Annotated in this window: 230 protein-coding genes, 2 tRNA genes and 1 pseudogene (2 of these 233 running past the window's edge); 139 read left to right on the top strand and 94 right to left on the bottom strand. The window is 72.5% G+C overall.

What is annotated here, in order from left to right:
• The 11 genes from N912_RS0126380 to N912_RS0126430 all read left to right on the top strand — a co-directional run.
• Positions 1-490 carry the end of a cysteine desulfurase family protein gene (locus N912_RS0126380; protein WP_028924755.1) on the top strand. 743 nt of this gene lie to the left of the window's left edge, so only the last 490 of its 1233 coding nucleotides appear in the window; the start codon falls outside the window, past its left edge; its stop codon occupies positions 488-490.
• Between the two features lie 6 nt (positions 491-496).
• Positions 497-1582 (top strand): tRNA 2-thiouridine(34) synthase MnmA, encoded by a 1086-nt coding sequence (mnmA, locus tag N912_RS0126385; RefSeq protein ID WP_028924756.1) that lies wholly within the window; start codon positions 497-499, stop codon positions 1580-1582.
• Positions 1579-3132 carry an AMP-binding protein gene (locus N912_RS54750; protein ID WP_051580824.1) on the top strand — a complete coding sequence of 518 codons (1554 nt, stop codon included), beginning with the start codon at positions 1579-1581 and terminating at the stop codon, positions 3130-3132. The genes mnmA and N912_RS54750 overlap by 4 nt, the downstream gene beginning before the upstream one ends.
• Positions 3133-3228: 96 nt before the next feature.
• The gene (locus N912_RS0126395; RefSeq protein ID WP_028924757.1) at positions 3229-3927 is read left to right on the top strand and encodes a hypothetical protein; all 699 of its coding nucleotides are present in this window, start codon (positions 3229-3231) and stop codon (positions 3925-3927) included.
• 9 nt (positions 3928-3936) lie between these two features.
• On the top strand, positions 3937-4956 hold the full coding sequence (locus N912_RS0126400; protein ID WP_028924758.1) for a uroporphyrinogen decarboxylase/cobalamine-independent methonine synthase family protein: 1020 nt from the start codon (positions 3937-3939) through the stop codon (positions 4954-4956).
• A 144-nt stretch (positions 4957-5100) separates the two neighbouring features.
• Positions 5101-7125, top strand: a complete 2025-nt coding sequence (locus tag N912_RS60710) for a serine/threonine-protein kinase (RefSeq protein WP_051580825.1) — start codon at positions 5101-5103, stop codon at positions 7123-7125.
• Positions 7126-7216: 91 nt separating this feature from the next.
• Positions 7217-8323 carry a pyridoxal-phosphate-dependent aminotransferase family protein gene (locus tag N912_RS0126410; RefSeq protein WP_028924759.1) on the top strand — a complete coding sequence of 369 codons (1107 nt, stop codon included), beginning with the start codon at positions 7217-7219 and terminating at the stop codon, positions 8321-8323.
• 41 nt (positions 8324-8364) lie between these two features.
• Entirely contained in the window at positions 8365-8949 is a 585-nt protein-coding gene (locus N912_RS0126415; protein ID WP_156994031.1) for a hypothetical protein, read from the top strand.
• A gap of 64 nt (positions 8950-9013) precedes the next feature.
• Positions 9014-9433 (top strand): YccF domain-containing protein, encoded by a 420-nt coding sequence (locus tag N912_RS0126420; RefSeq protein WP_028924761.1) that lies wholly within the window; start codon positions 9014-9016, stop codon positions 9431-9433.
• A 98-nt stretch (positions 9434-9531) separates the two neighbouring features.
• Complete coding sequence (gene ligA, locus N912_RS0126425; RefSeq protein WP_028924762.1) at positions 9532-11652, top strand: NAD-dependent DNA ligase LigA; 2121 nt, start codon at positions 9532-9534, stop codon at positions 11650-11652.
• Positions 11653-11677: 25 nt separating this feature from the next.
• Positions 11678-12469, top strand: coding sequence for a 3-keto-5-aminohexanoate cleavage protein (locus N912_RS0126430; RefSeq protein ID WP_281176300.1), 792 nt, complete (start codon positions 11678-11680; stop codon positions 12467-12469).
• 52 nt (positions 12470-12521) lie between these two features.
• Here the strand turns inward: N912_RS0126430 and N912_RS0126435 are convergent, their stop codons facing one another.
• A complete protein-coding gene (locus tag N912_RS0126435; RefSeq protein ID WP_028924764.1) occupies positions 12522-13169 on the bottom strand; it encodes an ACT domain-containing protein in 648 nt (215 codons plus the stop codon).
• A gap of 238 nt (positions 13170-13407) precedes the next feature.
• On the opposite strand from N912_RS0126435, the gene gatC reads away from it, so the two are divergent.
• The 3 genes from gatC to gatB are packed head-to-tail and all read left to right on the top strand — an operon-like array spanning position 13408 to position 16747.
• Positions 13408-13734: an Asp-tRNA(Asn)/Glu-tRNA(Gln) amidotransferase subunit GatC gene (gene gatC, locus N912_RS0126440; protein ID WP_051580887.1), complete on the top strand. Its 327-nt coding sequence runs from the start codon at positions 13408-13410 to the stop codon at positions 13732-13734.
• A complete protein-coding gene (gene gatA, locus N912_RS0126445; RefSeq protein WP_028924766.1) occupies positions 13731-15251 on the top strand; it encodes an Asp-tRNA(Asn)/Glu-tRNA(Gln) amidotransferase subunit GatA in 1521 nt (506 codons plus the stop codon). The genes gatC and gatA overlap by 4 nt, the downstream gene beginning before the upstream one ends.
• Positions 15248-16747 (top strand): Asp-tRNA(Asn)/Glu-tRNA(Gln) amidotransferase subunit GatB, encoded by a 1500-nt coding sequence (gene gatB / locus N912_RS0126450; RefSeq protein WP_037066668.1) that lies wholly within the window; start codon positions 15248-15250, stop codon positions 16745-16747. Before gatA ends, gatB begins: the two co-directional genes overlap by 4 nt.
• Here the strand turns inward: gatB and N912_RS54760 are convergent.
• Complete coding sequence (locus tag N912_RS54760) at positions 16677-17381, bottom strand: DUF4386 family protein (protein WP_211261404.1); 705 nt, start codon at positions 17379-17381, stop codon at positions 16677-16679. The two genes, gatB and N912_RS54760, sit on opposite strands and share 71 nt — an antisense overlap.
• A 44-nt stretch (positions 17382-17425) precedes the next feature.
• Between N912_RS54760 and N912_RS54765 the strand changes: the two genes are divergently transcribed.
• A complete protein-coding gene (locus N912_RS54765) occupies positions 17426-18052 on the top strand; it encodes a PadR family transcriptional regulator (RefSeq protein WP_037066671.1) in 627 nt (208 codons plus the stop codon).
• On the opposite strand, the gene N912_RS0126465 is transcribed toward N912_RS54765, so the two are convergent.
• On the bottom strand, positions 18049-19209 hold the full coding sequence (locus tag N912_RS0126465) for a PQQ-dependent sugar dehydrogenase (protein WP_245645430.1): 1161 nt from the start codon (positions 19207-19209) through the stop codon (positions 18049-18051). The two genes, N912_RS54765 and N912_RS0126465, sit on opposite strands and share 4 nt — an antisense overlap.
• A gap of 123 nt (positions 19210-19332) precedes the next feature.
• Between N912_RS0126465 and N912_RS54770 the strand changes: the two genes are divergently transcribed.
• Complete coding sequence (locus tag N912_RS54770; protein ID WP_084211231.1) at positions 19333-19938, top strand: DoxX family protein; 606 nt, start codon at positions 19333-19335, stop codon at positions 19936-19938.
• A 59-nt stretch (positions 19939-19997) separates the two neighbouring features.
• Here N912_RS54770 and ilvD read toward each other — a convergent pair whose 3' ends face one another.
• Together ilvD and N912_RS0126480 are read right to left on the bottom strand one after the other, a co-directional pair.
• Positions 19998-21839, bottom strand: coding sequence for a dihydroxy-acid dehydratase (ilvD, locus tag N912_RS0126475; protein WP_028924769.1), 1842 nt, complete (start codon positions 21837-21839; stop codon positions 19998-20000).
• A gap of 8 nt (positions 21840-21847) precedes the next feature.
• Positions 21848-22270, bottom strand: a complete 423-nt coding sequence (locus N912_RS0126480; RefSeq protein WP_156994033.1) for a PH domain-containing protein — start codon at positions 22268-22270, stop codon at positions 21848-21850.
• A gap of 235 nt (positions 22271-22505) precedes the next feature.
• Here N912_RS0126480 and N912_RS0126485 point away from each other — a divergent pair, with 235 nt between their 5' ends.
• The 9 genes from N912_RS0126485 (at position 22506) to N912_RS0126525 (ending at position 33146) form a co-directional block, all read left to right on the top strand.
• Positions 22506-24374, top strand: a complete 1869-nt coding sequence (locus N912_RS0126485) for an acetolactate synthase large subunit (RefSeq protein WP_156994035.1) — start codon at positions 22506-22508, stop codon at positions 24372-24374.
• A complete protein-coding gene (gene ilvN / locus N912_RS0126490; protein ID WP_028924772.1) occupies positions 24374-24880 on the top strand; it encodes an acetolactate synthase small subunit in 507 nt (168 codons plus the stop codon). Before N912_RS0126485 ends, ilvN begins: the two co-directional genes overlap by 1 nt.
• Positions 24881-24930: 50 nt before the next feature.
• The gene (ilvC, locus tag N912_RS0126495; RefSeq protein ID WP_028924773.1) at positions 24931-25932 is read left to right on the top strand and encodes a ketol-acid reductoisomerase; all 1002 of its coding nucleotides are present in this window, start codon (positions 24931-24933) and stop codon (positions 25930-25932) included.
• Between the two features lie 324 nt (positions 25933-26256).
• Positions 26257-26766 carry a sigma-70 family RNA polymerase sigma factor gene (locus tag N912_RS0126500; RefSeq protein ID WP_028924774.1) on the top strand — a complete coding sequence of 170 codons (510 nt, stop codon included), beginning with the start codon at positions 26257-26259 and terminating at the stop codon, positions 26764-26766.
• Positions 26763-27530, top strand: a complete 768-nt coding sequence (locus tag N912_RS0126505) for an anti-sigma factor family protein (RefSeq protein ID WP_156994037.1) — start codon at positions 26763-26765, stop codon at positions 27528-27530. Before N912_RS0126500 ends, N912_RS0126505 begins: the two co-directional genes overlap by 4 nt.
• A gap of 57 nt (positions 27531-27587) precedes the next feature.
• Positions 27588-29189, top strand: a complete 1602-nt coding sequence (gene serA / locus N912_RS0126510; RefSeq protein ID WP_028924776.1) for a phosphoglycerate dehydrogenase — start codon at positions 27588-27590, stop codon at positions 29187-29189.
• Between the two features lie 265 nt (positions 29190-29454).
• Positions 29455-31269 carry a hypothetical protein gene (locus tag N912_RS60715; protein WP_028924777.1) on the top strand — a complete coding sequence of 605 codons (1815 nt, stop codon included), beginning with the start codon at positions 29455-29457 and terminating at the stop codon, positions 31267-31269.
• Positions 31266-31874, top strand: a complete 609-nt coding sequence (locus tag N912_RS0126520; protein ID WP_028924778.1) for a class F sortase — start codon at positions 31266-31268, stop codon at positions 31872-31874. Before N912_RS60715 ends, N912_RS0126520 begins: the two co-directional genes overlap by 4 nt.
• 228 nt (positions 31875-32102) lie before the next feature.
• Positions 32103-33146: a 3-isopropylmalate dehydrogenase gene (locus N912_RS0126525; protein WP_028924779.1), complete on the top strand. Its 1044-nt coding sequence runs from the start codon at positions 32103-32105 to the stop codon at positions 33144-33146.
• Positions 33147-33270: 124 nt separating this feature from the next.
• Here the strand turns inward: N912_RS0126525 and N912_RS0126530 are convergent, their stop codons facing one another.
• The gene (locus N912_RS0126530; RefSeq protein ID WP_028924780.1) at positions 33271-33582 is read right to left on the bottom strand and encodes an EthD family reductase; all 312 of its coding nucleotides are present in this window, start codon (positions 33580-33582) and stop codon (positions 33271-33273) included.
• A gap of 168 nt (positions 33583-33750) precedes the next feature.
• Here N912_RS0126530 and cimA point away from each other — a divergent pair, with 168 nt between their 5' ends.
• A complete protein-coding gene (cimA, locus tag N912_RS0126540; protein WP_028924781.1) occupies positions 33751-35406 on the top strand; it encodes a citramalate synthase in 1656 nt (551 codons plus the stop codon).
• 7 nt (positions 35407-35413) lie between these two features.
• Here the strand turns inward: cimA and N912_RS0126545 are convergent, their stop codons facing one another.
• Positions 35414-36652 (bottom strand): FAD-dependent oxidoreductase, encoded by a 1239-nt coding sequence (locus N912_RS0126545; RefSeq protein ID WP_028924782.1) that lies wholly within the window; start codon positions 36650-36652, stop codon positions 35414-35416.
• Positions 36653-37033: 381 nt separating this feature from the next.
• On the opposite strand from N912_RS0126545, the gene N912_RS0126550 reads away from it, so the two are divergent.
• Positions 37034-37105, top strand: a tRNA-Gln gene (locus tag N912_RS0126550).
• A gap of 25 nt (positions 37106-37130) precedes the next feature.
• Positions 37131-37203, top strand: a tRNA-Glu gene (locus tag N912_RS0126555).
• Positions 37204-37388: 185 nt separating this feature from the next.
• Here the strand turns inward: N912_RS0126555 and N912_RS0126560 are convergent.
• On the bottom strand, positions 37389-38090 hold the full coding sequence (locus N912_RS0126560; protein WP_051580829.1) for an IclR family transcriptional regulator: 702 nt from the start codon (positions 38088-38090) through the stop codon (positions 37389-37391).
• Between the two features lie 69 nt (positions 38091-38159).
• Here N912_RS0126560 and leuC point away from each other — a divergent pair, with 69 nt between their 5' ends.
• From leuC to N912_RS66510, 3 genes are all read left to right on the top strand, one after another.
• A complete protein-coding gene (gene leuC / locus N912_RS0126565) occupies positions 38160-39572 on the top strand; it encodes a 3-isopropylmalate dehydratase large subunit (protein ID WP_028924784.1) in 1413 nt (470 codons plus the stop codon).
• Positions 39573-39586: 14 nt separating this feature from the next.
• Positions 39587-40198 (top strand): 3-isopropylmalate dehydratase small subunit, encoded by a 612-nt coding sequence (gene leuD, locus N912_RS0126570; RefSeq protein WP_028924785.1) that lies wholly within the window; start codon positions 39587-39589, stop codon positions 40196-40198.
• 102 nt (positions 40199-40300) lie between these two features.
• On the top strand, positions 40301-40858 hold the full coding sequence (locus N912_RS66510; protein WP_064745381.1) for an HU family DNA-binding protein: 558 nt from the start codon (positions 40301-40303) through the stop codon (positions 40856-40858).
• Positions 40859-40955: 97 nt separating this feature from the next.
• On the opposite strand, the gene N912_RS0126580 is transcribed toward N912_RS66510, so the two are convergent.
• The 3 genes from N912_RS0126580 to cofC form a co-directional block, all read right to left on the bottom strand.
• Positions 40956-41822: an NUDIX hydrolase gene (locus tag N912_RS0126580; RefSeq protein WP_037066678.1), complete on the bottom strand. Its 867-nt coding sequence runs from the start codon at positions 41820-41822 to the stop codon at positions 40956-40958.
• The gene (locus N912_RS54785; protein WP_051580830.1) at positions 41819-44023 is read right to left on the bottom strand and encodes an RNA degradosome polyphosphate kinase; all 2205 of its coding nucleotides are present in this window, start codon (positions 44021-44023) and stop codon (positions 41819-41821) included. The genes N912_RS0126580 and N912_RS54785 overlap by 4 nt, the downstream gene beginning before the upstream one ends.
• Positions 44024-44322: 299 nt before the next feature.
• Entirely contained in the window at positions 44323-45042 is a 720-nt protein-coding gene (gene cofC, locus N912_RS54790; protein ID WP_051580831.1) for a 2-phospho-L-lactate guanylyltransferase, read from the bottom strand.
• A gap of 133 nt (positions 45043-45175) precedes the next feature.
• On the opposite strand from cofC, the gene N912_RS54795 reads away from it, so the two are divergent.
• Both N912_RS54795 and N912_RS0126600 read left to right on the top strand, forming a co-directional pair.
• Positions 45176-45925 (top strand): lysophospholipid acyltransferase family protein, encoded by a 750-nt coding sequence (locus N912_RS54795; RefSeq protein WP_051580832.1) that lies wholly within the window; start codon positions 45176-45178, stop codon positions 45923-45925.
• A complete protein-coding gene (locus tag N912_RS0126600) occupies positions 45922-46947 on the top strand; it encodes an NAD(P)H-dependent glycerol-3-phosphate dehydrogenase (protein ID WP_028924787.1) in 1026 nt (341 codons plus the stop codon). Before N912_RS54795 ends, N912_RS0126600 begins: the two co-directional genes overlap by 4 nt.
• Here the strand turns inward: N912_RS0126600 and N912_RS0126605 are convergent.
• On the bottom strand, positions 46922-47812 hold the full coding sequence (locus tag N912_RS0126605; protein WP_211261405.1) for a DMT family transporter: 891 nt from the start codon (positions 47810-47812) through the stop codon (positions 46922-46924). The two genes, N912_RS0126600 and N912_RS0126605, sit on opposite strands and share 26 nt — an antisense overlap.
• A gap of 11 nt (positions 47813-47823) precedes the next feature.
• A complete protein-coding gene (locus tag N912_RS0126610) occupies positions 47824-48480 on the bottom strand; it encodes a pyridoxamine 5'-phosphate oxidase family protein (RefSeq protein ID WP_156994083.1) in 657 nt (218 codons plus the stop codon).
• 94 nt (positions 48481-48574) lie between these two features.
• Here N912_RS0126610 and pdxR point away from each other — a divergent pair, with 94 nt between their 5' ends.
• From pdxR to N912_RS0126630, 4 genes are all read left to right on the top strand, one after another.
• The gene (gene pdxR, locus N912_RS0126615; RefSeq protein ID WP_037066894.1) at positions 48575-49981 is read left to right on the top strand and encodes a MocR-like pyridoxine biosynthesis transcription factor PdxR; all 1407 of its coding nucleotides are present in this window, start codon (positions 48575-48577) and stop codon (positions 49979-49981) included.
• A gap of 74 nt (positions 49982-50055) precedes the next feature.
• Positions 50056-51171: a D-alanine--D-alanine ligase family protein gene (locus N912_RS0126620; protein WP_037066680.1), complete on the top strand. Its 1116-nt coding sequence runs from the start codon at positions 50056-50058 to the stop codon at positions 51169-51171.
• A 145-nt stretch (positions 51172-51316) separates the two neighbouring features.
• Entirely contained in the window at positions 51317-52168 is an 852-nt protein-coding gene (locus tag N912_RS0126625; RefSeq protein WP_028924792.1) for an SDR family NAD(P)-dependent oxidoreductase, read from the top strand.
• Positions 52169-52178: 10 nt separating this feature from the next.
• A complete protein-coding gene (locus N912_RS0126630) occupies positions 52179-53612 on the top strand; it encodes a phytoene desaturase family protein (protein ID WP_037066682.1) in 1434 nt (477 codons plus the stop codon).
• 23 nt (positions 53613-53635) lie between these two features.
• Here N912_RS0126630 and N912_RS0126635 read toward each other — a convergent pair whose 3' ends face one another.
• From N912_RS0126635 to N912_RS0126650, 4 genes are all read right to left on the bottom strand, one after another.
• Positions 53636-54550, bottom strand: a complete 915-nt coding sequence (locus N912_RS0126635; RefSeq protein ID WP_084211233.1) for an HTTM domain-containing protein — start codon at positions 54548-54550, stop codon at positions 53636-53638.
• Positions 54544-54870, bottom strand: a complete 327-nt coding sequence (locus tag N912_RS0126640; protein ID WP_028924795.1) for a hypothetical protein — start codon at positions 54868-54870, stop codon at positions 54544-54546. The genes N912_RS0126635 and N912_RS0126640 overlap by 7 nt, the downstream gene beginning before the upstream one ends.
• Before the next feature lie 336 nt (positions 54871-55206).
• On the bottom strand, positions 55207-55755 hold the full coding sequence (locus N912_RS0126645) for a DUF3515 domain-containing protein (RefSeq protein ID WP_028924796.1): 549 nt from the start codon (positions 55753-55755) through the stop codon (positions 55207-55209).
• Between the two features lie 41 nt (positions 55756-55796).
• Positions 55797-56033 carry an Lrp/AsnC ligand binding domain-containing protein gene (locus tag N912_RS0126650; protein ID WP_028924797.1) on the bottom strand — a complete coding sequence of 79 codons (237 nt, stop codon included), beginning with the start codon at positions 56031-56033 and terminating at the stop codon, positions 55797-55799.
• A 114-nt stretch (positions 56034-56147) separates the two neighbouring features.
• Here N912_RS0126650 and N912_RS0126655 point away from each other — a divergent pair, with 114 nt between their 5' ends.
• Positions 56148-57161, top strand: coding sequence for a thiamine-phosphate kinase (locus N912_RS0126655; protein WP_028924798.1), 1014 nt, complete (start codon positions 56148-56150; stop codon positions 57159-57161).
• Here the strand turns inward: N912_RS0126655 and N912_RS54800 are convergent.
• Entirely contained in the window at positions 57119-57709 is a 591-nt protein-coding gene (locus N912_RS54800; protein ID WP_051580833.1) for an alpha/beta fold hydrolase, read from the bottom strand. The genes N912_RS0126655 and N912_RS54800 overlap by 43 nt on opposite strands.
• Before the next feature lie 215 nt (positions 57710-57924).
• On the opposite strand from N912_RS54800, the gene N912_RS54805 reads away from it, so the two are divergent.
• Complete coding sequence (locus N912_RS54805) at positions 57925-58629, top strand: cysteine hydrolase family protein (protein ID WP_037066688.1); 705 nt, start codon at positions 57925-57927, stop codon at positions 58627-58629.
• On the opposite strand, the gene N912_RS54810 is transcribed toward N912_RS54805, so the two are convergent.
• The 13 genes from N912_RS54810 to N912_RS0126730 form a co-directional block, all read right to left on the bottom strand.
• Positions 58606-59850 carry an MmgE/PrpD family protein gene (locus tag N912_RS54810; protein ID WP_051580834.1) on the bottom strand — a complete coding sequence of 415 codons (1245 nt, stop codon included), beginning with the start codon at positions 59848-59850 and terminating at the stop codon, positions 58606-58608. The two genes, N912_RS54805 and N912_RS54810, sit on opposite strands and share 24 nt — an antisense overlap.
• Positions 59847-60740 carry an NAD(P)-dependent oxidoreductase gene (locus N912_RS0126675; protein WP_028924799.1) on the bottom strand — a complete coding sequence of 298 codons (894 nt, stop codon included), beginning with the start codon at positions 60738-60740 and terminating at the stop codon, positions 59847-59849. Before N912_RS0126675 ends, N912_RS54810 begins: the two co-directional genes overlap by 4 nt.
• Positions 60737-61822 carry a CaiB/BaiF CoA transferase family protein gene (locus N912_RS0126680; RefSeq protein ID WP_037066690.1) on the bottom strand — a complete coding sequence of 362 codons (1086 nt, stop codon included), beginning with the start codon at positions 61820-61822 and terminating at the stop codon, positions 60737-60739. The genes N912_RS0126675 and N912_RS0126680 overlap by 4 nt, the downstream gene beginning before the upstream one ends.
• Positions 61819-63345 (bottom strand): AMP-binding protein, encoded by a 1527-nt coding sequence (locus N912_RS54815; protein ID WP_051580835.1) that lies wholly within the window; start codon positions 63343-63345, stop codon positions 61819-61821. Before N912_RS54815 ends, N912_RS0126680 begins: the two co-directional genes overlap by 4 nt.
• Entirely contained in the window at positions 63342-64334 is a 993-nt protein-coding gene (locus N912_RS0126690) for an acyl-CoA dehydrogenase family protein (RefSeq protein ID WP_037066693.1), read from the bottom strand. Before N912_RS0126690 ends, N912_RS54815 begins: the two co-directional genes overlap by 4 nt.
• On the bottom strand, positions 64331-65104 hold the full coding sequence (locus N912_RS0126695; RefSeq protein ID WP_028924802.1) for an enoyl-CoA hydratase-related protein: 774 nt from the start codon (positions 65102-65104) through the stop codon (positions 64331-64333). The genes N912_RS0126690 and N912_RS0126695 overlap by 4 nt, the downstream gene beginning before the upstream one ends.
• Positions 65101-65964 (bottom strand): 3-hydroxyacyl-CoA dehydrogenase family protein, encoded by an 864-nt coding sequence (locus tag N912_RS0126700; RefSeq protein ID WP_028924803.1) that lies wholly within the window; start codon positions 65962-65964, stop codon positions 65101-65103. Before N912_RS0126700 ends, N912_RS0126695 begins: the two co-directional genes overlap by 4 nt.
• A gap of 11 nt (positions 65965-65975) precedes the next feature.
• Complete coding sequence (locus N912_RS0126705) at positions 65976-66845, bottom strand: 3-hydroxyacyl-CoA dehydrogenase family protein (protein ID WP_028924804.1); 870 nt, start codon at positions 66843-66845, stop codon at positions 65976-65978.
• Between the two features lie 13 nt (positions 66846-66858).
• A complete protein-coding gene (locus N912_RS0126710) occupies positions 66859-67617 on the bottom strand; it encodes an SDR family NAD(P)-dependent oxidoreductase (RefSeq protein ID WP_028924805.1) in 759 nt (252 codons plus the stop codon).
• Positions 67614-68789, bottom strand: a complete 1176-nt coding sequence (locus N912_RS0126715) for an acyl-CoA dehydrogenase family protein (RefSeq protein WP_084211235.1) — start codon at positions 68787-68789, stop codon at positions 67614-67616. Before N912_RS0126715 ends, N912_RS0126710 begins: the two co-directional genes overlap by 4 nt.
• Positions 68786-69571 carry an enoyl-CoA hydratase/isomerase family protein gene (locus N912_RS0126720; RefSeq protein ID WP_028924807.1) on the bottom strand — a complete coding sequence of 262 codons (786 nt, stop codon included), beginning with the start codon at positions 69569-69571 and terminating at the stop codon, positions 68786-68788. Before N912_RS0126720 ends, N912_RS0126715 begins: the two co-directional genes overlap by 4 nt.
• Entirely contained in the window at positions 69568-70815 is a 1248-nt protein-coding gene (locus tag N912_RS54820; protein WP_245645431.1) for a CaiB/BaiF CoA transferase family protein, read from the bottom strand. Before N912_RS54820 ends, N912_RS0126720 begins: the two co-directional genes overlap by 4 nt.
• Positions 70816-70881: 66 nt before the next feature.
• Complete coding sequence (locus N912_RS0126730; RefSeq protein WP_028924808.1) at positions 70882-71673, bottom strand: SDR family NAD(P)-dependent oxidoreductase; 792 nt, start codon at positions 71671-71673, stop codon at positions 70882-70884.
• Between the two features lie 209 nt (positions 71674-71882).
• Here N912_RS0126730 and N912_RS0126735 point away from each other — a divergent pair, with 209 nt between their 5' ends.
• Positions 71883-72635, top strand: coding sequence for a FadR/GntR family transcriptional regulator (locus N912_RS0126735; protein WP_028924809.1), 753 nt, complete (start codon positions 71883-71885; stop codon positions 72633-72635).
• A 77-nt stretch (positions 72636-72712) separates the two neighbouring features.
• On the opposite strand, the gene N912_RS0126740 is transcribed toward N912_RS0126735, so the two are convergent.
• The 5 genes from N912_RS0126740 to N912_RS0126765 form a co-directional block, all read right to left on the bottom strand.
• Positions 72713-74335, bottom strand: coding sequence for an L-lactate permease (locus N912_RS0126740; protein WP_028924810.1), 1623 nt, complete (start codon positions 74333-74335; stop codon positions 72713-72715).
• Between the two features lie 24 nt (positions 74336-74359).
• The gene (locus tag N912_RS0126745; RefSeq protein WP_028924811.1) at positions 74360-75649 is read right to left on the bottom strand and encodes a (Fe-S)-binding protein; all 1290 of its coding nucleotides are present in this window, start codon (positions 75647-75649) and stop codon (positions 74360-74362) included.
• Positions 75650-75652: 3 nt separating this feature from the next.
• Positions 75653-76795, bottom strand: coding sequence for an FAD-binding oxidoreductase (locus tag N912_RS0126750; RefSeq protein ID WP_037066696.1), 1143 nt, complete (start codon positions 76793-76795; stop codon positions 75653-75655).
• Entirely contained in the window at positions 76792-78246 is a 1455-nt protein-coding gene (locus tag N912_RS0126755; protein ID WP_028924813.1) for an FAD-linked oxidase C-terminal domain-containing protein, read from the bottom strand. Before N912_RS0126755 ends, N912_RS0126750 begins: the two co-directional genes overlap by 4 nt.
• 291 nt (positions 78247-78537) lie before the next feature.
• Entirely contained in the window at positions 78538-78768 is a 231-nt protein-coding gene (locus tag N912_RS0126765; protein WP_028924814.1) for a hypothetical protein, read from the bottom strand.
• 460 nt (positions 78769-79228) lie between these two features.
• Here N912_RS0126765 and aceB point away from each other — a divergent pair, with 460 nt between their 5' ends.
• The 5 genes from aceB (at position 79229) to N912_RS60725 (ending at position 83075) form a co-directional block, all read left to right on the top strand.
• Positions 79229-80812: a malate synthase A gene (gene aceB / locus N912_RS0126775; protein ID WP_028924815.1), complete on the top strand. Its 1584-nt coding sequence runs from the start codon at positions 79229-79231 to the stop codon at positions 80810-80812.
• A 69-nt stretch (positions 80813-80881) separates the two neighbouring features.
• Positions 80882-81358, top strand: coding sequence for a GNAT family N-acetyltransferase (locus N912_RS0126780; RefSeq protein ID WP_028924816.1), 477 nt, complete (start codon positions 80882-80884; stop codon positions 81356-81358).
• A gap of 39 nt (positions 81359-81397) precedes the next feature.
• Complete coding sequence (locus N912_RS0126785) at positions 81398-81922, top strand: gamma carbonic anhydrase family protein (protein WP_028924817.1); 525 nt, start codon at positions 81398-81400, stop codon at positions 81920-81922.
• Positions 81923-81933: 11 nt separating this feature from the next.
• Entirely contained in the window at positions 81934-82614 is a 681-nt protein-coding gene (locus N912_RS0126790; RefSeq protein ID WP_028924818.1) for a uracil-DNA glycosylase, read from the top strand.
• A gap of 50 nt (positions 82615-82664) precedes the next feature.
• On the top strand, positions 82665-83075 hold the full coding sequence (locus N912_RS60725; RefSeq protein WP_051580836.1) for a hypothetical protein: 411 nt from the start codon (positions 82665-82667) through the stop codon (positions 83073-83075).
• A 102-nt stretch (positions 83076-83177) separates the two neighbouring features.
• On the opposite strand, the gene N912_RS63765 is transcribed toward N912_RS60725, so the two are convergent.
• Entirely contained in the window at positions 83178-83762 is a 585-nt protein-coding gene (locus N912_RS63765) for a hypothetical protein (RefSeq protein ID WP_156994039.1), read from the bottom strand.
• Positions 83763-83954: 192 nt separating this feature from the next.
• Entirely contained in the window at positions 83955-84143 is a 189-nt protein-coding gene (gene rpmB / locus N912_RS0126805; protein WP_028924820.1) for a 50S ribosomal protein L28, read from the bottom strand.
• A 156-nt stretch (positions 84144-84299) separates the two neighbouring features.
• On the opposite strand from rpmB, the gene N912_RS0126810 reads away from it, so the two are divergent.
• Entirely contained in the window at positions 84300-85961 is a 1662-nt protein-coding gene (locus N912_RS0126810) for a DAK2 domain-containing protein (RefSeq protein ID WP_037066700.1), read from the top strand.
• 178 nt (positions 85962-86139) lie between these two features.
• Here N912_RS0126810 and N912_RS0126815 read toward each other — a convergent pair whose 3' ends face one another.
• The gene (locus N912_RS0126815; RefSeq protein WP_028924822.1) at positions 86140-86514 is read right to left on the bottom strand and encodes an ASCH domain-containing protein; all 375 of its coding nucleotides are present in this window, start codon (positions 86512-86514) and stop codon (positions 86140-86142) included.
• A gap of 553 nt (positions 86515-87067) precedes the next feature.
• Between N912_RS0126815 and N912_RS63770 the strand changes: the two genes are divergently transcribed.
• Together N912_RS63770 and recG are read left to right on the top strand one after the other, a co-directional pair.
• Positions 87068-87493: a hypothetical protein gene (locus N912_RS63770; RefSeq protein ID WP_156994041.1), complete on the top strand. Its 426-nt coding sequence runs from the start codon at positions 87068-87070 to the stop codon at positions 87491-87493.
• A 440-nt stretch (positions 87494-87933) separates the two neighbouring features.
• On the top strand, positions 87934-90138 hold the full coding sequence (gene recG / locus N912_RS0126830; protein ID WP_028924824.1) for an ATP-dependent DNA helicase RecG: 2205 nt from the start codon (positions 87934-87936) through the stop codon (positions 90136-90138).
• Here recG and N912_RS0126835 read toward each other — a convergent pair whose 3' ends face one another.
• Positions 90139-90957 (bottom strand): SAM-dependent methyltransferase, encoded by an 819-nt coding sequence (locus tag N912_RS0126835; protein WP_051580838.1) that lies wholly within the window; start codon positions 90955-90957, stop codon positions 90139-90141.
• A gap of 222 nt (positions 90958-91179) precedes the next feature.
• Here N912_RS0126835 and N912_RS54830 point away from each other — a divergent pair, with 222 nt between their 5' ends.
• On the top strand, positions 91180-92580 hold the full coding sequence (locus tag N912_RS54830) for an FAD-dependent monooxygenase (protein WP_051580839.1): 1401 nt from the start codon (positions 91180-91182) through the stop codon (positions 92578-92580).
• On the opposite strand, the gene N912_RS63775 is transcribed toward N912_RS54830, so the two are convergent.
• Positions 92550-93350: a hypothetical protein gene (locus tag N912_RS63775; protein WP_028924826.1), complete on the bottom strand. Its 801-nt coding sequence runs from the start codon at positions 93348-93350 to the stop codon at positions 92550-92552. The two genes, N912_RS54830 and N912_RS63775, sit on opposite strands and share 31 nt — an antisense overlap.
• A gap of 161 nt (positions 93351-93511) precedes the next feature.
• Here N912_RS63775 and N912_RS0126850 point away from each other — a divergent pair, with 161 nt between their 5' ends.
• From N912_RS0126850 to mutM, 9 genes are all read left to right on the top strand, one after another.
• On the top strand, positions 93512-96889 hold the full coding sequence (locus N912_RS0126850; RefSeq protein WP_028924827.1) for a pyruvate carboxylase: 3378 nt from the start codon (positions 93512-93514) through the stop codon (positions 96887-96889).
• 34 nt (positions 96890-96923) lie between these two features.
• Positions 96924-97511: a 16S rRNA (guanine(966)-N(2))-methyltransferase RsmD gene (rsmD, locus tag N912_RS0126855; protein ID WP_281176307.1), complete on the top strand. Its 588-nt coding sequence runs from the start codon at positions 96924-96926 to the stop codon at positions 97509-97511.
• On the top strand, positions 97508-97987 hold the full coding sequence (gene coaD / locus N912_RS0126860) for a pantetheine-phosphate adenylyltransferase (protein ID WP_028924829.1): 480 nt from the start codon (positions 97508-97510) through the stop codon (positions 97985-97987). The genes rsmD and coaD overlap by 4 nt, the downstream gene beginning before the upstream one ends.
• A 90-nt stretch (positions 97988-98077) precedes the next feature.
• Complete coding sequence (locus N912_RS0126865) at positions 98078-98800, top strand: SPFH domain-containing protein (protein WP_028924830.1); 723 nt, start codon at positions 98078-98080, stop codon at positions 98798-98800.
• 318 nt (positions 98801-99118) lie between these two features.
• Entirely contained in the window at positions 99119-100246 is a 1128-nt protein-coding gene (locus N912_RS54835) for a MinD/ParA family ATP-binding protein (RefSeq protein WP_051580840.1), read from the top strand.
• 24 nt (positions 100247-100270) lie between these two features.
• Positions 100271-100870 (top strand): YceD family protein, encoded by a 600-nt coding sequence (locus N912_RS0126875; RefSeq protein ID WP_028924831.1) that lies wholly within the window; start codon positions 100271-100273, stop codon positions 100868-100870.
• 29 nt (positions 100871-100899) lie between these two features.
• Positions 100900-101082, top strand: a complete 183-nt coding sequence (rpmF, locus tag N912_RS0126880) for a 50S ribosomal protein L32 (RefSeq protein ID WP_028924832.1) — start codon at positions 100900-100902, stop codon at positions 101080-101082.
• A 19-nt stretch (positions 101083-101101) separates the two neighbouring features.
• On the top strand, positions 101102-101923 hold the full coding sequence (locus N912_RS0126885) for a ribonuclease III family protein (RefSeq protein WP_028924833.1): 822 nt from the start codon (positions 101102-101104) through the stop codon (positions 101921-101923).
• Positions 101924-101926: 3 nt separating this feature from the next.
• The gene (mutM, locus tag N912_RS0126890; RefSeq protein ID WP_028924834.1) at positions 101927-102787 is read left to right on the top strand and encodes a bifunctional DNA-formamidopyrimidine glycosylase/DNA-(apurinic or apyrimidinic site) lyase; all 861 of its coding nucleotides are present in this window, start codon (positions 101927-101929) and stop codon (positions 102785-102787) included.
• Positions 102788-102844: 57 nt separating this feature from the next.
• Here mutM and N912_RS0126895 read toward each other — a convergent pair whose 3' ends face one another.
• Together N912_RS0126895 and N912_RS0126900 are read right to left on the bottom strand one after the other, a co-directional pair.
• Positions 102845-103513, bottom strand: coding sequence for a response regulator (locus tag N912_RS0126895; RefSeq protein ID WP_028924835.1), 669 nt, complete (start codon positions 103511-103513; stop codon positions 102845-102847).
• 3 nt (positions 103514-103516) lie between these two features.
• On the bottom strand, positions 103517-104671 hold the full coding sequence (locus N912_RS0126900) for a sensor histidine kinase (protein ID WP_028924836.1): 1155 nt from the start codon (positions 104669-104671) through the stop codon (positions 103517-103519).
• A 92-nt stretch (positions 104672-104763) separates the two neighbouring features.
• Here N912_RS0126900 and N912_RS54840 point away from each other — a divergent pair, with 92 nt between their 5' ends.
• From N912_RS54840 to N912_RS0126945, 9 genes are all read left to right on the top strand, one after another.
• The gene (locus tag N912_RS54840) at positions 104764-106032 is read left to right on the top strand and encodes an ABC transporter permease (RefSeq protein WP_037066704.1); all 1269 of its coding nucleotides are present in this window, start codon (positions 104764-104766) and stop codon (positions 106030-106032) included.
• 113 nt (positions 106033-106145) lie between these two features.
• The gene (locus tag N912_RS60730; protein WP_156994043.1) at positions 106146-106613 is read left to right on the top strand and encodes a hypothetical protein; all 468 of its coding nucleotides are present in this window, start codon (positions 106146-106148) and stop codon (positions 106611-106613) included.
• A 250-nt stretch (positions 106614-106863) separates the two neighbouring features.
• Positions 106864-106962, top strand: a complete 99-nt coding sequence (gene kdpF / locus N912_RS63780; protein WP_028924837.1) for a K(+)-transporting ATPase subunit F — start codon at positions 106864-106866, stop codon at positions 106960-106962.
• Positions 106962-108635: a potassium-transporting ATPase subunit KdpA gene (gene kdpA, locus N912_RS0126920; RefSeq protein WP_028924838.1), complete on the top strand. Its 1674-nt coding sequence runs from the start codon at positions 106962-106964 to the stop codon at positions 108633-108635. The genes kdpF and kdpA overlap by 1 nt, the downstream gene beginning before the upstream one ends.
• The gene (gene kdpB, locus N912_RS0126925) at positions 108632-110761 is read left to right on the top strand and encodes a potassium-transporting ATPase subunit KdpB (protein ID WP_084211242.1); all 2130 of its coding nucleotides are present in this window, start codon (positions 108632-108634) and stop codon (positions 110759-110761) included. Before kdpA ends, kdpB begins: the two co-directional genes overlap by 4 nt.
• 4 nt (positions 110762-110765) lie before the next feature.
• The gene (gene kdpC, locus N912_RS0126930) at positions 110766-111380 is read left to right on the top strand and encodes a K(+)-transporting ATPase subunit C (protein WP_028924840.1); all 615 of its coding nucleotides are present in this window, start codon (positions 110766-110768) and stop codon (positions 111378-111380) included.
• A gap of 54 nt (positions 111381-111434) precedes the next feature.
• Positions 111435-114002, top strand: a complete 2568-nt coding sequence (locus N912_RS0126935) for a sensor histidine kinase (RefSeq protein ID WP_028924841.1) — start codon at positions 111435-111437, stop codon at positions 114000-114002.
• Complete coding sequence (locus N912_RS0126940; protein WP_028924842.1) at positions 113999-114679, top strand: response regulator; 681 nt, start codon at positions 113999-114001, stop codon at positions 114677-114679. The genes N912_RS0126935 and N912_RS0126940 overlap by 4 nt, the downstream gene beginning before the upstream one ends.
• On the top strand, positions 114676-115521 hold the full coding sequence (locus N912_RS0126945; RefSeq protein WP_211261406.1) for an endonuclease/exonuclease/phosphatase family protein: 846 nt from the start codon (positions 114676-114678) through the stop codon (positions 115519-115521). The genes N912_RS0126940 and N912_RS0126945 overlap by 4 nt, the downstream gene beginning before the upstream one ends.
• On the opposite strand, the gene N912_RS54850 is transcribed toward N912_RS0126945, so the two are convergent.
• From N912_RS54850 to N912_RS0126960, 3 genes are read right to left on the bottom strand one after another with little or no spacing between them, the layout of a single operon-like run.
• Complete coding sequence (locus N912_RS54850) at positions 115499-116377, bottom strand: helix-turn-helix domain-containing protein (RefSeq protein WP_051580842.1); 879 nt, start codon at positions 116375-116377, stop codon at positions 115499-115501. The two genes, N912_RS0126945 and N912_RS54850, sit on opposite strands and share 23 nt — an antisense overlap.
• Complete coding sequence (locus N912_RS0126955; RefSeq protein ID WP_211261407.1) at positions 116358-116879, bottom strand: DUF6879 family protein; 522 nt, start codon at positions 116877-116879, stop codon at positions 116358-116360. The genes N912_RS54850 and N912_RS0126955 overlap by 20 nt, the downstream gene beginning before the upstream one ends.
• Positions 116869-117258 carry a hypothetical protein gene (locus tag N912_RS0126960; protein ID WP_028924845.1) on the bottom strand — a complete coding sequence of 130 codons (390 nt, stop codon included), beginning with the start codon at positions 117256-117258 and terminating at the stop codon, positions 116869-116871. The genes N912_RS0126955 and N912_RS0126960 overlap by 11 nt, the downstream gene beginning before the upstream one ends.
• A gap of 164 nt (positions 117259-117422) precedes the next feature.
• On the opposite strand from N912_RS0126960, the gene N912_RS63785 reads away from it, so the two are divergent.
• Positions 117423-117734: a hypothetical protein gene (locus N912_RS63785; RefSeq protein ID WP_028924846.1), complete on the top strand. Its 312-nt coding sequence runs from the start codon at positions 117423-117425 to the stop codon at positions 117732-117734.
• On the opposite strand, the gene N912_RS66515 is transcribed toward N912_RS63785, so the two are convergent.
• Positions 117728-118405: a CAP domain-containing protein gene (locus N912_RS66515; RefSeq protein WP_064745382.1), complete on the bottom strand. Its 678-nt coding sequence runs from the start codon at positions 118403-118405 to the stop codon at positions 117728-117730. The two genes, N912_RS63785 and N912_RS66515, sit on opposite strands and share 7 nt — an antisense overlap.
• Before the next feature lie 28 nt (positions 118406-118433).
• Here N912_RS66515 and N912_RS0126975 point away from each other — a divergent pair, with 28 nt between their 5' ends.
• From N912_RS0126975 to N912_RS54890, 30 genes are all read left to right on the top strand, one after another.
• A complete protein-coding gene (locus N912_RS0126975; protein WP_037066709.1) occupies positions 118434-118718 on the top strand; it encodes an acylphosphatase in 285 nt (94 codons plus the stop codon).
• 131 nt (positions 118719-118849) lie between these two features.
• Complete coding sequence (smc, locus tag N912_RS0126980) at positions 118850-122458, top strand: chromosome segregation protein SMC (protein WP_028924849.1); 3609 nt, start codon at positions 118850-118852, stop codon at positions 122456-122458.
• Between the two features lie 362 nt (positions 122459-122820).
• Positions 122821-124365 (top strand): HNH endonuclease signature motif containing protein, encoded by a 1545-nt coding sequence (locus tag N912_RS65285; RefSeq protein WP_037066711.1) that lies wholly within the window; start codon positions 122821-122823, stop codon positions 124363-124365.
• Between the two features lie 121 nt (positions 124366-124486).
• Entirely contained in the window at positions 124487-125791 is a 1305-nt protein-coding gene (gene ftsY, locus N912_RS0126990) for a signal recognition particle-docking protein FtsY (RefSeq protein ID WP_245645444.1), read from the top strand.
• Positions 125792-125964: 173 nt separating this feature from the next.
• Positions 125965-127344: an ammonium transporter gene (locus N912_RS0126995; RefSeq protein ID WP_051580844.1), complete on the top strand. Its 1380-nt coding sequence runs from the start codon at positions 125965-125967 to the stop codon at positions 127342-127344.
• Between the two features lie 4 nt (positions 127345-127348).
• Positions 127349-127687, top strand: a complete 339-nt coding sequence (locus tag N912_RS0127000) for a P-II family nitrogen regulator (protein WP_028924853.1) — start codon at positions 127349-127351, stop codon at positions 127685-127687.
• 20 nt (positions 127688-127707) lie between these two features.
• A complete protein-coding gene (locus tag N912_RS54860) occupies positions 127708-129057 on the top strand; it encodes an ammonium transporter (RefSeq protein WP_037066713.1) in 1350 nt (449 codons plus the stop codon).
• Positions 129054-129392, top strand: coding sequence for a P-II family nitrogen regulator (locus N912_RS0127010; RefSeq protein ID WP_028924854.1), 339 nt, complete (start codon positions 129054-129056; stop codon positions 129390-129392). The genes N912_RS54860 and N912_RS0127010 overlap by 4 nt, the downstream gene beginning before the upstream one ends.
• Positions 129393-129398: 6 nt before the next feature.
• Complete coding sequence (locus N912_RS0127015; protein WP_028924855.1) at positions 129399-131762, top strand: [protein-PII] uridylyltransferase; 2364 nt, start codon at positions 129399-129401, stop codon at positions 131760-131762.
• A gap of 72 nt (positions 131763-131834) precedes the next feature.
• On the top strand, positions 131835-132329 hold the full coding sequence (locus N912_RS0127020; RefSeq protein WP_211261408.1) for a hypothetical protein: 495 nt from the start codon (positions 131835-131837) through the stop codon (positions 132327-132329).
• 17 nt (positions 132330-132346) lie between these two features.
• Positions 132347-133090 carry a GNAT family N-acetyltransferase gene (locus N912_RS60740; RefSeq protein ID WP_156994045.1) on the top strand — a complete coding sequence of 248 codons (744 nt, stop codon included), beginning with the start codon at positions 132347-132349 and terminating at the stop codon, positions 133088-133090.
• A 35-nt stretch (positions 133091-133125) separates the two neighbouring features.
• Complete coding sequence (locus N912_RS54870) at positions 133126-133677, top strand: AAA family ATPase (protein ID WP_245645433.1); 552 nt, start codon at positions 133126-133128, stop codon at positions 133675-133677.
• Positions 133678-133781: 104 nt separating this feature from the next.
• A complete protein-coding gene (ffh, locus tag N912_RS0127035) occupies positions 133782-135317 on the top strand; it encodes a signal recognition particle protein (protein WP_028924857.1) in 1536 nt (511 codons plus the stop codon).
• On the top strand, positions 135314-136393 hold the full coding sequence (locus N912_RS0127040; protein ID WP_028924858.1) for an amidohydrolase family protein: 1080 nt from the start codon (positions 135314-135316) through the stop codon (positions 136391-136393). Before ffh ends, N912_RS0127040 begins: the two co-directional genes overlap by 4 nt.
• A 112-nt stretch (positions 136394-136505) precedes the next feature.
• Complete coding sequence (locus N912_RS0127045) at positions 136506-137288, top strand: CPBP family intramembrane glutamic endopeptidase (protein WP_037066939.1); 783 nt, start codon at positions 136506-136508, stop codon at positions 137286-137288.
• A gap of 189 nt (positions 137289-137477) precedes the next feature.
• On the top strand, positions 137478-137990 hold the full coding sequence (rpsP, locus tag N912_RS0127050) for a 30S ribosomal protein S16 (RefSeq protein WP_028924860.1): 513 nt from the start codon (positions 137478-137480) through the stop codon (positions 137988-137990).
• Between the two features lie 78 nt (positions 137991-138068).
• Entirely contained in the window at positions 138069-138308 is a 240-nt protein-coding gene (locus tag N912_RS0127055) for an RNA-binding protein (protein ID WP_028924861.1), read from the top strand.
• Positions 138309-138336: 28 nt separating this feature from the next.
• The gene (gene rimM / locus N912_RS0127060; RefSeq protein ID WP_028924862.1) at positions 138337-138837 is read left to right on the top strand and encodes a ribosome maturation factor RimM; all 501 of its coding nucleotides are present in this window, start codon (positions 138337-138339) and stop codon (positions 138835-138837) included.
• A 66-nt stretch (positions 138838-138903) separates the two neighbouring features.
• A complete protein-coding gene (locus N912_RS0127065) occupies positions 138904-139134 on the top strand; it encodes a helix-turn-helix domain-containing protein (protein WP_028924863.1) in 231 nt (76 codons plus the stop codon).
• 24 nt (positions 139135-139158) lie between these two features.
• Positions 139159-139716: a Clp protease N-terminal domain-containing protein gene (locus N912_RS0127070; protein WP_028924864.1), complete on the top strand. Its 558-nt coding sequence runs from the start codon at positions 139159-139161 to the stop codon at positions 139714-139716.
• A gap of 14 nt (positions 139717-139730) precedes the next feature.
• The gene (gene trmD, locus N912_RS0127075; protein WP_028924865.1) at positions 139731-140489 is read left to right on the top strand and encodes a tRNA (guanosine(37)-N1)-methyltransferase TrmD; all 759 of its coding nucleotides are present in this window, start codon (positions 139731-139733) and stop codon (positions 140487-140489) included.
• A 235-nt stretch (positions 140490-140724) separates the two neighbouring features.
• A complete protein-coding gene (rplS, locus tag N912_RS0127080) occupies positions 140725-141084 on the top strand; it encodes a 50S ribosomal protein L19 (protein WP_028924866.1) in 360 nt (119 codons plus the stop codon).
• Positions 141085-141610: 526 nt separating this feature from the next.
• Complete coding sequence (gene lepB / locus N912_RS65865) at positions 141611-143956, top strand: signal peptidase I (RefSeq protein ID WP_245645434.1); 2346 nt, start codon at positions 141611-141613, stop codon at positions 143954-143956.
• A 4-nt stretch (positions 143957-143960) separates the two neighbouring features.
• Entirely contained in the window at positions 143961-144761 is an 801-nt protein-coding gene (locus N912_RS54880; protein WP_211261409.1) for a ribonuclease HII, read from the top strand.
• On the top strand, positions 144758-145078 hold the full coding sequence (locus N912_RS0127100; protein ID WP_028924868.1) for a DUF2469 domain-containing protein: 321 nt from the start codon (positions 144758-144760) through the stop codon (positions 145076-145078). Before N912_RS54880 ends, N912_RS0127100 begins: the two co-directional genes overlap by 4 nt.
• A gap of 99 nt (positions 145079-145177) precedes the next feature.
• Positions 145178-145534, top strand: coding sequence for a YraN family protein (locus N912_RS0127105; protein WP_028924869.1), 357 nt, complete (start codon positions 145178-145180; stop codon positions 145532-145534).
• Entirely contained in the window at positions 145534-147042 is a 1509-nt protein-coding gene (locus N912_RS0127110; protein ID WP_028924870.1) for a YifB family Mg chelatase-like AAA ATPase, read from the top strand. The genes N912_RS0127105 and N912_RS0127110 overlap by 1 nt, the downstream gene beginning before the upstream one ends.
• Positions 147039-148229, top strand: coding sequence for a DNA-processing protein DprA (gene dprA / locus N912_RS54885; RefSeq protein ID WP_051580847.1), 1191 nt, complete (start codon positions 147039-147041; stop codon positions 148227-148229). The genes N912_RS0127110 and dprA overlap by 4 nt, the downstream gene beginning before the upstream one ends.
• Positions 148226-149347, top strand: a complete 1122-nt coding sequence (locus tag N912_RS0127120) for a tyrosine recombinase XerC (protein WP_425415320.1) — start codon at positions 148226-148228, stop codon at positions 149345-149347. The genes dprA and N912_RS0127120 overlap by 4 nt, the downstream gene beginning before the upstream one ends.
• Positions 149322-150164, top strand: coding sequence for a FliA/WhiG family RNA polymerase sigma factor (locus tag N912_RS54890; protein WP_051580848.1), 843 nt, complete (start codon positions 149322-149324; stop codon positions 150162-150164). Before N912_RS0127120 ends, N912_RS54890 begins: the two co-directional genes overlap by 26 nt.
• 190 nt (positions 150165-150354) lie before the next feature.
• On the opposite strand, the gene N912_RS54895 is transcribed toward N912_RS54890, so the two are convergent.
• Positions 150355-150900, bottom strand: coding sequence for a peptidoglycan DD-metalloendopeptidase family protein (locus N912_RS54895; RefSeq protein WP_084211247.1), 546 nt, complete (start codon positions 150898-150900; stop codon positions 150355-150357).
• Positions 150901-151294: 394 nt separating this feature from the next.
• On the opposite strand from N912_RS54895, the gene rpsB reads away from it, so the two are divergent.
• The 6 genes from rpsB (at position 151295) to N912_RS0127160 (ending at position 156137) form a co-directional block, all read left to right on the top strand.
• Positions 151295-152197 (top strand): 30S ribosomal protein S2, encoded by a 903-nt coding sequence (gene rpsB / locus N912_RS0127135; RefSeq protein WP_028924872.1) that lies wholly within the window; start codon positions 151295-151297, stop codon positions 152195-152197.
• A 100-nt stretch (positions 152198-152297) separates the two neighbouring features.
• A complete protein-coding gene (gene tsf, locus N912_RS0127140; protein ID WP_028924873.1) occupies positions 152298-153134 on the top strand; it encodes a translation elongation factor Ts in 837 nt (278 codons plus the stop codon).
• Position 153135: 1 nt separating this feature from the next.
• Positions 153136-153891 (top strand): UMP kinase, encoded by a 756-nt coding sequence (pyrH, locus tag N912_RS0127145; protein ID WP_028924874.1) that lies wholly within the window; start codon positions 153136-153138, stop codon positions 153889-153891.
• A 37-nt stretch (positions 153892-153928) separates the two neighbouring features.
• The gene (gene frr, locus N912_RS0127150) at positions 153929-154486 is read left to right on the top strand and encodes a ribosome recycling factor (protein WP_028924875.1); all 558 of its coding nucleotides are present in this window, start codon (positions 153929-153931) and stop codon (positions 154484-154486) included.
• 50 nt (positions 154487-154536) lie between these two features.
• Positions 154537-155412 (top strand): phosphatidate cytidylyltransferase, encoded by an 876-nt coding sequence (locus N912_RS0127155; protein ID WP_051580850.1) that lies wholly within the window; start codon positions 154537-154539, stop codon positions 155410-155412.
• The gene (locus N912_RS0127160) at positions 155412-156137 is read left to right on the top strand and encodes a class I SAM-dependent methyltransferase (RefSeq protein ID WP_037066734.1); all 726 of its coding nucleotides are present in this window, start codon (positions 155412-155414) and stop codon (positions 156135-156137) included. Before N912_RS0127155 ends, N912_RS0127160 begins: the two co-directional genes overlap by 1 nt.
• Here N912_RS0127160 and N912_RS0127165 read toward each other — a convergent pair.
• From N912_RS0127165 to N912_RS60745, 3 genes are read right to left on the bottom strand one after another with little or no spacing between them, the layout of a single operon-like run.
• Positions 156130-156600 carry a Rieske (2Fe-2S) protein gene (locus N912_RS0127165; RefSeq protein WP_037066737.1) on the bottom strand — a complete coding sequence of 157 codons (471 nt, stop codon included), beginning with the start codon at positions 156598-156600 and terminating at the stop codon, positions 156130-156132. The genes N912_RS0127160 and N912_RS0127165 overlap by 8 nt on opposite strands.
• Positions 156601-156627: 27 nt before the next feature.
• A complete protein-coding gene (locus N912_RS0127170; RefSeq protein WP_245645435.1) occupies positions 156628-157404 on the bottom strand; it encodes a DUF6529 family protein in 777 nt (258 codons plus the stop codon).
• Complete coding sequence (locus N912_RS60745) at positions 157401-157919, bottom strand: hypothetical protein (RefSeq protein WP_156994047.1); 519 nt, start codon at positions 157917-157919, stop codon at positions 157401-157403. The genes N912_RS0127170 and N912_RS60745 overlap by 4 nt, the downstream gene beginning before the upstream one ends.
• A 186-nt stretch (positions 157920-158105) precedes the next feature.
• On the opposite strand from N912_RS60745, the gene N912_RS54905 reads away from it, so the two are divergent.
• From N912_RS54905 to N912_RS54910, 3 genes are read left to right on the top strand one after another with little or no spacing between them, the layout of a single operon-like run.
• Positions 158106-159161 (top strand): ABC transporter permease, encoded by a 1056-nt coding sequence (locus tag N912_RS54905; RefSeq protein ID WP_051580852.1) that lies wholly within the window; start codon positions 158106-158108, stop codon positions 159159-159161.
• A complete protein-coding gene (locus N912_RS0127185) occupies positions 159158-160240 on the top strand; it encodes a substrate-binding domain-containing protein (protein ID WP_037066739.1) in 1083 nt (360 codons plus the stop codon). The genes N912_RS54905 and N912_RS0127185 overlap by 4 nt, the downstream gene beginning before the upstream one ends.
• The gene (locus tag N912_RS54910) at positions 160230-161744 is read left to right on the top strand and encodes a sugar ABC transporter ATP-binding protein (protein WP_037066740.1); all 1515 of its coding nucleotides are present in this window, start codon (positions 160230-160232) and stop codon (positions 161742-161744) included. Before N912_RS0127185 ends, N912_RS54910 begins: the two co-directional genes overlap by 11 nt.
• Here N912_RS54910 and N912_RS0127195 read toward each other — a convergent pair.
• From N912_RS0127195 to N912_RS0127205, 3 genes are read right to left on the bottom strand one after another with little or no spacing between them, the layout of a single operon-like run.
• Entirely contained in the window at positions 161731-162114 is a 384-nt protein-coding gene (locus tag N912_RS0127195) for an OsmC family protein (protein ID WP_028924882.1), read from the bottom strand. The genes N912_RS54910 and N912_RS0127195 overlap by 14 nt on opposite strands.
• Positions 162114-163022 carry a LysR substrate-binding domain-containing protein gene (locus tag N912_RS0127200; RefSeq protein ID WP_028924883.1) on the bottom strand — a complete coding sequence of 303 codons (909 nt, stop codon included), beginning with the start codon at positions 163020-163022 and terminating at the stop codon, positions 162114-162116. The genes N912_RS0127195 and N912_RS0127200 overlap by 1 nt, the downstream gene beginning before the upstream one ends.
• Positions 163015-164058 carry a threonine aldolase family protein gene (locus N912_RS0127205; protein WP_028924884.1) on the bottom strand — a complete coding sequence of 348 codons (1044 nt, stop codon included), beginning with the start codon at positions 164056-164058 and terminating at the stop codon, positions 163015-163017. The genes N912_RS0127200 and N912_RS0127205 overlap by 8 nt, the downstream gene beginning before the upstream one ends.
• A gap of 110 nt (positions 164059-164168) precedes the next feature.
• Here N912_RS0127205 and N912_RS0127210 point away from each other — a divergent pair, with 110 nt between their 5' ends.
• Positions 164169-164618 carry a tautomerase family protein gene (locus N912_RS0127210; protein WP_028924885.1) on the top strand — a complete coding sequence of 150 codons (450 nt, stop codon included), beginning with the start codon at positions 164169-164171 and terminating at the stop codon, positions 164616-164618.
• Position 164619: 1 nt separating this feature from the next.
• Here the strand turns inward: N912_RS0127210 and N912_RS0127215 are convergent, their stop codons facing one another.
• Entirely contained in the window at positions 164620-165423 is an 804-nt protein-coding gene (locus N912_RS0127215; RefSeq protein ID WP_342670877.1) for an IclR family transcriptional regulator, read from the bottom strand.
• Positions 165424-165504: 81 nt separating this feature from the next.
• Here N912_RS0127215 and rlmN point away from each other — a divergent pair, with 81 nt between their 5' ends.
• Positions 165505-166614 (top strand): dual-specificity RNA methyltransferase RlmN, encoded by a 1110-nt coding sequence (rlmN, locus tag N912_RS0127220; protein WP_028924887.1) that lies wholly within the window; start codon positions 165505-165507, stop codon positions 166612-166614.
• 3 nt (positions 166615-166617) lie between these two features.
• On the opposite strand, the gene N912_RS0127225 is transcribed toward rlmN, so the two are convergent.
• From N912_RS0127225 to N912_RS0127265, 9 genes are read right to left on the bottom strand one after another with little or no spacing between them, the layout of a single operon-like run.
• Positions 166618-167268, bottom strand: coding sequence for a histidine phosphatase family protein (locus N912_RS0127225; RefSeq protein WP_028924888.1), 651 nt, complete (start codon positions 167266-167268; stop codon positions 166618-166620).
• Positions 167265-167963, bottom strand: coding sequence for an HAD-IA family hydrolase (locus N912_RS0127230; protein ID WP_028924889.1), 699 nt, complete (start codon positions 167961-167963; stop codon positions 167265-167267). The genes N912_RS0127225 and N912_RS0127230 overlap by 4 nt, the downstream gene beginning before the upstream one ends.
• Positions 167960-169783 (bottom strand): PEP-utilizing enzyme, encoded by a 1824-nt coding sequence (locus N912_RS0127235; protein ID WP_028924890.1) that lies wholly within the window; start codon positions 169781-169783, stop codon positions 167960-167962. The genes N912_RS0127230 and N912_RS0127235 overlap by 4 nt, the downstream gene beginning before the upstream one ends.
• Entirely contained in the window at positions 169780-170820 is a 1041-nt protein-coding gene (locus N912_RS54915; RefSeq protein WP_037066743.1) for a PEP/pyruvate-binding domain-containing protein, read from the bottom strand. Before N912_RS54915 ends, N912_RS0127235 begins: the two co-directional genes overlap by 4 nt.
• Positions 170817-171083 (bottom strand): EutN/CcmL family microcompartment protein, encoded by a 267-nt coding sequence (locus tag N912_RS54920; protein ID WP_051580853.1) that lies wholly within the window; start codon positions 171081-171083, stop codon positions 170817-170819. The genes N912_RS54915 and N912_RS54920 overlap by 4 nt, the downstream gene beginning before the upstream one ends.
• On the bottom strand, positions 171080-171427 hold the full coding sequence (locus tag N912_RS0127250; protein WP_028924891.1) for a BMC domain-containing protein: 348 nt from the start codon (positions 171425-171427) through the stop codon (positions 171080-171082). Before N912_RS0127250 ends, N912_RS54920 begins: the two co-directional genes overlap by 4 nt.
• An 8-nt stretch (positions 171428-171435) precedes the next feature.
• Positions 171436-171732 carry a BMC domain-containing protein gene (locus N912_RS0127255; RefSeq protein ID WP_028924892.1) on the bottom strand — a complete coding sequence of 99 codons (297 nt, stop codon included), beginning with the start codon at positions 171730-171732 and terminating at the stop codon, positions 171436-171438.
• The gene (locus N912_RS0127260) at positions 171732-172568 is read right to left on the bottom strand and encodes a DODA-type extradiol aromatic ring-opening family dioxygenase (protein ID WP_028924893.1); all 837 of its coding nucleotides are present in this window, start codon (positions 172566-172568) and stop codon (positions 171732-171734) included. The genes N912_RS0127255 and N912_RS0127260 overlap by 1 nt, the downstream gene beginning before the upstream one ends.
• Positions 172561-173526 (bottom strand): DODA-type extradiol aromatic ring-opening family dioxygenase, encoded by a 966-nt coding sequence (locus N912_RS0127265; protein WP_084211250.1) that lies wholly within the window; start codon positions 173524-173526, stop codon positions 172561-172563. Before N912_RS0127265 ends, N912_RS0127260 begins: the two co-directional genes overlap by 8 nt.
• Before the next feature lie 78 nt (positions 173527-173604).
• Between N912_RS0127265 and N912_RS0127270 the strand changes: the two genes are divergently transcribed.
• Together N912_RS0127270 and N912_RS0127275 are read left to right on the top strand one after the other, a co-directional pair.
• Positions 173605-174435: an IclR family transcriptional regulator gene (locus N912_RS0127270; RefSeq protein ID WP_084211251.1), complete on the top strand. Its 831-nt coding sequence runs from the start codon at positions 173605-173607 to the stop codon at positions 174433-174435.
• A gap of 218 nt (positions 174436-174653) precedes the next feature.
• Positions 174654-175478, top strand: coding sequence for an SAM-dependent methyltransferase (locus N912_RS0127275; protein WP_051580854.1), 825 nt, complete (start codon positions 174654-174656; stop codon positions 175476-175478).
• Positions 175479-175485: 7 nt separating this feature from the next.
• Here the strand turns inward: N912_RS0127275 and N912_RS0127280 are convergent, their stop codons facing one another.
• Genes N912_RS0127280 through N912_RS62375 form a run of 3 tightly spaced genes read right to left on the bottom strand, consistent with a single transcriptional unit; the run spans position 175486 to position 176705 of the window.
• Positions 175486-176289 (bottom strand): DAPG hydrolase family protein, encoded by an 804-nt coding sequence (locus tag N912_RS0127280; protein WP_028924897.1) that lies wholly within the window; start codon positions 176287-176289, stop codon positions 175486-175488.
• A gap of 21 nt (positions 176290-176310) precedes the next feature.
• A complete protein-coding gene (locus tag N912_RS54925) occupies positions 176311-176556 on the bottom strand; it encodes a DUF1427 family protein (protein ID WP_051580855.1) in 246 nt (81 codons plus the stop codon).
• Complete coding sequence (locus N912_RS62375; protein WP_084211252.1) at positions 176553-176705, bottom strand: DUF1427 family protein; 153 nt, start codon at positions 176703-176705, stop codon at positions 176553-176555. Before N912_RS62375 ends, N912_RS54925 begins: the two co-directional genes overlap by 4 nt.
• A gap of 304 nt (positions 176706-177009) precedes the next feature.
• On the opposite strand from N912_RS62375, the gene N912_RS0127300 reads away from it, so the two are divergent.
• On the top strand, positions 177010-177219 hold the full coding sequence (locus N912_RS0127300) for a hypothetical protein (RefSeq protein ID WP_028924898.1): 210 nt from the start codon (positions 177010-177012) through the stop codon (positions 177217-177219).
• On the opposite strand, the gene N912_RS54930 is transcribed toward N912_RS0127300, so the two are convergent.
• Both N912_RS54930 and N912_RS54935 read right to left on the bottom strand, forming a co-directional pair.
• Positions 177216-178016, bottom strand: coding sequence for a thermonuclease family protein (locus N912_RS54930; protein ID WP_156994049.1), 801 nt, complete (start codon positions 178014-178016; stop codon positions 177216-177218). The two genes, N912_RS0127300 and N912_RS54930, sit on opposite strands and share 4 nt — an antisense overlap.
• 124 nt (positions 178017-178140) lie before the next feature.
• The gene (locus tag N912_RS54935) at positions 178141-178899 is read right to left on the bottom strand and encodes a DinB family protein (RefSeq protein ID WP_051580856.1); all 759 of its coding nucleotides are present in this window, start codon (positions 178897-178899) and stop codon (positions 178141-178143) included.
• A 224-nt stretch (positions 178900-179123) separates the two neighbouring features.
• Between N912_RS54935 and N912_RS0127315 the strand changes: the two genes are divergently transcribed.
• Positions 179124-179570 (top strand): VOC family protein, encoded by a 447-nt coding sequence (locus N912_RS0127315; protein WP_028924900.1) that lies wholly within the window; start codon positions 179124-179126, stop codon positions 179568-179570.
• On the opposite strand, the gene N912_RS0127320 is transcribed toward N912_RS0127315, so the two are convergent.
• From N912_RS0127320 to N912_RS0127335, 4 genes are read right to left on the bottom strand one after another with little or no spacing between them, the layout of a single operon-like run.
• Positions 179563-180651, bottom strand: coding sequence for an ABC transporter ATP-binding protein (locus N912_RS0127320; protein ID WP_028924901.1), 1089 nt, complete (start codon positions 180649-180651; stop codon positions 179563-179565). The genes N912_RS0127315 and N912_RS0127320 overlap by 8 nt on opposite strands.
• A gap of 13 nt (positions 180652-180664) precedes the next feature.
• A complete protein-coding gene (locus N912_RS0127325) occupies positions 180665-181510 on the bottom strand; it encodes a carbohydrate ABC transporter permease (RefSeq protein WP_028924902.1) in 846 nt (281 codons plus the stop codon).
• Positions 181510-182463, bottom strand: coding sequence for a carbohydrate ABC transporter permease (locus N912_RS0127330; protein WP_028924903.1), 954 nt, complete (start codon positions 182461-182463; stop codon positions 181510-181512). Before N912_RS0127330 ends, N912_RS0127325 begins: the two co-directional genes overlap by 1 nt.
• Entirely contained in the window at positions 182460-183863 is a 1404-nt protein-coding gene (locus N912_RS0127335) for an ABC transporter substrate-binding protein (RefSeq protein WP_156994051.1), read from the bottom strand. The genes N912_RS0127330 and N912_RS0127335 overlap by 4 nt, the downstream gene beginning before the upstream one ends.
• Positions 183864-184003: 140 nt before the next feature.
• Between N912_RS0127335 and N912_RS0127340 the strand changes: the two genes are divergently transcribed.
• Positions 184004-184987, top strand: coding sequence for a LacI family DNA-binding transcriptional regulator (locus N912_RS0127340; protein WP_245645438.1), 984 nt, complete (start codon positions 184004-184006; stop codon positions 184985-184987).
• On the opposite strand, the gene N912_RS0127345 is transcribed toward N912_RS0127340, so the two are convergent.
• The gene (locus tag N912_RS0127345) at positions 184984-185754 is read right to left on the bottom strand and encodes a FadR/GntR family transcriptional regulator (protein ID WP_084211254.1); all 771 of its coding nucleotides are present in this window, start codon (positions 185752-185754) and stop codon (positions 184984-184986) included. The genes N912_RS0127340 and N912_RS0127345 overlap by 4 nt on opposite strands.
• Before the next feature lie 103 nt (positions 185755-185857).
• Between N912_RS0127345 and N912_RS0127350 the strand changes: the two genes are divergently transcribed.
• From N912_RS0127350 to N912_RS0127375, 6 genes are read left to right on the top strand one after another with little or no spacing between them, the layout of a single operon-like run.
• Positions 185858-186901 carry an LLM class flavin-dependent oxidoreductase gene (locus tag N912_RS0127350; RefSeq protein WP_028924907.1) on the top strand — a complete coding sequence of 348 codons (1044 nt, stop codon included), beginning with the start codon at positions 185858-185860 and terminating at the stop codon, positions 186899-186901.
• A complete protein-coding gene (locus N912_RS0127355; protein WP_028924908.1) occupies positions 186898-188112 on the top strand; it encodes a M20 family metallopeptidase in 1215 nt (404 codons plus the stop codon). Before N912_RS0127350 ends, N912_RS0127355 begins: the two co-directional genes overlap by 4 nt.
• Positions 188109-189389 (top strand): MFS transporter, encoded by a 1281-nt coding sequence (locus N912_RS0127360; protein ID WP_028924909.1) that lies wholly within the window; start codon positions 188109-188111, stop codon positions 189387-189389. Before N912_RS0127355 ends, N912_RS0127360 begins: the two co-directional genes overlap by 4 nt.
• Positions 189389-190246: an FAD binding domain-containing protein gene (locus tag N912_RS0127365; RefSeq protein WP_028924910.1), complete on the top strand. Its 858-nt coding sequence runs from the start codon at positions 189389-189391 to the stop codon at positions 190244-190246. The genes N912_RS0127360 and N912_RS0127365 overlap by 1 nt, the downstream gene beginning before the upstream one ends.
• Complete coding sequence (locus N912_RS0127370) at positions 190237-190701, top strand: (2Fe-2S)-binding protein (protein ID WP_028924911.1); 465 nt, start codon at positions 190237-190239, stop codon at positions 190699-190701. Before N912_RS0127365 ends, N912_RS0127370 begins: the two co-directional genes overlap by 10 nt.
• On the top strand, positions 190698-192965 hold the full coding sequence (locus tag N912_RS0127375; protein ID WP_037066749.1) for a xanthine dehydrogenase family protein molybdopterin-binding subunit: 2268 nt from the start codon (positions 190698-190700) through the stop codon (positions 192963-192965). The genes N912_RS0127370 and N912_RS0127375 overlap by 4 nt, the downstream gene beginning before the upstream one ends.
• Here N912_RS0127375 and N912_RS0127380 read toward each other — a convergent pair.
• On the bottom strand, positions 192943-193770 hold the full coding sequence (locus N912_RS0127380) for a helix-turn-helix transcriptional regulator (RefSeq protein WP_028924913.1): 828 nt from the start codon (positions 193768-193770) through the stop codon (positions 192943-192945). The genes N912_RS0127375 and N912_RS0127380 overlap by 23 nt on opposite strands.
• A 25-nt stretch (positions 193771-193795) precedes the next feature.
• Positions 193796-194230, bottom strand: a complete 435-nt coding sequence (locus N912_RS0127385; protein WP_156994053.1) for a hypothetical protein — start codon at positions 194228-194230, stop codon at positions 193796-193798.
• Positions 194231-194280: 50 nt separating this feature from the next.
• On the opposite strand from N912_RS0127385, the pseudogene N912_RS54940 reads away from it, so the two are divergent.
• The 4 genes and pseudogenes from N912_RS54940 (at position 194281) to N912_RS0127405 (ending at position 197554) form a co-directional block, all read left to right on the top strand.
• Positions 194281-195653 (top strand): annotated as a pseudogene (locus tag N912_RS54940) (xylulokinase).
• A 17-nt stretch (positions 195654-195670) separates the two neighbouring features.
• Complete coding sequence (locus N912_RS0127395) at positions 195671-196066, top strand: VOC family protein (protein WP_028924915.1); 396 nt, start codon at positions 195671-195673, stop codon at positions 196064-196066.
• Between the two features lie 26 nt (positions 196067-196092).
• Complete coding sequence (locus tag N912_RS54945; RefSeq protein WP_211261410.1) at positions 196093-197217, top strand: hypothetical protein; 1125 nt, start codon at positions 196093-196095, stop codon at positions 197215-197217.
• Positions 197218-197260: 43 nt separating this feature from the next.
• Entirely contained in the window at positions 197261-197554 is a 294-nt protein-coding gene (locus N912_RS0127405) for a YiaA/YiaB family inner membrane protein (RefSeq protein WP_028924916.1), read from the top strand.
• Here the strand turns inward: N912_RS0127405 and N912_RS0127410 are convergent.
• From N912_RS0127410 to N912_RS0127455, 10 genes are all read right to left on the bottom strand, one after another.
• Positions 197540-198625: an ATP-dependent DNA ligase gene (locus N912_RS0127410; RefSeq protein ID WP_028924917.1), complete on the bottom strand. Its 1086-nt coding sequence runs from the start codon at positions 198623-198625 to the stop codon at positions 197540-197542. The two genes, N912_RS0127405 and N912_RS0127410, sit on opposite strands and share 15 nt — an antisense overlap.
• Before the next feature lie 109 nt (positions 198626-198734).
• Positions 198735-199226, bottom strand: a complete 492-nt coding sequence (locus N912_RS63790) for a hypothetical protein (RefSeq protein WP_156994055.1) — start codon at positions 199224-199226, stop codon at positions 198735-198737.
• 41 nt (positions 199227-199267) lie between these two features.
• Positions 199268-200281 (bottom strand): ABC transporter ATP-binding protein, encoded by a 1014-nt coding sequence (locus N912_RS0127420; protein ID WP_028924918.1) that lies wholly within the window; start codon positions 200279-200281, stop codon positions 199268-199270.
• A complete protein-coding gene (locus N912_RS0127425) occupies positions 200278-201249 on the bottom strand; it encodes an ABC transporter ATP-binding protein (RefSeq protein ID WP_028924919.1) in 972 nt (323 codons plus the stop codon). Before N912_RS0127425 ends, N912_RS0127420 begins: the two co-directional genes overlap by 4 nt.
• Entirely contained in the window at positions 201246-202115 is an 870-nt protein-coding gene (locus N912_RS0127430) for an ABC transporter permease (protein ID WP_028924920.1), read from the bottom strand. The genes N912_RS0127425 and N912_RS0127430 overlap by 4 nt, the downstream gene beginning before the upstream one ends.
• Positions 202112-203068 carry an ABC transporter permease gene (locus N912_RS0127435; protein WP_028924921.1) on the bottom strand — a complete coding sequence of 319 codons (957 nt, stop codon included), beginning with the start codon at positions 203066-203068 and terminating at the stop codon, positions 202112-202114. Before N912_RS0127435 ends, N912_RS0127430 begins: the two co-directional genes overlap by 4 nt.
• Before the next feature lie 18 nt (positions 203069-203086).
• Entirely contained in the window at positions 203087-204667 is a 1581-nt protein-coding gene (locus tag N912_RS0127440; protein WP_037066751.1) for an ABC transporter substrate-binding protein, read from the bottom strand.
• Between the two features lie 294 nt (positions 204668-204961).
• Positions 204962-205096 (bottom strand): hypothetical protein, encoded by a 135-nt coding sequence (locus N912_RS66520; protein ID WP_281176304.1) that lies wholly within the window; start codon positions 205094-205096, stop codon positions 204962-204964.
• A gap of 518 nt (positions 205097-205614) precedes the next feature.
• A complete protein-coding gene (gene ligD / locus N912_RS0127450) occupies positions 205615-206571 on the bottom strand; it encodes a non-homologous end-joining DNA ligase (RefSeq protein WP_028924923.1) in 957 nt (318 codons plus the stop codon).
• 9 nt (positions 206572-206580) lie between these two features.
• A complete protein-coding gene (locus N912_RS0127455) occupies positions 206581-206856 on the bottom strand; it encodes a DUF2631 domain-containing protein (RefSeq protein ID WP_051580858.1) in 276 nt (91 codons plus the stop codon).
• An 82-nt stretch (positions 206857-206938) separates the two neighbouring features.
• On the opposite strand from N912_RS0127455, the gene dxr reads away from it, so the two are divergent.
• Together dxr and N912_RS0127465 are read left to right on the top strand one after the other, a co-directional pair.
• Entirely contained in the window at positions 206939-208120 is a 1182-nt protein-coding gene (gene dxr / locus N912_RS0127460; protein ID WP_037066752.1) for a 1-deoxy-D-xylulose-5-phosphate reductoisomerase, read from the top strand.
• Positions 208117-209337 carry a M50 family metallopeptidase gene (locus N912_RS0127465; protein ID WP_028924926.1) on the top strand — a complete coding sequence of 407 codons (1221 nt, stop codon included), beginning with the start codon at positions 208117-208119 and terminating at the stop codon, positions 209335-209337. Before dxr ends, N912_RS0127465 begins: the two co-directional genes overlap by 4 nt.
• Positions 209338-209399: 62 nt before the next feature.
• Here the strand turns inward: N912_RS0127465 and N912_RS0127470 are convergent, their stop codons facing one another.
• From N912_RS0127470 to N912_RS0127490, 5 genes are read right to left on the bottom strand one after another with little or no spacing between them, the layout of a single operon-like run.
• Positions 209400-210020, bottom strand: a complete 621-nt coding sequence (locus N912_RS0127470) for a hypothetical protein (protein ID WP_028924927.1) — start codon at positions 210018-210020, stop codon at positions 209400-209402.
• Positions 210017-210601 (bottom strand): hypothetical protein, encoded by a 585-nt coding sequence (locus tag N912_RS0127475; protein ID WP_037066753.1) that lies wholly within the window; start codon positions 210599-210601, stop codon positions 210017-210019. Before N912_RS0127475 ends, N912_RS0127470 begins: the two co-directional genes overlap by 4 nt.
• A complete protein-coding gene (locus N912_RS0127480; RefSeq protein ID WP_028924929.1) occupies positions 210601-211341 on the bottom strand; it encodes an ABC transporter ATP-binding protein in 741 nt (246 codons plus the stop codon). Before N912_RS0127480 ends, N912_RS0127475 begins: the two co-directional genes overlap by 1 nt.
• Positions 211334-212410, bottom strand: a complete 1077-nt coding sequence (locus N912_RS54950) for a FecCD family ABC transporter permease (protein WP_211261411.1) — start codon at positions 212408-212410, stop codon at positions 211334-211336. Before N912_RS54950 ends, N912_RS0127480 begins: the two co-directional genes overlap by 8 nt.
• A 1-nt stretch (position 212411) precedes the next feature.
• Positions 212412-213542 (bottom strand): ABC transporter substrate-binding protein, encoded by a 1131-nt coding sequence (locus tag N912_RS0127490; protein ID WP_064745384.1) that lies wholly within the window; start codon positions 213540-213542, stop codon positions 212412-212414.
• 101 nt (positions 213543-213643) lie between these two features.
• On the opposite strand from N912_RS0127490, the gene N912_RS0127495 reads away from it, so the two are divergent.
• From N912_RS0127495 to map, 6 genes are all read left to right on the top strand, one after another.
• Positions 213644-214030: a DUF4870 domain-containing protein gene (locus N912_RS0127495; protein ID WP_028924931.1), complete on the top strand. Its 387-nt coding sequence runs from the start codon at positions 213644-213646 to the stop codon at positions 214028-214030.
• Between the two features lie 79 nt (positions 214031-214109).
• On the top strand, positions 214110-215288 hold the full coding sequence (gene ispG / locus N912_RS0127500; RefSeq protein ID WP_028924932.1) for a flavodoxin-dependent (E)-4-hydroxy-3-methylbut-2-enyl-diphosphate synthase: 1179 nt from the start codon (positions 214110-214112) through the stop codon (positions 215286-215288).
• 115 nt (positions 215289-215403) lie between these two features.
• Entirely contained in the window at positions 215404-216237 is an 834-nt protein-coding gene (locus N912_RS0127505) for a GNAT family N-acetyltransferase (RefSeq protein ID WP_028924933.1), read from the top strand.
• A complete protein-coding gene (locus tag N912_RS54955; protein WP_051580859.1) occupies positions 216237-216857 on the top strand; it encodes a class I SAM-dependent methyltransferase in 621 nt (206 codons plus the stop codon). Before N912_RS0127505 ends, N912_RS54955 begins: the two co-directional genes overlap by 1 nt.
• Positions 216858-216867: 10 nt before the next feature.
• Entirely contained in the window at positions 216868-217239 is a 372-nt protein-coding gene (locus tag N912_RS54960) for a DUF3054 domain-containing protein (protein ID WP_037066755.1), read from the top strand.
• A 9-nt stretch (positions 217240-217248) separates the two neighbouring features.
• A complete protein-coding gene (map, locus tag N912_RS0127520; RefSeq protein WP_028924934.1) occupies positions 217249-218106 on the top strand; it encodes a type I methionyl aminopeptidase in 858 nt (285 codons plus the stop codon).
• A 16-nt stretch (positions 218107-218122) separates the two neighbouring features.
• Here map and N912_RS54965 read toward each other — a convergent pair whose 3' ends face one another.
• Positions 218123-218734, bottom strand: coding sequence for a DUF4328 domain-containing protein (locus N912_RS54965; RefSeq protein ID WP_211261412.1), 612 nt, complete (start codon positions 218732-218734; stop codon positions 218123-218125).
• Between the two features lie 356 nt (positions 218735-219090).
• On the opposite strand from N912_RS54965, the gene N912_RS0127530 reads away from it, so the two are divergent.
• The 3 genes from N912_RS0127530 to N912_RS0127540 are packed head-to-tail and all read left to right on the top strand — an operon-like array spanning position 219091 to position 221276.
• On the top strand, positions 219091-220605 hold the full coding sequence (locus N912_RS0127530) for a cobyric acid synthase (protein ID WP_037066761.1): 1515 nt from the start codon (positions 219091-219093) through the stop codon (positions 220603-220605).
• Between the two features lie 27 nt (positions 220606-220632).
• Complete coding sequence (locus N912_RS0127535; protein WP_028924936.1) at positions 220633-220896, top strand: type II toxin-antitoxin system Phd/YefM family antitoxin; 264 nt, start codon at positions 220633-220635, stop codon at positions 220894-220896.
• Positions 220893-221276, top strand: coding sequence for a type II toxin-antitoxin system VapC family toxin (locus tag N912_RS0127540; RefSeq protein WP_028924937.1), 384 nt, complete (start codon positions 220893-220895; stop codon positions 221274-221276). The genes N912_RS0127535 and N912_RS0127540 overlap by 4 nt, the downstream gene beginning before the upstream one ends.
• Here N912_RS0127540 and N912_RS0127545 read toward each other — a convergent pair.
• Positions 221273-222649, bottom strand: coding sequence for a mycothione reductase (locus N912_RS0127545; protein WP_028924938.1), 1377 nt, complete (start codon positions 222647-222649; stop codon positions 221273-221275). The genes N912_RS0127540 and N912_RS0127545 overlap by 4 nt on opposite strands.
• A gap of 356 nt (positions 222650-223005) precedes the next feature.
• Here N912_RS0127545 and N912_RS0127550 point away from each other — a divergent pair, with 356 nt between their 5' ends.
• The 3 genes from N912_RS0127550 to cobO all read left to right on the top strand — a co-directional run bounded on the left by N912_RS0127550 (position 223006) and on the right by cobO (position 226268).
• Positions 223006-223509, top strand: a complete 504-nt coding sequence (locus N912_RS0127550; RefSeq protein WP_028924939.1) for a GNAT family N-acetyltransferase — start codon at positions 223006-223008, stop codon at positions 223507-223509.
• 47 nt (positions 223510-223556) lie between these two features.
• A complete protein-coding gene (locus N912_RS0127555) occupies positions 223557-225533 on the top strand; it encodes a VWA domain-containing protein (RefSeq protein ID WP_051580900.1) in 1977 nt (658 codons plus the stop codon).
• 120 nt (positions 225534-225653) lie between these two features.
• Positions 225654-226268, top strand: a complete 615-nt coding sequence (gene cobO, locus N912_RS0127560; RefSeq protein ID WP_028924941.1) for a cob(I)yrinic acid a,c-diamide adenosyltransferase — start codon at positions 225654-225656, stop codon at positions 226266-226268.
• A gap of 5 nt (positions 226269-226273) precedes the next feature.
• Here the strand turns inward: cobO and N912_RS0127565 are convergent, their stop codons facing one another.
• A complete protein-coding gene (locus N912_RS0127565; protein ID WP_156994059.1) occupies positions 226274-226948 on the bottom strand; it encodes an SGNH/GDSL hydrolase family protein in 675 nt (224 codons plus the stop codon).
• 206 nt (positions 226949-227154) lie between these two features.
• Between N912_RS0127565 and N912_RS0127570 the strand changes: the two genes are divergently transcribed.
• Positions 227155-227611, top strand: partial view of a cobyrinic acid a,c-diamide synthase CobB gene (locus N912_RS0127570; protein ID WP_028924943.1) — the 5' end (the start) only. The gene runs 914 nt beyond the window's last position; 457 of the gene's 1371 nt are visible here — the first part of the coding sequence; it begins with the start codon at positions 227155-227157; its stop codon lies beyond the right edge, outside the window.

The raw sequence follows: 227611 nt of genomic DNA on the forward strand, positions 1-227611 counted from the left end.
GGGGCTCGCGGTGGCGGTGGCCGACGCGGTCGCCGAGGCGCCCCGGCGCGCGCCCGAGCTGGCCGCGCTGCGCGACGAGCTGGTGCGCCGGGTGATCGAGGCGGTGCCGGACGCGGTGGCCAACGGCGACCCGGGCCACGGCGTGATCGACGGCGCGCCGTCCCGGCTGCCCGGCATCGCGCACCTGTCGTTCCCGGGCTGCGAGGGCGACAGCCTGATCATGCTGATGGACGCGCACGGCATCGAGTGCTCCACCGGCTCGGCCTGCACCGCCGGGGTGGCCACGCCCAGCCACGTGCTGCTGGCCATGGGCGCGGACGAGGCCACCGCGCGCGGCTCGCTGCGGTTCTCGCTGGGGCACACCTCGACGGCGGCGGACGTGGACGCGGTGGCCGGGGCGATCGGGCCGGTGGTGGAGCGGGCGCGCCGGGCCGGGCACGCCGGCAGCCGGCAGCGCGTGCGGGTGGCCAGCGCGGCCGGCGGGTGGTGACCGGCGATGCGGGTGTTGGCCGCGATGAGCGGCGGGGTGGACTCGGCGGTGGCCGCGGCGCGCGCGGTGGACGCCGGGCACGACGTGGTCGGCGTGCACCTGGCGCTGTCCGAGACGCCTGACGCGCTGCGCTCAGGCTCCCGGGGCTGCTGCTCGAAGGAGGACGCCGGCGACGCCCGCCGGGCCGCCGACGTGCTGGGCATCCCGTTCTACGTCTGGGACTTCGCCGGCCGGTTCGCCGAGGACGTGGTGGACAGGTTCGTCGCCGACTACGCGGCCGGGCGCACCCCGAACCCCTGCCTGCTCTGCAACGAGAAGATCAAGTTCGCGGCGGTGCTGGACAAGGCGCTCGCGCTGGGCTTCGACGCGGTGTGCACCGGGCACTACGCGCGGCTCTCCGGCGACGGCGTGCTGCGCCGCGCGGTGGACGACGGCAAGGACCAGTCCTATGTGCTGGCGGTGCTGACGGCCGACCAGCTGGCGCACGCGCTGTTCCCGGTCGGGGACACGGCCAAGCCGGACATCCGCGCCGAGGCCGCCGAGCGCGGGCTGGCGGTCGCGGGCAAGCCGGACAGCCACGACATCTGCTTCATCCCGACCGGCGACACCGCGGGTTTCCTGGCCGGGCGGCTGGGCGAGCGGCCCGGGCCGGTGCTGGACGCGGACAGCGGCGAGGTGCTCGGCGAGCACGCCGGGGTGCACGGGTTCACCGTCGGCCAGCGCAAGGGCATCGGCGTGGACCGGCCGGCCCCGGACGGGCGGCCGCGCTACGTGCTGGCCATCGAGCCGGTCAGCGGGGCGGTGACGGTCGGCCCGGCGGAGGCGCTGGACGTCCGGGAGATCGTCGGGGAGCGTCCGGTGTGGACGTCGGGGCGCGCTCCGCACGGGCCGATCGAGTGCGTCGCACAGGTCAGGGCGCACGGTGGCCTCGCCGACGCGGTGGCGGAGGTCGAGGGGGACGGCGGGCTGCGGGTGATGCTGCGCGCGCCGCTGCGCGGGGTGGCGCCCGGCCAGGCCGTCGCGCTGTACCGCCCGGACGCGGGCGGCGACGTCGTGCTCGGTTCGGCCGTGATCCGGTCCACCGCCGGGTGAGCGGCGCCGGGCCGGAGGACCTGACCGACCTGCTCGGCCGGCTGGCCCGGCGCGACCCGGACGCGGTCGGGGTGATCGACGCCGGGGTTGGGCCGGTGAGCTGGGGCGAGCTGTGGCGGCGGACCCTCGGGTTGGCGCACGAGCTGGAGGCCGCCGGCATCGGGCCGGGCGACTGCGTCGCGGTCTGGCTGCCGAACTGGTCGGACTCGCTGTGCTGGCAGTTCGCCTCGGCGCTGCGCGGCGCGCACGTGATCGGCGTGAACACCCGGTACAACGTGGACGAGGTCGCCCACGTGCTGGACTTCGCGCGCCCGGCGCTGGTAGCGGTCGCGGACGGCTTCCACGGGCTGGACCTGTCCGGCCGGCTGCGCGAGGCGACTCAAAGAGCCGGTGTGGCGCCCGCGATCGCCATGGTCGCCGGGTCGGGCAGAGAGCCCGCCGACGCCGCCCCGGAACCAGCGCCCCCGGACGACCCGGACCGGCTGGCCGTCGCGTTCACCACCTCCGGCTCCACCGGCCGCCCCAAGCTGGCCGCGCACAGCGCGAGCGGCGTGCTCACCCACGCCCTGGCCGGCGCCGACGCGATCGGGCTGACCGACACCGACGTGATGCTCTGCGCGATCCCGCTGGCCGGGACGTTCGGCTTCAGCACGGCCATGGCGGCGCTGGCCGGCGGCACCGCGCTGCTGCTGGAGCCCGTGTTCGACGCCGACACCGTGCTCGACGACATGGCCCGCCACCGCGTCAGCCACGTCGTCGCCGGCGACGACATGGTGCTGCGCCTGGAACGGGCCTGGCGGCGGCGCCCCAGGGACCTCACGTCCTGGCGCTGGTGGGGCGGGGCGGACTTCCAGGGCCGGCTGCGCGAGCTGGCGTCCTGGGCGGCCGACGAGTTCGGCACGGTCACCAGCGGCGTCTACGGCTCGTCCGAGATCTTCGCGCTGGCCTCGATGTGGCCGCCGGACACGCCCGCCCCGCGCCGCTGGGACGCCGGCGGGCGGGTCGTCACCCCTCGCATCGAGGTGAAGGTCGCCGACCCGGACACCGGCGAACCCCTGCCCCACGGCGCCGAGGGCGAACTGCTCTTCCGAGGCCCGAACGTGGTGGACGCCTACCTCGGTGCAACCGCCACGAAAGCGATCACCGAGGACGGCTGGTTCCGCAGCGGCGACCTCGGCGTGCTCGTCGAGGAGGGCGTGTTCGTCTACGTCTGCCGGATGGGCGACGCGCTGCGGCTGCGCGGCTTCCTGGTCGACCCGGCGGAGATCGAGCTGCGGCTGGCCGCGCACGACGCGGTGGACACCGCCAAGGTCGTCGGCATCCCCCGCGCGGACGGCGGCACCGTCGCCATCGGCTTCGTGGTCGCCGTCCCCGGCGCCGCACCCACCCCCGGCGAGCTGCGGGACTGGTGCGCGCGCTCGCTGGCCGCGTTCAAGGTGCCGGACGCGGTGCACGTGGTCGAGCGGATGCCGACCACCTCCGGCACCAACGGCACCAAGATCCGGACCGCCACGCTGCGCGAGTGGGCGCTGCGGGGCACCACCGGGTAGACACGGGGGACAGCCCCACCGGCGGTGTCGTGCTCGCACCATCGTCGTCGCCCGCCCCGGCGAGTCACCATGGGATCCGGCCGACGAGGGGGACCCATGGCGATCAAGAGGGTGTCGATGCTGGTGTGGCTGGCGATCCTGGTCGCGGTGCTCTGGCCGACCCAGGGCCGCGCGCACCCGATCCGGAACGTGGCGGCCGCCGCGCCCGGCGGCGCCGCGCTGCTCGCCGAGGTCCGCGCCGAGCTGGCGGCGATGCGGACGACCCGGTACCAGCACACCACCGCCGTGAACGCCGCCGAGGGCGAGTACTTCTACGACTGCTCGGGCTTCCTCGACTACGCCCTGCAACGCTCGCTGCCCACCCACCTCGCCGCCCTCCCGGTCAGCGAGACGAAAGGACGCCCGCTCGCCCAGGACTTCGAGCACCACTTCCGCGAGTCGACCGACGGCGGACCCTGGCGAAAGGTGGCCACCGTCGCCGACCTGAGGCCCGGTGACGTCATCGCCTGGCTGGCCACCCCGACCTCGAAGACCCGCGACACCGGGCACGTGATGGTCGTCCTGCGCGAACCGGAACACAACCCCCGCCGCCCCGACGAATGGACAGTCGAGATCGCCGACTCGACGTCCTCGCCGCACGCGCGGGACTCCCGGGGCGACGACGAGGAGGGCCTCGGCACCGGCACCGTCGGCCTGTCCGTGGACGGCTCGGGCCGCCCCGTCGGGTTCTACTGGCGCGGCGGCGTGTCCCGCGCCGCCAAGCTCACCGACGTGTCCCTCGGCCGTGCCTGGTAGACAACGGGTGTGAGCACGTCGCACTGGCCGCCGGGCACCGCCACCGGCATCGGTTCGCTACCCGGCACCGACCCCAGGGAGGCGGCCCGCACCGTCGCCGGCGAGCTGCCGGAGCTTCCGCACCTGCCCGAGCTGCCGGCCAGGGGAGTGGGCGCCGACCTGATCGGCCGCACCGCCGCGCTGCTGGTGGACCTGGCCACCGAGGTCGTCCCGTCCGGCTACCGGGTCACCGCCCGCCCCGGCCGCGACCAACGCCGGGGCGTCGACCTGCTGCGCGCCGACCTGGACGCGCTGGAGGAGGCCCTGGACGCCACCCGCCCGGCCTGGGTGAAGCTGCAGGCCGCCGGCCCGTGGACGCTGGCCGCGGGCGTCGAGCTGCGCGGCGGCCACCGGGTGCTCACCGACCACGGCGCGCGCCGCGAGTTCGCCGCCAGCCTCACCGAGGGCCTGGCCGCGCACGCCGACGAGGTCGCCAAGCGCACCGGCGCCAGGGTCGTCGTCCAGCTCGACGAGCCGAGCCTGCCGGCCGTCCTCGCCGGCTCGCTGCCCACACCGTCCGGTTTCGGCACCGTCGCCCCGGTCCCCGACCCCGACGCCGAGTCCCTGCTGCACGCCGTGATCGAACCGCTCCCGGAGCCCGTCATCGTGCACTGCTGCGCGCCCAAGGCCCCGATCGGCCTGCTGCGCGCGGCCGGCGCCGGTGCGCTCGCGCTGGACGCCGCCCTGGTCGGCTCGCACACCGCCGCGCTGGACGCCATCGGCGAGGCCTGGGACGCCGGCGTGCCGCTCCTGCTCGGCCTGGTCCCCGCCCTCCCCCCGACCCCCGAACCGACCCTGCGCGACCTGGTCCGCCCCGCGTTCGACCTGGCCGACCAGGTCGGCTTCGCTCGCGCCCGCCTCGCCGACCTGGTGGTCCCCACCCCCGCCTGCGGCCTGGCCGGCGCCACCCCCGCCTGGTCCCGCCGTGCCATGGCACTCGCCCGCGACCTCGGCAGGGCCATCGTCGACCCAACCGAAAGCCTGTCCTAGCAGGTCACCACCCGTGAGTGGTTGGCGTTGCCATAGCAACGCTAACCACTCACGGCCTCTGACCTGGCAATTCGCTGGGTTTTCGGTCGCGGCGCGGCGATATAGTGGCCAGCACACGTGGGTTTCGAGGGGACCGGGACTGCGGTGGAGGGACAGGACTTCGGGCCGTACCGGCTCGAGCGTCTCATCGGCTCCGGCGGCATGGGGGACGTCTACCAGGCATTCGACCGCCAGCGGGACCGGATCGTCGCGCTCAAGCTGTTGCCGGAGCTGTTCAGCGCGAACGAGGAGTTCGAGACGCGCTTTCGGCGTGAGTCGCGGATGGCCGCGCGGCTGCGCGAACCGCACATCATCCCGATTCACGACTACGGCGAGATCGACGGTCGGCTGTACATCGACATGCGGCTGGTGGACGGCGGCCACAACGTCGCGTCCCTGGTGCGCGACGCGGGCGCGCTGGCGCCGGAGCGGGCGGTGCGGCTGATCGGCCAGGCCGCCGACGCGCTCGACGCCGCGCACGCCGACGGGCTGGTCCACCGCGACGTCAAGCCGTCGAACATCCTGGTGACACAGCAGGACTTCGTCTACGTGGTCGACTTCGGGATCGCGCACATGGTCGGCCACACCGCCGCCGGGATCACCCTGTCCGGGGCGACGATCGGCACCCTCGAGTACATGGCCCCGGAGCGGTTCAACAGCCGTAGCTCCGACCGGGGCGCCGACGTCTACTCGCTGGCCTGCGTGCTCTACGAATGCCTCACCGCGGGCAAGCCGTTCCCCGGCGAGGACCTGCCCGGCCTGATGTACGCCCACCTGTTCACCTCGCCGCGCCCGCCCAGCGAGTCGGCGCCGGGCATCCCGCCCGCGCTGGACGAGGTGGTGGCCCGGGGCATGGCCAAGGAGCCCGCCGAGCGCTATCCGTCGACGGGGGCGCTGGCCGAGGCCGCGCGGCTGGCGCTGGGCGAGGCCCGGCCCGTCGTCGTGACGACCCGACCGGCGGCTCCCGCGTCGGCGGCCGCCCCCGAGCAGACGCCCGGCCCGAACAGGTCGCGGATGGTCGTGCGGCCGTGGGACCCGACCGTGACGAGCCGCCCGCGCGCCGCGAGGTGGCCGATCGTGACGGGCGGGCTGCTGGCCGCGCTGCTCGCCGCCGCGATCGCCGCCGTCCTCGTGGTGACCCAGCGGCCGGTGGCCCCGACGACCTCGCCCGCCTCCGCCCCGGCCATCCCGGCCGCCAAGCCCGCCCCGGCGGTGAAGGCGAGCGTCCCGGTGCCGGCGCTCGGGCCGTCGATCCCCACCGCCGCCACCCCCGACTTCGCCGCCGTGGCGCCGGACGGCCGGTTCGCCTACGTGCTCAACCGCGACCCCCAGCTGATCTCCGTGCTGGACACCGCCAGCAACAGGGTCACCGCCACGATCCCGGTCCCCGCCGGGCCGCCCCGGTTCGTCGCGTTCGCCCCCGACGGCGCCCGGGCCTACGTCACGATCTACGACGAGCGGGACACCGTGAACCTGCTCGCCGTGGTGGACACCGCGACGAACCGGGTGCTCGCCAACGTCCCGGTGGACAGGCGCCCGTTCGCGGCGACGGTCTCGCCCGACCAGCGCACGGTCTGGGTGTCCAGCCACGACACCGGCCTCGTCGACGTGCTCGACACGGCCAGCAACGCCGTGATCAGGCGCATCCAGGTCGCGCCCAACCCGCACTGGGTGGCGTTCGCGACGGCCGTCAACCGCGTCTACGTGGCCAACCACGAGTCCAACCTGCTCTCCGTGGTGGACCCGGTGACCTACGCCGTGGTCACCACCATCCGGGTCGGGACCAGCCCGCACAGCGTCGCCGTCTCGCCCGACGGCCGCCGCGTCTCGGTGGTGAACTTCGACAGCAACACCGTCTCCGTGGTCGACACCGCCACCAACCAGGTCGTCGCCACCATCCCGGTCGGCCGCAACCCGCAGTACATCGGCTACGCCCCCGACGGCCGCGTCGCCTACACCGCGAACGCCGACGACAAGACGATCACCGTCATCGACATGACCCGCAACGCGGTCACCGCCACCCTCCCCACCGGCGGCGAGCCCACCAGCATCGCCCTGACCCACGACGGCGCCCGTGGCTACGTCACCGTCCTCGACGCCGCCCGACTGGCCGTCCTGAACACCGCGTAACACCAGGTCAGCACCCGTGAGTGGCTAGGGCCGCCATAGCGGCCCCAGCCACTCACGGGTCGTGACCAGCGGCGTCGTAGGGTGAGAAGCCGTGACCGCCCACGCTGATCGCCTGCTCCTCGGCCCCGGCCCGTCCAACCCGTACCCGGAGGCGACCGAAGCGCTCGGCCGCCCGGTGCTCGGCCACCTCGATCCGGACTACCTGTGCCTGATGTCGGACATCGCCGAGGACCTGCGCTCGGTGTTCGGCACCCGCAACGAGCTGACGCTGCCGGTCAGCGGCACCGGGTCGGCCGCCATGGAGGCCTGCCTGGCCAGCCTGCTGCAGCCGGGGGAGCGGGCCATCGTCGGGGTGAACGGTTACTTCGGCGAGCGGCTCTGCGAGGTGGCCACCCGGGGCGGCGCCGAGGTGGTGCGGGTCGAGGCGCCGTGGGGCCGCGCGCTGGACCCAGCCGACCTACTCGCCGCCCAGCGCGCGAACCCGGACGCCCGGCTGCTCGCCGTGGTCGCCGCGGAGACCTCCACCGGCGTGCGCAACGACGTGGCGGCACTGGCCCCGCTCTCAGAAACCGACACGCTGCTGCTCGTGGACGCCGTCACCGCGCTGGGCGGCACCGAGCTGCGGGTGGACGAGTGGAAGATCGACGCCTGCTACTCGGCCAGCCAGAAGTGCCTGGGCGCGCCGCCCGGGCTGGCCCCGGTCACCTTGTCGCCGAGGGCGGTGGACGTGATGCGCGCCAGGACCACCCCGGTGCGCTCGTTCTACCTCGACCTCGGGCTGCTGCACGAGTACTACCTGGCGCCCTCGCACCGCTACCACCACACCGCGTCCTCCACGATGGCCTACGCGCTGCACGCCGGCCTGCGGGTGCTGCTCGAGGAGGGGCACGAGCTGGTGTGGTCACGGCACGCCTCGGTCGGCGCCCGGCTGCAGAACGCCCTGACCAAGCGCGGCTTCGGGCTGCTCGCCGAGGAAGGCCACCGGCTGCCGCAGCTGACCGCCACGCTGCTGCCCGAGGGCCTGGACGAGGCGCCGCTGCGGCGCGCGCTGCTGGACCGCTACGGCATCGAGGTCGGCGGTGGCCTCGGCGAGTTCGCCGGCCGCGCGTGGCGGATCGGGATGATGGGCCACGCCGCCAGGGAACGCTCGGTGCTGGCCCTGCTGGCCGCCGTGGACGAGGTTCTCGCGGAAGCCTGATCCGGCCTCGAACAGCGATAGGTAACGGTACGCTTACGGCCGTGCCCGATGCGTTGCTCGTCATTCGCCCGTCTGTCGCCCAGTACAAGAAGATGCTGAAGACCACGCCGATCTTCCTGATCCTGATCGGGGTGTTCGCCGCGATGCGTGGGCTCGGCCTCCTCGGTCTCGCCCTGCTGGTGGTCGTCTACGCCGCCGCCATCGGCCTGGTGCTGCTGTACATCCACCGCGCCCGGCTGGTCGTCACGCCCGACGAGCTGGTCAGGATCGGACTGCTGGGGCAGCGCGGCTGGCCGCGTACGGAGATCGCCACCGCGGTGGCGGCGCCGATGCGGGCCTCGTGGGTCGACAGCCGTGAGTTCGTCAACCTCTTCCTGCTCGACGGGAGCGGTCGGAAGAACCTGCGGCTGCGGACCACCCACTGGGCCGACGCCGACCTGGACCGGCTCGTCGACGTCCTCGGGGTGCCGATCGACCGTGCCGACGGCGTCGTGTCCGTGAAGGAGTTCCACGCCCGCCACCCGGGCGTGCTGCCGTTCATCGAGCGCCGCCAGGGCCTGACCATGCTGTTGGCCTTCGCGGGCATGTTCGGGCTGGCCTTCGTGATAGCGGCGGTCCTCGACTGAAACCAGGGTCACGTCAGGGTTGAACCAGGGTCAGTCCAGCCCGTCACAGTGGCACCATGGAGGCATGCTCCGAACGCTGCTGAACGTGATCTGGCTGGTGCTCTGCGGCATCTGGATGGCGCTCGGCTACGTGCTGGCCGGCGTGATCTGTTGCCTGCTGGTGGTGACGATCCCGTTCGGGCTCGCCTCGTTCCGGATCGCGAACTTCGCGCTCTGGCCGTTCGGGCGCACCCTGGTGCCCCGGCCGCACGCGGGCGCGCCGTCCACCATCGGCAACGTCATCTGGTTCCTGGTGGCCGGCTGGTGGCTCGCGCTCGGGCACGTGATCACCGCGATCAGCCTGGCCGTCACGATCATCGGCATCCCGCTCGCGCTGGCCAACCTCAAGCTGATCCCGGTGTCCCTGGTGCCGCTGGGCAAGGAGATCGTCCCGACCGGCGGCCACGTCCCCGGCGGCTACCAGGTGACCACCACGCGCCCCTGACCTCACCCGTCACACCCGCAACAGCCCGCGATATGCCCGCGATCATGATCACGTCGTGTTGTGCGCCGTTCGTCCGGCCCTGCGGCTAATCTGGCGCGGTGAGCTCAGCCGACCCCGTATCCGAACAAGGCGTGGCCGCCGTGCCCGGCGAGGTGCGGGAGCGGCACGACCGGCTGGCCACCGAGATCGCCGACCACCAGTTCCGCTACTACGTGCTCGACTCGCCGGTGATCTCGGACGGGCAGTTCGACGAGCTGTGGCGCGAGCTGGTCGCGCTGGAGCAGGACCACCCCGAGCTGGTCACCCCGGAGTCGCCGACCCAGCGCGTGGTCGGCCGGTTCGCCACCGAGTTCACCGCGCACGACCACCTGGAGCGGATGCTCAGCCTGGACAACGCGTTCTCCGCCGACGAGCTGCGCGCCTGGGTGGAGCGGGTGGAGAAGGAGGTCGGTGACGAGCTGCACTACCTGTGCGAACTCAAGATCGACGGCCTCGCGGTGAACCTGCTCTACCAGAACGGCGCGCTGACCCGCGCGCTGACCAGGGGCGACGGCCGCACCGGCGAGGACATCACGCTCAACCTGCGGACCCTGCGCGAGGTGCCGGACCGGCTGACCGGCACCGAGGAGTTCCCGGTGCCGGCGCTGGTGGAGGTGCGCGGTGAGGTGTACTTCCGGCTGGAGGACTTCGCCGCGCTCAACGCCACCCTGGTCGAGGCCGGCAAGCCCCCGTTCGCGAACCCGAGGAACACCGCCGCCGGGTCGCTGCGGCAGAAGGACCCGAGGGTCACCGCGTCGCGCAACCTGCGGCTGATCTGCCACGGCCTCGGCAAGCGGGAGGGGTTCACCCCGCTGCGCCAGTCGCAGGCCTACGACGCGCTGCGGGCCTGGGGGTTACCGGTCTCCGAGCACACGGTGGTCAAGCGCGGCGCGGACGAGATCATGCGCCACGTCGAGTACTGGGGCGAGCACCGCCACGACATCGAGCACGAGATCGACGGCATCGTCATCAAGATCGACGAGGTGGCCCTGCAGCGCCGGCTGGGGTCCACCTCGCGCGCGCCCCGGTGGGCGATCGCCTTCAAGTACCCGCCCGAGGAGGCCACCACCACGCTGCTCGACATCAAGGTCAACGTCGGGCGCACCGGCCGGGTCACCCCGTTCGCGCAGATGGAGCCGGTGGTGGTGTCCGGCTCGACGGTCGAGGCGGCCACCCTGCACAACGCCGACGAGGTGCGCCGCAAGGGCGTGCTGATCGGCGACCGGGTGGTCATCCGCAAGGCCGGTGACGTCATCCCCGAGGTGCTCGGCCCGGTGGTGGACGTGCGCACCGGCGACGAGCGCGAGTTCGTCATGCCCACGCACTGCCCGGAGTGCGGCACCGAGCTGGCGTACGAGAAGGAGGGCGACGTCGACCTGCGTTGCCCGAACGCCCGCTCGTGCCCCGCGCAGCTGCGCGAGCGGCTGTTCCACCTGGCCGGCAGGGGCGCCTTCGACATCGAGGTGCTCGGCTACGAGGCGGCCACCGCGCTGCTGACCTCCGGCGTGATCGCCGACGAGGGCGACGTCTTCGGGCTCACCGAGGAGGACCTGCTCCGGGTCGAGCTGTTCCGCACCAAGGCCGGCGAGCTGTCCGCGAACGCCCGCAAGCTGCTGGCCAACCTGGAGGCGGTCAAGCAGCGGCCGCTGTGGCGGGTGCTGGTGGGGCTGTCCATCCGGCACGTCGGCCCGACCGCCGCCCGCGCGCTGGCCGCCGAGTTCGGCTCGCTGGACGCCATCGAGGAGGCCGCCCGCGCGGAGGACGGCGAGGCGATGGCCGGGGTGGACGGGGTGGGTCCTACGATTGCCGCCGCCGTCCGCGACTGGTTCGACGTCGACTGGCACCGCGAGGTGGTCGACAAGTGGCGGGCGGCCGGGGTGCGGCTGGCCGAGGAACGCGACGAGTCGACCCCGCGCGTCCTGGAGGGGTTGTCCATCGTGGTCACCGGCAGCCTGGACAACTACTCCCGGGACGAGGCCAAGGAGGCGATCGTGAGCCGGGGCGGACGTGCCGCCGGCTCGGTCTCCAAGAAGACATCGTTCCTGGTGGCCGGGGAGTCTCCCGGCAGCAAGCACGACAAGGCGGTGGAACTCGGGGTCCCGGTTCTCGACGAGGCGGGCTTCACCGTCCTGCTCGAGCAGGGGCCGGATGCGGCACTGGCGCTCTTACGGGTGGAGTAGCGAGACCCAGCAGGTGGAAGTACGCATGAGCCACAAAAAGACGCTAGTGTTGCACGGTCGGGGAGGTCAGCCGGTGTTGTTGCAGGGATGTTTGAACGGGGCACGCCCAGCGGACGCGCATCCCGCGCTCCCTGTCACGCCGTACTACCTCGCGCGCGACGCCCGTGCGGTGTCGCGGCAGGGGGTGACGTCGGTCCACGTGCACCCGCGCTGCCCGAAGGGCCTGGAGACGCTCGAACCGCTGCACGTCGGCGACACGGTGGCCGCGATCCACGCCGCCGTGCCCGGCATGGAGGTCGGCGTGCCGGCCGCGCGCTGGGTCCAGCCGGACCCGAAGCTGCGCATCGACGCGGTGATGGCCTGGGGGCGGCTCGGCACCGGGACCCCCGACGTGATCGCGGTGAACGTGCACGACTCGGAGTGGGTCAAGGTCTGCTCGGCCGCCCACTCGATGGGCATCGAGCTGGAGCTCGGGGTGTGGACCACCGCCGACGCCGTCACCCTGCGCAAGAACGGCCTCCCGCCGGGCACCAAGCGGATCGTCGCCGAGCCCACGGTGAGCCACCCGGACACCGCCATCGCCGAGTCCAACCGCATCCTGCGCGCGCTCGGCCACCTGAACGTCCCGGTGCTGCTGCACGGCGAGGAGGACGCCGCCTGGCCGGTGCTCGACCACGCGCTGAAGACGAACATCGACACCCGGATCGGGTTCGAGGACACCCTGATGAACCCGAAGGGCTGGCTGGCCACCGGGAACGAGGACCTGGTCAAGTGGGCGCAGCGGGTCAAGGCCGGCGAAAAGGTGGGCGTGGGCTGACACACCCGTGAGTGGCTAGGGCCGCTATGGCGGCCCTAGCCACTCACGGGTCTCAGGGGTTCAGGATCGTGGTCACGATGCCGCCCAGGTGCGCCAGCCTGGCCAGCTCGGACGGGCGGAACGCCGGGCCGCCGGGGCGACCCACGACCAGCGCCTTGTCCGGGCCGGCGAACGGCGCCGCGGCCAGCTCGGTGTCCAGCTCGTACCACGGCTCCGGCGCCCAGTGCACGTCCTTGTCCAGCACGATCGGGCCGGACAGGGGCAGCCACGGCAGGCTGCCGGCCCTGGTCTCCGGGGAGGCCTGGCTCTGCGCGAGGCGATAGGCGCGCTGCCCCTCCTGGATGACCACCAGCGCCCAGCCGGCGCGGAAGATCCGGGGCACGCCCTCGGCGAACAGCTGCAGCCCGCGCTCCGGGGCACCGCTGATCTCCTCGATCAACTCCAACTCGCGGTGCGAACCGCCGCTGTGCGGCCGCACCGACTCCACCCGCACCTTCGGGATGGACTCCACGGCGGTGATCAGGACGTCGGGTGGCCGGCCGGACGGCAGCTCCACCGTCAGGTCGTCGACCGCCACCTCGCCGTCGCGCTCCACCACGTCCAGGCCGACGATGTCGACCCCCTCGTGGCCCAGCGCGGTGGCTATCGCGCCGAGCATGCCTGGCCGGTCCGGGACCTGGACCCGGATCAGGAACGACACGCTCGAACCGCCTCTCATGACTGTGGCAAACCCCGGGAATTCTGTCAGGACCGTAATGCGCTCGTACCGACCGGGCGCCGGTGGGGGCGATCACGTGCGGGTGTATTGGTCGTGACTCTGAGTGAACACCTCCCGGGCCGTCAAGTGGTTGGCGCCCCGACCTAGACTGAGGACGTTCCTTCCGGGCGTTGGCGTGATCATTCCGCTCGCCCGGACGCCGTTCCTGACCAGGAGTGTCATGCCTGAGGAAACGCACGACCCGGCCGGGGGAGTGATCTCCCGTGCCGAGGTGGCCCACCTCGCGCGGCTGGCCAGGCTCGCGGTCACCGAGGAGGAGCTGGACCGGTTCGCCGGCCAGCTCGACGTCATCCTCGCCTCGGTGGCCCGGGTCGGCCGGGTCGCCGCCGACGACATCGAGCCCACCTCGCACGCGGTCCCGCTGACCAACGTGTTCCGGCCCGACCAGGTCCGCCAGGGCCTGACCCAGGAACAGGCGCTGTCCGGCGCGCCGGCCGCCCAGGAGGGCCGGTTCCAGGTGCCGAGGATCCTCGGGGAGGAACAGTGAGCAGCGAGCTGACCCGGCTGACCGCCGCCGAGCTGGCGGAGAAGATCCACGCCCGGGAGGTCTCCGCCGTCGAGGTGACCCAGGCGCACCTGGACCGCATCGCCGAGGTGGACCGGGCGGTGCACGCGTTCCTGCACGTCGGCACCGAGCCCGCGCTGGCCGCCGCCGCGGCCGTGGACGCCGCCCTGGCGAACGGCGAGGCGCCCGCGTCCCCGCTGGCCGGCGTGCCGCTCGCGCTCAAGGACGTGTTCACCACCGTCGACATGCCGACGACCTGCGGCTCGCGGATCCTCGACGGCTGGCGTCCGCCGTATGACGCCACGGTGACCGCCCGGCTGCGCGCGGCCGGCATCCCGATCCTGGGCAAGACCAACATGGACGAGTTCGCGATGGGCAGCTCGACCGAGCACTCCGCCTGGGGGCCGACCCACAACCCGTGGGACACCGAGCGGGTGCCCGGCGGCTCCGGCGGCGGTTCGGCGGCGTCGCTGGCCGCGTTCGAGGCGCCGCTGGCCATCGGCACCGACACCGGCGGCTCGATCCGCCAGCCGGCGTCGTTCACCGGCACCGTCGGCGTCAAGCCCACCTACGGCGGGGTGTCCCGGTACGGGCTGGTGGCCTGCGCGTCCTCGCTGGACCAGGCCGGCCCGTGCGCGCGCACCGTGCTGGACGCCGCGCTGCTGCACACCGTGATCGGCGGGCACGACCGGCTGGACTCCACCTCGATCGACGCGCCGGTGCCGCCGGTGGTCGAGGCGACCCGGCTGGGCGCGAGCGGCGACCTGAGCGGGCTGCGCATCGGCGTGGTGCGCGAGCTGGGCGGCGAGGGCTACCAGGCCGACGTGGAGTCGGGCTTCCGGGCGGCGCTGCGCCGGCTGGAGGAGCTGGGCGCCGAGCTGGTCGAGGTGAGCTGCCCGCACTTCGAGTACGCGCTGCCGGCGTACTACCTGATCCTGCCCAGCGAGGTGTCCTCGAACCTGGCCCGGTTCGACGCGATGCGCTACGGGCTGCGGACGGCGCCCGCGCCGGACGCCTCGGCCGAGGAGGTGATGGCCGCGACCCGCGACGCCGGCTTCGGCGACGAGGTGAAGCGCCGGATCATGCTCGGCACGTACGCGCTCAGCTCCGGGTACTACGACGCGTACTACGGGCAGGCGCAGAAGGTGCGCACGCTGATCAGGCGCGACTTCACCTCGGCGTTCGAGCGGGCCGACGTGCTGGTCGCGCCGACCACGCCGACCACCGCGTTCCGCATCGGGGACAAGGTGGACGACCCGCTGGCGATGTACCTCAACGACCTGTGCACCATCCCGGCCAACATGGCGGGCAACGCGGCCATGTCGGTGCCGGCCGGGCTGGGGGAGTCGAGCGGGCTGCCGGTCGGCCTGCAGATCATGGCGCCCGCGCTGGGCGAGGCGCCGATGTACCGGGTGGCCGCCGCGTTCGAGGCCGCCAGGGACGCGGCGGAGGGCGGGCCGCTGATCCATCGCATGAACGGGCTGGAGGTGTCCCTGTGAGCGCGCCGACCTTGGTGAACTACGACGAGGTGCTGGAGCGGTTCGACCCGGTGCTCGGGCTCGAGGTGCACGTCGAGCTGTCCACCGCAACGAAGATGTTCTGCGGCTGCGCCAACGAGTTCGGCGGCGAGCCGAACTCCCGGGTCTGCCCGACCTGCCTCGGCCTGCCCGGCTCGCTGCCGGTGGTGAACGAGGAGGGCGTGCGCTCGGCGATGAAGATCGGCCTGGCGCTGAACTGCGAGATCGTGCCGTGGTGCCGGTTCGCCCGCAAGAACTACTTCTACCCGGACATGCCGAAGAACTTCCAGACCTCCCAGTACGACGAGCCGATCGCAGTCAACGGCTGGCTGGACCTGGAGCTGGAGGACGGCTCCACGTTCCGGGTGGAGATCGAGCGCGCGCACATGGAGGAGGACACCGGCAAGTCGCTGCACGTCGGCGGCGCCACCGGTCGCATTCACGGCGCCGACTACTCGCTGCTGGACTACAACCGCGCCGGCGTGCCACTGATCGAGATCGTCACCAAGCCGATCGTCGGCACCGGCGAGCGGGCGCCGCAGGTGGCCCGCGCCTACGTCACAGCCCTGCGCGACCTGCTGCGCTCGCTCGAGGTGTCCGACGTGCGGATGGACCAGGGCTCGCTGCGCTGCGACGCCAACGTCTCGCTGATGCCGCGCGGCACCTCGGAGTTCGGCACCCGCACCGAGACCAAGAACGTCAACTCGCTGCGCTCGGTGGAGCGGGCGGTGCGCTACGAGATGTCCCGCCAGGCCGGCGTGCTGCTGGCCGGCGAGGCGATCGTGCAGGAGACCCGGCACTTCGACGAGGCCAGCGGCACCACCTCGGCCGGGCGCCGCAAGGAGACCGCCGAGGACTACCGCTACTTCCCGGAGCCCGACCTGGTGCCCATCGAGCCGTCCCGGCAATGGGTCGACGAGCTGCGCGCCACCCTGCCCGAGCTGCCCTGGCAGCGCCGCAAGCGGGTGCAGACGGAGTGGGCGCTGTCCGACGAGGAGCTGCGCGACCTGGTCAACGCCGGCGCGCTGGACCTGATCGCCGCCACCGTGGACGCGGGCGCCCCGTCCGGCGAGGCCCGCTCGTGGTGGGTGTCGTACCTGACCCAGCAGGCCAACAACCGCGCCGTGCCCCTGGACGAGCTGCCGATCACCGCCGCGCAGGTGGCCAGGGTGATCGAGCTGGTCGCCTCGGGCGAGCTGACCAACAACCTGGCCCGCCAGGCGGTGGACGGCGTGCTCGCGGGCGAAGGTGAGCCGGACGAGGTGGTGGCCGCCCGGGGCCTGAAGGTGGTCTCCGACGACTCCGCGCTCATCACCGCCGTCGACGAGGCCCTCGCCGCCCAGCCCGACGTCGCCGACAAGATCCGCGGCGGCAAGGTGGCGGCCGCCGGGGCGATCGTCGGCGCGGTCATGAAGGCGACCCGTGGCCAGGCCAACGCCCAGCGCGTCCGCGAGCTGATCCTGGAGCGCTGCTCCTAGCCAACGCGACCGCGAGCGCGACCGTCCACACCCAGGCCAGCACCATGCACGGCACGATCACCGCGAAGTCGATCAACAGCGCGCCGAGCAGCCAGCCCAGCCCGGCGACGACCGCGACCCAGCCGATCCAGCGCGGCAGGCTCGTGCGCCAGGCGAGGAACGCCCCCGTCGCGGCGACCGACAAGCCGATCATGCCCTGCGCGGTGAACGCCGTGCTGCCCAGCACGAGCAGCATCGCCTCCGCGCGCTCGACCACCGCCGGCTGGTCGGCGCCCGGGGCGAAGTACTGGTTCGCGGCGGTGCTCAGCCCGAAGGCGTGAAGGCTGAAGTACACGGCGAACACCGCCGCGCCGGCGGTCCACAGCACGCGCAGCGCGCTCGCCCGCGCCGCCCCGGGTTCGCGCCCGACTACGCCGGGCAGCACACCCAGCGCGCAGGCCCACAGCAGCACCCCGCCGATGTTCACCAGGTGCGCGATGCGCCAGGTGGGCCGTTCGTGCACGTAGTGCAGCGTGTCGACGGTCGACTCGATGGGCGGGTTGCCGTGCAGGGCGGTGGGCACGATGAAGCAGATCGTCCCGAGCAGCAGCGCGCCCCCGATGAGCTTGCCTGTGTTCATGCTTGTGGTAGTCACATCTCAAGTCTAGAAATGATATGTCTAGACAGTAAAGTGGAATAGTGCCCCCAGCGAACCCGCGCCCGACGCGCTCGCCCGTTGGCCTAGCCGTGCTCGCGCTGCTCTACGAGGCGCCGATGCACCCCTACCGGCTGCAGAAGCTGATCTCCGAGCGCGGCAAGGACAGGGTCGTCAACGTCCGCAACCGCTACAGCGTCCAGCAGGCGCTCGACCGCCTCGCCCGCGACGGCATGGTGACCGCCCAGGGCACCGAGCGCGCCGGCAACTACCCGCAGCGGACCGTCTACGCGATCACCGCCACCGGCCGCGACTACCTGTGCGAGCAGCTCCGCCTCAACCTGGCCACGCCGGCGGACGAGTTCCCGCTGTTCCCCGCCGCCCTGTCGATCATGGCGATCATGGAGCCGGCGCACGTCGCCGCCCTCCTCCGGGAGCGACGCGACATCCTGGCGCGCGCCCAGGACGAGGAGACCGCCACCTATCGCCGCGTCGCGGACATGCTGCCCCCGGTCTTCCTCATCGAGGACGACTACGGCAACGCCATGCGTCAAGCCGAGATCGACTGGCTCGACCGCACGCTCGCCCGGATCGCGGACGGCACCCTGGCCTGGGACCCCGAGTCACTCATCGCCGCTGCCCGACGAGCCCACGACGAGGAGTCCGGCTAGTCCGGGCCGGAGCCGCCGCCCCCCGAGGGCGGTTGGATCCGGATGGCCCGGTCGTCGCTGCTGACCGTGGGGCCGCCGGCGCCCTTGTTCGTGGTGCCCAGCCAGATGAGGCCGTCGGGGGCGAGCGCGGTGGGGCCGAGCCGGCCGTAGGCGCCGCCGAGGGTCTGCTGCGGCGTGCCGGTGAACGCGGTTGGGGCGGACATCCGCAGCAGGAACAGCGCGGACGCGCCGCGCTCGGCGATCGCGAGCGCCCCGGGCGGCGCCACACAGCCGGCCACCCCGGGGCGGTCCGGCCAGCTCCACGCGGGGTCGCCGAGCTGCCCGGGGGTGATCCGGTGCAGCACGTCGCGTTCGGGGAAACGGTCGGTCACCCAGACGGTCCCGGAGTCGGGCGCGGTGCACAGGCCGCTGGGGGAGCGCAGGCCGGTGCTGTAGACGGGCGAGCGCGGGTCCGGGTTGTCCTTGAACGGATGTCCGAAGGTGTCGATGCGCAGCAGCTTGCCGCCCAGCCCGCCGCTGCCGCCGGTGGCCACCAGCAGCGCGCCGTCCTTGCCCACGCCGAGCGCGCCGGAGTCGTCGCCGGCGCGGGGGATCCCGGTCAGCACGGGCGTCGGCGGGTCGCCGGGCGCGATCCGCAGCACCCGGCGATCGCTCCCGGTGGCGGCGAGGGCGTAGAGCAGCTGGTCGTCGACGTAGCTGGGGGAGAGCACCAGCCCGATAAGCCCACCGCCGGCCGGGTCCACCGGCACGGTGGCGACCACCTGCGGTTCCTTGCCCTTCTGCACCCGCAGGATCCGCCCGCTCGCGCGCTCGGCGACCAGCGCGCTCTCCGGGTCGGGCAGCACCGCGACGGCGGACAGCGGGCTCAGGCAGGTCGCCACCACCTGCGGGTCCGGGTCGACGCAGCCGTTGGGCACCGCCTGGCCGGGCTGACTGGGCGGCTGCTCGCGCTCGGACTCGGGCGCGTTCTCCGGCACCCGGGGCGGGGCGGCGAGCGGGCCGCCGTCCTCCGGCTTGTCCCGCCACTGCCGGGGGCCGGTGTCCGGAAAGCTCGCGCAGCTCGTAATCATCGCCGCCACCAGCGCCAGGACCAGGGGCAGCCAACGGGCGCGCGCCGAACGCCGGCGCGCCGAGACGCGATACGGCGGTCGGAACACGAGCCGAACCCTAAGGCTCGCGCCGTGAACCGAAGGTGAGCAAAGCCGTTCACTCGTCGCATCCAGCCGAACCGCTCGGCGCGTCACCCGGCGGAGTGGGATTTCGTCACTACCCTCTGGCGGATGGGCAGGCCAGTGAGGTCCAGCTACCAGTACGGACTCGACCCCGAGCCGCCGACGGAGGTGTTGGACATCCCCGGCGGCTCCGGGCGCGCCAAACATCCGCTGCGCTGGCACACCGGCGCCGACCTCGGGCTGCTGGTCGTGCGGCTGGTGCTCGGCGTGATCTTCATGGGCCACGGCGCGCAGAAGATGTTCGGCTCGTTCGGCGGGCCGGGGCTCGGCGGGTTCGACGCCTTCCTCGCCGGCAACGGCTACCAACAGACCTCGATGCTCGCCACCGTCACCGCCGCCACCGAGCTGGTCGGCGGCGCGTTCGTCCTGATCGGCCTGCTCACCCCGCTGGCGGCCGCCGGCCTGCTGGCGATAATGATCAATGCCATCTGGCTGAAGCTCGGCGCCGGCCTGTTCGGCACCCGAGGCGGCCCCGGCTACGAGCTCGAACTGGCGCTCGCCGGCATGGCCACCGCCCTCACCCTCGCCGGCGCCGGCCGAATCGCGCTCGACCGGATACTCCCAGGGTTCCGCCGCCCACTCGTGAGCGGACTGCCGTGCCTGGTGCTCGGCGTAGGCGCCGCCGTGGCCGTCCGCCTGCTGCTCCACCCCTGATCAGAACCCGTGAGTGGTTAGCGTTGTCATAGCAACGCTAACCACTCACGGGTTTGGGCTCAGCAGACTTCGCGGACGGCGCCGGTGGAGGCGGAGGTGGCCAGGGCGGCGTAGGCGCGCAGGGCCTTGGACACGGGCCGCTGGCGGTCCACCGGGGACCACGGCCGCTCGGAGGCCTCCATCTTGGCCCGCCGCTCGGCCAGCACCTCGTCCGGAACCAGCAGCTCCAGGGTGCGCGCGTGCACGTCGATGCGGATCCGGTCGCCGTCGGCCACCAGCCCGATCGTGCCGCCGGCCGCCGCCTCCGGCGAGATGTGCCCGACGGAGATCCCGCTGGACCCCCCGGAGAACCGCCCGTCCGTGATCAACGCGCACACCGCTCCCAGCCCGGCGCCCTTGAGGAACGCCGTCGGGTGCAGCATCTCCTGCATGCCGGGGCCACCGGCCGGCCCTTCATAACGAACGACCAGCACGTCCCCCGGCTGGATCTGCTTGCCGAGGATGACCGACACGGCCTGCTCCTGGCTCTCCACCACCCGCGCCGGCCCCTCGAAGTGCCACAGCTCCTCGGGGATGCCGGCCGCCTTGATCACGGCGCCGTCGTCGGCCAGGTTGCCGCGCAGCACGGCCAGCCCGCCGTCCTTCGTGTAGGCGTGCTCGATGTCGCGGATGCAGCCGCCCGAGGCGTCCGTGTCCAGCGCCGACCAGCGGTTCGAGGTGGAGAACGCCTCCGTGGTGCGCACCCCGCCGGGCGCTGCGTGGAACAGCTCGACCGCGGTCTCCGACGGCGCCTCGCTCCGGATGTCCCACTCGGACAGCCACCGCTCCAGCGAGGGGGAGTGCACCGAGTGCACCTCCTCGTTCAGCAGCCCACCCCGCCACAGCTCGCCCAGGATGGCCGGGATGCCGCCGGCGCGGTGCACGTCCTCCATGTGGTACGCCGAGTTCGGCGAAACCTTCGCCACGCAGGGCACCCGGCGCGACACCGCGTCGATGTCGTCGAGCGTGAAGCCGACCTCGCCCTCCTGCGCGGCGGCCAGGATGTGCAGCACCGTGTTGGTGGACCCGCCCATGGCCACGTCCAGCGCCATCGCGTTCTCGAACGCCTGCCGCGATGCGATCGAACGGGGCAGCGCCGTGGCGTCGTCCTCGAAGTACCAGCGCCTAGCCAGGTCCATCACCGTCCGCCCGGCCTGCTCGAACAGTGCCCGGCGGGCGGAGTGGGTGGCCAGCGTGGACCCGTTGCCGGGCAGCGCCAGCCCGAGCGCCTCGGTCAGGCAGTTCATCGAGTTCGCGGTGAACATCCCGGAGCAGGAGCCGCAGGTCGGGCACGCCGAGCGCTCCACCTCGGTGAGCCCCGACTCGTCCACAGAGGACGACGCCGACGCCGAGATCGCGGTGATCAGGTCGGTGGGCGTGTGCGCCACGCCGTCCACCACGACCGCCTTGCCGGCCTCCATCGGCCCGCCGGAGACGAACACGGTCGGGATGTTCAGCCGCATGGCAGCGTTCAGCATCCCGGGCGTGATCTTGTCGCAGTTGGAGATGCACACCAGCGCGTCGGCGGCGTGCCCGTTGACCATGTACTCCACCGCGTCCGCGATCACCTCGCGGGACGGCAGCGAGTAGAGCATGCCGCCGTGGCCCATCGCGATGCCGTCGTCGACGGCGATGGTGTGGAACTCGCGCGGCACCCCGCCGGCCTCCCGGATGGCGCCCGCGACGACCTCGCCGAGGTCCTTGAGGTGCACGTGGCCGGGCACGAACTGGGTGTAGGAGTTGGCGATCGCCACGATCGGCTTGCCGAAGTCGCCCTCGCCCATCCCGGTGGCGCGCCAGAGGGAGCGCGCCCCGGCGGCGTTGCGACCGTGGGTGGTGACTCGAGAACGCAGTTCAGGCATTGAAACTCTTACTCCTTGGAGGCCGGGCTCGGGTCCGGCAGCCGTCCGCCGCTCACCGAGGAGAGCAGCGGCAGGTCCCTGACGTGCACGGCCGGCAGCGGTAGCTCCGCGCCGTTGGCGAGCACCGCGCTCACCCGGGATCGTGTCCGCAGCCGCAACGCGGTGATGTCCGTCCAGGCTACGCGCCGGGTGTGCAGGATGCCGCGAGCGACCACCGCGTCGGCGTCCACGGTGGTGCGCACCCGCACGATCCAGTACACCAGCCCGATCGGTATGAGGAAGAGCACCAGCATGCCGCGCGCGCTGACCGCGACCGGCATCACACACACCGCAAGGGTGACAACCGCGATCAACCCGAGCGGCGAGATTCGGAACACGACAGGGCCGTCCACCAGGCCATCGTCCCAGATCTTCGCCGCTATAGCCGGCACGGGACTGCTCCCACGATCCGAGACCGAGGTCTCACGGAGTTGACCATCCGGAGGTCGCCGGATACCGTCGCACCCATGCAGTCCCTCGTCGAGATCGTACTTCCCAGGCGCGTCGACGCCTGAGAAGTCCCTGTCGACGCGCAACCCTCGCTCCGCCAACCCCGGCGGCGAGGGTTTTTTGTTGCCCGAGTACAGAATGAACACCCGACCGAGCAGACACCGAGGCAGAGCTCAGATGACGACCGCGTCCCGACCGGCGGTTCCCGGACCGCCGAAACCCACCCCGCCTCCGGCCCGACCCGCCCCACCGGCGCGACGGGTAGCCAGCGAGCCGACCTCCGTCACCGGCGCGCAGTCGCTCGTACTCTCGCTCGAGGCGGTGGGCTGCGAGGCGGTGTTCGGGATTCCGGGCGGCACCATCCTGCCCGCGTACGACCCGCTGCTCGACTCCACGGCGGTGCGCCACGTGCTGGTCCGCCACGAGCAGGGCGCCGGGCACGCCGCGACCGGGTACGCGCAGGCCACCGGCAAGGTCGGCGTGTGCATGGCCACCAGCGGGCCGGGCGCGACCAACCTGGTCACCCCGATCGCGGACGCCTACATGGACTCCATCCCGATCGTGGCCATCACCGGCCAGCAGACCAGGGCGCTCATCGGCACCGACGCCTTCCAAGAGGCGGACATCACCGGCATCACCCTGCCGATCACCAAGCACAACATGCTCGTCACCGACGCCGTGGAGATCCCGCGCGCGATCGCCGAGGCGTTCCACCTGGCCTCCACCGGCCGGCCAGGCCCCGTGCTGGTGGACATCCCCAAGGACGTGCTGCAGGAGCGGACCACGTTCTCCTGGCCGCCCGAGCTGAAGCTCCCCGGCTACCGCCCGACCACCCGCCCGCACGGCAAGCAGATCAGGGAGGCCGCCCGGCTCATCGCCGCCGCCCGCCGCCCTGTCCTCTACGTCGGCGGCGGGGTGATCAAGGCGGCCGCCGCCGAGGAGCTGCGCACGCTCGCCGAGCTGACCGGCGCGCCGGTGGTCACCACGCTGATGGCGCGCGGCGCCTTCCCGGACAGCCACCCGCAGCACCTGGGCATGCCCGGGATGCACGGCACGGTGGCCGCCGTGGCCGCGATGCAGCGCTCCGACCTGCTGGTCGCGCTCGGCGCCCGGTTCGACGACCGGGTCACCGGACAGCTCTCCAGCTTCGCCCCGGACGCGGCGGTGGTGCACGCCGACATCGACCCGGCCGAGATCTCCAAGAACCGGCGCGCGGACGTGCCGATCGTCGGGGACTGCAAGGAGGTGCTCACCGAGCTGATCGAGGCGGTGCGCGGCGAGCAGGCCTCCGACGGCCGCCCGGACCTGGCGGCCTGGTGGAAGCAGCTCGACGGCTGGCGGGAGACGTTCCCGCTCGGCTACGACTGGCCCGGCGACGGCACGCTGTCCCCGGAGTACGTGATCGAGCGGATCGGCGCGATCGCCGGCCCGGACGCGGTGTACGCCGCCGGCGTGGGCCAGCACCAGATGTGGGCGGCGCAGTTCGTCAAGTACGAGCGGCCTCGGTCCTGGGTCAACTCCGGCGGGCTGGGCACGATGGGCTTCGCGGTGCCCGCCGCGATGGGCGCCAAGCTGGGCCTGCCGGACACCACCGTGTGGTGCATCGACGGCGACGGCTGCTTCCAGATGACCAACCAGGAGCTGGCCACCTGCGCCATCGAGGGCATCCCGATCAAGGTCGCGGTGATCAACAACGGCAACCTGGGCATGGTCCGCCAGTGGCAGAACCTGTTCTACTCCGAGCGCTACTCCAACACCGACCTCGGCACCCAGAAGCACGGCATCCCGGACTTCAAGCTGCTCGCCGAGGCGATGGGCTGCGCCGGGCTGCGCTGCTCCACCAAGGAGAAGGTGGACGAGGTGATCAAGCAGGCGATGGAGATCAACGAACGCCCCGTCGTGATCGACTTCGTGGTGGGCCAGGACGCCCAGGTCTGGCCCATGGTCGCCGCCGGCACCAGCAACGACGAGGTCAAGACCGCGCGCGGCATCCGCCCGCTGTTCGACGACGACGACGCCTCCATCGATGCGACGGGGGAGAAGTGATGAACAGGCACACGCTCTCCGTCCTTGTCGAGAACAAGCCCGGTGTGCTGGCCAGGGTGGCCGGGCTGTTCAGCCGGCGCGGGTTCAACATCGAGTCCCTCGCCGTCGGCCCCACCGAGGTGGACGACGTGTCGAGGATGACGATCGTGGTGGCCGTCGACGAGCTGCCCCTCGAACAGGTCACGAAACAGCTCAACAAGCTGGTCAACGTGATCAAGATCGTCGAGCTGGAGCCGGCCATCTCGGTGCAGCGCGAGCTGCTCCTGGTCAAGGTCCGCGCCGACGCCACCGTCCGCAGCCAGGTGCTCGAAACCGTCCAACTCTTCCGCGCCAAGGTCGTCGACGTGGCGCCCGAGGCGGTGACCGTCGAGGCCACCGGCACCACCGACAAGCTCTCGGCGCTGCTGCGGATGCTGGAGCCGTACGGCATCCGGGAGATGGTGAAGTCCGGCATGGTGGCGGTCGGCCGGGGACCCCGGTCCATCAGCGCCGCCGCCGTGAGGTAGACCCGCATACAGACCTAGCGAGAATTTCAAGAAGGGAACGAAGAGCAGCGATGGCTGTCAACATCTACTACGACGACGACGCGGACCTGTCGATCATCCAGGGGCGCAAGGTGGCCGTGATCGGCTACGGCAGCCAGGGCCACGCCCACGCGCTGAGCCTGCGCGACTCCGGCGTCGACGTCCGCATCGGCCTGCCGGAGGGCTCCAAGTCCCGCCAGAAGGCCGCCGACGAGGGCCTGCGCGTCCTCACCCCCGCCGAGGCGTCCGCCGAGGCCGACGTGATCATGATCCTGGCCCCGGACACGAAGCAGCGCTTCATCTACGCCGAGGACATCGCCCCCAACCTCAAGAGCGGCGACGCCATCTTCTTCGGCCACGGCTTCAACATCCGCTACGACCTGATCAAGCCCCCGTCCGACGTGGACGTCGCCATGGTCGCCCCCAAGGGCCCCGGCCACCTGGTACGCCGCCAGTTCGTGGACGGCAAGGGCGTGCCCTGCCTGATCGCCGTCGAGCAGGACGCCACCGGCGGCGCCAAGGCGCTGGCCCTGTCCTACGCCAAGGGCATCGGCGGCTCCCGCGCCGGCGTCATCGAGACCACGTTCAAGGAAGAGACCGAGACCGACCTGTTCGGCGAGCAGAGCGTGCTCTGCGGCGGCACCAGCGCGCTGGTCCAGACCGGTTTCGAGGTCCTGGTCGAGGCCGGCTACGCCCCCGAGATCGCCTACTTCGAGTGCCTGCACGAGCTCAAGCTCATCGTCGACCTCATGTACGAGGGTGGCATCGCCGGCCAGCGCTACTCCTGCTCCGACACCGCCGAGTACGGCGACCTCACCCGGGGCCGCCGCGTCATCACCCCCGCGGTCAAGGACGAGATGCGCAAGATCCTCGGCGAGATCCAGGACGGCTCCTTCGCCCGCGAATGGGTCGCCGAGGACGACGCCGGCCGCCCCAACTTCACCAAGCTCCAGAAGGAGGGCGAGGAGCACCAGATCGAGCAGGTGGGCGCCAAGCTCCGCTCGCTGATGTCCTGGGTGGCCCCGCCCGCCTGACCGCCGTACCCCGACACCCCGCGCGGACCGTCCTACTCCAGGGGCGGTCCGCGCGTTTCGTTGACGTCACGAACCCACACCACCACCCGTCCGGCCGCCCGCCAAACGAGACCTTCACTGTTGTTATAGCGCCCATCGCGGGCCGATGATGTCTCGTGTTCGCGGCGGGAGTACATCCACGCTTCCAACCGGCCCACGACCAGATGCTCCGAATGGCGCCACCGGGTTTGAGCCGGTGCGGGCGGGTCGAACCGCTGTGCCGATACTGAACCGTTTCGCCAGCCGATCCGTGTGTGCGGGAGGGGAGCGGAGGTGTCGTTGGTCTTGGTCGAGGCGGACGATCGGCTCATCCGCGCCCTCTATGACGAGCACGGCGCGGCGCTACAGGCGTACGCGCTGGGGATGACCAATGGCGACCTCGGCCGGGCCCAGGACGCCGTGCAGGAGGTTCTGGTGCGAGCCTGGCGGCACCCCGAGGCGTTGGATCCCGGTCGCGGCAGCATTCGCGGCTGGCTCCTGCGTACGCTTCGCAATGTGCTGATCGACGAGTGGCGCGCTCGGTCGGTGCGACCCGAGACGATCACCGACACGCTCCCCGACCTCGGAATCTCCGACGGCGTGGACATGGCGCTGCAATCCTGGCTGGTGGCGGAGGCGGTCGACCGGCTGAGCGAGGCGCACCGGGACGTGATCAGGGAGTGCTTCTTCAACGGACGCTCGGTGGCCGAGGCCGCCGAGCGCCTCGGGGTGCCGGCCGGCACCGTCAAGTCGCGCACGCACTATGCACTGCGCGCGTTGCGGGTAGAGCTGGTGGAGATGGGGGTGGCGCCGTGACCGAGCCAGCTACGCCGGACGGCTGCCCCCGCACCGGCGAGGTGGGCGCCTACCTGCTCGGCTCGCTGACCCCGGCCGAACGGGAGGACTACGCCGCGCACCTGCGGGACTGCATCCACTGCCTGCGCGAGGTCAGCCAGCTCGCCGGCCTGCCCGGCCTGCTCGCCCGCAGCCCCGGCCCGCCCGCCGGCGCCCGGCTCCCGCCCGCACAGTCACCGCCCGCCGCCCAGCCCCCGGCCGCCGAGCCACCCACCCAGCCGAACGCCGTCCCCGCCCCGGGCGCCGAACCGAGCCCGGTGCTCGCCGCGCTGGCCGAGATCCGGCGCCGGCGAGCCCGCCGCAGGGCGCTGGTCGGGGCGGGCTTCGTGCTGGTCGCGGTGGTCGCGGCCGGTGCGACCACGCTGGGCGGGGGGATGCTGGCGAACCCGGCCACCGGGGTGAGCGCGGCGGGCGTGCTGCCGGTCTCGATGCAGCCGGTGGGCGGCGCGAAGGCCACCGCGACGCTGGCGCTGACCCAACGGCCGTGGGGCACCGAGGTCGTGATGCGCTGTCGCTACCAGGGCACCCCCGAGTACGAACCCCCGGTGTACGTGCTGGTGGCCACGGCGGCCGACGGCACCCGCACCGAGCTGGCCAGGTGGACCGCGGTGCCCGACCAGGACATCGTGCTGGCCACCGCGACCAACCTGCCACCCGAGCGGCTGACCTCCCTGGAAGTGCGGGTCATGCACGGCAGGATGGTCCTGCGCACCGACCACATCTGACCCAACCGCCGCGACTACGCTCGGAACCACACCTTCACCTCGATACCTGGGAGCACCGTGAGCACCGCCGCCCGCCGTCCCGTCGTCCTGCTCGCCGAAAAGCTGGCTCCGTCCGTCGTCGAGATGCTCGACGGGTCCTGCGAGATACGGCACGTGGACGGGACCGACCGGCCGGCGCTGCTCGCAGCGGTCGCCGGCGCGGACGCGCTGCTGGTGCGTTCGGCGACCAAGGTCGACGCCGAGGTCCTCGCCGCCGCGCCCAGGCTCAAGGTGGTGGCGCGCGCCGGCGTCGGGCTGGACAACGTGGACGTCCCGCCGGCCACCGCGCGCGGCGTGATGGTGGTCAACGCGCCCACCTCGAACATCGTCTCCGCCGCCGAGCACGCGATCGCGCTGCTGCTGGCCGCCCTGCGCAACGTGCCGGCCGCGGACGCCAGCCTGCGCGCGGGGGAGTGGAAGCGCAGCGCGTACACCGGCGTCGAGCTCAACGGCAAGACCGTCGGCGTGGTCGGCCTCGGCAAGATCGGCCAGCTGGTCGCGCAGCGGCTGTCCGCGTTCGGCACCAAGATCATCGCTTACGACCCGTACGTGGCGCCGGCCAGGGCCGCCCAGCTCGGCATCGAGCTGCTCACCCTGGACGACCTGCTCGAACGCGCCGACGTGATCTCCATCCACCTGCCCAAGACGCCGGAGACGCTGGGCCTGATCGGCAAGGACCAGCTGGCCAGGACCAAGCCGGGGGTGGTCATCGTGAACGCCGCGCGCGGCGGTCTGGTGGACGAGGACGCGCTGGCCGAGGCGGTCCGCTCCGGGCACGTGGGCGGCGCCGGCGTCGACGTCTACGTCAGCGAGCCGACCACCGCCAGCCCGCTGTTCGAGCTGCCCGCCGTGGTGGTCACCCCGCACCTGGGCGCGTCCACCCGGGAGGCGCAGGACCGCGCCGGCACCGACGTGGCCCGCTCGGTGCTGCTCGCGCTGGCCGGCGAGTTCGTGCCGGACGCGGTGAACGTGCAGATCTCCGGCGTGGTCGGCGAGGAGGTGCGGCCCTACCTGCCGCTGGCCCAGAAGCTGGGCACGCTGCTCTACGCGCTGGCCGGCAAGGTGCCGTCCTCGGTCACCGTGCAGGTGGCCGGCGAGCTGGCCGCCGAGGACGTCTCGGTGCTGCCGCTGGCGGCCTTGCGTGGGGTGTTCAACGACGTGGTGGAGGACCAGGTCACGTTCGTGAACGTGCCGGCGCTGGCCGAGGAGCGCGGGGTGAAGGTGGAGGTCAGCACCGAGCCGGAGAGTGAGAATTATCGCAGCGTGGTGCGGCTGCTCGCGGCCATGCCGGACGGCGGCCAGGTCACCGTCTCCGGCACGCTGACCGGCCGCAACTCCGTGGAGAAGCTGGTGGAGATCAACGGCCGGCACTTCGACCTGCGCGCCGAGGGCGACGTGGTGCTGATGGAGTACACCGACCGGCCGGGCGTGATGGGCCGGGTCGGCACCCTGCTCGGCGAGGCCGGGGTGAACATCGAGGCCGCGCAGATCAGCCAGACCACCGGCGGCTCGGAGGCCATCATGCTGCTGCGGGTGGACCGTCCGGTGGACAACACGGTGCTCGCGCCGGTCGGCGCGGCGGTCGGGGCGCGGACGGCGGCGCAGGTCAGCTTCGGCTGATCAAGGCTGGCGCAACTTCGGCTGATTGGAGCCTTGTAGGGCGCCCCGAAAACTGGTCGTACCTCTTTCAGGTATATCGTTTTGCGCTGTTCGGGCGAGCCGTTGAGACTCCTGTGACGGATGCGACCGAGCGGGGCAAGCCACTCGGAGTAGTCCCGAAGTCACGTTTTGATAACGGGTAGAAACGTTCTTCGGGCCTCCGACGGTTTCCCCGGCGAACACCGATGGCACCCGCCAGCGGTTCCCGAGAGGGGAAGAAGACGACATGCGAGGCCGCACACTCCTGGCCAGCACCACGTTGGCGCTGCTGACAGTGGTCTGGAGCGCTCCCGCTGCGCTGGCCGCTCCCAACGACTCGGAGGAGCCGAAGCCCCCCGCTTCGAGCGCCCCGGCTCGTCCGCACACCCAGCAGCAGCCTGGGGCCGACACCGAGACACCCGCTCCCAAGCCGGCGCCCAAGCCCGCCGAGCAGCCGAAGACGACCGAGGCGCCCAAGCCCAGCGAGGCCAAGCCGCTGCCGGCTCCGGTGCAGAAGCCCAGCCCGGCACCGTCCTCGGCACCGGCGATCGCCATCCCCGAGCCGAAGGCGACGCTCACGGTCTCCCCGAAGTCCGTCAAGCAGGGCGAGTCCATCACCGCCGACGCCAAGTGCGAGAACGGCCAGGTGAGCTCGCTGCGGGCGCCGGACGTGAGCTTCGCCGGCAACTCCGGCAAGGTCGCCGACAACGCCCGGGTGGGCGCCCGGACGGTGACCCTGGTGTGCGTCAACGGCTCGAAGCGGGCCGACGCCACCGACTCGTTCGAGATCGTCGCCAAGGACGGCACCGGCACCGGTGACGTCAGGGCGTCGCTGGCCGTCTCCCCGAAGTCGGTGCGGCCGGGCGGCACGATCAACGCCAACCCGCGCTGTGAGACCGGCCGGGTGGACTCCCTGAGTGCCGCGGACGTCAGCTTCGGCGGCAACACCGGCCGGGTCAGCGACCGTGCCCCCGAGGGCGAGCGCACGGTGACCCTGACCTGCGTCGACGGCGCCAAGCGCGGCACCGCGACCGACACGTTCCGGGTCGACCGCAACGGCCTGCCCGGGATCGGCGAGCCCAAGGCCTACCTCGCGGTCTCCCCGAGGGTGGTCAAGCAGGGCGAGATCATCTACGCCAACGGCTACTGCCTGGAGAGCACCCAGGTCGCGCTGTTCGGTGACGGCGTGAGCTTCCGGGGCAACCGGGGCTACGTGGACGACAACGCCCGCGAGGGCGACCACACCGTGACCCGCATCTGCCGCAGCGGCGCGAAGGAGGACCGGGCGACCGACACCTTCCGGGTCGACCGTGGCGGCGGCTGGCCGGGCACCGGGCCGGCGGACTTCTGGATGAGCGACCGCTCCGGCTACCGGGGCGACAGCGTCGACGTGTCGGTGCGCTGCCGGGACAACAACGCCCGCCTGGAGTCCAACGCGCTGGACGACATCACGCTGCGCCGTGACGGCAGCCGCCTGACCGGCACCACGCACGTCGAGCGCAACGCCGACTACGGCTGGCACCGGGTGACCGTCTACTGCGACGGCCACAGCACGACCGCCGGCTTCTGGGTGAACCGGGAGCACGGCGACCACGACAGGTACCTGACCCTCAAGCCCGGTTCCGGTCACCGAGGTGACTCGATCGACGTCTACGTCGGCTGCGACCGGTCGCTGGGCAGGCTGGAGTCGGACGTGCTCGACGACATCGACCTCGACCGCAAGGGGCGGGGCTCCTTCCGCTGGTCCGGCACCACGCACGTGGAGGACGACGCCGACCGGGGCGAGCACACTGTGAAGATCCGTTGCGGTGACGACACCCTGGAGGAGACGTTCTTCGTCCGGGGTGACGACGACAAGGATGATGACGGGGGTGACGGCGGCGATGGCGGCGGTCCGAGTGGTGGTGACTACGTGACTGTGTACCCGAAGGGTGGCGTCGAGACCGGCGGCGGCCCGGCCGGCGGGTCGGCCGGCCTGGTGGCCCTGGGCCTGACCGGCGTGACCGGTGCCGGCATGCCCGGCGCGGGCAGCGCGCGGGGCCGGCGGGGTGAGCGGCGATGAGCTGGCGACGCGCGGCGCTGGTCGCCGTCCCGGCGGCGCTGGCCCTCCTGCTGGCGGGCTGCGGTGACGCCGAGCCGGGCCCCAACGACGGCCCGACCCTGTCGGCGCCGTTGACCGGAGGCCCGGTGCAGGCGATCCCGCCGCTGCCGGCCTCCAACCCCACCGAGATCAAGGTCGACAAGATCAACGCTCAGTCGAGCCTGATCCCGACCGGCCTGAACCCGGACCGGACGATCGCCACCCCACCGGTCAGCCAGCCGCTGCAGGCCAGCTGGTACCGGCTGAGCCCGACCCCGGGCGCGGTGGGGCCGGCGATCATCCTTGGGCACATCAACGGTGGCGGGAAGGACGGCATCTTCGCCCACCTGCACGAGCTCAAGCCCGGTGACCAGGTGCAGGTGAAGCGTGAGGACGGCAAGACCGCCATCTTCACCATCACCAAGCTCGAGCAGCACTCGAAGAACAAGTTCCCGACCCTGGCGGTCTACGGTGACACGCCGGAAGCCCAGATCCGGTTGATCACGTGCGGCGGGGCCTTCAACAAGGCCGCGAAGAGCTACGTGGACAACATCGTGGCGTCCGGCGTCCTCACCGGCGTCGCCTGACCCGACATAACACACACCGCCCGGGCCGGCCATCGCTGGTCCGGGCGGTGTCGTATGACCGACATGGCCGGTGTCCGACCACCCGACGGGCGTCATTTCCTCCGATCTTCACCCGGTAGAGTGATCCCGAACGGGTGGCGCGCGGAGAGTCCGGCTGACCGCAGCCGGTAGCGTGCCGTCGGGACATCGGTTCCCCAGACTTGCTAGATGTAGAGGAGGCGGCACGCCATGCGACTGGCGGTGATTCCCGGGGACGGGATTGGGCCGGAAGTCATCGCCGAGGCGCTCAAGGTCCTCGGGGAGGTGGCTCCGGGCACCGAGACGACCACCTACGACCTCGGCGCCGCCCGCTGGCACTCGACCGGTGAACTGTTGCCCGAGTCGGTGCTGACCGAGCTGGCCGAGCACGACGCGATCCTGCTCGGCGCCGTGGGCGACCCCTCGGTGCCCAGCGGCATCCTGGAGCGCGGGCTGCTGCTGCGGCTGCGCTTCGAGCTCGACCACCACGTGAACCTGCGCCCGGCGCGGCTCTACCCGGGCGTGCGCAGCCCGCTGGCCAGTCCGCCCGAGGTCGACCTGGTGGTGGTCCGGGAAGGCACCGAGGGCCCGTACGCCGGCACCGGTGGCCACCTGCGCAAGGACACCCCGCACGAGATCGCCACCGAGGTCAGCGTGAACACCGCGTTCGGCGTCGAGCGGGTGGTGCGGGACGCCTTCGCCCGCGCCGCCAAGCGCCCGCGCAAGCACCTCACGCTCGTACACAAGACCAACGTGATGGCCTTCTCCGGCGGCCTGTGGTCGCGCCTGGTGGAGGAGGTGTCGCTGGAGTACCCGGAGGTCGGCGTCTCCTACCAGCACGTGGACGCGACCACCATCCACCTGGTCACCGACCCCGGCCGGTTCGACGTGATCGTCACCGACAACCTGTTCGGCGACATCCTCACCGACCTGGCCGCCGCCGTCACCGGTGGCATCGGCCTGGCCGCCAGCGGCAACCTGGACGTCAGCAAGCGCAACCCGAGCATGTTCGAGCCGGTGCACGGCAGCGCCCCGGACATCGCCGGCCAGGGCATCGCCGACCCCACCGCCGCCGTCCTCTCCGTCGCCCTCCTGCTCGACCACCTCGGCAACTCCGAGGCCGCCCGCAAGGTAGAGGCCTCCGTCGCCTTCGACCTGGCCACCCGCGACCACGGCGCCGCCGGCCACACCCAGTCCATCGGCGACCGCCTGGCCGCCCTGGTCGGCCGCCCCGCCACCTTCGACGTCGGCTAAAACCCGTCCGCGAGTCGGGCGTCCTGGCACACCGAGTCGGGCGTTTCAGCACATCTGAGGAGTGTGCTGAAACGCGCGACTCAGTGTGCTGACACGCCCGACTCGCGGGTGGGGGGTACGGCGGTCAGACCACGCGGTCGGTGGGGCCGAAGATGAGCTGGGCGCCGGCGGAGGCGAAGTTGGGCAGGTCGGCGCCGGCGGCCTTGAACTCGGGGCTGCGCAGGGCGGCCTTCATCGACTCCTCGGTGTCCCAGGTGAGGGTTGCGATGACGTGGTACGGGGGTTTGCTGCCGTCGGGGCCGGGCTGGCACCAGTTGACCGTGTAGCCGGCGAGGCCGGGTGCCTTGGCGGCGAGCGGGGCGTGGACGTCGCGGTAGTGCTTGTCGAACGCGGCCGGGTCCTCGGGGTGGTTGTAGAGCACGGTGAGCTGGTGCACGTCGTCCTCCTCGTGGTGCGTGTTAGGCTCATCATCGTGGCACGTCAGCAGGTGATCATTATCGTGGAGCGCGTCGGGTAGCGGCATCATCGCCCGACGCGCAGACCTCTCGCACCCGCGAGGGGTCTTTTTGTTTGTCAGCCACGATCCGACCCAGGAGCAGCAGCGATGTCCCGCCCGAACTCGCGCACCACGCCCGCCGGCACCCCGCTCGGCGACGACTTCCACGTCTACGACACCACCCTGCGCGACGGGGCGCAGCGGGAGGGGATCAGCTACTCGGTGGCCGACAAGCTGGCCGTGGCCCGGCACCTGGACGCGCTGGGCGTCGGGTTCGTCGAGGGCGGCTGGCCCGGCGCGCTGCCCAAGGACACCGAGTTCTTCGCCCGCGCCGCCGCCGGTGAGCTGGAGCTGCGCCACGCCGCGCTGGTCGCGTTCGGCTCCACCCGCAGGGCGGGGACGCGCGCCGGGGACGACCCGCAGGTCCGCGCGCTGCTGGACTCCCAGGCGCCGGTGGTCACGCTGGTGGCGAAGTCGGACCGCCGGCACGTGGAGCTGGCGCTGCGCACGGACGTGGCGGAGAACCGGGCGATGGTGGCCGACACGGTGGCGCTGCTGCGCGCCGAGGGCCGGCGGGTGTTCCTGGACGCCGAGCACTTCTTCGACGGCTACGCGTTCGACCCGGACACCGCGCTCGGGGTGCTGGACGCGGCGATGGGCGCCGGGGCGGACGTGGTGGTGCTGTGCGACACCAACGGCGGGATGCTGCCGCTGCGGATCGCCGAGGTGGTCGCCGAGGTGGCCGAGCGGACCGGTTTCCGGCTGGGCATCCACTGCCAGGACGACACCGGCTGTGCGGTGGCCAACAGTGTCGCGGCGGTGCAGGCCGGCGCCAGCCACGTACAGTGCACCGCGAACGGCTACGGGGAGCGGGCCGGCAACGCCGACCTGTTCGCCGTGGTCGGGAACCTGGTGAGCAAGCTCGACATGCCCGTCCTACCGGACGGGGCGTTCGCCGAGCTGACCCGGACCTCGCACGCGTTGGCGGAGATCGCCAACATCGCCCCCGACACCCACCAGGCCTATGTCGGGGCGTCTGCGTTCGCTCACAAGGCGGGCCTGCACGCGAGTGCGATCAAGGTCGACCCGGAGCTGTACAACCACATGGACCCATCGGTTGTCGGCAACGGGCAGCGAGTGCTGGTCACCGAGATGGCCGGCCGGTCGAGCGTCGAGCTCAAGGGAGCCGAGTTCGGCCTCGACCTGGCCGGCCACTCCTCGGCGGTGTCCTCGGTCGTCGCCACCGTGAAGGAGCGCGAGGCGCGGGGCTGGTCGTTCGAGGCCGCCGACGCGTCGCTGGAGCTGGTCATGCGCAGTGCGCTCGGCGAGCCGGCCGCCGCGCCGTTCACCGTCGAGTCCTACCGCGTGATCATCGAGCGGCTGGCCGGCGGCCAGGTGGTCGCCGAGGCGACCGTGCGGCTGATGGTCGAGGGGCAGCGGGTGATCGCCACCGAGGAGGGCAACGGGCCGATCAACGCCCTGGACGCGGCGCTGCGGGCGGCGCTGACCCCGTCCTGTCCCTGGCTGGACGACGTCGAGCTGGCCGACTTCAAGGTCCGCATCCTCAACCCTCGGCACGGTGCGGGTCACGGCACCGACGCCGTGACCCGGGTGCTCGTCGAGTCCGCCGACGGGGCGGGCTCGTGGACCACCGTGGGCGTGCACGGCAACGTGGTGGAGGCGTCCTGGCTGGCGCTGGTGGACGCGCTGGCCTACGCGGCGCTGCGGCACCGGGCACCGGCTCCGGCCGGCGTCGCGCGGTGAGGCCGGTTCAGCGGCGCGCCCAGGACGGGGCGTGTTCGGGCAGCGGGCCGATCGCGACCAGGTAGCCGGGGATCGCCTGCAGCGCGGGCACCCGCCGCAGCAGCCGGACCGGGAGGGGCAGCTTGGCGGCCGGTGTGGGCCGGTCGGAAGGCTTCTCGGCGAGGGTGCGGCCGAGTACGAACCGGTGGGCCAGCCGCTGGCCGCCCTGGATGAGCGCGGTCGGCCACCATCGGCGCGCCTGAACCCGCCGCAGCTCGGCCCTGGTCACCTCCTGCCGCGCTCGGAGCGGGCCGGCCAGCAGGCGGGCGGCGGCCACCGCGTCGGCCACCGCGAGGTTGATCCCGACGCCGCCGACCGGGGACATGGCGTGCGCGGCGTCGCCGACCAGCAGCAGGCCGTCGGCGTACCAGCGGCGCAGCCGGTCCAGCCGGACGTCCAGCAGCTTCACCTCGTCCCAGCCGGCGATCGCGTCCAGCCGGTCCGCCGTCCACGGCACCAGCCCGGCGAACTCGTCGCGCAGCGTCTGGATGCCGGCGGCGCGCATCCTCGCGTCCGAGCCCTTGCGGATCAGGTAGGCGCACTGCCAGTAGTCGCGCCGGTCCAGCATCACGGCGACGTGCCCGGTGGAGAACCTGCCCACCACGCCGATCGGGTCGTCCTCCCGGCGGGGGAGTCGGAACCAGTACACGTCCATCGGCACCCCGAACGAGCGCGGCCGCAGCCCGGCCGCTTCCCTGACGGTTGATCCTCGGCCGTCGCAGGCCACCGTGAGTTTCGCCGCCAGTTCGTGCTCCTCGTGTGGGTTGGTGCGGTCGCGGTAGCGCACGCCGGTCACCCGGCCGCGCTCGGTGAGCAGGCCGGTGACCTCGGCGTTGCGGAGCAGGGTGAAGCTCGGCTCCCGCTGCGCCTCGGTGGCCAGCATCTCCAGGAAGTCCCACTGCGGCACCAGGGCGATGTGCTGGTGCGCGCCGGGGAGGTGGCTCAGCTCGAACGTCGCCGACCCGGCGTCCAGGTCGACGGTGGCGCGGTCGATGAACCGGGCGGGGAGGGTGGCGAACGCGTCGGCGAGGCCGAGCTCGTCGAGGAGCGTGAGCGTCGAGGCGTGCACGGTGTCGCCCCGGAAGTCGCGGAGGAAGTCCGCGTGCTTCTCCAGGACGGTGACCGGGATGCCGGCCCTGGCCAGCAGGAGTCCGAGCACCATGCCGGCCGGCCCGCCCCCGACCACCGCGCATCCCGTCCGGTCCATCGGGCTCCTCCGCTCGGCTCGAATACGCTGGTCTGGTCGTGGGCAATCTCACGCGATGGTGCTCGGGCGGTCGCGCGGGCGCAATTCATCCAGCCTGGTTCACCCGTTCTCGCCCTATCGCCGGGAATCGTGTGAATTCGGTTGTAGCCCGGGAAGCTCGAAGCCGCCGGCTCGTGTCTCGCGTTCCAGGCCGAGCTGGTGATCGACGTGGCTTCCGCCGTCCGGATGGCTTGGATCTGGTGAATGTGCTGGTCACGGCGGTTGATGGAGCGGGCCCGGGGTTGGGTCGGCGTGGGCGGGGGTGGCGGTTTGTGACGCGCCGGACGCGTCGGCTACCATCTTGACGCGGCACGGGACATCGGAGACGGTGCTTCGCGTCATTGGGGTATGGTGTAATCGGCAGCACGACTGATTCTGGTTCAGTTAGTCTAGGTTCGAGTCCTGGTACCCCAGCGGATACGGTATATTCCGAATCCCTGGCCCCGTCGTCTAGCGGCCTAGGACGCCGCCCTCTCAAGGCGGTAGCGCGGGTTCAAATCCCGTCGGGGCTACAGAGCTGGGAGAGCCCTACCCACCGAGTGAGGTGGGTGGGGCTCTTTCGCGAGTGTTTTTTGGGGGCCGAGCCCCCAAGCCCCGCGCCGGGGGCTTTGCCCCCGGACCCCCAGCGGTGGTCACCTTGGGTACGGGTGGTCGCCCCGGTGCGGTGGTCGCTTTGGGTGCGGACGGTCGGCGTGGGTTAGAGGCGGTGTTGGAGGGCGTCGGCGGCGGCCAGGAGGTTGGCGGCCCAGCGGGCGCCGGGGCGGCGGCCGATGCGGTCTACCGGGCCGGAGACGGAGACGGCGGCGACCACCTGGCCGGTGGAGTTGCGGACGGGGGCGGAGACGCTCGCCACGCCGGACTCGCGTTCGGCGACGCTTTGGGCCCAGCCTCGGCGGCGGACCTCCAGGAGGGTGCGTTCGGTGAAGCGGGCCTCGGCGAGGACTGCGCGTTGGGTGGCGGGGTCGGCCCAGGCGGTGAGGACCTTGGCGCCGGAGCCGGCGCCCATGGGGAGGCGGGTGCCGACGGGGACCGTGTCGCGCAGGCCGCTGGCGGGCTCGGAGGCCGCTACGCAGATACGCTGCATGCCGTCGCGGCGGTAGAGCTGCACGCTTTCGCCGGTGAGGTCGCGCAGGCGGGGGAGGACCGCGGCGGCGGCCTCCAGGAGGGGGTCGCCGGAGCGGGAGGCCAGCTCGCCGAGGGTGGGGCCTGGGCGCCAGCGGCCGTCGGCGCCTCGGTGGAGTAGGCCGTGTACTTCCAGGCCTACTGCCAGGCGGTGGGCGGTGGCTCGGGGGAGGCCGGTGCGTTGGCACAGCTCGGCCAGGCCACATGGTTCGGCCGCCGCGGCCCAGAGGACCCCGACGGCCTTGTCCAGCACGCCGATACCGCTATGCTGTCTCACGAGACGATATTAGCTTCTCACGATGTGGGAAGTCTAGTGTCGAGTGCCAGGGCGTGATGGGAGGAAGCGATGGGAAGGACGCTCGCCGAGAAGGTGTGGGATGCCCACCTGGTGCGTCGCGGGGAGGGTGCCGAGCCCGACCTTCTCTACATCGACCTGCATTTGGTGCACGAGGTGACCAGTCCGCAGGCGTTCGAGGGGCTGCGGCTGGCCGGGCGGGGGGTGCGCCGGCCCGATCTCACGGTGGCCACCGAGGACCACAACGTGCCGACCAAGGACGTCGAGCTTCCGATCGCCGACCCGGTGTCGCGTACGCAGGTGGAGACGCTGCGGAAGAACTGCGCGGAGTTCGGGGTGCCGCTGTACCCGATGAACCATGCCGAGCAGGGGATCGTGCACGTGGTCGGGCCGCAGCTCGGGCTGACCCAGCCGGGGATGACCGTGGTGTGTGGGGACAGTCATACCTCGACGCACGGGGCGTTCGGTGCGATGGCGTTCGGCATCGGGACATCCGAGGTGGAGCACGTGCTGGCCACGCAGACGCTGCCGTTGAAACGTTTCAAGACCATGGCGATCAACGTCAACAGCAAGGACGGGCGGTTGCGGCCCGGCGTGACCAGCAAGGACGTCGTGCTCGCGATCATCGCCCAGATCGGCACCGGCGGCGGGCAGGGCTACGTGCTGGAGTACCGGGGCAACGTCATCGAGAACCTCTCCATGGAGGCCAGGATGACGATCTGCAACATGTCGATCGAGGCGGGCGCCCGCGCCGGCATGATCGCGCCGGACCAGGTCACCTTCGACTACCTGGCCGGGCGCGACCACGCCCCGTCCGGCGCAGACTGGGACAGCGCGGTGGCCGACTGGCGCGAGCTGCGCACCGATGACGACGCCACCTTCGACGCCGAGGTGGACATCGACGCCGACGCGCTCACCCCGTTCGTGACCTGGGGGACCAACCCCGGCCAGGGGCTGCCGCTGGCGGCCAGCATCCCGGACCCCCAGGCCATCGCCGACGAGAACGAGCGGATCGCCGCGGAGAAGGCGCTGGCCTACATGGGGCTGGAGGCCGGGACGCCGCTGCGAGAGGTCAGCGTGGACACGGTGTTCGTGGGTTCGTGCACGAACGGCCGGATCGAGGACCTGCGCGCGGCCGCCGAGGTGATCAGGGGCCGGCAGGTCGCGGACGGCGTGCGCATGCTGGTCGTGCCCGGTTCGATGCGGGTGCGGTTCCAGGCCGAGGAGGAGGGCCTGGACGCGGTGTTCACCGCCGCCGGCGCGGAGTGGCGCTCGGCCGGCTGCTCGATGTGCCTGGGCATGAACCCCGACCAGCTCGCACCCGGCGAGCGCAGCGCGTCCACCTCCAACCGCAACTTCGAGGGCCGCCAGGGCCGTGGCGGCCGCACCCACCTGGTGTCGCCGCTGGTGGCCGCCGCCACCGCCGTGCGCGGCACGCTGTCCTCGCCGGAAGACCTGGGCTGAGAGGAGCCGAGACCATGGAGCCGTTTCGTACCCACACCGGCATCGGCGTACCGCTGCGCCGGTCCAACGTGGACACCGATCAGATCATCCCGGCGTCCTACCTCAAGCGGGTGAGCCGCACCGGGTTCGAGGACGGGCTGTTCGCCGCGTGGCGCCAGGACGAGACCTTCGTCCTCAACACCGAGCCGTTCTCCCGGGGCTCCGTGCTGGTCGCCGGGCCGGACTTCGGCACCGGCTCGTCCCGCGAGCACGCCGTCTGGGCGCTGATGGACTACGGGTTCCGGGTGGTCATCTCGTCCCGGTTCGGCGACATCTTCCGGGGCAACTCCGGCAAGGGCGGCCTGCTCACCGCGCAGTGCGCGCAGGACGACGTCGAGCTGCTGTGGAAGCTGCTGGAGAACGAGCCGGGCACCGAGGTGACCGTCGACCTCACCGAGAAGACGATCAAGGCCAAGGACCTGACCGTCGCGTTCGAGGTCGACGAGTACACCCGCTGGCGGCTGCTGGAAGGGCTGGACGACATCGGCCTCACGCTGCGTAATGTCGCGGACATCGACGCGTTCGAAGCGGCCCGCCCGAGCCGGCTGCCGCGCACGGTCGTCGAGGTGTCCGGCACGTCCGGGTGATCTCACTGTGTCACGTGCTAGCGCCTGACCAGCCAGAACGTCTACGGTGGGCGTGATCTCCCATGGCCCGGCCGGGGCCGGGGACGCGGGAAGGGGCACACGGTGAACAAGGCTGAGCTGGTCACGGCGCTCGCCGAGCACCTGGACGGAGACCGCAGGACGGCCACCGCCGCGGTGGACGGCCTGCTCGATGTGATCGTGCGGACGGTGCAGGCCGGTGACTCCGTGTCACTGACCGGCTTCGGCGTGTTCGAGAGCCGGCAGCGCGCCGCCCGCTCCGGCCGCAACCCGCGCACCGGCCAGGTCATCCAGGTACCGGCGGCGACCGTGCCCGCGTTCCGGCCGGGGGCGATGTTCCGGGACGTGGTCAGCGGTGCCCGCGACCTGGGCGATGGCCCTGTCCGGTCGGCCCGTTCGGTGAGCCGTCCGCGCAGCCGGCCGGTGCCGGCGAGCGCGGGGTCGGCAGGGGACGGTGAGGTGAGCAAGGCGTCGTCGTCGGTGGCGGTCGCGGAGAAGCCGGCCAAGGCGGGTGGCAAGGGCAAGGCGGCCAAGGCCAGCAAGGACGGCAAGGCGGGCAAGGACGGCGCGAAGGGCGGCAAGAGCGCCAAGGCCGCCGCCGGCAAGGACGGCAAGGGCGGGAAGAAGAAGGGCAAGAAGTAGGCCCGGCCGGCCGCTGGAGCCGAACTTGCCTGACAAAAATCCCGACTCACCCTGACAAAATCCCCGACTCGCGGGCGGGTGTACGGGCGGGCGCGGGTTAGGCGGCGGGGTCGGGGTAGTAGTCGGCGGTGGTGACTTTGGCGCGGACTCGGCCCAGGATCCAGGTGCTGGCTTTGCGGGCGGGCGGGTTTTGGTGGGTGGTCAGGGTGCGGATCAGGTCGGGGATGACGCCGCCCTGGCTGCAGATCACGGGGACGCCGTCGGTGGCGGCGATCTCCTGGAAACGGGCTAGGCCGGCGGCGGGGTTGCGCCAGTAGTCCTGTTCGCCCAGGAGGGGCTCGGTGGTGATGGGCAGGCCCAGCGGGCGGATGCTGTCCGGGCAGCGGATGGGGGGCGCGGCGTAGGCCGTGGTCGGGCCGAACAGGCGTAGGAACGCGGCGAGCTGCTCGGACTGTGCCCTGCCCTTGTCGGAGAGCGGGCGCAGGTCGTCGTCGCCGGTCCAGTCGTGGCGGCTGCCGGCCTTGGCGTGGCGCACCAGCAGCAGCGGCGCGGGCGGGCGGTCACCGAGCCGGCGGTAGCGGTCCAGCACCTCGAGGTCGCGGCGGTAGCTGAGCAGCTCGGCGGCGGCGGCCGGGGGCAGCCAGCGCAGCTCGTCGACCTCGTCGTTCGCGGCGAAGGCGCCCTCGCCGGCGCGCGCGCACCAGTAGTGCACCACCTTCTCGCCCTGCTCCACCCGGTAGTGGCTCTCACCCAGCCCGACGCCGAGCACGGCCGGGTAGCCGGTCTCCTCGGCGACCTCGCGCACGGCGGCCGCCGGCACCGACTCGCCCGGGTTGAGCTTGCCCTTCGGCAGCGACCAGTCGTCGTAGCGCGGGCGGTGCACCACCGCGATCTCGGTGTCGTCGGCGGTGTCGGGCCGCCAGAGCACGGCCCCGGCGGCGACCACATCCGGTTGGTCGTTCATTCAGCGGCGACGGTACGGCGGCGGGTGGACTCGGTCTGGTGGTCGCGGACCGGGCCGGTGACGCTGTCCGGCGCCGGCGAGGGCGACCAGACGCTGTCCGGCCCGAGCACCCAGCACCGGGTGGTCGGGTCCAGCGCGGAGGACAGCAGGGCGTCGAGCTGGTCGGTCAGCGCCGGGTTGACCCGCAGCAGGACCTCCACCCGACGGTCCAGGTTGCGGTGCATGATGTCCGCGCTGCCGATCCAGTACTCGTCGGCGCCCTCGAAGTGGTAGATCCGCGAATGCTCCAGGAAGCGGCCCAGGATCGACCGGACGTGGATGTTCTCGCTCAGCCCCGGGCGGCCTGGGGTCAGCGCGCAGATGCCCCTGACCACGATCTCGACCGGCACCCCGGCCTGCGACGCCCGGTACAGCGCGTCGATCACCTGCTCGTCGACTATCGAGTTCATCTTGAACCGGATGCCGGCGCGCCGGCCCGCCCGATGATGCGCGATCTCGTCCTCGATGCGCTGCACCAGCCCCCGGCGCACCCCGTACGGGGCGACCAGCAGGGTGCGGTAGCGGCTCTGCCGGGCGTAGCCGGTCAGCGAGTTGAACAGGTCGGCCACGTCAGCGCCCACCACCGGGTCGGAGGTGAGCACGCCGAGGTCCTCGTAGAGCCGGGCGGTCTTAGGGTTGTAGTTGCCGGTGCCGACGTGGCAGTAGCGCCGGATCCGCGAGCCCTCCTGGCGCACCACCAACGACGTCTTGCAGTGCGTCTTGAGCCCGATCAGCCCGTACACCACGTGCACGCCCGCCTTCTCCAGCTCGCGCGCCCAGCGGATGTTGGCCTTCTCGTCGAACCGGGCCTTCAGCTCGACCAGCGCGACCACCTGCTTGCCCGCCTCGGCGGCGCTGACCAGCGCGTCCACGATCGGCGAGTCGCCGGAGGTGCGGTAGAGGGTCTGCTTGATGGCCAGCACCTGCGGGTCGGCGGCGGCCTGCTCGATGAACCGCTGCACGCTGGTGGAGAACGAGTCGTACGGGTGGTGCACCAGCACGTCGCCCTGGCGCAGGGTGGCGAACACGCTGCGCGGCGTCTCGCCCTCGGCGAACGCCGGGTGGGTGTCCGGCACGAACGGCGGGTCCTTCAGCTCCGGGCGGTCCACGCCGTAGACCCGCCAGAGCATGGTCAGGTCCAGCATGCCGGGGACCACCATGACGTCGTGCGGGTCCACGTCCAGCTCGCGCAGCAGCAGCTCCAGCACGTGCTCGCTCATCGAGTCGGTGATCTCCAGGCGCACCGGCGGTCCGAACCGGCGGCGGGCAAGCTCGCGCTCCAGGGCCTGCAGCAGGTCCTCGTCGCGGTCCTCCTCGACGTCCAGGTCGGCGTTGCGGGTGACCCGGAAGGCGTGGTGCTCGGTGACCTCCATGCCGGTGAACAGCTCGCCCAGGTGCGCGGCGATCAGGTCCTCCACCGGCAGGAACACCACCTCGGCGCCGGGCGGGCCGTCCCGGTCGGACTCCACGGGCACCAGCCGGGGCACATTGTTCGGCACCTTGACCCTGGCGAACCGCTCGGTGTGCGAGTGCGGGTCGCGGACGGTCACCGCCAGGTTCAGCGACAGGCCGGAGATGTACGGGAACGGGTGCGCCGGGTCCACCGCGAGCGGGGTGAGCACCGGGAACACCTGCTCGAAGAAGTACTCCGAGAGCTTGTCGCGCTGGCCCTGGGTGAGGTCGTCCCAGTGCAGGATGCGCAGGCCGCGCTCGGCCAGCTCGGGCTGCACGGAGTCCTGGAAGACCCGGGCGTGCCGCTCGGCCAGCGCCTGGCTGCGCTCGGAGATGCGGGCCAGCTGCTCGCGCGGGGTCAGGCCGTCGGCGGAGCGCACGGTCAGGCCCGTCTCGTCGCGGCGCTTGAGCCCGGCCACCCTGACCATGAAGAACTCGTCCAGGTTGGACGCGAAGATGGCCAGGAACTTGGCCCGCTCCAGCAGCGGCTGGCTGGTGTCCTCGGCGAGCGCGAGCACCCGGGCGTTGAAGTCCAGCCAGGACAGCTCCCGGTTGAGGTAGCGGTCGTCGGGCAGGTCGGTGGGCGCCTCGGCGGGGGTGGGGGCGGGCGGCGCGGCCGGCGCTGACTGCGGCGGCACGGCGGGGCGGGGGGCCGGCCGGCGCGCCGAGAGCCGGGCCGGGGCGGACGGGAGGTCGGTCACCGGGTCCATCGGTTCGACCTGGGTGACCTCTTCCGGGGTGGTTTCCCGGGTGGCTTGCTGGGTCGTGACGGACGATCGTCGGGCGGTTGCGCCGCGCCCGGAGCCGCGAGGTCCGGGAGCCGACCGGGGCTTCGGCGCGGTGCGGCGGTTGGTGCGATTTCCCTGCCGGCCGTTCTGTCCCTCGGAAGCCACCCAGACATTCTCACCCGAGAACGGCCGTAGATGGTCCCCCGTGCGGGCGGGGAATAGGTGAACAGGAGGTCACGATCGCCTGACGGGTCACCCGATCGGCGCGGTTACGGTGTCACTCAGTGAGCATCCGCTGCGCCGTCCGACGGGTATTCCAGCCGGACGGACGCGGCGGCGGCCGGAAAAGTCGGGCTCAGGGCGGCCGCTGTCGCCGGGCCGAGCCCCAGCTCGACGGCCTGTCGGAGATCGTCCGGGGTGTCCACGTCGCGGCGCAGGCCCGGCCACTCGCCGGCCAGCCGCAGCGCGCCGGAGCGTTCGTGCGCCCGCGCCGAGCCGGGGCCGAACCGGGGGTCGAGCGGGCGGTTCGGCGCGCAGAGCAGCAGCGTGGTGCCGTCGCCCGGCGCGTCGGCGACGAACGCCCGGTGCGCGACGCCTGTCTCGAAAGCGAGCTGGGCGGCGGCCAGCGCGGCGGCCAGCTCGGCCGGGCGCAGCGCCGGCAGGTCCGCCTGCAGCGCCCCGATGGGACGCGCGGGCCGGCGCGCGCGCAGCACCTCGGCGCCGTAGGCCAGCGCGGCGTTGAGGCCGCGCTCCGGGCGGTCGGGCAGCACCGGGACGCCGTCGGCGGTGAGCACGGCGGTGACCTCCGGGTCCGAGGTGACCGCCAGCACCTGGTGCACGCCGCCGGCCGCGCGGGCCGCCGCCACCGTGTCCCTGATCAGCGCCATCGCCAGCCGGGCGTGCGCGGCCAGGTCGGCCAACCCGTCGTCGGCGGCGCCGCGCAGGCGCGTCTTGGCCTGGGACAGCGACTTGACGGGCACCAGGAGATCCACCTCGGGCACCCATCCATGGTTACACCCGCCGGCGCGGGTACTCCGCCGAGGAGATCCGTGCACGGGGTCGCTGGACCGCCGGCGGGCGGGCGGTAGAGACTCACGACCGGGGTTCGACGAGGCGATCGAGGAGGACGGCAGGGTGAGTCGGGAGAAGGGCGGCTTCTGGGTCGGGTTGACGGCGGTGGTGTTCTACCCGCTGACGTGGCTGCTCGGTCGCTGGCGGGTGGAGGGGCTGGACCGGATTCCGCGATCGGGGCCGGCGCTGATCGTGGCCAACCACATCTCGTACCTCGACCCGGTGTACACGGCGGTGTTCGTGCACCGGGGCCGGCGGGTGCCCCGGTTCCTGGCCAAGCACAGCCTGTGGAAGATCCCGGTCTTCGGCAAGATCATGGCCGGCAGCGGGCAGATACCCGTGTACCGCGAGTCGATGGAGGCCCAGCACAGCCTCAGCGCGGCCACCCAGGCCCTGGTCGACGGCAAGGCCGTGATCATCTACCCGGAGGGCACGATCACCCGCGACCCGGCCGGCTGGCCGATGCACTCGCGGACCGGGGTGGCCCGGCTGGCGCTGTCCAGCGAGGTGCCGGTGATCCCGATGGTGCACTGGGGCACGCTGGACGTGTACGACCACTACAACAAAAAGCTCCGCCCGCTGCCGCGCAAGGAGATCGTGGTGCGCTGCGGCGAGCCGATCGACATGTCCGCCTACCGGGACCGGCCGGTGGATGCGGCGCTGCTGCGCGAGGTGACCGACCACCTCATGGGCGTGGTCCGCGACCTGCTGGCCGAGGTGCGCGGCGAGCCGGCCCCGGAGGGCTTCTACCGCAGGGCGGGCCGGCGGTCGGGCTCGTCCGAGGGCGGCAACCAGGGCGAAGCCGCCTCGTGAGCGAGCCCGTCCCCTCCTCCCCGGTGCGCCGGGTCGCGGTGCTCGGCGCCGGCTCCTGGGGCACCACGTTCGCCAAGGTGCTGGTGGACGCCGGCCGCCAGGTGACGCTGTGGGCCCGCCGTCCCGAGATCGCCGAGGAGATCAACCGCCGCCACGCCAACCCCGAGTACCTGCCCGGCGTGCGGCTGCCGGACTCGCTGGTCGCCACGGTGGACCCGGCCGAGGCGATGCGCGGGGCGGACGCGGTGGCGCTCGCGGTGCCCGCGCAGACCCTGCGGGCCAACCTGGAGCGCTGGCGGGCCGCGCTGCCGCCGGACGTGACGCTGGTCAGCCTGGCCAAGGGCGTCGAGCTGGGCAGCCTCAAGCGGATGAGCGAGGTGGTCACCGAGGTGGCCGGGGTGCCGATCGAGCGGGTCGCCGTGCTGTCCGGGCCGAACCTGGCCAGGGAGATCGCCGAGGAGCAGCCCACCGCCACCGTGGTCGCATGCACCGACCACGACCGGGCGGTGGGGATGCAGATGGCCTGCGGCACCGGGTACTTCCGGGTCTACACCAACACCGACCTGCTCGGCGCCGAGCTGGGCGGCGCCGGCAAGAACGTCATCGCGCTGGCCTGCGGGATCGCCGCCGGAATGGGCCTGGGCGACAACACCAGGGCGTCGCTGATCACCCGCGGCCTGGCCGAGATGTCCCGGCTGGGGGTGCGCCTGGGCGCCGACCCGCTGACGTTCGCCGGCCTCGCCGGGCTGGGCGACCTGGTGGCCACCTGCTCGTCGCGGCTGTCGCGCAACCGCACGTTCGGCGAGCACCTGGGCCGGGGGGAGAGCCTGGCCGAGGCGGAGGCGGCCAACCACGGCCAGGTCGCCGAGGGCGTCAAGTCCTGCCTGGCCATCTGCGAGCTCGCGGCCCGCCACGGCGTGGACGTGCCGATCGCGGACGGCGTGCGCCAGGTCTGCCACGAGGGCTTCTCGGCGGCCGCCATGGCCAAGGCGCTGGTCAGTCGTACCCCGAAGCCCGAGTGACCGTCCTCGGCGCGCGCACGACCGTGCCGAGCGCGACGCCGCCGAGGATCAGCGCGGCCGCGATCAGCAGCGTCGCGTCGGGCGATTCGCCGAGCAGCAGCCACGCGCAGCCGAGGCCGAACACCGGGACGAGCAGCAGGCCGATCGACGTCGTCGACGAGGGCACCGCCCGGTTGACGGTGGTGATGGCCCAGTACGCGACGGCGATGCCGAGCACCCCTCCGTAGAGCAGCAGCGCCGAGGTCCGCGACGGAACGGCGGGCGGCGCGCCTTCGAAGAGGTACGCGATCGGGCAGAGCAGGACCGTGGCGACCAGCGCCTGCCAGAACGTCAGCTCGAACGGCGGCGTCACCCAGGTGTGGGCGCGGATGTAGAGGATGCTCATCGCCCAGAACAGCGCGGCGGCCAGCACCATCGCGTTGCCGTAGAGCGCGAGCGGGTCGTGCCACCCGAAGTGCTGGGGGTCGAACAGCAGGACAAGGCCGGTGAGGCCGACCAGCGCGCCCGCGACCCTCGGCCAACCGCCCCGTTCGCCGAGCAGCAGGTACGCGGCGGGCAGCACCCACAGCGGCGTGGTGTACGCCAGGACGATCGAACGGCCCGCCGTGACGAACTGCAGGCCGATCCCGACCAGCGCGGAGAAGATCGTCATGTGCAGTACGCCGACCGAGAGGATCACCGGCACGTCGGCGCGCTTGGGCATCACCAGCCTGCGGCGCAGGACACACAGTACGAACAGCGCGACGGTCCCCACGATGGAGCGCAGGGCGACCGCCCACAGCGGCGGCAGGTCACGGAGCAGCAGTTTGTTGACGGGCCAGTTGAGCCCCCAGCACAGCGCCACCAGCACCAGCAGCGCCAACACCCGAGGCGGCTTCAGCTCACGGCCCTTCGGCGCAGCACGTGCGGGGGTACAGCGGTGTCGGGCGGGAGCAGCGGGCACGGCTCGGGCGCGCCGAAGCTGGTGCGCAGTGGCACCACGCCGGCCCAGGACGTCCCGGCCTCGACGTCCGGTTCCTCGTCGATCGGCGGGCCGCTGCGGATCTTCACGCTGGCCTCGGCCAGGTCGAGCGCGAGCACACCGGTGGCCGCCAGCTCCTTCTTGGTCGGTTGGCGGGCGTGCAGCCAGGAGCCGGGCGTGGTGTGCTCCACCACGGCGCGCAGGCCGGCCAGCTTCTCGTCGGTGTCGGTGACCGCGCGGGCGGTGCCGTGCACCACCGCCGAGCGGTAGTTCGCGGAGTGGCTGAACACCGAGCGCGCGTACACCAGCGCGTCCAGCAGCGTGACCGTCACGCAGACCGGGGTGCCGTGGCCGGCGCGCAGGCTGCTCGCGCCGCTGGACCCGTGCAGGTAGAGCGTGTCGTCGAGGCGTCCGAAGCAGGTCGGCAGCACCACCGGCGCGCCGTCCAGCACCACGCCGAGGTGGCAGATCAGCGCCTCGTCCAGGACGGCGTACAGCTCGGCGCGCTCGGAGCGGCCGCGTTCGGAGTGGCGGCGCGGGGTGCTGCGGGTGGTGGGAGACAGCGGTTGGATGCTCACGGGTTCGATGGTCGGCCCGGCCAGTGGCACCCTGACAGTGCCATTTCGGCACAATCAACGCAGTCCACTTCCCGGGGGTGTGCATACCGTGCTCGCCGACGACCTGCCGATCGTGCTCGACCGTTGCCGGCCCGAACCGCTGGCGGTGCAGGTCGCCGACGCGCTGCGGGCGGCGGCGAGCGGCGGGCTGCTCCGGGTCGGGGACCGGCTGGCCTCCACCCGGGCGCTGGCCAGCCGGCTCGGGGTCAGCCGGACGGTGACCGCCGCGGCCTATGACCAGCTGCTGGCCGAGGGCTGGCTGGTGGGCAGGCGTGGCTCGGGCACGTTCGTCACGGCGGCCCCGCCCTCGGCGCGGCACCGGCCCGCCACCGCCGCCGCGCACGCGCCCACGTCCGGCCGACCGGTCGCGGCCGCCGGCGCCATCGACCTCACCAGCGGGCGGCCCTGCCTGGACGCGCTGGACCGGGCGGCGTGGCGGCGGGCCTGGCGGGTCGCGTCCGACCGCGTCCCGGCCGGCGAGCCCGACTACGCGGGCGCGCTGGAGTTCCGGCAGGCGGTGGTGGACCACCTGCTGCGCCACCGAGGCCTGCCCGCCGGCGCCGACCAGGTGCTGGCCACCGCCGGGACCACCGACGCGCTGGACGAGCTGGCCGCGCTGTTGCCGGCGGGCGCGAGCGTCGGCTTCGAGGAGCCCGGGTACCGCCGCGCCGCCGAGACGCTGGTCGCCAGGGGCATCCGGCTGGTGCCGGTCCCGGTGGACGGCGACGGGCTGCGGGTGGACCGGCTGCCGTCCGGGCTGGCCGCCGTGTACTGCACGCCGGCGCACCAGTTCCCGCTGGGGCCCCGGCTCTCGGCGGCGCGGCGGGTCGCGCTGGTGGAGCGGGCGCGCGCGGAGGGCTTCCTGGTGCTGGAGGACGACTACGACGGCGAGCTGCGCTACGACGTGGCGCCGCTGCCGCTGCTGGCCGCGCTCGGCCCGGACGTGGTCGCCTACCTGGGCACGTCGAGCAAGCTGCTCACCCCCACGCTCGGCGTCGGCTGGCTGGTCGCGCCGCCGGCGATGCACGCCGAGCTGCTCGCCGCCAGGGAGCGGGCCGGGATGCGCCCGTCGCCCGCCGGCCAGCTCGTGTTCGCCGCCCTGGCCGACTACGGCGACCTGGCCCGCCACCTGCGCCGGCTGCGCGCCGAGCTCACCGAACGCCGGGCGCGGGTGGTCGCGGCGCTGTCCGGGACCGGCGCCGCGCTGCTCGGCGACGCCGCCGGCGCACACCTGCGGGTCACGCTCCCGTCGGCCGCCGCCGAGCGCGCACTGATGGCCGCCGCCGCCGAGGCCGGCGTCCTCCTCCAGGGCCTCCTGGACTGCCACCGCTGCCCTCCCTCGGCGTTCGGCGTCTCCCTCGGCTACGCCCGCCCACCGCGCCCCGCCCTGGACCGAGGCGTCGCCATCGTGGCCGACCTGGTCCGTCGTGCCTGGTCAGACCCCGTGAGTGGTTAGCGTTGTCATAGCAACGCTAACCACTCACGGGTCGTGACGTCGGCGGATGCGAGGGGCGGCTACGCTCGCCGGCCATGGAGCGACAGGGGCGGATCCGGATCGCGGTGGTGTTCGGCGGGCGCAGCAGCGAGCACGCCATCTCCTGCGTGTCGGCGAGCAGCGTGCTCGCCCACCTGGACCGGGACCGGTTCGAGGTGGTGCCGGTGGGGATCACCACGGACGGCGGCTGGGTGCTCGGCCGCGACGACCCGAGGGCGCTGGAGATCCACGACAGGCGGCTGCCGGCGGTCGACCCGACGGGCACGGCGCTGGCGCTGCCCGCCGACCCGACCCGGGGCGGGCTGGTGCGGCTGGATCAGGGACGCGGCGGCGAGGTGCTCGGCGCGGTGGACGTGGTGTTCCCGGTGCTGCACGGCGCGTACGGCGAGGACGGCACCATCCAGGGGCTGCTGGAGCTGGCCGGCACGCCGTACGTCGGGCCCGGGGTGCTGTCCAGCGCGGCCGCCATGGACAAGGAGTTCACCAAGAAGCTGCTGGCCGCGGAGGGCCTGCCGGTCGGGGACCTGGTCGTGCTGCGGCCCGGGGTGGCCACCCTGAGCGAGGAGCAGCGCGAGCGGCTCGGGCTGCCGGTGTTCGTCAAGCCGGCGCGGGCCGGGTCGTCGGTGGGGATCACGAAGGTCACCGAGTGGGCGGACCTGCCGGCGGCCATCGACACCGCCCGGGCGCTGGACCCGAAGGTGCTGGTGGAGGCCGCCGTCGCCGGCCGCGAGGTGGAGTGCGGCGTGCTGGAGTTCCCGGACGGTTCGGTCCAGGCCAGCGTGCCGGCGGAGATCCGGCTGGTCGGCTCCGGCGATGAGGAGTCGATCCCACAGTTCTACGACTTCGCCGCGAAGTACCTCGACGACGTGTGCGAGTTCGACATCCCGGCCAAGCTCTCCGACGCGACCACCCAACGGATCCAGGAGCTCGCGGTCGCCGCGTTCACCGCGCTGGACTGCCAGGGGCTGGCCAGGGTCGACTTCTTCGTCCGGGAGGACGGCGACGTCGTGCTCAACGAGATCAACACCATGCCCGGGTTCACCCCGATCTCGATGTACCCCAAGATGTGGGCGGTCACCGGCATCGACTACCCGACCCTGCTCACCACCCTGGTCGAGACCGCCCTGGCCAGGGGCACCGGCCTCAGGTAACTCGCCGCACACCTACCTGGGGTACCGCACACCCCGCACCATGCGCGGTGCCCCAGCAAGCTATGCGGTGTGCGGTGCCGGTGGGGCATGGGGGCATGCCGGGCGGGGGTTGGACAGGGGGCCGGCGGTTCGGTGTGCTGGGGGCATGGCGCGGACGGCGGTTGTCACGGCGGGGACCCGGGGGATCGGCTTCGAGGTCGCGCGTGCGTTGAGCGATCGCGGGTATGCGGTGACGATCGTGGGGCGCAGCCCGGAGCACGGCAGGCAGGCCGTGCGGCGGATCGGTGGCGCGCGGTTCGTCAGGGCGGACCTGTCGGTGCTGGGCGAGGTGCGGGCGCTGGGGGAGCGGCTCGCCGAGCGGGGGCCGGTGGAGCTGCTGGTGAACAACGTCGGCGGCATGTGGTCGAAACGGTGGAACACCGTCGACGGCATCGAGGCCAGCTTCGCCGTCAACCACCTCTCCGCGACGGTGCTGACCGAGGCGCTGGTCGACGCGGTGGCCGAGGGCGCTCCGAGCAGGATCGTGGACGTCACCTCGTCGTCGATCACGGTGGCGCTGATGGCGGGGACGCCGGCGTACGACGACGTCGAGGCGCCCGAGCCGTATTACGGTATTACGGCATCCGGTCGGGCGAAGCTCGCGCACCTCGCCTACAACCGGGAGCTGGCCGAACGGCTGCGCGGCAGCGGGGTCTCGGTGTTCGCCGCCGACCCCGGCCCGGCCGCGACCCCGAGCTCCGCCGAGATGACGCCCGAGATCCTGCCGCCCGCGCTGCGGCCACAGTGGGAGCAGATCCAGGCCCGGGTGACGGAGCGCCCGGCGGCCGAGGCGGCGCGCTCGGTCGTGTTCGCGGCAACCGACCCCTCGCTCGACGGCGCGACCGGGCTGGTCATCGACGCGGACTGCGCCCCGACGGACGCCCTGACCGGCGCGCTCACCCCGGACCTGATGGCCGCCGCGCGCGCCCTGACCGAGCGGGTCCTGAAGACCGCGTAACGTCCACTTCGTGGACCATGACGGCACGGCGACGGTGGTGGGCGGCGGACCGAACGGGCTCGCCGCCGCGGTCGCGCTGGCCGAGCGGGGTATGGCGGTCACCGTGTTCGAGGCGGCCGGGGAGGTCGGCGGCGGCGCGCGCTCCGGCGAGGCGCTGGTGCCCGGCCTGCTGCACGACCACTGCTCGGCGTTCCACCCGATGGCCGTCGGGTCGGCGTTCCTGGCCGGCCTCGACCTGGAACGCCACGGCCTGGCCTGGGCGTGGCCGGAGATCGACTGCGTACACCCGCTGGACGGCGGGGACGCGGGCGTGCTGTACCGCTCGATCGACGCCACCGCCGCCGGGCTGGGCCGCCGGGACGGGCGGCGCTGGCGGGCGCTGTTCGGCCGGCCTTCGGAACGGTTCGACGCGCTGAGCGAGGACATCATGGGGCCGCTGGTGCGGGTCCCCCGGCACCCGCTGGCGCTGGCCCGTTTCGGGGTGCCCACCGTGGCGCCGGGCGCTGCGCTGGCGCGGGTGTTCGCCACCGAGCCCGCGCGGGCGCTGTTCGCCGGCGTCGCCGCGCACGCGTTCCGGCCGTTGCACCACCCACTGACCTCGGCGATCGGTGTGGGCATCATCACCGCCGGGCACCGGTACGGCTGGCCGGTCGCGGTCGGCGGCTCCGGGGCGATCACGAAGGCGCTGGCCGCGCTGCTGGTCGAACTCGGCGGCAAGATCGAGACCGACGCGCCCATCACCGCCGGTTCCCAGCTGCCGCCCGCCGACGTGACGCTGTTCGACCTGGCGCCAGGGGCGGTCGCGCGCATCCTCGCCGACCGGCTGCCGGCCAGGGTCGCCCGCGCCTACCGCCGCTACCGGCACGGCCCGGCCGCGTTCAAGGTCGACTTCGCGGTCGAGGACGGCGTGCCGTGGACCAACGAGCACGCCCGCCGCGCCGGCACCGTGCACGTCGGAGGGCCACTCGCCGAGGTCGCGGCGGGGGAGCGGGCCGTCCACGCCGGGCGCTTGCCGGAGCGCCCGTTCGTGCTGGTGGGCCAGCAGTACCTGGCCGACCCGAGCCGCTCGGCGGGCCGGGTCCACCCGCTGTGGACCTACGCGCACGTGCCGCACGGGTACACCGGCGACGCCACCGAGGCGATCACCGCCCAGATCGAGCGGTTCGCCCCGGGGTTCCGGGACCGCATCGTCGCCAGCGCCTCGCGCACCCCCGCCGAGTTCGAGGCCTACAACGCCAACTACGTCGGCGGGGACATCGTGACCGGCGCCAAGGACGCGCGGCAGCTCGTGTTCGGGCCGCGCGCCACGCTCCGCCCGTACCACACCGGTGTCCCCGGCATGTTCATCTGCTCGGCGGCCACCCCGCCGGGGCCCGGCGCGCACGGCATGTGCGGCGCGAACGCGGCGCTGGCCGCCCTACGGCACCTGCGCCGCGTCCGCTGACGCTTGATCGCTCGACCGCTGGCTCAGCGTCGAATACCGGGCGCCGCCGGCGGTGTGTCGGGCGTCGACGGCGGCGTACCGGGGGGCGGGATCGTTTCCGGCATGGCGGCCGAGCGCGCCGGAACGATCCGTCGCCAGGTTCCGGAAACGACGCGCACAAAGAAGTCGGGGAGCGGGTGATAGAAGAGTCCGTAGCCCGCGATCATCAGCGCGGCGAAGAGGACGAGATCGACGGCGGCCACGAGGTTCGGGCTGATGAACACGACCATGCCGAAGTGGAGAAGAACGCCGAGCTTCACCACGAGCGGCCGCAGCCGGGGCACCCACAGGCCGGTGCCGATGAAAATCTCGACGGCGACGGAGCCGATGGCCATCGGCATGAGCAGGGGCATGATTCGGATCGAGTTGGGAGCGAACATCGACTGGAATCCCGCCCACGCCAGGACGTTGCCCGACAGAAAGTCGATGTTGATCTTACTGAGGGCGGCGTAGATGTAGACGATGGAGATCTGCGCGCGCAACAGGTACACCGGGGGACCCCATACCTGTTCCGTCCCCGAGCCTCGGCGGCTGCGCGGGGAGAGCGCCGCGCCAGAGTCCGTGAGCGCCAGCATCAGCGCCAGCGTGGCGAGCATGTACGTGTGGTTCACGTAGTAGGCGCCGGTGATGAAGGCGAAGGTGGCGAGGCCGGCGACGAGGGCGGCCAGGCGGGTCCTGATCCCGAGCACGAGCAGGACGCCCGCCGCGACCATGGGAATCGTCAGAATTGCCCACGCCATGCGCGGCAGATCCGGCAAGAAGTCGTAGAGCGGCTCTGGGTCGGCGTAGAACAATGACTTACCGGCATATTCAAGACCTTTGACGGCCACTGCCAGCCCGACGATGATGCGGAAGACGGCCAAGGGTCGGGCCGGTACCAGATCGGGCACTTTTAGCATCGCTCACTCCTCTCTAGTCGTCCGTCCTGGTAGCGGATGACCGAGTCCACCTCGGCGTGCCTTTCGCAGAGCATCCGGAGTGTTTCGGGTCCGTAGTGAATCGAGCTCCACGGGCTTCCGACCTCGGCCGCGTCGAGCATCACCTTCTCGTTGCCGGGGGTGACCCCGACGTATCGGAAGACGCTCGGAACCGGAGTGTTGGCGTACATGCTCCAGGCGAACTTCCTTGGCGGATCCGTCGTGACCAACAAGAACGCGGGAACGACGGCCTCGAGAAGGAATATCCCGAGGAGTAGCCGCTTGGCAACGGTCCGTTTCATTGTCAGGTCCTTCAGCGGTGTCGGTTCGTCCTCCTCCGGAGTCCAACCGCCCGCGTCGTCCGGAGATCATGCACGCAAGTCTCGGTCAAGGAACGGTGAGCATGATCACGTCAGGCGCCCTTCGCCGTGACGTTCACGCGTACCGACCCTGGCACTTCCGGAAAGGTATACCACGGTCCCCGCAGGTCACGGCGGGAACCCCGATTCACCGTTTTGGGGTATAATTTGCGCCAACAACAATCGGCCGTCCGGCCGTGTCACTAGTCCGAAGTCGTTCGCAACACAAATTTCGTTGCGAAATGGCATCGAAAAGTCGAACGTGCCCGTTCGGTTCGGTCAGCGGGCCGGGAGCGCGGCGCGCACCGCGTCCGAGACCGTCTGCACCGGCCCGGTGCCCAGCCCGCGCGGGACCGTGAGCGCCAGGTAGACGGGGCGATCCACGGCGATGAACGTGTCGCGGTCCGGCTCGGACAGCGACAGCCAGCTCACCCCGTTGATCACGATGAGCGCCGAGGTGGGGGTCAGCTCGGGCGGGCGGGGCAGTCCGCAGCGCAGGATCACCGGCCGGGCGCGTTCGACGCCGGCCCAGGCCACGGCGCCCTCCGGGGCGGGGGAAGCGAGCGGGAGCCGGGGCAGCGGCCGGGGGCTCGCGGCGAGCTCGGCGGGCAGCGTGGCGAGCAGCCGGGCGCAGGACGGCGAGCCGGCGTCCGGGGCGTCCACCGGGGGCAGCGCGAGCGGGCCGGCGGGGGCGGGGGCCGGGGTCGGGGCGCCGTTCGGGCCGCGCCCCTTGGCGACCAGGCCCAGGACCACGGCGGCCAGCAGCAGCAGCACCGGCAGTACGAAGATCAGGATCATGGCCGGGTGCCGGCGGGGCGCGGTGCGCACGGCTGTCGGCTCGGTGCTGGTTCCTGCTGGTTGCGTGCCGGTCAGGACAGGTGGACCACCGGGCAGGTGAGGGTGCGGGTGATGCCGGCGACGTTCTGCACCTGCGCGACGACCAGTCGCCCCAGGTTGTCCATGGTGTCCGCCTCGGCGCGGACGATCACGTCATAGGGGCCCGTCACATCCTCCGCGGACAGCACTCCGGCCAGCCCGGAGATCTCCGCCGCGACGGCGGACGCCTTGCCCACTTCGGTCTGGATCAGGATGTATGCCTGGACCACAGTGTGCCCCTCTTCCGTACGTGGTGTCGCCTCTCGGGTAGGAACGACAGCGGGGAGAACGTACCGCGGCTCCCCGCGTCATCAGACACATGATCCGCTGAACGGAGCGTTCCCGTGGCCGACCGTGACCCCGCGCGCCCGGCCACGGTAGCCGATCTGGGCGAGTTCGGCCTGATCGCGCGCGTGACCGCCGGGCGCGTCCAGCCGCCCGGCACGCTGCTCGGCCCCGGGGACGACGCCGCCGTGCTCGCGACGCCCGACGGCCGGGTGCTGGCCAGCACGGACATGCTGGTGGAAGGGGTCCATTTCCGACTGGACTGGTCGACTCCGGTCCAGGTCGGCCGCAAGGCGGCGGCGGTCAACATGGCGGACGTGAGCGCGATGGGAGCGGTGCCGACGGCGCTGCTGGTCGCCATCGGCTGCCCGCCGGAGACGCCCGCCTCGCTGGTGGAGGGGCTCACCGAGGGCCTGTGGGCGGAGGCGGCGGCGACGGGTGCCGGGGTGGTCGGGGGCGATGTGGTCTCCGCGCCCGAGGTGGTGGTTTCGGTCACAGTGCTCGGCGACCTCGCCGGCCGGAGCCCGGTGACCAGGTCGGGCGCCCGCCCGGGGGACGTGCTCGCGGTGGCCGGTCGCCTGGGCCGGTCGGCCGCCGGCCTGGCCGCGCTGTCGTCGGGCCGCCATGCCGCGGACGAGTTGGCCGGCGAGTTGGCCGGCGAGCTGGCCGACGTGGTGGCCGCGCACCGGGTGCCGGCGCCGCCGTACTCCGCGGGCCCGGCCGCCGCCCGGGCCGGCGCCACCGCGATGATCGACGTCTCGGACGGGCTGCTCGCCGACGTCGGCCACGTCGCGCTGGCCTCCTCGGTGGCCGTGGACGTCCGCGCCGCCGCCCTGCCGGTGGCCCCCGAGCTGGCCCGCGCCGCCGCCGCCCTGGGCGCCGACCCGCTGCGCTGGCTGCTCACCGGCGGCGAGGACCACGCGCTGGCCGCCACGTTCCCGGCCGGCATCGCGCTGCCGGCGCTGCCCGAGGGCTGGACGCCCGTCGGCACCGTGCGGGCCGGCGCCGGGGTGACCGTGGACGGCGAGCCCTACGACGGCGCCGCCGGCTGGGACCACTTCTCCGCGCGCTGACCGAGCAGCTCGCCGATCGCGGCGGCGACCTGACGGGGGCGGGCCTCCGGGAGGAAGTGCCCGCCGGGCAGCACGAGCGTGCGCGGGTCGGGAGCCCAGCGCCGCCACACCGCTTCCGGGTCGAACGGGAGCGCCACGCCGCCAGGGTCCTGCCAGATCGCCAGGGTGGGCGCGGTGGTCCGGCGGCCGGCATCCCGGTCGGCACGGTCGTGCTCGCCGTCGACGAACGCGCTGGCCCGGTAGTCCTCGCAGATCGCGCGCACCGCCTCGGGCCGGCGGGCGGCGGCCAGGTAGGCGGCCCGGACCTGGTCGGGGATGGTCGCGGGCTCGGGCGCCCAGGCGTCCAGGAAGTGCCCGAAGAACGCGTCCGGATCGGCCCGGATCATCCGTTCGGCCAGGTCGGTGGGCTGCGCGAGCAGGTAGAGGTGGAAGGCGAACACGCCGAACGTGCCGGACAGCGACTCCCACATGTCGACTGTCGGGATCACGTCGATCACTCCGAGGTGGGTGACGACCCCGGGGTGGTCGAGCGCGGCGCGGAAGGCCACCAGGGCGGCCCGGCGCCGCCGTGGGCGACACGCAGCACGCGGCCGCCGACGTCCACCGACCGCTCCCGGAGCCCGGGGATGGCGAGGTCCATGCCGACATGCTGGCAGCGGGGTCCGACAAGACCGCGCGAGCGCCGTTGACAGCGGAAAACCCACGAGGCTAATGTTCGACATCTGACAGCGACGTCCGCCGCCCTCGACACGAGGAGGAAGACATGAGCTCAGCCAGCAAGCCGTGGGCCGGCGTGATTCCCGAAGAAGATCTCGCCGCGTTCGGGCGCGGTTTCGACGACCAGCACCGCCCGCTGACCGCCGGCGTCCGGCCCGCCGTGGTGGTCGTGGACATGACCAGGGCGTTCGTCGACTCCGCCTACCCGACCGGCTGGAGCCCGACGGGCTACCCGGCGGTGCGGGCGAACGCGAGCCTGCTGGCCTCGGCGCGGGCGGCCGGGCTGCCGATCTACTTCACCAGGGGCTACCCGGAGCCGGACGCCGAGCTGCCGGCGGCCCAGCGCGGCCGGTGGAAGGTGAACCGCGCGCCCGCGCCGCTGCCGGAGGGCACCCCGCCGGGCGACGTGATCGTCGAGGAGCTGGCGCCGATGGCGGGTGAGATCGTCATCGACAAGGGCACCAAGCCCAGCGCGTTCTTCGGCACGCCGCTGGTCTCCTACCTGGTGCACAACGGCTGCGACACCGTGATCGTCACCGGCATGACCACCAGCGGGTGCGTGCGGGCCAGCGTGCTGGACGCGTTCCAGTACAACTTCAACGTCATCGTCCCGTTCGAGTGCAGCGCCGACCGCAGCCAGATCTCGCACAAGGTCAACCTGTTCGACATGCACATGAAGTACGCCGACGTGGTCAGCCTGGACGAGACGGTCGACTACCTCGAGAAACTAGGCACGCCAGGCGGTCAGTAGAGCCGTGGTGTCCGGGACGGTCAGGAGTGCGGTGGCCGCTTTGAGGACGGACTCGCCGTGGGCGCCGGCGCGGGCGGTGCAGTGGTCGTGGAAGTCGGGCGCGGTCCAGCCGCTGGTGTCGCCGTCGCCGGTCAGGGTGACGGTGCGGGCGTCGGCGAACACGAGGTCGAGGACGGCGGTGAGGTCGCCGAGGGCGGGGTCGCCGACCACCTCGACCGGGACCTCCGCCCTGGCGGCGTGGAAGGTGCGCAGCGCGCTGTGGGTGATGCCCTGGATGCTGGCGATCGACGCGGTGTCGCTGTCGTGGCCGTACGCGGCGGCGAACGGCGCGAGCCGCACCACGACCCGGCGCAGTTGGCCGTTCGGGGCGGGTGACGAGCGGAGGGCCTCGAAGACGGACTGGCCGTACATGGCGACCGGGTGTCGTTTGAACGTCACGCGGTGCACGGCGGCCGGCCGTCCGTCGGACAGCTGGGCCGAGCCGCCGAGCAGCGAGTACAGCCCGTGCCGGCCGGACAGCACGCCCGGCCCGCTGCCCAGGCCGGCCATCGCGGCGGACGTGGCGTACACGCCGGAGCCGGTGGCCAGCGCGGGCTGCAGCCGCCAGGCGTCGCCGTCGCCGGACACCACGGCGAGCGGACCGCCCGCGCCGGAGGCGGCCAGCGCGAGCGCGTGCGCGGCGTCGGCGTCGGACAGTTCGTGCAGCAGCGCGGTGGTCGCGGCGGCGGCCAGCGGCGCGATCGCGGACGTCACCCGCCAGCCCCGGCGCGACACCTCGGGCAGCAGCGCGTCGGCGAGCAGGCAGCCGCACTCGTAGCCGCCGACCAGGGCGCGCAGCAGCTCGCGCCCGCGCACCGGGCGCCCGGCGGCGGCGCGCGCTTCCACCGCGGCCAGCGCGGGCGGGACGACGGCGAGGCCGGGGTGGGCGGCCACCCGGTAGGAGTCGTCGGTGAGCCGGGCGTGGGTCAGGAACGCGTTGGCGATCACCGCCGCGCCGCTGGCCCGGCCGCCGGTCAGGCCGGTCACCGTGCAGGGCCCGGGTTCGGCGGCGAGCGCGCGGGCGACGGTGAGATAGCGCTCGTCGCGGGCGGAGGCGATCATGTCGACCAGCGCGGCGGCCAGGCAGCCGGCGGCGCGGGCCAGGGTGTGCTCGTCGGCGGTGTCGGCGGCGCGGCGGGCCAGCCGCCACAGCTCGGCGGCGTCGTGCGGGGCGGCGGTCACGGTGCGTCGTCGTCGAGGCCGGCGAGGCGGCGGTACCGGGTCACGATCCGGGTGCAGTCCTCGTCGCCGTAGCCGTCGTCCACGGTCCGCCGCCAGCACGCCACCACCGCCCTGGCCAGCGGAGCGGGTATGCCCATCTCGGCGGCCAGCCGGTCGAACAGCGTGACGTCCTTGAGCGCCCCCGCGGCGGGGAAGCCGAAGTCGAACGCGCCGGACAGGACGTGGTTCGGGAACTTCACGGCGGTCGCGGAGCTGCGTCCGGAGCTGGCGTTGAGCACCTCGACCGCCACGTCCAGCGGGATGCCGGCCTTGGCGGTGACGGCGGTGGCCTCGGCGGCGGCGGCCAGCGCGCCCAGCGACAGCACGTTGTTGGCCACCTTCATGACCTGCGCCTGGCCCGGTTCGGCGCCGACGTGGAACACCGCCTCGCCGATCGCGTCGAACACCGGACGGCACCGCGCGACGGCGTCAGGGACGCCGGCCGCGATGATCGTCAGGGTGCCGCGCTCGGCGCCCGCCACGCCGCCGCTGACCGGGGCATCCACGAAGGACACCCCGGCGGCGGCCAGCTCGGCGGCCACCGCCCGGGTGGCGTCGACCCCGGCGGTCGAGGTGCTCACCACGACCCGTCCTTCCGCGCCGCCGTCCACCAGCTCGGCGCACACCTCCCGCAGTGCCTCCGGGGTGGGCAGGCTCAGCAGCACGATCTCCGACGCCGCGACCAGGCCGTCGAGCCGGTCGTGCACGGTCACCGACGGCGTCCCTCGGAACGGGGCGGTCGCGGCGGGGGAGGGGTCCAGCAGGTGCGCGTGCCAGCCGCGCTCGACGCACCGCCGCGCCATCGGGCCGGCCATCCGCCCCACGCCGACGAACCCGAGCCCGCCGCTCACCTCGGCCAGCCGTTCAGGAGGGCGGCGTGCTCGTCGAGCGCGGGGTAGGGGCGGCCGGAGGCGGCGGGGCGCAGGGCGGGGGCGAGTGGGAGGGGGAGCGCGTCCGTGCCGCCGGCCGGGAAGGCCTCGGCGAGCGTGGCGACCACCGCGCAGCACACGTCCTGGCCGGCGAACCTGGCCTCCCAGTCGGCGGCGGTGCGCAGCGCCACCCGCTCGGCGACGGCCGCGATCGTGGCGGCGGGGTCGGCGGCGTCGTCGCGGAACCGCTCCGGAAGCTCGATCAGCTCGCAGAACCGCCGCCAGAACCGCTCCTCCAGCGGCGCGGCGGCCAGGTGCCGGCCGTCGGCCGTGCGGTAGACCCGGTAGCGCGGGCTGCCGCCGGTGACCAGGCCGGTGCTCGGCTCCGGCCACTCGCCGGTGGCCCGGTGCTGGCCCAGCGCCCAGTAGGCCAGCGGGCGCACGTTGTCGGCCATGGAGACGTCCAGGTGGCTGCCCCGGCCGGTGCGCTCGCGCGCGGCGAGCGCGAGCAGGATGTTGAACAGTGCGGGGTAGGCGCCGCCTGCGATGTCCGCGACCAGCACCGGGGGCAGCGGCGGGTCGCCGTCCGCGCCGCGCACCAGGTCCAGCAGGCCGGTCTCGGCCAGGTAGGTCAGGTCGTGGCCGGCGCGGTCCGCTCGCGGTCCGTGCTGGCCGTGGCCGGTGATCGAGCAGTACACGACGCCCGGGTTGTCCCGGCTGATCCGCTCGTACCCCAGCCCGAGGCGGTCCATCACGCCCGGCCGGAACTGCTCGACGACCACGTCCGCGCCGCGCATCAGCTCCGCGACGGCGTCGCGGCGCCCGGGGTCCTTGAGGTCGGCGGCGACGCTGAGCTTGCCGCGGTTGAGCAGCGCGAAGTTGGCGCTGGCCGTCCCCAGCCGGGGCTGGTACGAGCGCATCTCGTCGCCCTGCCCGGGGCGTTCGATCTTGACGACCTCGGCGCCGGACTCGGCCAGCAGCAGGGTGGCCAGCGGGCCGGGCAGCAGGGTGGAGAAGTCCACCACCCGCAGCCCGGCCAGCGGTGCCGTCACCGGTGCCGTCATGAAGCCACCGCCGCGCCGCGCAGCCGGGACCGCAGCTCGGCCTTCTTGACCTTGCCGCTGGACGTCATCGGCAGCGCGTCGACCAGCTCCAGCCGCTCGGGCAGGAAGTGCTTCGACACCCCGTGCGCGAGCAGGTACCCGCACAGCTCGTCCAGGGCCGGGCGCCTGTCGGCCGGGACGACCACCGCGCACGCCCGTTCGCCCAGCCGGTCGTCGGGCACCCCGACCACCGCGACACCGGCCACGTCCGGGTGTTCGTACAGCAGGCTCTCCACGTCCGCGACCGGGATGTTCTCCCCGCCGCGAATGATCAGGTCCTTGCTCCGCCCGCGCAGGCTCAGGTAGCCCTCCGGCGAGATCGCCGCGGTGTCGCCGGTGCGGAACCAGCCGTCTTCGAACGCCTCCGCGTCGGCGTCCGGGCGCTGGTAGTAGCCGAGGAACAGCCCCTCACCCCGGATCCGCAGCTCGCCCACCTCGCCGGGCGCGGCGGGCCGCCCGTCGGCCGCCACCACGCCGACCTCGCAGCCGGGCACCGCCACCCCGTCGGTGCGCCGCGCGTCCGCCGGCAGCGCGGGCGACCAGGAGACGCCGATGCCGTACTCCGTCATCCCCCACGCCGGGCACACCTCGGCGCCGAACCGCTCGCCGGCCACCGCCGGCAGCTCGCGGGGGATCGGCGCGCCGGCGAGCACCGCGAGCGCCAGCGGGCAGTCCGCGCCGAGGTCGGTGGCCAGCAGGTCGTGCAGGAACGTGGGCGCGCCGAACAGCGCCGTCACGCCGTGCTCGGTGATCACCTCGGCGGCCCGGTGCGGGTTCCATCTGTCCAGGTAGACGGCGGTGCCGCGCAGGTACGTGGTGAGCAGCACGCCCCAGAGGAACCCGGTGTGGTGCCCGACCGGCGACGCCACCAGGTTCACGAACGGGTCGGCCAGCCTGGCCACCTCGGCGTGCCGGGCGAAGTTCGACAGCACCGCGTGCAGCGTGGCGTGGCTGTTCATCACGCCCTTGGGCTCGCCGGTGGTGCCCGAGGTGAAGCCGATGTGGCACACAATCCGTGAGTGGCTAGGGGTGCCATAGCGCCTATTGCCACTCACGGGTAGTTCGGCCAGCGGGATCTCGCGAGGCTGGGCGTCATAGGCCACGACCAGGGTGGGTGGGGTGGCGAGGCGGGGCAGGACGCGGCGGGCGGTGGCGGCGGCGGACGTGACCAGGACGGTGGGGGCGGCGCGGCGCAGGATCGTCTCGACGTCGCGCTCGCCGTAGGCGACCGGGATGCCGGTGTAGACGGCGCCGAGTTCGAGGATCGCGAAGATCAGGGCGGGAAACTCGATCTGGTTGGGGAGCATGACCGCGACCCGGTCGCCGGGGGTCACGCCGAGTTGGGCCAGGCCGGTCGCGTAGTCGTGGGCCAGGGTGTCGAGGTCGGCGTAGGTGAGGCGGTCGGCGCCGATCGCGGCGGTTCGGTCGGGGGCGTGCCGGGCGGCGTCGGTGAGCAGCGACCGCAGGGTCATCGGCTCGGTCATCGGTGACCTCCCAGTGAGTCGGCGGCGTGGCGGGCGGCGTCGAGGGCTCCGGACGCGGCGCGCAGCGAGATCGCGTCGCGCAGCAGCCGCTCCGCCCGGTACTCGCGCAGGTATCCGTAGCCGCCGTGCGCCTGGACGGCCGCGGTGGTCACCTCGATCGCGGACTGGGTGGCGCCGCGCAGCGCCTCGGCGGCGGCGTCCGGGTCCGGGTCCGGCGGGGCGGCGGCCAGCGCGAACAGGGCCTGGGTGGCGCGGCGCTGGCGCAGGCGGGCCTCGGCGAGTGCGGCGCGCACCGGCGGCAACGCCAGCAGCACGTCGCCGAACTGCTCGCGCTCGCCCGCGTAGCCGACCGCGAGGTCCACGGCGGCCTCCGCGATCCCGCACGCTACGGCCGCGCAACCCAGGCGCAGCCGGGTACGGGCGGTCGCCGTGTCCGCGGCCGGGTCGAGGTCGCAGTCGGCGTCGAGGGTGGCGCGGCGGCGGCCTTTCAACCCGGTGGTGTGTTGTAGCGGCCCGTAGGTGACGCCGGCGGCCAGGACGGCGGCGCCGGGGACCGTCGGGTCCAGCACCACGAGCAGGGGGTCGGCGCCGGTGGCCTCGATCCGGTCGATCGTGCCGGTGAGCCGGACGCGGCCGTTCTCGTGCGTTCTCGCGTCGAGGTGGACGGTCGAGGAGCGGGCGTCGACCAGCGCGGCAAGTGCCCCGTCCGGGAGCGGCCGAGCCAGCAGGTGCGCCGCGGCGTCGGCGTGCGCGCAGGCCAGCGCGAGCGGCGGCGACACCCGCGCGATCCGCTGGACGGCCAGCAGCGCGGTGGCCCGCGATGCGCCGCCCCCGCCGAGCGCCTCCGGGGTGCCCAACGCCCACAACCCGCGGGCGGCCAGCTCGGCGGCGGCCTCGGACACGTCGAGGTCGTCGTCGAGCCCGTTGGTGACGGCGTCCAGCACCTCCACCAGCGCGCGCTGCTCGTCGGACAGCTCCAGGCCGTTCATCGCCAGAACTTGCCGTCGTCGGGGGCGCGCCGCTGCGCGAAGGATGCGCTGACCTCGTGCGCCTCCTCGGTGAGCAGGTACATCGACAGCAGCTGGTCGTGCGCCATCCGGGCCTGCCCGGCGACGCCGGTGTGCCGCCCGGAGAACGCCGACTTCAGCCCGGCCAGCGCGAGTGGCCCCCTGGCCTTCAGCTCGACGGCCAGCCCGCGGGCCCGCGCCGCCAGCTCCGCGGCCGGCACCACCTCGTTGACCAGGCCCATCTCCAGCGCCTGGGACGCGGTGTACTTGCGGTTGAGGTACCACATCTCCTTGGCGCGCTTGCGGCCGACGACGTCCTCCAGGTACCAGGTGCCGTACCCGGCGTCGAAGCTGCCGACGATCGGGCCGACCTGGCGGAACAGCGCGTTCTCCGCCGCGATCGTCAGGTCGCACACCACGTGCAGCACGTTCCCGCCGCCCACCGCGTAGCCGTTCACGGCGGCGATGACCGGCTTGGCCACGGTGTCGATCAGCTCGTAGACGTCGACGATCGGCATGATCGCGCCGTAGTCGGCGGTGGTGACCGGGTCGTGCTCGCCGCCGATGCAGAAGAACTTCTCGCCCGCGCCGGTCAGGATCGCGACCCGCTGCTCGCGGTCGTCCCGGAACCGGCGCAGCGCGTCGGCCAGCTCACGGGCGGTCTGAACGCGGAACTTGTTGCCCGCCTCCGGGCGGTTGATCGTGATCGTGGTGATGCCGTCGGCGGTGTCGACCAGGATGTCGTCCGTCATGTGCCCTCCTGCAGGCCGGTGCGGAAACCGCGCCCGCTCTTGGCGCCGAGGTAGCCGGCGGCGACCATCCGGCGCAGCAGCGGCGGCGGCGCGAACTGGGGGTCGAGGGTCTCGCCGTAGGCGTTCGCGGTGGCGTGCTCGTGCACGTCCAGCCCGATCAGGTCCAGCAGCGCGAGTGGACCCTTGGGGTAGCCCAGGCCCAGCTCCAGCGCGAGGTCGATGTCCTCGGCGGTGGCCAGGTGATCGTCGTAGGCCTGGACCACGTCGTTGAGGTACGGCATCAGCAGGTGGTTGACCAGGAACCCGGGGCGGTCGGGGGCTTCCACGGCCACCTTTCCGACCTCGTCGGCGAACGCCAGCAGCGCATCGACGGTGGCTTGATCGGTTTGCAGCGCGCGGACCACCTCCACCAGCTTCATCACCGGCGCGGGGTTGAAGAAGTGCAGCCCGGCGAACCGCTCCGGGCGCGGCACGGCGGCGGCGAGCTGGGTCACCGCGAGCGCGGAGGTGTTGGTGGCCAGCACCGCGTCCGGCCCCACCGCGGCCGCCACCGAAGGCAGCAGCGCGCGCTTGATCTCCAGCTCCTCCACCACCGCCTCGATGACCAGGTCCGCGCCGGCCAGCCCGGCCACCTCGGTGGTCGCGGCGACCCGGTCCAGCACCGCCGTCCGGTCGTCGCGGGTGAGCTTGCCGCGCGCGACCCCGCCGTCCAGGAACGCCTCGAGCCGCTCCCGCCCGGCAGCGATCCGGGCGGCGTCCGTCTCCAGCACCGTCACCGGCAGGCCGGCCTGGGCGCAGACCTGCGCGATGCCGGCGCCCATGGTGCCGAAGCCCAGCACGGCGACCTTGGTGAAACGCATCGAGAACCCCCTCAGCTGCCGAAGTGGCGGGCGTCGTCGTAGGTGTGGAAGCCCCGGCCGGTCTTGCGGCCAAGGTGACCGGCCGCGATCATCTGCTCGACCAGCGGCGGCGGCGCGAAACGCTGATCACGAAGCTGCTCATACAGGCTCAGCGACACCGCCCGGTGGATGTCCAGGCCCACGATGTCGAGCAGCGTGAACGGCCCCATCGGGTAGCCCAGCCCGAACCTCACCGCCTTGTCGATCGACTCGACGGTGCCCCGGCCGGCCTCCAGCGCGCGGATGCAGTTGTTCTCGAACGGGATGAGGAACCGGTTGACCAGGAAGCCTGGGGAGTCCTTGACGGTCACCGACGTCTTGCCCAGCGAGTCCAGGAACCGCCGGGTGCGTTCGTAGGCGTCCGCGCCGGTCTGCCGGCCGGTCACCACCTCGACCAGCTTCATCAGCGGTGCCGGGTTGCAGTAGTGCGTGCCGACCACCCGCTCCGGGCGGCTGGACCCGGCGGCGATGGCAGTCACCGACAGCGTGGAGGTGTTGGTGTGGAACAGGGTGTCCGGCTTGCAGATCTCGTCCAGCTCGGCGAACGTCCGCCGCTTCAGCTCGACGTCCTCGAAGATCGCCTCGATGACCACGTCGCAGTCGGCCAGGTCGGCCAGGTCGGTGGCGCCGGACAGGCCGCTCTTGGCTTTTTCCGCCACGTCCGACGGGAGCTTGCCCAGCGCGGCGCTCTTGTCCAGGAACGATGTGACGCGGTCCAGGCCGGCGCCGACCCGCTCGTCGTCGAGGTCCCGCAGGATCGTGCGGTGCCCGGCGCGGGCGGCCACCACGGCGATGCCCGAGCCCATGGTGCCGCCGCCCAGTACTCCGACGGTGTAGGTCACCCGATGCTCCTTTCTAGCGCGCGGCCTGGCCGCCGTCGATGACGATCGTTTCTCCGGTCATGAAGTCCGAGGCGGGGGAGGCGAGCAGGACGATCCACGGCGCCAGCTCGTCCGCCCTGCCCATCCGCCGGGCCGGGACGCCGCGCAGGATCCGGTTCAGCGCGTCCGGGTCGGCGCGGACGTCGGCGTTGAGGTCCGTCGCGACATAGCCCGGCGCGAGCGCGTTGACCTGCACGCCGTGCCGCGCCCACTCCAGGGCCATGGACCGGGTGAACGCCACCACCGCGGCTTTGGATGCGGAGTACGCGGCGTGCCCGGGGATGCCCTTGAAGGCGAAGTTGGACGCCATGTTGATGACCTTCCCCGAGCCCTGCGCGACCAGGTGCCTGCCCACCTCCCGGGTGGCCAGGAAGGTGCCGCGCAGGTTCGTGTCCAGCACCCGGTCCCACTCCGCGTCGGTCGTCTCCAACAGCTCGGTGCTGGACACCACGCCCGAGTTGTTCACCAGGATGTCCACCCGACCCAGCTCGGCGACCGTGTCCGCGACCATCGCCCGCACGTCTTCTGACCGGGTGACGTCCGTGCGGGTGGCGACCGCGCGGACGCCGAGCTTCTCGGCCTCGGCCCGCACCCGGTCCAGCGCGTCCGTGTCCCGGGCGGCCAGTGCCACGTCCGCGCCGGCTCCGGCCAGCGCGAGCGCGGTGACCCGGCCGATGCCCCTGCTGGCGCCGGTCACGATCGCGGTCCGGCCGGCCAGTGCCTGTTCGGTCATGTCGTTGCGCCCCGTCTGTCGGTGTCGCGGGCGATCAGCAGTCGCTGTACCTCGTTGGTGCCGTCGTAGATCTGGGTGACCTTGGCGTCGCGCAGGTACCGCTCGACGCCCAGCTCGGCAAGGTCGCCGTCCGCGCCGAGCACGTCCGTGCAGGCCAGCGCGGTGCGCCAGCCGAGGTCGGTGCAGCCCAGCTTCATCATGGCGACGTCCGCGGTGCCGGTGTCGGCGTCCGTGTCCACCGCCCGCGCCGTGGCGAGCAGCAGCAGCCGGCCGGCCAGGATGTCCGTGCGCAGCCCGGCCAGCGTGAACGCGGCATCCGGCGGGATCGGACCGCCGCGCGCCCGCAGCGCCGCGAGGGTGTGCTCGTACGCGCCCCTGGCCAGGCCGACGCCCTGGGCGGCCGCGCTGATCCGGGACTTGACGACCGAGCTCATCACCACCCGCCAGCCCGAGCCCTCCTCGCCCAGGCGCGCGGCCGCCGGCACCCGCACGCCGTCGAAGAACAGCTCCGCCGTGCTCGAACCGTGCATGCCCATCTTGCCCAGCGTGCGGCCCCTGCCCAGCCCTGGCGTGGAGCCGTCGACCGCGAACGCGGTGATCCCGGAACGGCCGGCGGCCCTGTCCACGGTGGCGAAGCAGACGATCACGTCCGCGCGGTCGCCGGTGGTGATGAACGTCTTCGCGCCGTCGATCACGTAGTGCTCGCCGTCGCGTTGCGCGGAGGTACGCAGGGCAGAGACGTCCGAGCCGGCGTTCGGTTCGGTGATGGCCAGCGAGCCGTACAGCTCGCCGGAGCACAGCCCGGGCACATACCGCCGGGCCAGCTCCTCGCTCCCGGCCAGCATGATCGGGTAGCCGGCGTGCATCTGCGTCATGTAGATCAGGCTGGTGGCACCGCAGGCCGCCGCGATCTCCTCCATGGCCAGCGCGTACGCCACCGTCGACGCCTCCCGCCCGCCCAGCGCGGACGGGAACATCAGCCCGCCCAGCCCGGCCGTGGCCAGCGCCTGGTAGGAGTCGTGCGCGAACTCGCCGCTCGCGTCCCACCCCGCCGCCCTGGGCGCGACCTCGGCGGTCACCACGGCGCGGACCTCGTCGCGCAGCGCGCGCTCGTCCTCGGTCAGCAGGACGTCCGCCGCGTGTTCGTCCAGCGTCATCGCGGACAGCGTCATCGCTGATCCCCGAACGACGGCGCCCGCTTCTCCCGGAACGCGGCGACGCCCTCCACCGCGTCCGGGTTGCCGACCGCCAGCCCGGCCAGCGCGGACTCCAGCGCCAGCCCGGTGCCCAGCGGCGCGTCCGCGCCCAGCCGCAGCGCCGCCAGGATCGCCCGCACCGACGCCGGACTGCGCCCGGCCACCCGGTCCGCGAGCTCGCGCGACACGCCGCCCAACTCGTCGTCGGCCGCCGGAGGCACGGCCAGCAGGCCCAGCTCGTAGGCGCGCCGCGCGGGCAGCCGGTCGCCGGTCAGCATCAGGTACGCCGCCGTGGCCCTCCCCACCGCCCTGGGCAGCCGCTGGGTGCCGCCGTAGCCCGGCATCAGCCCCAGGTTCGCCTCCGGCAGGCCGAACGCCGCGCCCTCGGCGGCCACCGCGAACGTGCACGCCAGCGCGAGCTCGCACCCGCCGCCCAGCGCCAGCCCGTTCACCGCCGCGATCACCGGCAGCTCGCTGTCCGCCACCGCCCGCAGCACCCGCTGCCCCTCGGACAGGAACCGGTGCGCGTCCACCGGCCCCAGCCGGGCCAGCTCGTCGAGGTCCGCGCCGGCGCTGAACGCCTTGCGGCCCGCGCCGGTGAGCAGCACCGCCCGGGTCCGCCCGTCGCGTGCCAGCTCGCGCAGCGCCTCGCCGAGCCCGGTGAGCACCGCCGCGTTGAGCGCGTTGTGCACTTCCGGGCGGTTGATCATTACGGTGGCCACCGTGCCGTCGCGCTCGACGGTGAGAGGATCAGTCATTGCGCCACCTCGGCCCCGATCTGCACGGCACCCTCCGAGGCGAGCCCGTCGATCTCATCGTCCGAGAACCCGTGCTCGCGCAGCACCGCCTCGGTGTCCGCGCCCAGCGGCGGCGCCGGCCGGGCCGGGGGATCGGCGGCGGCCAGTCGCCACGGGCTGCGCACCGCGAAGTGCGGCCCGTCCGCCCCGTCCAGCCGCAGCACGCTGCCCCTGGCCGCCACCTGCCGGTCGGCCACCACCTCGGCCAGCCGCTGCACCGGCGCGGCCGGCACCCCGGCCGCGGCCAGTCGTTCGAGCCACTCCTCGGCGCCCGCGGTGCGCAACCGCCGCTGTATGGCATCGACGATCCGCTCGCGCTCGGCCCGCCGGCCCGCGTTCGAGGCCAGCGCCGGATCGTCCGCGAGCCCGTCCAGCCCGAGCGTGTCGCACAGCCGCCGCCAGATCGCCTCGCTCCCGACGGCCAGCACGATCGGCCGGTCCTCGGTGGCGAAGGGCTGGTAGACGGCCAGCACGGAGTCGGTGCCGCCGCTGGGCCTGGGCTCCGGCTCGCCGGCCAGGAACGCCGCGATCCGGGGCGCCATCAGCGCCAGGTCCGACTCCAGCAGCGCGACGTCGACCAGGTCACCGAGCCCGGTGCGCTCCTGGCGGCGCAGCGCGGCGGTGATCGCCAGCGCGGCGGACATCCCGGCCACGATGTCGGACAGCGCGGTGGACACCCGCTGCGGGGCGCCGTCCGCCGCGCCGGTCACGCTCATCAGGCCCGAGCGCGCCTGCGCCACCAGGTCGTAGCCGGGCAGCGTCGCGTCCGGGCCGTCCAGCCCGAACCCGGACAGCGCGCAGTACACCAGCCTCGGGTACCTGGCGCGCAGCCGTCGCGGGCTCAGCCCGAGGCCGTCCAGCTTGGCCGGGTTGAGGTTCTCCACGAACACGTCGGCCGCCGCGAGTAGCCGGTGCAGCACCCGCCGCGCCCCCGGCGAGCGCAGGTCCAGCACGACGCTGCGCTTGTTGCGGTTCGCCGAGGCGAACCAGGCCGAGGTGCCCCCGGTGAACGGCGGACCCCAGCCCCTGGCGTCGTCGCCCCGGCCGGGCCGCTCGACCTTGATGACCTCCGCGCCCAGGTCGGCCAGGTACATGGTGGCGGTCGGGCCCGCGTACGAGGTGCTCAGGTCCACCACCCGGATCCCGGACAGCGGAAGCTCGGCCCGCGCGCCGGGTGCAGCGGCCTCATCCTCGAGCAGCGTCACCGGACCTCCTCTCGCTCTCGTGCCGACGTTCAGACTATTGTTCGACATTTATCCGATGTCAAGTGGTCAGCCCACTCGGGCCGTTCCCGGGGCCGCGATGGTGCCGCCGTCGACCACCACCGTGGCCCCGGTGGTGCTGGCCGAGTGCTCCGAGAGCAGGAAGACGATCGTGGCCGCGACCTCGGCGGGATCGGTCGCCCTGCCCAGCGGCACGCCGCCGTCCAGCCGCTCCCGCGCCGCCGCCGGGTCGATCCCGTCCCGCTCGCTGACCCGCTGGACGGCCATCCGGTAGCGGTCCGTGGCGGTCACCCCCGGCACCACCGTGTTGACCCTGATCCGCCGCCCGGCAAGCTCCGCCGCGTAGTGCCGCGACAGCGCCTCGACACCCGCGTTGATCGCGCTGACGTGCGGCGACCCCGGCCAGTGACGCATCGAGGCGATCCCGGAGACGTTGACGAACCCGCCGCCGTCGCGCATCCTCCCGAGCGCCGCCTGGATGACCGACTCGTAGCCGAGCAGCTTGAGCTCGAACAGCTCGGTCCACGCCGCCCGGTCCGGGTGGCCGCCGCCGGCCGCGAACCCGGCCGCGTTGTTGACCACCCCGTCCAGCTCGCCGAACCGCTCGCTCGCCGCGGTCACGGCGCGGTCGGCCCCTTCGGGGTGCCGCAGGTCGGCCTCGACGAACCCGACCCGGGGGTTCTCGCCGAGGTCGGCGGCGGCGCGCTCGATCGACTCCGTGGTCCGCGCGGCGACCATGACCGAGGCGCCCTCGTCGAGCAGCAGCCGGGTGGTCGCCAGCCCGATGCCCCGGGTGCCCCCGGTGACCAGGTACGACTGGCCGCCGACCCTCGGGTCCATCAGGTGGTCCTGTGGTTGAAGTCCGAACCCACCGTGCTCTCCTCATCGTTCGCGTCTCGTCCGGGATAATGTCAGACATTAATCTTGTGGTCGTTTGGCTGTCAACGGGTTGACGCCCGCTTCGGACGGTCACCTGGGTAGGTCTGTGCCGAATGATAAAGTTCGGACAGTCGTCCTTTCGGGGTTCGACCGGATGCTTAGGGGGCCACATGAGCGGGCAGGCGATCTCGAACGGTGGCGCGCCCGGTGCCCAGGACCGCAGGCGCATCGGCAAGCGCGTGATGCGGCCGCGCCAGCAGGTCGAGGAACAGATCCGCGAGCTGATCTTCTCCGGCGAGCTGCAGGGCGGCGAGCGACTGCCTCCCGAGGCCGAGCTTGCGCGGCAGTTCGAGGTGAGCAGGACGACCGTGCGCGAGGCGCTGCGCTCGCTGTCCACCCAGAACCTGATCGACAAGCACCCGGGCGCCGGCGGCGGCAGCTTCGTGCGGCGGATCAACTACGAGGCGCTCGGCGCGCAGTTGCAGGAGTCCCTGCACAACCTGCTGACGCTCGGCACCCTCGACGCCGAGGAGGTGGCCATGGTCCGCCAGTACCTGGAGGTGCCGTCCACCCGGCTGGCCGCCGAGCACCGCACCGATGACGACCTGCGCACCCTGCGCGAGATCGTCGAACGCCAGCGCACCATCTCCGTCGACGACCCCGAGGTCCCCGAGCTGGACAAACGGTTCCACGCCGCGATCGCCAAGGCCTCCCGCAACCGCGTGCTCGCCTCGTTCGTGCACGCCCTGCACCAGGAGACCGAACCCGTGCACTACCTCGCGCTCTCACCCGAGGTGGGCCGCGAAACCGTCCGCCAGCACCAGCAGATCGTCAAGGCCATCGACGCCAGGGACGCCGACGCCGCCGAGAAGGCGATCGTCGCCCACCTGACCTACCTGCGCGAGCACCTGTTCGCGAAGTGAGAGCTCACCCGGCGCATACCTACCTGGGGTGCCGCGCACCCCGCACCATGCGCGGTACCCCAACAAGCTGCGCGGCGCTAAGGCAGCATCCAGCCCAACACCGGCGTGGCCTGCAGGCCGATCAGGGCGGCCAGCACGAGCAGCATGCCCAGGCTCCAGCCGATCACCTTGCGCAGCAGCACGCCCTCCTGGCCGTCCAACCGGACGGACACCGCCGCGATGGTCAGGTTCTGCGGTGACAGCATCTTCCCCAGCACCCCGCCCGAGGAGTTCGCGGCGGCCAGCAGGTGCGGCGGCAGGCCGGAGCCGTGCGCGGCGGTCACCTGCAGCGAGCCGAACAGGGCGTTCGACGAGGTGTCCGAGCCGCTGACCGCGACGCCGAACCAGCCGAGCACGGGGGACAGGACCACCAGCGCGCCGCCGAGCCCGGCCACGAACATCCCGATCGAGGTGGTCTGGCCGGACGCGTTCATCACGTAGGCGAGCGCGAGCACGGCCATCACGGTGAGGATCGCCCAGCGCAGGTTGACCAGCGTGTCCCGGTACGAGCGCAGCGCGCGTCCCACGCCCACGCCGAGCAGCGGCACCACGATCAGGCCGGCGATGAGCATCAGGGTGCCGGCGGTGGTGAGGTAGGTCAGCGAGAACGTGGTGGTGCTGTGCGGCTTGCCCGCCGGGGTGAGCACGTCCAGCCCTGGCCAGTGGAACTTCACCACCGCCTTGTCCAGCAGCGGTTTGATGCCGGGCAGCTGGGCCAGCGAGAAGACGGCCACGATCAGCAGGTACGGCAGGAAGGCGCGGAACATCTCGCCCCGGGCGGCCGGCGCGGTGGCGGTGCCCGGCCCGCCCGCCGCGATCGAGGGCCGCCGCGCCGCCCACGGCGCGTCCGGCCGCAGCCGGCCCAGCACGACCACCGCGAACGCGGCCAGCAGGGTGGCGACGATGTCGGTCAGGGGCACGGACAGGAAGTTGGACGTCACGAACTGGCCCACGGCGAACACCACGCCGCAGGTCAGCGCCGGCACCCAGGCCTGGCGCAGCCCGCGCCGCCCGTCCACCAGGAACACCAGCACCAGCGGCACGAACAGCGCCAGCACCGGCGTCTGCCGGCCGACCACCGAGGCCACCAGCTCCAGCGGCAGCCCGGACACCTGGGCCAGCGTGATCACCGGCACCGCCATCGCCCCGAACGCCACCGGCGCGGTGTTCGCCACCAGTGCCACCACCGCCGCCCGGATCGGGGCGAAACCGAGCGCGACCAGCATCACCGAGGTGATCGCCACCGGTGCGCCGAACCCGGCCAGCGCCTCCAGCAGCGCGCCGAAGCAGAACGCGACCAGGATGGCCTGGGTGCGCCGGTCGTCGGACAGCGCGCCGAAGCTCTCCCGCAGGATCTCGAAGTGCCCGGTGGCCACCGTCATGTTGAACACCCACAGCGCGTTGATCACGATCCACAGGATCGGGAAGAACCCGAACACCGCGCCGTGCGCCGCCGAGGACAGCGCCGGCACCACCGGCATGCCGTACCCCGCGATCGCCACCACCAGCGAGGCCGCCAGCCCGGCCAGCGCCGCCCAGTGCGCCCGCGTTCGCAGCACCCCCAGCAGCACCAGGACCACCGCGAGCGGCACCACCGAGACCAGCGCGGACCAGCCGAGCGAGCCGCCCACCGCGTCCACCTGCTGCTGATAGGGCCCCATTGCCCCTCCTTCACTTGTGCTTCGTTACCGCACGGGCACACCACGGATCGAGGCGTCCAGCAGTTCGACGGGATGCAGCAGCGGCGGGCCCTCGGCGCCGAGGTGCCGGCGGATCTGCAGCAGGCAGCCCGGGTTCGCGGTGACCACCAGGTCGGGGCGGGCGGCGCGCACGTTCGCGGCCTTGCGGGCGCCCAGCTCGGCGGCGGCGTCCGGCGCCACCAGGTTGTAGATGCCGGCCGAGCCGCAGCACAGCTCGGGCTCGGCGACCTCCACCAGCTCCAGCCCGGGGATGGTGCGCAGCACCGCGCGGGGCTGGGCGCGCACGCCCTGGGCGTGGCCGAGGTGGCAGGCGTCGTGGTAGACGGCCCTGGCCCGGACCGGGTGCCGGGGCGCGGACGGTTCGAGCTCGGCGAGCACCTCGCTGACGTCCCGGACCTTGGCGCTGAACGCGGCGGCGCGTTCTGACCATGCGGGGTCGTCGGCGAGCAGTTGGCCGTACTCCTTCATCGACGAGCCGCAGCCGGCCACGTTCGTGACTATGGCGTCCACGTTCAGGGACTCGAACTCCGCGATGGTGCGTCGCGCCCGGCGCAGCGCGCTCGGCTCGCGGCCCGCGTGCAGCTCCAGCGCGCCGCAGCAGCTTTGCGCGCGGGGGATGAGCACCTCGCAGCCCTCGGCGGCGAGCACCCGGGCGGTGGCCGCGTTCACGTGGTGGAAGAAGACGTCCTGCACGCAGCCGGTGAGCAGCGCGACCGTGCGCCGTGTCGTCCCCTGCGACGGCACGCGGGACGGCAGGCTGGCGAAGGCGTCGCGGAGCCGGACCGGGGGCAGCAGCGACTCGGCGGCGGCCAGCTTTCCGGGCAGCCGCCTGGCCAGCCGGGACACCGCCGGTATCCGGCGCAGCCGCTGGTAGAGCGCGCCGGGCAGGGCGGCGGCGCGCAGCCGGCGGCGGTACGGGAACAGTGCGAAGATCGCGTTGCGGAACAGCCGGTCGGCGGGGCGGCGGGCCACGTTGCGCTCCAGCTGCGGGCGCACCGACTCCAGCAGCCTGTCGTACTGCACGCCGGACGGGCAGGCGGTCACGCAGGCCATGCAGCCCAGGCAGGCGTCGATGTGCTCGCGCAGCGCGCCGTCCAGCCCGATCTCGCCGCGCTCGGCAAGGTCCATCAGGTAGATCCGGCCGCGCGGAGAGTCCATCTCCTCGCCCCAGAGCTGGTACGTCGGGCAGGTGGGCAGGCAGAAGCCGCAGTGCACGCAGTCGTCGAGCAGCTCGCGCGCCGGCGGGTGGTGCGGGTCGAAGGCGGACTGGGTCACGGGCTATTCCTTCCACCACGGGCTGAACCGGCCGCCGCCCAGCCGTCCGTCCGGGTCGAGCTCGTCGTGCACCGCGCGCAGGACCGCGAGCGCGGACGGCGCCGGCCCCCAGGCGGGCAGGTCGGCGCCGGCGGCCGGGCGGGAGCGCAGCGCGGACGTGCCGCCCGCCTCGTGCACCGCCCGGTGCGCCTCGGCGACCACCGCCGGGTCGGCGGGCAGCGTCACGGTGCCGATCCCGGTGGCCAGCCCCGCCGTCACACCGCCGGCCCCGGGGACGTCGGCCAGCCGCTCCAACAGCCCGGGCAGCCGGGACGGGCGGGCGCCGACCCGCAGTACGGTGGCCCGCTCCGGGGGCCGGGAGACGGTCGCGGCGTGCGCGGCCCAGGCGGCGTCGGCGGCCGCGTCGTCCAGCCGGCCGGCGCCCGGGCCGAGCAGCTCCACCAGCCGCGACGCCCTGGCGTCCAGCGCCGCCGCGCCGCCCTCCAGCCGCGCCAGCAGCGCGCCGCCGCACCACTCCAACGCGGCCGGGTCCAGCGGGCTGGCCAGCACGTTTGCGGCGGCCGCGCCGGCGTCGGGCAGCGCGCAGGGCAGCCGGACGGTGGCGCTCGCCGCCGGCAACGGATGCAGCCGCAGCACCACCTCGGCGATGAGCGCGAGCGTGCCGTGCGCGCCGTGCACCAGCTTGGCCAGGTCGTAGCCGGCCACGTTCTTGATCACGTGACCGCCCGTGCGCGCCACCGTGCCGTCCGCGAGCACCACCACCGCGCCGATCACCAGGTCCCGCATCGAGCCGTACGCCAGCGCGGCCGGCCCGGAGTCGGCGGTGGCGATCAGCCCGCCCACGGTGGCGCCGTCGGCGACCCTGGCGGCGTCCAGCGCGACCCGCTGGCCGTGCTCGGCCAGCTCGGCGTTGAGCGTGCGCAGCGGGGTGCCGGCGCGGACCTCGACGGTCATGTCCGCCGGGTTGTGCGCGAGCACGCCGGTCAGCCCTGTCGTGTCCAGCAGCAGTTCGGGGTCGGCCGGGCGGCCGGCCCAGTCGGCGGCGGTGCCGGCGCCCCGGATCAGCACGGCGCCCCGGGTGTCGGCGAGCGCGGCCGCCGCCTCGGCCAGGTCCGCCGGGCGGATAGTGGTCCGCACCGTACTCATAACCGCTCGATCACCCCGGCCTCCTCCAGCGGGTGCGGGCGGTACTTCCCCGGACGCTCTCCGCACAGCCGGGGGGTGGGCAGCAGCTTGCCCGGGTTGCACAGCCCGGCCGGGTCGAACGCGCCGCGCACCCGCGCCATCACCGCCAGGTCGGTCTCGGAGAACATCGTCGGCATCGAACACGCCTTGTCCGTGCCGATCCCGTGCTCGCCGGACAGCGACCCGCCCAGCTCCACGCACAGCTCGGCGATCTGCCCGGACAGCTCCTCGGCGCGCTCGGTCTCGCCGGCGGCGGCGTCGTAGAGCACCAGCGGGTGCAGGTTCCCGTCCCCGGCGTGGAACACATTCGCCACCCGCAGCCCGGCGTCCTCGCCCATCGCCGCGATCCGTCCCAACACCTCGGCCAGCCGGGTCCTCGGTACCACCCCGTCCTGCACGAAGTAATCCGGGCTGATCCGCCCGACCGCCGCGAACGCCGACTTGCGCCCGCGCCAGATCGCCGCCCGCTCCTCGGCGTCGCCCGCGATGTGCAGCCGGGTGCAGCCGTGCCGCTCGCAGATGGCGCGCACCCGCTCGAACTGCTCGGCACACTCCTCGACCGGCCCGTCCAGCTCGACGACCAGCGCCGCCGGCACACCCCGGGTGTAGCCGGCGTGCACGGCCTCCTCGGCGGCCTCGATCGCCAGGGTGTCCATCATCTCCACGGCGGCCGGCACGATCCCCTCCGCCACGATGTCGCTCACCACGTCACCGGCCGCCGCCACCGACGGGAAGTCGGCCAGCAACGTCCGCACCGTCTCCGGCACCCGCAACAGCCGGACGGTGATCTTCGTGGCGATGCCGACGGTGCCCTCCGAGCCCAGGAACACCCCGCGCAGGTCCGGACCCAGCTGCTCACCGCTGTCCCCGCCCAGGGTGACCACCGAGCCGTCGGCCAGCACCACCTCCAGCGCCAGCACGTGGTTGGTGGTGAAGCCGTACTTCAGGCAGTGCGCGCCGCCGGAATTCTCCGCCACGTTGCCGCCGATGGTGCAGACCTGCTGGCTGGACGGGTCCGGTGCGTAGTACAGCCCGTGCGGGGCGGCCGCCCGGGTGATGTCCAGGTTGGTCACGCCCGGCTCCAGCACGGCGCGCCGGTCCACCGGGTCCACCTCCAGCACCCGGCGCAGCCGCTGCAGGCTGATCACCACGCCGTCCGCGACCGGCAGCGCCCCGCCGGACAGGCCGGTGCCGGCGCCGCGCGCGACGAACGGGATCCGGTGCTCGGCGCACACCTTGACCGCGGCGGCCACCCGCTCGGCGGAGTCCGGGAGCAGCACCAGCGCGGGCACCACCCGGTACCCGGTCAACCCGTCACACTCGTAGCTGCGCAGCCGGGGCGGGTCGCTGATCACGTTCGGGGCGCCGACCGCGTCCTCGAAGCGCCGCCGGGCGGTGGCATCGATCGGCATCCCCAACTCCTCGAACTTCCGCTTCGCGGAAAAGTCTTCCTGCGTGGAGGAACAATGTACCTACCGAACATCGCCGACGGTGCGCCGTCAAGCCGGGCAGTTGATCGCCCGAACGGGTGAGAGTCGAGGTGACGCGCATCCCACCGGGCGGCGGCCTCGTTGACACGGTATGCGGTTCGCACAGACCCCGGACGCGGGTGTCGTGGGCGTCGCCGCGCACGAGAAAGCCCGCCGCGCACGAAGTCGCGACGGGCTGTTCACGGTCCTTGCTGAGCGTACGTTCGACGGGGTCTAGCGGTTCCGCGCGAGCGTCGGGTCCCGCCAGAGGACGACGATCTCGGTCTGGTTCGAACCGATGAGGTCGAGCAGCCGGTTGTCGTCGAAGCCGGGGAGCGTGCGGAGCTTGCCGATGAGCTGGCAGACCACCGGGTGACTGAACGGGACCACCTGCCAGCGGCCGGAGGCGGAGCCGAGCAGGAAGCAGGCGTGCTCCTGCCACGAGCCGTCCGCGCAGGTGCGCACGGCGACCTCGGCGAGGTCGGTGCAGGCGTCCTCGATGTCGATCTCGTCCGGCGGCTCGGGGCGCGGCAGGATCCGGCGGATCGAGTCGGCCAGCGGTGCCCTGGGGCGGGGGATCGAGTGATGCCTCGTCTCCCCGCTCGGCAGGATCCGGTCCCCTAGGTGCGATGCGGAAATGGGGGGCCTCCGAGAAGTCCGGTGCGTCGCGGCCGGCGGGTTGCCGTCCGGGAGGCCTCCCCACGCTGGTGTGCGTGGTCGGCCACAACATGATTGTTGGGGGCGGGACCGTCGCCTGTAAAGAGCGGCCGGCAAATACGTAGGAAGCACATAGGTCACGGCCGGGTGAACCGGGCTCGGTGCCGACTTCCAGGCAAGACTCTTCGCAGGTCACGATAGTGTTACGAGTTGCGCTACCGCATCGTGGAATGGCACATCCGTCTAACAAAAAGTAACCTCCGAAGCCATGGACTCCAGCACGTCACCCGCCCGGACCAACGGTTACCCCGTCGATCGGCAGCACGAGGTGCTCACGCCGGCCGCCCTGGAGTTCGTCGCGAGCCTGCACCGGGAGTTCGAGCAGACCCGCCGCGAGCTGCTGGCCGCCCGCGCGGACCGCCGCGCCGAGATCGCCCGCACCGGCCGCCTGGACTTCCGCGCCGACACCGCCGACATCCGCGCCGCCGACTGGAAGGTCGCGCCCGCACCGCCCGCGCTGGCCGACCGCCGCGTCGAGATGACCGGCCCCACCGAGCGCAAGATGACGATCAACGCGCTGAACTCCGGGGCCAAGGTCTGGCTGGCCGACTTCGAGGACGCCACCACGCCGACCTGGCACAACGTGGTCGCCGGCCAGGTGAACCTGCTCGACGCCCGGCGCGGCGAGATGGAGTTCACCAGCCCGGAGGGCAAGCACTACCGGGTCACCGCCACCGAGCGCCCGACGGTGGTGGTCCGCCCGCGCGGCTGGCACCTCGACGAGCGGCACGTCACCGTGGACGGCGACCCGGTGGCCGGCGCGCTGGTGGACTTCGGGCTGTACTTCTTCCACAACCCGTCGGTGCCGTACTTCTACCTGCCCAAGCTGGAGAGCCACCTCGAGGCCCGGCTCTGGAACGACGTGTTCACCTTCGCGGAGAAGGCGCGCGGGGTGCCGCACGGCTCGATCAGGGCCACCGTGCTGATCGAGACGATCACCGCGGCGTTCGAGATGGAGGAGATCCTCTACGAGCTGCGCGAGCACGCCTCCGGGCTCAACGCCGGCCGCTGGGACTATCTGTTCTCGCTGATCAAGAACTTCCGCGACGCCGGGCCGGCGTTCGTGCTCCCGGACCGCAACGCGGTGACCATGGCCGCGCCGTTCATGCGCGCCTACACCGAGCTGCTGGTGGCCACCTGCCACCGGCGCGGCGCGTTCGCGATCGGCGGGATGGCCGCGTTCATCCCCAGCCGGCGCGACCCGGAGGTCAACAAGCAGGCGTTCGCGAAGGTCACCGAGGACAAGCAGCGGGAGGCGGGCGCCGGCTACGACGGCTCCTGGGTGGCGCACCCGGACCTGGTGCCGGTCTGTCGTGAGGTGTTCGACCAGGTGCTCGGCGAGCGCCCGAACCAGCTCGACCGGCTGCGCCCGGAGGTGTCCGTGACCGCCGCCGACCTGCTCGACGTGGCGTCCACGCCCGCCGAGCCGACCGAGGCCGGCCTGCGCAACGACGTCAGCGTCGGCCTGCAGTACATCGAGTCGTGGCTGCGCGGCAACGGCGCGGCCGGCATCAACAACCTGATGGAGGACGCCGCCACCGCCGAGATCGCCCGCTCGCAGATCTGGCAGTGGGTGCACGGCGCGGTGAAGCTCACCAACGGCACGCTCGTCACCGACGACCTCGTCCGGACCGTCATCGCCGAGGAGCTGGCCGCCATCTCGGCGGCGGTCGGGGACGAGGCGTTCGCCGCCGGCCGCTGGGCGCAGGCCCGCGAGGTGTTCGAACAAGTGGCGCTGGCCGACGAGTTCGTCGACTTCCTGACCCTGCCGGCGTACGAGCTGATCGACTGACCCCCGTGAGTGGTTAGCGTTGCTATGACAACGCTAACCACTCACGGGTCTCGCCGTAGGCTGTACGGCGTGGAGCTGCGCGTGGTCGGTTACGACCATCCGGACGTGGTCAAGCTGGTGGACGCCGTGCAGGAGGAGTACGTGCGGCGGTACGGCGGTCCGGACAGCGCGCCGATCGCGGCCTCGCAGTTCGCCCCGCCCAGCGGGATCTTCCTGGTCGGCTACCTGGACGGGCGGCCGGTGGCGTGCGGCGGCTGGCGGCGGCGCGAGGCCGACGGGGAGTCGGGGCTGCGCGACGGCGACGTCGAGATCAAGCGGATGTTCGTGGTGTCCGAGGCGCGCGGGCGGGGCTACTCCCGGCTGGTGCTCGGCGAGCTGGAGCGCACGGCGGCCGCCGCCGGCGGGCTGCGGATGGTGCTGGAGACCGGCACCGGCCAGCCCGAGGCGCTCGGGCTCTACACCTCGTCCGGGTACCTGCCGATCGCCAAGTTCGGGGAGTACCGCTGCTCGCCGCGCAGCCGCCACCTCGGCAAGCCGCTGGCCTGACCGCCGGGCTCGTCACGCGCCTGGATAGGCTCGGTTGCCATGCCCGTCTACGCCCTCGGTGACCTCGAACCCGACATCCATCCCGACGCCTACGTACACCCGGACGCGGTGGTCATCGGCGGCGTCACGATCGGCGCGTACTCCACCGTCTGGCCGACCGCTGTGCTGCGCGGGGACGAGGGCCGGATCCTGATCGGGGACCGGACCAGCGTGCAGGACGGCACGATCGTGCACACCACGCCCGTCCAGGACACGGTGATCGGCGACGAGTGCACCGTCGGCCACAACGTGCACATCGAGTCCGCCGTGATCGCCGACCACTGCCTGATCTCGTCCGGCTCGGTGGTGCTCAACGGCAGCAGGGTGGACGAGGGGGCGGTGGTGGCCGCCGGCGCGGTGGTGTCACCGAACATGCACGTGCCGGCGCGGCGGATGGCGCTCGGCGTGCCGGCGCGGCTGCGCGAGGGGTACGAGGTGCCGGAGGGTGCCTTCCACTACGCCGTGGAGTCCTACGTCAAGCGCGGGCAGAGGTTCCGCAACGAGCTGCGCCGGCTCGACATCTAAGGGGGAAAGACGTGACCGCGAAGCCGCTGGCCGAGGTGGTCGAGGCGGGCTGGGCGACGGCGTTGGCGCCGGTCGCCGAGAAGATCACGGCGATGGGTGCGTTCCTGCGCGCCGAGATCGCCGCCGGCCGGCGCTACCTGCCCGCCGGGGAGAACGTGCTGCGCGCCTTCCAGCAGCCCTTCGACCAGGTGCGGGTGCTCATCGTCGGGCAGGACCCGTACCCGACCCCCGGCCACCCGGTCGGGCTGTCGTTCTCGGTGTCGCCGAGCACCCGCCCGCTGCCGCGCAGCCTGGAGAACATCTACCGGGAGTACGGCGAGGACCTCGGCCACCCGATGCCCTCGTCCGGCGACCTGACGCCGTGGACCGAGCGCGGGGTGCTGCTGCTCAACAGGGTGCTCACGGTCGCGCCGGGGCAGCCGGCCTCGCACCGCAACAAGGGCTGGGAGGAGGTCACCGAACAGGCCATCCGCGCGTTGGCCGCGCGGCCGAGCCCGCTGGTGGCGATCCTCTGGGGCCGCGACGCCCGCACGCTGCGGCCGATGCTCGGGGCCGGCGTGCCGTGCGTCGAGTCGGCACATCCCAGCCCGATGTCCGCGGACCGGGGCTTCTTCGGCTCCCGCCCGTTCAGCCGGGTCAACGCGCTGCTGGAGGAGCGCGGCGCGGAGCCGATCGACTGGAAGCTGCCGTAGCTCGTCGTCGCATTAGTGAAAGCTCTTCACTAATAAGTTAGGCTGCCCTCATGAACTCGAACGGGGTGCATGCCGACTGGTCGGCCTGGCCGCTGGTCGTGATCGATGCGAGCGCCGTGCCGGTGAGCCGGGCGCCGAGGCTGACGCTGGACGTGCTGGGGGCCGCGCTCGAACGCGGCGGCGACTTCGCCGTGGTCGCGCGACTGCCCACCGCGGCGGAGTCCGGCCGAGGGCGCCAGTCACCGACGGAGCGGCTCGCCCTCATCCGCGAGGTGAAGGCGATCCGGCCGGGGCTGGTGGAGCGGTGCCGGGCGCTGGTGTTCGTGCTGTCCGGCGAGGAGCGGCAGAAGCACCGGGCGAAGCTGGCCTCGTCGGGCAAGTTCTGGGGCTGCCCGGTGGAGGTCGCCGAGGTTCTCGCCGACGCCCGCGCCCTGGCCGGCGCGCGGCTGTCCGCCGACTGAGATGTGGACGCTCGCGGCCCTGACCGCCCTGGTGGCCTACCTCGCGCGGCGCTACCGGGAACGCCGGCGTCGCTCACGCGACAACGGGACACGCGACGATGGTTAACGATCGGCCGGCGACCCCCGCTTGACGGCCTCGATCGCGCGCCGGACCGGATGGTCGGGCGCGAATGCGAGGGCGATCGGTGATCGGATGCCGTTCGCCGCGTGTTCGATCACCAGGCGCCGACCGCCGCCAGACCGGCGACCGTCCGGTGCGCCCAGCGAGGTGATCTCTGATCCCAGGATCGTGAGCTCCGCGGCCAGCGCCGGCCGCACCGTGAACCGGTCGGCGAACACCCGCACCTTGAGCAGCAGTGGAATCCCGAACTCCACCTTCCCGATCCTGCCCGAGCAGCGGGCGACCGCTATCGGTGGTCCGGCCGGCCCGGGAGGCATCGCGCCCGTCCGCCTGCCGATCGCCACCGAAGAGGTCAGTAAGCAATATGCGGCAATCAGCGTCAGCGGGTGGGTGATCCACACGCTGGTCCCATGGATATAGCTCCATTCCCACGTAGCCGGGTCAACCTCGGTGAAATGTCCATGGCTGCCAACGAAGTACCGGCCGTCGCGCTGATAGCCGTTGGTTGCGTCCCCGCCCAATGACGCGGACTCGAACCAGGCCCAGAGGAAGTTGGCGATCCCCATGGCGACAACGACGCTCGCAAGCCACGTCAACGGCCCGATGCGACGAGCCCCCATTGCCGTCCCCCTCGGCATGACACTGTTACCGCGGCGATGCTGGCACGGTGGTATGGCTGGCGTCCATCGGAAAACGGCGCCGACACACGAAACGCCCGGCACGCCGCGTGGCGTACCGGGCGGTGCCCGAGCGTCGGCTCAGGCGCGGGCGACCTTGCCGGCCTTCAGGCAGGACGTGCACACGTTGAGCCGGCGGCGGGTGCCGCTCACGTTGGCGCGCACGGTCTGGATGTTCGGGTTCCAGCGGCGGTGGGTACGGCGGTGTGAGTGCGACACGGACATACCGAAGCCCGGACCCTTGCCACAGACGTCGCAGACGGCAGCCACGTCGATAACTCCTCGTACTCGATCGGACACGCACGAACCCCGGGCTCACGCTCGGGGTAGTCCCACCAGGGTAACGATCCGTTCGGACGTCGACCAAACCGGGGGCGGGCGGCTCGCTACGCTCGGCGGGCGGTTGAGCGGGAGGAGACGACACCGGTGTTGCAGGTCCTGGACGCCGCCGCGATCCGGCACTGGGCGGATCTCGCGGTGGACCTACTGGACGAGCACCGCGCCGAGCTGGACCGGATGAACGTGTTCCCGGTCGCGGACGCGGACACCGGGACGAACCTGTCGCTGACCCTGCGCGCGGCCGCCGAGGCGCTCGGGCGCGCGCCGCTGACCTGCTCGGCCTCGGAGGTGGCCGCCGCGCTGGCCTCCGGGGCGCTGCGGGGCGCGCGGGGCAACTCCGGCGTGATCGTCTCCCAGCTGCCGAGGGGCCTCGCCGAGGCGCTCGCCGAGGCCGGCGACGCCGGTGCCGACGGCCCGGTGCTGGCCCGCGCGCTGCGCAGGGCGGACGAGCTGGCCAGGGCGGCGGTGAGCCGGCCCACGGAGGGCACCGTGCTGACGGTGCTCTCGGCCGCCGCGGCCTCCGCGACGTCCGCGACCGGGGCGGGCGTCACGCTGGCGGAGGTGGTGACGTCCGCCGTGGCCGGCGCCGCGGACGCGCTCGCCGAGACCCCGCGCCAGTTGCCGGTGCTGGCCAGGGCGGGGGTGGTGGACGCCGGCGGGCGCGGGCTGGCGCTGCTGCTGGAGGCGCTCGCCGAGGTGGTGACCGGCCAGCGCACCGCCCGCACCACGCGCGCCCTGGACGCCGCCGGCTTCCGCCCCCGCGACCGGGACTCGCTGATCGGCGACCGCGAGTCCGGCTCCACGGAGTTCGACTACGAGGTGATGTACCTGCTGGAGTCCAGCACCACCGACCGGGTCGCCGCGCTGCGCCGCCGGCTGGACGAGCTGGGCGACTCGGTGGCCGTCGTCGGCGACGGCGGCCCGGACGGCGCCGGGACGTGGCACGTGCACGTGCACTGCGGCGACGTCGGCGCGGCCATCGAGGCGGGCGTCGACGCCGGCCGCCCGCGCCGGATCACGGTGGTCCGCTTCGCCGACCAGATCGCCGAACGCGACCGCCGCGACGCCCGGTTCACCCGCGAGCGCGCGGTGGTCGCCGTGTTCGCCGGCAAGGCCGTGGCCGACCTGGTACGAGCGGACGGGGTGAGCGCCCTGGTCGCCGCCCCGGACCAGCTCCCGGCGCCGGGGGAGCTGGCCGCCGCCATGGCCGGCACCCGCGCCCGGCACGTGGTGGTGCTGCCCAACGACGTCGAGCTGACCCCGGCCGCCGAGGAGGCCGCCGACCTGGTGCGCAGCGCCGGCGTCGAGGTGGTCGTGGTGCCCACCTCGTCGGTGCTGCAGGGCCTGGCCGCGCTGGCCGTGCACGACGCCTCCCGCCGCGCCGGCGACGACGTGGTGGCGATGGCCGAGGCGGCCGCCGCGACCCGCACCGGCGTGATCCAGATCGCCACCGCCGAGGCCCTGACCTGGGTGGGCCGCTGCCGCGCCGGCGACGTGCTGGCCCTGGTGGACGGCGAGGTCGTCCTGATCGAACAGGACCTGGACGCCGCCGCCTGCCAACTCGTGGACCGCATGCTGACCACGGGCGGCGAGCTGGTCACCGTGCTCCTGGGCAGCGACGGCGGCGGCGGCCCCGACGAGCTGGGCGAGCTGCTGACCGACCACCTGCGGCACACCCACCCCGAGGTCGAGGTGGTCGTCTACCGAGGCGGCCCTGCCGAGCGCCCGGTGCAGCTCGGAGTGGAATGACCGACCTGGACATCTCACCGCCTCGGTACGCCCCGATCGGGCTATCTGCGATCACGGTCCTCAAACCGGCTGTGACCTGCTCGAGCGTCCTTCCCAACGGCACCCACGAGGGTGTCGACGTGATCAACCGACGACGCTCACCCAGTCACGGCGAGCAGCCCCCGCCAGCGACACCTTGTCACGCGTCGCGCTCGACCTGCTGGGCCAACTCAACCTCAACAGCCAAAACTCCGAGCCGTTCTTTCTCAGGTGGGTATATCTCACGAATCGTCTCTAGCATCACCGCGCGAGTCTCATCCTCACCAAAACCGATCCGCACGGGCTCTTCAGTGTCGAGCATATCCTCGAACGTCGAATACTCGCTAACTCGAACAATTCGGGTCAAGCATGTCTCGTCACCAGACACAAAAGCAAGCAGGTCACCCGCGGCAAGCTTCCGATTCTTCGGGTAGGCGACCCGAACCTCAACCGTCTTATCTCCGGTCGCGATCTGCCGTAGATACTGCTTGTAGATCGACATGCGCCGAACCGGCGCCGTACTGGAGTCGGTCACGACAAACTCCATTCTCGATGAACCTCACGGAATCGCTGAACGAAGAGGCGTGTCTCGGATGACGACGCCGCCCTGGACCTCGACATCACCTCGGCACTGCCCGCGCCAGTTGTGACTGAGATAGTCCCGCTTGTTCCCGCGGCCGGCGCAAGGTCTCCCCGACAGACTCCGCGGTACCGGACACGTCGACTCCAACCGGTCGCCCGCGCCCCGGACGGTTGGCAGCGGTGCCGGGTGCGCTCGCGTCTGAGCGTACGTGACCCCCGTCTCACTGCCTTGGTTGATCTCCTTGCGGTCATGCGTCACCTATGCGCATGGCCGCGCATACCAGCCTGCGTAGGCCACGAACAGCCACGCTGCCGTGTGTGATCAGGCACGACGCGCAAGGGCTAACCCGCGGTGTGCACCAGCATGGTGGAGCCATTCACCCACCCCGCATTGCATTGCCGCGCGCATTCCACACACCGGTTTGTGATTGCCGAGAAGCGGCCGGGTGGTGAGTCGTTGACTGTTGATACGCGACCGGGCCGGGTGCGGCTGGAAGCTGGCGGTCTTGGCGCCCGCGCCGCTGTACCTGGCCGACGACGGCCAGACCCTGTACGGGTCATGGGACGTGGCGGACCTTGCCGATTTCGCCTCGCCGGATCGAGTCGTTGATCGGGTCGTCGCTCGGCTGCTCACCCGCCGGCACCGCTACAGCTCCGACACCCTGTTTGGGGGAATCACCCGGCTGACGGAGCGCGCGTGCGCCGAGTACTCGTCCGATAGTGTGCGGCTGAGCTATCCACCCGACGCCGCGCACGTTCTCGCGGCACGTCGGCTCGCCCCCGGCGGTGATCCGGGGCTTGGTCAACCCCGACAGTCTCACGACGACGTTGCACCGGCTCCGCCGCTGCTCTACGACATGCTCGCGGTGGAGGCCGGGATGCGCAGCATGGCCAGCCACAACACAGCACACACCGCCTGGACACCGAGATGATCGACGCCGCACGCATGGCCGAGGCGAACCTCGTCTACCGCCGCCCCGACCTCTATGACGAGCTGACCCGCGCGGACGAGCAGGCGGACGCCGTGGCCCGGGTCGTAGCCGACCTCGGCGCCCGCGTGGCGACGGTGCTGGATCTCGGGATGGCACCCGGACACCCGCATGCACATCACCTCTCGGGTGTGGGAGTTCGACGACGGCGGGTCGGCCGCGGACACGTTGGTCCGCCGCGTGTTCACTCGCCAGGAGCTGGACTCGGTTCTCGCCACCGCCGGTTGGGAGGGCCTGCCCGCGGTCGAATCCCGTTCGCCGCCTACCGAATGGACGTGATCTGAAACGCCGGGTCCCGGACTCCCGGTAGGTGCCACCTCGCGGTCGGCGACCTCATACGCTGGCGTCCACGACCCGGTGACGGCCGCAGGCCTGGAGGTGGAATGACCGACCTGGACAGCCCGCTGAGCCCGCTGGTCGGCCAGGCGGCGGCGAAGGCGCTGGCCGCCCAGCTCGACCTGAACACCGTGGGCGAGCTGCTGCGGCACTACCCGCGCCGGTACGCCGAGCGGGGCAAGCTCACCGACCTGGGGAGCCTGGCCATCGGTGAGCACGTCACGGTGATGGCGGAGATCCGCTCGGTGAACAGCCGGCCGATGCGCCAGCGCCGCGGCACCCTGATGGAGGTCGTCATCGAGTCCGGCGGCCGCACCCTGAGCTGCACGTTCTTCAACCGGCGCTACCACGGCAACCTGGCCGCCGGGCGGGTCGGGCTGTTCGCCGGCAAGGTCACCGCGTTCCGGGGCAAGCTCCAGCTCAACCAGCCGGACATGATGATCTTCGGCGAGGACGACGACCTGGACGCCGTGGACCAGTTCGCCGGCGCGCTGGTGCCGATCTACCCGGCGACCACCAAGCTGCCGTCCTGGAAGATCGCGCGCTGTGTCCGCCAGGTGCTGGACATGACCGACGCCCCCACGGACCCGCTGCCGATGGAGATCCTGGCCGAGCGCGGGCTGCCCGACCTGGGCACGGCGCTGCGCGGCATCCACCGCCCGGAGCGCGAGCGGGACTGGCGGGCGGCCAGGCAGCGGCTGGTCTGGGACGAGGCGCTGGCCGTGCAGCTCGCGCTCGCCCAGCGCCGGCAGGCGGCGTTGCTGCGGCCCGCGCCGGCCTGCCCGCCCGTGCCCGGCGGGCTGCACGACGCGTTCGACGCCCAGCTCCCGTTCACGCTCACCGACGGCCAGCGGGAGGTCGGCGAGGAGGTCACCCGCGACCTGGCGATCGAGCACCCGATGAACCGGCTGGTGCAGGGCGACGTGGGCGCGGGCAAGACGATCGTCGCGCTGCGCGCCATGCTGCGGGTGGTGGACGCGGGCCGGCAGGCGGCGATGCTGGCGCCCACCGAGGTGCTGGCCGCCCAGCACGCGCGGACGCTGCGCGAGCTGCTCGGGCCGCTGGGGCGTGCCGGCGAGCTGGACGGCGCCGACCGGGCCACCCAGGTCACCCTGTTGACCGGCACGATGTCGGCCAAGGCCCGCAAGCAGGCGCTGCTGGACACCGTCTCCGGCACGGCAGGCATCGTGGTCGGCACCCACGCGCTGATCCAGGACCGGGTGGAGTTCGCCGACCTGGGGCTGCTGGTGGTGGACGAGCAGCACCGCTTCGGCGTCGAGCAGCGCGACGTGCTGCGCGGCCGCGACGGCGGCCGTACCCCGCACCTGCTGGTCATGACGGCCACCCCGATCCCGCGCACGGTGGCCATGACCGTCTACGGCGACCTGGAGGTGTCCGCGCTGCGCGAGCTGCCGCTCGGGCGCTCGCCGATCGCCACCACCGTGGTGCCGGCGGGGGAGAAGCCGGCCTGGCTGGAGCGGGCCTGGGAGCGGGTGCGCGAGGAGGTGTCCGGCGGGCACCAGGCGTTCGTGGTCTGCCCCCGCATCGGCGGCGAGAACGGTGGGAACAACGGCTCGGCCGAGGAGGACGCCGAGCTGGAACCGCCGGACGAGGACGGCGACGGCGAGGAGAAGCGCCGCCCGCCGCTGGCCGTCGCGGACGTGGCGCCGATGCTGGCCGAGGGTCCGCTGGCCGGGCTGCGGCTCGGCGTGCTGCACGGCCGGCTGCCCGCCGACGAGAAGGACGCCGTGATGCGCGCCTTCTCCGACGGCGAGCTGGACGTCCTGGTCGCCACCACCGTCATCGAGGTCGGCGTGGACGTCCCGAACGCCACCGGCATGGTGATCATGGACGCGGACCGGTTCGGGCTGTCCCAGCTGCACCAGCTGCGCGGGCGGGTCGGCCGCGGCAAGGCGCCGGGGGTGTGCTTGTTGATCACGGACTCGCCGCCGGGCACCACCGCCCGCGCCCGCCTGGACGCGGTGGCCTCCACCACCGACGGGTTCGAGCTGGCGCGCCACGACCTGGAGCTGCGCCGCGAGGGCGACGTGCTCGGCGCCTCCCAGTCCGGCCGCCGCTCCGGGCTGCGGCTGCTGTCGCTGCTGCGCGACGAGAAGACGATCTCCGAGGCCAGGGAGGTGGCGTGGCGGCTGGTGGCCGGCGACCCGTTCCTGGAGCGCCACGCCGGGCTGGCCGGCATGGTCGCCGAGATCATCGACGAGGAGCGCGCCGAGTACCTGGAGAAGGCCTGATCAGGTCTTGCGCCCGACCGCCCCGTACATGCAGATGTCCGCGTCGTCGATCTCGCCGATGTCGACCGAGTCGGGGCGCCACTTGTGCATCTGCACCAGGCCCGGCTCCTCCAGCTCGAAGCCCTCGAAGAACTGGTGTGCCTGGTCCTTGGTCCGCCAGGTCAGGGTCTCCCCGTGGGCGTAGTACTGCTCGCGGAGCTTGGCGAGCGGCTCGGGCGCGAACTCGTCGGTGGCGATGGTCGCGGCGAAGAAGCTTCCCGACGGCAGCACGTCCACCACCCGCCGGACCACCTCGAACGCCTCGTCGTCGTCCTCGATGAAGTGCAGCATGCCGATGAGCATCAGCCCGACGGGGCGGCTCATGTCGAGCGTCTCGCGCAGCTCCTTGGCGCCGAGGATCGCCTCCGGCTCGCGCATGTCCGCGCTGATGTAGGCGGTCCTGCCCTCCGGGGTGCTGGTCATCAGCGCCCTGGCGTGGGCGAGCACGATCGGGTCGTTGTCGACGTAGACGATGTGGGCGTCGGGCGCGACCTCCTGGACGATCTCGTGCAGGTTGGGCTGGGTCGGGATGCCGGTGCCGATGTCCAGGAACTGGCGGATGCCGCGCTCGGCGGCCAGGAAGCGGCCCACCCGGTGCATGAACGCGCGGTTGGCCTGCATGTGAACCCTCAGCGCGGGCCACACCTCGATCGAGGCGTCGCCGGCCTTGCGGTCCACCGGATAGTTGTCCTTGCCGCCCAGGATGTAGTCGTAGATCCGGGCACCGTGCGCCCGGTCGAAACGGAGGTCCAGCCCCTGCACATCGTCTGGATTGCCCACAGATTCCCACTCCGTCCCTTGGGATGATCGTTCGCACAATCCTACGGACGATTCGCGGGCCCGCATGATCACCGATGGTGATCTTGCGCTCACGGCCCGCTGAGGGCGCCCGCCAGCCGTAGGCCAACGCTTGTTGACAAGCCGGTCGCGCGGTCGTAAAGTCAACAGGCGTTGGCCTACAGTTGTTGACTTAGACGACTCGGAGACGACTCGGAGGTTGTCATGGATGCGGACGTGATCGTTGTCGGGGCCGGGCCCGCCGGACTGTTGCTGGCCGGGGACCTGGCCGAGGCGGGCGTCGCCGTCACCGTGCTGGAGCGGCGCGACGCCCAGGCGAACCTGACCCGTGCGTTCGCGGTGCACGCTCGCACGCTGGAGGAGCTGGACGCCAGGGGCGTGGCCGACGAGCTGCTCGCCACCGGCCAGCGGGTCGGCGAGCTCCGGCTGTTCGGGCGGGTCAAGGTCGGCCTCTCCGGGCTGCCGTCGAGGTTCCCGTTCCTGCTGGTCACGCCGCAGTACGAGACCGAGCGGGTGCTGCTGGGGCGGGCCGAGCGGGCGGGCGCGCGCATCGAGCGCGGCGTCGAGGTGACCGCCCTGCGCCAGGACGCCACCGGCGTGGAGGTCGACGTGCGCGGGCCCGACCGGGCCGAGAGCACCCGGCGGGCGAAGTACCTGGTCGGGAGCGACGGCGTGCACAGCACCGTGCGCCACGCGCTGGGCGAGCCGTTCCCGGGTCACTCGGCGGTGCGGTCGGTGATGCTCGCGGACGTGCGGCTGAGCCAGGCCCCGCCGGACGTGCTCACCGTGGACACCGGCAGCGACGGGTTCGCGTTCATCGCCCCGTTCGGCGACGGCTGGTACCGGGTGATCGCCTGGGACCGGCGCAACCAGCGGCCCGACCACGACCCGATGGACCTCGACCAGGTTCGCGACATCGTGCGCCGGGTGCTCGGCACCGACCTGGGCATGCACGACGCGCGCTGGATGTCGCGGTTCCACAGCGACGAGCGGCAGGCCCCGCACTACCGGGTCGGCCGGGTGTTCCTGGCCGGCGACGCCGCGCACGTGCACTCGCCGGCCGGCGGCCAGGGCATGAACACCAGCCTGCAGGACGCGGCCAACCTCGGCTGGCGGCTGGCGGCCGCCGTGCGCGGCTGGGCGTCCGAGGACGTGCTGGACGGTTACGAGGCCGAGCGGCATCCGGTGGGGCGGGCGGTGCTGCGGGGCAGCGGTGGGCTGCTGCGGGCCGCGCTGCTGGGCAACCCCGCCGCGCGATGGGTGCGCAACACGGTGCTCAACGCCGTGCTCAAGCTCGGACCGGTGGTGAGCCGGGTGGCCGGCGCGGTCTCCGGGGTCGGGATCCGGTACTCGGCGCCGCGCGGCGCGCACCGGCTGGTCGGGGCCAGGGCGGCGGACGTGGCGCTGGCCGGCGACGGGCCGGGCCGGCTCTACGAGGCGCTGCGTGGCGGCCGGTTCGTGCTGGTCACCTCGGCGAGCGGCGACGCCTCGGAGCGCCACGGCTGGCGCGGGCCGGTCACCACGGTGACCCCGGCGCGGCCGCTCGGTGCCGACCTGCTGGTCCGGCCGGACGGTTACATCGCCTGGGCCGCCGACGCGTCCTGAGCGGTGGTGGTGAAGCCGGTGGGCAGGCCGGCGCGGGCGGAGGCGTCCAGCGCGGCGACGGCGGGCCGGGGCAGGTGGATGTGCCCGGCCCGCTCCAGCTTGGCGAGCTCGGCGCGAGCCTTGGCGTACGCGGCCACCCGCTCGGCGTCGTTCCCGCTGTCCTTGGCCACGGTGAGCAGCTTGATCACCCGATGCACCGAGGCGCGCTCCTCCGGCGAGAGCCCGGCCAGCCGGATCCGCTCGGCGGCGTCGTGGGCGGCCCGCCACGCCTGCCAGGCCCGCTCCACGGCCTGGGTGTACGCGACGGCCTGCCGCTCGGGCGGCGGCCTGTCCTCCCGCTCCCCGTGCAGCGCCTGTGCCTCGGCGAACGCGTCCACGAACCGCCCGGTGGAGGGCACCGTGACGTCGGCGAGCGCGGGCAGCCGCAGCACCGCCAGCGGGTCACACTCGTACTGCCCGTACTCGGAGCGCAGCGCGTCGAACCGCTGCCGGGCCGACCGCCACTCGCCCCGCCAGTCCGGCGGGGCCTGACGCGCCGCCGGGATCCGCGCCGACCCGGCCGCCCACCCCGGGCCGCGCCGCATCGCCCGCCTGCGACGGCGCCGCCGCGTGCCCTTGACCAACCGCACCAGGCCGGCCAGCACGGCGAGCGTCCCGACCAGGGCGGCGACCGTGACGAACGTGATAATCACCGTCCCGGCCACCGCCAGCACCGCCATGCCTCCGCTCAGCACGATCATGGACATGACCAGGACGAACAGCAGGACCAAGGGCAGTGGGTGCCGCCGCCCGCCGTAACGGGGCCGGAAGGTGTGGTGTGAATGCATAGCGCCTGGCTTCCCGTGCGGGCTCTGGGGCCGGTGTGATGAGCTTCGGTCACGTTCCAGTCATCACATTTCAAGGTAGCCCGATCGGCAGCCCTGGAGGAGACATGTTTAACAAGGTGCTCGTGGCGAACCGGGGCGAGATCGCCATCCGGGCGTTCCGGGCGGCCTACGAGCTGGGCATCGGCACCGTCGCCGTCTTCCCGCACGAGGACCGCAACTCGCTGCACCGGCTCAAGGCGGACGAGTCGTACCAGATCGGCGAGCCCGGCCACCCGGTGCGCGCCTACCTGTCCGTCCCGGAGATCGTCAAGGCCGCCAAGCGCGCCGGCGCCGACGCCGTCTACCCCGGCTACGGCTTCCTCTCGGAGAACCCCGAGCTGGCCCGCGCCTGCGCCGAGGCCGGCCTGACCTTCGTCGGGCCGCCGACCGAGGTGCTGCACCTGACCGGCAACAAGGCCCGCGCCATCCAGGCCGCCACCGAGGCCGGCCTGCCGGTGCTGCGCTCCACCGAGCCCTCCGACGACGTGGACACGCTGCTCGGGGCGGCCGAGGACATCGGCTTCCCGGTGTTCGTCAAGGCCGTCGCGGGCGGCGGCGGGCGTGGCATGCGGCGCGTGGAGTCCGCCGGCGAGCTGCGGGACGCGCTGGAGGCGGCGATGCGGGAGGCGGAGTCCGCGTTCGGCGACGGGCGGATGTTCCTCGAACAGGCGGTGGTGAACCCCCGCCACATCGAGGTGCAGGTGCTGGCCGACACCGGCGGCGACACCGTGCACCTGTTCGAGCGGGACTGCTCGCTGCAGCGCCGCCACCAGAAGGTCGTCGAGATCGCCCCGGCGCCGAACCTGGACCCGGCCGCCCGGGAGCGGATCTGCGCCGACGCCGTCCGGTTCGCCCGCTCCATCGGCTACCGCAACGCCGGCACCGTGGAGTTCCTGCTCGACGCCGACGGCAACCACGTCTTCATCGAGATGAACCCGCGCATCCAGGTCGAGCACACGGTGACCGAGGAGGTCACCGACGTGGACCTGGTCGGCTCCCAGCTGCGGATCGCGGCCGGCGCCACCCTGTCCGAGCTGGGCCTGAACCAGGAGTCGATCAGGCTGCGCGGCGCCGCCCTGCAGTGCCGGATCACCACCGAGGACCCGGCCAACGGCTTCCGCCCGGACACCGGCGTGATCAGCAACTACCGCTCGCCCGGCGGGTCAGGCATCCGGCTGGACGGCGGCACCACGCACACCGGCACCCAGATCAGCGCGCACTTCGACTCCATGCTGGTCAAGCTCACCTGCCGGGGCTTCGACTTCGCCACCGCCGTGCGCCGCGCCCGCCGGGCCGTCGCCGAGTTCCGGATCAGGGGGGTGTCGACGAACATCCCGTTCCTGCAGGCCGTGCTGGCCGACCCGGACTTCCAGGCCGGCCGGGTCACCACCTCGTTCATCGAGGAACGCCCGTACCTGCTCACCGCCCGCCAGCCCGCCGACCGGGGCACCCGGCTGCTCAGCTACCTGGCCAACGTCACCGTGAACAAGCCGCACGGCGCCCGCCCGCGCGTGGCCGAGCCCGTGGACAAGCTGCCGTTGGTGGACCCCACCGGACCCGCGCCGGACGGCTCCGCGCAGCTCCTGCGCGAGCTGGGACCGGAGCGGTTCGCCGCGCGGTTACGTTCACAGACCGCCGTGGCCGTCACCGACACGACGTTCCGCGACGCCCACCAGTCGCTGCTGGCCACCCGCGTCCGCACCAAGGACCTGCTGGCCATCGCGCCGTACGTGGCCCGCACCCTGCCCGAGCTGCTGTCCCTGGAGTGCTGGGGCGGCGCGACCTACGACGTGGCGCTGCGGTTCCTGGCCGAGGACCCGTGGCGGCGGCTGGCCGCGCTGCGCGAGGCGGCGCCGAACATCTGCCTGCAGATGCTGCTGCGCGGGCGCAACACCGTCGGCTACACCCCGTACCCGGAGGAGGTGACGCACGCCTTCGTCGCCGAGGCCGCCCGCACCGGCATCGACATCTTCCGGATCTTCGACGCGCTCAACGACGTGTCCCAGATGCGCCCGGCCATCGACGCCGTCCGCGAGACCGGCACCGCCGTCGCCGAGGTCGCCCTCTGCTACACCGCCGACCTCTCCGACCCCGACGAGAAGCTCTACACCCTGGACTACTACCTGCGGCTGGCCGAACAGATCGTGTCGGCGGGGGCGCACGTGCTGGCCATCAAGGACATGGCCGGCCTGCTGCGCCCTCCCGCCGCCCGCACCTTGGTGACCGCCCTGCGCGAGCGGTTCGAGCTGCCCGTGCACCTGCACACCCACGACACCGCCGGCGGCCAGCTCGCCACCCTGCTCGCCGCCATCGACGCCGGCGTGGACGCGGTGGACGCGGCGGTGGCGTCCATGGCCGGCACCACCAGCCAGCCGCCGCTGTCCTCCCTGGTCGCCGGCACCGACCACACGGCCCGCACCACCGGCCTGTCGCTGGCCGCGGTCAACGACCTGGAGCCGTACTGGGAGGCCGTCCGCAAGGTGTACGCGCCGTTCGAGTCCGGGCTGGCCTCGCCGACCGGGCGGGTGTACCGCCACGAGATCCCCGGCGGGCAGCTGTCCAACCTGCGCCAACAGGCCATCGCGCTGGGCCTGGGGGAGCGGTTCGAGAAGATCGAGGACTGCTACGCGGCCGCCGACCGGATGCTCGGGCGGCTGGTCAAGGTCACGCCGTCCTCCAAGGTGGTCGGCGACCTGGCGCTGCACCTGGTCGGGGCCGACGTGGACCCCAAGGAGTTCGAGTCCGACCCCGGCCGGTTCGACGTGCCCGACTCGGTGGTCGGGTTCCTGCGCGGCGAGCTGGGCGACCCGCCCGGCGGCTGGCCGGAGCCGTTCCGCACCCATGCGCTGGAGGGCCGCTCGCCGGCTCGGGAGGTCACCCCGCTCACCGCGTCGGATCGCGAGGGGCTGCGCGACGCGCCGAGGGACACTCTGAACAGGCTGCTGTTCCCCGGCCCGACCGCGGAGTTCGAGGCGCACCGGGAGAGCTTCGGCGACACTTCCGTGCTGTCCAGCAAGGACTTCTTCTACGGGCTCGAGCCCGACCGGGAGCACGAGGTCGAGCTGGAGCCCGGGGTGATGCTGCTGCTCGGGCTGGAGGCCATCTCGGACGCGGACGAGCGCGGCTACCGCACCGTGCTCGCCACCCTGAACGGCCAGCTGCGGCCGGTGCAGGCGCGCGACGAGTCGGTGGACACCGACGTCAAGGCCGCGGAGAAGGCCGACAGGTCGAACCCGAAGCACGTGGCCGCCCCGTTCGCCGGCGTGGTGACGCTCGGCGTGTCCGAGGGCGAGTCCGTGACCGCCGGCCAGACCGTGGCCACCATCGAGGCCATGAAGATGGAGGCCGGCATCACCGCGCCCCGCGACGGCACGGTGTCCCGCCTGGCCATCGGCGCCGTCCAACAGGTCGAAGGCGGCGACCTGCTGCTGGAGCTCGCGTGAGCCGTGAGTGAATAGCGTTGTCATAGCAACGCTAATCACTCACGGGTACGGCATGACCAGGATCATTGCGGGCACGGTCGGCGGGCGGCGGATCGAGGTGCCGGCGGGCGGGACGAGGCCGACGTCCGAGCGGGTGCGGGAGGCGGTGTTCAGCGCGCTGGACGCGGGGCCGGGGCTGGACGGCGCGGCGGTGCTGGACCTGTACGCCGGCTCCGGGGCGCTCGGGCTGGAGGCGCTGTCCCGGGGCGCGGCGCACGCGCTGTTCGTGGAGTCCGACCGGCGGGCGGCGCGGACGCTGCGGGGCAACATCGCCGCGCTCGGGCTGGGGGAGCGGGCGGGGGTACGGACGGCTTCGGTGGAAGCGGTGGTGTCCGCCGCCGCGCCCCGCCGGTACGACCTGGTGATCGCGGATCCCCCATACCCGGTGCCGAACGCCGAGGTCACCGACGTGCTGCGGGCCGCGATCGGCAACGGCTGGCTGGCTCCGGACGCCACAGTCGTGGTGGAGCGCCCGGCGCGATCGCGCGGGTTCGAGTGGCCGCCGCCGCTGCGCCCGCAACGTGATCGACGTTACGGCGACACCATCGTGTACACCGGGTTTTGTTACCGTCCCGGCTCGTGAGGCGCGCGGTGTGTCCAGGCTCGTTCGACCCGGTGACGAATGGTCACCTCGACATCATCGAGCGGACGGCCGGGCTGTTCGACGAGATGATCGTCGCGGTGCTGGTCAACCAGACCAAGCGCGGGCTGTTCAGCATCGACGAGCGGATCGAGATGCTGCGCGAGGTCACGGCGCACCGCCCGAACGTCACGATCGCCTCGTTCCACGGCCTGCTCGTGGACTTCTGCCGCGAGCACGACGTGCACGCCATCGTCAAGGGCCTGCGCGCGGTCACCGACTTCGACTACGAGCTGCAGATGGCGCAGATGAACCAGCGGCTGTCCGGCGTGGACACGCTGTTCATGTCGACCAACCCGGAGTACAGCTTCCTGTCCAGCTCGCTGGTCAAGGAGGTCGCCAAGTTCGGCGGCGACGTGGCCCACCTGCTCCCGGAGCCGGTGCACCGCAGGCTGGTCAAGAAACTCGCCGAAACCTGAGTGATATAGCACCTCTCGGCCCGGCGCGGGTGGGACACGCGGCCCTCCGAATGCCACGATTTGGGTAACCCGACAGGCACACTGGCAGTCGTGTACCGGGTCTTCGAAGCGCTTGACGCACTGGTCACCGTGGTGGAAGAGGCGCGGGGCGTTCCGATGACCTCGACCTGCGTGGTACCGAGGGGTGACGTGCTCGACCTCCTCGACGACCTGCGCGAGGCGCTGCCCGGCGAGCTCGACGACGCCCAGGACGTCCTGGACCACCGCGACGACCTGGTCTCGCGCGCCGAGCAGCGCTCCGACGAGATGACCGAGCAGGCCGAGCGGGAGGCCACCAAGCTGGTGGCCGACGCCAAGGCCGAGGCCGAGCGGCTGGTCGCCGACGCCCGCGAACAGGCCGAGCAGCTCCTGGCGCACGCCCAGCACGAGGCCGACCGGACCATGGCCGAGGCCCGCGCCCAGCACCGGGACCTGGTGGACAGGGCGCACGCCGAGGCCGAGCGGCAGGTGGAGGCCGGCCGGCTCGCCTACGAGCAGGCGGTCGCCGACGGCAGGGCCGAGCAGGCCCGGCTGGTGTCCCAGACCGAGGTGGTGCAGGCCGCGCACGTCGAGTCCGGTCGGATCATCGACGCCGGGGAGCGCGAGGCCGAACGGGTGCGCCTGGAGTGCGACCAGTACGTGGAATCCTCGTTAGCCGGTTTCGAGGACACCTTGACGCGTACGCTCCAGACCGTACAGCGGGGGCGAGGCCAACGGCGCCGGCCGGTGTCGGTAGGTTCCCGGGACCGCATCGGTACCGACCTGTTGGAGTAGCCCCTATTCATTCCACCGGGGTTGTCGAAACGCGCCGCTCGCCTATAGTGATCACGGACGGTGAGCACTCGTACGCTTGCCTGCGATCGAGGAGGGGGCTCGTGACCGGTCGCGCTGGAGGGGACGATGACGACCAGGGAGCCCGAGTCCACGCGGACCGAGCAACCAGAGGAGGACGTACCCGAGTTCGATCTCGGACCACCGTTGACCGGGCCCGATGGATGGGCCGCGGCACGACCTCGCTATCCAGACGGAACCTTCGGCCCCGGTGCGTTCGATCCGCGCAACTGGTGGCCCAAGCACCAGCATCGGTTTGCCATGACGCGTGAATACCCGGACCTGACCACGTCCCGCCCGGCCGGCCCGCCGTCCAACGAGACGGACGAGTACGCCGAGGGCCCTACCGACCGGTTCCCCGGTCCCTCGGGCGGCCCGCCGCCCGACAGGGGAGGCTATGACCCACGTGCCGACCCACGTGCCGACCCACGTGCCGACCCCGGCTACTACGGCCCCCCGCCGGACAACACGGGCACCGGCACCGCCGCCGACCTGACCGACGACTACATAGTCCGGCCGAGGGCCGAGCGGCCCACCACCGGCTGGCGCCACGCCGTCTACACCGTCTCCGGCGGCAAGATCAACCCCGGCGTGAGCGAGACGGAGGCGGCGCGCAACGTGCTGCTGCGCCGCATCCGCCGCCAGCTCCCTGGCGCGCACCAGATCGCCGTGAGCTCGCTCAAGGGCGGCGTGGGCAAGACCACGGTGGCCGCCGTGCTGGGGCTGACGCTGGCCGAGCACCGGGGTGACCGGGTGGTCGCGCTGGACGCGAACCCGGACGCCGGCACGCTGGCCGACCGGTTGACCGGTGAGATCGGTGTGACCGTCCGGCAGATGCTGGACAACATCGACACCATCGACTCGCTGACGGCGATCTCGCACTACACCAGCCTGGCCGGGCGGCTGCAGGTGCTCGCGTCGGAGCAGGACCCGGCGATGAGCGAGGCGTTCAACCGCGACGAGTACGAGCAGATCTGCGCGGTGCTGGCCCGGTTCTACAACATCATCATCACCGACTCGGGCACCGGGCTGGTGCACTCCGCGATGGAGGGCACCCTGGCGCTGGCCGACTCGCTGGTGGTGGTGGGCGCACCGACGGTGGACGGGGCGTCGCGGGCGTCGAAGACGCTGGACTGGCTGGTCGCGCACGGCTACGCCGAGCAGGTCGCCGACGCTGTGGTCGTCCTGTGCTGTGACCGGGTCAGCCCGGAGATCGACCGCGAGCGGGTTCGCGCCCACTTCCTGGGCCGTTCCCGCGCGGTGGTGGAGATCCCGTACGACCCGCACCTGGCCACCGGCGGCCGCCTCGACCTGAGCGCCATGCGCGACCCCACCAGGTACGCCTTCCTGGAGCTCGGCGCGCACGTCGCCGACCGCTTCTCCGGCTGACGGGGCGCTACCCTGGACAGTCGTATGACAAGACATGAGCGCGTCGACGCCCACCCGGCCCCGACCAGCCCCTGGGTGATCAGCACCCGGGAGCTGGGGCGCCGGGCCGGCGCCATGCGCACCTACCAGCGCACCATCCCCGCCCCGGCGGGCTTCTCGCTCGGGCTGATCGGCATCCCCGAGGGCGCGCCGATCGAGCTGGACCTGCGGCTCGAGGCGGCCAGCGAGGGCGTGTTCGTGTCCGGCACGGCGCGCGCGGAGCTGGTCGGCGAGTGCTCGCGGTGCCTGGAGCCGATCGCGGACCGGGTCGAGGCGCGCCTCGGCGAGCTGTTCGCCTACCCGGACAGCGCCACCGAGGCCACCACCGACGCCGACGAGGTCAGCCGGGTGGTGGACGAGATGATCGACACCGAGCCGATGGTGCGCGACGCGGTGCTGCTCGGGCTGCCGCTGGCGCCGCTGTGCCAGGAGGACTGCCGGGGACTGTGCCCGGACTGTGGCGAGCGTTGGGCCGATCTGGACGCCAGCCACGGCCATGAGACACTGGACCCTCGTTGGGCCGCCCTGCGGGGTCGGCTCGCATCCGCCACCGAGACCGCGCCGGACGGCGACGGGTCTAGGTGACCGTTTTCGAGATAGCTGGAGAGATCGTCGTGGCCGTTCCCAAGCGCCGAATGTCGCGCTCCAACACGCGCTCCCGTCGTGCGCAGTGGAAGACCTCCGCGCCGGCGCTCGAGCCGTGCTCCAACCGGGCCTGCCGCGAGCTGAAGCCGCCGCACGTGGCCTGCCCGAACTGCGGCCAGTACGCCGGCCGCCCCGTCGTCAGCCCGGCCTGACAGTTCGGCGTACCTGCTCGTGGGAGGACGCGCGACGCGAGGGCCCGAGAAGGACCTGACCGCGCTGTTGACGCGGCTCGGGGTCGATGTCGACGCCGAGCTGCTGACGCTCGCGCTCACCCACCGCTCGTACGCCTACGAGAACGGCGGGCTGCCGACCAACGAGCGCCTGGAGTTCCTCGGGGACTCGGTGCTCGGCGTGATCGTCACCGAGCGGCTGTACCGCTCGCACCCCGACCTGCCCGAGGGCCAGCTCGCCAAGCTGCGCGCCAGCGTGGTGAACATGCACGCGCTGGCCTCGGTGGCCAGGGAGCTGGGGCCGGACTCCCCGGGCGGTGACCAGAACGGTGCCGCGGACGACACGGCGGAATGCGGCCTGGGCGTGTACCTCTACCTGGGCCGGGGCGAGGAGCTGACCGGCGGGCGGGGCAAGGCGTCCATCCTGGCCGACGCCACCGAGGCGCTGATCGGCGCGGTGTACCTGCAGCACGGGCTGGAGGTGGCCAGGGGCGTGGTGGAGCGGCTGTTCGACGGGCTGCTCAGGGCCGCCCCGCTGCTCGGCGCCGGCCTGGACTGGAAGACCAGCCTGCAGGAGCTGACCGCGTCCGCCGAGCTGGGCGTGCCCGAGTACCGGATCTCCGAGGACGGCCCCGACCACCTCAAGACGTTCACCGCCGTGGCCGTGGTGGCCGGCCGCGAGCTGGGCACCGGCGTCGGCCGCACCAAGAAGGAGGCCGAGCAGAAGGCCGCGCAACTGGCCTGGCGCTCGCTCTCCGACAGCACCGACGACGGCACCGACGACGGCACCGACGACGGCACAGACGACAGCGGCGGATCCTGACAGTTGCCCGAGCTGCCCGAGGTCGAGGTGGTGCGCCGGGGCCTCGACGAACACGTCGTCGGCCGCCGGATCACGGCCGTCGAGGTGCTCCATCTGCGGGCGGTGCGCCGGCACCTGGCCGGGCCCGCGGACGTGATCGGCCGGCTGGTCGGGCGGACGGTCACCGCCGCGCGCCGTCGGGGCAAGTACCTCTGGCTCGAACTGGATGACGCCGACGCCGTCCTCGCGCACCTCGGTATGAGCGGCCAGCTGCTGGTGTCCGACCCGGCGCTGCCCGCGCAGAAGCACCTGCGGGTGTCGGTGAGCTTCGCCGACGGCGGCCCTCAGCTTCGGTTCGTGGACCAGCGCACCTTCGGCGGTGTCAGCGTCGAGCACCTGGTCGGCACCGAACCGCTGCCCGAACCGATCGCGCACATCGCCAGGGACCCGATGGACCCGGCCTTCGACGTCGAGGCCGTGGTGACCGCGCTGCGCCGCCGCCGCACCGGCCTCAAGCGCGCGCTGCTGGACCAGTCGCTGGTCTCCGGCATCGGCAACATCTACGCCGACGAGGCGCTCTGGCGCGCGCGGCTGCACTACGCCCGCCCGACCGCCACCCTGACCAGGCCCGCCGCCCGCACCGTGCTCGCCGCCGCCGCCGAGGTCATGGCCGAAGCCCTCGAACAGGGCGGCACCTCCTTCGACGCCCTGTACGTCAACATCAACGGCGACTCCGGCTACTTCGACCGCTCGCTGGACGTCTACGGCCGCGAGGACGAGCCCTGCCACCGCTGCGGCACGCCGATCAACCGGGTGCCGTTCATGAACCGCTCGTCCTACTTCTGCCCGCGCTGCCAGCCCCGCCCGCGCCACCCCCACCCCTAACGTTTCCGCTGGTCAGACCCCGTGAGTGGTTAGCGGTGCCATAGCACCGCTAACCACTCACGGGTCGTGACCAGGCACGATGTGCGCTAGGCCGGTGTGGAACGCGGCGACCACCAGCTGGGCGCGGTCGCGGGCTCCGAGTTTGACCATGGCGCGGTTGACGTGCGTCTTGACCGTGAACGGCGAGATGAACAGGCGCTTGGCGATCTCGTTGTTGGTCAGGCCGGTGGCGACCAGCGTGGTGATCTCCCGTTCGCGCTCGGTGAGGTCGTCGAGGCGGCGACGGTCGGTGGGTCCGGTGTGGAAGCGCCTGACCAGGTTGCCGGTGGCGGTGGGGGAGAGCAGCGCCTCGCCTGCGGCGACCAGCCGGATCGCGTCGATCAGCTCCTCGGGCTCGACGCCCTTGCCGAGGAATCCGCTGGCCCCGGCCCGCAGCGCCTCGTAGACGTACCTGTCGATCTCGAAGGTGGTCAGGATGATCACCTTCACGCCGGCGAGGTCGTCGTCCTCGGTGATCTGCCTGGTCGCCGCGAGGCCGTCGGAGCCGGGCATCCGGATGTCCATCAGCACCACGTCGGCGCGCCGGCGGCGGACCATGTCGACGGCCTCGGCGCCGTTGGACGCCTCGCCGACGACCTCCAGGTCGTCCGTGGAGTTGATCAGAGCCCGGAACCCGGCGCGGATCAGCGCCTGGTCGTCGGCGAGGACTATCCGAACTAGGTCCACCGCTCAGCCCTCGGACCTGGGCAGCGTCGCCGTGACCAGGAACCCGCCGTCCGGCCCCGGCTCCGGTTCCGCGCGCAGGGAGCCGCCCACCGAGGCGGCCCGCTCCCGCATGCCGATGATGCCGTGCCCGCCGCGCCGGCCGTCGGCCGTGTGGCGGTCGGCGTTGCGGATCTCCAGGGAGAGCGCGTCGTCGCGGTGTTCGAGCCGAACGCTGGCGTGGCGCCGCCGGCCGTGCTTGTGCACGTTGGTCAGCGACTCCTGGATGATCCTGTACGCGGCCAGGTCCAGCGCGGGGCTCAGCGGCCCGGGGGAGCCGTGCACGCTCAGCTCGACGGTCAGCCCGGCGGCGGTGAACGACTCGATCAGCTCGTCGAGCTGCTCCAGCCGGGGAGTGGGTCGGGTGGGGGCGTCTCCGGTGTCGCGCAGCACCCCGAGCATGGCGCTCAGCTCGCCGAGCACGGCGCGGCCGGAGGCGCGGATGTGCGCGATCGCCTCGGCCGCCTCGTCCGGTCTGGTCCGCACCAGGTGGCCGGCCACCCCGGCCTGGACGTTGATCACCGCGATCCGGTGGGCGACCACGTCGTGCAGCTCGCGGGCGATGGCCAGCCGCTCCTCGGCGACGTGCCGGGCGGCCACCTCGTCGCGGGTCTGCTCGGCGCGGCGGGCGCGTTCCTCCACCTCCGCGACGTAGGCGCGCCGAATGCGCAGCGTGCCGCCGATCGCGGCCCCCATGCCGATCCAGGCCACCGGCTGCACGACCTCCATGGTCAGCCGGTCGGCGGTGACGATCGCCTCGGTCGCCACCACCAGCCCCGCGCAGCCGCCCACCCAGGCCCAGGCGACCTTCCGGTCCACCCGGGTCGCCACCGTGTAGGCGATGAGCGCGATGATCTGCGGGTACGGCGTCCTGCCGTGCGCGGCCACCGTGGCGGCGACCCCGGCGGCGGTGCCGAGCGCCAGCATCGGCAGCGGCCAGCGACGCCGCGCCGCGATCGCCGCGCAGACCAGGGCCGCCGCGACCGCGTGCGGCAGGGTGGCCATGTCCGGGTAGCGCGCGGGCCTGACGACCACGACGGGGAGCACGAACAGCGCCACCGCCACGGCCGCGTCGACGATCCCGGGCCGCGCGACGCGCGACACCGACGCCCAGGCGGCCATGCCCCGAGATTACGGCCCGGACGCCCCCGGGAGCCCGGAACTACCGCGGATAGACGACGCGCGGCCCGAGATCCGTCGGCAGCGTGGAAGACATGATTGTGCGGGACGTCCTGGTCATCGCGCTGCGCGGGCTGCGGGCGCACAAGCTGCGGTCCGGGCTGACCATGCTCGGGCTGGTCATCGGCGTGCTCGCGGTCATCCTGCTCACCTCGCTGGGCCAGGGCCTGGTGGGCGCCGTCAACACCGCGGTGGAGCCGATCGCTAACCGCATCACGGTGGTGCCCAAGCTGTCCCCGATCCCGGGTGGGCCGCCGGCCAACGCGCTGACCGACGCCGACATGGCGGCCATCGCCAGGGCGCCGAACGTGACCCAGGTGGTGCCCCTGGTGACCGGCGCGACCGTCGGCGCCGCCGGCCAGGCGTCGAGGGCGGTGACGGCCTCGACCTCGGGCGCGCAGTACCTGTCCGCGTCCGTCACCGGCACCACCTACGACTACCTCGACGTCCAGCGCAAGTCGCTGGCCGCCGGCGCGTTCCTCACCGAGGCGCAGGACAGGTCGGGGGCCAAGGTCGCGGTGCTGGGCCCAATGGTGGCGACGGCGCTGTACGGGCCGGACCCGTCCTCGGCGATCGGGCAGACGCTGCGCCTGGACCACGCCGTGTTCAAGGTCGTCGGGGTGATGCAGCCCTACGGCGCCGCCGAGGACAACGTCATCATCATGCCGATCAAGGCGGCCAGGGCGGGCGTGTTCGGCAAGGGCACCGGCGGCAACCAGCTCAGCCAGCTCATGGTCAAGGCGACCTCCACCACGCACGTCAAGGTGGCCTCCGAACAGATCGTCCAGGTCCTGCGCGAGCGCCACCGGGTCACCGACCCCGCGTACGACGACTTCCAGGTGCAGGACCTGGGCACCCGCGTCGGCACCTTCACCGGGCTGATCCAGCTGATCACCGGTCTCGTCCCGATGATCGCGGCGATCTCGCTGCTGGTCGGCGGCATCGGGGTGCTCAACATCATGCTCGTCTCGGTCACCGACCGGACCAGGGAGATCGGCACCCGCAAGGCGGTCGGCGCGAGCGACCTGGCGATCCTGGGCCAGTTCGTCATGGAGGCGGTCACCGTGGCCGGGCTGGGCGGCGTGATCGGCGTCGCGCTCGCCGTCGGGGCGATCCTGGGGACCAAGGCGCTGCTGTCCGGCATGGGGTCGGGCGGGATGCTGGCCTCGTTCGACCCGGTGCTCTCGATCACCCCGATCGGCATCGCGTTCGGGATCAGCCTGCTCATCGGCCTGGCCGCCGGCGGATACCCGGCCTGGCGCGCCGCCCGGCTCAAACCCATCGAGGCGTTGCGGTTCGAGTAGAGGCGGCCGCGTCAGGATCGCGTCAAGGTTGGGGGTGCGGGCGTCAGCGGGGTGTGAGCGGGCGGTCGGGGGTACGGGCTCGGCGGCATGCTCTGGCCCGGGAGGTGACCGGGATGTTCGGCTCTCGGATCTCGGCGACCGTGCCACCTCGCCTGCCCGGTACGGCGGGAAGCGCGCTCGGTTTCGGAGCGGCGGTCGCGGCCACGCTGGTCGCCTGGCCACTGGGTGAGCTGTTCGGCGCGGCCTCGCGGCCGGTGCTCGGGCTGGTGCTGCTCGCGGTCGTCGCCGTCGGCGTCGGTTCCGTGACCACGCTCGCGGGAGCGGTGGCGTGCGCCGCGCAGTGCTGGGCGCTGTACTCCGGCTTCGTGCTGCACCGGTTCGGTGAGCTCTGGCTGGACCCGCCGAGCCGGTTCGCCCTGGCGCTGTTGGTGACGTCGGGCGCGGGCGCGAGCCTGGCCGGCCTCGCGTGCGGCGCGGTGCTCGCGCGTCACCGCATTCGAGCGGTGGCGTCGGCGGCGCGGGCCGAGGTGACGCAGGCGCGCCGGCCGGTCCTCTCGACGGGCGGTCACCGAATGCGTTGACGCAGCTCACCCGGCTGGACCCAACTTCTCACCCGGCCCGGTGAGCGCGCTCACGCGCCCGTCAAAAACGCGTCAAGGTGCCCCCGTCGCCCGTCAAGGCGCCGCAGCGCACGAGCTAACGGGGCACCCGTTCGCGCACGCTTCCAGGCGACCCCCGTCGGTGTTCGAGGAAAGGCACGTTGATGGCCGATCTGGCCTATGTACTGCTGATCATCGGCTGCTTCGCGCTGCTGACGATCATGCTGCGCGGATTGGAGCGGCTGTGATCGCCAACATCGCGGGCGGCGTGATCGCGCTGCTGCTGCTCGTCTACCTCTTCGTCGCGTTGATCAGACCGGAGCGCTTCTGATGTCCTCCTTCGTGGCCGGCCTGCTCCAGGTCGGCGTGTTGCTGGTGCTCCTCGCCGCCGTGTACGTGCCGTTCGGCAACTACATGGCCACGGCGATGACCTCGCCGAAGCACTCCCGGGTGGAGCGGGCGATCTACCGGCTGGTCCGGGTCGACCCGGACGCCGAGCAGCGCTGGACCACCTACGCCGCCGGCGTGCTCGGGTTCTCCTTCGCCTCGTTGGTGCTGCTGTACCTGTTCCAGCGGCTGCAGCCGGTGCTGCCGTTCGGGTTCGGGCGCGGCGTGGACGGTGACACGATCCCGCCCGCGATGGCGTTCAACACGGCGGTGTCGTTCGTGACGAACACGAACTGGCAGTCCTACGTCCCGGAGACGACCTACGGGCACGCCGTGCAGATGCTCGGGCTGACCGTGCAGAACTTCGTCTCCGCCGCCGTCGGCATCGCGGTGGCGATCGCGCTGGTGCGCGGGTTCATCAGGGCCAACGCGGACCGGATCGGCAACGTCTGGGTGGACATCACCAGGGCGAGCATCCGGGTGCTGCTGCCGGTGTCGTTCCTGGCGGCGATCCTGCTGGTGGCGCTCGGCGCGGCGATGAGCCTGCGCTCGGGCGTGGACGTCACCGGCGTGGACGGCCAGCAGCACACGATCGCGCTGGCCCCGGTCGCGTCCCAGGAAGCGATCAAGGAGCTGGGCACCAACGGCGGCGGCATCCTCAACGCCAACTCCTCACACCCGTTCGAGAACCCCAACGGCGGCTCGAACCTGCTGGAGATCTTCCTGATCCTGGTCATCCCGGTGTGCCTGACCCGCACCTTCGGCGTGATGGTCGGCAACACTCGGCAGGGCTACGCGCTGTTGTCGGTGATGGGCACGCTGTGGGGCGCGATGCTCGCGGTGGTCTGGTGGGCGGAGTCGCACCCGACCGGCCCCGCCGCGCTGGCCGCCGGCGGCGCCATGGAGGGCAAGGAGGTCAGGTTCGGCATCCCCTCCTCCGCGCTGTTCGCCGACACCACCACCGGCACCTCGACCGGGGCGGTGAACTCGCTGCACGACAGCTACACCGGGCTCGGCGGCGGGGTGCCGCTGCTGAACATGCTGTTCGGCGAGGTCACGCCGGGCGGGGTGGGCACCGGCCTGTACGGGATCCTGGTGCTGGCGGTGATCGCCGTGTTCCTGGCCGGGCTGATGGTCGGGCGCACCCCGGAGTACCTCGGCAAGAAGCTCGGCCGCCGCGAGGTGACCGCCGCCGCGATCTCCATCCTGGCTATGCCGACCCTGGTGCTGCTGCTGTCCGGGCTGGCCATCGCGCTGCCCTCCAGCGGTGACGCGATGACCAACAGCGGCCCGCACGGCTGGTCCGAGGTGCTCTACGCCTACGCCTCGGGGTCCAACAACAACGGCAGCGCGTTCGGCGGGCTGACCGTGACCAGCGACTTCTTCCAGTCCACCCTGGGCATCGCGATGCTCTTCGGCCGGTTCGTGCCGATCCTCGCGGTGCTCGCGCTGGCCGGCTCGCTGGCCGCACAGCGCCGGGTCGAGCCGGGCGCGGGCACGCTGCCCACCGACGGCGTCCAGTTCGCCGTGCTCGTCACCGGCACCGTCGTCATCGTCGCCGCCCTCACCTTCTTCCCGGCCCTCGGGCTCGGGCCTATCGCGGAGGCACTTGCATGACTCGCGTTGTCACAGACCGTGCTGAACACCCGGTGCGCAGCCCCGACGAGGCGCAGCACCTGCACGCCGAGCGCACCGGCCGTGCCGTCGGCGCCGGCGCGTTCAGCCCGCGCCAACTGCTGACCTCGTTCCCGGAGGCGCTGCGCAAGCTGGACCCCCGTACCCAGCTGCGCAACCCGGTGATGTTCGTGGTCTGGGTCGGGTCCGTGCTCGTGACCATCCAGGCCGTCGTCGAGCCCAGCCTGTTCTCCTGGCTGATCGCGGTCTGGCTGTGGCTCACGGTGATCTTCGCCAACCTGGCCGAGGCGGTGGCCGAGGGCCGGGGCAAGGCGCAGGCCGACACGCTGCGCCGTACGAAGATCGAGACGGTCGCGCACCGGCTGATCGGGCCGGGCGACGAGACCGAGGAGGTGCCGGGCACCGAGCTGCGGGTCGGCGACCGGGTCCTGGTGGTGGCCGGCCAGGTGATCCCCGGGGACGGGGACATCGTGGAGGGCATCGCCACCGTCGACGAGTCGGCCATCACCGGCGAGTCGGCCCCGGTCATCCGGGAGTCCGGCGGCGACCGTTCCGCGGTCACCGGCGGGACCACGGTGCTGTCCGACCGGATCATCGTGGAGATCACCACCAAGCCCGGCGAGTCCTTCGTGGACCGGATGATCGCGCTGGTGGAGGGCGCGCAGCGGCAGAAGACGCCGAACGAGATCGCGCTGACCATCCTGCTCGCCGCGCTGACCATCATCTTCCTGCTCGCGGTGGTCGCGCTGCAGCCGATGGCCGGCTACGCGGGCGCCCCGCAGTCGCTGATCGTGCTGACCGCGCTGCTGGTCTGCCTGATCCCGACCACGATCGGGGCGCTGCTGTCCGCGATCGGCATCGCCGGCATGGACCGGCTGGTGCAGCGCAACGTGCTGGCCAAGTCCGGCCGCGCGGTGGAGGCCGCCGGTGACGTGGACACCCTGCTGCTGGACAAGACGGGCACCATCACCTACGGCAACCGGCAGGCCACCGGGCTCATCCCGGTGTCCGGCGTCCCGGTGGCGGAGCTGGCCGAGGCCGTGCGGCTGTCCAGCCTGGCCGACCAGACGCCGGAGGGCCGCAGCATCGTCGAGCTGTGCGCGACCGAGCACGGCCTCCCGGGGGAGGCCACGGCGGACGAGGTGCTCGCGGAGTTCATCCCGTTCACCGCGCAGACGCGGATGTCCGGGCTGGACCTGAACGGCCGCCAGGTCCGCAAGGGCGCCACCGCCGCGGTGGCCACCTGGGTCCGCTCCCACGGCGGCGACGTCCCTTCCGAAGTGGCCGCCGTGGTCGACGAGATCAGTGAGGACGGCGGCACCCCGCTGGTGGTGGCCCAGGTCGACGGCCGAGACGGCCGGGGCGCGCGCGTGCTCGGCGTGATCCGGCTCGCCGACGTGGTCAAGCCGCTGATGGCGCAGCGGTTCGCCGAGCTGCGCGCGATGGGCATCCGCACCGTGATGATCACCGGGGACAACCCGAAGACCGCGAAGGCGATCGCCGCCGAGGCCGGCGTCGACGACTTCGTGGCCGAGGCCACCCCCGAGGACAAGATGGAGCTGATGCGCCGCGAGCAGGAGGGCGGGCGGCTGGTCGCGATGACCGGTGACGGCACCAACGACGCCCCGGCGCTGGCCCAGGCCGACGTCGGGGTGGCGATGAACACCGGCACGGCGGCGGCCAAAGAGGCCGGCAACATGGTCGACCTGGACTCCGACCCCACCAAGCTGATCGAGATCGTGGAGATCGGCAAGCAGATGCTGATCACCCGGGGCGGGCTGACCACCTTCTCGGTGGCCAACGACGTGGCCAAGTACTTCGCCATCATCCCGGCCATGTTCGTGCTGGCCTACCCGCAGCTGAACAAGCTCAACATCATGCACCTGGCCAGCCCGCAGTCCGCGATCCTGTCCGCGGTGATCTTCAACGCGCTGGTCATCGTGGCGCTGATCCCGCTGGCCCTGCGGGGCGTGCGGTTCCGCCCGTCCAGCGCGGCCGCGCTGCTGCGGCGCAACCTGCTGATCTACGGGCTGGGCGGCATCGTCACCCCGTTCGTCGGCATCTTCCTGATCGACCTGCTGGTCCGGCTGCTGCCGGGGATTGGCTGACACGATGAACACGCTGACCAGGCAGGCCCTGGCCGGGCTGCGCATGATCCTGGTGCTGACTGTGATCCTGGGCATCATCTACCCGTTGGCGGTGTGGGCGGTGGCCCATCTCCCGGGGTTGTCTGGACGGGCCGAGGGTTCTGTCATCACCGCGAACGGCGCCCCGGTCGGGTCGTCGCTGATCGGGGTGGACCCGGTACCGGCGAACCCCGCGGCCGACCCGTACTTCCATGCCCGCCCGTCGGCGAGCGCGAAGGACGTGTTGGGTCCGGGCGACCCGTCCACCTCGGGCGGCACCAACCTGGCCGGGGACTCGGACAAGCTGCTCAAGGCCGTCGTCCAACGGCGCGAGCAGATCGCGGCCAGGGAAGGCGTCGCGCCGGCCTCGGTGCCGGCGGACGCGGTCACCGCCTCGGCCTCCGGGATGGACCCGCAGATCAGCTCCGCCTACGCCGAGCTGCAGGTCGCCCGCGTGGCCAGGGTGACAGGGTTGCCCGTCGACCAGGTGCGGGGTCTGGTCGACGAGCACACCCAGGGGCGGTTCGCCGGCGTGCTCGGCGAGCCGGGGGTGAACGTGACGGAGCTGAACCTTGCCGTCGCCGCCGCGCGTGCTCGGTGACCGAGGGGGTGCGCTGTGCACCTCCCGTTCCGTCGCCGGGGTGACAATACGGAGGTGAGCTACGAGCGACCGGGCCGCCGCGGCCGGCTGCGCATCTACCTCGGGTCCGCGCCCGGGGTGGGCAAGACGTACGCGATGCTCGGCGAGGGCCGCCGGCGCGCCGAACGCGGCACCGACGTGGTGGTCGGCATCGTGGAGGCGCACGGCCGGCCGAAGACGGAGGCGCTCCTGGAGGGCCTCGAGCTCATGCCGCGCCGGAAGCTGACCTACCGGGACAACCAGTTCGAAGAGCTGGACATCGCCGCGGTGCTGGCCCGCCGGCCCCGGGTCGCGCTGGTCGACGAGCTGGCGCACACCAACGTCCCCGGGTCGGTCCACGAGAAGCGCTGGCAGGACATCGACGACCTGCTCGACGCCGGCATCGACGTGCTGTCCACGGTGAACGTCCAGCACCTGGAGTCGCTCAACGACGTGGTCGAGAAGATCACCGGGGTGCGGCAGCGGGAGACCGTGCCCGACGAGTGGGTGCGCGGCGCCGAGCAGATCGAGCTGGTCGACATCACCCCGGAGGCGCTGCGGCGGCGGATGGCGCACGGCAACATCTACCCGCCGGAGAAGGTGGACGCCGCGCTGTCCAACTACTTCAAGCCGGTCAACCTGGTGGCGCTGCGCGAGCTGGCGCTGCTGTGGGTGGCCGACGAGGTGGACGTGGCGCTGCGCCGCTACCGGGCCGAGCAGCAGGTCACCGACGTCTGGGAGGCGCGCGAGCGGGTCGTGGTGGCCGTCACCGGCGGGCCGGAGAGCGAGACGGTGATCCGTCGGGCGGCCCGGATCGCCAAGCGGGCCGGCGGTGACGGCGACCGGGCCGACCTGATGTGTGTGCACGTGCTGCGCGGCGACGGCCTGGCCGGGGCGCCGCCGGGGGCGCTGGCCAGGCTGCGCCGGCTGGCCGACGACGTGGGCGCCTCGTTCCACACCGTGGTCGGTGGGGAGGACGTGCCGGCCGCGCTGCTGGACTTCGCGCGCGGGGCGAACGCCACCCAGCTGGTGCTGGGGACCTCGCGGCGGTCCCGGCTGGCGCGGCTGTTCAACCAGGGCATCGGCGCGAGCGTGGTGCAGGACTCCGGGCCGATCGACGTGCACATGGTCACCCACGCCGAGGCCGGCGGTGGGTCGCGGCGGTGGGTGCCGCGCAGCCCGCTGTCGTTCACCCGCCGGACGGTGGGGTGGCTGCTGTCCGTGCTGGCTCCCGCCGTGGCCACGGCGGCCGGCGTGTTCCTGGACGGGGTGATCGGCCTGTCCACGGACGTGGTGCTGTTCTTCCTGGCCACCGTGTTGGTGGCGCTGGTCGGCGGGCTCGGGCCGGCGCTGCTGGCGGCGGTGGCCGGCGGGCTGATGCTCAACTGGTTCCTCACCCCGCCGCTGTACACGTTCACCATCGCCGAGCGGGAGAACGTGATCACCCTGTCGGTCATGATGGTGGTGGCCGTCGCGGTGGCGCTGGTGGTGGACAGGGCGGCCCGGCGCGCGGAGCAGGCCGCCGCCGCGCGCACCGAGGCCGCGCTGCTCGCCTCGTTCGCCCGTACCGTGCTGACCAGGACCGACCCGCTGCCCCGGCTGCTGGAGAAGGTGAGCGAGGCGTTCGGGCTGCGGTCGGTGGCGGTCCTGGAGCGCTCCTCGGAGGCGCCCAGCGGCTGGCGGTACGCGGCCTGCGTCGGCCCGCCGGACTGCTTGCGGCCCGAGGACGCGGAGGTCGACGTCGCCGTCGACCCGGACGTGCACCTGATCGGCCAGGGCCGCCCGCTCGCGGCCGCCGACCGCCGCGTGCTGGAGACCGTCGGCGGGCAGGCGCTGCTCGCGCTGCGCAGCCAGCGGATGGCCGCCGAGGCCGCCGAGGCGCACCGCAAGGTGGAGGGCGCCGAACTGCGCTCCGCGCTGCTGTCCGCGGTCGGTCACGACCTCCGTACCCCGCTCACGTCGATCAAGGCGGCGGCCGGTAGCCTCCGCGATCCCGAGCTGGCGCTGTCCGATGCGGACCGGGCCGAGCTGCTGGCCACCGTGGAGGAGTCCGTGGACAGGCTGACCGCCCTGGTGGACAACCTGCTCGACTCCTCGCGGCTGGCCGCCGGGGCGGTGGTGCCGCTGCCGAAGCCGGTGGGCTACGACGAGGTCGTTGCGCTCGCGCTGGCCGGGGTGGAGGGCGCCCGGCGGGTGCGGGTGGAGATCGACGAGAGGCTGCCGGCCGTGCTGGCCGACGCGGGCCTGCTGGAGCGGGTGGTGGCGAACGTGGTGGACAACGCGCTGCGGCACGGGCGGGGCGCGCCGATCGCGGTGCGGGCCAGCGCGCACGCCGACCGGGTGGAGCTGCGGGTGGTCGACTCCGGCCCCGGGGTGCCGGCGAACGCGGTGGACGACCTGTTCACGCCGTTCCAGCGGCTCGGCGACCGGGACGCGACCAGCGGCGTGGGCCTCGGGCTGAGCGTGGCGCGCGGGTTCACCACGGCGATGGGCGGCACGCTCACCGCCGAGGACACCCCCGGCGGCGGGTTGACGGTCGTGATCTCCTTACCGGCCGTGACCTCGCCCGAGCCCGCCGAGCCGGCGCCGGGGGTGTACACGTGACGCGGGTGCTGGTCGTCGACGACGACGCGCAGATCCTGCGCGCGCTGCGGATCAACCTGGCCGCGCGCGGGTACCAGGTGCTCACCGCCGTGGACGGGGCGAGCGCGCTGCGGGCCGCGGCGGACGGTCACCCCGACGTGGTGGTGCTCGACCTCGGGCTGCCGGACATGGAGGGCACCGACGTGATCGCCGGGCTGCGCGGCTGGACGCAGGTGCCGATCGTGGTGCTGTCCGCGCGGACGGACTCGAACGAGAAGGTCGACGCGCTGGACGCGGGCGCGGACGACTACGTGACCAAGCCGTTCGGCATGGCCGAGCTGCTGGCCAGGCTGCGGGCGGCGGTGCGGCGCTCGGCGGTGGCGCAGGTGGACGGCGAGCCGGTGGTGAAGACCGCGACGTTCACCGTGGACCTGGCGGCGAAGAAGGTGGTCCGGGACGATGCCGAGGTGCACCTGACGCCCACCGAGTGGGGCATCCTCGAACAGCTGGTGCGCAACCAGGGCAAGCTCGTCGGCCAGCGCCAGCTGCTGCAGGAGGTGTGGGGTCCCGCCTACGGCAAGGAGACCAACTACCTGCGCGTCTACCTGGCACAGCTGCGCCGCAAGCTCGAACCCGACCCGTCCCGCCCGCAACACCTGATCACCGAGCCGGGCATGGGCTACCGTTTCGAACCGTGAACGTGCGTTTACGGGTGCTCACGGTCAACGTCCAGAACGGCGCCGGCGACCCTCGCCGCACCGGGATCCTGGCCGACGGGCTGCGCCGGCTGGAGCCCGATGTCGTCGCGTTCCAGGAGGTCCTCGGCCGCGACCAGCTCGACGGGCTGCTGGACGGCACGGGGCTGTCGCACCGCACGCACCAGGCCGACGTGCTGGCGTACGAGCCGCCGTTCGCCGACCGCTACGGCGGCAACGCGGTCGCGAGCCGGTGGCCGCACCGGGTCGTGGAGGTCCTCGACCAGCGCAAGGCCGGCGCGCCCGACGTGCCGTGGTGCACGCTCGCGGCGGCCGTCGAGGTGCCGTCGCTGGGGGAGATGCTGTTCATCGCCACCACCGCGTCCTGGCGGTTGGACGCCGAGGCCGCCAGGGAACGGCAGGCGCTCGCGCTGGTCGACCTGGACGCGAGGCACCGCCGCGAGCTGCCCACCGTGATCGCCGGCGACCTGAACGCCTCGCCGGACGCGTCCAGCATCCGGTATCTGACCGGTCGCCAGTCACTGAACGGGCTGAGCGCGTGCTACCACGACGCCTGGGAGGTAGCCGGCTCTGGGGCCGGCCACACCTGGTCCGTGGACAACGCCGCCGGCCGCGCCGAGATCGACGCCGTGGTCCGCCAGCCCGGCCACCGCCGGCGCATCGACTACGTCCTGGTCGGCTCGTGGCACTCCCACCCGCGTGCCAGCGCCCGGGTCCGGTCCGCGACGCTCGCGTTCGACACCCCGGTCGACGGCGTCTGGCCCAGCGACCACTACGGCGTGCTGGTCGACCTGGATGTCGCTACCGACCCCGACCGCCCGTAACCCCGGGCGGTTCGGAGGTGTCCAGCTCGCGGACCGCATTGGCGATCAGTCCGCGCACCTCGCGCCCGTACACCGCCGACCGCCGCAGCCGCTCGAACGCCTTCGCGTACACAGCGATCTCCCTGGGCTGCGTGATCGTCAGCGCCGCGGTCCAGGTCTCGACGTCCACGGAGGTTTCGTCGAAGATCCAGAAGCCCTCGCGGGGCATGAGAGTGCGTGGCGCTGTGGTCGGGATGATGCCCAGGCTGACGCGATGCAAGCCTTGCACCGTGAGGAGCCGATCGAGCTGCCCCGCCATGGTGTCGGCATCTCCGACCCGGGTGCGCAGTGCCTGTTCCTCCATCACAAGAAGGAATCGGCGGTCGCCTGAGTAGAGCACCTGCTGGCGCTCCATGCGGGCGGCCACCGCCTCGTCGACGTCGTTGGGAATCTCCCGGAACTCGATGATGCCTGCCATGATCGCGGACGCGTAGTCGGGAGTCTGGAACAGACCAGGGACGAGCGCCGGCTCGTAGATCCGGAAGAGCCGAGTGCGTTTGTACTGGGGGATGCCGGCCACCTGGAGGTGCTTCATCCCGGTGCGCTGCAGCCGGCGCCATTCGACGTACATCGACTCGATGGAGCGGACCGTCGCGATCAGGTCGGGAACCTGGTCCTCGGCGTTGCAGTGCCGACACCAGGTCCGCAGGTCGTTCTCGCTGGGCGTCTGGGTGCCGTGCTCGATCTTGGAGATCTTGGTGAAGTACCAGCCCGCTCGCGTGGCGAGAGCGCGGCCGGTGAGGTCCGCGTCCTTGCGGATGTCACGCAGCCGCGCTCCCAGCGCCTGCCGCGCCTGGTCAGTGGGGTTGGTAGTCACCGTGCGGAGTGGCCACCTGCCATACGGCGTCGAAGGCCGAGTGGCACAACTTGATCACTGCAGGTTCGGTGAGCAGCTCGTTTCCCGCCCAGCCGCCATCCCCCGTGAAGAGGTTGACCAGCAGCTTCCTGTCGTCGAAGAGCCAGAAGTCGTTGCCGGGCAAGGCGATCCCGGTCGCCAGCCGCCGCGGAAGCCATCGAACCTCCTCGCCGGCCTCGATGTTCTCGTACGTCGACTCCCATTCGTACTGAATGTAGTCGGTGACAGGCTCGGAGACGATCCGAGCGCGCAGGACGATCGCACCGCGCTGGACGGTGTCCTGAATGAGCGTGTGCCAGGGCCGCCACCAGTCCTCTCGCGCCGTCGGCCACTCCAGCTTCCCGGCCCGCCACCGCGCGAACTCCTCTTTCTCCTCATCGACCGCGTATCGGTCCCGCATCTCCAGGTGGTATGCGAAATGTTCGACGGATCGGAACATCTCGCGCCATTGGTCAAGCGTCAACCGTTGCATGCTCTTCCCCCATCAAGATACGGAGCGCGGCGGATACTTCGATGACGGTCTCGTGTGCTGGAATCGTCATCTGGGCGAGAGCCTCGGCATCGGTGACCTTGCGGCCCTTGATGACGTACGTATCGTGGTCCGTGCGGATGATCAACGGTGGCTTCGTGCCGTCGGTAGCCGTCAACGTGCTCTTGGAGAGGTGCGTCATCAGTCGAATCGGTACCTCCACACACGTTTCGTCGATTTTCAGGTCGAGCCGAGCGAGGATCTTCGGATCGCTCACCTTCCAGCCTTGTATGAGAAAGGTCTTTCGATCTGTGTCGAACAGTGTCGGCGAACCGCCATCCTGCGTCTCCTTGTCCAGGAACCGAATCTTCACGATCGCCCTCCTGTCGGAATCATTGCGACAGACTCCCGAAGTTCCTGTAATCTTGGTTGCGAAGGATGCGTTCGTCAAGCTTTCTACCAGCTATAACGTCTGGTTGAGGAATCTGTAGCAACATGCTTGGAGTGGCTCTGTTCGGTGTTCTACCGTGCGCGGTCATGAGCGACAGGGGGCGGCGACGGGATACCGAACTCCGCCACGAAACGACCTGGATGACCTGCGTTCTCGACCGGCTCGAGCACGCCGTGAGCCTTGAGGACTTCGGCGCCGGACTACGGCTTGGACTGGGCTACTACACCGCCGTCTGCGGGCATGTCACGTTCCCGCAGGCGCTCGTCTCGCCACACGGCCGGCCGTGCCCGGAGTGCACACTCCGGCTCGCGCTGGGCGCGGACGGAAAAACAGCGGGAAAGCTGCGCAGGCTGGCGGCGGCCGGGCGTCGGCTGCGAATCGTCCGGCGGGCTCAATAGCCGAAGTTCTGGACCCAGTAGCTGCCGTTGGGGACGTAGCCGATGCCGATCGTCTTGAACTCGCAGCGCAGGATGTTCTCCCGGTGCGACGGCGAGTTCATCCAGATGTTCATGACCTGCGAGGCGGACTTGTAGCCGCGCGCGATGTTCTCCCCGCCGGTGTTCTGGTAGCCGGCGGCGCGTTCCCGGTCGGCGAAACCGTTGCCGCTCGGGTCGTTGTGGCTGAAGAAGCCCTGGCCGGCCATGTTCTCGCCGTGTCGCTGCGCCGACTTGTTGAGCCGGGAGTCCACCTGCAGCGGCTTGCAACCGGCCGCGGCGCGGCGCGCGTTGGTGAGCGCCACCATCTGGGCGGCCGGGCCGGACAGTCCCGGGGTGGCCGGTTTCGGCGGGGGCGGCGGTGGTGGCGGCGGGCCGGGGGGCGGCGGCACCGCGATCGGCGGCGGGGCGGGCAGCGGCAGACCCAGGCCCCCCGGCGGCAACGGCGCGGTGGAGGCGTCGTCGAGCGGGACCGGGCCGACCGCGAGCGGGTCGCCGCTCGCGGAGACGTCGGGCGGCGGCGGAGGAGGCGTCGCCGACCGGGGGCCCACCACCACGGCCACCACCGCGACGAGTGCCCCACAGCCCAGTCCGGCGAGCACCGGGATCATCCGCTGCCGCCCCCTGTTGGTCACAGTGGGTGAACGTAGCAGACTGCGGAGCGTGCACTCCGGTAGCGCCATTCGGCTGACGGCATGGGTACACGGTTACGTCCAAGGGGTGGGTTTCCGCTGGTGGACCCGTGCCCGAGCGTTGGAGTTGGGCCTGGTCGGAAGCGCCTCGAACCTGGCCGACGGGCGGGTCGAGGTGGTAGCCGAGGGTGCCCGCGAGGCCTGTGAGGCCCTGCTCGCGGCGTTGCGCGGCGGCGGGACCCCGGGGCGGGTGGACCGGGTGGTGGAGCGCTGGAGCCCCGCCAAGGGCTCGCTTACGACATTCGTGGAGCGCTAAGGCTGTTACGGGAGTGGCTGAACCGGGTTACGAGGGGTGGCTTGTACCCTTAGACGGTTCGCGTGAGCTGCGTCAACCGTTCCGACGGCCACGCCGACGTCTTCGGAACCCGACGAGAGGCCAGCCACGAGGTGCATCTCAAGAGCCTGACGCTGAAGGGCTTCAAGTCCTTCGCCTCGGCCACCGAGCTGCGGCTGGAGCCGGGCATCACCTGCGTGGTCGGCCCGAACGGCTCCGGCAAGTCGAACGTGGTCGACGCGATCATGTGGGTGTTCGGCGAGCAGGGGGCCAAGGCCCTGCGCGGCGGCAAGATGGAGGACGTCATCTTCGCCGGCACCGCCGGGCGGCCGCCGCTCGGGCGCGCCGAGGTCACCCTGACCATCGACAACTCCGACGGCGCGCTGCCCATCGACTACTCCGAGGTGTCCATCACCCGCCGGATGTTCCGCGACGGCGCCGGCGAGTACGAGATCAACGGCAACACCTGCCGGCTGCTGGACATCCAGGAGCTGCTGTCCGACTCCGGCATCGGCCGCGAGATGCACGTGGTGGTCGGCCAGGGCCAGTTGGCCGCGATCCTGGAGTCCAAGCCGGAGGAGCGGCGCGCCTTCATCGAGGAGGCCGCCGGCGTGCTCAAGCACCGCAAGCGCAAGGAGAAGGCGCTGCGGAAGCTCGACGCGATGCAGACCAACCTGACCCGGCTCACCGACCTGACCGGCGAGCTGCGCCGCCAGCTCAAGCCGCTGGGCAAGCAGGCCGAGATCGCCCGCCGGGCGCAGACCGTGCAGGCCGACCTGCGGGACGCCAAGCTCCGCCTCGCCGCGGACGACCTGGTCACCCTGCGCGCGGAGCTGGCCAAGGAGGAGGCCGACGAGGCGGTGGCCAGGGCGCGGCGTGCCGAGATCGAGCAGGCGCTCACCGCCGCCCGCGAGGTCCTGGCCGCCAAGGAGGCCGAGCTGGCCGCCGCCCAGCCCGCGCTGACCGCCGCCCAGGAGACCTGGTACCGGCTGTCCTCGCTGGCCGAGCGGCTGCGCGGCACCGTCCGGCTGGCCGCCGAGCGCGGCCGGCACCTCTCCGAGCCGGTCGAGGCCGCCGGCACCGGGCGCGACCCCGAGGAGCTGGAGGCCGAGGCGGAGGCCATCTCCGAGCAGGAGGACGAGCTGGTCGCCGCCGTGGCCGACGCCCGCCGCGCCCTGAACGCCACCCTGGAGGAGCTGTCCACCAGGGAGCGCGCGCTGGCCGACGCCGAGCGCGAGCACCTGGCCGCCGTGCGCGCCGTCGCCGACCGCCGCGCCGGGCTGGCCACCCTGGAGGGACGGGCCGAGGCCCTGCGCAGCAAGTCCGCGGCCACCGCCGAGGAGATCGAACGCCTGTCCGGGGCGCTCGCCGAGGCCCAGGCCCGCACCGAGGCCGCCGAGGCCGAGCTGTCCGTGCTGCAGGCCGACTACGGCGCCCTGGACGAGGGCCCGGACGGCGCCGCCGGCCTCGACCAGCGCGGCCGCGCCGCCGTGGACGCCCACGAGGAGGCCGCCAAGCGGGTCTCCGAGCTGGTCGCCAACGAGCGTGAGCTGGAGCGCGAGCGGGCCCACTGGAAGGCCCGCACCGAGGCGCTCTCGCTCGGCCTGCGGCGCAAGGACGGGGTGGCCGCGCTGCTGGCCGCCGGCGACCGGCTGCCCGGCCTGCTCGGTTCGCTGGCCGGGCTGCTCAGCGTGCGCCCCGGCGCGGAGGCGGCGCTGGCCGCGGCGCTCGGCGGGCTGGCCGAGGGGGTGGCGGTCTCGTCGGCCGCCGACGCGGTGGCCGCGCTGGAGCTGCTCAAGTCCGACGGCGCCGGCCGGGCGGGCATCGTCGTGGGCTCCTCGGCCGGCGGTGCTCTTGTCCGTCCCCGCTTACCCGACGGCGCTCGGTGGGCGGACGAGCTGGTCACCGTGTCCGACGAGCTGCGTGCATCGGTACGCCAGGCGCTGGCCGGTGTGATCCTGGTGGACGACCTGGCCACCGCCCAACGGGTGGTCGACGCGCTGGCGTCCGAGCTGCCGACCGTCCGCGCGGTGACCACCGACGGCGACCTGGTCGGCGTCGGATGGGCGCTGGGCGGCTCGTCGAACGACCAGAGCGCGATCGAGGTCCAGGCCGCCATCGAGGAGGCCGCCGAGGCCGCTCAGGACGTGGACGGCAAGCTGGAACGGCTGCGCGCCACCCTGGACGGCGCCCGCGCCGAGGAGGCCGCGCGCCTGGCCGACGTGGAAGCCGCGCAGGAGGCCCAGAGCGCCGCCGACGCGCACCGCGCCGCCGTCGCGCAGAAACTTGGCCGGGCCGACCAGGCGGTTCGCTCGGCGGTCGCCGAGGCCGAGCGGCTGCAGCGCCAGCGCGACGAGGTCGAAGCCACCCGCATCGAGGCCCTGGGCGCCCTGGACGAGGCCGAACGGCGCCTGGAAGCCGCCCAGGACGAGCCGACCGAGGACGAGCCCGACACCACCGCCCGCGAGGAGGCCGCCGACCGGCTGGCCACCGCGCGCGCCGAGGAGATGGAGGCCCGCCTGGGCCTGCGCACCGCCGAGGAGCGGGCCCGCGCGATCGCCGGCCGGGCCGACTCGCTGCGCCGCCAGGCCCGCTCGGAGCGCGACGCCCGCGCCCGGGCGGCGTCGGCGCGCGCGGCCCGCGAACGCGGCGCATCGATCGCCGAAGCGGTCCGCTCGGCCGGCGAAACCGCCCTGGAACGCATCGAGGTCTCGCTGGCCACCGCCGAGGCCGAACGCGAAGCGGCCAGGGCGGCCCGCGACTCCGGCGAGTCCGCGGTAGGCGAGGTCCGCGCCCGAACCGGCCAGCTCACCGGCGAACTGGAACGCCTCACCGACGCCGTCCACCGCGACGAGGTCCTCCGCGCCCAGTCCCGCCTGAAGGTCGAGCAGCTGGAGTCGCGCATCGCCTCCGACTTCGGCATCGGCCTGGAGGAACTGGTCGTCGAGTACGGCCCCGACCAGGGCGTGCCACCCGGCCCCGACGAGCTGGCCGAGTACGAGGCCGCCAAGGAGCGCGGCGAGGACGTCGTGGCGCCGCCCCCGCTGCCCTACGACCGCGCGACCCAGCAACGCCGCGCCCAACGCGCCGAGCGCGACCTCGCCCAGCTAGGCAAGGTCAACCCGCTGGCCCTGGAGGAGTTCGCCGCGCTGGAGGAGCGCTACCGCTTCCTGTCCACCCAGCTCGAAGACCTCAAGGCCACCCGGCGGGATCTGCTCACCGTGGTCCGCGAGGTGGACGAGAAGATCCTCGAGGTGTTCACCACGGCGTACAACGATGTGGCGCGCGAGTTCCAGGTCGTGTTCGGGACCCTGTTCCCCGGCGGCGAGGGCCGGCTGGTGCTGACCGAGCCGGATGACATGCTGACCACCGGTGTGGAGGTGGAGGCGCGCCCGCCGGGTAAGAAGGTCAAGCGGCTGTCGCTGCTGTCCGGTGGTGAGAAGTCGCTGACCGCGGTGGCGATGTTGGTGGCCATCTTCCGTGCGCGGCCGTCGCCGTTCTATGTGTTGGACGAGGTCGAGGCGGCGCTGGACGATGCGAACCTGCGGCGGTTGATTGGTCTGTTGGAGGAGTTGCGTGGCACCTCGCAGCTGATCATCATCACGCATCAGAAGCCGACCATGGAGGTTGCTGACGCCCTGTACGGGGTGAGCATGCGCGGCGATGGCATCACGACAGTTGTTTCGCAGCGTTTGCGCGGGGTTCCCGCCGGGACTGGGTAGTAGGGCCTGCCGTTCGTACTGGTGACCGTCCCGGCTTGGGTGGGTGGTTGGGGTCGTGGCGAGCGCGTGGGTGGCTGGGTTTGGGTGGGCTGGGCACGGCGCTCGGCGCCCGACGACTTCGTCGCCGGCCATCGAACAACGTCTGGTCGCGTTTTGTCTGTTTGATCTTTTTCGGGACCCGGGGTTGTTTCGGGATCAGACGATATTCAGTGGCCGGTGACGCCGAAGGCGTTGCCGGGCGTCGAGCGCCGTGCCCAGCCATCCTGGGGTGACCACCTGGCGCTCGTCCCATCGGGTGAACCTGCGAAAGCCGCCTACTGGACCACTCGGAAACTGTCAGGGGTCGAACATACGGTCGACTCGTGGATCTGGTCGCGTTGGGTGCGGGGTTGGCGGAGCTTGCGCCAGGCCCGGAGCTGTGCGCGGCCCTGGCCCAGGTGTGGTTGGGTGCGGTGCCCAACGATCAGGTGATCGAGGTGCTGCGGGCGCAGGCCCGCCAGCTTGCCCACGAGCAGGCCCGGATGCTGGCCACGCTGGTCGAGGTCTCCCGCACCACCCCAGGTCTGGTGGGCCCGGCCCGGGCTGACGAGGCGTATGAGTGGGCGTCGGGGGAGATCTCGGCGGCGTTGCGCTGGACGGGGCGGGCGGCGGATCGGGAGTTGGCGTTCGCCCAGACCGTGGTGTCGCGGCTGCCCCGAGTGTTCGCCGCGTTGTGGGCGGGGCGGATCGACCGGGCCAGGGCGTGGGTGTTCGCCGATCACCTCGACGACAGCTGCGGGCTGTCGGGCGAGCAGGTGGCGGCGATCTGCGCGCACCTGGTCCCACTCGCGGAGGGGTTGACCACGGGGGAGTTGGCCGGGCGGTTGCTGCGCGCGATCCTCGCCGTGGACCCCGATCACGCGCAGCGGCGTTACCGCCGCGCGGTGCGTGAGCGGGAGGTGGTCTCCTACCTCGACCGCGACGGCACCGTCACCATCAGCGCCCACCGACTCGCCCCCGACGAGGCGGCGGCGGCCACCGAACGACTCCGCGCGCTCGCCGCGGCGGTCAAGCGGGCGGGGCATCCCGGGCGGCTGCCCCAGATCCAGGCCGACCTGTTCTGCGCGCTGCTCAACGGCCGCTACCACCACCACACCCGAGCCCAGATCATCGCCGACATGCTCACCCACGCCCCGGACAAGCCGCCGGGGGCGCGGGCGGGGGTGGAGATCCGCGTCGGGCTGGGCACCCTGCTCGGCCGCGACGATGACCCCGGCGAGATCCCTGGCCTCGGCCCGGTACTCGCCTCGACCGCCCGCGACCTGGTCGCGGCGCAAACCTGGGGCGGGCGGTGGCGGTACGCGGTCGTCGACCCCGACGGCTACCTCATCCTGGCCGGCGCCATCCGCCACCGCCCCACCAGCGGTTCGGGCGGGCGCTCGGATGGTGGCATCGTCGAAATCCACGTCCCGGCCGACCTGCTGGAACACCTGGCCGCGCACCGCGTTGAGGCCGGGCGCTGGGCCGGGGTGATCGCCGAGATCACCGCCCAGTACCGCGACCGCGACCGGCTCCACGCCGCCCTCGACCACAACCCCGCCGCCCGCTTCGCCGATGCCGCGCTGGCCCGGCACACCGAGGTCCGCGACCGCACCTGCACCTTCATCGGCTGCCGCTGCCCCGCCCGGCACTGCGATCTCGACCACACCATCGACCACGCCCACGGCGGCGCCACCACGCACAGCAACCTCGGCCCCGGCTGCGGCCGCCACCACCCCTTCAAACACAAACTGGGCTGGCGACTCGAACAGCCACGACCAGGCCACTTCACCTGGACCAGCCCACTCGGGCACACCTACCACACCCGAGGCCAACCCATCACACCCCCACACGCCCCACGACCCCCACCCGTCCCACCACCGTTCTGATCAACGAACCGGTGTCCTACGGCGGCGGGATGGACCACCCCGCCGCCGTGGATCCGGCGTGCCCGGCGGGCGGTTCGGGGGCGTGACTGGCCGCGATGTCAGGATGGAGCACGTGAGAGACGTGGTCGCCGGGTCTGTGTTGCTCGGCCAGGGGCAGGCTGGATCGGTCGCCGTGACCTGGATCGTGGTCGCGGTGGTGGTCGTGGTGCTGCTGCTTGCGCTGGTCGTCGGGCTGGTGGCGTCCCGGCGCCGGCGGGTGAGCCTGCGGCGCGACGAGTCGGAGCCGGCGGCCGAGCGCGGCTACCGCGGCGGCGGGGAGATCAGCTTCTCCTCGGGGGTGGCGACCGAGGAGCGGCCCGCGCCCGCCGAGGCCCAGGAGCCGGCCGGGCACGCGGAGTCGGCGGAGCCGGCTGAGTCGGCTGAGTCGGCGGCGGCGGTCGCTCCGGACGAGGGCGCCCCGCCGGCGGCTCCGGCCGGTGCGCCCTCGGCGGCGGTCGAGGAGATCGAGCCGGCGGAGGGGCGGCTGGAACGGCTGCGCGGGCGGCTGGCGGGATCCCGGTCGGCGTTCGGGCAGGGGCTGGTCGGGCTGCTCGGCGGCGGCGAGCTGGACGAGGACTCGTGGCAGGACGTCGAGGACACCTTGCTCATGGCCGATCTTGGCGCGGAGACGACCGGCGAGCTGGTCGCCACGCTGCGCAGCGAGATGGCGGCCAAGGGGGTGCGGACTCCGGAGCAGGCGCGCGAGGTGTTGCGGGCGGTGCTCATCGAGGCGCTCTCGCCCGGGCTGGACCGCTCGGTGCGCGCGTTGCCGCACGACGGGCGGCCGGCGGTCGTGCTGGTGGCCGGCGTGAACGGCACCGGCAAGACCACCACGACCGGCAAGCTGGCCAGGGTGCTGGTGGCCGGCGGGCGCGGCGTGGTGCTGGGCGCGGCGGACACGTTCCGGGCGGCGGCCGCCGAGCAGTTGGCCACCTGGGGCGAGCGGGCCGGCGCGGCGGTGGTGCGCGGGGCGGAGGGCGCGGACCCGGCGAGCGTGGCGTTCGAGGCCGTCAAGCGGGCCAGCGAGGACGGCGCGGACGCCGTGCTGTTGGACACCGCCGGGCGGTTGCACACCAAGACCGGCCTGATGGACGAGCTCGGCAAGATCAAGCGCGTGGTGTCCCGGCAGGGTGACGTGGACGAGGTCCTGCTGGTGCTCGACGCCACGACCGGGCAGAACGGCGTCATCCAGGCCCGGGTGTTCGGTGAGGTCATCGACGTGACGGGCATCGTGCTGACCAAGCTGGACGGGACCGCCAAGGGCGGCATCGTGTTCCGCGTGCAGCGCGAGCTGGGCGTGCCCGTGAAGCTGGTCGGGCTCGGTGAGGGGCCCGACGACCTCGCGCCCTTCGAACCCGCCGCGTTCGTCGACGCGCTTTTGGACTGAGCGCTTCTGGACTGAGCGCTTTTGGACCGAGCGCTCCTGGGCTGACGTAACGCGGGTGTAACGCGGCGGGGTGGCCCGTTCACCGGGGCGCAACAGAGGGCGCCACTCGGCGAAACATCCAGGTTCGACCCTTCTGGCCAGAGTCTTGGCCGGCTAACAGGAGGGCCGATCACGTGATCAACGCAGGGAGTACCGCCTGGGTGCTCGCCAGTGCCGCGCTGGTGATGCTCATGACCCCGGGCCTGGCGTTCTTCTACGGGGGGATGGTCCGCAGCAAGAGCGTGCTCAACATGCTCATGATGAACTTCGTCTGCCTGGCGGTGGTCGGGGTGCTGTGGGTGCTCTACGGCTACTCGATGGCGTTCGGCAACGACGCCGGGGGAGGGCTGGTCGGGGGGTTCGGGTTCGCCGGGCTGAGCCATGGCGTCGCGGGGACGCTGGTGGGGCCGGACTCGGACAAGATCCCGATGCTGGCGTTCGTGATGTTCCAGCTGATGTTCGCGGTGATCACGCCGGCGCTGATCTCCGGGGCGATCGCGGACCGGACCAGGTTCCTGGCCTGGGGCGTGTTCGTGGTGGTCTGGGCGAGCCTCGTCTACTTCCCGGTGGCGCACTGGGTGTTCGCGTTCGACGGGTTCGCCTCCGAGCATGGCGGCTGGATCGCCAACGCGCTCAAGGCGGAGGACTTCGCGGGGGGCACGGCGGTGCACATCAACGCGGGCGCCGCGGGGCTCGCGCTGGCGCTGGTGCTGGGGCGGCGGCGAGGCTGGCCGCGCGAGCCGATGCGGCCGCACAACCTGCCGTTCGTGCTGCTCGGCGCGGGGTTGCTGTGGTTCGGGTGGTTCGGGTTCAACGCCGGGTCCGCGCTGGCCGCGAACGACCTGGCCGGGCTGGCGTTCACCAACACGATGACGGCCACGGCGGCGGCGGTGCTGGGCTGGCTGGTGGTCGAGCAGTTCCGAGACGGCAGGCCGACGACCCTGGGCGCGGCCTCGGGCGCGGTGGCCGGGCTGGTGGCGATCACGCCGGCGTGCGCGTTCGTCAGCCCGGTCGGGTCGATTCTGCTCGGGCTGGTCGCCGGCGCGGTGTGTGCGCTGGCGGTCGGGCTGAAGTACCGGTTCGGGTTCGACGACTCGCTGGACGTGGTCGGTGTGCACCTGGTCGGCGGGCTGGTGGGCACCCTGCTGGTCGGGTTGCTCGGCACGGACGCCTACAACTCGGCGAGCGTGAACGGGCTGTTCTACGGCGGCGGGTTCGGCCAGCTCGGTCGCCAGGCCGTCGCGGCGGTCGCGGTGTTGGCGTACTCGTTCGTCATCACGCTGGTCATCGGCCTGGTCATCAAGTACACCATCGGCTTCCGGGCCGATCCCGAGGCCGAGGTCGGCGGCATCGACGAGGCCGAGCACGCGGAGAGCGGCTACGACTTCTCCACCCTGGGCGGCCGCGTCGGCGGCGGCCTGGGCGCATCCCAGCACGTCCTGGTCGGCGCCGGCCCGCCGGCGGAGAAGGCGGAGCAGACGGACGACACCGTCACCGCCACGAAGGAGGGCTGAAGGCATGAAGCTGATCACGGCGATCGTCAAGCCGTTCGTGCTGGAGGACGTCAAGGGCGCACTGGAGCGGATCGGCGTGCTGGGCATGACGGTCAGCGAGGTGCGCGGCTACGGCCGGCAGAAGGGGCACACCGAGGTGTACCGGGGCTCGGAGTACTCCGTCGACTTCGTGCCCAAGGTCCGCGTCGAGGTCGTCGCCGACGACGCGCTGGCGGACAAGGTCGTCGACGCGGTCATGGAGTCCGCCCGCACCGGCAAGATCGGCGACGGCAAGGTCTGGGTGAGCGTCGTCGAGTCGGTGGTCAGGGTCCGTACGGGGGAACGCGGCGCGGACGCCGTCTAAGAGCGGGGTGGGGGGCGACCGTGATCAACGCGGGCAGCACGGCGTGGGTGCTGGTGAGCGCGGCCCTGGTGATGGTGATGACGCCGGGGCTGGCGTTCTTCTACGGCGGACTGGTGCGCTCCAAGAGCGTGCTCAACATCATGATGATGAGTTTGGTCTGCCTCGGCGTGGTCGGGGTCCTCTGGGCGGTGTTCGGCTACTCGCTGGCGTTCGGCGAGGACCTGGGCGGCGGGCTGCTCGGTGGGCTCGGCCACGCCGGGCTGCGGGACGCGGCGGCGGTGGTCGGGCCGGAGTCCGACCGCATCCCGCTGCTCGCCTACGCCATGTTCCAGCTGATGTTCGCGGTGATCACCGCCGCGCTGCTGGCCGGCGCGATCGCGGACCGGGCCAGGTTCTGGAGCTGGACGGCCTTCGTGGCGCTCTGGACCTGCCTGGTGTACCTCCCGCTGGCGCACTGGGTGTTCGCCGTCGACGGCTACGCGGCCGAGCACGGCGGCTGGATCGCCAACCGGCTCAAGGCGCTGGACTTCGCCGGCGGCACCGTTGTGGAGATCAACTCCGGGGCGTCCGCGCTGGCGCTCGCGCTCGTACTGGGCCGCCGCCGGGGCTGGCCGCGTGACCCGATGCGCCCGCACAACATGCCGAACGTGCTGCTCGGGGCCGGGCTGCTGTGGTTCGGCTGGTTCGGGTTCAACGCCGGCTCGGCGCTCGCGGTGGGCGCGGTGGCGGCCAACGCGTTCGCCACCACGATGACCGCCTCGGCCGCCGCCGTGATCAGCTGGCTGGTCTACGAGCAGGTCACCGACGGCCGGCCGACCACGCTGGGCGCGGCGTCCGGGGCGATCGCCGGGCTGGTTGCGATCACGCCGGCCTGCGGGTTCGTCGACACCTGGGGCGCGCTGGTCATCGGCGGCGCGGCGGGTGTGGTGTGCGCGCTGGCGATCAAGCTGAAGTATCGGCTCGGCTACGACGACTCGCTGGACGTGGTGGCGCTGCATGGCGTCGGCGGGCTGCTCGGCACCGTGCTGCTCGGCCTGTTCGCCACCGCGAAGGTCAACCCGGCCGGCGCGGACGGGCTGTTCTACGGCGGCGGGCTCGGCCAGCTGGGCAGGCAGGTGGTGGCCGCGGCGGTCGCCATGTGCTACGCCTTCGCCGTCAGCCTGTTGCTGGCCTGGCTGGTGCGCGTCACGATCGGCTTCCGGGTGCATGGCGACATCGAGCACGCCGGCATCGACGAGGCGGAGCACGCGGAGAGCGGCTACGACCTGTCCACCGTCGGCTCCACCGGGCGGGGGATCATGAGCTTCGTGACGTCTGGGATGGCCGGCGGGCACGCGGAGAGCGCCGAGGAGGAGGACAGCGTCCGATGAAGCTGGTGACCGCGATCGTCAAGCCGTTCGTGCTGGAGGACGTGAAGGGCGCGCTGGAGCGGCTGGGCGTGCTGGGCATGACGGTCAGCGAGGTGCAGGGGTTCGGCCGGCAGAAGGGGCACACCGAGTTCTACCGGGGCGCGGAGTACACAGTCGACTTCGTGCCGAAGATCAGGGTCGAGGTCGCGGTGGACGACGCGCTGGTGGAGAAGGTGGTGGAGGCGGTCGTCAGCGCCGCGCGCACCGGCAAGATCGGCGACGGCAAGGTCTGGGTCACGGCGCTGGAGACGGTGGTCAGGGTCCGCACCGGGGAGCGTGGCAGTGACGCCTTGTAGGTCCGGGTGACCGGAGTCGCCGACGACCTGGTCGGGGCGCGGGCGCTGCTGCTCACGCCGGCCGCCGGCAAGCGCAGGCTGGGGCCGGCGGAGCTGCGCGGCGCGCTGGTCGAGCTGTACGAGTTCTGGCTGGCCTCCCGGGCGGCCGCGATCGGCCTGACCGAGGGCGCCGCGCTGCTCGCGGTGGGCGCGCTGGGTCGCCGCGAGCTGGTGCCGTACTCCGACCTGGACCTGGTGCTGGTGCACGAGCGGCGCTCGGACGCCGAGCGGCTGGCCGAGCGGCTGTGGTACCCGCTCTGGGACGCCGGCATCGGGCTGGACCACTCGGTCCGCACGCCCGGGCAGGCCGTGCAGGTCGCGGCCACCGACCTGCGCGCCGCGCTCGGCCTGCTGGAGGCCCGCCACCTGGCCGGCCAGCGGGAGCTGTCCGAGAAGGTCGACACGGCGGTGCGGCGGGCCTGGCGGGCGGGCATCAGGACCCGGTTCGACGAGCTGGAGCGGATGACCCGGCAGCGGTGGGCGCGCAGCGGCGACGTGGCGCACCGCGTCGAGCCGGACCTGAAGAACGGCCGGGGCGGGCTGCGCGATGTCTCGCTGCTGGACGCGCTGGCCGCCGCGCAACTGATCGACAGGCCGTCCGCCGAGGTGGCCGAGGCCCGGCTACTGCTCCTGGACGTCCGTACCGAACTGCACCGCCTGGCCGGGCGCGCCAGGGACGTGCCGCGCACCCAGGACGCCGACGACATCGCCGCCGAGCTGGAGCTGGGCGACAGGTTCGACCTGGCGCGGGCGCTGTCCGGCGCGGCCCGCACCGTCGGCTACGCGGTCGACGTGGGCCTGCGGTCGGCCCGCGCCGCGCTGCCCCGCCGAGGCCTGGCCGCGCTGCGGCGGGCCCCGGTGCGCCGGCCGCTGGACGAGGGCGTGGTGGAGCACAGCGGCGAGGTGGCACTGGCTCGCGACGCGCTGGCGGCCAAGGACCCGGCGCTGGCCCTGCGGGTGGCGGCCAGCGCGGCCCGCACCGGGCTGCCGATCGCGGCCGGCACCCTGACCCGGCTGGCCGACACCGCCCCCGAGCTGCGCGAACCGTGGCCGCACGCGGCGCTGACCGAGCTGCTGTCCCTGCTCGGCTCCGGGCACCGGCTGGTCGACGTCGTCGAGGCGCTGGACCGGGGCGGGCTGTGGGGCCGGCTGTTCCCGGAGTGGGGCGCGGTGCGCGACCTGCCGCCCCGCGACCGCGCGCACGTCTGGACGGTGGACCGCCACCTGGTGGAGGCCTGCGCGCGCGCCGCCGAGCTGACCACCCAGGTGGCGCGGCCGGACCTGCTGCTGCTCGGCGCGCTGCTGCACGACATCGGCAAGGGCCGCGACGCCGACCACTCGGTGGTGGGCGAGTGCCTGGCCCGGCAGGTCGGCGCCCGGCTCGGGCTGCCCGGGGACGACGTGCGCACGCTGGCCGCCATGGTTCGCCACCACCTGCTGCTGCCGGACACCGCCACCCGCCGCGACCTGGACGACCCGGCCACCGTGGGCCGCGTGGTGCAGACCCTGGACGGCGACCCCCGGCTGCTGGAGCTGCTCGGCGCGCTGGCCGAGGCCGACTCGCTGGCCACCGGCCCCGGGGTGTGGAGCCCGTGGAAGCGCGCGCTGATCGCCGAGCTGGTCGACAGGTGCCACGCGGTCATGACCGGCGCACCCCCGCCGCACCCCCGGCGACCGCCCGGGCCGGCACCCGAACCGCTGGACCCGCCGCTGCGCGAGCTGGCCGTCTCGGCCGCCGGTACCGGACGTCCCCAGGTGGCGGTGCGCGCCGGAGAGACCGGCGCACCGGCCACCGTGCTGGTGGCGCTGCCCGACCGCCCCGGCACGCTGTCCAGCGCCGCCGGCGTGCTCGCCCTGCACTCGCTGGAGGTGCACGCCGCCGCCGTCCGCTCCCACGAGCTCACCGCCGCCGACGCGTTCACCGTCTCGCCCCGGTTCGGCCGGATGCCCGACCCGGCGGTGCTGCGCGAGGACCTGGCTCGGGTGCTGGACGGCGGGCTGGACCTGGCCGAGGCGCTGGCCCGCAAGGAGCGCGACTACCGCCGGCCGGAAGTGGACGAGCCGGTCCGGCCGAGGGTGCTGTGGTTCGACGACGAGGCCACCGGCGCCGTGGTGCTCGAACTGCGCGGCACCGACCGGATCGGGCTGCTCTACCGGGTCGCGGCCGCGCTGGAACGCTGCCGGGCGGACATCCGGTGGGCCAAGGTGGAGACCCTGGGCTCCTCGGTCGTCGACTCGTTCTGCCTGGTCGGCCCGGACGGCGAGGCGTCGCTGCCGCCGGAGTACCGGCTCCGCCTGGAGCAGGCCGTCCTGGCCGCCGCTCTGGCCTGAGGAGCACCGGTCCGATCATGAGCCGTTCGGCCGGCGCGTCCGTGTTACTCCTCGAGTCGGGGAGACGGCGCGATGGTTCGAATGGTCCTGGTCGTTGTGGTGATGGTTGTCGCCCTGCTGGGGACGGCGGCCGCCGCGTTCGCGGCCGAGGAGGAGACCATCACGGTCTGGATCACCGGCTACTCGTTCCAGGACAACCAGGGCGGGAACAACGCCCGCATCTGCTGCGGGGCCGTGCATCCGGAAGCGGGCGGGTCCGGCACCTTCGACGACCCGATCACGGTCGCGGTGCCCGGGCGTGGCGGGCGCGGAATGCAGACGCCCGCCGGGGTCAGGTTCTACGCCCCGCACCTGAGGCGGTACCTGATCGTCGAGGACTCCGGCGCGTCCGCGTCGGCCCAGGTGCACCTGGACGTGTACGTCGGCGGCGCGGGCCTGCCGAGGTCGGCCTCCGACCGGTGCATGAACCAGATCACCTCCCGCTCGGCACCTGTGATCAGAAACCCCCGTCCGGGCTACCCGGTCACGGCTGGCCCCCTGACCGGCCCGAACGGCTGCCACATCTAGCGGGCAGAATGCCGGGAGTGACCCGTGATCTTGATTTGTTGCTGGCCGAGATGGACGTGCAGTGGGGGTTCGACCGGTCGCGGCTGCTGCGCGGGCCGAACGTCCTGGTCATCGCGGCGGCCGCGGACGCGCTCACGGCGGCGGTGTCCGGCGAGGTCCCCGATGAGCTGGCCGCACAACTGGTCGAGCGCGTCGAGAGCTCGGCGCCCACGACGCCCGGCGAGCCGCCGGCGGCCGTCGAGGAGTGCCGCGCGCTGCTGCCCGGTCCGCTGGTGCTCGCCGGAGGCCCGAGCTACCTGGTCACCCCGCCGGTTCCGGTGACACCCACGGTGCCGGTGCTGCGCTCGGACGACGCCGACGCCGACTCCGTGGCGTCGGCCCGCCCGGACAACTGGGAGCCCGACGAATGGCACAAGCTGCTCACCCGGGCGGCCGGCGCGCCCTGGGCCATGGTGGTGCTCGACGGCCGGGTCGTCTCGATCTGCCACACCCCGCACCGGTCGCCGCTCGGCGTCGAGGCGGGAACCTGGACCGATCCGGAGTTCCGGGGCAGGGGCTACGCGGCCGCGACCACGGCGGCCTGGGCCGACCAGTTCACCGGTGACCGCCCGCACCTGTTCTACAGCACCAGCGCGGACAACACGTCCTCGCAGCGCGTCGCGGAACGAATCGCCGCGCGGCCCATCGGCTGGTTGTGGACGCTTGCCATTCCGAGCAACGAGCCGAGGAACGATCGGCCCGCACCGTCCGTTCATTCATAGTGACAGTGACGGCGGGCGGGCCGACCGTCCTGAAGGTGCACAAGCGATCGTTCGTGCTGGTCGCCGGGATCCCGGGGGCCGGCAAGAGCCGCCTGCTGCGCGGCCTGGACCTCGAACGGTCCGAACCGGCCCCGGTGGTGCTCGACTCCGAGCCGGTCCGGGACTGGCTGCGCGCCAGGTTGCCGCCCGGCACTCCGTACGGGCTCTACCGCGCGCTGGTGCACCTGTGGCACCGGCTGCGGTTGGTGGTCGCGATGTTCGCGCTGGTCGGGCCCGTGGTCGTGCACCTGCCCGCGACCGCCGCCTACACCCGCGCGGCGGTGCTGGTGCTCGCGGTGCTCGCGTTCCGGCACCGGTACCTGGTCTGGGTCGACGCGAACCCCGAGGACGCCCGCCGAGGCCAGGTCGGCCGGGGGCGGGTCCTGGGCCAGGGATGTTTCGACAGGCATGTCCGGCGCGGCACCGCGTTCGCCGCCGAGCTGCGCGGCGGCAGGCACCCGGCCGGCTGGCATCGCGTAACGTTGTTGGACAGGCGGCAGGCCACGCGCGGGCTGATGCTCGCGCACGCGGGCCCGCCGGCTCGCTGAAAGCCCGGCGCGCTGAAAGGACAGCCGTGCTCCTCTAGGCTCAGGGGTGTGGCCCGCCGTGCGCGGCCGATTCTGTGACGACACACCTGGAGCGACGAGTCACCGTGTTTGACACCCTCTCCGAGCGGCTCACCGGAACGCTGCGCGACCTGCGTGGCAAGGGCCGGCTGTCCGAGTCGGACATCGACTCCACCTGCCGCGAGATCCGGATAGCGCTGCTCGAGGCGGACGTCGCGCTCCCGGTGGTCCGGGGCTTCGTGGCCAAGGTCAAGGAACGCGCCAAGGGCGCCGAGGTGTCCGCCGCGCTGAACCCGGCGCAACAGGTCGTCAAGATCGTCAATGAGGAGCTGGTCGGCATCCTCGGCGGCGAGACCCGCCGGCTGAACCTGGCCAAGCAGCAGCCCAGCGTGATCATGCTGGCCGGCCTGCAGGGCGCCGGCAAGACCACGCTGGCCGGCAAGCTGGCCAAGTGGCTGGCCGGCCAGGGCCACACCCCGCTGCTGGTCGCCGCCGACCTGCAGCGCCCGAACGCGGTGAACCAGCTGCAGATCGTCGGCGAGCGCGCCGGCGCCACCACGTTCGCCCCCGAGCCGGGCAACGGCGTCGGCGACCCGGTCGACGTCGCCCGCCGGGGCATCCAGCACGCGCGGGACAAGCAGCACGACATCGTCGTGATCGACACCGCCGGCCGGACCGGCGTGGACGCCGAGATGATGGCCCAGGCCGTGGCCATCCGGGACGCCACGAACCCGGACGAGGTGCTGTTCGTCGTCGACGCCATGATCGGCCAGGACGCGGTGGCCACCGCCGAGGCGTTCCGCGACGGCGTCGGGTTCACCGGCGTGGTGCTCGCCAAGCTCGACGGCGACGCCCGAGGCGGCGCGGCGCTGTCCATCCGCGAGGTCACCGGCCAGCCGATCCTGTTCGCCTCGAACGGCGAGAAGCTGGAGGACTTCGACGTCTTCCACCCGGACCGGATGGCCAGCCGGATCCTGGGCATGGGCGACGTGCTCACCCTGATCGAGCAGGCCGAGCAGGTCTTCGACGCCAAGCAGGCCGAGCAGGCCGCCAGCAAGATCACGACCGGCGAGCTGAGCCTGGAGGACTTCCTCCAGCAGATGATGGCCATCCGCAAGATGGGCCCGATCGGCAACCTGCTCGGCATGCTGCCCGGGGGCAACTCCGCCCAGATGAAAGAGGCGCTGTCCCAGGTCGACGACAAGCAGATGGACCGGATCCAGGCCATCATCCGGGGCATGACCCCGGCGGAGCGGGCCGATCCGAAGATCATCAACGGGTCCCGGCGGCTGCGCATCTCGAAGGGCTCCGGGGTGTCGGTGAGCGAGGTCAACGACCTGGTGAACCGGTTCTTCGAGGCCCGCAAGATGATGAAGCAGATGGCCGGGCAGTTCGGCTTCGGTGGCGGTGGGGGCGGGCGGCGCTCGTCCAAGAACCGCAAGGGCAAGAAGGGCGCCAAGGGCAAGAACAAGGGCGGCCGCCAGCGCGGTGCCCTGCCCGCGCTGCCCGACCTGTCCAAGATGCCCGCCGGGCTCAACGAGCTGCCGCCAGGGCTGTCCGGGCTGGACCAGCTCCCCGCCGGCTTCGACCCGTCCAAGCTGAAGCTGCCCAAGTCCAAGTGAGTGGGTTCCACGTCAGGGGAGTGCTGCTCCCCGACGAACGCGACACCGAGCTGTGGATCGACGGGAACGGCCGGGTCAGCGCCGAACCGGTCCCGGACGCCACGACCGTCGCCGACCGGGGCTGGATCCTGCCCGGGCTGGTCGACGCGCACTGCCACGTCGGGCTCGGCCCCGGCCGGGCGCTGTCGCTGGACGAGGCGGCCGCCGACGCCCAGACCGACCGGGACGCCGGCGCCCTGCTGATCAGGGACTGCGGCTCGCCGCTGGACACCCGCCCGCTGCAGGCCCGCGAGGACCTGCCGATGATCATCCGCGCCGGCACACACCTGTCCCGTCCCAAGCGCTACATCCCGGGCATCTCCGTCGAGCTGGACGACCCCGCCCTGCTGCCCGACGAGGTGGCCGCCCAGGCCGCGCGCGGGGACGGCTGGGTGAAGCTGGTCGGCGACTGGATCGACAGGGGCGTGGGCGACCTGGCCCCGCTCTGGCCGGACGACGTGCTCACCGAGGCCATCGCGGCGGCGCACGCGGCCGGCGCCAGGGTGACCGCGCACGTGTTCGGCACCGACGCCCTGCCCGGCCTGGTCAACGCCGGCATCGACTGCATCGAGCACGGCACCGGCCTGACCGACGAGCTCATCGACGAGATGGCCCGCCGGGGCACCGCCCTGGTCCCGACCCTGATCAACGTGGAGAACTTCCCCGGCATCGCCGACTCCGCGTCCAAGTACCCGATCTACGCAGCCCACATGCGCGAGCTGCACGCCGGCGCGTACGACGCGGTGCGGCGGGCGGTCGAGGGCGGCGTGCCGGTGTACGCGGGCACCGACGCCGGCGGCGGGATCGCGCACGGCCGGATCGCCGACGAGGTGGCCGCCCTGCACGCCGCCGGGATGTCCGGCGCGGCCTCGGTGGCCGCCGCGAGCTGGGCCGCCCGCGACTGGCTGGGCCGCCCCGGGCTCTCCCCGGGGGAACCGGCCGACCTGGTCGTCTACCCGACCGATCCGAGGGCCGACGTCACGGCGCTGCGGGAGCCGAGCCTGGTCATGCTGCGCGGGCGTCCGGTCCGGACGTAGGCCACCGTCTCAGCGACCGCCATTGCCCTCGTGGCGTGCGCGGCGTCATGATCTACGGCACCGAGGGCGCCGGCCCGGTAGCGTCGGGTCCGAGACGTTGCTGGAGGTGGGCGTGAGTACATCCGGCCCGCCGGAGGCGGCGCGGGAACCGGTGGAGCCGCAACGGGCCGGTTCGGACGGTGTCCCGTTACCCAAGCCGCCCGCGCACCGCTGGGGGCTCGGGGCCTACCTGCTCGCCGAGGCGGTGTTCCTGGGCACGAACGTGCTGCTGGTGCTGCCGTTCTACGTCGACGGCGGAGACGGCCGCCCGCCCGCCGAGATCCTGCTGCTCAGCCTGATCCTGCCCACCATGATGGCGGCCGGGGTGGCGCTGCTGGCCACCCGGCTGCGCGGCAACGGCCCGCGCATCGACCTCGGGCTGCGCTTCGAGCGCTCCGACCTGGTCCGGGGGCTGGCGTTCGGCTGCGGCGGGCTGGCGCTGACCATCCCGGCGGCCGCGCTGTGGGCGCAGGTGGTCGGGCCGGACGCGGCGAGCTCGGCGGTCGGGGAGCTGTTCGCCGGCCAGCGGGTCGGCGTGCCGCTGGCCATCGGGGTGTTCCTGGTGGTCTGGCTGGTCGCGCCGGTGTGCGAGGAGATCGTCTACCGGGGGCTGCTGTGGGGCGCGGTGCGGCGCCACGGCGCGGACCGCTGGTGGGCGCTCGGGCTGACCACGCTGGCGTTCGCGCTGGCGCACTTCGAGTTCAGCCGGACCCCGCTGCTGCTGGTGATCTCGGTGCCGATCGCCCTGGCGCGGCTGTACACCGATCGGCTGGGCGCGAGCATCATCGCCCACCAGGTGAACAACCTGCTGCCGGCGGTGTCGCTGTGCTTCATGCTGACCGGCGTGCTGAACTGATTGCGCAGGGCATCACTGCCGCCCCGCTCGCATCTGGCACAATGGTCGGCTGACCGCCGTGGCCGGACCCTCTCCCCGCGCCGTGGTAGATCCGAGCTGGTTTTCGCCCGTTCCCCACGCGGGTCGAGGCGGCTCGGCCGTGGCTGACCTGATACCAGTACAACGATCCGCGAGGAGCAGCAAGAACCCGTGGCAGTCAAGATCAAGCTGTTGAGGCTCGGCAAGGTCCGGGCGCCGTACTACCGGATCGTCGTGGCCGACGCGCGCACCCGTCGCAGCGGCCGGGCGATCGAGACGATCGGCAAGTACCACCCGAAGAGCGACCCGAGCTTCATCGAGGTCGACTCGGAGCGCGCGCAGTACTGGCTGGGAGTGGGCGCCCAGCCGACCGAGCCGGTCCAGAACATCCTGGAGATCACCGGCGACTGGCAGAAGTTCAAGGGCCTGCCCGGCGCCGAGGGCACCCTGCGTGACCCGGCCCCGCCGGTGGACAAGCTGGCCCGGTTCAACGCCGCGCTGGCCGAGGCCGGCGGCGAGGCGACCACCGAGGCCACCACGCCGAAGAAGAAGTCCGAGCCGAAGGGCTCCAAGGGCGAGGGCGGCGGCTCGAAGGGCGAGCGGAAGTCGGGCTCCAAGTCCGAGGCGAAGTCGGGGTCCTCGGCCGGCGCGGACGAGGCCGCGCCGACCGAGGCAGGGGCGTGAGCCCCGAGCGCAGCGAGGCAGGTGTTACAGCGTGAGCGAGGGAGACCTCGTGTACGAGCTGACGCGTGAGGGGGACTCGTGAGTGCGCTCGTCGACGCCCTGGAGCACCTTGTGCGCGGCATCGTCGATCACCCGGATGAGGTCCAGGTCGAGCTGGTCACCACGCGCCGGGGTCGGACGCTCGAGGTCAGGGTTCATCCGGACGACCTCGGCAAGGTCATCGGGCGCGGTGGCCGCACGGCGACCGCGCTGCGCACCGTGATCAGCGGGGTCGGCGGCCGAGGCGTCCGGGTGGACGTGGTCGACACCGACCGCTGAGGCGCGCCCGGCGATGGCGTCCGAGCGCCTGAACGTGGTCGTCGGCCGGGTCGGGCGGCCGCACGGGCTGACCGGCGAGGTCACCGTGCTGGTCCGCACCGACTCCCCGGAGCAGCGGTTCGCCCCGGGCACGGAGTACCGGCTCGCCGACGGCCGGCTGCTGACCGTGCGCGCCACCCGCTGGCACCGGGGCGCGCTGCTGGTGCGGCTCGACGGCGTCACCGACCGGGACGCCGCCGAGTCGCTGCGCGGCGCCGTGCTCACGGTGCCCGCCGACGACCTGCCGCCCCTGGACGACCCCGACGAGTTCCACGACCACGAGCTCGTGGGCCTGCACGCCGTGCTCGCCGACGGCCAGCCCGTCGGCACCGTCCGCGAGGTCGTGCACGGCCCCGCCGGCGAGCTGCTGTCCGTGGCGCGCGAGGGACGGCCGGACGCGCTGGTCCCGTTCGTCCGCGACATAGTGCCCACCGTGAACCTCACCGAAGGAAAGCTGGTCCTCACCCCTCCCGAGGGCCTGCTCGACTAGCCCGCGCCTCACTCCTGGCGTCAACCTGCCTTGACGCGCCCCAGGTCGTCAAGCTAGGTTGACGACATGGGCGGCACGAGGCAGGACGCGACCCGGGTCGCCGAGGCGGCCTCCAGCGAGGACCCCTCGGTCGGGCTGGCGGCGGTGGCCGCGCTGCGGCTCCTGCTGGACTCGCTGGAGGAGCTGCAGGTGACCAACGCGCGGGCGCACGGCTGGTCCTGGCAGCGGATCGCCGAGGCGCTGCGGGTCAGCAAGCAGGCGGTGCACCAGAAGTACCGCCGCCTGCCCGGCCGGTAGCGGGGTCGAGGAGGGAGTCGGACGGTGTTCGAACGTTTCACCTACCAGGCGCGCCGCGTGGTCGTGCTGGCCCAGGAGGACGCTCGCGCCAGGGCGGCCGAGCACATCGGCCCTGAGCATCTGCTGGTCTGCCTGTGGGAGGACCCCGGCGGCCTTCCCGCCGCCGTGCTCGCCGACGTCGGCATCGAGCGCGACGCCGTCACGTCCGCGATCGCGGACGCGGGGGAGGGCCTGCCCGACCGGGACGCCCTCGCCGCCCTGGGCATCGACCTGGACGAGGTCCGCCGCCGTGCCGAGCAGAGCTTCGGCCCCGGCGCGCTGGACCGCGCGGCCCGCCGGCTGTCCGGCCGCAGGCGCCGCTGGGGTCACATGCCGTTCGACAGGGAGACCAAGCGGGCGCTCGAGCAGGCACTGCGGGAGGCGGTCCGGCGAGGTGACCGCCACATCGGCACCGAGCACGTGCTGCTCGGGGCGCTCGCCGTGGACGGCATCGGCGCCCGGCTGCTGGCCGCCCGTGGGCGCACACTGGACGACGTGCGGGCGGCGCTCGCCCGGCGTGCCCGCCCCGCCGAGGGCGCCTGAGAGGATCGTCGACGATGCGCATCGACGTCGTCACCATCTTTCCCGGTTACCTTGCCGCGCTGCGTGAGGCGCTGGTCGGCAAGGCGATCGAGGCCGGCCTGATCTCGCTGGCCGTGCACGACCTGCGGGACTGGACCCACGACGTGCACAAGGCCGTCGACGACGCGCCCTACGGCGGCGGCCCCGGGATGGTGATGCGCCCGACCGTCTGGGGGGAGGCGCTGGACGCGGTGTGCGCGCCGAACGGCGTCAACGCACCTCGGTTGGTGGTGCCGACCCCGGCCGGTCGCCCGTTCACCCAGGCGGTGGCGCAGGAGTACGCGCGCCAGCCGTGGCTGGTGTTCGCCTGTGGCCGCTACGAGGGCATCGACCAGCGGGTGCTCGACGACGCCGCGCGTCGGATGGTGGTCGACGAGGTGTCCATCGGCGACTACGTGCTGGTCGGCGGCGAGGCCGCGGTGCTGGTGATCGTCGAGGCGGTGGCCCGGCTGCTTCCCGGCGTGCTCGGCAACCCGGAGTCCGCCACCCAGGACTCGTTCTCCGACGGGCTGCTGGAGGGGCCGGCGTTCACCCGCCCCGAGCGGTGGCGCGAGCTGACGGTCCCCCCGGTGCTGCGCAGCGGCGACCACGCCGCGATCGCCCGCTGGCGCCGTGACCAGTCGCTGGCCCGCACCGCGCGGCTGCGCCCCGAACTGCTCGACGCGCTGCCGCCCGGCGCCCTGGACGGGCGGGACCGCGAACTGTTGGAGGGCCTGCGCTCCGAGTGGGAGTGACGTCGCTCACGTGCGGCTTTGGGCGATCGGTCCGATTTCGGGGGGCGTCGACCGGTCTGGCACACTGGACGGGTTGCTACCGCCCCGCGCACCACGCTTGGGGGCGCCGGGACCCGCCGGCGCGATCGGAGATGCGCCGGTCGGGGAGTCCGTGCGGGTGCGCTTCCGAGGGTGGCCGACGCCGGTCGGCAGGCAGCACGATTGACGAACTCTCACGCGAGGACGGACCTTCACCATGAACACCCTGGACGAGCTCGACGCCGCGTCGCTGCGTTCCGACATCCCGGCATTCCGGCCCGGAGACACCCTGAAGGTCCACGTCCGCGTCATCGAGGGCTCGCGCTCCCGGGTGCAGATCTTCCAGGGCGTCGTGATCCGCCGACAGGGTGACGGCCTGCGCGAGACCTTCACCGTGCGGAAGGTCTCCTTCGGCGTCGGCGTCGAGCGGACCTTCCCGGTGCACTCGCCGAACATCGCCCAGATCGAGGTGGCGACCCGCGGTGACGTGCGGCGCGCCAAGCTTTACTACCTCCGCGAGCTCCGTGGCAAGGCCGCGAAGATCAAGGAGAAGCGCGAGACCCCGTCCGCCTCCTAGGCCCTCACCGAATCGCGGCGGGTGCCGTAGCCTCGACTCTGTGGTTGTCCCCAATGCGCCGGGCGAGTCGCGGCCGCCCACCCGTCGCGTGGGGCGGTTGGACCCATCCACCTTGGGAAACGACGGCAACGGGCCGCGCGAGTCCGGCCAGCACCGGGCGTCCGGCCAGCACGGCCGGGCGGAGCCCGCTGGGCACCCACCGGGCAGCGGTTCCGGCTCCGCGACCGGCTCCGGCGCCTGGGACGGCGCGAGCCCGTGGAACAGCTCCAGTGCCTGGAACAGCTCCGGAACTTGGAACGTCTCAGGGTCCTGGAACGGCTCGGTCACCGGGAACGGCGGCGGCCCACGGCACAGCGCCGGCGGCCCGGGCGGCCTCGGCTCCGCGCGTGATCCCGGTGTCGGGGGCGTGCCCGTGAGAGGCTCCGGCCTGGATCGGCCGGACGACTTCGGTCGCCCGAGCGGCCCTGACCGGTCGAACGGCGTCGACTGGTTGAACGTGCCTGACCGGCCGGGTGCTCCGGACTGGTTGAGCGATTCCGGACGGCCGAACTCCGTCGCCCCCTCCAACGGGGTCGGTTCGTCGGACCTGTTCGGTACCCCGGACGGGCTTGGTTCGTCGAACGGGCTCAGTTCGCCGGGCGGTTTCGGCCCGTCGGACGGCCTGAGTTCGTCGGGAGGCCTGAGTTCGTCGGGAAACTACGGCCCGTCGAACGGCCTGGATTCCGCCAACGGCCTTGGCTCGTCGAACGGCTTCGGCTCCTCCTCGTACGGATCCGCTCCGGCGAACGGCTCCGCCGCCCAGCACGGCGCGGGGGAGCGCTCTGGGCGGTACGACCCGACATCCAGCGGTGGCTGGCCGCCGAGCGACGGCTGGCTCCCCAGCGACCCGTCGGCCCCGGGCAACGGCTCGGCCCCCGGCAACGGCTCGGCCCCGGGCAACGGCTCGGACCTGTGGTTCGGCTCGGAGGCCGGAACAGGTTCGGCGGCGGCCGGGAACGGTTCGGGTACGAACGGCCACGGCGCCGCGCCGCCCGACCGGCCCCCGGGGCAGGCGCCGCCGGATCCGTGGCGGTCCCCCTTACCGGCGTCGGACCCGCTGTTCGGCACGCAGGCGAACCGCCACGCACGGCGGGCCGCACCCGAAGGCTTCCCCGGCCCACCCCCACCCCGCCAGGCCGGCAACGGCATCTACCGCCAGCCCGACCGTCCGCCACCTCCTCCGCCAAGTCCGCCCGGCCCGCCCCCGGCCACACCCTCGGCCCCGGGCTACCCGACCGGGTACTCACCGCCGTCCGGCTACTCGCCCCCGGCCTACCCACCGACCCCGCCGCGTCGTCCTGGCCCTCCGCCGCCGGGCGCCCCGAACGCACCCGGCGGTTCCTCGACGTCCGCCTTCCCCGGACATCGGCGGGGCGCGCTGCCCCAGCGGGGCGCCCCACCCGGCCCGGCCGGGCTCGAACCGGGCACCCCTCCGGCATCGGGCACCGGCGCGTACCGACCCGTCGACGTGCCCAGGCAGGGAAGCCAGACCGGCGCGATATGGCAGGTGCCGGAGCGTGACCGGCTTCGCCAGGCAACCCAGGCGCTCGCTCCACCGGCCGCCCCCGGCCAGCGCACGGGCCGGACGGGTGCCCTCGGCTCGCCCACCAGGCCGGCCGACCCCGTGCCACCGGCCGTTCCGGGGCAGGCCGCCGGCCCGGACGCGGGTGCCACCCCGGTCGGCTACATCCAACCGACCCGTCGCGCCGCGTCGTCACCGACCGGGACCGGCGGCGGTAGCCGGACGATCGGCCGCTCCCTCGGATCGCCGGCCGGGTCACCGGCGGACAGCCCGGAGTCCTCGGCTCCGGCCGTGTCCCCGCCGGCCCGCCCGACCGAGGAACCGTCGCCCGCGCCGGACACCGAGGAGGGCGGCGCGAAACGGCAGCTGTTCCGCCGGGCCGGCCGGCATCACCACGAGGCGAGCACGAAGGCCTCGCGCCGACCGCCGACGGCCCTGTCGTCGAAGGGCAAGCGCCTCAAGACGGGGCGCCGACGCCGGCCGACGTTCTGGCGCGAGCTGCCGATGCTCGTCGTCGTCGCCCTGCTGTTGACCTTTCTGATCCAGACCTTCCTGGGCCGGCCGTACGAGATCCCGTCCGGGTCGATGGAGCAGACCCTGCACGGCTGCACCGGCTGCACCAACGACCGGGTACTGGTGGACAAGCTGAGCTACCGCTTCGGCGACCCGACCCCCGGCGACGTCATCGTCTTCAAGGCACCCGACAGCTGGGAGAGCAGCGAGGCATCCCAGACCACTCGCTCCGGCAACCCGCTGATCAGGGGGCTGCAGTCGCTCGGGTCGCTGATCGGCCTGACCCCGCCGGACGAGAAGGACCTCATCAAGCGGGTCATCGCGACCGGCGGCCAGACGGTGGCGTGCTGCGACGCGCAGAACCGGGTGACCGTGGACGGCAAGGCGCTCAACGAGCCCTACGTGTACTACTACCCGCCGGGCGGCCCCCCGGTGCAGACCGAGTTCGGTCCGGTCAAGGTGCCGGAGGGCAAGCTGTGGGTGATGGGTGACAGCCGCAACAACTCGGCCGACTCGCGGGTACCCGGCCATGGGCCGGTCCCGGTGGACAACGTGATCGGCAAGGCGCGGTTCGTCATACTGCCGCCGCCCCGGATCAAGTCGATCGACGACACGAACCCGCAAGAGGTGGCCCTCTCCGCGCCGGCCATGCCCAGCGGCGTGGTGCCGGGTGCTCCGCTCGCGTTCGGCGTGATCGGAGCCATCCCCCTCGTCGCGTTGCGGCGCCGGTCGCGATCGCGGCGGCGGGGTGATGGCAGTATTCCGGGCCGTGCCCCAGGTTCAGATTCCGTCCGCTAGGGCAATGGCGAGAACCATCGCGGCGAGCTCGCGGTCGTGGCCGAGGCCACAGCGCGCGGTCGTGCGCCGCTCCACCGGCATATGGGCGTGGGAGTCCGCGCTGCGCCGGCACGGGCTCGGTCCGGTCGCCGGCGTCGACGAGGCCGGTCGGGGCGCGTGCGCTGGCCCGTTGGTGGTGGCGGCGTGCGTCCCGCGCCCCGGCGACGCGAGCAGGTGGGACGGCCTGACCGACTCCAAGCTGCTCACGCCCGGTGCCCGTGAGCGCTTCTACGAGCTGATCGTGCGCAGGGCCGTCGACTACGCCGTGGTGATCATCCCGCCCGCCGAGGTCGACCACCGGGGGGTGCACGTCGCGAACGTGGCGGGGATGCGGCGGGCCGTCGCGCGGCTCGGCGTGCAGCCCGGTTACGTGCTCACCGACGGTTTCCGGGTGCCCGGGCTGACCGTGCCGAACCTCGCGGTCCCGAAGGGCGACCAGGCGGCGGCCTGCGTGGCGGCCGCATCCGTGCTGGCCAAGGTCACCCGGGACCGGATCATGGTCGAGCTGGACAGGGAGTATCCGTGCTACGGCTTTGCCGAGCACAAGGGCTACTGCACGCCCGCGCACGACGAGGCGCTCGCGGCGCACGGTCCGAGCCGAGTACATCGTTACTCCTTCGTCAATGTCAGTCGCGCCCGCGGCGTTCGCTCCGGGCCCTCCGTGGTCCACAATTTGGAGGTGCAGGGTTCGAGCGTGGAGGGCAACGGCACCCTCGGTGCCGAGGACGCGATCGAGGCGTTGACCAGGGCGGGGGTGGATTCATGAGTGCCGAGGATCTCGAGAAGTACGAGACCGAGATGGAGCTCTCGCTCTACAAGGAGTACCGCGACATCGTCGGGCAGTTCTCCTATGTGGTGGAGACAGAGCGACGCTTCTATCTCGCCAACGCGGTGGATGTCGCCCCCCGCAACTCCGAGGGCGAGATCTACTTCGAGGTTCGGATGTCCGACGCCTGGGTCTGGGACATGTACCGCCCGGCGCGGTTCGTCAAGAACGTCAGGGTGATCACCTTCAAGGACGTGCACGTCGAGGAGTTGGACAAGCCGGACCTTAGGCTCCCGGAAGGGGAAGCGTTCGGCTGACGGCCCGCAGCGGCCCGAGTTATCCACAACGACCCCAGTTATCCACAGGCGGGTCGCCGAAGCCCGCGGAGCCCCTCGCCGTCGAGGCACCGTTGTCGCGTGGCGAAAAAAGACGAACTCGGACGGCGCGGCGAAGACCTCGCCGTCGGCTACCTCCAGGACCGCGGTCTGGTGGTGCTGTCCCGGAACTGGCGGTGCAGGGACGGCGAGATCGACGTGGTGGCGACCGACCGGTGGCGGCTGGTGGTCTGCGAGGTCAAGACCAGGTCGAACTTCGCTTTCGGCGCGCCCGCCGAGGCGGTGACCTGGCAGAAGGCCGCTCGTATCCGTCGGGTCACCGAGGCCTGGCTGACCGCGCATCAGGTGCGTTGGTGCGAGATCCGGTTCGACGTGGTCGCGGTGCTGGCGCCGCCCGGCGGGCCGGTCAGCTTCCAGCACTACGAGGCGGCGTTCTGATGGTGCTCGCGAAGGCCTGGTCGGTCGCGCTGTACGGGGTGGACGGCCAGCTGGTGGAGATCGAGGCCGACATCGGTGACGGCCTGCCGGGCGTCCATCTGGTCGGCCTGCCGGACGCGGCGCTGCACGAGTCGAAGGACAGGGTGCGTTCGGCCGTGGTCAACTCCGGCTGGAGCTGGCCGAACCGCCGGATCACGCTCGCGCTGTCCCCGGCCACGCTGCGCAAGGCGGGCAGCGGGTTCGACCTGGCGCTGGCGTGTGCCGTGCTGGCCGCGGCCGGCGTCGGGCCGCGCGCCCCGCTCGAACGCACTGTGCTGATCGGTGAGCTCGCGCTGGACGGCCGTATCCGACCGGTGCGCGGCGTGCTGCCGTGTCTGTTGGCCGCGCAGCGCTCCGGGGCCCGCACGGTCGTGGTGCCGTCGGAGACGCTGCCGGAGGCGGCGGTGGTGGAGGGCCTCGACATACGCGGCGCCGAGCGGCTGAACGAGGTGTTGGCCTGGCTGCGCGGGGCGGCGACGCTGCCCGCACCGGGACCCAGCTGGGTCGAGCCGGGAGCGCCGGCGCCGGAGCTGGCCGACGTGGTCGGGCAGGACGACGCCCGGCTCGCGCTCGAGGTCGCGGCGGCCGGCGGGCACCATCTGCTGCTGGTAGGTCCCCCAGGCACGGGCAAGACGATGCTCGCGCAACGCCTGGTGGGGTTGCTCCCGCTGCTGCGTCCCGACGATGCCCTGCAACTCGCCGCGATCCGCTCGGTGGCCGGGCGGTTGCCGATGTCCGGGCCGCTGTCCACGACGCCTCCGTTCGTCGCGCCGCACCACACCAGCTCGATCGCCGCGCTGGTCGGCGGCGGGTCCGGGACGGCGAGACCGGGGGCGGTGTCGCTGGCGCACCGGGGCATCTTGTTTCTGGACGAAGCTCCTGAGTTCAGCACCCATCTGCTCGAGTCGTTACGCACTCCGCTCGAGGACGGCGAGGTCCGACTGGCGCGCGCCGACGGCTCGGTCAGTTATCCCGCGCAGTTCCAGCTGGTCATGGCCGCGAATCCGTGTCCGTGCGCGCCCGCGCACGACCGCAACTGCGTGTGCCCCTCCTCGGTGCGTCGCCGATATCTCGCGCGCCTGTCCGGTCCGCTGCTGGACCGGGTGGACCTGCGTGCACGGCTGGCCCCGCTGGTGGCGTTGACGCCGGCCGGCCAGCCGACGGAGAGCACCGCGACGGTGCGTGCCAGGGTGGCGGCCGCCCGCGCCGCTGCGGCCGAGCGGTGGGCACAGCACGGCTGGAGCACCAACGCGGAGGTCCCCGGGCCGACGCTGCGTGATCAGTTCCCGCTTCCCCGCTCCGTGCTGCTGCCCCTGGACGCCGGGCTGCGGCGCGGCGAGCTCACCGCGCGGGGCGCGGACCGGGCGTTGCGGGTGGCCTGGACGCTCGCCGACCTTGCCGGCCAGACCCGGCCGGACGCTTCGATGGTCGACAGGGCCATCGCGTTCAAGGAGCAGCGGGCGGCATGAACGGGTCGCCGGTATGGGGGTCCGCGAGCGACCGCGCCGACGAGGTCCGGCTGGCCCGGGCCTACCTCTGCACCGTCGCGGAGCCGCCGGCGCCCGCACTCGCCGCGTTCGTGGACGAGCACGGCCCGGTGGCCGCCGCCGCTCGGGTCCGCCGGGGCGAGGTGCCCAAGCGGGTGGCCTCCGAGACGGACGCCCGCCGGGGGCGCGACGTCGCCGAGGCACACCTGAGGACGGCCCGGACGATCGGCGCCCGGCTGCTCACCCCCGAAGACCGGGACTGGCCGGTCGCGCCGTTCGCCTCGTTCGCGATCTGCGAGCACGAGCACCTGCACGCCCCGCTCGCACTCTGGACGCTCGGGCCGGGCCGGCTGGCCGAGCTCGCCGAGCGGTCGGTAGCGATCGTCGGCTCGCGGGCGGCGACCGGATACGGCACCTGGGCGGCCAACTGGATGGCGCACGGCGTGGCCGAGCTCGGGTTCACGGTGGTGTCCGGGGCCGCCTACGGGATCGACGGTGCCGCCCACCGGGGCGCGCTCGCGGCCGAGGGCCCCACGGTCGCGGTGCTCGCCTGCGGTGTCGACCGGATATACCCGGCCGGGCATGAACGGCTGCTCCGGTATATCGCCAGTACCGGGCTGGTGGTCAGCGAGTATCCGCCCGGCGCGGTACCGGCGCGGCACAGGTTCCTGGTGCGCAACAGGCTCATCGCCGGCCTGGCGGCGGGCACCGTGGTGGTGGAGGCGGCCTGGCGCAGCGGTGCCCGGCGGACCGCGTCGGACGCATCGTTGCTGGGCCGGCCGGTCATGGCGGTACCCGGCCCGGTGACATCGGCCCTGTCGGCCGGATGCCACCGCCTGCTCCGTGAGCCGGGGACGGTGGCCGTCACGCGCGCGGAGGAGGTGATCGAGGAGGTGGGCCGCATCGGGATCGACCTCGCGGTGTCGCCGGCCCCGGCGATCCAGATGCGGGCCACGGACGTGTTGTCCGGCCCGACGTTGCGGGTGCACGAGTCGCTGGCGGAGCGCGCCCTGGACCTGCGCGAGCTGTCGGTGGACTCCGGGCTCCCGATCGAGCTGGTACGGACGGCGCTGCGCGAGCTGGAGCGGCGCGGCATGGCCGAGCGTGTCGAGCGTGGATGGTGCCGACGGCGCGGGCTCGTGGCGGGTGGGTGGCGTGGCGATGCTTGACCGACGAGGTCGGCGCGCGCACCGTGCCCGGTATGAGCCACGGCCGCCAAGATCCCCCCGCGCACCCCCGCGACCAGACGGCAGGGGCGGTGGCCGAGGCGGGCGACCCGCTGGCAGAGGCGGTGGCCGGGGCGGGCGAGCCGGGGGCGGGGGCGGGCGAGGTGGCGCCGGTCGACCCCTCGGTCGACGCCCAGGTCGATGCCTCGGCCGGCGAGATCTCCGCCGACCTGGTCGAGGCCAGGGCCGCGTTCGAGCGCCACCTCGTGCTCGAACGGGGCTTGTCACCGCACACCGTGCGGGCCTACCTCGGCGACGTGGACGCGCTGTTCCGGACGGTCGCGGACGGTGGGTTGGCCGGGCTGGACCTTGCCGCGCTGCGGCGCTGGCTGGCCGAGCAGCGCGCGGCGGGGGTCAGCCGGGCCACGCTGACCCGGCGAGCGTCGGCTGCCCGGGTGTTCACCGCGTGGGCGGCGCGCACGGGCCGGCTCGAGGTCGACCCGGGGCAGCGGCTGGCGGCGCCGAGGCGGCATCGGACGTTGCCGAGCGTGCTGACCGTGGACCAGGCCGGGGCGATGCTCGGGGCCGCGGTGTCCGGTGCGGCGGAGGACGATCCGGTCGCGGTGCGTGACCTGCTGCTGTTGGAGCTGCTCTACGCGACCGGGATCCGGGTGTCCGAGCTGTGCGGCCTCGACCTGGCGGACATCGCGCCCGAGCGGCGCACCCTGCGGGTCGTCGGCAAGGGCGACCGCGAGCGGACGGTCGTCTACGGGGTTCCGGCGGAGCGCGCGCTGCGGCGGTGGCTGGACGGCGCGCGTGCCGAGCTGGTCAGGCCGGGTTCGCCGCCCGCGTTGCTGCTGGGCGTGCGCGGTGGGCGGCTGGACCCGAGGGTCGCCCGCTCAGTGGTCAACGCCGCGTCCGCGGTGCTGCCCGGGCGGACCGTGCTCTCGCCGCACGGGCTGCGCCACAGCGCGGCGACGCACCTGCTGGTGGGGGGAGCCGACCTCCGTAGCGTTCAGGAGTTGCTCGGTCACGCTACGCTGTCGACCACTCAGCTTTACACCCACGTCAGTGCCGAGCGTCTGAAGGCGATTCATGACCAAGCTCATCCTCGAGCCTGAACGGCCGTTGGATGGGAACTGTGCGCCGCCCGAGGGCGCGGACGGACGGGGCGCCGAGCCGCTGGCGCTGTGGGGCGAGTACTTCGACTGCGGCGCGCGGCAGCACCGGGACCGCCTGGTGTTGCACTACGCGTCGCTGGTGCGGCGGGTCGCCGGCCGGCTCGGTACCCGGCTGCCCGCGCACGTGGAGCTGGCCGACCTGACCCAGGCCGGCGTGTTCGGGCTGATGGACGCGATCGAGCGGTTCGAGCCGGAGCTGGGCGTCCGGTTCGAGGCGTACGCCGCGCAGCGGATCAGGGGCGCGATCCTGGACGAGCTGCGCGCCCAGGACTGGGTGCCGAGGGTGGTTCGTAACCGGGCACGCGAGCTGGCCAAGGCACGGGAGGCCGTGGAGGCCAGGTTGCACCGCCCGGCCACGGCGGGAGAGCTCGCCGAGGAGCTGGGCATCGACCAGGCCGACGTGCGGGGGATCCTCGGCGGGCTGCGGCTGATCAGCGCCGAGGCGTTGGACGAGCGGTCCAGCTCCCGGGGTGCCACGGTGACCATCGCGGAGACGCTCGCCGAGGAGGGCTCGGACCCGATCGCGTTGTTCGAGGCCAGGGAGACCAGCAGGCTGCTCTGGCTGAGCCTGGCCAGGCTCGGCGAGCGGGACCGCCGGGTGCTGCGGATGTACTACCTGGAGGACCGCACGCTGGCCGAGATCGGGGCGCTGCTGGGCGTCACGGAGTCGCGGGCGTGCCAGCTGCGCGGCCGCGCGGTGAGCCGGCTGCGGGAGGAGTTCGCCACCGTGGCGGGGACGGCGGCCGGCGCGGGCTGAGGCCGGCGCTCGAACGGCGGCGGCCGGTGCCCACGGCACCGTTGCGGCGGCCAGGTTTACAGCGGCCTGGCTAACGAGGGCCTGGCTAACGAGGGCCTGGCTAACGAGGGCCTGGCTAACGAGGGCCTGGCTAACGAGGGCCTGGTTAACGAGGGCCTGGCTAACGAGGGCCTGGTTTGCGGCGGCCTGGTTACGGGGGAGCGGCGGTGGCCGTCGGCGGCCAGGGCAGCAGCCGCACCGGTGCGCGGCGTACCAATTGCAGCGGGTCGAGGTACTCGCCGTCTCGGCGCAGGCCCCAGTGCAGGCAGGCCGGGGCCGGGCAGCCGAGGTGGCCGGGCGCGAGCGAACCGAGCGGTTGGCCCCGGCGCACCGGCTGGCCGCCCCGGACCAGCGCGGTCACCGGCTCGTAGGTGGTGCGCAGCCCGTCGGGGTGCTGGACGGACACGACGCCACGGTCGGCCAGCGGGCCCGCGTAGACGACCACACCGTCGCCGGCGGCCACCACCGGCTGGCCCGGGCTCCCGACCAGGTCCGCGCCGCGATGGCCAGGCCCGTACGGCCGGCTGGGCGGCTGGAACGGGCGGCTCACCGATGCCCGCGGCAACAGCGGCCACCCGTACCCACCCACCGGCCGCGTGTCCGCCACCGCCCCCGGAACCGGCCCGACCCCGCTGACCAGCACGATCGACAGGACCGCGAGCGCGACCAACGCCCGCCCCCCGACCACATGACGCATACCCCGATCGTCCGCGCCCACCCCCCGAGCAAACGCACCACCCGCCCCACCCTGTGCACAACCCGCCGCCCCATGGACAACTCCGCCCACAGCAACCATCCCGGCGCCACGCCCGCCCCCCGTCGGCGTACACTCGAACCGCGCCTCATGTGCCATGAGGTGACTTCGCGCGTCCGCGCAGCCCGCGCCAGTCCTCAGGGACCTCGGCCGGGAACGGCGCCCGGGCGGTCCCGCTGGTCAAGCGCACCACGACCAACGGGTCCGGGCGACGGCGCGGCGCCAGGGCGGTGCCACCCGGTACCGCGCCACAACCGCCCGCGTCACCGCACGCCCGCACCAGCACCCGGAGCGGCACAAGCGGCGGCGCCGAACACGAAGGGTGTGAGGGCAGGCCATGGCCGTCGTCACCATGAAACAACTGCTCGACTCGGGCGTGCACTTCGGGCACCAGACGCGTCGCTGGAACCCGAAGATGAAGCGCTACATCTTCACCGAGCGCAACGGCATCTACATCATCGATCTCCAGCAGACCCTGTCCTACATCGACAGGGCCTACGAGTTCGTCCGCGAGACCGTCGCGCACGGCGGCTCGGTGCTGTTCATCGGCACCAAGAAGCAGGCCCAGGAGGCCATCGCGGACGAGGCCCAGCGGGTCAACATGCCCTACGTCAACCAGCGCTGGCTGGGCGGCATGCTCACCAACTTCCAGACCGTGCACAAGCGCCTCCAGCGGCTCAAGGAGCTGGAGTCGATGGAGCAGAGCGGTGGCTTCGAGGGTCGCACCAAGAAAGAGATCCTGATGCTGACCCGCGAGAAGGACAAGCTGGAGCGCACGCTCGGCGGCATCCGCGACATGGCCAAGGTGCCCAGCGCGGTGTGGGTGGTGGACACCAAGAAGGAGCACATCGCGGTCGGCGAGGCCCGCAAGCTGGGCATCCCGGTGGTGGCCATCCTGGACACCAACTGCGACCCGGACGAGGTCGACTACCCGATCCCGGGCAACGACGACGCGATCCGGTCGGCCTCGCTGCTCACCAAGGTGATCGCGCGCGCCGCGGCGGACGGCCTGATGGCGCGCGCCGCCAGGGCCAGGGGCTCCGAGGGCGAGGACAAGCCGGAGGCCGGCCCGGCCACCGATGAGCCGTTGGCCGAGTGGGAGCAGGAGCTGCTCTCCGGCGGCGGGTCGGACGGCGCCGCGCTCGGCACCGGCCAGCAGAGCCCCGACCCCAGCGACCCGGTGGCCGCCACCAGCGCCCCGACCAGCAGCAGCAACGGCACCCCGCAGACCGTCGAATAAAAACGGCGTCCCGCCCGAGCGGCGCACGGAGCTGGCGCGAGCGCGAGGGCGGGCCGGCGACTCACGAACAACGAGACCTAAGGACGGGTAGCACAACACCATGGCGAACTACACGGCCGCGGACGTCAAGCGGCTCCGCGAGCTGACCGGCTCCGGGATGATGGACTGCAAGAAGGCCCTGGAGGAGGCCGACGGCGACCTGGAGAAGGCCGTCGAGCTGCTCCGCATCAAGGGCGCCAAGGACGTGGGCAAGCGGGCCGAGCGGGCGACCTCCGCCGGCCTGGTGGCCGGGGAGAGCAGCCCGGAGGGCGGCACCCTGGTCGAGCTGCTCTGCGAGACCGACTTCGTGGCCAAGAGCGACGACTTCGTGGCGCTGGCGGACAAGGTCCTCGCGGCCGCCGCCGAGCACACCCCCGCCGACGTGGACGCCCTCAGGGCCACCGCGCTCGACGGTGGCACGGTGGACGACGCCGTCCAGGCGCTGTCCGCCCGCATCGGGGAGAAGCTGCAGCTCAGCCGGTACGCGCACATGGACGGGCCGGTGGCGCTCTACCTGCACCGCCGGGCCACCGACCTGCCGCCCGCGATCGGCATCCTGGTCGCCTACAGCGGCGGCGGGGACGACGCGGCCGAGGTGGCGCGCGGGCTGGCCATGCACATCGCGGCCGCCCGCCCGCGCTTCGTCAACCGCGACGACGTGCCGGAGGAGCAGGTCGCCAACGAGCGCCGCATCGCCGAGGCCACCGCCCGCGAGGAGGGCAAGCCCGAGCAGGCCCTTCCCAAGATCATCGAGGGCCGGGTGAACGGCTTCTTCAAGGACGTCGTGCTGTTGGAGCAGGCCTCCGTGCACGAGTCCAAGAAGACCGTCAAGGCGGTGCTGGACGAGGCCGGCGTGAGCGTGAGCCGGTTCGCCCGCTTCGAGGTCGGCCAGGCCTGAGGTGAGCGACGCAGACGGCGGTAGCCGCTCCGGATTCGAGGGCGGCTACCGCCGGGTGCTGCTCAAGCTCGGCGGCGAGATGTTCGGCGCCGGGTCCGTCGGCGTCGACCCGACGGTCGTGCAGGCGATCGCCCGCCAGATCTCCGACGTGGTGGCCGGCGGCGTCCAGGTGGCCGTGGTGATCGGCGGCGGCAACTTCTTCCGGGGCGCCCAGCTCACCGACGGGGGCATGGAACGCTCCCGGGCGGACTACATGGGCATGCTGGCCACGGTGATGAACTGCCTGGCGCTGCAGGACTTCCTGGAGCGCGAGCACGGCATCGACACCCGGGTGCAGACGGCCATCACCATGGGCCAGGTCGCCGAGCCGTACATCCCACGGCGGGCCATCAGGCACCTGGAGAAGGGCCGCGTGGTGATCTTCGGCGCGGGCGTGGGCATGCCGTACTTCTCCACCGACACGGCCGGTGCCCAGCGCGCGCTGGAGATCGGTTGCGACGTGGTGCTGCTGGCCAAGGGCGTGGACGGCGTCTACACCGCCGACCCCAAGCTCGACCCGGACGCGAAGATGTTCGACGAGGTCACGCACCGGGAAGTCCTGGAACGCGGGCTGAAGGTCGCGGACGCCACGGCGTTCAGCCTGTGCATGGACAACAATATGCCGATCATCGTGTTCAACCTGCTGACCGAGGGCAACATCGGCCGGGCGGTGCGAGGTGAGAGGATCGGCACCTTGGTCAGTACTCAGGGCGCCTGAGTACGCCCACCAACACCCAGCAGCACCTGGAGCAGCCGTGATCGACGAGACTCTCTTCGAGGCCGAGGAGAAGATGGAAAAGGCCGTCTCGGTCACTCGGGAAGACCTCACCTCGGTGCGCACCGGCAGGGCCACCCCGGCCATGTTCTCCCGGATCGTGGTCGACTACTACGGGGCGGCCACGCCGCTCAACCAGCTGGCCTCGGTGAACATCCCGGAAGCCCGGATGGCGGTGATCAAGCCTTACGACACCAGCCAGCTCAGGGCGATGGAGAAAGCGATCAGGGATTCCGACCTCGGGGTCAACCCGAGCAACGACGGCACCATCATCCGGGTGGTGATCCCGCAGCTGTCCGAGGAGCGCCGCCGCGAGATGGTCAAGGTCGCCAGGGGCAAGGGCGAGGACGGCAAGGTCTCGATCCGCAGCATCCGGCGCAAGGCCATGGAGGAGCTGCACCGGATCTCCAAGGAGGGCGAGGCCGGCGAGGACGAGGTGGCCCGCGCGGAGAAGGAGCTGCAGGGCGTCACCGACCGCTACGTCACGCAGGTGGACGATCTGGTCAAGCACAAGGAAGCCGAGCTGCTCGAGGTGTGAGCGGCGTGTCATCTCACCCGACATCGGACGCGGCAGCTACCGGACCGATAATGGCCCGCGACGACCACCGAGGAGCGAGGAGGGCGGTGAGTCACGCCGAGGCGGGTCGGCCGCCTTCTCGACTGGGACGGGACCTTCCCGCCGCGATCCTCGTCGGCGTCGGCCTGGGCGCGGTGATCCTCATCAGCCTGTTCGTCGCCCGGCAGTGGTTCATCGCGGTGGTCGCCGTCGCGATCGCGGTGGCCACCTGGGAGCTGGCCGGCGCGCTGCGCAGCGGTGGCATCAAGATCGCCGTGTGGCCGGCGCTGGTCGGCGGCCAGGCGACGCTGTGGCTGGCGTGGCCGTTCGGGGCGCTGGGCGTGCTGTCGGCCGCCGCGGTGACGGCGCTGGCGTGCCTGCTGTGGCGGATGCGGGAGGGGCCGGACGGCTACCTGCGTGACGTCAGCGGGTCCCTGTTCACCGTCATCTACGTGCCGTTCTTCGCCGCGTTCGCCGCGATGTTGGTGCTGCCCTCGGACGGCACCGGCCGGGTGCTCACCTGGATGATCTGCGTGGTCGCCTCCGACGTCGGCGGCTACGCGGCGGGCGTGGTCGCCGGGCGCCACCCGCTGGCCCCCACGATCAGCCCGAAGAAGTCCTGGGAGGGGCTCGCCGGGTCGCTGGCCGCCGGCATGGTGGCCGGCGCGCTGTGCGTGTCGCTGCTGCTGCACGGGCACTGGTGGCTGGGGGTGCCGCTGGGCGCGCTGCTGGTCGCGGTGGCCACGGCGGGCGACCTGATCGAGTCGCTGGTCAAGCGCGACCTCGGCATCAAGGACATGGGCTCGCTGCTGCCAGGGCACGGCGGGCTGATGGAGCGGATGGACTCGCTGCTGCCCACCGCGATGCTGGCCTGGCTGCTGCTCAGCCTGTTCGTGCCGATCGGCTGATGCGCGTGAGCCCGGTGCCCAGCCCGAACATCTGGCACTGGCCCGAGGTCTACGAGCGGGAGAACCGGGCGCAGGACGCGGCCGGCGCGATCTGGGCGGCGCTGCGCGAGGTGACGGACTGGGCCGGCGCCGACGTGGTGGACGTCGGCTGTGGGGACGGCTATCACCTGCCGATGTTCGCCCGCACCGCGCGCACCGTGACCGGCATCGAGCCACACCCGCCGCTGGTCGCCCGGGCCGAGCAACGAGTCGCCGGATTCGAGAACATCAAGGTGCGAGAAGCCGGCGCCGAGCTGTTGCCGCTCAAGGAGAGCAGCGCAGACCTGGTGCACGCCCGTACCGCCTACTTCTTCGGCCCGGGCTGCGAGCCGGGGCTGGCCGAGGCCGACCGGGTGCTGCGCCCCGGCGGCGTGCTCGCCATCGTCGACCTCGACGGCACCCGGGGCCCGTACGGCGACTGGATGCGCGCCGACCTGCCGCGCTACCGGCCGGCCGAGGTGGAACGGTTCTTCGAACGGCGCGGGTTCACCCTGCGGCGGGTGGACACCGAGTGGCGGTTCCCGGACCGCGACAGCCTGGAGGCGGTGCTGGCCATCGAGTTCTCCGCGCCGGTGGCCCGCCGCGCCATCGCCGCCACCGAGGGCCTGACGCTGCCCGTCGGCTACCGCCTGCACACCCGGCGCAAGCCCTCCGGCCTGCTGGTCCCCGGCGGCCGGATCAGGTGAGCCGCAGGGTGCCGCCGTCCGCGCTGACCTTCTTGGCATCCAGCGGGCGCTTGGCCGGCCCGTTCGCCACCGAGCCGTCCGCGATCTTGTACTTGCTGCCGTGGCATGGGCAGTTGATCGTCCCGCCGGCCACCGCGTTCACCGTGCAGCCCTGGTGCGTGCACACCGCCGAGAACGCCTTGAACTGACCGGCCGCCGGCTGCGTCACCACCACCTTCTGGTCGGCGAACACCTTCCCGCCGCCCACCGGCACCGAGCTGGCCGGCCCCAACGTCGCGCCGCCCTGGGCGGCGGCGTTGTCGGGTGCGGGCGCGTCGTTCGCGGCGGGCGCCGAGGACGCCGAGCCGCCGCCCCCCGACGCCGAGTAGGTCGAGCAGCCGGTGACGATCAGCGCGCTGGCCGCGCCCCCGGCGGCGAGCGCGGCACGACGATTCAGCGGGTTCGGCGGGTTCTGGTAGGTCACGTCGTAGTGTCCTTCCTCGTGGTGGGATCAGAGGTGCACGCCCTGCTTGCTGAACAGCCAGAACGCGGAGGACGCCCACAGCGCCACCAGGATGGTGAACACCAGTCCGCCGAACAAGGGGACCGCCCACTTCGGCGTCCCAGGCCGGGTGAGCGAGAGCATCTTGGTGGTGAACGCGCCGTAGAACAGGCAGCCGGCCAGTGAGTGCAGCAGCACCCGGGTGCTGTCGGCCTGGAAGCCGAACGCGAACAGGCAGTGCATCGCCACCGGGACGCTGACCAGCACCGCGATCCGCCCCGACCACCTGTGCAGGCCCGCGACCCAGCCCGGCGCGCCCTTGCGCCGGTACATCAGCCTCGCGGTGATCGGCTGGAGCAGCGCGAACACCCCGGCGACGCTGGCCAGCCAGGCCTTGACGTAACCGGGCCCGGAGAACCCCGCCAGGTTGACCGCGTAGCCGGTCGGCTCGTGCATCCGCCCGTACACGCCGAGCCCGACGGACACGATCGCGCCGATGAGCACCGAGGTCAGGAGCACGGCGGCGCGGGGCCGGGGCGCCGGCTTGCTCCTGCGGTGCCGCTCGGCGGCCGGGCGTTGCGGGCGCTCGCGGGGTTCTTCCTCCGGCTCCTCCCGCTGCTCGCGCGCCGGTGGCGTCGTCTCCTTGCGGGGGCCGGGCACGGTGATCCGGCTGGTCACCGGGTCGCCCGTCGGGTGCCCGCCGAGGGTGCGGACGCCCTGCGCGGGCAGCGGGGTGGTGAGCGGATCGGAGTCGATGATCCTGGGCGGTTCCTCGTGCCGGCTCATCGGGCGCCACCGCCGTTGCGGCCGGCCGGCGGGGCGGGGATGGCGGCCGCCGGGCCGGGGGTCGCGGAGTACTGCCACTTCGCGCCGTTGACCGACGCCGTCCCGGTCACCTTGCCGTCGCGCAGCTCGCCGGTCAGCTCGTTGGCGCCCTTGCCGCGCAGGGTCATCGACGCGCCGTCCACCCGGCCCTCGAACCAGCTCTCCAGCTTCTTGCCGTCGCACACGTAGCCTCGGGCGTTGCCGTCCGTGATCGTGATCGCCACCGTCGCCTCGCCGCCCTTGCGCCCGGCGGTACGGCCGTTGAACGCGCCGGTCACGGGCAGCGCGGCGGGGGCGGGCACGGCCGCGACGGCGGGGGGAGCGGCCGGGGCTGGGGAGCTGCCGGCGGCGTTGGACACGGCTGGGTCGTGCGTCTGGGCTGCCAGCTTGCGGCCGGCGTACATGTTCACCGCCAGCAGCGCGATGGCCAGGACGGCCATGCACAGCATGGTGAGGATCGGCCCTCGGGACCTCATGATCATCGCTCCAGGTCGGGGGTGAGCTCTGTATCCAGGCTCTACACGGACGGGGCCCGCGATCGGTTCACCGCGCCGGCGGCTTTCCGGGCATCACGCCCGCGCGCGTCAGACGGCGGCATCGTGATTTCAACCATTGAAACGTGTGGCTTGCCGCACATCGGCGCCGATGGAGATTCTCCTGCCATGGTCAGAGCCGGCGACGCGGCAGTGGGCGCGGACGAAGCCGCCGCCGAGTCGACGCCGGCCGGCGGGAACGGGCGCCCGTGGTACCGCCGGGTGGTTCGCGAGGAGCTGGGTGTCACGGCGGCGGTGGTCGTGCTGGTCGCGGTGGTCGGTTCGGCGCGGCCGGGGTTCCTGGCGCCGGCGAACCTGCTCTCGGTGGCCGAGGGCTCGGTGTACGTCGGGCTGATGGCGGCCGGCATGGTGTTCGCGCTGGCCATGCGGGAGGTGGACCTGTCCGTCGGCGGCAACTACGCGCTGTGCGTGGTGGCCGGGGCGGTGCTGATCAGGGCCGGGCTGAACCCGTGGCTGGCGCTGCCGCTGACCCTGGCGCTGGCGACCCTGGTGGGCGTGGCCAACGGGGCGGTCACCGCGTACCTGGGGCTGCCCTCGTTCATCGTGACGCTGGCCTCGGCGCTGCTGTGCCGGGGCATAGGGCTGGCGCTCGCGGACGGCAAGCAGATCACGGACCTGCCGGCGGACAGCTCGTTCTTCGTGGTCGTCGGCGGGTCGGTGCTGGGGGTGCCCACGGCGATCTGGGTGATCATCGCGTGCGCGCTGGTGCTCACCGTGGTGTTCACCAGGACGCGGTTCGGGGTACGGGTGCGCGCGATCGGCTCGAACCCGGACGCGGCGGCCTTCAGCGGCCTGCCGGTGGCCCGGATGCGGGTGGCCGCGATGGGCGTGACCGGCCTGGCCGCCGGCATCGCCGCCGCGCTCAGCCTGGCCTTCTATGTGGCCGGCGACCCGACCATCGGCAACGGCTACGAGCTGACGGCGATCGCGGCCTGCATCATCGGCGGCACCCCGCTGGCCGGCGGGCGCGGCTCGGTGCCCGGGGCGGTGGTCGGCAACCTGCTGCTGTCCACGGTGGCCGCCAGCCTGGTGTTCTTCCGGGTGCCGATCAATTGGACGACGTTCGCGACCGGCGCGGTGATCCTGGTCGCGGTGGGCTTCGACGCACTGTTGCGGCGGGTCCGCCGCCGTACGGGCGGCCGCAAAGGAGGAGGTCCGGGATGAGGCGAACACGGCTGTGTGCGACAGCGGTGGCGGCGGTCGCGGCGTGCGTGCTCTCGGCGTGCGGTGGGGGCGGCGGAGGCGGCGGGCAGTCCGGCGGGGCGCAGGGCGGCGGAGGCCAGCTGTCCATGGGCATCGCGGTGGCCAACATCAGTTTGAACTTCGCCCGCGAGATGGTGGACGGCGCCACCTCGGCCGCCCAGCACGCCGGCGGGGTGGACTTCCAGGCCGTCGGGCCGCCGAACACCGACGGCCCCGCCGAGGAGAAGCTGTTCCAGAACCTGGTCAAGACCGCGCGCGACGGCGTGGTGCTGGAGAACCTGGACCCACCGATCTTCACCCGCCCGGCCGCCCAGGCCATCGACCAGGGGGTGCCCGTGGTCGCGCTGGACACCGCGCCCACCCCCGGCAGCAAGATGAGCCTCTACGTGGGCAACGACAACTACGAGCTCGGGACCATGCTGGCGAACGAGCTGCTCAAGCGGCTGCCGCCGAACCCGAGCGGCCCGGTGGTGATCGGCGTGCCGAACCCGGGCACTCCCGTGCTGGACAGCAGGGCCAAGGGCATCGCCGACACGCTCAAGGCCAAGGCTCCCGGCATCACGCCGCTCGGCCCGTACCTGACCTACAGCGACCCGAACCAGAACCTGCAGGCCTGGCAGTCGCTGGTGCACGCCAACCCCACCGCGCTGGCCTTCCTTGGGGTCGGGGACGCCGACAGCTACGACCTCGCCAAGATCAAGCGGGACGAGAACGGCAAGTACCTGGTCGCCGGCGCCGACGTCGACGCCAAGACGCTGCAGGAGGTCAAGGCCGGCTTCGACTTCGTCACCATCGACCCGGAGCACTTCCTGAAGGGCTACATCGCCACCGCGCTGCTGATCAAGTCGGTGAAGGAGAAGACGCCGCTGCCGCAGGGCTGGCTGCACATGCCGGGCCTGGTGGTGGACCAGGGCAACATCGACACCATCCTGAAACGGCAGACCTCGCCGCAGGCGGCCTACGACTACTACAAACCGGAGATCGACAAGATCCTGGCCAACCCGAACGCCTACCTGCGCCCGCTCGGCGATGCCCGCTGACCCGACCGCCGACGTGGTCCTGCGGGCCACCGGGGTGACCAAGCACTTCGCCGGGGTGACGGCGCTGCGCGGGGCCGGGATCACGCTGCGCGCCAGCGAGGTGCACGCCCTGGTCGGGGAGAACGGCGCCGGCAAGAGCACGCTGGTCAAGGTGCTCTCCGGGGTGGTCCGGCCGGACGCGGGCCGCGTCGAGGTGGACGGCGCCGAGCTGGCCGCCGGCAGCGCCTCGGCCGCCGCGGCGCACGGCGTCGCCGCCGTCGCCCAGGAGCTGAGCCTGTTCGGGGACCTGACGGTGGCGGAGAACCTGTTCCCCAACCGCCCGCCCACCGTCGCCGGGCTGACCAGCGCCAGGGCGGTCGCGGCGAAGGCCGGCCCGGTGCTGGCCCAGCTCGGCCTGGACGTGCCGATGCACGCCCGGGTGGCGACGCTGCCGCTGGCCGACCGGCAGCTGCTGGAGGTGTGCCGGGCGATGGTGGCCGGCCCCCGGGTGCTGATCCTGGACGAGCCGACCTCCTCGCTGCCCCGGGCCGCCGCGGTCAGGCTGCGCGGGGTGATCCGCGCGTTGGCCGGACAGGGCATCGCGGTGCTCTACATCTCGCACTTCCTGGAGGAGGTGCTCGAGCTCGCCGACCGGATCACGGTGCTGCGCGACGGCAAGGTCGTGCGCGACGGGGTGCCCAGCGCCTCGGTGCGGCTGGCCGACCTGGTCACGGCGATGCTCGGGGACGCCCCGCCGGAGCGCCGGCACCGCACCCGCCGCACGGGCGCCATGCACGCCGTCGCGGCGTTCGAGCACGTCGATCTGCCCGGGCGGCTGGTGGACGTGTCGTTCACCGCGAGCGCCGGCGAGGTGGTCGGCCTGGCCGGTCTGGAGGACGCCGGCCACCTCGCCGCGCTGGAGGTGGTCACGGGCCGGGCCGGCGCCTTCTCGGGCGCGGTGGAGGTGGCCGGCGGCCCGGCGCCCCGGTCGCTGCGCGCGGCGATCCGCTCCGGCGTGGCGTTCGTGTCCAGCGACCGCAAGCGCTACGGGCTGATGCTGGACGAACCGGTCTGGCTCAACGTCGGCGCGGTGCGCTGGCTCGGGCTGGGCCGGGGCGGCGGCTGGCTGAAGGTCTCGGAGCTGGTGGCCGCCTCGGTCGGGTACGGCCGGCGGCTGCGCATCCGGGGCAGCGCGCACCAGCCGGCGGGCAGCCTCTCCGGCGGCAACCAGCAGAAGGTCGTGCTGGCCAAGTGGCTGGAGTCGGACCCGGTGCTGATGGTCCTGGACGACCCGACCCGTGGCGTGGACGTCGGCGCGCGGGTCGAGGTGCACGACGTGATCGCCGAGCTGGCCGACGCCGGCACCTCGGTCCTGCTGGCCTCCACCGACCTGACCGAGCTGGTCGCGGTGTGTGACCGGGTGCTGGTGTTCCAGCGCGGCCGGATCGTGCGGGAGCTGGCCGGCGACACCCTGACCGAGGCGGAGCTCAGCGTCGCCATGAACGCCGGCTTCACCGCCGTGTAGCCGGCTCGAACAGCAGCGGCTTGCTCAGCGTCCGCCGGACCGGGGACCGCTCGATGCTGGCCACCACCTCGTCGTATCGGGCGTCGTCCTGCGGCGGGTCCAGCGTGAGCCGGTAACGGAACGTGCTCGCCTCCTCGGTCCGCTCCAGCTCCACCTCGACGTTCACCTCGACGCCGGACACCCCCATCCGCTCCAGCGCCATCCGCGCGGTGATCGTCATGCAGCTGGCCAGCGCGGCCTCCAGCAGCTCGTGCGGGCGCGGGCCGGCGTGGCCGCCGACGCCGTTCTTGAGGGTGTCCGCCGTCCCGCTGTTCGGGCCGGCGCGGAACCTGACCTGGTACGGGGTGGGCAGTGCCGAAGCTTCGACCACTATCGACTCCTTTCGCTCATGTGCTTGGCCGCCGCGCGACACAGGCCGTCGAGCACCCGGCGGACCTGCGGCCGGGCGCTGTCGCCGGGCCGGGTGAGGGCGGTGACCGTGCGGGTCACCGGCCGGCGCAGCGGGTGGACGCTCACACCGGAGAACCGCTCGGGCATGGCCATCCGGGGGATCAGGGCCGCGCCGGCTCCGGCGGCGACCAGCTCGGCGAGCACCGCGAAGTCGGTGGCCTGGGCGGTCGCCTTCATCACGAACCCGGCCGCGCCGCAGGCCCGCCTGATCATCTCGTGGCAGGACGTCTCCGGGCCGGGGACCAGCCAGTTCGCCGACGCGAAGTCCGACAGCTCCGCCGCCGCACCCGGGCCGAGGCCGCGCGCGGCGGCGTCGTCGGGATGCAGCGCGAGCAGGACCGGCTCGTCGAGCAGGTGGTGCCGGTCGCGGTCGGGCAGCTCGCGGGGCAGCAGGCTGTAGGCGTGCACGACCGCCACGTCGACGTCGTGGGCGAGCAGGGACTCCACCGACCTGTCCGGCTCCTGCTCGACCAGCCGCAGCTCCAGCTCGGACGGCCACAGCCGGGCCACCAGCGCCCGGGCGGCGGACGGGAACGCGGCGATCCGCACGGTGCCCAGCGCCCCGCCGCGCAGCGCGGACAGCTCCGCCTCGGCGGTGGCCAGGTTGCCGAGCACCACCTCGGCGTGGGTGGCGAGCAGCCGGCCGGCGGGGGTCAGCGCGAGCGTGCGGCCGCGCTTCTCCAGCAGCGCGACGCCGGCCTCGCGCTCCAGCGCGGCCAGCTGCTGGGACACCGCCGGCCCGGTCAGGCGCAGCGCCTCGGCGGTGGCGGCCACCGTGCCGCGCAGCGAGAACTCGCGCAGCAGGCGCAGCCGGCGGACGTCAAGCACTGGCTGCCGGGCCGTCGCCGAGGACGGCGACCGCCCGGTCCACGTCGGCGGGGGAGATGTCCAGGTAGAACACCGCGCGGATGCCGTCGGGCCCGGACGGGAGCACCTGAACGCCCCGCTCGTACGCCCGGTCGACCACCTCGCCGGCGTCCACACCGGGCATCCGGAAGCGCACGATGTTGGTCTCGACGGTGTCCAGGTCGAGCTCGACACCGGGCAGCGCCTCGACGCCCTCGGCGAACCGGCGGGCCAGCGCGTGCGTCTCGGACAGCCGCTCGCGGTGGTGGCGCAGCGCGTACAGGGCGCCCGCCGCGATGATCCCGGCCTGCCGGAAGCCACCGCCGAACTGCTGCTTGAACCGGCGGGCGCGGTCGGTCAGCCGGCGCGGCCCGGCCAGGCACGACCCGACCGGCGCTCCCAGCGCCTTGGAGAAGCAGACGCTCACGGTGTCGAACGGCTCGGCGTACTCCGCCTCGCCGACCCCGGTGGCGGCGCACGCGTGCCAGAGCCGCGCGCCGTCCAGGTGCAACGCCAGCCCGTGCTTGCGGGCGGCCTCGGCGACCTCGCGCACGGCCGTGACCGGCCACACCGAGCCGCCGCCGATGTTGTGGGTGTTCTCCACGCAGAGCAGCCTGACCGGAAGCACCACGGTGGACGGCATCGACCGGTGCGGCCGGCCCACCGCGGCCTCGACGTCCGCCGGGGTGAACACGCCGCGCACCCCCGGCAGCGTCCGGGGCAGCACGCCGGACAGCGCGGCAGGGGCGCCGCCCTCCAGCAGGTACACGTGCGCGGCCTGGTCGAACAGCACGGCGTCGCCCGGCTCGGTGTGCACCCGGATGCCGACCTGGTTGGTCATCGTGCCGGTCGGCATGTACACCGCGTCCTCCTTGCCCAGCAGCCGGGCCGTCTCGGCCTCCAGCTCCCGGACCGTGGGGTCGTCGCCGTACACGTCGTCACCGACCGCCGCGGCGGCGATCGCCTCCCGCATCGCCGGCGTCGGGCGGCTGCAGGTGTCGCTGCGCAGGTCGATCACGAAGTACCCCTTCTCGTCCGTCGTTGCCGTTGCTAGCGTGACCGCCCGCAAGCATAACGCATTGTTTTCTGTCCTTTGCTAACCAGTAAGCCTGTCTTTCTGGAGGGTCGATGCCCACGTACGTCATCCACACCCACGACGGGACGCTCACCGCCGAGCGCAGGGAGGTGCTCGCCCGGCGGGTCACGATCGCGCACAGCCGCGCGACCGGCGCCCCGCCGTCGTTCGCCCAGGTCATCTACCAGCGGCTTGCGCTGGGTGACCACTTCATCGGCGGTGAGCTCGCGGACGCGCCGTCGGTGTTCGTGCACGGCCACATCCGCGACGGGCGCACCCGGGAGGCCAAGGCCGAGCTGGCCTCGGGCATCCGCGACGGCGTCGTCGAGGTGGCCGGCGTCCCCGAGGACGCGGTCTGGGTGTACCTCTGCGAGGTCCCGGCCGCGCAGATGGTCGAGTTCGGCCGGGTGCTGCCTGAGCACGGCCGCGAAGGGGAGTGGATGGCCAGCCTGGACGAGCCGTTGCGCGAGCGGTTGCTGGCGCTCGGCCGGCGGCTGGAGTGAGCTACGAGGCCGACGCCGTGGCCAGCTCGCGGCTCAGCGCCTTGGCCGCCACGCAGATCGTCGGCGCCAGCCGCTCGACGGCGATCTGGTGCGTCCCCCCGGTGACCGAGATCGACGCGATCACCCGGCTCGCGCCGTCCAGCACCGGGGCGGCCACCGCCACCACGCCGATCTCGGACTCCTCGACGTTGACCGCGTAGCCCCGGTCCCGGGTGCGGTCCAGCTCGCGGCGCAGCATGCCGGCCAGCACGATGGTGCGCGGGGTGAGCCGGCTCAGCCCGCCGTCCAGCGTGCGGTGCAGCCGCTCCGGCGGCCCCAGCGCCAGGAACACCTTCCCGGTCGCCGTGCAGTGCCCCGGCAGCCGGCTGCCCGGCCGGGACACGATGGGCGTCGACCGGTGCCCGGTCAGCTTCTCCAGGAACAGCGTGTCCGTGCCGTGGTAGACCGCCAGGTGCACGTTCTCGTGCGTGGCCTCGTACAGATCCTCCAGGTACGGCAGGGCCCGCCGCCGCAGCTCGCGCTGCCGTGGCACCTGCTGCCCCAGGGTGAACAGCCGCAGCCCGAGCCGGTAGCCACCCCCGGGCGTCTGCTCCACCCCGCCCCAGGCCAGCAGTTGGCGCAGCAGCCGGTACGCGGTCGGCTTGGGCAGCCCCGTGCGGGCGGACAGCTCCGCCAGGCTCAGCTCGGTGTCCGCCGGCCCGAACGCGTCGAGCAGCCGCAACCCCCTGGCCAGCACCGACTTGGGCGGCACCGGCCCAAGCGGGCGCTCGCTCGACATCGCGCCGGACTCACCGGGGTTCCGCATCCGTGCAGCATCGTGCACCCGCCCGCCGGTGACCAGGTTTGTTACGAACCGGTGTCCGGGTCATGGGACAATAAGCAGGTCATGACCTCCCTGCCCCTGGTGTTCGACGCCCCGAAACGCGGCCTCCCACCTCGCCACCTTGCCGACCTCTCCACCGGAGACCGCCGGGACGCGGTGACCGCGCTGGGCGAGCGGGCGTTCCGCGCCGACCAGCTCTCCCGCCACTACTTCACCCGCCTGACCGTCGACCCCGGCGAGATGACCGACATCCCGGCGGCCAGCCGCGAGCGACTGCTCAACGACCTCATCCCGCCGCTGTTCACCGTCGTCCGCAAGCTGAGCTGCGACGACGGCACGACCCAGAAGGCGCTGCTGCGCGCGCACGACGGCACGCTGGTCGAGAGCGTCCTCATGCGCTACCCCGACCGCGCCACGCTGTGCATCTCCAGCCAGGCCGGTTGCGGCATGGCCTGCCCGTTCTGCGCCACCGGCCAGGGCGGGCTGAACCGCAACCTGTCCACCGCCGAGATCGTCGAGCAGGTGCGGATGGGCGCGGCGGCGATGCGCGCGGGCGAGCTGCCCGGCGGCCCCGGCCGGCTGTCCAACATCGTGTTCATGGGCATGGGCGAGCCGCTGGCCAACTACCGGCGGGTGGTGGACGCGGTGCGCCGCATCACCGAGCCGTCGCCGGCCGGGCTGGGCATCTCCGCGCGCGGGGTGACGGTGTCCACCGTCGGCCTGGTGCCGGCGATCGACAAGCTCGCGGGGGAGGGGCTCGCGGTCACCCTCGCGGTGTCCCTGCACACCCCGGACGACGAGCTGCGCGACACGCTGGTGCCGGTGAACAACCGCTGGAAGGTCACAGAGGTGCTGGCCGCCGCCCGCCGCTACGCCGACACCACCGGCCGCCGGGTGTCCATCGAGTACGCGCTGATCAGGGACGTCAACGACCAGCCGTGGCGGGCCGAGATGCTCGGCAAGCTGCTCGCCAAGCACCTGACCACCCGGCTGGTGCACGTCAACCTCATCCCGCTCAACCCCACGCCAGGGTCGAAGTGGGACGCCAGCCCGCCGCACGTCCAGGACGAGTTCGTGGCACGGGTGCGCGCCACCGGCGTGGCCTGCACCGTCCGCGACACCCGTGGCCAGGAGATCGCCGCCGCCTGCGGCCAACTCGCCGCCGACGGTTAGCGCTCACCGGGGCAGGGGCATCGTCCAGTCGTCCGCGCGGTAGCCGACGGTGACGCGGTCGGCGGCGGGGGATACGGCGAGGCGGACCTCTTCGGCGTTCTCCGGTTCGCCCAGGTCCTCGCCGGCCGCCCAGGCCACGAGCGCGCGCAGGCAGCCGGAGTGGGTGGCCACCACTACGTGTCCGGGCGCTGTCAGCGACGCGGCGGTGGTCAGCAGGCGGCGGACGACGGAGGCCGGCGGCTCGTGCCAGAGCAGCGGCGTGTGCAGCCAGAAGCCCATGGCGTCGCCGGCCTCGTGCGCGCGCCAGAACCTGCGGGCCTCGGCGGCCCAGCCCCCGTCCGAGGTGGCGAGCAGGGCGTGGGCCTGGGTGGGTTCGAGCTCGCGGCCGTCCACCGACACGTACAGGTTGCGGAAGCCGTCGTCGCGGTGGCAGCCGTCCGAGGGCAGGCCGGCCTCGGCGAGCGCCTTGTGCACGGACTCGGCGGTCGCGCGGGCACGTTCGGTGGGGGCGTAGCGGACCTCGACCGGCGTGCCCGGGGCCAGCGAGCGGGCGAGCGCCACGCCGTACTCCGAGGACTGCCGCACGCCGCGCGCGGTGAGCCCGGCGTCGCTGTCGTAGCTGGCGGTCTCGCCGTGCCTGACCAGGTGGATCATGGCCGGAACACGCGCGGGCCGGCGCCGTCGGCGGGGATGCCCAGCCGGTCCAGGATGCGGCGCACCGAGCCGGCGGGGTCGGTGACGTCGAAGTGCTCGGTCGGCATGCCCACGGCGGCCGCGCCGCGCAGGTTGGACGGCAGGTCGTCGACGAACAGGCACCGCCGCGGGCGCTCGTCCAGCCGCGCGGCGGCCCACCGGAACACCGACGGATCCGGCTTGAGCACGCCGTACTTCGAGGCCTCCAACAGCGCGTCGAACTGGCCGAACTCCGGGAACCGAGTAGGCCACCCGTCACCGAACCAGTGCGCCATGTCGTTGGTCAGCGCCGCGATCCGGGCCCGGCCCACCGCCGCGCGCAGCAGCTCCCTGATCTCGGCCCGCACGCCCAGCCGGGTGCGGAAGTACTCGCCGATGTCCAACCCCGGCCGGTCCGCCGAGACCTCGGCCCAGTACTCCCGCTCCTGCAGCCGGCCGCGCTCCACCTCGGCGTACCGGGGATCGTCCCCGAACGGCCCGCGCGGGAACCCAGGGTCGTCGACCACCTCGAACAGCGTCGGCACCACCACGCCACCCAGGTCGAGCAGCACGGTGGTGATCGTGTGCGCCTCCCGGCCGGCGGCGCGGGCCCTTATCGCCGCCCCACGCCGCACCGTCCGGAGACGGGTGGCGCGCCAGCCGATGTCCGCGGTCATCGGTCCAGCACGGTGACCACGCCGGTGTTGCCGTCCACCCGCACCCGCTGCCCGTTCTCCAGGGTGGCCACCGCCCGCCCGGTGCCGACCACCGCCGGCAGCCCGTACTCCCGGCAGACGATCGCGGTGTGGCTCATGATCCCGCCCACGTCGCTGACGGTCGCCGCGATCCGGGAGAACACCGGCGCCCAGGCCGGCGAGGTCGCCGGGCAGACCAGCACCTCGCCGTGCTGCACCTGGGCCAGCTCGGTGGCCGACCGCACCACCCGCACCGGCCCCTCCACCACCCCGGGCGAGCCCGCGATCCCGCGCAGCGAACCGTCGGACCCACCGCCCGTACCGTCCTCCAGCCAGCGCGACACGGAGTCCGTCGTGATGCCCCACAGCATGATCGTCAACGGCTCGCTCACGCTCGTCGGCGGCGGCCCCAGCGCGGGCGGCGGCTGCCAGGCCTCCAGCGCGGCGAAGATCTCCCGGCGCCGCGCGATGATCGGCCCGAAGTGCGCGCGGCCCCGCCCGGGCGCGCCGGTCGACCACGCCGCCACCGTGTCGAAGATCAACTCGGTGACCTCGGTGCGGCGCAGGAAGAACAGGTCCTCGGGGTCGTCCAGCACGCCCATCGCGGTCAGCGAGGCGGCCAGCTCCCTGGACTTCGCCCAGAACGCCGTCCAGGTCCAGTGCTCGATGTAGAGCACGTGCTCCTCGATGTAGCGGAACACCTGCCTGGCCAGCGTCACCAGCTCGTCGAAGCTCGCGGCGTCCTCGGCGCCGACCAGCGCCCGGTACTCGGCGGTGATCCGGTCGCGCTCGGAGAGCACCTGCTCGGTGGGCCGGTCGATGGCCTCGCCGGCGCGCAGCTTGCCCAGGTAGTCCCGCACCGAGCCGTACGGGATCTCCAGGTGGTCGTCCCAGGTGCCGAACCGGTGGTCGCCGCCGGGGTGGCCGGGGTCGCAGCTGATGTGGAACCACGGGTCCCTGGTGGACTCCCAGTCGTTCACCCACTCCCGGCCGGCCTCGGTGTTCCGCAGCGCGCGCAGCGCCTCGGTGAGGTTCTCCTGGCCGAGGATGACGTCCCCGACGCCGAGCCGTTCGGCCTCCTTGGCCAGGCGCTTGAGCTCGTCGTCCGGCCGGTAGAGGTCCACGTGCAGGCCGCCGACCATCCGCGACACCGACTGGTCGCTGATCCCGGGGAAGGCGCGCTGGCAGAACTGGAAGAACGTGAGGTACGCGGCATAGCCGATGTTGAGCAGCTCGAAGTGCCACTGGTACGTCTCGTACATGGTGGTGACCATCAGCGCGAAGTCGCGCTCCCAGCGGAACCCGACGGAGTGGCCCAGCCGCGAGGTCACCGTCTCCAGGGGCTCGCGGTCGGGCAGCGGGTCGAAGCGCAGCGAGCGGATCAGCGCCACCCGCTCGGCGACCTTCTCCTTCCAGCCCTCGTAGATCGCGTCCCACTCCCTGTAGTAGGAGCCGGCGCGCTCGCCGAACGCCTCCGCCCGCTCGGCCACCTGGTCAGCGGGGGCCTCGACCGGCGTGACGTAGAGCCGGCCGTTGAGGATGCGCTGCTCGACGCCGAAGGCCGGCGGCATCGCGAAGATCCGGGTGTTCATCCCGCCCAGCGCCTGCCACCAGCACTCGCACTGGATCTCGTCGTACGGATAGATCACGTACGGGTGGTGCAGCGCGTCCTGGAACCAGAACTTTCCCTCGTCGGCCTCGCGCCGGTCCTCGCCGAACAGGTGGTACCAGTTGTACATCGACTCCCAGCCCTCGGCGCCGGGCGGGGTCTCGATCTCGAACGGACTGGGAAAGGAGCTCATCGAAGTCCTCGGGTCCGGTCGCCGCTCAGGGCGGCGATGACGTGGGTCAGGGCGTCCGAACTACCACCACCGGTCACCGACTGGGCCGGGCGGGCGCTCCAGGCGGTCTCCGGGCGGGACTGTAGTAGGTACAGCCGTCCGTGATCGAGCGCGAATTCGCCGTCCTGGGGGCGGCCGGCGTGGCGCTCGACCCGGCGGGCCAGGTCGACCAGCTCGTCGAGTTGTTCGTCGGTCAGTGAGGGGCGGTTCCGGTCGGCGTCGGGGACCGCGACCACGGCGGTGCCGATGCCGGTGGTGGGGTCGCGGACGGCGCGGCTGGGCTTGTCCGCGACGGCGCGGTCCAGGATCTCCCTGGTCACCTTGTCGATCATGAACCGGTCGGGGTTGACCTGGCCGCTGACCAGCGGTTCGCCCAGGCCCCACACGGACTCGACGACGATCTTGGAGCGGTCGCCGTTGGCCGGGTTCAGCGTCATGAACACCCCGGAGGCGGTGGCGTCGACCATCTGCTGGACGACCACCGCCATGGCGTCGTCGCCGTGAGCAACGCCCCGGTAGGAGATCGCGCGGGCGGTGAACAGGCTGGCCCAGCAGCGCCGGACCGCCTCGCTGACCGCGTCCTCGCCGCTCACCCACAGGTACGTGTCGTGCTCGCCCGCGAAGCTGCGCTCGGCCGAGTCCTCCGCGACCGAGCTGGACCGCACCGCCACCGCCGCGTCGGCACCCAGTTCCCGGTAGGCCGCGCGCAGCTCGGCGTCGGCGGCGTGCCCGGCGGTGCCGTCGAACACCAACCGCCGCACCCGCGCCGAGATCTCCTCCAGCGCCTCGGTGTCCTCCCCGATGGCAGCCACCAGCGAGCCGATCTCCTCAGCGAGGCCACCGTCGCCCGACACGGCGTCCCGATAGGCGTCGGCGGTGAGTACGAACGCCGGCGGCACCCGCGCACCGAGGCGGTGCAGCTCGTCGAGCGCCCGCCCCTTGCCGCCCGCCTGGTCGGCGCCCAGCGGCTCGGCACCGGCGCCGATCCAGCGAATCACCGGACGGCGCCCGGTTCGGGTGCCCCGTCGTAGTTCGACACCAGCGCGACCACCGCGGCGTCCACCGACGACACCCCGCACGCGGCGGCCGCGGCGTCGTCGGTGGTCACCAGCACGGTCGCCCCGATGCCGACGTCGAGCAGGTCCACCGCGACGGTGGTCCGACCGTCGGTCACGTCGCGGACCAGCAGGAACCGGCGCCCGGCCAGTGCGGGCAGCTGCCGGTCCGACCAGGCCCGGCCGACGATCTGCCCGAGGATCACCGCCCGTCCCCGGACGGCAACGCCAACACCGCGTTCTGCAGCGCGGCCGCGCGGTGGGTCTCCAACAGCGCTGACGACTCCGCGCTGGGCCTCGGGTACAGCTGGGCGGCGCGCAGCTCGCCGTAGCGCTTCACCGCGGCCGAGCCCGCGTCCAGCGCCTGGCGCACCGCGGCGAGCTGGCCCTGGATGGCGGCGATCAGGTAACCGCTCGACACCCGGTCCACCGCGATGCACTGCACGTCCGCCGTCTTGATCATGGCCTCGATGCCGGCGGTGAGCGCGACGATGCCGCGCGTCTCGATCAGGCCGATCGCATTGCCTCGGGCGCGTTCCGTGGACGCCATCTCTGTCCTCAGCTTCCTTCGAGCAGGCTGGTCTGGCTGGCGAGCGCCGCGACCGTGTCGCACGGGTTGGCGAACACGATCGACTGCACGGCCCCGCCGGAGATCACCTTCGCGGTCTCCTCGCCGATCTCGGTCGCCTCCTCGACGGTGGCCAGGTCGCCCGATAAGGCCACCGCGACCAGCCCGCCGCCGAGCCGGACCACGCCCTCGACGGTGACGTTCGTTGCCTTCACGATCGCGTCCACCGCGTCGTATATGGGGATGAAACCCTCGGCCTGGATGAAGCCCACCGACGTGTTTGCCATTACTTCCTGTCCCTTTCCGTTCGCCAGAGCAGCACCGCCCCGCCGGTACCCCAGATCGGTCCGTAGGCCAGCAGCTCGGCCGGCGTGCGCAGCGCGTCGGCGCCGTGCAGGAACGCGAGCGCGCGGAACTGGCTGTCCACCGCCGCCTCGGCCGCGTATGCCTCCCGCATGGCCAGCGCCTCGTCCGCCTGGCCGTGGGTGAGCGCGTCCAGCATCCGCCGGTTCCACTTGTCCTGGACGGGCGTCGCGAGGGCGTCCTCGGACGGCTCGATCCAGCGCTGGATCAGCCCGGAGGACAGCCCGGACACCACGACCACACCCACCCGGCGCCCGTCGCTGGCGGCCACGGCGGTGCGCCCGAGCGTGGCGATGTCCTCGACGTCGGCGTAGAGGTTGCACGACACCAGCGCGAACCGGAACCGCCGCCCGGGATCGAGCAGCGCGGTGGCGACCACCGTCCCGGTGTCGATCGGGAAGCCCTCGTAGAGCGTCCCCCTGGCCTGCAGCCCGCGCTCGGCCACCAGCCCCATCCAGCGCTCGGTCAGCGCGGCGTCGATGCGGAAGTCGTAGGCGAGGCGGCCGTAGTCGTAGGCGTACCAGTTCTCGTCGGTGCGCTGCCCGCTCGGGTTCGGGTCGAGCTGGAACTGGTGGCCCAGCACGGTGAACCACTGGGTGGACAGCATCAGCACGGTGTCCACCCGGGCCTCGCGGAAGTGCTCGCCCACGGCTTCCGAGGCCACCCGCAGGTCGGCCCAGCTCGTCGCCGGCTGTTTCGCCAGCAGGTGCGGCATGCCCGGCAGCAGGGCGGCGGCCACCACCGCGGACTGCTCAGCCACGGCCCGGCCGCCATTCGATGACGGCGTTGCCGGTGCCGATGATCGTCCCGTAGCCGAGCACCTCGCCGCTGGTCGCCGGCCAGTCCATGGAGGCCAGCAGCCAGTTGAGGCTGCCCGACTTGGTCTCAGCCTCGGTCGCGGCGATGTGCTCGGGGATCGCGGTGCGCAGCGCGCTCGTTGGTTGGTTGCGCACGATGTCCAGCAGCTTCATGTCGGCCCGGTACTGGTCGTTGTTGAACGGGCGCTCGGCGGACATGTCCTCGGGCAGCTCGGCCTCCCGGTCGAAGTGCAGGTGCGAGAGCGTGTTCGAGGCCAGCAGCACGGCGCGCCGGCCGGTGCGCTCGATCGCCTCCCTGGTGGCGCGGCCGAGCACCTCCATCTCGTCCAGCTCGGCGTCGGCGTAGAAGTACGGGTTGTTGTTCGCGCTGATCGACACGACCGGGATGTCCCAGGCCGGGTTGACCATGTGCAGGGCGCCGATCGTGGCGTAGTCGACGCGCACGCCCGGCTCCCGCATCCCCCGGCTGACCAGGCCGTTCGCCTCGCAGCGGGCGACCAGCTCCTCGGCAAGCGCCACGTCGGTGCGAAAGTCGTAGTGGTAGCGGAACAGGTGCGGGAAGATCGGCTCGACGGAGACGCCCTTCGGGTTCGGCACGCAGTTCACGTGGTGGCCGACCATGGTGATCCAGTGCGGGGCGTGCACCAACAGCACGTCCGGCGCCAGCGCCCGCACCCGCCGCCGCACCTCCTGGTACGCCCACCGCAGCAGGTCCCAGCCGCCGGTGCTCCTCGGCTCGTTCTGCGGCGGGTTGTCCGCGTAGATCAGGTGCGGCGGGTGCGGCGCGAGGTAACCGGCGACGATCCCCGCTTTCTCCGCCGTCGGAGCCTCGGCGACACGCTCGGCGGGTTCGGCTCGTCGGGCGCGCCCGGGTGGGTCCAGATGAAAGACGCGCGACATGAGTGGCCACGCTAGGGCTTGCGGTGCGGCCAGGTCTGCCTTTCCGTCCAGTACCGCTGGACGCAAAGGCCACCATTCATGGTCACTTTGTTCTACCGTTGTCGTGTGAACGAGGGGGTCGCGTCCGTCGTCAAAGCGACGCGGGTTTTGAGGGCGTTCACGCCGAATCTTCCGGTGCTTTCGGTGCGCCAGGTGTCGGCGCGGACGGGCATTCCGCGCAGCACCGCGCACGTGCTGTGCCAGACGTTGGTGTCGGTCGGTTTACTGGCCGTCTCCGACGGCGGGTACGAGCTGGGGCCGCTGGTGCTCGAGCTCGGCGGCCAGGTGATCGAGCGGACCGGCCTGGTGCGGGCCGCCGAGGACACCGTCGACCGGCTCATCCGGATACCCGAGCAGGAGGTGCACCTCGGCCAGCTCACCCACGGCTGGATCGTGTACCTGCACCGCAAGGCCGGCACCCGCCGCTCGGACATGGACAACCGGGTCGGCCAGCGCGCGCCCGCGCACCTGACCGGGTGCGGCAAGTCGGCGCTGTGCTGGCTGCCGTTTACCGAGGTCACCGAGCACGTGCGGCGTTGCTGCGAGGAAGACGGGCGGGAGCCGCCGGACATGGCGGCGCTGGAGCACGAGCTGGCGCGCGGCCGGATGGACGGCTACGTGGTGTCCCGTTCGTTCCAGCGCGGGCGCACGTCGGTCGCGTCGGCGATCCGGGACGCGTCCGGCTGTCCGGTCGGCGGGCTGTCCGTCGCCGGCCCGTCCGAGATCTTCACCGCCAACGTCATGGCCAACTCGCGCGCCTCCGTGGTGGAGGCCGCCGCCATGATCAGCAAGAAGATCCTCAACTACACCGGGAGCTGGGCGCTGGCCGGCCAGAACGCGGTCCTTCCGACCGAGGCGCGCCGGGCCTGAGCCCCGCTTTCTCGGCGGCGCGGCCCTATATGTGTAGACGATATATCCAGATACGATATGACAAAGTATTACTTTCAGGTGAAAATGATTGAGCCGTCCCATCAGGCTGGACACCGCGCTGGTGACCGGTGTGAAAGGGCCTTAGCGTTCGGGGCTCCAGCGAAGGGACGGGTCGACATGCGCGCATATCGTGGCTGCTCCATGCGGACGGCACGTCGATGAGCGCGCTCGTCGGGGGTGGGGCTCAGGTGCTCGGTGCGCAGCCCAAGGTCCAGTTCGACGTGCCGCACTCGGCGCGGATCTGGAACTACTGGATGGGCGGCAAGGACAACTACCCGGTCGACCGGCTGGCGGGCGACGCCGTCGCGGCCGTCTACCCCAGGATGGGCCTGCTGGCCAAGCAGTCCCGGCAGTTCCTGATCCGGGTGGTGCGGTTCCTGGCGGGCGAGGCCGGGGTGGACCAGTTCCTGGACATCGGCGCCGGCCTGCCCATCATGCAGAACACCCACGAGGTGGCCCACGAGATCGCGCCTCGGGCCCGGGTGGTCTACGTGGACAACGACCCGCTCGTGCTCACGCACGCCCGCGCGCTGCTCACCCACACCACCCCGGAAGGGGCGACCGCCCACATCGGCGCCGACTGCCGCGACCCTGACGTCGTCCTCGCCGGCGCCCGGGGCGTGCTCGACCTCGACCGCCCGGTCGCCGTGATGCTCATGGGCGTGCTCGGCTACGTCTCCGACACCGACCAGGTGCGGGAGATCGTCGCGCGCACGATGGACGCCGTCCCGTCCGGCAGCTACCTCGCCCTCTGGGACTGCGTGAGCACCAGCAAGGCCATGCGCGCCGTGGAGGCCGCCTACGCCCGGACCGGCGCGATGCCCTACACCGTGCGCGACGTCGACCTGCTCGCCGGCTGCTTCGACGGCCTCGACGTGGTGGACCCCGGGTTCGTCTCGATCTCCCAGTGGCGTCCGGAGGCCGGTCAGGTCGGCGGCGCGATCGCGGTGGACGGCTACGGCGCCGTGGCTCGCAAGCCCTGACCCCGACTCATCCCTGGTTGCCGAACTCCTGGTAAATGGGCGCCAGGAAGGTAGACAGGTGGGTGAACTCGGTCTGGTCGTGCAAGAGCAACTCGTAGGCCATGCCGAGCGCCTCGGCACGTTCCTCGTCGGTGCTGTAGGTCTTGCCTCGGTCGAAGATGTAGCGGCTGCGCAGCTCGAAACCGTCGGCCGTGGTACGGACGAGGTGGAGCATGACGCCGTTGTTCATGCTGAGCTTGCCGCACGCGTGGGCGCTGACGTCGGATCGGGCGAAGCGGCTGGCGTCGAAGCCCAGTTCGGAGGGGTGGAAGAACTGGGCGGTGAGCTCCGAGCGCATGGGGCCGATGTACTCGATGATGTCGTGGGTGTTGCCGATGTAGCGATCGACGTCAGCGACACCGGGCCGGCTGAGGACGTCCTGGTCGCGTGGGATGGCCTGCTGGTGGTTGTAGGGGTACCACAGTGAGTAGCGCTCGGGCTCGACGGAATGCCACCAGAACCACCATGTGAACATCTCCGGTGTGCAGCCGGGGAAGCGGGTGAGGCTGGTGACGTACGGGTGGCCGTCGTCGGTGACGCAGAAGCCGGTCTCGACCTTGTGGTAGCCGGCGTCCAGCAGGGCGTTGAGGTCCTCGGGCGAGGTGGTGAGGGCCGCATCGGAGGGCATGGCGCCCTGGATGGCGGGCATCACGTCGTCGTGAAGCCACAGATCGCCGTTGAAATACTTGGCGTACGGCTTGCCTTTGATCCGTTCACTGTTGCGCCGGAACAGATCCTGGGTGGCGACCGGGTAGTAGGTCACGGGAAGCATGGCGGTTCCCTTCCTTTCCTGTCAGTCGTTGTCGTGGCGTACGGGTTCGCCGCCGTCCGGAGCCGGAGCACCGGACGACGTGGCGGAGCGGCGGCGCAGCCGGGTGAGAAGCAGGCGTCCTCCGGATTCGCCGATGACGATGCCGAGCAGTCCGACCAGCGCAATCCACGGCGGGGCCGGGGTGGGCACGCCCATGAGCCAGCACAGGAATCCGGCGAGGATGCCCGCACCGAGGGAGAGCGCGTAGCGGACGACGGTGCGGCTCATGTGACCGCTTCGATAACGCCGAAGCCGATCAGCATGCCGGCCAGTCCGGTCAGGGCGACCGGAGGGGGCGCCGGGGAGGGCACCCTGATCAGTGCGTACATGATTCCGAGGCCGATTCCGGCAGCCAGTGCCTGGGCGTACGAGAACACCCTTCACCTCCTGCGATCACGACGCCGTGCACCACCGGCGATGTGGATGGACCGAGGCCGAGGCCCGATCGGATGTCTACGTGCGGGCCGCCTCCCAACTCGTGGGTTCGGCGTCGAGCTCGATGTCGAGGGTCTCGAGCAACCGGGCGGTGATCATGTAGTGGCTCACGAGGAGGGTGACCGTGGCCACGTCCTGGTGGATGGCGCCACCTTGCGGATGCTGCGTAGCCTAACCCTGTTCTCAAGTGTGATATAAGAGATATCACCTGATTGAGAGGGTTGCCCGGAAATCGTCGCGCGGCTGATGGACGCCGTGCCGTCCGGCAGCTGCCTCGCGCTGTGGGACTGCGTGAGCACCAGCAAGGCGATGCGCGCGGTGGAGGCCGCCTACGCCCGGACCGGCGCGGTGCGCGATGTTGACCTGCTCGCCGGGTGCTTCGACGGCTGGACGTGGTGGCTCCATCCCGGTGGACGGCTACGGCGCCGTGGCCCGCAAGCCCTGACCCCTCGCTAGCGGCCCTCGCCGCAGTACCCGTCGCCATCGCCGTCGCGCTCGCCGGGCAGGCACGGGTGACCGCTGTGGCCGGTGCGTCGTTTCGTGGGCTTGTGGTCGCTTTCCTGGCTCGGTTCGGGCGCGGGATCGGGTTCGGGGGCCGCGATGCGCTGGGGCGCGGGGATCTTCGGTAGCTGCAATGGCGGCCCACACGGCGGGCCGAACTGACCGATGTGGCCTTGTTTCGACACGCCGGCGGCCTGTGCGATCGTCTGGACGTAGGTGGCGTTCGCGCCGCCCTGCGCATAGGCGTCCGCGTATCCGGAAGTGGCAAGGGAGTATCCCAGGTCGTCCGTATAGCCGGAGCCGACCTGGAGGTATGCCCACAGGCTTCCGAACGGGTCCGTCCCGGCGTTGGGTTCCAGCACCAGATTGGCCGCCGCGCCCTCGACCGTCTTGCCGCGCACAAGCCGAAGGGCCTCTTTGCCTCCGCACGTGCCGGCGCCCGCGACGACGACGCCGGCCAGCCGGATCCGGCGGCCGTCCGTGAGCTGGTACGTCGCCGCGTCCTGCACGCGCGCTATCGTGACCACCTCGCCGCCGATATGGCAGCCGCCGTACGTGGTGTACACGCCCGTCTGGCCGTAGGTATAAGGGCACGGGCTCGGCCGAACCGGCGCCGATGGAGCGGCCTGTGGCGCTCCGACATTCGACGGTTCTTCCTTGTTTCCGAGGCTGCACGCACCAATGATCACGAAAAGCACGACCAGGATCACAGCCCAGCCTTTAGCCGTATCGGAGCCGCGCCGATCCGCCATGAGTTTCTCCATAAAGAAGTCGAGGCGTCCCGACCGGTCGCCCCCGGCTTTCACTCTTCGTCGCCCCGACCGGAGTCGTTAGCGACCAATCCCGAGTTTCCGGCGAATCACACGAACGGCGTATTCAGTGTGCTTTTCTATCGGTGGCCATGGGTGCGAGTCCCTGCTCGGCCTCCGGTGCCTCGATCAGGTCGAGGTCGCGGACGCAGAAGCGGTGGTGCTCGAAGGTCTCGTTGAGCACCGTGGCGAGGCACTGCCGCACCAGGCGGCCCCGGGCGTACGGCGGCCAGACGTCGTCGTCGGGCACCGGCGCTCGCGCCGCGAGCCGCACGGCGGTGACCTCGTCGAGCCAGGCGTCGAGCTCGGCGGCCTGTGCGGCACGCACGCTCACGATCTCGTCGAGGGCCGGATCGAGCGAGGGGTCGAGCCCGTGCGCTCCGCGATAGGGCTCGACGGTCGGCCCGATGCCCATCGGCGTGAACGGCTCCGTCGAGCCCAGGCAGCAGCGGCGGAACCACGAGTCGTGGACGAAGACCAGGTGGCGCATCGTCTGCACCGCCGACCACTCGTCGTTCACGGCGCGGCGCTCGACGCCGGGCGTACGGCGGATCCGCTCGATCGTGGCGGCCCAGCCGGCGTGGAGCTGGCGCGATGCCTCGCGCAGATCGGCGGGGTCCTCGGAGCGGATCAGCACCCGCACCGGATGACGCCGGTCGAGCTCTGCCTCGACGTACTCGGTGACCTCGACACCGTTGACCACGAGGTTGCTGACGAGCCCGTCGATCACTGCATCCTTCATGACGACGCCGACCAGGCGCGCCCCGGTCAGATCGCACTCGCGGAACTCCGCGCCGCGCAGATCCTCGTCGACATACCGAGTCATGCTCCGCATACTAGTGCCGCGACACAAAAGGCTCGGCACGTTTCTCGGCGGCCCAGACGCCGCCTGGCGGCGTTGTCGTCGCCCCAGATACAACCCCGGTATCTGGGGCTCCGAATCAGACGCAGCCTTGCCAGCCGACGCCTGGATCCACCGAATAAACGCACCAGCCTTCCGTGTCACGGCACTAGATCCGGATACCCCCCCGGCTCGGTAGCATGCCGCGCATGCCCATCAAACTCGAGAACGTCGGCATCACCGTTCGGGACCTCGAAGCAGCTGTCGCCTTTTTCACCGACCTGGGTCTCACGGTCGTCGGTCGTGACACGGTCAGTGGTGAGTGGACGGACACCGCCGTCGGCCTTGATGGCAACCACGCCAACATTGCAATGCTCCAGACGCCGGACGGTCACGGTCGCATCGAGCTTTTCGAGTACATCAACCCCGAAGCGATCGGGACGGAGCCCACTCGTCCCAACGAGATTGGCATGCACCGCGTCGCCTTCTCCGTTGACGACATCGACGAGGCCCTCGAAATAGCCGCGAGGCACGGCTGCCGTCCGCTTCGTGGCGTCGCGACCTATGAGGACCTCTACAAGCTCACGTACGTCCGAGGCCCCAGCGGCATCATCGTGATGCTCGCCGAGGAGCTGAAGAAGAACCAGGTCAGTTGAGGCGAGCGCCGGTGTCGGGGTGGAAGAGGTGGAGGTCGTCGGTGATCGTGCGGAGGGTGATCTTGTCGCCCAGGTGGGCGCCGGAGCGGCCGGGGGCGCGGACGACGATGGGCTGGTCCGGGGCGTCGGCCAGGGTGCCGTAGAGGAAGGCGTCGCTGCCGAGCTCCTCGACGACGGTGACCTGGGCGGGGACGCCCTCGTCGGAGGGGCCGTTGGCGGTCCACTGTTCGGGGCGGATGCCGAGGGTCACGGACTCCAGGCCGGCGGCGCTGATCGCGGACCGGGCCGACGCGGGCAGCGGGACCAGGGCACCGCCGAGGCGGACGCCGCCGTCGGCCACCGGCACGGTGAACAGGTTCATCGACGGCGAGCCGATGAAACCGGCGACGAACGCGTTGACCGGCCGGTCGTAGAGCTCGACGGGGCTGGCGAACTGCTGCAGCTCGCCCAGCCGCAGCACCGCCACCCGGTGGCCCATGGTCATCGCCTCGACCTGGTCGTGGGTGACGTAGATGGTGGTCACGCCGAGGCGCTGTTGCAGGGCGGCGATCTCCGCGCGGGTGCCCACCCGCATCTTGGCGTCCAGGTTGGACAGCGGCTCGTCCATCAGGAACACCCGGGGCTCGCGCACGATGGCCCGGCCCATCGCCACCCGCTGGCGCTGGCCGCCGGACAGCGCGCGCGGCTTGCGGTCCAGGAACTCGGTGAGCCCGAGCGTCTCGGCGGCGGCGCGCACCTTCTCGTCCCGCTCGGACTTGGGCAGCCCGCGCATCTTGAGCGGGAAGTCCATGTTCTCCGCGACCGTCTTGTTCGGGTACAGCGCGTAGTTCTGGAACACCATCGCGATGTCCCGGTCCCGAGACGGCACGCCGACCATGTTGTCGCCGCCGATCCGGATCTCGCCGCCGTCGATCTCCTCCAGCCCGGCCAGCATCCGCAGCGCGGTGGACTTGCCGCAGCCGGACGGGCCGACGAACACCACGAACTCGCCGTCCGCGATGTCCAGGCTGAGCTTGTTGACGGCGGGCTTGGCGCCCGGCGTGTAGATGCGCGACGCCGAGTCGTACACGACCTCAGCCACGGTTCACCATCCCTTACTTCACAGCGCCGAAGGAAAGACCCTGGACCAGCTTGTTCTGCGCGATCCAGCCGGCCACGATCACCGGCAGCGCGGCGAGGGTGGCCGCCGCGCAGAGCTTGGCGAAGTAGAGCCCCTCGCTGGTGATGAAACCGACCAGGAACACCGGCACGGTGCCGGCCCTGGCCGCCGTCAGGTTGACGGCGATGAAGAACTCGTTCCAGGCGAAGATGACGCAGATCAGCGCGGTGGCCGCGATGCCGGGGGAGACCACCGGCAGCACCACCTCGCGCATGGTGCGCGGCAGCGAGGCGCCGTCGATGCTGGCCGCCTCCAGGAGCGCGGACGGTACCTCGAGGAAGAACGAGCGCATCATCCACACCGCGACCGGCAGGTTCATCGCGGTGTAGAGCACGACCAGCGTCCAGACGTTGTCCACCATGTGGATCTCGGTGACCACCACGTAGATCGGCACGATCGCGGCGACCACCGGCAGCATCTTGGTGCTGATGAAGAAGAACAGCACGTCGCGGGTCTTGGCCACCGGGCGCAGCGACAGCGCGAACGAGGCCGGGATGGCCAGCAGCAGCACCAGCACGGTGGAGACCAGCGTGGCGGTCAGCGAGTTGAGCAGGGCCGGCCCGACGCCGGAGCCGAACACCTCCGCGAACTGCTGCAGGGTCGGGGTGAAGAACAGCTTCGGCGGGCGGGTGTAGGCGTCGGACTCCTGCTTGAAGGCGGTCAGCACCATCCACAGCACCGGGAAGAAGAACACGATGCCGACCACCCAGGCCACCACCGCGAAGATCGCGTTGCCCCGGGTGCGCACGGTGGGCGTCGGAGCCACTGTTGGGGCGCTCATCAGGCTGCCTCCTCCTTCCCGCTGAAGGTGCGGAAGATCAGGCGCAGCGCGAACGAGGAGACGATGGTGGTCAGGATCGCCACCACCACGCCCATCGCGGCGGACTGGCCGATGTCGAAGCCCAGGAAGGCCCGCTGGTAGATGTAGAAGGGCAGGTTCGAGCTGGCGATGCCGGGCCCGCCCTGGGTCATCATGTAGATCGCGTCGAACGTGTTGATCAGGTAGATCGTCCCGAGCACGATGCCCAGCTCGATGAACCGGCGCAGGTGCGGCAGGGTGATCTCGCGGAAGATGGCCGGGCCGGTCGCGCCGTCCACCCTGGCCGCTTCGAGCACGTCGTCGGGCTGGCTCTGTAGGCCGGCCAACAGCAGCAGCATCATGAACGGCGTCCACTGCCAGATGATCGCCAGCATCACCGCGAACAGCGGGAAGCTGGAGATCCAGTCGGTGTGGCCGGCGCCGAACGGGGCCAGCGCGAAGTCCACCAGGCCGAAGTTCGGGTCCAGCAGCACCGTCTTCCACAGCAGCGCCGTGGCCACCGGGGTGATCAGGAACGGCGTGATCAGCAGGGTGCGGACGATGCCCCGGCCGGGGAAGGACCTGTTCAGCAGCAGCGCGAGCGCGAGCCCGAGGACCACCGCGATCAGGACGGCGCCCACGGTGAGCACCACCGTGTTCAGCATGACCTCGCGGAACTGGCTGTCGGTGAACACCTGGGCGTAGTTCTGCAGGCCCACGAAGTGCCGCGAGCCGGGGCGCACCAGGTTCCAGGACTGCAGCGAGTAGTAGATCGTGACCACGAACGGCAGCTGGGTCACGATGAAGGTGAAGACCAGCGCGGGCAGCAGCGGGATGCGGCGCACCCAGCCGTCGGCCGCCGAGCCAGGCCCGCGTTCGGGGCGCCCGGCCGCGCGGCCCGGCGTGGTGGCGGCCTCGATCGTCGTGGACGTCATCGCCTGGCCTCCCGGTAGGTGTCACCGACCGTCTGGGCGTACTTCTGCGACTGCTCCAGCGCCTCCGCCACGCTGACCTGGCCGGCGATCGCGGCGCTGACCTGCTGGCTGACCCGGGTGCCGAGGTCCTGGAACTCCGGGATGGCCACGAACTGGATGCCGGTGTACGGCACCGGGACGGCCGTCGGGCGCTGCTCGTCGGCGTTGTTCATCGCGTCCAGCGTGGGCTGCAGGTAGGGCGCGGCGGCCTTCCGGTACTCCGGGATCTGGTACGTGGACGCCCGCGAGCCCGGCGGCACGTGCGACCAGCCGAGCTTGTTGCCGACCAGGTGCATGTAGTCCTTGGACGTCATCCAGGACATGAACTGCCAGGCGGCGTCGGTGTGCTGGGAGATCTTCGGGATGGCCAGCGACCAGCTGTAGAGCCAGCCGGAGTGCGCCGTCTTCTCCACCGGCGCGGGGACGTAGCCGACGTTGCCGACGACCTTGCTCTGCTCCGGGTCCTCCAGCACGTTGACCACCGAGGTCGCGTCGTACCACATGGCGACGTTGCCCTGGCCGAACAGGTTCCCGCACTCGCCGAAGCTGGCCCCGGCCGGGCCGGGCTCGCCGTAGTTGCGCAGCAGGTTGACGTAGAAGTCCACGGCCTGGGCGGTGGCGGGGGAGTTGAGCTGGGCGTTCCAGTTCGTGTCGTACCAGCTGCCGCCGAAGGTGTTGATCACCGTGTCCAGCGGCGCGAGCACCTCGCCCCAGCCGGGCAGCCCGCGCAGGCAGATCCCGGAGACGCCGGCCTTCGGGTCGTGCAGCCTGGCCGCGAAGTCCCTGACCTGGGTCCAGGTCGGGTGCTCGGGCATGGTCAGGCCGGCCTTGGCGAACAGGTCCTTGCGGTAGGCCAGGAACGACGACTCGCCGTAGAACGGCACCGAGTAGAGGTGGCCCTGGTAGGACAGCGCCTCGCGGACCTTGGGCAGGAAGTCCTGAGGGTCGTAGCCGGGGGTGGCGTCGGCCAGCGGCTGCAGGTCGGTCAGCCAGCCGTTCTGCGCCCACTGCGGCGTCTCGTAGTTGCTGATCATGACCACGTCGAACTCGTTGCCCTCGGTGGCCACCGAGGCGGTGATCTTCGCGCGGGCCTGGTTCTCGGACAGGCTGACGAACTTGACGCGGATGTTCGGGTGGGCCTTCTCGAACTCCGGGACCAGCTCGATCGCGTCCTTCATCTGGGAGTTCGACACGATCGCCACGGTGACGGTGGTGACGCCGTCACCGCCGCCGCCCAGGGCGCCCGCGCCGGCGCAGCCGGGCAGCGCCAGCACGACCAGCAGGGCGAACAGGATCGACAGCCAGCCGCGCAGGCCGGCTCGCGGGAGCGGGGTTCGCGGTGGGGCCACGGTGCCCTCCATGGCTGAACTTTGTTATATCGATCGTTAACGGCAGTGCTCTACGTCACATCTGGAGGTACCATACGGCGGACGTAAGCGCTTGCGCAAGCGCTTACGTCGCATCTGTGGCGGGCGGGCTCGGAGGTGGCGACATCGCGACGATGGCGGACGTGGCGCGCCTCGCGGGGGTGTCGGTGGCCACCGTGTCCCACGTGCTCAACGGCACCCGGGTGGTCCGCCCGCATACCCGCGATCTGGTGCTGGCCGCCGTGCGCGAGGCCAACTACACGCCGAACACGGTGGCCCGGTCGCTGGCCACCGCCCGTACCACGACCATCGGGCTGGCCCTGTCGGCGATCTCCAACCCGTACTTCGGCGACCTGCTGCGCTCGGTGGAGACCGCGGCGGCCGGCGCCGGCTACACCCTGCTGCTGGCCGACCCGCGCGAGGAGCCGGACTACGAGCTGACGGTGGTGCGGCGGCTGCAGGCCCGCCGGGTGGACGGCCTGGTGCTCGCGCCGTCCGGAGAGCCGTCCGCCGCGCTGGCCCACCTGGCCGAGCAGCGGGTGCCGACCGTGCTGGTGGACCGGCTCATCGACGCCGGGCTGGACCAGGTGGGCTCGGAGAACGTCGGCCCGGTCGCGGACCTGGTCGGGCACTTCGCCGAGCGCGGCCACACCCGGATCGCACTGGTCGCCGGCCACCGCGGCCTGGCCACCACCACCGAGCGCCGCGACGGCTACCTGCTCGGGCTGCGCCGCTCCGGGCTGGTGACCGACCCCGACCTGGTGGTGGACGGCAACTCCGAGACCGAGGCCGCCCGGGATGCCGTGCACCGCCTGCTCGCGCTGGACCGGCCGCCCACCGCGATCATCGCCGGCAACAACTCCATGACCATCGGCACGCTCGCCGCGCTGCGCGACGCGGGGATCCCGGTGCCCGGTGGGATGGCGGTGGCCGGCTTCGACGACTTCCCGTGGGCGGACCTGTTCAGCCCGGGGCTGACGGCGATCGCGCAGCCGTTCGTGGAGATGGGCCGGCGCGCGGTGGAGATGCTGCTCGCCCGCATGGCCGCCCCCGACGCACCGGCCCGCACGGTGCGCCTACCGCCCACGTTCGTCCACCGCGACTCCTGCGGCTGCTAGGCGAACGTGGTCATGCTGCCCAGGTCGCCGGCGTCGGTGTTGGGGGAGGCGACCGCGCGCACCTCCTGGTAGAAGATCCAGAGGTGGCGGGCCACGGCCTGGCGGGCGGCGGTGGGGTCGCGGCGGCAGATGGTGTCCACTATGAAGGCGTGGTCGTCCGAGCGTTGGGAGGCGCGCGGCAGGCTCAGGGTGCGGCGGCGGAACTCGGTCATCTCCGGGACCAGGGGTTTGTACATGCCGGTCAGGGCCACGTTGTGCGCGGCCTGCACGATCGCCTCGTGGAACTCCTCGTCGGTGCGGACGAGCAGGTCCACGTCGGACTCGTGGGCGGCGTCGTGCACGGAGCGCAGCCTGCGCAGCTCGTCCAGCTCGTCGTCGCTGGCGCGCATGCAGGCCATGCCGGCGGCGGCGGTCTCCAGGGCGATGCGCACCTCGAGCAGCTCGGTGAGCGCGAAGCCTTCGGACACGCTCCATTTGACGTACTGGGTGGTCGGGTCGTCGGCGGGGGGTTCGCGGACGAAGGTGCCCTTGCCTCGGACGATCTCGATGACCCCGAGGGTGGAGAGCTTGCGCAGCGCTTCTCGTAGCGAGGTGCGGCCGACCTGGAGCTGGCGGGCGAGCTCGGGTTCGGAGGGGAGCCGGTCGCCGGGTTGGAGCGTGCCGTTGGTGATCGTCGCGGTGATCCGCTCGGCGATCACGTCCGGGAGCGGGCGCCGGGCCAGCGAGCCCGTCCAGTCCTGACCGACCTGTTGACTGATGTCAGACAAGTGGTTACCTTCCTGCCTAGCTCGTCACGGGGGACCCATCCTAGCGGCGGTCGGCGGGCGGCCCTCAGGACGACAGCAACGGCGCGGTTTGGAGTCAACCCTTATGCAACCCTCCGATGGATCACGGCCCATCCGGTACGGCGTCAGGTTCCCGCCGGCGACCTCGGCGCGCGACGTAGCCGACGCGGTGCTGCTCAGCGAGCGGAAGGGCTTCGACGTCGCCTGGATCGCGGACTCGCAGCTGCTCTGGCGCGACGTGTTCGCGGCCATGGCGCTGGCCGCCGACCGGACCGAGCGGATCACCCTCGCCACGGCGGTGACCAACTTCGTGTCGCGCCACCCCAGCGTGGTCGCCTCGGCGATCAACACGATCCACGAGCTGGCGCCCGGGCGGGTCGCGCTCGGCGTCGGGACCGGGGACAGCTCGGTGAAGCCGCTGTCGATGAAGCCGAGCACGCTCGCGCAGCTGCGCGGGGCCATCGAGATGGCGCGGACGCTGTTGGCCGACGAGTTCTACGAGTACGGGCCTCGGCGCTCGAAGCTGCGCGCACCGGTCGGGCCGGTGCCGGTGCACATCGCCGCGAGCGGGCCCCGGACGCTGGCGTTGGCCGGTGAGATCGCGGACGGCGTGTTGACCCTGGCCGGGATCTCGCCGGAGACCCTCGCGGCGACCCGGGCGGCGACGGAGGAGGGCGCGCGGCGGGCCGGGCGGGCGGTCGAGGACGTCGAGTTCACCGTCGGCGCGTTCTGCAAGATCACCGACGACATCGAGCGGGATGCCGCCATCCTCAAGCCGATCTGCCTGCACCTGGCCAGCATCGGCGGGCAGGAGTTCCTGCGGACCGCGGGCATCGAGCTGCCACCGCCGCCGGAGGTGCCCGAGGTCTACCCGGACATGGTGCATGCCGAGGACTGGGACCTCGCCGTCACGCACGCCTCGAAGTACGTCACCGACGAGATGGCGGTGAAGTTCGCCGGCGCGTTCTGCCTGTTCGGCAGCGTGCCGGAGATCCTGGACCGGATCGGCAAGGCCATCGAGCTGGGCGCGACCGGCTTCTACCTGCGCCACGTCGGCAACTACACGATGCCGCTGGAGCTGATCGAGAGCTTCGGCGACGAGGTCCTGCCGAAGGTGGCCCACTCATGAGTGACACGTTGTTGCGGTCGGCCGTCGAGCTGGCCCAGGTCCCGAGCGCGGTTCCGCTGGGCGGCGAGACGCTGATCGAGCCGGACGCGCCGGTGCTGGTGGAGTACGTGCAGCGCCACCTGCGGCCCCGGTTCGAGCGGCTGGGCGCGCTGGACATCATCGACCTGCCGGCCAACCAGTTCGCCGTCCGGTTCGGCACAGGCACAGACACAGACACAGGCACCGGCGCCGGCCCGTGCCTGGCGCTGGTCGCCTACACGCCCACCCAGCACCACAACCTGATGGCCGACCCCTGGTCCGGGCGGATCGCGACGCCGGTGTCGGACGGCATCGACGAGCCGTGCCTGTTCGGCCAGGGCATCACGCAGAACAAGGCGCACCAGGCGTGCCTGCTCGCCCTCGCGGACTGGCTCGTCAGCGAGCAGATAAAGCTGGACGGCACGCTGCTGCTGTGCGTCAACAACGAGGGCCGCAGCAGCCACGAGTGTTCACACCGGATGCTCGACGCTCTCCCAACCACCCCTGACCTGCTGGTCCAGCTGTTCCCGACCGGGTTCGACGTCACCGTCGGCAACCGGGGCCGGATCGACCTGTACGTCCGCGTGACCGGCACCGCCACCCACTCCTCGACGCCGCCGCCCGGCGGAGGCGTCATCGCCGCCACCACCGCGGTGCTGGCTCGCGTCGAGAAGCTCAACGAGGAGGTCACCCGGCGCACCGACCCCGAGCTGGGCCGCGAGCAGGTGATCCCGTACCAGGTGGTGTTCGATCCGCTCGCGCCGCACACCCTGCCGAACGCCGCCAAGATCACGCTCGACCGGCGGCTGCTGCCCGGCACCGACCCGGAGGACACCGCCGCCGAGCTGCGCAAGGCGCTCGACGAGGTCGCCACCCCCGGGTGCGAGGTCACCGTCGAACCCGGCGTGACGATGCTGCCCGCGCGCTTCCCCGACGACCGGGCCGACCTGCTCGCCCCGCTGGACGCCGCCATCGCCGAGCACCTGAAGCGCCCGGCGCGGCACACCATGTACGGCGGCAGCTTCGACGCGGGCGGGCCGTCCTCCCGAGGCATTCCCACCGTGATGTTCGGCGTGCCCGAGGAGGGTGACCTGCTCGGCGACGACTTCGTCCGCATCTGCGACCTCCGCGCGCAGGAGGCCATCCTCCGTCGAATGGTCACGGGGTTCTTCGCGGGCGGGAGCCGGTCATGAACCAGGCAAGCAAGGTCCTGTGCTCCAGCCTGATCGGCAGCACCGTCGAATGGTACGAGTTCTTCATCTACGGAACCGCCGCCTCGCTGGTGTTCGACAAGCTGTTCTTCCCGGAGTTCGACTCCGTGGTCGGCACGTTGTTGGCGTTGTCGACGTTCGCGATCGCATTCGTCGCCAGGCCGATCGGCGGGGTCGTGGTCGGCCATTTCGGCGACCGGCTGGGCCGCAAGTCGATGCTGGTGCTGACGTTGACGATGATGGGCGCGGCCACGTTCGCGATCGGCGTGCTGCCCACCTACCACCAGATCGGGGTCGCCGCGTCGATCCTGCTGGTGCTCATCCGGCTGGTGCAGGGCTTCTCGCTCGGTGGGGAGTACGGCGGGGCGGTCCTGATGAGCGTCGAGCACGCCCAGAAGCGGCGGCGGGGCCTGTTCGGCGCGGTGGTCAACACCGGCGCCGGGTGGGGGCTGCTGCTGGCGAACCTGGTGTTCCTGATCGTGTCGCAGCTGCCCGACCAGCAGTTCCAGGCCTGGGGCTGGCGGGTGCCCTTCCTGCTCAGCGCGGTGCTGGTGGCGATCGGGCTGTTCATCAGGCTGCGGCTGGGGGAGAGCCCGGACTTCGAGGCCGCCAGGCAGTCCGGCGAGGTGGCGAAGGTGCCGGTGGTCGAGGTGCTGCGCAAGCACGCCGGGCTGGCGGTGCTGATGTGCCTGGCCTACCTCTGCGCGGGCGTGACGTTCTACGTCGGCACGGTGTTCTCCCTGAGCTACGGCACCGGCCAGTTGGGCGTCAGCAAGAGCACCATGCTCTGGCTGGTGATCGCGGTGAACGTGCTCACCATCATCACCATTCCGCTGTTCGGCGCCTTGTCCGACCGGGTCGACCGCAAGCTCATATTCCTGGTCGGAATCGTCGGAATGGCGGTGTTGCCGTACGCCTGGTTCGGGCTGTTGGGTACCAAGAGCTTCGGGCTGATGCTGGTCGGGTTCCTGATCCTGTTCGTTCCGTACGCGGCGAACTACGGCGTGATGCCCACGTTCTTCGCGCACATCTTCCCGGTGAGCGTCAGGTACACCGGAATGTCCATCGGCTACACCCTGGGCACCGTGCTCGGCAGCGGGCTGGCGCCGGTGATCGCCACGTTCCTGCTGCACCGCGCCGGGGGCTGGCCAGCCATCGCGGTGTACATGAGCGCGGCCGGGGTGCTGTCGTTCGTGGCCGCGCTGTTCCTGCGCGAGCGCAAGGACGCCGAGCGGGACGTGCCGGCGGCGGTGAGCTGATGGAGTTCTTCCGACCGACCAGCCTCGTCGAGGCGTGCGCCCTGAAGGCCGAGCGGCCCGAGCTGGTCCCGATCGCCGGCGGAACCGACCTGATGGTGGCGCTCAACTTCGGCCGGGAGCGACCGCGCGGCCTGCTGGACCTGACGGGCGTCGACGAACTGCGGGCGCTCTGCGACGACGGGGACACGCTGCGGGTGGGCGCCGGCGTCAGCTACACCCGGATCACCGCCGAGCTGGCCGGGCCGGCGCCGGCGCTGGCCGGGGCGGCGCGCGCGGTCGGGTCCCCGCAGATCCGCAACCGGGGCACCCTGGGCGGCAACCTGGCGACCGCCTCCCCGGCCGGCGACGGCCTGCCGCCGCTGCTGGCCACCGGCGGCAGCGTCGAGCTGGCCTCGGCCGCCGGCACCCGCGAGGTGCCGGTCGGCGAGTTCTGCACCGGCCCCAAGCGCAGCGTGCTGGCCCCGGACGAGCTGGTCGTGGCCGTCCGTTTCCCTGCGCGGCGGGGGCCGCAGCACTTCGCCAAGATCGGCACCCGGAACGCGATGGTGATCTCGGTGGCCTCGGTGGCCGTCGCGCTGGACACCGGGGCGCGGCGGGTCGGGGTGGGCCTGGGGGCCGTCGCGCCCACCCCGATCGGGTCGCCGGAGTTTGCCGACGCCGCGCTGGACTGGGACGGCCGCGCGCCGCTGGAACCCGGCGCCGCCGCGCGGTTCGGCGAGCTGGTGGCGCGCGCGGCCGCGCCGATCGACGACGTGCGCGGCACCGCCGACTACCGCCGCCACGCGCTGCGGGTACTGACCGCGCGGTGCCTGAACTGGGTGTGGGACGACTACCGGAGGATCGACGAATGCGCCTGAGCTGCTCCATCAACGGGGTGCGCCGGGATATCGACGACGTGGCCGGCGGCGAGAGCCTGCTGTTCACGCTGCGCGAGCGGGCCGGGCTGGCCGGCTCGAAGAACGCGTGTGAGCAGGGCGAATGCGGCTCGTGCACGGTGTACCTGGACGGCGAGCCGGTGTGCGCGTGCCTGGTCGCGGCGCTGCAGGCGCACGGGCGGGAGGTCGTCACCGTCGAGGGGCTCGGCGGGGCGGACCCGGTGCAGCGCGCGTTCGTCGCCACCGGCGCGGTGCAGTGCGGCTTCTGCACCCCCGGGCTGGTGATGACCGCCCGCGAGCTGCTGCAACGCCGCCCGAACCCGTCCGACCCCGAGATCAGGGAGGCGCTGGCCGGCAACCTGTGCCGCTGCACCGGGTACGAGAAGATCTTCGACGCGGTCCGGCTGGCGGCGTCTCCGGCGGGGGAGTCGGCATGACGATCCTGGAGGCCGGCGAGCGGACCCGGCCGGGCACCGTCGGTGTCAGCACGCCCAGGGCGGACGGCACCGGCAAGGTCACCGGCGAGTTCGCGTTCTCCTCCGACCTGCACGCCGAGGGCATGCTCTGCGGCGCCACCGTGCGCAGCCCGTACCCGCACGCCCGGATCGTCTCGGTCGACGCCACCGAGGCGCTGGCCATGGCCGGGGTGCGCTGCGTGCTCACCCACGCCGACATCCCCGGCCTCAACCGCTTCGGGCTGGAGACGCGCGACCAGCCGGTGCTCGCCGAGGACGTGGCCCGCTACGTGGGCGAGCCGGTGGCCGTGATCGCGGCCGACAACCCGGAGGCGGCCCGGCGCGCTGCCGAGGCGGTGGTCGTCGAGTACGAGGAGCTGGAGCCGCTCACCGACCCCGAGCTGGCGCTGGCGTCCGGCGGTGTCGTGGCCCACCGCGCGATCCGCAGGGGCGAGCCGGACCCGGTGGCCGACGTGGTGGTGCGCGGCAGCTACCAGGTGGGCATGCAGGACCAGGCGTTCCTCGGCCCGGAGTCGTGCCTGGCCCTACCGACCGTGCTGTCCGACGGGGCCGGCGGCATCGAGCTGTACTGCTCCACCCAGTGGCTGCACATCGACCAGGCGCAGCTCGCCGACGTGCTCGACCTGCCGGCCGAGCGGGTCCGGCTGACCCTCTCCGGCGTCGGCGGCGCGTTCGGCGGCCGCGAGGACCTCAGCGTGCAGGCGCACGCCTGCCTGCTCGCGCTGCGCACCGGCCGGCCGATCAAGATGGTGTACCAGCGCGAGGAGTCGTTCTCCGGGCACGTGCACCGGCATCCGGCGTGGATGGAGTACGAGCACGGCGCCACCCGGGACGGGCGGCTGGTGTACGTGCGGGCGCGGATCCTGCTCGACGGCGGGGCGTACGCGTCGACCTCGCAGGCGGTCACCGGCAACGCGGGGTGCTTCGCCGCCGGGCCGTACGAGGTGCCGAACGTGCACGTCGACAGCTACTCGGTGTACACCAACAACCCGCCGTGCGGCGCGATGCGCGGCTTCGGGGCGGTGCAGGCCTGCTTCGGCTACGAGTCGCAGATGGACAAGCTGGCCGCTGAGCTCGAACTGGACCCGGTGGAGTTCCGGGCGCGCAACGCGGTCCGCACCGGCAGCGCGATGGCCACCGGACAGCGCATCGACGGCCCGGCGCCGGTCGCCGAGCTGCTGCGCCGGGTGGAGGCGATGCCGCTGCCGGAGGGCCGGACGGGGCTGCCCGGCGGCACCGGCAACAGCACCCGGGGCGAGGGCGTGCGCCGGGGCGTGGGCTACGGCGTCTCGGTGAAGAACATCTGCAAGTCGCTGGGCTACGACGACTACGGCACCGCCCGGGTGCGGCTGGCGGTGGTCGGCGGCGAGCCGGTCGCCGAGGTGCACACCGCCGCCGCCGAGGTCGGGCAGGGCCTGGTCACGGTCCAGGCGCAGATCGCGCGCACCGAGCTGGCGATCGACCGGGTGGTGGTCGTCCCGGCGGACACCGACGTCGGCGACGCGGGCACCTCCTCGGCGTCCCGGCAGACCTGGGTCTCCGGTGGCGCGGTCCGCGACGCCTGCGTGGCCGTCCGCGAGCGGCTGTTCGAGCTGGCCTCGGCCGCGTTCGGCTCGCCCGTGAGCGAGCTGCGGCTGGACGGCGGCGAGGTCCGGTGCGAGCGTTCCGGGGCGCGGGCGTCCGTGGCCGAGCTGCTCGGCGGCTCCGAGCTGGACGAGACCCGGGTGTTCCGCCACCGGCAGACGTTCCCGCTGGACCCGGAGACCGGCCAGGGCGACGGGCATGTGGCGTTCGCGTTCGCCGCGCACCGGGCGGTGGTGGACGTGGACGTCGAGCTGGGCCTGGTCCGGGTGGTGGAGATCGCGTGCGCCGAGGACGTCGGCAGGGCGATGAACCCGGTGGCGGTGGAGGGCCAGATGCACGGCGGGATCGCCCAGGGCCTGGGGCTGGCGCTGATGGAGGAGCTGCAGGTGGCCGACGGGCACATCCGCAACCCGTCCTTCACCGACTACCTCATCCCGACCACCGTGGACATGCCGCCGGTGCGCCTGGACATCCTGGAGCTGCCGCGCGACGACTCGCCGTACGGGCTGACCGGCGTCGGCGAGCCGGCGCTGCTGTCCTGCCCGGCCGCCGTGGTGGCCGCGATCCGGGACGCCTGCGGCGCCACGCTGGACCGCATCCCGGTCCGGCCGGAGATGATCACGGCAGGGCAGACGCCGTGAGCAGCTCCAGCTTGGCGTGGCCCTCGGTGCCCGGGGGAGCGGTGAGCACCAGCAGCGCCTGGGACTGGTCCTCGGTGAACAGCGCCTGGCAGTCCAGCTCGACGGCGCCCAGCTCGGGGTGGAGGAACGTCTTGTGGTCCACGAACCGCTTGGACACCTCGTGCCGTTCCCACAGCCCGGCGAACTCGGGGCTGGCCTCCCGCAGCGCCCGCACCAGCTCGCCGGCCGGTGAGTTCGGGCCCATCGCCCCGTAGGCGGCCCGCAGGTTGGCGACCTGGGCGCGGGCCTGCCGGTCGCGGTCCCGCTCGGCGTAGCGCAGCCGCTCGGCGGGATCGGTGAACCAGCGGTAGAACTCGCTGCGCTCCAGCCCGGTGCGCCCCGACCGGTCGCCGAGCAGCGCCTTGGCCATCCGGTTCTGCGCCAGCGTCTCGCCCAGGCTGGACAGGATGAGCGCCGGGGTGTCGTCCAGGCGCTCGAACACCCGCAGCAGCGCGGGCGCGACCCCTGTCGCCGGCGCCATCCGCGTCGGGGCGTTGTGCCCGGACACCCGCAGCAGGTAGTCCCGTTCGCCGTCGTCCAACCGCAGCGCCCGGGCCAGCGAGGCCAGCAGCTGCTCGCTGGGCTGCGGGCCGCGCCGCTGCTCCAGGCGCGTGTAGTAGTCGGTCGACATCACCGCCAGCGCCGCGACCTCCTCGCGGCGCAGCCCCGCCGTGCGACGCCGCGCGCCCGAGGGGAGCCCGACGTCCTCGGGCCGCAGCCCCCCCCTGCGGCGGCGCAGGAACTCGGCCAGTGCCGTGCGGTCCATGTGGTCCAGTATCGACTGGACTCCCTCAGGACGAGGAGATGTCCAGCACCACCTGGTTGCCGCTCACGCCGCGCAGCGAGACGGTGACCTGGCCCTGGTCGGAGGCGACCGTGGAGGTCCCGCTCGGGCCGCTGACCGTCACCTGGCTGCTGGAGCCGGTGCTGTCGTCGGTCTGCTCGATGGTGACCTGGCCGTCGTTCACGGTGACCGAGGTCTTCACCCCGCGCACCTCGAACCGCGCCGGCGCGGTGACCTGGACCTGGCAGGTCCCGTCCTTGCAGGCGTCGAGGTTCGTACCGTCCGAGGCAGGCGGCAGCGGCCCGGAGCCGGCCACCGAGGCACTCGACGGGGCCGGCGCGGACGGTGGTGGTGACGGCGCGGCCCCGTGCCCGCAGCCGGCCAGCGCGAATGCCACCAGCACCGCGCCGACCCCATACCGAACGCTCGTCCGAGTGCCCATCGCGTTTCACCCCTCGCCTCGACCGGCAGTCGGCCGTGATACTGCCAGCCATGGCGGATGCGCGGAGGGTGGCCGGGGTGGATTCCTCGACCCAGGCGACCAAGATCGTCGTGGTCGACGTGGAGTCCGGCGAGACGCTGCGCGAGGGCCGAGGCGCGCACTGGCCGAGGCGGCGCGCGGCGGCCTGCTGGACGGGGTGGACGCCATCTCGGTCGCCGGCCAGCAGCACGGCATGGTCCTACAGGACGCCGACGGCGAACCGGTGCGCGACGCGCTGCTGTGGAACGACACCCGCTCGGCCGGAGCGGCCCGCGAGCTGATCGACGAGCTGGGCGGGCCGGAGGCGTGGGCCGCCGAGACCGGCACCGTCCCGGTCGCCAGCATCACCGCCACCAAGCTGCGCTGGACCGCGCGCGCCGAACCCGAGGTGGCCGCCCGCGCCCGCCGGGTGCTGCTGCCGCACGACTGGCTGACCTGGCTGCTCGCCGGCCGCCCGGACACCGCCGTGACCGACCGCGGCGAGGCGTCCGGCACCGGGTACTGGTCCACCGTGACCGGCGAGTACCGCCCCGACCTGCTGCGCATGGCGTTCGGCCGCGACCTGGAGGTGCCCAGGGTGTGCGCGCCCGACGAGCGGGCGGGTATCGCCTCCGAGCTCTGCCCCGGCGCCGTCCTGGCCGCCGGCACCGGCGACAACATGGCCGCCGCCCTGGGCGCCGGCGCCGAACCGGGCGACGTCCTGGTGTCCATCGGCACCAGCGGCACCGTGTTCGCCGCGCACGAACGCCCCAGCGCCGACCCCACCGGCATCGTGGCCGGGTTCGCCGACGCGACCGGCCGCTACCTCCCGCTGGTCGCCACCCTGAACGCCGCCAGGGTGCTGCGCGCCGGCGCCGACCTGCTCGGCGTGGACCTCGCCGAGCTGGACCGCCTCGCGCTGTCCGCCGACCCGGGCGCCGGCGGCCTGGTGCTCCTGCCGTACCTGGAGGGCGAACGCACCCCGAACCGGCCCGACGCCCGTGGCGCACTGGCCGGCCTGACCGGCGCGAACGCCACGCCCGCCAACCTGGCCAGGGCCGTCGTGGAGGGCATGCTCTGCGGCCTGGCCGACGCGCTGGACGGCCTGGTCGCCCAGGGCGTCCCGGTACGCCGCGTGCTGCTCCTCGGCGGCGGCAGCCGCTCGACGGCGGTACGAGCCCTGGCCCCCTGGGTGTTCGGCGTCCCCGTCACCGTCCTGGCCGCCGCCGAGTACGTGGCCCTGGGCGCCGCCCGCCAGGCCGCCTGGGCACTCACCGGCACCCCACCACCGTGGCCCCGCCCCGAAGAAGCGAACCTCGCCCTCCCCACCGGCGCCGCCGAAGCCGCCGCCCGCGTCCGCACCGCGTACTCAAAAGTCCGCGAGTCGGGGTTTCTGTCAGGGTGAGTCGCTAGTTTCAGCACATGCGCATGGAGTCGGTCGCGATCGTTGTCGAGGACTACGACCCGGCCATCGAGTTCTTCGTCAAGGCCCTCGGCTTCGAGCTGGTCGAGGACTCGCCCGCGCTGACCAACGACGGCCGCCCGAAGCGGTGGGTGGTGGTCCGCCCGCCCGGCGCCGAGACCGGGATCCTGCTTGCCCGCGCGGACGGCGACCATCAGTCGGCCGTCGTCGGGAACCAGGTCGCCGGCCGGGTGGGGTTCTTCCTGCGGGTCGACGACTTCGACGCGGCGTACGCCCGGATGACCGCCGCGGGCGTGGAGTTCATAGGCCCTCCGCGCAGCGAGCCGTACGGGCGGGTCGCGGTGTTCCTGGACGTCGCCGGCAACCGCTGGGACCTGCTCGGGGCGGACCGCTGACCTACCGAGAGCTCCTCACCCGGCCCGTGCTGGCCTGGGCACTCGTCGCCATCGGCGCCCGGCTGCCCGTCGCGATGGCCCCGCTCGCGCTGGTCTTCGCGGTGCGCGAACGCCCCGGCGGGTACGCGACGGGTGCCGGGCTGGGCGCCGCGTACGTGATCGGCGAGGTGGTGGGCGCCGCGCTGCTCGGGCCTCGGCTGCGCCCGGAGCGGGCCCGCGGCGCCCTGGTGGCGGGGTTGGCGACCGGGGCCGTCGCGTTCGCCGGTCTCGGGCTGGCGCCGCAGGCGCACCCGCTCGTGCTCGGAGCCCTCGCCCTACTTGCCGGGGCCGCGCCCGCCGCCGCACCCGGGGGCCTGCGCGCCCTGCTGACCTCGCCGCTCCCGCCCGCACTGGCCGTCAAGGCGCTCAGCGCCGAGGCCATGCTCACCTACGGCGTGTGGGCCGCCGCCCCCGCGCTCACCGGCGTGCTCGCGCTGAACGTCGCCCCGGCGCTCCCGCTGCTGCTCGCCGCCGCTCTGATGGCCTCGGCCACGGCCGGAATGTGGACACTGCCCGCCGGCTGGGCGGCGCACGGCGGGGACGGCACCTCACTGGCGCGCACGCTCGCCCGCGCCTGGCCCATCTACGTTACCGGCGCCGCCGCGATGTCGCTGCTGGCGCTGGCCGAGCTGGTGCTGCCGGCGCTGCTGGAGCAGCGGGGGATCGGCGTCGGCTGGACGGGCCCGCTGCTCGCCGGGTTCGCGGTCACCTCCGCCGCCGGGGCCGGGCTCTACGGCCTGCGCGGCGCCTGGCCCGGTTCGCTGCGCGCGCAGAGCCTGGTCCTGCTGCTCGCCGTCACCGGGTGCGTGACGGTGGTCGCCACGGCGGGCTCGCTGCCCTGGATCGCGGGCGCACTCCTCGCCGCCGGGCTGCCGCAGTCCGGCGTGCAGGTGACCCGCACCCTGTCGCTGCGCGAGACGCTGCCGCCCAGCGCGCACGCGGCGGCGTACTCGGTGATGTACGCGGCGGTCGGCATCGGTTACACGGCCAGCGCCGCGTTGGCCGGCGCGGTGCAGGCGGTGGCCCCGCCGTCGGTCGCGGTGCTCGCCGGCGTCGGGCTCACCCTGCTGCTGGTGGCGGCCAGCGCGGTGGGTGACAGGAGAGTTGCGTAGTTCTACCGATCCGGCCGGCGCGCCAGGGTCGGAGCCTGGCGGTATGACCAACTCCCAGGCCCCCGGCACGCCGAGCGGGGCGTTCCACGTGCAGGCCATCGTCTCGTTCGCGATCTCCCTGGGCGCGGTGATCGTCGCCATCGCGTACCTGCCGGACAGCGGCTGGGTCCGCGCGTTCCTCGCCCTCGGCGTGCTCTACCTGACGACCTCGGCGTTCACCCTGGCCAAGTGCATCAGGGACAAGCAGGAGACGCTCAGCGTGACCAGCAGGATCGACCAGGCGCGGCTGGAGAGGCTGCTCGCCGAGCACGACCCGTTCCGGTCATCGGGGTCCTGAGCCGCCGAGCACCTCGTTGAGGTCGAACCGGACGGGCTGCTCCAGTTGTGCGTACGTGCACGACTCCGGGTCACGGTCCGGGCGCCACTGGACGAACTGGGTGGTGTGCCGGAACCGGGGGCCTTCCATGTAGTCGTACCGGACCTCGACGACGCGCTCCGGGCGCAGCGGCACGAACGACAGGTCCTTGCCCGCGTTCCACCGGCTGGTCTCGCTCTTGCGCGGCGTGCGGTGGCCCTCCTCCTGGCGCGCCCACGCCCACGGATGGTCGTCGAACGTGGTGACCAGCGGCTGCAGCTCGGTGAACAGCTCGCGCCGGCGCGCCATCGGGAACGCCCCGACCACGCCCACCGAGACCAACCCGGCGTCCGGGCGGTTCTCGTCGAACAGCCCGAGCAGCAGCGACCCGATCGCGTCCGGCCCCGACTTGTGCACCCGGTAGCCGGCCACCACGCAGTCGGCGGTGCGCACGTGCTTGATCTTGAACATCAGCCGCTTGTCCGGCTGGTAGGTCAGCTCCAGCGGCTTGGAGATCAGCCCGTCCAGCCCGGCGCCCTCGAACTGGTCGAACCATTGTTCGGCCAGCTCGCGGTCCCGGGTGGCCGGGGTGACGTGCACCGGCGGGTGTGCGCTGGCCAGGGCGTCCTCCAGGGCGCGGCGCCGGTCGATCAGCGGCTCCTCGGTGAGGTCCCGGTCGCCGACGGCGAGCAGGTCGAACGCGATGAAGCTGGCCGGGGTCTCGGTGGCCAGCAGGTTGACCCGGCTGGCCGCCGGGTGGATCCGCTGCTGGAGCGCCTCGAAGTCCAGCCTGTTGTGCTCCGGATCGACGATCACGATCTCGCCGTCGATCACCGCGCGGTCCGGGAAGTTGGCCTTGACCGCCTCGACGACCTCGGGAAAGTACCTGGTCATCGGCCGCTCGTTGCGGCTGCCGATCTCGACGTCGTCACCGTCCCGGAAGATGATCGAACGGAAGCCGTCCCACTTGGGCTCGTAGAGCTGGTCGGCCGGGATCGTCCCGACCGGCTTCGCGAGCATCGGCTTGACCGGCGGCATAACGGGTAGCTGCACCCCGCCATTGTGACCCGTGGCCGCCTGGGCCGGTCACATCAGGTGAGCACGGGTCGGCTCGTCGTGCCTCGGGCCGGGGTCGACCGTGTCGCCGGCTGAAGTGGCCGCACTAGAAGGACGGGGCTCGGAGGCGTCCATTGGCCATGTCAACGACCCTGTCCAATGCCGTGGTCGCCTCGTCCCTGCGCTTATCAAGGTCTTTTATCGTTTTCGGGCCCGCGGTTATTCGTCGTGATCGCTCTATGACGTTCTCGGCCTCGCGCAGCAAGTTGTTGTCGGTGTCGGGGTTCGCGAGGAGGCGGACGAGGTAGTAGGCACTTTGTGTCTCGGCGCGCAGGCGATATGTCTCCTGTCGTGCCTCTTCCCGCTCCGAATCGGCGACACGCTCTATGCGTTTCTTCGCCCGGTTGTACTCCGCCCGCCTCAGGGCGGTTGCCGCCGATGCGTACGTTGCGACGGCGTTTGCGAACTCCTCGCGTCGCTTCTCATTCCGATTCTCGGTGAGGGTTCGCCTCAACGTCATCCGTTGAAAGGAGTACGTCAAGAAGGAACCGAGAAGCGTTCCCAACACTGCGATTGCGCTCGTCCAGACGGATGACACGTGATGAAGTCCATCACAGCCCGCCTCCTTCGTCGAGTGCGTCAGCTCGGGGAGCCTGCCACGTCCATGCTGGGAGCGGCGCCTGCCGGGGTGACGAAGTGGCAGCGCGCCCAGTGGTCGGGGGCTACGGACACGGTCGGTGGGTCCTCCGCACAACGCGGGAGCTCGACGCTGGGGCAGCGGGTGTGGAAGGGGCAGCCGGACGGCGGGTCGATCGGGCTGGGGATGTCGCCGGTCAGCACGACGCGCTGTCGGGAACGCAGCGCGGCCGGGTCGGGGGTGAGGGCGGCGGCGAGCAGCGAGCGGGTGTACGGGTGCTTCGGGCTGGTGAAGATCTCGTCCCGGGTGCCCAGCTCGACGATCCGGCCCAGGTACATCACGGCCACCCGGTCGCAGAGGTACTCCACGGTGCTCAGGTCGTGCGCGATGAACAGGCAGGAGAAGCCCAGCTCGGCCTGCAGGTCCTTGAGCTGGTTCAGGATGGCGGCTTGCACGGAGACGTCCAGCGCGGAGACCGGCTCGTCGGCGATCAGCAGCCGGGGGTCGACGCCGAGGGAGCGGGCCAGTCCGACGCGCTGGCGCTGGCCGCCGGACAGCTCGTGCGGGTAGCGATCGCGCAGGTCGGCGGCCAGCCCGACCTTCTCCAGCAGCTCGGCGGTGCGCGGCTCGGCCTCCCGCGACGACAGCCCGTGCCGGCGGCGCATCGGCTCGCCGACGATCGCGCCGACGGTCATCCGGGGGCTCAGCGAGGAGTACGGGTCCTGGAACACCATGTGCACCTGGTCGCGCAGCGGGCGCAGCCGGCGCTGGGACAGGTGCGTGATGTCGTGGCCGGCCAGCCGCACGGTGCCGGCGTCCGGTTCGAGCAGCCGCACGATGCACTTGCCGACCGTGGACTTGCCGGACCCGGACTCGCCGACCAGCCCGACGATCTCGCCGTCGCCGATGGTCAGGTCCACGCCCTCCACCGCGTGCACAACGCCGCCGCCCGTACCCCTGGGCATCCGAAACCTTTTGACCAGGCCCTGGACGTCCAGCACCGGCTGTGAGGTCACGACAGCACCGCCTCCTTCGGTCCCGGGTGCAGGCAGGCCGCGAACTGGCCGGCGCTGGTCTCCCGCACCGGCGGCATCTCCAGCCGGCAGTCGTCGGCGGCGCGGGCGCAGCGCGGGGCGAACACGCACGCGCGCGGATCCTCACGCAGCACCGGCACCAGGCCCGGGATCTCGGTGAGCCGGGCGCCGCCGGGGCGGGGCACGGCGCCGAGCAGGCCGATCGTGTACGGATGCTGCGGGCCGGTGAACAGCGCCTCGGCCTCGCCGCGCTCGACAGCGTGCCCGGCGTACATCACCACCACCCGGTCGGCGATGTCCGCGACCACGCCCAGGTCGTGGGTGATCAGCAGGACGGCGGTGCCCAGGTCGCGGCGGAGCTGGCGCAGGATGTCCAGGACCTGCGCCTGGATCGTGACGTCCAGCGCGGTGGTCGGCTCGTCCGCGATGATCAGCTTGGGGTTGCAGGCCACCGCTATCGCGATCATCACCCGCTGCCGCATCCCGCCGGAGAGCTGGTGCGGGTACTCGTCCAACCGCCGCGCCGCCGACGGGATCCGCACCAGGTCGAGCAGCTCCACGGTCCGTATCCTGGCCGCCCGCTTGGACAGCCCCTCGTGCCTGACCAGCACCTCGCCGATCTGCCGGCCGATGGTGAACGCCGGGTTCAGCGACGTCATCGGCTCCTGGAAGATCATCGCCAGGTCGCGGCCCCTGATCCGGCGCAGCTCGGGGTCGGGCAGCGTGGTCAGCTCGGTGCCGGCCAGCCGGATCGACCCGTCGATGTGCGCGTGCGCCGGCGCCAGCCCCATGACGGCCAGCGCGGTCACCGTCTTGCCGCACCCGGACTCGCCGACCACCGCGAGCACCTCGGACTCCGCGATCGACAGCGACAGCCCGTTCACCGCCAGCACCGGGCCCTCGTCGGTGTCGAACCGCACCCGCAGGTCCTGTACGTCCAACACGTTCACGGCAGCATCCTCGGGTCGAGCGCGTCGCGTATCCCGTCGCCGAGCAGGTTGAACGACAGCGTGGTCAGGAAGATCGCGACACCCGGGAACACCCCGAGCCAGGGCGCCTGCGACAGGTAGTTCTGGGCCTCGGCGAGCATGTTCCCCCAGTCCGCCGTGGGCGGCTGCACCCCGAGCCCGAGGAACGACAGGATCGCCGCCCCCACGATCGCGGTCGGGATCGTGACGCTGGCCTGCACGACAATCGCGTTGAGCACGTTCGGCAGGATCCGCTGAAACAGGATCACGCCGGTCGGGGTGCCGTTGACCACCTCGGCCTGGACGTACTCCAGCTCGCGCTGCGACATCACCTCGGCCCGCACCACCCGCACCACGATCGGTATCTGCGCCACGCCCAACGCGATGATGGCGTTGCTCAGCGACGGCCCGAACATCGCGGCCAGCCCGACCGCGAGCACCAGGAACGGGAACGCCAGCACCAGGTCCACCACCCGGGAGATCACCGTGTCCACCCACCGCCGGTAATACCCCGCGAACAGCCCCACCGGCACCGCGACCACCGTGGCCAGCAGCGTCGACAACACCCCGGCCGCCAGCGAGGCCTGCGCGCCGTAGAACATCCGGGCCAGCACGTCACGTCCGAGCTGGTCGGTCCCCAACGCGTGCCCGGCCTGGAGCGGCGCGGACAGGACGACGTCGAAGTTGGTCCCCGCCGGGTCGTAGGGCGCGATCAACGGCGCCAGCAACGCCACGAGCACCGCGACGCTCGCACCCAACGCCCCGAGCACCGACAGCGGCCGCGCGGTCAGCCGCCGCCGCGCCCGCCGCCGCGCCAGCGCCCGAGGGTCCAGCGCCACCGCCGTCATGACGCCGCCCCAGCGACCCGGATCCGGGGGTTGAGCACGGAGTACGCCAGGTCCACCAGCAGGTTGCTGATCACGTACCCGGTGGTGGTCAGCAGCACGACAGCCTGCAGGGTGGAGTAGTCGCGCTGGAACACCGAGTCCAGCGTCAGCTTGCCCAGCCCCGGGATGTTGAACACCTGCTCGACGGTGACCACCCCCGCGATCAGCAGCCCGAGCTGCAGCCCGAGCACCGTCACCACCGTCACGAGACTGTTGCGCAGCGCATGCCGGGCCACCACCGACCACTCCGACATGCCCTTGGCCCTGGCCGTCCGAACATAGTCCGACCCGAGCGCCGTGATCATCGCCGACCGCGTCTGGCGCATCACCACCGCGGCCAGCCCGGTGCCGAGCACCACCGCCGGCATCAGCATGTGCAGAAGGTTGCCGCCCGGGTCGGCGAGTATCGGGACGAACCCGGCGGACGGCAGCACGTGCAGCGACACCGACAGCCCGAGGATCAGCAGGATGCCGAACCAGAAGTGCGGGATGGACAGCCCGCCCAGCGCGAGCCCGCTGGCCACGTAGTCGATCCCCGAACCGGGCCGGCGCGCCGCGAGCACCCCCGCCGGGATGCCTATCACCGCCGCCACCACCAGCGCCAGCACCGCCAGCTCCAGCGTGACCGGAACGCGGTTGGCCAGGATGGACGCCACCGGCAGCCCGGTGGTGGGGGAATCGCCGAAGTTGCCCTGCGCGGCCAGCGCGATCCACCGCCCGTACTGCACCGGCAGCGGCTGGTCGAAGCCGTACCTGGCCTCGATCGCCTTGATCACGTTCGGGTCCGGGCTCTCGGCGGACAGCGCCACCGCCGGCCCGCCCGGCAGCGCCCGCACCGCCAGGAACACGCAGACGCTGGCCAACAGCAAGGTCAGCAACGCCGCGCCGCCCCGGCGGGCCAGGTACCACGCCATCGTGTGCGCTCCTTCCGCCTACGGCTCGAGCCGCGCGGTCTTCATCCGGATCAGCCCGTCCCCGAAGAAGTCCACCCCGGTGATCTTCTTGCGCAGCCCGAGCACGTACACCTCGTGGTAGAGGTAGACGATCCCCAGCTCGTCGTTGAGCAGCCCGACCAGCTCGGTGTAGATCCGGCGGCGCTCGGCGGGGTCGGTGCTGGTGCGCGCGGCCGTGACCATCGCGTTGACCTGCGCGTTGTGCGTGCCGGCGTAGTTCAGCGCGGAGCCGGGCAGGACCATCTGGGAGATGTTCTGGTCCGGGTCGATACGGCCGGACCAGCCGATGAAGTAGGCCTGGAAGTTCCCGCTGCGGCCCCTGGCCAGGCCGGTGGCGAAGTCGGTCGGCTCGACGGAGACGTCGAAGCCGGCGTCCTTGGCCATCGCCTGCACGAGCGTGCACAGCTGCTGGTACAGCGGGACGTTCGCGGTCATCAGCTTGACCGGGATCGGGGTCGGGACGCCGGACGCCCGCACCAGCTCCCGCGCCTTCGCCAGGTCGCGCCGTGGGCAGTCGGCCCGCACCGCCCACGGGCCGGGCGGCAGCGGCGTGCAGTCCGGCACGTACGCCCCGTTGAACACCACCTTGTTGAGCACCGTGCGGTCGATGGACAGCTCGAACGCCTTGCGCAGGTCCTTGCGCTGCGCCAGCGCGAAGTCGGGGGCCCGCGCGGGCTTGTCGGCGCCGTCCGCGTTGCCGATGTTGATGTCGATCCCCATATAGCCCAGCGAGGTGACCGGCCGCACCGCCAGCCCCGGGTCGTCGCGGATCGTCTCCAGGTCCTGCGGGGCCGCGCGGTCGATGACGTCGACGTCGCCGGCGCGCAGGTCGGCCGCGCGGACGTTGGACGGCGGGATCGCGTGGAACGTGACGCCGGGCAGGTGCACCTTGTCGCGGTCGTAGTAGTCGTTCGACCGCACCAGGTTGATCTCGTCCGCGCTCGGCCGCGACTCGAACTGGAACGGCCCGACGCACACCGGGTTCTGCGCGAACTTGTCGCCGAGCCGGTCCACCGCCGCCGGCGAGAGCACCATCCCGGAGCGGTCGGCCAGGATGGAGGTCAGCGGCGCGAACGGCTTGGACAGCCCGAGCTGGATGGTGAGCGGGCCGATCGCCTGGATCGTCGACACCGACGACAGCTCCGAGGTCCGCTGCGAGAGCTTGTTGGACTTGTGCCGCTGGATGCTGCGCACCACCGCGTCGGCGGTCATCGGGGTGCCGTCGTTGAACATCACGCCCGGGCGCAGCGGGATCGTGTACGTCCGCCCGCCGTCGGTGATCTCCGGCAGCGCGGCCGCGAGCTGCGGCACCAGGTTCAGCCCCGCGTCGACGTCATAGAGCTTCTCGCACATGTTCGCGAACACCATCCGGCCCACGAAGCTGCTCGCGATCGTCGGGTCCAGCGCGTCCGGCGCCTCCTGCAGCGCCACCACCGCGTAGCCCTCCCGCCGGGCGCCGCCGGTCACGCTCGCCACGCACGAGGACAACACGAGCGCCGCGATGACGATCACGCCGGCGACCCGTGCGCCGCACCATTGCCGCCCACCGGGCCTCAGCACGCATACTGCATACAGAGCCGCGCGCCCGTTGGCAAGCCTCGTACACGCAATTCCGCAGAGCGGTCGTTCGAGGTCAGAGGCCGTGAGTGGTTAGCGGGGCTATAGCACCGCTAACCACTCACGGCCTCTGACCTGCGGTTTTGTGGGACGACACGAAGTGGCGCCAGTCGTCGAACGCGAAGTGGATCGCGGGGCCGGCGCTGATCGCCGGATCTTGGACGCCAGGCGTTCCAAGCCGACTCGGATTTATCGCCAATCCGCGGCCAACCTGTCCACGTCCGCCGCGCTCGCGCCCTAGAACCGCATCAGCTTCTCGACGTCCTCCGGCGGCTGCTGCTTGCGGCCTGTATCCAGGTGGCTGAGCCGACCGGGCGAGCTGCCCAGGTTCTTGGCCGCGCGGCGGCCGTCCGACCCGCGCGGTTGCGGCACTGGCTCAGCTCGACACCGATCAACCACCGCGGGGCGGACGGTATATCCCTGCCTGCCACGCGCACCTTCCCGTCCGTCGCCGATCTTGTGAGTGGCCAGCCTCCCCGGTCGTCAACTAGCACTTCCCGCATGGGGTGCAGTAGAGGCGTCCGCTGCATTCCATGCAGGTCCGGCAGCCATAGGTTATCTTGCCGGGCTCGAGAATGCAGGTGTCAGTCCATGATGGACCACATCCGGCGAACGCCTCCCCCTTGCGTAGTATTCGGTCCAGGAGTCGATCGCTGAGGTTGCCCAGGTTGCTGATCATCATAGGACTCCATTCATGATCTACGGCATGTACCGCCGTTCCAGAAGTGTCCGCATGCGGTTGAAATCATTAAACGTGAACCTTGCACACGAAGCGCACATTTCGTCTTACGGATGGAGTATTCGATTGATATGCGAGCGACCGCGTGAACACGCGTGGGCCGCCGCGGCGCCTTGCTGGTCACGCTGCCGGTGAGTGGCACCGGCGTGGGTCAGGCGTCCTCGTCGGGTGGGGGTTCGGCGCCAGCTTTTTCGTCGCGGTCGGCCCAGGCTAGGAGTTCGTCGAGGGAGAACACCGTGTCGTCTATGGCGGCGTGGAGGTCGCCGAGGTCGGCGAAGCGGGCGGGCATGGTGGCGATGGTGAAGTCGGCCGGGTTCACGTCGGGGAGCTCGGACCAGGTGATGGGGGCGGACACGGGGGCCTCGGGGACGCCGCGGACGGAGTAGGCGCAGCGCAGGGTGTGGTCGCGGGTGTTCTGGTTGTAGTCCACGAACACGGACGCCGGGTCGCGGTCCTTGCGCCACCAGGTCAGGTCGACCAGCTCGCCGGCGCGGCGCTGGACCTCGCGGGCGAACGCGTGTGCGGCGCGGCGGACGTCGGCGAAGCCCCAGCGCGGCTCGATGCGGACGTAGATGTGCAGGCCCTTGCCGCCGGAGGTCTTCGGCCAGCCCACCGCGCCCAGGTCGTCGAGCACCTCGCGGGAGACGGCGGCCACCCTGCGGACGTCGTCGAACGTGGCCTGGGGCATCGGGTCCAGGTCGATGCGCCACTCGTCGGGCTTCTCGACGTCCGCGCGCCGCGAGTTCCAGGGGTGGAACTCCACGGTGGACATCTGGACGGCCCAGATCACGTCGGCGGGGTGGGTCACGCACAGCTCGTGCGCGTGCCGCTTGTAGCGGGGGAACTCGACGCGGACGGTCTGCACCCAGTCCGGCGCGCCGCCCGGCAGCCGCTTCTGGTGGACCTTCTCGCCGGTCACGCCGGTGGGGAAGCGGTGGAGCATGCACGGGCGGTCACGCAGGGCGCGGACCACGCCGTCGCCGACCGCCAGGTAGTAGCGCGCCAGGTCGAGCTTGGTCTCCCCGCGCGCGGGGAAGTAGACCCGGTCCGGGTTGCTGATCCGGACCGTGCGGTCACCGACCTCCAGCTCGAGCGCGGGCGAGGGCACGGCGGTCGCTCAGCGCCGCCAGGAATGCCGCCGCTTGAGGCTGTAGCGGATCAGCCCGCCGGCCATCAGGACCGCGACGGCCACCAGCCAGACGTCCTCCACCCGGCCCTGGTGGTTCCCGAACAGCATGAGCAGCATGATGATCGTCGACAGCCAGCCGGCGATGATCATCCCCCGGGGGAACCCGCCGTGCCAGCCCCACTCCGCGGACGGCTCGTCCTCCGGGTCCACCTTCGCCGGCGGCCGACCGTTCCGCCTGGCCAGCTCCTGCCCGGTGCCTGTCACCCTGCCTCCCACGCATGTTCGTCGCTCATCATCATGGTGTCACACGCTCGGGATAACGCGGTGTTCGGGAGAATGTGACTCGATGACGACTCGCGGCGTGCTCGTGTTGGGATCCACCGGCTCGATAGGTACTCAGGCGCTGGACGTGGTCCGGGCCAACCCGGACCGGTTCCGGGTGACCGGCCTGGCCGCCGGCGGTGCGGACGTGGGGTTACTGGCGCGCCAGGCCGTCGAGTTCGAGGTGCCGTTGGTGGCTGTGGCCAACCAGGAAGCGGCCCGCGAGCTGAGGGGCGCGCTGGGGCCGGCGGTGCGGGTGCTGGCCGGGCCGGATGCGGTGCTGGAGCTGATCGCGGACGCCCCGTCCGACGTGGTGCTCAACGGGATCACCGGTTCGCGCGGGCTGCGGCCGACGCTGGCCGCGCTGGCCACCGGGGCGACGCTGGCGCTGGCCAACAAGGAGTCGCTGGTCGCGGGCGGTCCGCTGGTCACCAAGGCGGCGGCGCCGGGCCAGATCGTGCCGGTCGACTCCGAGCACTCCGCGCTGGCCCAGTGCCTGCGCGGCGGCCGGGCCGAGGAGGTGGCCAAGCTGGTGCTGACCGCATCCGGCGGCCCGTTCCGAGGTCGGCGCCGCGATGAGCTGGAGTTCGTCGGCGTGGACGAGGCGCTCAAGCACCCGACCTGGGACATGGGCCCGATGGTGACCATCAACTCCGCCACCCTGGTGAACAAGGGCCTGGAGCTGATCGAGGCGCACCTGCTGTTCGGCGTCCCCTATGACCGGATCGACGTCGTGGTCCACCCCCAGTCCGTGATCCACTCCATGGTGACGTTCACCGACGGTGCCACGATCGCCCAGGCCAGCCCGCCGGACATGCGGCTGCCCATCGCGCTGGCCCTCGGCTGGCCGGACCGGGTGCCCGACGCCGCCCCTGCCTGCGACTTCGCCGAGCCGACCAGCTGGACGTTCGAGCCGCTGGACAACGAGGCGCTGCCCGGCGTGGCGCTGGCCAGAGCCGCCGGAACCGCCGGTGGCTGCCTGCCGGCGGTGTTCAACGCGGCCAACGAGGAGGCGGTCGCCGCGTTCGTGGCCGGCAAGCTGCGGTTCACCGAGATCACCGACGTGGTCCGCGACGCGCTCGCGGCCGCGCACGGATGTAACACGGATCCAGATACGGTGGATGACGTGTTGTCGGCCGAGCGCTGGGCGCGCGCCCGCGCTCGCGAGCTGGTGGACGCCGCCGTGGCGAGAGGATCGATCGGGTGAGCTTTGCTCTGGGTGTGGTGCTGTTTGCGCTGGGTATCGGCATCTCGGTAGCGCTGCACGAGGCGGGCCACATGTGGTCGGCCAGGGCGTTCGGGATGAAGGTACGCCGTTACTTCATCGGCATGGGGCCCACCGTGTTCTCGTTCCGCCGAGGCGAGACCGAGTACGGGCTCAAGTGGCTGCCGGTCGGCGGGTTCTGCGACATCGCCGGCATGACCGCGCTGGACCCGGTCACCGTCGAGGAGGCGCCGCGCGCGTTCAACCGCAAGAAGACCTGGAAGCGCGTGGTCGTGCTGTGCGCGGGCTCGGCCATGCACTTCATGATCGGCATCTTCCTGGTCTATGTGCTGGCGGTCTCCTCCGGCCTGGCCCACGCCGACAAGGGCGCCATCGCCGGCGCGGCGTCCTGTGTCCCGGCCAACCAGAACCCCATCACGCTCGAGCTCACGCCGTGCTCGCCGAACGAGGTCTCGCCGGCCCAGCGCGCCGGCATCCAGCCCGGTGACAAGATCCTCTCCGTCGGCGGGACGCCCACCCCGCAGTGGCAGGACGCGGTGACCGCGATCCGCCACCAGTCCGGCCCCACCCCGTTCGTCCTGGAGCGCGACGGTCAGCAGCGCACCGTGACGGTGGACGTGATGTCCGTGCAGCGCGCCCCGATCGACGCCGCCCGCAACGACCCGAGCACCCGGTTGGAGCCGGTGGGCGCCATCGGCCTGGGCCCCAAGCCGGCCGTGATCGTCAAGTACGGCCCGATCGACGCCATCCCGGCCACCTTCGCGTTCACCGGCATGATGTTCGAAGGCACCTGGGAAGGCCTGAAGATGTTCCCGGAGAAGGTGCCCGCCGTGCTCAAGGCGCTCACCGGCGTGGAGGACCGCAACCGCCCGGTCAGCGTGGTCGGCGTCAGCATCATCGGCGGCGACGCCGTCGACCAGGGCCAGTGGGCGTTCTTCATCTCGCTCCTGGCGGTGTTCAACTTCTTCATCGGCGTGTTCAACCTGCTGCCGCTGCTGCCGCTGGACGGCGGACATGTGGCCGTGAACCTGTACGAACGGATCCGCGACGGGGTCCGCCGCCGCATGGGCAAGACCGCGATGCCCCCGGTCGACTACACCCGGTTGATGCCCGTCACCTACGTCTTCATCCTGATCATCGCCGGCATCAGCCTGCTCACCATCACCGCCGACATCGTCAACCCGATCCGCCTCAACTGACCGTCGTCGCGCACCTTGCTGGGGTGTCGCACACGGTGCGGCGTGTGCGACGGCCCGGTTAGCTATGCGGCGGCCGTTTCGGCCGCGAGCCAGTGGAGCAGGCCGTGTAGGAGTCGAGTCGCGGCGGGCATGAAGTTGCTGCCATGGTGGTGCACGGGGTCCATGGTGGTGACGACCAGGCGGCCCGGTGAGGCCCGGTCCTCGTAGAGGATGGCGCCGGCGGGGTCGTCGGCCGAGGCCAGGACGGTGGCGCCGGCGGGCGGGTGCAGCAGGCCGTGGTAGTGCCAGATCACGTCCTCGTGGTTCAGGTGGTTCCAGATCGGGTGGTCGGGGGCGTGCGTGTGGATGCCGGGGTCCTCGCCGGTGCGCCACCACCAGAAGTTCGTCGGCCGGGGCGACCAGCGCAGGCCGGGCAGCCAGGTGTGTGCCTCCACCTCGCCGAGCACGACCAGGGTGCCGCCGCGCTCCGGCACCTCGCGCAGCGTGCCGGCGTGCTCGCGGAGCAGGCCGGGGTGCAGCCGATCGCAGACGATCACGGTGTCCAGGGTGGACAGGGTGTCCAGAGCGGACTGTTCGGGCAGGTACAGCGGGTGCGTGACGTGCTCGGTGACCACCGGGTCGGCGAGCGTGGCCAGGTGGTAGGAGGCGCCGCCGTGCAGCAGGCCGATGCGCGGGCGGCTCACCGGCCGAGCACCCAGCCGAGCAGGGCCGGGGTCATCCGGGCGGCGGTGGTGTCGTCCTCGGCGTAGCCCCAGAGGTCGTTGCCGCCGTGCACCAGCACCTCGCCGGAGCCGTGCGGGTACACCGCGTCGAGCGGCAGCCGCTGAGGACCGAGCCCGTGCACCACCAGGGCGGACGCCGGCAGCTCGGGGTAGTGGCCCCGGCCGTAGAAGCCGGCCACCCCGCGCCGGAACGTCAGGTCGGCGGTGTCCACGCCGTGCCACACAGGATGCTCGGCCAGCCGGTGCACGGTCAGGTCCGCGACACTGCGATACGCCAGCGGCGCGAACGGGCACAGGCCCGCCACGAACGGCAGGACCACCTGCCCGCAGACCACGAGCCGGCCGCCGCCGCGCACGAAATCGTCCAGCAGCGGACGGTGCGCACGCAGGAATACCTGGTCGACGTGCGCGCCGAGGAGCATTCCGCGCACCCCGGTGAGATCGGCCGAGGGCAGCGCGTAGAGGTCCAGGTCGGCGCACTCCGCGTGGACGCCCAGGGCGGACGACGTCCCCATGGTCGGCACGAGCACGGGCGCGGGCATCAGCCGTACCGGGGCGCCAGCACCTTGCGGCGGGCGCCGTCGTCGTCGAACCACACGGTCCGCACCGGCACGCCGTACAGCTCGCCGAGCGCGTCGTCGGTGAGCATCGCGTCCGCGGGCCCGGTCTCGACCCGACCGGCCGGCAGCATCAGCGCCACCCGGTCGGCCAGCGACACCGCGTGGTCGGGGTGGTGGGTGGTGAGCAGCACGCCCAGCCCGCCGTCGGCCAGCTCGCGCAGCAACGCCAGCACCCGGCCCTGGTTGGCCAGGTCCAACGCCGAGGCCGGCTCGTCCAGGATCACCACCTCGCTGTCCGACGCGATCGCCCGCGCGATCAGCACCAGCTGCCGTTCCCCGCCGCTGAGCTGGGCGTACGGGCGGTCGGCCAGCCCGGTCAGGCCGACCCTGCGCAGCGCGGACTCGGCGACGGCGCGGTCCCGGGCGCTCGGCGTGGAGTAGGCGCGGACGTGCCGGGCGCGGCCCATGACGACCATGTCCAGCACCCCGTAGCCGAACCCGGAGCCCAGCGCCTGCGGCACGTAGCCGACCGCGCCCGCCCCCCGCACCTCGCCCTCCAGCGGCCGCAGCAACCCGGCCGCGCAGCGCAGCAGGGTGGTCTTGCCCCGGCCGTTCGGCCCGAGCACGACAGTCACCTCGCCGCCCCGCACGGCCATGTCGACCTCGCGGAACAGCCAGTCGCCCCGAGGGTGGGCGAACCCGACCCGGTGCAGCTCAAGCATCGGCCCACACCCGCCGTCCGCGCAGCCGCAACAGCACGAAGAACGCCGGCGCGCCGACCACCGCGGTGAGCACCCCGAGCGGCACCTCCCCGGGTGTGGCGGTGCGCGCGATCGTGTCGATCACCGTCAGGTACCCGCCGCCGACCAGCAGGCTCAGCGGCAGCAGCACGCGGTGGTCGGGTCCGACCCACATTCGGCACAGGTGCGGGACGACCAGGCCCACCCATCCGATCACGCCGCTGATCGCCACCGCCCCGGCCACGACCAGCGCCACCGCGACCAGCAGCACCCAGCGCAGCCGCTCCGGCCGCACCCCCAGCGCGGCCGCGTCCTCGTCGCCGAGCGAGAGCACGTTCACCCGCCACCGCAGCGGCAGGACGACCGCCGCGCCCACCGCCAGCGTGACGGCCGCGACCAGCGCGTTCGGGTAGGTCGCGGTGGCCAGGCTGCCCATCAGCCAGAACACGATGGCCGGCAGCTGGTTCTGCGGGTCGGCCAGGTAGCTGATCAGCGACACCAGCGCCGAGGCGAACGAGCCGATCACCACGCCGGCCAGCACCACCATGAGGATGGGGGAGGCCGCGCCGCCGCCCCTGGTCAGCGCGAACAGCAGCACCAGCGAGGCCAGCCCGAACGCCAGCGCCCCGCCGACCACCGCCACCGACCCCAGCCCGAGCAGCAGCGCCAGCGCCCCGCCCACCGACGCGCCCGAGGACAGCCCCAGGATCTGCGGGCTGACCAGCGGGTTGCGGAACACCGCCTGCAGCACCGCCCCGGCCAGCGCCAGGCCGCCGCCGACGAACAGCGACTCCAACACCCGGGGCAGCCGCACCAGCAGCACCACCCGCTCCTGGTTCGGCTGCCAGGTCGGGGCGAGGTCGACGAACTGCCCGGCCAGGATCCGGCAGACCTGCTCGACCGGCACCCCGAACCGCCCCAGCCCGAGCGCGGCCACCGCGATCACCAGGGCCGCGACCGCTGCCACCGCGATCGCCGCCCCCGGCCGCCGCGCCGTCCCGCCCAGCCCGCGCGCCGGGCGAGACCGCACCCGCTCGGCGGACCCGACCACGTCAGGACCCGAACCGCTCGTAGTGGGCCGAGCCGGCGTTCGCCTCGGTCGCCAGGATCCGGTCGGCCTGCGCGTCGGTCAGCCCGTGGCCGTACAGGAACCGGTAGTCGTCCACCATCTCGGCGCGCAGCCCGTCCCCATCATCGCCACCGTCGCCGCCGGGGAACGCCAGCGCCCGCAGCCAGCGCCACATCAGCGGCGACTCCTGGCTGGGCGGGTCCCAGCGGTAGCCGCCCAGCGGGATCTTGTAGACCCGCCGGCTCCGGACCGCGCTCAGCTCGCGCCAGGCGGGCACCCGGTAGACGTCCTGCTCGGGCGTTGCCGCGTCGAAGTTGCCCACCAGCACGACGTCCGGGTCCCAGGCGAGCACCTGCTCGACGTTCACCGCCGTGATCCCGGTCAGCGTGGCCGCCGGGTTCGTGCCCCCGACCAGGTTGATGTAGAAGTCGTTGTACGTGCCCTTGCCCGCGACCTTCAGCCCGCCCCGCATCTGGTTGAAGTAGACGATCTTCGGCGGCGGCCCGGTTGGTGCGGCCGCGCGGATGGACTCCAGGCGCCCGCGCATCCTGTCGAGCAGGGTGGCGGCCCGCTCCGGCCTGCCGATCAGCGTGCCGAACAGGGTGATCCAGGCCTCCAGGTCGGCCTGCGTGCCGTAGGTCAGGCCGGCCACCGTCAGCCCGGCGTTCTCCAGCGGCGCGAGGATCCCCGGGCCTCGGTCGGCCCACTGGACGACCAGGTCGGGGTTCAGCCCGAGGATCTCCTCGACGTTCGGCACGAAGCTCTGGTCGGCGGCCCCGCTGTGGATCGCGGCCGCCCTCGGGAAGATCTCACCCAGGATGCCGCCCCGGATCGCCTCCGCCGCGCTCGCGTTCATCCCGACCAGGCGGTCCGGACCGGAGTCCAGTGCCACCAGCATCGACGCCGCCGGGATCACGATCGTCACGATCCGCTTCGCCGGGCCGGCCAGCTCGATCCGGCGCCCGCGCTGGTCCACGGCGCTGACGCCGCCGGGCGCGGGCGGCCGGGCGCCCCCGCACCCCGCGAGCAGTGCCGAGCCCGCCGCCAACCCCGCCCCGAGCAGCAGCGAGCGCCTGGGTAGCGGAGGTAACGGGGGAGCGTCGAGCACGGGCATCGGTGCGGCCTCCAGCCTGTCAGAACAAGGGCAGCCTAACCTAACTGTCACGATGCGATTAAAACCAGGTCGGGCCGGCCACACGCGGTTACGCTGGGGATATGAGCACAGGCGAGCCACACCCGTACCAGCCGCCGGCCGGCCCGGCGCCCACCACGGGGGAGGACCGCAACTGGGCCATGGGCGCGCACCTCTCGGCGATCGTGGGCGCCTGGATCTTCCTGGGGTTCATCGGCCCGCTGGTGGTGCTGTTGGTTCAGGGCGAGCGGTCACAGTTCGTACGGGCACACACCGTGGAGGCGCTCAACTTCAACCTCAGCGTGCTGGCCTACTCGCTCGTGGGCTGGGTGCTGACGTTCGTGCTCATCGGCATCCCGGTGCTGGTCGCGCTGGGCATCCTGTGGCTGGTGTGCACGATTCTGGCGGTCGTCAAGGCCAGCAACGGGGAGCCGTACAGGTACCCGGTGACCATCCGGCTGGTCCACTAGGCCCGCGCACAGATCCGGCGGGTGTGTCCTAGCACCGGGTGAGTGGGCGCGCGATCCGGCGTTCGACATACTGGAGGTCGTGAGCGCCACCAGCGTCAGCCTCGGCCTGCCGGAAGCCCCGCCGCCGACCCTCGCACCTCGGCGGCCCACCCGCCAGCTCCACGTCGGCCCGGTCGGCGTGGGCAGCGACTACCCCGTGTCCGTCCAGTCGATGACGACCACCCTGACCGCCGACGTAAACTCCACGCTGCAGCAGATCGCCGAGCTCACCGCGGCCGGCTGCGACATCGTGCGGGTGGCCTGCCCCTCGGCCGACGACGCCGAGGCGCTGCCCGCGATCGCCACGAAGTCCAAGATCCCGGTCATCGCCGACATCCACTTCCAGCCCAAGTACGTGTTCGCCGCGATCGAGGCCGGCTGCGCCGCCGTCCGGGTCAACCCGGGCAACATCAAGCGGTTCGACGACCGGGTCAAGGAGATCGCGCAGGCCGCCAAGGACCACGGCACCCCGATCCGGATCGGCGTGAACGCCGGCTCGCTGGACAAGCGGATCATGGACAAGTACGGCAAGGCCACCCCGGAGGCGCTGGTCGAGTCCGCGCTGTGGGAGGCCAGCCTGTTCGCCGAGCACGACTTCCACGACATCAAGATCTCGGTCAAGCACCACGACCCGGTGATCATGGTTCGTGCCTACGAGCAGCTCGCCGAACAGTGCGACTACCCGCTGCACCTGGGCGTCACCGAGGCCGGCCCGGCGTTCCAGGGCACCATCAAGTCCGCCACCGCGTTCGGCGCGCTGCTGTCCCGGGGCATCGGCGACACCATCCGGGTCTCGCTGTCCGCGCCGCCGGTGGAGGAGGTCAAGGTCGGCATCCAGATCCTGGAGTCGCTGAACCTGCGCCCGCGCCGGCTGGAGATCGTGTCCTGCCCGTCCTGCGGGCGCGCCCAGGTGGACGTCTACAAGCTCGCCGACGAGGTGACCGCCGGGCTGGACGGCATGGAGGTCCCGCTGCGGGTGGCCGTGATGGGCTGCGTGGTCAACGGACCGGGCGAGGCGCGCGAGGCCGACCTGGGCGTGGCGTCGGGCAACGGCAAGGGCCAGATCTTCGTCAAGGGTGAAGTGATCAAGACGGTGCCGGAGCACCAGATCGTCGAAACCTTGATCGAGGAGGCCATGCGGCTGGCCGAGGACATGGAGGTCGCTGGGGCTCCGTCGGGTGCTCCGGAGATCATAGCGCGACCCGCACCGAGTGCGTAGCAACCCCGCGACGAGCGCTATTCGAGCCCGCCGGCGTGTGAGGCGAGATCGCCGTCACCTGATCGGTGTGGAACTCACGGGTGAACCGGCGGGTTCCGTCTGGCAATCTAGAACCGTGTTGAGAGTCGCCGGCCCACGCCTGCTCGACGAGCGGGACCGGCCAGGTGTGCAGCTTGCGTTGGAGGCCGACCCGGTGGCCGCGTGCATGGTGGCCTCCCGGGTCGAGGTCGCCGGGGTCGACTCGTGGCGGCTCGGCGGCGAACTGTGGGGCTTCGGGTCGCGCCTGGAAGGCCTGTGCTTCGCCGGGGCCAACCTGGTGCCGCTGCGCGGTGAGCGTTCGGCGCTGCGCGCATTCGCGGACCGGGCCCGCCGCGTCGGGCGCTCCTGCTCGTCGATGGTCGGCCGGGCCGAGCTGGTGCTGCCGCTGTGGGACGAGCTGTCCGGGCACTGGGCGCCCGCCCGCGACGTCCGCGCCGACCAGCCGCTGATGGTGCTGCCCACCCGCCCGGCGGTGGCGTCCGACCCGCTGGTGCGCCCGGTCCGCCCCGACGAGCTGGACCGCTACCTGCCGGCGGCGGTGGCGATGTTCACCGAGGAGGTCGGGGTCGACCCGCGCCTGGGCGACGGCGGCGTCGGCTACCGCGCGCGGGTGGCCGAGCAGATCGCCGGCGGCCGGGCCTTCGCGCGGTTCGAGGACGGCGAGGTGGTGTTCAAGGCGGAGATCGGCGCGCTGTCCTCCCGGGTCGGCCAGATCCAGGGCGTCTGGGTGCACCCCGACCGCCGGGGCCGGGGCCTGGGCGGCACGGGCACCGCCGCGGTGGTGGAGCGCCTGATCGCCATGGGACGGGTGGCCAGCCTCTACGTCAACGCCTACAACCTGCCGGCCCGCGCCGCGTACACCAGGATCGGCTTCACGCAGATCGCGAGCTTCGCGACGGTCCTGTTCTGATGACCGATCCGGGCCGCGCCTGGACGACCGGCAAGCCGCCCAACAAGCTGGCGGCCCTGCCCACCGGCCCGCTGGGCATGCTCGGCGGCTGGATGATGAGCCGGATGAACCGCTCCGAGCAGCGCGAGGTCCTCGACCTCGCGGCGGTGGCGGCGGGGGAGTCGGTCCTCGAGGTGGGCTACGGCCCCGGCGTGCTGCTCGCCGATCTGGTCACGGACACGAAGGCCGGCCGGATCGTCGGCATCGACCCGTCGCCGGAGATGCGCGTCGCCGCCGCCAAGCGCACGGCGGCGGCCATCGTGAACCACCGCGTCCGGCTCGAGCCCGGCACCGCCGAGGCCACCGGCCAGCCGCCCGCCTCGTTCGACGTGATCCTCTCGGTCAACACCGTCGCCATCTGGCCCGACCTGGACGCCGGCGTCCGCGAGCTGGCCCGGGTGCTCCGACCGGGCGGCCGGCTGCTGCTGTCCTGGCACGGCGGCACCGCGCCGACCCGCGCGGCCCGCTCGATGATCTTGCCGGAGGAGCGCCTGGAGCGCGTGCACGCCGCGCTGGCCGCCGGTTTCGCCTCGGTCGAGCGGTTGCGTACCGAGCACTGTGACGTCTTCAGGGCGTCCTAGGCTGTAGACCGTGAGCGCTCGTCCCGTCATCCTGGCCGCCGTCGCCGACGTGCTCGCGGTCCTGGTGTTCGCCGCCGTCGGCCGGGGCTCGCACGCCGAGGCGCTGGACCCCGTCGGCCTGCTCGGCACGGCGGGTCCGTTCCTGCTCGGGCTGCTCGTGTCCTGGCCGGCCGCGCGCGCCTGGCGGACGCCCGCCCGGGTGCGGACCGGCGCCGTGATCTGGTTGGGCACCGCGGTGGTCGGCCTTGCGGTGCGCGCGGCCTTCACCTGGCGGCTGCCACCCACGTTCGTACTGATCACCGCGGTGAGCCTGGCGGTGCTGCTGATCGGCTGGCGGGGCATCGGCCGCGCCGTCACACACGCCCGTCCGCGTACCACATAAGGTGGGGCCATGCCCGTCCGCGAAGCACTGACGCCGGGGCGCGTCTCGCCGATCCGCCCGGTTCCGGCGGAGATCCCCCGCCCGGAGTATGTCGGCAAGCCGGCGCCCACGCCGAGCACCGAGCCCTGGGTGCAGACCCCCGAGGTGATCGAGGCGATGCGGGCGGCCGGCCGGCTGGCCGCGCGGGCGCTCGCCGCCGGTGGCGAGACCGTCGCGCCGGGCGTGACCACCGACGAGGTGGACCGGGTGATCCACGAGTTCCTCTGCGACCACGGCGCCTACCCGTCCACGCTGGGCTACCGGGGCTTCCCGAAGAGCTGCTGCACCAGCCTCAACGAGGTCATCTGCCACGGCATCCCGGACTCCACGGTGATCTCGGACGGCGACATCGTGAACATCGACGTCACCGCGTTCATCGGCGGCGTGCACGGCGACACCAACGCCACCTTCCTCGCCGGCGAGGTGTCCGAGGAGGACCGGCTGCTGGTCGAGCGCACCCACGAGGCGATGATGCGCGCGATCAAGGCGGTGCGCCCCGGCCGGCCGCTGAACGTCGTCGGCCGGGTGATCGAGTCGTACGCCAAGCGGTTCGGGTACGGCGTGGTGCGCGACTTCACCGGGCACGGCATCGGCCACAGCTTCCACTCCGGCCTGGTGGTGCTGCACTACGACGCGCCCGAGGTGGACACCCTGCTGGAGACCGGCATGACGTTCACCATCGAGCCGATGATCAACCTGGGCACCATCGACTACGACATCTGGGAGGACGGCTGGACGGTGGTCACCAAGGACCGCAAGCGCACCGCCCAGTTCGAGCACACCATCCTGGTCACCGCCGACGGCTCGGAGATCCTCACCCTGCCGTGACACACGCGCGACTGTGTCACGCCGCGTACGGATCGTGCCTCTGGGTCTGCCACATCGTGATTCGGCTGATGATGACAATGATCAACATGCCGATCGCCACGTGGAGCGCTGTGTCCAGGGTGGACAGTCTCGCGATGGCTAACAGGCTCTGCTCGGTGGGCTTGTCCGCCAAGGAGAGTCGCCAGATGATCTGGTCCGCGATCAGGGTGGGCAGCCACAACAGCCACCAGGCGATCACCAGGCCGCCCCCGACCGGTCGCCGGGGCGCGCTGGCCTGCCAGATGTCCGCCACGATCTGGTAGGGAAACCACAAGTTGACCAACGGGGTTATCCAGCTGCCCACCACCCAACCTCTGGATCGGCGGAACGCGGCGGGGCCGGCCAGCAGTTCGGCATTGGTCCGCACCCGCCACAGCCAGACCAGGAACACCACGCCGGCCGCGATCCACGCCAACGCCAGCGGTATTCCCACCAGCATCGAGAAGGTGTCGGCCGAATCGAGGTCCGCGTCCGTCGCCGAGTCGGCCAGGTAGTCGCGGACGACGAGATAGGTACGCCAGTCGGCCACCGTATCCAAGACCGAACCCGCGACCACCACCGAGATCAGTGCTTTCGCGGCGACGGCCACGCCGGTCACCGTCGAGTACCGCCACCCGCCGGATGGGCTCGCGCCCGCCGGGGGGCCTGGCGGCGGCCCGGGCGTGCCTCCCCAGTCACCCCGTGACGCCGCCGGAGATACCGCCTGGTCAGGCCGGTCCGGGCGCCCTGGCGTCGCTGTCATGGCAATCCTCCTGCCGTGCCGCTGTCGTGACCGGGCCGTGTCCATCGGCACCAGCCGAGTCGTCGACAAGTTTTACCCCCGCCCCCCACTCCCTGGTGGCGAAACGACGAACATCCACGGTGGCGCGCACCGTGGGAACGTGACGCATCGTGCGGCCCGCGAGCGCGGGTTATGGCGCGCCGTCGTACGGGCATGATGTTCCGGTGAGTGGTGGAGCGCTGTTGGTCGCCGGGACGACGTCGGACGCGGGCAAGAGCGTGCTGGTGACCGGGCTGTGCCGGTGGCTGGTCCGGCGCGGGGTGAAGGTGGCGCCGTTCAAGGCGCAGAACATGTCGAACAACTCGGTGGTCACGCCGGACGGCGGGGAGATCGGTCGGGCGCAGGCCATGCAGGCCGCCGCGTGCGGGCTGGAGCCGTCGGTGCGGTTCAACCCGGTGCTGCTCAAGCCGGGCAGCGACAGGTCCTCGCAGGTGGTCGTGCTCGGGCGGGTGGACGGCACGGTCAGCGCGCGGTCGTACGCGCAGCGCAAGGCGGCGCTGCTCGGCACGGTGGTGGAGACCCTGGACGGGTTGCGCGCGGACTACGACGTGGTGCTCTGTGAGGGCGCCGGATCGCCGGCGGAGATCAACCTGCGGGCCGCGGACATCGCCAACATGGGGCTGGCCAGGGCGGCGGGGCTGCCGGTGCTGGTGGTCGGCGACATCGACAGGGGCGGGGTGCTGGCGCACCTGTTCGGCACGCTGGCCCTGCTCGACCGCGCGGACCAGGCCCTGGTGGCCGGGTTCGTGATCAACAAGTTTCGGGGCGACCCTGGGTTGTTGGAGCCCGGGCTGCGGCAGCTGCGCGCGCTCACCGGGCGGTCGACGCTGGGCGTGCTGCCGTTCGACGACCGGCTCTGGCTGGACGCGGAGGACTCACTGTCCGCCGTGGCCGACGGCGTGGTCGGGCGCCCGCCGCCGCCGGTCGGGGCGCGCTGGCTGCGGGTGGCGGTGCCGAGGTTGCCGCGCATCTCCAATGCCACCGACGTGGAGGCGCTGGCCTGCGAGCCGGGCGTGGCGGTGCGCTACGTGACCGAGCCGTCCCGGCTGGCCGACGCCGACCTGGTGGTGCTGCCCGGGTCGAAGTCGACGGTCGCGGACCTGGACTGGCTGCGCGACACGGGCCTGGCCGCCGCGCTGTCCGCGCACGCCCGCGCCGGCCGCCCGGTGCTGGGCATCTGCGGCGGTTACCAGATGCTGGCGCGGCGGATCGTGGACACCGTGGAGTCCGGGCGCGGGGCCGTGCCCGGACTGGGCCTGCTGGACGTGGAGATCGAGTTCGAGGCCGCCAAGCACCTCGCCCGCCCGACCGGGACCGCGCTCGGCCACCCGGTGCACGGCTACGAGATACATCACGGCAAGGTGACCGGTTCCGCGGAACCGCCGCTGGTCACCGACGCGGCCGGCCGGCCCGAGGGCACCGACGCCGGGACCGTGCTGGGCACGCACTGGCACGGGCTGCTGGAGAACGACGGGTTCCGCCGCGCGCTGCTGGCCCGGGTGGCTCCGGACGGTTTCGAGCCGGCGCCCGACACGCGCTTCGCCGAGGTCCGCGCCGCCCAGCTGGACCTACTGGGCGACCTGGTCGAACGCCACCTGGACGCCGACGCCGTGTGGCGCCTGATCGAGCACGGCGCCCCGTCCGACCTGCCGTTCGTCCCGCCGGGCAGCCTGGCCTGACCAAGTCAGACCAGGTAGGCTGGCGATGTGGAGAAGCAGGTCAACGTCTACGAGGCCAAGAGCCAGCTGTCCAAGCTGCTCGAACAGGTCGAGAACGGCGACGAGATCGTGATCGCCCGCAACGGCCGGCCGATCGCCAAGCTCGTCCCCCTGCAGCGGCTGACCTCGCCCCGGACGCCGGGCGCCTGGAAAGGCAAGGGTTGGATCGCCGACGACTTCGACGACCCCGGCGGTGAGTACGACGAGGTCATTGATGCGTGGTACCGAAAGCTGGACGCGGATCCCGCATGAGGCTGCTTCTCGACACAAATGCCCTGCTGTGGTGGTTGTTCGACCTGCCACAGCTTGGCCCGGGCACTCGGCGAGCGATCGCGACCCCCCATTCCGAGGTGCTCGTGTCGGCGGTGAGCGCAACCGAGATCGGCATCAAGCAAGCGATCGGAAAGCTACGGGCACCCGAGGACCTGGAGCACCGAATCGCCTCGGACGGTTTCACCGCGCTCCCGATCACAATCAGGCACGGCCTGGCCGCTGGAGCGCTGCCGCCGCACCACAAGGACCCGTTCGACCGTCTCCTGGTGGCACAGGCACTGTGCGAGGGGCTGACCCTCGTGACCGCGGACCTGAAGCTCGATGACTACGACGTGCCGGTCCTGTCCGCCAGGACCTAGTCCAGCGGGAGGGCGAGCAGGGCGTTCTCCACGACCTCGGGCAGCGCGGGGTGGATCCAGTACTGGCCCTCGGCCATCCGGCGGGCGGGCAGGCCGAACGACATGGCCTGGATCAGCGGCTGGATCACGGTGGAGGCCTGCGCGCCCATGATGTGCGCGCCGAGCAGCTCCCCGGTGGACGGGTCGGCGAGCACCTTGCAGAAGCCGGTGGTGTCCTCCATCGCCCAGCCGTAGGCGACCGAGCCGTACTCCTGCACCGCGCTGACGTATCGGACGCCGCGCTCCCGGCATTCCTCCTCGGTCAGGCCGACGGACGCCACCTGCGGCGCGGTGAACACGGCGGACGGCACGAACCGGTGGTCGGCGCGGCGAGGTGCGTCGGGGTGCAGCAGGTTGTAGGCGACGATCTTCGCCTCGTGGTTGGCGACGTGCTTGAGCTGGTACGGGGAGCAGACGTCGCCGAGGGCGTAGATGCCGGGTACGGACGTGCGCTGGTAGTCGTCGACGACAACCCGCCCGTCCGGATGGGTGGCCACGCCGGTGGCGGGCAGGTTCATCAGGTCGCCGTTGGGGATGCGGCCGGTGGCGACCAGGAGCACGTCGCCGGTCGCCTCGGAGCCGTCGGCCAGCTCCAGCCGTACCCCGGGGCCGCCGTCCACGCAGTGCACGGCCGGGGCGTTGGTGCGCACGTCCCAGCGCCGGCGGGCCAGCTCGGTGAACCGTTCGGAGACCGTCCCGTCCAGGTGCCGCAGCAGCCGCTCGCCCCTGGTCACGATCGTCACCTCGGAGCCGAGCGCGGAGAACACGTGCGCGAACTCCGCCCCGATGAACCCGCCGCCCACGATCACCATCCGGTCCGGCACCTCGTCGATCCGCATGATCGTGTCGGAGGTGTGGTACGGCGCGCCGGACTCGGCGATCACGGTCGGGATGTCCGGGCGCGCGCCGGCCGCCAGCACTATCCGGTCGGCGGTGATCTCCTCGGGGGCGGCGTCCGGGAACGTGATCGACATCCGCTTCGGGCCGGTGAACTCGGCGTGCCCGGAGTAGAGCGTGATGTTGGGCTCGCCCGCGGCGCGGTAGCGGCGGCCGCCTTCGGAGATCGGGTCGATCCGGTTGAAGACGCGGTCCCTGATGTCCGGCCAGCGGACCTTGTCCAGGGTGGCGTCCAGGCCGTAGCGGGCGGCGTCGGTGACCTCCCTGGCCACGTCCGAGGCGTAGACGAACATCTTGGTCGGGATGCACCCCACGTTCAGGCAGGTGCCGCCGAACACGCCGTGCTCCACGACCGCGATGTCCAGGTCGGCGAAGCGCTCGTCGGGCAGGGTGTTCCCGGAGCCGGATCCGATGATCACAAGGTCGAAGTGCCGCACGCACCGACAGTAGCTTCCGCAACGCTACTGGCGGGTCGTGCCCCGAAGAGGTGATTCGGCGCTGCTCCGCCCGCCGGCCGCGTCACACCTGTAACGACGATCTCCGGCTGGGCGACAGAACGGTTGTATCGCAATCGCCTGACCACCGTGGGGGATGGTCAGTCGGTGTCCGCCGGGGAGCCTCGACGACCCGGCTCGGCCCGGCTGGGTGGAGCGCGTCGGTAACGTCTGGCCGGCCGGGTCTCACCCAGCCGGGCGGCGGCGTTTTGGTCTCGGTCACGCCGCGTCACGTGAGATCCGTCCGATCGTCCAGCTCGACCTCGCCGCCGCGCCGAGGCGTCTGGTAGGCAGAGGCGATGAGCGGCGATTCGACCTCCGAGCCCCCGCCCCACGGCGGGCGCATCGGCACCGTGCACCGGTCCTGGGCAGCGGATCTGGACCCCCAGACGCTCTATGCGCTGCTGCGGCTGCGGGTCGACGTGTTCGTCGTCGAACAGCGGTCCGCGTACGCCGAGCTGGACGGGCGCGACCTGGAGCCGAAGACGCGGCACTACTGGCTGGGCGGGCCGGGCAACCCCGAGCCGGTGCTCGGCTACGTGCGGCTGCTCAAGGAGCCGGAGGGCCGCTACCGGATCGGCCGGATGTGCATCGCGCGGGAGGCGCGCGGGCGGGGGCTGGCGCGGCGGCTGATGGACGCGGTGCTCGCGGAGGTGGGCGACGGCGAGTGCGTGGCGGACGCGCAGCGCTACCTCGTCGAGTTCTACGCCGGCTACGGCTTCGTGCCGGACGGCGAGCCGTTCGACTGGGACGGGATCGAGCACCTGCCGATCCGCCGCCCCAAGCGCGAGCTGGTGCCGTGAGCGCTCGCCCGCTCTTTCCGTTCTCGGCGGTGGTCGGCCACGACGACATGCGGTTGGCGCTGCTGCTCACCTCGGTGCATCCGGCGATCGGCGGGGTGCTGGTGCGCGGCGAGAAGGGCACCGCGAAGTCGACGGTGGTGCGGGCGCTGGCGACGTTGCTGCCGGGGCGGGCCTCGCTGGTCGACTGCCGGTTCGGCTGTGATCCGGCGGCTCCGGATCCAGGGTGTCCCGACGGGCCGCACCCGGCGGGGGCGCCGGTGGCCGAGCGGCCGTCGCGGCTGGTCGAGCTGCCGGTCGGGGCCACCGAGGACCGGCTGATCGGTTCGCTGGACCTGGAGCGGGCGCTGTCCGAGGGGGTGCGGGCGTACCAGCCGGGGTTGCTGGCGGCGGCGCATCGGGGGGTGCTCTATGTCGACGAGGTGAACCTGCTGCACGACCACCTTGTCGACCTGCTGCTGGACGCGGCGGCGATGGGGCGCTCGCACGTGGAGCGCGACGGCGTGTCGTTGTCGCACGCCTCGGTGTTCCTGCTGGTCGGGACGATGAACCCGGAGGAGGGGGAGCTGCGGCCGCAGTTGCTGGACAGGTTCGGGCTGACCGTCGACGTTTCGGCGTCGCGGGAGGTGGAGCTGCGGGTCGAGGTGGTGCGGCGGCGGCTGGCGTTCGAGGCCGATCCGGTCGGGTTCGCGGCCGGTTGGCGGGCCGAGGAGGAGGCGCTGGCGGAGCGGATCGCGGCCGCCAGGGAGCGGCTGGGTGCGGTCACGCTGCCGGACACCGAGCTGCGGCGGATCGCGGCGGTCTGCGCGGCGTTCGAGGTGGACGGGATGCGGGCGGACCTGGTGACGGCGCGGACGGCGGCGGCGCACGCGGCCTGGCGCGGTGCGCCCGAGGTGACCGAGGAGGACGTGCGGGTGGCCGTCCGGCTGGCGTTGCCGCACCGGCGCCGGCGCGACCCGTTCGACGAGCCAGAGCTGGACGAGCGCGCGCTGGACGATGCGCTGAACCAGGCGGCGGAGCAGGTCGAGCCGCCGGAGGGTCCGGACGAACCGCCGGACGGGCCTGACGAACCGCCCGATGGTCCGGACGGGGGCTCCACCGCCCCAAGACCGACCGACGGTCGGTCTAGTTCCCAGGACGAGGGCCGGGACACGAACGGCCAGGGCGAACCGTCCGGGGACGGCAGCTCGCGGCCCGCACCCGCGCCGGCGCCGCCGTTCCGGGCACGGTTGCTCACCGTGCCCGGCGTGGGGGAGGGCGCCCCGGGGCGGCGGTCACGGGCACGGACCGAACAAGGGCGCGTGGTGCGCGCGGCCACCGACAACCCGCACCGGGCGGCCGACCTGCACCTGCCGGCCACCGTGCTCGCCGCCGCGCCACACCAGCGCGAACGCGGCCACGCCGGCCCCGGCCTGCGGCTGCACCGGGGCGACCTGCGCCACGCCGTCCGCGAGGGCCGCGAGGGAAACCTGGTGCTGTTCGTGGTCGACGCGTCCGGCTCGATGGCGGCCCGGCGACGGATGGCCGCCGTCTCCGGCGCCGTGCTGTCCCTGCTCAAGGACGCCTACCAGCGGCGGGACAAGGTCGGGCTGGTGAGCTTCCGGGCCGGCGGCGCGGAGCTGCTGCTGCCGCCGACCTCCTCGGTGCCGGCCGCCGCCGCGCGCCTGGACCGCCTGCGCACCGGCGGCCGTACCCCGCTCGCCGGTGGGCTGCTCCGCGCCCGCCGGGTGCTGGCCGCCGAACGGCTGCGCGACCCCCGCCGCCGCCCGCTGCTGGTGCTGCTCACCGACGGGCGGGCCACCGTGCCGGTGCGGGCCGGGAGCGACCCGCTGCGTGACGCCGTGCGCGCCGCCGCGCTGCTGGCCGCCGACCAGGTGGCCACCGTGGTGGTCGACTGCGAGGCCGGCCCGGTGCGGCTGGGCATGGCCGGGCGGCTGGCCGCGGCCGCGAGCGGCGCGCTGGTCACCGTGGGCGAGCTGTCCGCCGACCGGGTGGCCGGCGTCGTCCACGCCGCGCGCGCCGCCTGAGCCGAAGTGAAACGTTTCACACACCCACTTCGCCCGCCGCACACGCACTGCAGCAGATGTGCCAGGCACGCACTGGGTGTGCGGGCCAGTCGGACATCGGGTGGGTGGTAGGAACGGGGGATGCCAGAGGGACGGGTCACGGCGGTTCCGGATGATGGGTTGAGTACGCGGGAGCGGCGGAACCGGCCGCTGTTGATCGTGCACACCGGCGAGATGAAGGGGAAGTCCACGGCGGCGTTCGGGCTGGCGCTGCGGGGCTGGCACCAGGGCTGGTCGATCGGCGTGTTCCAGTTCGTGAAGTCGGCGAAGTGGAAGGTCGGCGAGGAGGCCGCGTTCCGGGCGCTCGGGCGGCTGCACGCGCAGACCGGCGAGGGCGGGCCGGTGGAGTGGCACAAGATGGGCGAGGGCTGGTCCTGGGCGCGCAAGCGGGGCACCGAGGACGACCACGCCGCACAGGCGGTCGAGGGCTGGCGGGAGATCCGGCGGCGGATCGAGGCGCGCACGCACCAGCTCTACGTGCTCGACGAGTTCACCTACCCGCTGAAGTGGGGCTGGATCGACCCGGCCGAGGTGGTCGAGGCGCTCACCCGCCGGGAGGGCCACCAGCACGTCGTGATCACCGGCCGGGACGCGCCGGCCGCGCTGGTCGAGGCGGCCGACCTGGTTATGGAGACGACGAAGGTCAAGCACCCGATGGACGCCGGGCAGAAGGGCCAGCGCGGCATCGAGTGGTGAGGCGGTCAGGACCTGCAGAACGCGCTCTGCGCGGCGCGCTGCACGGCCCTGGCGATGTGCAGCTCGCCGACCGCGTTGGGGTGGATGCCGTCCAGCGAGAGCGCCAGCTTGGGGTTCCATCCGTCGCTGGCGTCCACGATCCGGACCGCGGAGAACTCGGAGGCCACCCTGCGCTGCTCGGCGGCGTAGTTGGCGATCACCTTCGGGTCCTTGCCCGGGTGCCAGGACGCGCCGACCGGCAGCGGGCGCAGCAGCAGGATCTCCGGCACCGGCCGGGTGGCGAACGCGCTCAGGGTGTGCCGCAGCGACGCGGTCCAGCGCGCGGTGGGGACCTTCTCCTCGATGTCGTTGATCGCGGAGTCGATCACCACCAGGTCGGTGGTGCCGGGCACCCAGCGGGTCGGGCCGCTGTGCACCAGCTTGTCCACGTTCGCGGTGGTGCCGCCGTTGACCGCCCTGATCACGGGCTTGAGCTGGAGCGCGGTGGCGGCCAGCGTGGCGTAGCTTGCGGTCGCCCCGCCGAGCTGCGGGGAGAGCAGGTAGCTGTGCCCGTAGGCCACCAGCGGGCCGCGCGGCCTGGTGCACTCCTGCGCGCGGGCCGTCGGCGGGTGGAACAGCGAACCGGCGATCAGGCAGGCCGCCGTGGCCGTCACCATGGCGACCAGTGCACGTACCCGCACGGCGGCTCTCCTCGATTCAACGTGGTGGGGGGCGACGATCACTCTGACACGAGATGATCTCCGTTGTAGTCCTCCGAAAGGGGGTTCGCGACGTGCTTCACGCCACCGGGGTTCACCACACGTGACGTAATACGAGCCCAGGCGCGTGGGCCGTTCACCCACGTGACACGGCACACACCCGAGACCGACCGCGTAGCGTGCCGTCCATGACCAGGGTGATCGTGATCGCGGCGGCCGCGTCCGGGAGCGGCAAGACCACGGTGGCCACCGGGCTGATGGCCGCGCTGCGCCGCCGGGGGACGACGGTGGCGCCGTTCAAGGTCGGCCCGGACTACATCGACCCCGGCTACCACGCGCTGGCCACCGGGCGCCCCGGCCGCAACCTGGATCCGGTGCTGGTCGGCGAGCACCGGATCGGGCCGCTGTTCCGGCACGGCGCGGCCGGCGCCGAGGTGGCGGTGGTGGAGGGCGTGATGGGGCTGTTCGACGGGCGGTTGGACGCCGACCCGCTCGCGGACGGCTCCACCGCGCACGTGGCGGGGCTGCTCGGTGCCCCGGTGCTGCTGGTCGTGGACGCCCGGGGGCAGAGCCGCAGCCTGGCCGCGCTGCTGCACGGCTTCGCCAGCTACCGCCCGGGCACCCGGCTGGCCGGCGTGGTGCTCA

Origin of the sequence: Actinospineispora acaciae DSM 45401, from assembly GCF_000620785.1 — a bacterium.
In the GTDB taxonomy this organism is placed as follows: Bacteria; Actinomycetota; Actinomycetes; order Mycobacteriales; family Pseudonocardiaceae; genus Pseudonocardia; species Pseudonocardia acaciae.

Coding starts and splice junctions, on each gene's coding strand:
- N912_RS54805 (WP_037066688.1), top strand. CDS start 57,925: ATGAGCTCAGCCAGCAAGCCGTGGGCCGGCGTGATTCCCGAAGAAGAT.
- N912_RS0127255 (WP_028924892.1), bottom strand. CDS start 171,732: ATGGCAAACACGTCGGTGGGCTTCATCCAGGCCGAGGGTTTCATCCCC.
- N912_RS0127555 (WP_051580900.1), top strand. CDS start 223,557: ATGCGGTTGGCGCTGCTGCTCACCTCGGTGCATCCGGCGATCGGCGGG.
- N912_RS54785 (WP_051580830.1), bottom strand. CDS start 44,023: ATGGACCCGGTGACCGACCTCCCGTCCGCCCCGGCCCGGCTCTCGGCG.
- dprA (WP_051580847.1), top strand. CDS start 147,039: ATGAACGGGTCGCCGGTATGGGGGTCCGCGAGCGACCGCGCCGACGAG.
- N912_RS0127110 (WP_028924870.1), top strand. CDS start 145,534: ATGGTGCTCGCGAAGGCCTGGTCGGTCGCGCTGTACGGGGTGGACGGC.
- N912_RS54770 (WP_084211231.1), top strand. CDS start 19,333: ATGGGCAGGCCAGTGAGGTCCAGCTACCAGTACGGACTCGACCCCGAG.
- N912_RS0126520 (WP_028924778.1), top strand. CDS start 31,266: ATGAGCTGGCGACGCGCGGCGCTGGTCGCCGTCCCGGCGGCGCTGGCC.
- dxr (WP_037066752.1), top strand. CDS start 206,939: ATGACGACTCGCGGCGTGCTCGTGTTGGGATCCACCGGCTCGATAGGT.
- N912_RS60745 (WP_156994047.1), bottom strand. CDS start 157,919: ATGAGGTCCCGAGGGCCGATCCTCACCATGCTGTGCATGGCCGTCCTG.
- N912_RS54935 (WP_051580856.1), bottom strand. CDS start 178,899: ATGACTCGGTATGTCGACGAGGATCTGCGCGGCGCGGAGTTCCGCGAG.
- N912_RS60730 (WP_156994043.1), top strand. CDS start 106,146: ATGTTCGGCTCTCGGATCTCGGCGACCGTGCCACCTCGCCTGCCCGGT.
- N912_RS0127480 (WP_028924929.1), bottom strand. CDS start 211,341: ATGCTTGAGCTGCACCGGGTCGGGTTCGCCCACCCTCGGGGCGACTGG.
- N912_RS0127380 (WP_028924913.1), bottom strand. CDS start 193,770: ATGGACCGCACGGCACTGGCCGAGTTCCTGCGCCGCCGCAGGGGGGGG.
- N912_RS0127275 (WP_051580854.1), top strand. CDS start 174,654: ATGAGCGCGCTCGTCGGGGGTGGGGCTCAGGTGCTCGGTGCGCAGCCC.
- N912_RS0126755 (WP_028924813.1), bottom strand. CDS start 78,246: ATGCCGATCGATGCCACCGCCCGGCGGCGCTTCGAGGACGCGGTCGGC.
- N912_RS54930 (WP_156994049.1), bottom strand. CDS start 178,016: ATGGCGGATCGGCGCGGCTCCGATACGGCTAAAGGCTGGGCTGTGATC.
- N912_RS0127550 (WP_028924939.1), top strand. CDS start 223,006: ATGAGCGGCGATTCGACCTCCGAGCCCCCGCCCCACGGCGGGCGCATC.
- N912_RS0126710 (WP_028924805.1), bottom strand. CDS start 67,617: ATGACCGAACAGGCACTGGCCGGCCGGACCGCGATCGTGACCGGCGCC.
- N912_RS0127280 (WP_028924897.1), bottom strand. CDS start 176,289: ATGCTTCCCGTGACCTACTACCCGGTCGCCACCCAGGATCTGTTCCGG.
- ilvD (WP_028924769.1), bottom strand. CDS start 21,839: ATGCCTGAACTGCGTTCTCGAGTCACCACCCACGGTCGCAACGCCGCC.
- N912_RS0127225 (WP_028924888.1), bottom strand. CDS start 167,268: ATGATCCACCTGGTCAGGCACGGCGAGACCGCCAGCTACGACAGCGAC.
- N912_RS0126750 (WP_037066696.1), bottom strand. CDS start 76,795: ATGAGTACGGTGCGGACCACTATCCGCCCGGCGGACCTGGCCGAGGCG.
- N912_RS0126620 (WP_037066680.1), top strand. CDS start 50,056: ATGGAGCGACAGGGGCGGATCCGGATCGCGGTGGTGTTCGGCGGGCGC.
- N912_RS0127155 (WP_051580850.1), top strand. CDS start 154,537: ATGGCCCGCGACGACCACCGAGGAGCGAGGAGGGCGGTGAGTCACGCC.
- N912_RS0127340 (WP_245645438.1), top strand. CDS start 184,004: ATGGCGGACGTGGCGCGCCTCGCGGGGGTGTCGGTGGCCACCGTGTCC.
- N912_RS0127475 (WP_037066753.1), bottom strand. CDS start 210,601: ATGCCCGCGCCCGTGCTCGTGCCGACCATGGGGACGTCGTCCGCCCTG.
- N912_RS54840 (WP_037066704.1), top strand. CDS start 104,764: ATGATTGTGCGGGACGTCCTGGTCATCGCGCTGCGCGGGCTGCGGGCG.
- N912_RS0127160 (WP_037066734.1), top strand. CDS start 155,412: ATGCGCGTGAGCCCGGTGCCCAGCCCGAACATCTGGCACTGGCCCGAG.
- N912_RS54815 (WP_051580835.1), bottom strand. CDS start 63,345: ATGACCGAGCCGATGACCCTGCGGTCGCTGCTCACCGACGCCGCCCGG.
- N912_RS0127185 (WP_037066739.1), top strand. CDS start 159,158: ATGAGGCGAACACGGCTGTGTGCGACAGCGGTGGCGGCGGTCGCGGCG.
- gatC (WP_051580887.1), top strand. CDS start 13,408: ATGCCTGAGGAAACGCACGACCCGGCCGGGGGAGTGATCTCCCGTGCC.
- ilvC (WP_028924773.1), top strand. CDS start 24,931: ATGGCTGTCAACATCTACTACGACGACGACGCGGACCTGTCGATCATC.
- N912_RS0127330 (WP_028924903.1), bottom strand. CDS start 182,463: ATGACGTCCACGACGATCGAGGCCGCCACCACGCCGGGCCGCGCGGCC.
- N912_RS0126580 (WP_037066678.1), bottom strand. CDS start 41,822: ATGAACGACCAACCGGATGTGGTCGCCGCCGGGGCCGTGCTCTGGCGG.
- N912_RS54880 (WP_211261409.1), top strand. CDS start 143,961: ATGGCGAGAACCATCGCGGCGAGCTCGCGGTCGTGGCCGAGGCCACAG.
- N912_RS0127335 (WP_156994051.1), bottom strand. CDS start 183,863: ATGGAGGGCACCGTGGCCCCACCGCGAACCCCGCTCCCGCGAGCCGGC.
- N912_RS0127375 (WP_037066749.1), top strand. CDS start 190,698: ATGACGATCCTGGAGGCCGGCGAGCGGACCCGGCCGGGCACCGTCGGT.
- N912_RS0127490 (WP_064745384.1), bottom strand. CDS start 213,542: ATGCCCGTGCTCGACGCTCCCCCGTTACCTCCGCTACCCAGGCGCTCG.
- N912_RS0126545 (WP_028924782.1), bottom strand. CDS start 36,652: ATGGACCGGACGGGATGCGCGGTGGTCGGGGGCGGGCCGGCCGGCATG.
- N912_RS0126720 (WP_028924807.1), bottom strand. CDS start 69,571: ATGACTGATCCTCTCACCGTCGAGCGCGACGGCACGGTGGCCACCGTA.
- ilvN (WP_028924772.1), top strand. CDS start 24,374: ATGAACAGGCACACGCTCTCCGTCCTTGTCGAGAACAAGCCCGGTGTG.
- N912_RS0127065 (WP_028924863.1), top strand. CDS start 138,904: ATGGGCGGCACGAGGCAGGACGCGACCCGGGTCGCCGAGGCGGCCTCC.
- rlmN (WP_028924887.1), top strand. CDS start 165,505: ATGACCTCCCTGCCCCTGGTGTTCGACGCCCCGAAACGCGGCCTCCCA.
- N912_RS0126485 (WP_156994035.1), top strand. CDS start 22,506: ATGACGACCGCGTCCCGACCGGCGGTTCCCGGACCGCCGAAACCCACC.
- N912_RS0127430 (WP_028924920.1), bottom strand. CDS start 202,115: ATGACGGCGGTGGCGCTGGACCCTCGGGCGCTGGCGCGGCGGCGGGCG.
- aceB (WP_028924815.1), top strand. CDS start 79,229: ATGGACTCCAGCACGTCACCCGCCCGGACCAACGGTTACCCCGTCGAT.
- N912_RS0127100 (WP_028924868.1), top strand. CDS start 144,758: ATGAGTGCCGAGGATCTCGAGAAGTACGAGACCGAGATGGAGCTCTCG.
- N912_RS0127495 (WP_028924931.1), top strand. CDS start 213,644: ATGAGCACAGGCGAGCCACACCCGTACCAGCCGCCGGCCGGCCCGGCG.
- N912_RS0126715 (WP_084211235.1), bottom strand. CDS start 68,789: ATGACGCTGTCCGCGATGACGCTGGACGAACACGCGGCGGACGTCCTG.
- N912_RS0126680 (WP_037066690.1), bottom strand. CDS start 61,822: ATGACGGCACCGGTGACGGCACCGCTGGCCGGGCTGCGGGTGGTGGAC.
- N912_RS54830 (WP_051580839.1), top strand. CDS start 91,180: ATGGATGCGGACGTGATCGTTGTCGGGGCCGGGCCCGCCGGACTGTTG.
- N912_RS0127350 (WP_028924907.1), top strand. CDS start 185,858: ATGCAACCCTCCGATGGATCACGGCCCATCCGGTACGGCGTCAGGTTC.
- N912_RS54835 (WP_051580840.1), top strand. CDS start 99,119: ATGACGCGTGAATACCCGGACCTGACCACGTCCCGCCCGGCCGGCCCG.
- kdpA (WP_028924838.1), top strand. CDS start 106,962: ATGTCCTCCTTCGTGGCCGGCCTGCTCCAGGTCGGCGTGTTGCTGGTG.
- N912_RS54910 (WP_037066740.1), top strand. CDS start 160,230: ATGCCCGCTGACCCGACCGCCGACGTGGTCCTGCGGGCCACCGGGGTG.
- cimA (WP_028924781.1), top strand. CDS start 33,751: ATGTCCCGCCCGAACTCGCGCACCACGCCCGCCGGCACCCCGCTCGGC.
- N912_RS0126735 (WP_028924809.1), top strand. CDS start 71,883: ATGAGCGGGCAGGCGATCTCGAACGGTGGCGCGCCCGGTGCCCAGGAC.
- N912_RS0127210 (WP_028924885.1), top strand. CDS start 164,169: ATGCCCACGTACGTCATCCACACCCACGACGGGACGCTCACCGCCGAG.
- N912_RS0127230 (WP_028924889.1), bottom strand. CDS start 167,963: ATGACCGCGGACATCGGCTGGCGCGCCACCCGTCTCCGGACGGTGCGG.
- N912_RS0126395 (WP_028924757.1), top strand. CDS start 3,229: ATGGCGATCAAGAGGGTGTCGATGCTGGTGTGGCTGGCGATCCTGGTC.
- N912_RS0127265 (WP_084211250.1), bottom strand. CDS start 173,526: ATGTCGCGCGTCTTTCATCTGGACCCACCCGGGCGCGCCCGACGAGCC.
- N912_RS0127540 (WP_028924937.1), top strand. CDS start 220,893: ATGAGGCTGCTTCTCGACACAAATGCCCTGCTGTGGTGGTTGTTCGAC.
- rpsB (WP_028924872.1), top strand. CDS start 151,295: ATGGCCGTCGTCACCATGAAACAACTGCTCGACTCGGGCGTGCACTTC.
- N912_RS0126730 (WP_028924808.1), bottom strand. CDS start 71,673: ATGGACCCGAGGGTCGGCGGCCAGTCGTACCTGGTCACCGGGGGCACC.
- kdpC (WP_028924840.1), top strand. CDS start 110,766: ATGAACACGCTGACCAGGCAGGCCCTGGCCGGGCTGCGCATGATCCTG.
- N912_RS0126430 (WP_281176300.1), top strand. CDS start 11,678: ATGAGCCACAAAAAGACGCTAGTGTTGCACGGTCGGGGAGGTCAGCCG.
- N912_RS0126700 (WP_028924803.1), bottom strand. CDS start 65,964: ATGCGTTTCACCAAGGTCGCCGTGCTGGGCTTCGGCACCATGGGCGCC.
- N912_RS0126695 (WP_028924802.1), bottom strand. CDS start 65,104: ATGACGGACGACATCCTGGTCGACACCGCCGACGGCATCACCACGATC.
- N912_RS0127395 (WP_028924915.1), top strand. CDS start 195,671: ATGCGCATGGAGTCGGTCGCGATCGTTGTCGAGGACTACGACCCGGCC.
- N912_RS0126640 (WP_028924795.1), bottom strand. CDS start 54,870: ATGAAACGGACCGTTGCCAAGCGGCTACTCCTCGGGATATTCCTTCTC.
- N912_RS0127355 (WP_028924908.1), top strand. CDS start 186,898: ATGAGTGACACGTTGTTGCGGTCGGCCGTCGAGCTGGCCCAGGTCCCG.
- N912_RS0127300 (WP_028924898.1), top strand. CDS start 177,010: ATGGACGCCGTGCCGTCCGGCAGCTGCCTCGCGCTGTGGGACTGCGTG.
- N912_RS0126525 (WP_028924779.1), top strand. CDS start 32,103: ATGCGACTGGCGGTGATTCCCGGGGACGGGATTGGGCCGGAAGTCATC.
- N912_RS0127235 (WP_028924890.1), bottom strand. CDS start 169,783: ATGAGCTCCTTTCCCAGTCCGTTCGAGATCGAGACCCCGCCCGGCGCC.
- N912_RS0127325 (WP_028924902.1), bottom strand. CDS start 181,510: ATGAGCGCCCCAACAGTGGCTCCGACGCCCACCGTGCGCACCCGGGGC.
- N912_RS0126785 (WP_028924817.1), top strand. CDS start 81,398: ATGCCCGTCTACGCCCTCGGTGACCTCGAACCCGACATCCATCCCGAC.
- N912_RS54925 (WP_051580855.1), bottom strand. CDS start 176,556: ATGAGCCGCACCGTCGTCCGCTACGCGCTCTCCCTCGGTGCGGGCATC.
- N912_RS54895 (WP_084211247.1), bottom strand. CDS start 150,900: ATGCGTCATGTGGTCGGGGGGCGGGCGTTGGTCGCGCTCGCGGTCCTG.
- N912_RS0127250 (WP_028924891.1), bottom strand. CDS start 171,427: ATGGCGTCCACGGAACGCGCCCGAGGCAATGCGATCGGCCTGATCGAG.
- N912_RS0127360 (WP_028924909.1), top strand. CDS start 188,109: ATGAACCAGGCAAGCAAGGTCCTGTGCTCCAGCCTGATCGGCAGCACC.
- cobO (WP_028924941.1), top strand. CDS start 225,654: ATGCCAGAGGGACGGGTCACGGCGGTTCCGGATGATGGGTTGAGTACG.
- leuC (WP_028924784.1), top strand. CDS start 38,160: ATGGGAAGGACGCTCGCCGAGAAGGTGTGGGATGCCCACCTGGTGCGT.
- N912_RS0126625 (WP_028924792.1), top strand. CDS start 51,317: ATGGCGCGGACGGCGGTTGTCACGGCGGGGACCCGGGGGATCGGCTTC.
- N912_RS0127270 (WP_084211251.1), top strand. CDS start 173,605: ATGGTCACTTTGTTCTACCGTTGTCGTGTGAACGAGGGGGTCGCGTCC.
- N912_RS0127435 (WP_028924921.1), bottom strand. CDS start 203,068: ATGGCGTGGTACCTGGCCCGCCGGGGCGGCGCGGCGTTGCTGACCTTG.
- N912_RS0127405 (WP_028924916.1), top strand. CDS start 197,261: ATGACCAACTCCCAGGCCCCCGGCACGCCGAGCGGGGCGTTCCACGTG.
- N912_RS0127010 (WP_028924854.1), top strand. CDS start 129,054: ATGAAGCTGGTGACCGCGATCGTCAAGCCGTTCGTGCTGGAGGACGTG.
- N912_RS0127370 (WP_028924911.1), top strand. CDS start 190,237: ATGCGCCTGAGCTGCTCCATCAACGGGGTGCGCCGGGATATCGACGAC.
- N912_RS0126635 (WP_084211233.1), bottom strand. CDS start 54,550: ATGCTAAAAGTGCCCGATCTGGTACCGGCCCGACCCTTGGCCGTCTTC.
- N912_RS60725 (WP_051580836.1), top strand. CDS start 82,665: ATGAACTCGAACGGGGTGCATGCCGACTGGTCGGCCTGGCCGCTGGTC.
- N912_RS54955 (WP_051580859.1), top strand. CDS start 216,237: ATGACCGATCCGGGCCGCGCCTGGACGACCGGCAAGCCGCCCAACAAG.
- tsf (WP_028924873.1), top strand. CDS start 152,298: ATGGCGAACTACACGGCCGCGGACGTCAAGCGGCTCCGCGAGCTGACC.
- mnmA (WP_028924756.1), top strand. CDS start 497: ATGCGGGTGTTGGCCGCGATGAGCGGCGGGGTGGACTCGGCGGTGGCC.
- N912_RS0127020 (WP_211261408.1), top strand. CDS start 131,835: ATGGTTCGAATGGTCCTGGTCGTTGTGGTGATGGTTGTCGCCCTGCTG.
- kdpB (WP_084211242.1), top strand. CDS start 108,632: ATGACTCGCGTTGTCACAGACCGTGCTGAACACCCGGTGCGCAGCCCC.
- trmD (WP_028924865.1), top strand. CDS start 139,731: ATGCGCATCGACGTCGTCACCATCTTTCCCGGTTACCTTGCCGCGCTG.
- N912_RS63785 (WP_028924846.1), top strand. CDS start 117,423: ATGAGCGACAGGGGGCGGCGACGGGATACCGAACTCCGCCACGAAACG.
- N912_RS54890 (WP_051580848.1), top strand. CDS start 149,322: ATGACCAAGCTCATCCTCGAGCCTGAACGGCCGTTGGATGGGAACTGT.
- N912_RS0126690 (WP_037066693.1), bottom strand. CDS start 64,334: ATGAACGGCCTGGAGCTGTCCGACGAGCAGCGCGCGCTGGTGGAGGTG.
- N912_RS0126850 (WP_028924827.1), top strand. CDS start 93,512: ATGTTTAACAAGGTGCTCGTGGCGAACCGGGGCGAGATCGCCATCCGG.
- N912_RS0127365 (WP_028924910.1), top strand. CDS start 189,389: ATGGAGTTCTTCCGACCGACCAGCCTCGTCGAGGCGTGCGCCCTGAAG.
- N912_RS0127170 (WP_245645435.1), bottom strand. CDS start 157,404: ATGAGCCGGCACGAGGAACCGCCCAGGATCATCGACTCCGATCCGCTC.
- N912_RS0127215 (WP_342670877.1), bottom strand. CDS start 165,423: ATGCGGAACCCCGGTGAGTCCGGCGCGATGTCGAGCGAGCGCCCGCTT.
- rplS (WP_028924866.1), top strand. CDS start 140,725: ATGAACACCCTGGACGAGCTCGACGCCGCGTCGCTGCGTTCCGACATC.
- N912_RS0126740 (WP_028924810.1), bottom strand. CDS start 74,335: ATGGGGCCCTATCAGCAGCAGGTGGACGCGGTGGGCGGCTCGCTCGGC.
- map (WP_028924934.1), top strand. CDS start 217,249: ATGCCCGTCCGCGAAGCACTGACGCCGGGGCGCGTCTCGCCGATCCGC.
- N912_RS0127315 (WP_028924900.1), top strand. CDS start 179,124: ATGCCCATCAAACTCGAGAACGTCGGCATCACCGTTCGGGACCTCGAA.
- N912_RS0127000 (WP_028924853.1), top strand. CDS start 127,349: ATGAAGCTGATCACGGCGATCGTCAAGCCGTTCGTGCTGGAGGACGTC.
- N912_RS0126900 (WP_028924836.1), bottom strand. CDS start 104,671: ATGGCCGCCTGGGCGTCGGTGTCGCGCGTCGCGCGGCCCGGGATCGTC.
- N912_RS60715 (WP_028924777.1), top strand. CDS start 29,455: ATGCGAGGCCGCACACTCCTGGCCAGCACCACGTTGGCGCTGCTGACA.
- recG (WP_028924824.1), top strand. CDS start 87,934: ATGACCGACCTGGACAGCCCGCTGAGCCCGCTGGTCGGCCAGGCGGCG.
- N912_RS0127385 (WP_156994053.1), bottom strand. CDS start 194,230: ATGGGCACTCGGACGAGCGTTCGGTATGGGGTCGGCGCGGTGCTGGTG.
- N912_RS54905 (WP_051580852.1), top strand. CDS start 158,106: ATGGTCAGAGCCGGCGACGCGGCAGTGGGCGCGGACGAAGCCGCCGCC.
- N912_RS63765 (WP_156994039.1), bottom strand. CDS start 83,762: ATGGGGATCGCCAACTTCCTCTGGGCCTGGTTCGAGTCCGCGTCATTG.
- N912_RS0126420 (WP_028924761.1), top strand. CDS start 9,014: ATGCTCCGAACGCTGCTGAACGTGATCTGGCTGGTGCTCTGCGGCATC.
- N912_RS0126875 (WP_028924831.1), top strand. CDS start 100,271: ATGACAAGACATGAGCGCGTCGACGCCCACCCGGCCCCGACCAGCCCC.
- leuD (WP_028924785.1), top strand. CDS start 39,587: ATGGAGCCGTTTCGTACCCACACCGGCATCGGCGTACCGCTGCGCCGG.